The sequence below is a fragment of the Kluyvera sichuanensis genome, assembly GCF_040930405.1.
In the GTDB taxonomy this organism is placed as follows: domain Bacteria; phylum Pseudomonadota; class Gammaproteobacteria; order Enterobacterales; family Enterobacteriaceae; genus Kluyvera; species Kluyvera sichuanensis.
Window position 1 is genome coordinate 401,111 of the sequence record NZ_CP162271.1, and the last position, 225,184, is coordinate 626,294.

The 225,184-nt window shown below is 55.4% G+C and carries 229 protein-coding genes, 2 tRNA genes and 1 pseudogene (2 of these 232 cut by a window edge); 139 read left to right on the top strand and 93 right to left on the bottom strand.

Translation table 11 applies throughout. The features are described 5' to 3' along the window. The 3 genes from AB2B48_RS01875 to AB2B48_RS01885 all read right to left on the bottom strand — a co-directional run. On the bottom strand, positions 1-260 hold the 5' portion of the coding sequence (locus AB2B48_RS01875; protein ID WP_368300643.1) for an Rrf2 family transcriptional regulator. Its footprint begins 85 nt before the window's first position; only the first 260 of its 345 coding nucleotides appear in the window; the start codon lies at positions 258-260; its stop codon lies off the left edge, out of view. Positions 261-301: 41 nt separating this feature from the next. Continuing rightward, a complete protein-coding gene (locus tag AB2B48_RS01880) occupies positions 302-442 on the bottom strand; it encodes a hypothetical protein (protein ID WP_368300644.1) in 141 nt (46 codons plus the stop codon). Between the two features lie 272 nt (positions 443-714). After that, positions 715-1,104, bottom strand: coding sequence for a helix-turn-helix domain-containing protein (locus AB2B48_RS01885; protein WP_322262854.1), 390 nt, complete (start codon positions 1,102-1,104; stop codon positions 715-717). Between the two features lie 108 nt (positions 1,105-1,212). On the opposite strand from AB2B48_RS01885, the gene AB2B48_RS01890 reads away from it, so the two are divergent. The 11 genes from AB2B48_RS01890 (at position 1,213) to AB2B48_RS01940 (ending at position 6,150) form a co-directional block, all read left to right on the top strand. Then, positions 1,213-1,452 (top strand): helix-turn-helix domain-containing protein, encoded by a 240-nt coding sequence (locus tag AB2B48_RS01890; protein WP_322262853.1) that lies wholly within the window; start codon positions 1,213-1,215, stop codon positions 1,450-1,452. After that, positions 1,440-1,994 carry a toxin YdaT family protein gene (locus tag AB2B48_RS01895; protein ID WP_322262852.1) on the top strand — a complete coding sequence of 185 codons (555 nt, stop codon included), beginning with the start codon at positions 1,440-1,442 and terminating at the stop codon, positions 1,992-1,994. Before AB2B48_RS01890 ends, AB2B48_RS01895 begins: the two co-directional genes overlap by 13 nt. Before the next feature lie 46 nt (positions 1,995-2,040). Further along, entirely contained in the window at positions 2,041-3,057 is a 1,017-nt protein-coding gene (locus tag AB2B48_RS01900) for a DnaT-like ssDNA-binding domain-containing protein (protein ID WP_322262851.1), read from the top strand. Next, positions 2,969-3,514: a replication protein P gene (locus tag AB2B48_RS01905; protein WP_368300645.1), complete on the top strand. Its 546-nt coding sequence runs from the start codon at positions 2,969-2,971 to the stop codon at positions 3,512-3,514. The genes AB2B48_RS01900 and AB2B48_RS01905 overlap by 89 nt, the downstream gene beginning before the upstream one ends. A 14-nt stretch (positions 3,515-3,528) precedes the next feature. Further along, positions 3,529-3,966, top strand: coding sequence for a PerC family transcriptional regulator (locus AB2B48_RS01910; RefSeq protein WP_368300646.1), 438 nt, complete (start codon positions 3,529-3,531; stop codon positions 3,964-3,966). A 58-nt stretch (positions 3,967-4,024) separates the two neighbouring features. Then, complete coding sequence (locus AB2B48_RS01915; RefSeq protein WP_368300647.1) at positions 4,025-4,273, top strand: hypothetical protein; 249 nt, start codon at positions 4,025-4,027, stop codon at positions 4,271-4,273. Further along, complete coding sequence (locus AB2B48_RS01920) at positions 4,266-4,490, top strand: hypothetical protein (protein WP_234502511.1); 225 nt, start codon at positions 4,266-4,268, stop codon at positions 4,488-4,490. Before AB2B48_RS01915 ends, AB2B48_RS01920 begins: the two co-directional genes overlap by 8 nt. Further along, entirely contained in the window at positions 4,487-4,981 is a 495-nt protein-coding gene (locus AB2B48_RS01925) for an ead/Ea22-like family protein (protein ID WP_112205439.1), read from the top strand. The genes AB2B48_RS01920 and AB2B48_RS01925 overlap by 4 nt, the downstream gene beginning before the upstream one ends. Positions 4,982-5,108: 127 nt before the next feature. Next, on the top strand, positions 5,109-5,384 hold the full coding sequence (locus AB2B48_RS01930) for a hypothetical protein (RefSeq protein WP_112205441.1): 276 nt from the start codon (positions 5,109-5,111) through the stop codon (positions 5,382-5,384). Next, on the top strand, positions 5,381-5,896 hold the full coding sequence (locus AB2B48_RS01935) for a DUF550 domain-containing protein (RefSeq protein WP_325915581.1): 516 nt from the start codon (positions 5,381-5,383) through the stop codon (positions 5,894-5,896). The genes AB2B48_RS01930 and AB2B48_RS01935 overlap by 4 nt, the downstream gene beginning before the upstream one ends. A 47-nt stretch (positions 5,897-5,943) precedes the next feature. Further along, the gene (locus AB2B48_RS01940) at positions 5,944-6,150 is read left to right on the top strand and encodes a hypothetical protein (RefSeq protein WP_112205443.1); all 207 of its coding nucleotides are present in this window, start codon (positions 5,944-5,946) and stop codon (positions 6,148-6,150) included. A gap of 194 nt (positions 6,151-6,344) precedes the next feature. Here AB2B48_RS01940 and AB2B48_RS01945 read toward each other — a convergent pair whose 3' ends face one another. Then, positions 6,345-7,868, bottom strand: a complete 1,524-nt coding sequence (locus tag AB2B48_RS01945; protein ID WP_325915582.1) for an EAL domain-containing protein — start codon at positions 7,866-7,868, stop codon at positions 6,345-6,347. Between the two features lie 1,005 nt (positions 7,869-8,873). Between AB2B48_RS01945 and AB2B48_RS01950 the strand changes: the two genes are divergently transcribed. The 34 genes from AB2B48_RS01950 (at position 8,874) to AB2B48_RS02115 (ending at position 37,210) form a co-directional block, all read left to right on the top strand. Continuing rightward, the gene (locus AB2B48_RS01950) at positions 8,874-9,107 is read left to right on the top strand and encodes a DinI-like family protein (RefSeq protein ID WP_112205449.1); all 234 of its coding nucleotides are present in this window, start codon (positions 8,874-8,876) and stop codon (positions 9,105-9,107) included. 37 nt (positions 9,108-9,144) lie between these two features. Continuing rightward, a complete protein-coding gene (locus AB2B48_RS01955) occupies positions 9,145-9,402 on the top strand; it encodes a hypothetical protein (protein WP_309300376.1) in 258 nt (85 codons plus the stop codon). A gap of 127 nt (positions 9,403-9,529) precedes the next feature. Beyond that, complete coding sequence (locus AB2B48_RS01960; RefSeq protein ID WP_112205451.1) at positions 9,530-9,730, top strand: hypothetical protein; 201 nt, start codon at positions 9,530-9,532, stop codon at positions 9,728-9,730. After that, on the top strand, positions 9,727-10,104 hold the full coding sequence (locus AB2B48_RS01965) for a RusA family crossover junction endodeoxyribonuclease (RefSeq protein ID WP_112205453.1): 378 nt from the start codon (positions 9,727-9,729) through the stop codon (positions 10,102-10,104). Before AB2B48_RS01960 ends, AB2B48_RS01965 begins: the two co-directional genes overlap by 4 nt. Further along, positions 10,089-11,138 carry a DUF968 domain-containing protein gene (locus tag AB2B48_RS01970; RefSeq protein WP_112205455.1) on the top strand — a complete coding sequence of 350 codons (1,050 nt, stop codon included), beginning with the start codon at positions 10,089-10,091 and terminating at the stop codon, positions 11,136-11,138. Before AB2B48_RS01965 ends, AB2B48_RS01970 begins: the two co-directional genes overlap by 16 nt. A gap of 12 nt (positions 11,139-11,150) precedes the next feature. Then, on the top strand, positions 11,151-11,750 hold the full coding sequence (locus AB2B48_RS01975) for a hypothetical protein (RefSeq protein ID WP_112205457.1): 600 nt from the start codon (positions 11,151-11,153) through the stop codon (positions 11,748-11,750). 495 nt (positions 11,751-12,245) lie between these two features. Continuing rightward, positions 12,246-12,668, top strand: coding sequence for a hypothetical protein (locus tag AB2B48_RS01980; RefSeq protein WP_172728736.1), 423 nt, complete (start codon positions 12,246-12,248; stop codon positions 12,666-12,668). Between the two features lie 789 nt (positions 12,669-13,457). Then, a complete protein-coding gene (locus AB2B48_RS01985) occupies positions 13,458-13,673 on the top strand; it encodes a class II holin family protein (protein ID WP_166514170.1) in 216 nt (71 codons plus the stop codon). Then, a complete protein-coding gene (locus AB2B48_RS01990; RefSeq protein ID WP_368300648.1) occupies positions 13,673-14,209 on the top strand; it encodes a lysozyme in 537 nt (178 codons plus the stop codon). Before AB2B48_RS01985 ends, AB2B48_RS01990 begins: the two co-directional genes overlap by 1 nt. Further along, positions 14,188-14,721, top strand: coding sequence for a DUF2514 domain-containing protein (locus tag AB2B48_RS01995; protein WP_368300649.1), 534 nt, complete (start codon positions 14,188-14,190; stop codon positions 14,719-14,721). Before AB2B48_RS01990 ends, AB2B48_RS01995 begins: the two co-directional genes overlap by 22 nt. Next, complete coding sequence (locus AB2B48_RS02000) at positions 14,721-15,077, top strand: HNH endonuclease (RefSeq protein ID WP_368300650.1); 357 nt, start codon at positions 14,721-14,723, stop codon at positions 15,075-15,077. The genes AB2B48_RS01995 and AB2B48_RS02000 overlap by 1 nt, the downstream gene beginning before the upstream one ends. Before the next feature lie 129 nt (positions 15,078-15,206). Continuing rightward, positions 15,207-15,674 (top strand): phage terminase small subunit P27 family, encoded by a 468-nt coding sequence (locus AB2B48_RS02005; protein ID WP_325920681.1) that lies wholly within the window; start codon positions 15,207-15,209, stop codon positions 15,672-15,674. Continuing rightward, the gene (locus AB2B48_RS02010; RefSeq protein WP_368300651.1) at positions 15,625-17,370 is read left to right on the top strand and encodes a terminase large subunit; all 1,746 of its coding nucleotides are present in this window, start codon (positions 15,625-15,627) and stop codon (positions 17,368-17,370) included. The genes AB2B48_RS02005 and AB2B48_RS02010 overlap by 50 nt, the downstream gene beginning before the upstream one ends. Further along, positions 17,370-18,674 (top strand): phage portal protein, encoded by a 1,305-nt coding sequence (locus AB2B48_RS02015; protein ID WP_368300652.1) that lies wholly within the window; start codon positions 17,370-17,372, stop codon positions 18,672-18,674. The genes AB2B48_RS02010 and AB2B48_RS02015 overlap by 1 nt, the downstream gene beginning before the upstream one ends. 13 nt (positions 18,675-18,687) lie before the next feature. Continuing rightward, on the top strand, positions 18,688-19,536 hold the full coding sequence (locus tag AB2B48_RS02020; RefSeq protein ID WP_368300653.1) for a head maturation protease, ClpP-related: 849 nt from the start codon (positions 18,688-18,690) through the stop codon (positions 19,534-19,536). Positions 19,537-19,545: 9 nt separating this feature from the next. Beyond that, positions 19,546-20,766, top strand: coding sequence for a phage major capsid protein (locus AB2B48_RS02025; RefSeq protein ID WP_270501988.1), 1,221 nt, complete (start codon positions 19,546-19,548; stop codon positions 20,764-20,766). Between the two features lie 41 nt (positions 20,767-20,807). Beyond that, positions 20,808-21,044 (top strand): hypothetical protein, encoded by a 237-nt coding sequence (locus tag AB2B48_RS02030; protein WP_368300654.1) that lies wholly within the window; start codon positions 20,808-20,810, stop codon positions 21,042-21,044. Next, complete coding sequence (locus AB2B48_RS02035; protein WP_368300655.1) at positions 21,044-21,370, top strand: head-tail connector protein; 327 nt, start codon at positions 21,044-21,046, stop codon at positions 21,368-21,370. Before AB2B48_RS02030 ends, AB2B48_RS02035 begins: the two co-directional genes overlap by 1 nt. After that, positions 21,367-21,699 carry a phage head closure protein gene (locus AB2B48_RS02040; protein ID WP_368300656.1) on the top strand — a complete coding sequence of 111 codons (333 nt, stop codon included), beginning with the start codon at positions 21,367-21,369 and terminating at the stop codon, positions 21,697-21,699. Before AB2B48_RS02035 ends, AB2B48_RS02040 begins: the two co-directional genes overlap by 4 nt. Beyond that, positions 21,692-22,072, top strand: a complete 381-nt coding sequence (locus AB2B48_RS02045; RefSeq protein ID WP_368300657.1) for a hypothetical protein — start codon at positions 21,692-21,694, stop codon at positions 22,070-22,072. Before AB2B48_RS02040 ends, AB2B48_RS02045 begins: the two co-directional genes overlap by 8 nt. Positions 22,073-22,077: 5 nt before the next feature. Continuing rightward, positions 22,078-22,488: an HK97-gp10 family putative phage morphogenesis protein gene (locus tag AB2B48_RS02050; protein ID WP_325920673.1), complete on the top strand. Its 411-nt coding sequence runs from the start codon at positions 22,078-22,080 to the stop codon at positions 22,486-22,488. Positions 22,489-22,501: 13 nt separating this feature from the next. Beyond that, positions 22,502-22,981: a phage tail protein gene (locus AB2B48_RS02055; protein ID WP_325920672.1), complete on the top strand. Its 480-nt coding sequence runs from the start codon at positions 22,502-22,504 to the stop codon at positions 22,979-22,981. Positions 22,982-23,035: 54 nt separating this feature from the next. Continuing rightward, positions 23,036-23,380 (top strand): phage tail protein, encoded by a 345-nt coding sequence (locus tag AB2B48_RS02060; RefSeq protein ID WP_202216087.1) that lies wholly within the window; start codon positions 23,036-23,038, stop codon positions 23,378-23,380. A 231-nt stretch (positions 23,381-23,611) separates the two neighbouring features. Next, positions 23,612-26,593 (top strand): phage tail tape measure protein, encoded by a 2,982-nt coding sequence (locus tag AB2B48_RS02065; RefSeq protein WP_368300658.1) that lies wholly within the window; start codon positions 23,612-23,614, stop codon positions 26,591-26,593. Then, positions 26,593-26,940, top strand: coding sequence for a phage tail protein (locus tag AB2B48_RS02070; RefSeq protein ID WP_368300659.1), 348 nt, complete (start codon positions 26,593-26,595; stop codon positions 26,938-26,940). The genes AB2B48_RS02065 and AB2B48_RS02070 overlap by 1 nt, the downstream gene beginning before the upstream one ends. A gap of 8 nt (positions 26,941-26,948) precedes the next feature. Continuing rightward, complete coding sequence (locus AB2B48_RS02075) at positions 26,949-27,299, top strand: hypothetical protein (RefSeq protein ID WP_368300660.1); 351 nt, start codon at positions 26,949-26,951, stop codon at positions 27,297-27,299. A 72-nt stretch (positions 27,300-27,371) separates the two neighbouring features. Then, on the top strand, positions 27,372-28,121 hold the full coding sequence (locus tag AB2B48_RS02080) for a phage minor tail protein L (protein ID WP_368300661.1): 750 nt from the start codon (positions 27,372-27,374) through the stop codon (positions 28,119-28,121). Positions 28,122-28,124: 3 nt separating this feature from the next. Next, a complete protein-coding gene (locus tag AB2B48_RS02085) occupies positions 28,125-28,832 on the top strand; it encodes a C40 family peptidase (RefSeq protein WP_368301893.1) in 708 nt (235 codons plus the stop codon). Continuing rightward, positions 28,822-29,430 (top strand): tail assembly protein, encoded by a 609-nt coding sequence (locus tag AB2B48_RS02090; protein ID WP_368300662.1) that lies wholly within the window; start codon positions 28,822-28,824, stop codon positions 29,428-29,430. The genes AB2B48_RS02085 and AB2B48_RS02090 overlap by 11 nt, the downstream gene beginning before the upstream one ends. Positions 29,431-29,487: 57 nt before the next feature. After that, positions 29,488-33,009 (top strand): host specificity protein J, encoded by a 3,522-nt coding sequence (locus tag AB2B48_RS02095; RefSeq protein WP_368300663.1) that lies wholly within the window; start codon positions 29,488-29,490, stop codon positions 33,007-33,009. Positions 33,010-33,119: 110 nt separating this feature from the next. Then, positions 33,120-34,922, top strand: a complete 1,803-nt coding sequence (locus tag AB2B48_RS02100) for a hypothetical protein (RefSeq protein ID WP_368300664.1) — start codon at positions 33,120-33,122, stop codon at positions 34,920-34,922. Then, entirely contained in the window at positions 34,919-35,308 is a 390-nt protein-coding gene (locus tag AB2B48_RS02105; protein ID WP_035891288.1) for a tail fiber assembly protein, read from the top strand. Before AB2B48_RS02100 ends, AB2B48_RS02105 begins: the two co-directional genes overlap by 4 nt. Positions 35,309-35,574: 266 nt before the next feature. After that, positions 35,575-35,973, top strand: a complete 399-nt coding sequence (locus AB2B48_RS02110) for a hypothetical protein (protein WP_368300665.1) — start codon at positions 35,575-35,577, stop codon at positions 35,971-35,973. Between the two features lie 520 nt (positions 35,974-36,493). Further along, a complete protein-coding gene (locus AB2B48_RS02115) occupies positions 36,494-37,210 on the top strand; it encodes a hypothetical protein (RefSeq protein ID WP_368300666.1) in 717 nt (238 codons plus the stop codon). A gap of 53 nt (positions 37,211-37,263) precedes the next feature. On the opposite strand, the gene AB2B48_RS02120 is transcribed toward AB2B48_RS02115, so the two are convergent. Continuing rightward, positions 37,264-37,608: a LysR substrate-binding domain-containing protein gene (locus AB2B48_RS02120; protein ID WP_368300667.1), complete on the bottom strand. Its 345-nt coding sequence runs from the start codon at positions 37,606-37,608 to the stop codon at positions 37,264-37,266. Between the two features lie 161 nt (positions 37,609-37,769). On the opposite strand from AB2B48_RS02120, the gene AB2B48_RS02125 reads away from it, so the two are divergent. The 3 genes from AB2B48_RS02125 to ansP all read left to right on the top strand — a co-directional run bounded on the left by AB2B48_RS02125 (position 37,770) and on the right by ansP (position 40,977). After that, a complete protein-coding gene (locus AB2B48_RS02125; protein WP_368300668.1) occupies positions 37,770-38,351 on the top strand; it encodes a nuclear transport factor 2 family protein in 582 nt (193 codons plus the stop codon). Between the two features lie 270 nt (positions 38,352-38,621). Then, positions 38,622-39,221 carry a transporter gene (locus AB2B48_RS02130; RefSeq protein WP_368300669.1) on the top strand — a complete coding sequence of 200 codons (600 nt, stop codon included), beginning with the start codon at positions 38,622-38,624 and terminating at the stop codon, positions 39,219-39,221. Positions 39,222-39,534: 313 nt separating this feature from the next. After that, positions 39,535-40,977 (top strand): L-asparagine permease, encoded by a 1,443-nt coding sequence (ansP, locus tag AB2B48_RS02135; RefSeq protein ID WP_185666523.1) that lies wholly within the window; start codon positions 39,535-39,537, stop codon positions 40,975-40,977. 42 nt (positions 40,978-41,019) lie between these two features. Here ansP and AB2B48_RS02140 read toward each other — a convergent pair whose 3' ends face one another. Next, positions 41,020-41,946: a hypothetical protein gene (locus AB2B48_RS02140; protein ID WP_223883139.1), complete on the bottom strand. Its 927-nt coding sequence runs from the start codon at positions 41,944-41,946 to the stop codon at positions 41,020-41,022. A 169-nt stretch (positions 41,947-42,115) separates the two neighbouring features. Between AB2B48_RS02140 and AB2B48_RS02145 the strand changes: the two genes are divergently transcribed. The 7 genes from AB2B48_RS02145 to AB2B48_RS02175 all read left to right on the top strand — a co-directional run bounded on the left by AB2B48_RS02145 (position 42,116) and on the right by AB2B48_RS02175 (position 49,763). Further along, entirely contained in the window at positions 42,116-42,478 is a 363-nt protein-coding gene (locus AB2B48_RS02145; RefSeq protein WP_185666521.1) for a hypothetical protein, read from the top strand. A 47-nt stretch (positions 42,479-42,525) separates the two neighbouring features. After that, positions 42,526-44,556 carry a protein-disulfide reductase DsbD family protein gene (locus tag AB2B48_RS02150; RefSeq protein ID WP_368300670.1) on the top strand — a complete coding sequence of 677 codons (2,031 nt, stop codon included), beginning with the start codon at positions 42,526-42,528 and terminating at the stop codon, positions 44,554-44,556. A gap of 6 nt (positions 44,557-44,562) precedes the next feature. Next, entirely contained in the window at positions 44,563-45,285 is a 723-nt protein-coding gene (locus AB2B48_RS02155; protein ID WP_185666519.1) for a DsbA family protein, read from the top strand. Between the two features lie 44 nt (positions 45,286-45,329). Further along, complete coding sequence (gene dsbG / locus AB2B48_RS02160) at positions 45,330-46,088, top strand: thiol:disulfide interchange protein DsbG (protein ID WP_185666753.1); 759 nt, start codon at positions 45,330-45,332, stop codon at positions 46,086-46,088. A gap of 607 nt (positions 46,089-46,695) precedes the next feature. Then, entirely contained in the window at positions 46,696-47,709 is a 1,014-nt protein-coding gene (gene glsA, locus AB2B48_RS02165) for a glutaminase A (RefSeq protein ID WP_220439826.1), read from the top strand. Between the two features lie 3 nt (positions 47,710-47,712). Further along, positions 47,713-49,314, top strand: coding sequence for an MFS transporter (locus AB2B48_RS02170; RefSeq protein ID WP_220439827.1), 1,602 nt, complete (start codon positions 47,713-47,715; stop codon positions 49,312-49,314). A gap of 68 nt (positions 49,315-49,382) precedes the next feature. Then, the gene (locus AB2B48_RS02175) at positions 49,383-49,763 is read left to right on the top strand and encodes a hypothetical protein (RefSeq protein ID WP_368300671.1); all 381 of its coding nucleotides are present in this window, start codon (positions 49,383-49,385) and stop codon (positions 49,761-49,763) included. A gap of 49 nt (positions 49,764-49,812) precedes the next feature. On the opposite strand, the gene AB2B48_RS02180 is transcribed toward AB2B48_RS02175, so the two are convergent. From AB2B48_RS02180 to AB2B48_RS02200, 5 genes are all read right to left on the bottom strand, one after another. Beyond that, positions 49,813-49,953, bottom strand: a complete 141-nt coding sequence (locus AB2B48_RS02180; RefSeq protein WP_368300672.1) for a hypothetical protein — start codon at positions 49,951-49,953, stop codon at positions 49,813-49,815. 49 nt (positions 49,954-50,002) lie between these two features. Beyond that, complete coding sequence (locus AB2B48_RS02185; protein WP_185666515.1) at positions 50,003-50,239, bottom strand: hypothetical protein; 237 nt, start codon at positions 50,237-50,239, stop codon at positions 50,003-50,005. Positions 50,240-50,718: 479 nt separating this feature from the next. After that, positions 50,719-51,846 carry an ABC transporter substrate-binding protein gene (locus tag AB2B48_RS02190; protein WP_368300673.1) on the bottom strand — a complete coding sequence of 376 codons (1,128 nt, stop codon included), beginning with the start codon at positions 51,844-51,846 and terminating at the stop codon, positions 50,719-50,721. 24 nt (positions 51,847-51,870) lie between these two features. Next, positions 51,871-52,641 carry an ABC transporter ATP-binding protein gene (locus tag AB2B48_RS02195; protein ID WP_220439830.1) on the bottom strand — a complete coding sequence of 257 codons (771 nt, stop codon included), beginning with the start codon at positions 52,639-52,641 and terminating at the stop codon, positions 51,871-51,873. Continuing rightward, positions 52,641-53,714 carry a FecCD family ABC transporter permease gene (locus AB2B48_RS02200; RefSeq protein ID WP_368300674.1) on the bottom strand — a complete coding sequence of 358 codons (1,074 nt, stop codon included), beginning with the start codon at positions 53,712-53,714 and terminating at the stop codon, positions 52,641-52,643. Before AB2B48_RS02200 ends, AB2B48_RS02195 begins: the two co-directional genes overlap by 1 nt. Positions 53,715-54,259: 545 nt before the next feature. Between AB2B48_RS02200 and benC the strand changes: the two are divergent. Both benC and AB2B48_RS02210 read left to right on the top strand, forming a co-directional pair. Then, positions 54,260-55,276 (top strand): annotated as a pseudogene (gene benC / locus AB2B48_RS02205) (benzoate 1,2-dioxygenase electron transfer component BenC); the annotation flags it as partial. An 84-nt stretch (positions 55,277-55,360) separates the two neighbouring features. After that, a complete protein-coding gene (locus AB2B48_RS02210; protein WP_368301894.1) occupies positions 55,361-57,034 on the top strand; it encodes a cytochrome P450 in 1,674 nt (557 codons plus the stop codon). On the opposite strand, the gene AB2B48_RS02215 is transcribed toward AB2B48_RS02210, so the two are convergent. Then, positions 57,031-57,948 (bottom strand): helix-turn-helix domain-containing protein, encoded by a 918-nt coding sequence (locus AB2B48_RS02215; protein WP_368300675.1) that lies wholly within the window; start codon positions 57,946-57,948, stop codon positions 57,031-57,033. The genes AB2B48_RS02210 and AB2B48_RS02215 overlap by 4 nt on opposite strands. A 310-nt stretch (positions 57,949-58,258) precedes the next feature. On the opposite strand from AB2B48_RS02215, the gene AB2B48_RS02220 reads away from it, so the two are divergent. The 4 genes from AB2B48_RS02220 to AB2B48_RS02235 all read left to right on the top strand — a co-directional run bounded on the left by AB2B48_RS02220 (position 58,259) and on the right by AB2B48_RS02235 (position 62,463). Next, positions 58,259-59,995: an FAD-dependent oxidoreductase gene (locus AB2B48_RS02220; RefSeq protein ID WP_368300676.1), complete on the top strand. Its 1,737-nt coding sequence runs from the start codon at positions 58,259-58,261 to the stop codon at positions 59,993-59,995. A 14-nt stretch (positions 59,996-60,009) separates the two neighbouring features. After that, positions 60,010-61,128, top strand: a complete 1,119-nt coding sequence (locus AB2B48_RS02225) for an NADH:flavin oxidoreductase/NADH oxidase (RefSeq protein WP_368300677.1) — start codon at positions 60,010-60,012, stop codon at positions 61,126-61,128. Next, positions 61,125-61,457 (top strand): NIPSNAP family protein, encoded by a 333-nt coding sequence (locus tag AB2B48_RS02230; RefSeq protein ID WP_333012488.1) that lies wholly within the window; start codon positions 61,125-61,127, stop codon positions 61,455-61,457. Before AB2B48_RS02225 ends, AB2B48_RS02230 begins: the two co-directional genes overlap by 4 nt. A 106-nt stretch (positions 61,458-61,563) precedes the next feature. Further along, the gene (locus AB2B48_RS02235) at positions 61,564-62,463 is read left to right on the top strand and encodes a helix-turn-helix domain-containing protein (RefSeq protein ID WP_368300678.1); all 900 of its coding nucleotides are present in this window, start codon (positions 61,564-61,566) and stop codon (positions 62,461-62,463) included. A 3-nt stretch (positions 62,464-62,466) separates the two neighbouring features. On the opposite strand, the gene AB2B48_RS02240 is transcribed toward AB2B48_RS02235, so the two are convergent. Continuing rightward, on the bottom strand, positions 62,467-63,282 hold the full coding sequence (locus AB2B48_RS02240) for an SDR family NAD(P)-dependent oxidoreductase (RefSeq protein WP_368300679.1): 816 nt from the start codon (positions 63,280-63,282) through the stop codon (positions 62,467-62,469). 158 nt (positions 63,283-63,440) lie between these two features. Between AB2B48_RS02240 and AB2B48_RS02245 the strand changes: the two genes are divergently transcribed. After that, positions 63,441-64,052 carry a class I SAM-dependent DNA methyltransferase gene (locus AB2B48_RS02245; protein ID WP_368300680.1) on the top strand — a complete coding sequence of 204 codons (612 nt, stop codon included), beginning with the start codon at positions 63,441-63,443 and terminating at the stop codon, positions 64,050-64,052. A gap of 18 nt (positions 64,053-64,070) precedes the next feature. Here AB2B48_RS02245 and AB2B48_RS02250 read toward each other — a convergent pair whose 3' ends face one another. From AB2B48_RS02250 to AB2B48_RS02305, 12 genes are read right to left on the bottom strand one after another with little or no spacing between them, the layout of a single operon-like run. Further along, entirely contained in the window at positions 64,071-65,066 is a 996-nt protein-coding gene (locus AB2B48_RS02250; RefSeq protein WP_368300681.1) for an ABC transporter permease, read from the bottom strand. Continuing rightward, positions 65,063-65,998: an ABC transporter permease gene (locus tag AB2B48_RS02255; RefSeq protein WP_368300682.1), complete on the bottom strand. Its 936-nt coding sequence runs from the start codon at positions 65,996-65,998 to the stop codon at positions 65,063-65,065. Before AB2B48_RS02255 ends, AB2B48_RS02250 begins: the two co-directional genes overlap by 4 nt. Then, positions 65,976-67,616 (bottom strand): dipeptide ABC transporter ATP-binding protein, encoded by a 1,641-nt coding sequence (locus tag AB2B48_RS02260; RefSeq protein WP_368300683.1) that lies wholly within the window; start codon positions 67,614-67,616, stop codon positions 65,976-65,978. Before AB2B48_RS02260 ends, AB2B48_RS02255 begins: the two co-directional genes overlap by 23 nt. 10 nt (positions 67,617-67,626) lie before the next feature. Then, complete coding sequence (locus tag AB2B48_RS02265) at positions 67,627-69,381, bottom strand: ABC transporter substrate-binding protein (protein ID WP_368300684.1); 1,755 nt, start codon at positions 69,379-69,381, stop codon at positions 67,627-67,629. Positions 69,382-69,399: 18 nt separating this feature from the next. Next, complete coding sequence (gene eis, locus AB2B48_RS02270) at positions 69,400-70,608, bottom strand: GNAT family N-acetyltransferase (RefSeq protein WP_368300685.1); 1,209 nt, start codon at positions 70,606-70,608, stop codon at positions 69,400-69,402. 10 nt (positions 70,609-70,618) lie between these two features. Next, on the bottom strand, positions 70,619-71,839 hold the full coding sequence (locus AB2B48_RS02275) for an acyl-CoA dehydrogenase family protein (RefSeq protein WP_368300686.1): 1,221 nt from the start codon (positions 71,837-71,839) through the stop codon (positions 70,619-70,621). Positions 71,840-71,882: 43 nt separating this feature from the next. Then, the gene (locus AB2B48_RS02280; RefSeq protein ID WP_185666498.1) at positions 71,883-73,025 is read right to left on the bottom strand and encodes an LLM class flavin-dependent oxidoreductase; all 1,143 of its coding nucleotides are present in this window, start codon (positions 73,023-73,025) and stop codon (positions 71,883-71,885) included. Further along, entirely contained in the window at positions 73,022-74,428 is a 1,407-nt protein-coding gene (locus AB2B48_RS02285; protein WP_368300687.1) for an LLM class flavin-dependent oxidoreductase, read from the bottom strand. Before AB2B48_RS02285 ends, AB2B48_RS02280 begins: the two co-directional genes overlap by 4 nt. Positions 74,429-74,450: 22 nt before the next feature. Further along, on the bottom strand, positions 74,451-76,091 hold the full coding sequence (locus AB2B48_RS02290; protein WP_368300688.1) for a dipeptide ABC transporter ATP-binding protein: 1,641 nt from the start codon (positions 76,089-76,091) through the stop codon (positions 74,451-74,453). 12 nt (positions 76,092-76,103) lie between these two features. Beyond that, the gene (locus AB2B48_RS02295) at positions 76,104-76,940 is read right to left on the bottom strand and encodes an ABC transporter permease (RefSeq protein ID WP_368300689.1); all 837 of its coding nucleotides are present in this window, start codon (positions 76,938-76,940) and stop codon (positions 76,104-76,106) included. Positions 76,941-76,942: 2 nt separating this feature from the next. Then, entirely contained in the window at positions 76,943-77,896 is a 954-nt protein-coding gene (locus tag AB2B48_RS02300; protein WP_368300690.1) for an ABC transporter permease, read from the bottom strand. Beyond that, on the bottom strand, positions 77,893-79,515 hold the full coding sequence (locus tag AB2B48_RS02305; RefSeq protein WP_368300691.1) for an ABC transporter substrate-binding protein: 1,623 nt from the start codon (positions 79,513-79,515) through the stop codon (positions 77,893-77,895). The genes AB2B48_RS02300 and AB2B48_RS02305 overlap by 4 nt, the downstream gene beginning before the upstream one ends. A 234-nt stretch (positions 79,516-79,749) precedes the next feature. Between AB2B48_RS02305 and AB2B48_RS02310 the strand changes: the two genes are divergently transcribed. Further along, a complete protein-coding gene (locus AB2B48_RS02310) occupies positions 79,750-81,108 on the top strand; it encodes an LLM class flavin-dependent oxidoreductase (RefSeq protein WP_368300692.1) in 1,359 nt (452 codons plus the stop codon). Positions 81,109-81,121: 13 nt separating this feature from the next. Here AB2B48_RS02310 and AB2B48_RS02315 read toward each other — a convergent pair whose 3' ends face one another. After that, positions 81,122-82,717: an EAL domain-containing protein gene (locus tag AB2B48_RS02315; RefSeq protein ID WP_368300693.1), complete on the bottom strand. Its 1,596-nt coding sequence runs from the start codon at positions 82,715-82,717 to the stop codon at positions 81,122-81,124. A gap of 543 nt (positions 82,718-83,260) precedes the next feature. Here AB2B48_RS02315 and speFL point away from each other — a divergent pair. The 4 genes from speFL to AB2B48_RS02335 all read left to right on the top strand — a co-directional run bounded on the left by speFL (position 83,261) and on the right by AB2B48_RS02335 (position 87,596). Beyond that, positions 83,261-83,365: a leader peptide SpeFL gene (gene speFL, locus AB2B48_RS02320; protein ID WP_185666490.1), complete on the top strand. Its 105-nt coding sequence runs from the start codon at positions 83,261-83,263 to the stop codon at positions 83,363-83,365. Between the two features lie 290 nt (positions 83,366-83,655). Beyond that, positions 83,656-85,824 carry an ornithine decarboxylase SpeF gene (gene speF, locus AB2B48_RS02325; RefSeq protein ID WP_368301895.1) on the top strand — a complete coding sequence of 723 codons (2,169 nt, stop codon included), beginning with the start codon at positions 83,656-83,658 and terminating at the stop codon, positions 85,822-85,824. Positions 85,825-85,939: 115 nt separating this feature from the next. After that, positions 85,940-87,253 (top strand): putrescine-ornithine antiporter, encoded by a 1,314-nt coding sequence (gene potE, locus AB2B48_RS02330; protein ID WP_185666489.1) that lies wholly within the window; start codon positions 85,940-85,942, stop codon positions 87,251-87,253. 13 nt (positions 87,254-87,266) lie between these two features. Continuing rightward, positions 87,267-87,596, top strand: coding sequence for a hypothetical protein (locus AB2B48_RS02335; protein WP_333499444.1), 330 nt, complete (start codon positions 87,267-87,269; stop codon positions 87,594-87,596). A gap of 182 nt (positions 87,597-87,778) precedes the next feature. Here AB2B48_RS02335 and AB2B48_RS02340 read toward each other — a convergent pair whose 3' ends face one another. The 14 genes from AB2B48_RS02340 to AB2B48_RS02405 form a co-directional block, all read right to left on the bottom strand. Continuing rightward, positions 87,779-88,108 (bottom strand): DMT family transporter, encoded by a 330-nt coding sequence (locus AB2B48_RS02340; protein ID WP_185666487.1) that lies wholly within the window; start codon positions 88,106-88,108, stop codon positions 87,779-87,781. Between the two features lie 17 nt (positions 88,109-88,125). After that, the gene (locus tag AB2B48_RS02345; protein WP_220439849.1) at positions 88,126-88,539 is read right to left on the bottom strand and encodes a DMT family transporter; all 414 of its coding nucleotides are present in this window, start codon (positions 88,537-88,539) and stop codon (positions 88,126-88,128) included. 34 nt (positions 88,540-88,573) lie between these two features. Next, positions 88,574-89,236 (bottom strand): hypothetical protein, encoded by a 663-nt coding sequence (locus AB2B48_RS02350; RefSeq protein WP_368300694.1) that lies wholly within the window; start codon positions 89,234-89,236, stop codon positions 88,574-88,576. Positions 89,237-89,247: 11 nt separating this feature from the next. Continuing rightward, positions 89,248-89,868, bottom strand: coding sequence for a phosphate propanoyltransferase (locus tag AB2B48_RS02355; protein WP_368300695.1), 621 nt, complete (start codon positions 89,866-89,868; stop codon positions 89,248-89,250). Then, positions 89,865-90,305: a BMC domain-containing protein gene (locus tag AB2B48_RS02360; RefSeq protein WP_368300696.1), complete on the bottom strand. Its 441-nt coding sequence runs from the start codon at positions 90,303-90,305 to the stop codon at positions 89,865-89,867. Before AB2B48_RS02360 ends, AB2B48_RS02355 begins: the two co-directional genes overlap by 4 nt. 11 nt (positions 90,306-90,316) lie before the next feature. Continuing rightward, positions 90,317-91,264 (bottom strand): choline TMA-lyase-activating enzyme, encoded by a 948-nt coding sequence (gene cutD, locus AB2B48_RS02365; RefSeq protein WP_220439895.1) that lies wholly within the window; start codon positions 91,262-91,264, stop codon positions 90,317-90,319. A gap of 54 nt (positions 91,265-91,318) precedes the next feature. Next, positions 91,319-94,705, bottom strand: coding sequence for a choline trimethylamine-lyase (cutC, locus tag AB2B48_RS02370; protein ID WP_368300697.1), 3,387 nt, complete (start codon positions 94,703-94,705; stop codon positions 91,319-91,321). A gap of 22 nt (positions 94,706-94,727) precedes the next feature. Then, complete coding sequence (locus AB2B48_RS02375; protein ID WP_368300698.1) at positions 94,728-95,885, bottom strand: 1-propanol dehydrogenase PduQ; 1,158 nt, start codon at positions 95,883-95,885, stop codon at positions 94,728-94,730. Between the two features lie 15 nt (positions 95,886-95,900). Then, entirely contained in the window at positions 95,901-96,158 is a 258-nt protein-coding gene (locus AB2B48_RS02380; RefSeq protein WP_185666480.1) for a EutN/CcmL family microcompartment protein, read from the bottom strand. A gap of 26 nt (positions 96,159-96,184) precedes the next feature. After that, positions 96,185-97,783, bottom strand: coding sequence for an acetaldehyde dehydrogenase (acetylating) (locus AB2B48_RS02385; RefSeq protein ID WP_368300699.1), 1,599 nt, complete (start codon positions 97,781-97,783; stop codon positions 96,185-96,187). Positions 97,784-97,836: 53 nt separating this feature from the next. Continuing rightward, the gene (locus AB2B48_RS02390) at positions 97,837-98,115 is read right to left on the bottom strand and encodes a BMC domain-containing protein (RefSeq protein WP_015585230.1); all 279 of its coding nucleotides are present in this window, start codon (positions 98,113-98,115) and stop codon (positions 97,837-97,839) included. A gap of 14 nt (positions 98,116-98,129) precedes the next feature. Beyond that, the gene (locus tag AB2B48_RS02395) at positions 98,130-98,414 is read right to left on the bottom strand and encodes a BMC domain-containing protein (protein ID WP_115074640.1); all 285 of its coding nucleotides are present in this window, start codon (positions 98,412-98,414) and stop codon (positions 98,130-98,132) included. 16 nt (positions 98,415-98,430) lie between these two features. Next, the gene (locus AB2B48_RS02400; protein WP_001540796.1) at positions 98,431-98,709 is read right to left on the bottom strand and encodes a BMC domain-containing protein; all 279 of its coding nucleotides are present in this window, start codon (positions 98,707-98,709) and stop codon (positions 98,431-98,433) included. A 536-nt stretch (positions 98,710-99,245) separates the two neighbouring features. Further along, the gene (locus tag AB2B48_RS02405) at positions 99,246-100,061 is read right to left on the bottom strand and encodes a metallophosphoesterase (protein ID WP_368300700.1); all 816 of its coding nucleotides are present in this window, start codon (positions 100,059-100,061) and stop codon (positions 99,246-99,248) included. A 16-nt stretch (positions 100,062-100,077) separates the two neighbouring features. On the opposite strand from AB2B48_RS02405, the gene AB2B48_RS02410 reads away from it, so the two are divergent. Both AB2B48_RS02410 and AB2B48_RS02415 read left to right on the top strand, forming a co-directional pair. Beyond that, positions 100,078-101,085, top strand: a complete 1,008-nt coding sequence (locus AB2B48_RS02410) for a type IV toxin-antitoxin system AbiEi family antitoxin (RefSeq protein ID WP_368300701.1) — start codon at positions 100,078-100,080, stop codon at positions 101,083-101,085. Then, positions 101,048-101,857, top strand: a complete 810-nt coding sequence (locus tag AB2B48_RS02415) for a hypothetical protein (RefSeq protein ID WP_368300702.1) — start codon at positions 101,048-101,050, stop codon at positions 101,855-101,857. The genes AB2B48_RS02410 and AB2B48_RS02415 overlap by 38 nt, the downstream gene beginning before the upstream one ends. A 13-nt stretch (positions 101,858-101,870) precedes the next feature. Here AB2B48_RS02415 and AB2B48_RS02420 read toward each other — a convergent pair whose 3' ends face one another. The 5 genes from AB2B48_RS02420 to AB2B48_RS02440 form a co-directional block, all read right to left on the bottom strand. Further along, a complete protein-coding gene (locus tag AB2B48_RS02420) occupies positions 101,871-102,389 on the bottom strand; it encodes a FidL-like protein (protein ID WP_368300703.1) in 519 nt (172 codons plus the stop codon). Continuing rightward, positions 102,389-103,189: a winged helix-turn-helix domain-containing protein gene (locus AB2B48_RS02425; protein ID WP_368300704.1), complete on the bottom strand. Its 801-nt coding sequence runs from the start codon at positions 103,187-103,189 to the stop codon at positions 102,389-102,391. Before AB2B48_RS02425 ends, AB2B48_RS02420 begins: the two co-directional genes overlap by 1 nt. A gap of 21 nt (positions 103,190-103,210) precedes the next feature. Further along, the gene (locus tag AB2B48_RS02430) at positions 103,211-103,789 is read right to left on the bottom strand and encodes a TetR/AcrR family transcriptional regulator (RefSeq protein ID WP_185666475.1); all 579 of its coding nucleotides are present in this window, start codon (positions 103,787-103,789) and stop codon (positions 103,211-103,213) included. Positions 103,790-103,979: 190 nt separating this feature from the next. Beyond that, the gene (locus AB2B48_RS02435; protein WP_185666472.1) at positions 103,980-104,231 is read right to left on the bottom strand and encodes a late histone H1; all 252 of its coding nucleotides are present in this window, start codon (positions 104,229-104,231) and stop codon (positions 103,980-103,982) included. Between the two features lie 5 nt (positions 104,232-104,236). Next, positions 104,237-104,647 (bottom strand): Spy/CpxP family protein refolding chaperone, encoded by a 411-nt coding sequence (locus AB2B48_RS02440; protein ID WP_185666471.1) that lies wholly within the window; start codon positions 104,645-104,647, stop codon positions 104,237-104,239. A gap of 425 nt (positions 104,648-105,072) precedes the next feature. Between AB2B48_RS02440 and AB2B48_RS02445 the strand changes: the two genes are divergently transcribed. Genes AB2B48_RS02445 through AB2B48_RS02460 form a run of 4 tightly spaced genes read left to right on the top strand, consistent with a single transcriptional unit; the run spans position 105,073 to position 108,178 of the window. Continuing rightward, positions 105,073-105,900 carry an ABC transporter substrate-binding protein gene (locus AB2B48_RS02445; RefSeq protein WP_368300705.1) on the top strand — a complete coding sequence of 276 codons (828 nt, stop codon included), beginning with the start codon at positions 105,073-105,075 and terminating at the stop codon, positions 105,898-105,900. Between the two features lies 1 nt (position 105,901). Next, entirely contained in the window at positions 105,902-106,720 is an 819-nt protein-coding gene (locus tag AB2B48_RS02450; RefSeq protein WP_368300706.1) for an amino acid ABC transporter ATP-binding protein, read from the top strand. Next, the gene (locus AB2B48_RS02455) at positions 106,720-107,505 is read left to right on the top strand and encodes an amino acid ABC transporter permease (RefSeq protein ID WP_368301896.1); all 786 of its coding nucleotides are present in this window, start codon (positions 106,720-106,722) and stop codon (positions 107,503-107,505) included. The genes AB2B48_RS02450 and AB2B48_RS02455 overlap by 1 nt, the downstream gene beginning before the upstream one ends. Further along, complete coding sequence (locus AB2B48_RS02460) at positions 107,495-108,178, top strand: amino acid ABC transporter permease (RefSeq protein ID WP_368300707.1); 684 nt, start codon at positions 107,495-107,497, stop codon at positions 108,176-108,178. The genes AB2B48_RS02455 and AB2B48_RS02460 overlap by 11 nt, the downstream gene beginning before the upstream one ends. A gap of 95 nt (positions 108,179-108,273) precedes the next feature. On the opposite strand, the gene AB2B48_RS02465 is transcribed toward AB2B48_RS02460, so the two are convergent. Both AB2B48_RS02465 and wrbA read right to left on the bottom strand, forming a co-directional pair. Then, complete coding sequence (locus tag AB2B48_RS02465) at positions 108,274-108,501, bottom strand: YccJ family protein (protein WP_185666467.1); 228 nt, start codon at positions 108,499-108,501, stop codon at positions 108,274-108,276. Positions 108,502-108,521: 20 nt separating this feature from the next. Continuing rightward, the gene (gene wrbA / locus AB2B48_RS02470; RefSeq protein ID WP_333495713.1) at positions 108,522-109,127 is read right to left on the bottom strand and encodes an NAD(P)H:quinone oxidoreductase; all 606 of its coding nucleotides are present in this window, start codon (positions 109,125-109,127) and stop codon (positions 108,522-108,524) included. A gap of 369 nt (positions 109,128-109,496) precedes the next feature. Between wrbA and AB2B48_RS02475 the strand changes: the two genes are divergently transcribed. Further along, on the top strand, positions 109,497-109,673 hold the full coding sequence (locus tag AB2B48_RS02475) for a general stress protein (protein ID WP_185666466.1): 177 nt from the start codon (positions 109,497-109,499) through the stop codon (positions 109,671-109,673). 113 nt (positions 109,674-109,786) lie between these two features. Beyond that, positions 109,787-110,425: an HTH-type transcriptional regulator RutR gene (rutR, locus tag AB2B48_RS02480; protein WP_368300708.1), complete on the top strand. Its 639-nt coding sequence runs from the start codon at positions 109,787-109,789 to the stop codon at positions 110,423-110,425. Here the strand turns inward: rutR and AB2B48_RS02485 are convergent. Then, positions 110,422-110,817, bottom strand: coding sequence for a lysozyme inhibitor LprI family protein (locus tag AB2B48_RS02485; RefSeq protein WP_368300709.1), 396 nt, complete (start codon positions 110,815-110,817; stop codon positions 110,422-110,424). The two genes, rutR and AB2B48_RS02485, sit on opposite strands and share 4 nt — an antisense overlap. A gap of 180 nt (positions 110,818-110,997) precedes the next feature. Here AB2B48_RS02485 and AB2B48_RS02490 point away from each other — a divergent pair, with 180 nt between their 5' ends. Continuing rightward, a complete protein-coding gene (locus tag AB2B48_RS02490; protein WP_333499463.1) occupies positions 110,998-112,347 on the top strand; it encodes an MATE family efflux transporter in 1,350 nt (449 codons plus the stop codon). 93 nt (positions 112,348-112,440) lie between these two features. On the opposite strand, the gene putA is transcribed toward AB2B48_RS02490, so the two are convergent. Continuing rightward, positions 112,441-116,403 carry a trifunctional transcriptional regulator/proline dehydrogenase/L-glutamate gamma-semialdehyde dehydrogenase gene (gene putA / locus AB2B48_RS02495; RefSeq protein WP_185666463.1) on the bottom strand — a complete coding sequence of 1,321 codons (3,963 nt, stop codon included), beginning with the start codon at positions 116,401-116,403 and terminating at the stop codon, positions 112,441-112,443. 409 nt (positions 116,404-116,812) lie between these two features. Here putA and putP point away from each other — a divergent pair, with 409 nt between their 5' ends. The 9 genes from putP to AB2B48_RS02540 all read left to right on the top strand — a co-directional run bounded on the left by putP (position 116,813) and on the right by AB2B48_RS02540 (position 127,734). Beyond that, positions 116,813-118,333, top strand: coding sequence for a sodium/proline symporter PutP (gene putP, locus AB2B48_RS02500; protein WP_368300710.1), 1,521 nt, complete (start codon positions 116,813-116,815; stop codon positions 118,331-118,333). Between the two features lie 264 nt (positions 118,334-118,597). After that, positions 118,598-119,431, top strand: a complete 834-nt coding sequence (gene efeU / locus AB2B48_RS02505; protein WP_368300711.1) for an iron uptake transporter permease EfeU — start codon at positions 118,598-118,600, stop codon at positions 119,429-119,431. Between the two features lie 49 nt (positions 119,432-119,480). Continuing rightward, positions 119,481-120,608, top strand: coding sequence for an iron uptake system protein EfeO (efeO, locus tag AB2B48_RS02510; protein WP_368300712.1), 1,128 nt, complete (start codon positions 119,481-119,483; stop codon positions 120,606-120,608). A gap of 5 nt (positions 120,609-120,613) precedes the next feature. Next, entirely contained in the window at positions 120,614-121,888 is a 1,275-nt protein-coding gene (efeB, locus tag AB2B48_RS02515; protein WP_368300713.1) for an iron uptake transporter deferrochelatase/peroxidase subunit, read from the top strand. A 567-nt stretch (positions 121,889-122,455) separates the two neighbouring features. Further along, positions 122,456-123,247 carry a phosphate starvation-inducible protein PhoH gene (gene phoH, locus AB2B48_RS02520; protein WP_185666458.1) on the top strand — a complete coding sequence of 264 codons (792 nt, stop codon included), beginning with the start codon at positions 122,456-122,458 and terminating at the stop codon, positions 123,245-123,247. Between the two features lie 345 nt (positions 123,248-123,592). Continuing rightward, on the top strand, positions 123,593-124,822 hold the full coding sequence (locus AB2B48_RS02525) for a PocR ligand-binding domain-containing protein (protein ID WP_220439863.1): 1,230 nt from the start codon (positions 123,593-123,595) through the stop codon (positions 124,820-124,822). Positions 124,823-124,837: 15 nt separating this feature from the next. Continuing rightward, positions 124,838-125,884, top strand: coding sequence for an AraC family transcriptional regulator (locus AB2B48_RS02530; protein ID WP_220439864.1), 1,047 nt, complete (start codon positions 124,838-124,840; stop codon positions 125,882-125,884). Positions 125,885-126,015: 131 nt separating this feature from the next. Next, a complete protein-coding gene (gene metK / locus AB2B48_RS02535) occupies positions 126,016-127,206 on the top strand; it encodes a methionine adenosyltransferase (protein WP_368300714.1) in 1,191 nt (396 codons plus the stop codon). A gap of 12 nt (positions 127,207-127,218) precedes the next feature. Next, complete coding sequence (locus tag AB2B48_RS02540; protein ID WP_368300715.1) at positions 127,219-127,734, top strand: BMC domain-containing protein; 516 nt, start codon at positions 127,219-127,221, stop codon at positions 127,732-127,734. A gap of 112 nt (positions 127,735-127,846) precedes the next feature. Here the strand turns inward: AB2B48_RS02540 and AB2B48_RS02545 are convergent, their stop codons facing one another. From AB2B48_RS02545 to AB2B48_RS02615, 15 genes are all read right to left on the bottom strand, one after another. Further along, on the bottom strand, positions 127,847-128,656 hold the full coding sequence (locus tag AB2B48_RS02545) for an MIP/aquaporin family protein (protein ID WP_368300716.1): 810 nt from the start codon (positions 128,654-128,656) through the stop codon (positions 127,847-127,849). A gap of 104 nt (positions 128,657-128,760) precedes the next feature. Beyond that, a complete protein-coding gene (locus AB2B48_RS02550) occupies positions 128,761-129,678 on the bottom strand; it encodes a glycyl-radical enzyme activating protein (RefSeq protein WP_368300717.1) in 918 nt (305 codons plus the stop codon). Between the two features lie 90 nt (positions 129,679-129,768). Beyond that, a complete protein-coding gene (gene grpM / locus AB2B48_RS02555; RefSeq protein ID WP_368300718.1) occupies positions 129,769-132,321 on the bottom strand; it encodes a glycyl radical diol dehydratase GrpM in 2,553 nt (850 codons plus the stop codon). A 79-nt stretch (positions 132,322-132,400) separates the two neighbouring features. Further along, a complete protein-coding gene (locus AB2B48_RS02560) occupies positions 132,401-132,976 on the bottom strand; it encodes a DJ-1/PfpI family protein (RefSeq protein WP_220439870.1) in 576 nt (191 codons plus the stop codon). Positions 132,977-132,986: 10 nt separating this feature from the next. After that, positions 132,987-133,286: a BMC domain-containing protein gene (locus AB2B48_RS02565; protein WP_220439871.1), complete on the bottom strand. Its 300-nt coding sequence runs from the start codon at positions 133,284-133,286 to the stop codon at positions 132,987-132,989. A gap of 25 nt (positions 133,287-133,311) precedes the next feature. Continuing rightward, entirely contained in the window at positions 133,312-134,814 is a 1,503-nt protein-coding gene (locus AB2B48_RS02570) for an aldehyde dehydrogenase family protein (RefSeq protein ID WP_368300719.1), read from the bottom strand. Positions 134,815-134,863: 49 nt separating this feature from the next. Further along, the gene (gene pduB, locus AB2B48_RS02575) at positions 134,864-135,649 is read right to left on the bottom strand and encodes a propanediol utilization microcompartment protein PduB (RefSeq protein WP_368300720.1); all 786 of its coding nucleotides are present in this window, start codon (positions 135,647-135,649) and stop codon (positions 134,864-134,866) included. A gap of 21 nt (positions 135,650-135,670) precedes the next feature. Further along, a complete protein-coding gene (grpH, locus tag AB2B48_RS02580) occupies positions 135,671-135,952 on the bottom strand; it encodes a propanediol utilization system shell hexameric protein GrpH (RefSeq protein WP_004863596.1) in 282 nt (93 codons plus the stop codon). Between the two features lie 197 nt (positions 135,953-136,149). Then, on the bottom strand, positions 136,150-137,361 hold the full coding sequence (gene tdcD / locus AB2B48_RS02585; RefSeq protein ID WP_368300721.1) for a propionate kinase: 1,212 nt from the start codon (positions 137,359-137,361) through the stop codon (positions 136,150-136,152). 23 nt (positions 137,362-137,384) lie between these two features. Then, positions 137,385-137,882 (bottom strand): GlcG/HbpS family heme-binding protein, encoded by a 498-nt coding sequence (locus AB2B48_RS02590; protein ID WP_368300722.1) that lies wholly within the window; start codon positions 137,880-137,882, stop codon positions 137,385-137,387. A gap of 19 nt (positions 137,883-137,901) precedes the next feature. After that, the gene (locus AB2B48_RS02595) at positions 137,902-138,174 is read right to left on the bottom strand and encodes a EutN/CcmL family microcompartment protein (protein ID WP_220439876.1); all 273 of its coding nucleotides are present in this window, start codon (positions 138,172-138,174) and stop codon (positions 137,902-137,904) included. Beyond that, positions 138,156-138,899: a hypothetical protein gene (locus AB2B48_RS02600; protein ID WP_220439877.1), complete on the bottom strand. Its 744-nt coding sequence runs from the start codon at positions 138,897-138,899 to the stop codon at positions 138,156-138,158. Before AB2B48_RS02600 ends, AB2B48_RS02595 begins: the two co-directional genes overlap by 19 nt. An 11-nt stretch (positions 138,900-138,910) precedes the next feature. Then, the gene (eutJ, locus tag AB2B48_RS02605) at positions 138,911-139,729 is read right to left on the bottom strand and encodes an ethanolamine utilization protein EutJ (protein WP_368300723.1); all 819 of its coding nucleotides are present in this window, start codon (positions 139,727-139,729) and stop codon (positions 138,911-138,913) included. Beyond that, complete coding sequence (locus tag AB2B48_RS02610) at positions 139,722-140,402, bottom strand: phosphate propanoyltransferase (protein ID WP_368300724.1); 681 nt, start codon at positions 140,400-140,402, stop codon at positions 139,722-139,724. Before AB2B48_RS02610 ends, eutJ begins: the two co-directional genes overlap by 8 nt. A gap of 124 nt (positions 140,403-140,526) precedes the next feature. Beyond that, entirely contained in the window at positions 140,527-141,642 is a 1,116-nt protein-coding gene (locus AB2B48_RS02615; RefSeq protein WP_220439880.1) for a 1-propanol dehydrogenase PduQ, read from the bottom strand. Positions 141,643-142,370: 728 nt separating this feature from the next. Between AB2B48_RS02615 and AB2B48_RS02620 the strand changes: the two genes are divergently transcribed. Then, positions 142,371-143,027 carry a hypothetical protein gene (locus tag AB2B48_RS02620; protein WP_368300725.1) on the top strand — a complete coding sequence of 219 codons (657 nt, stop codon included), beginning with the start codon at positions 142,371-142,373 and terminating at the stop codon, positions 143,025-143,027. Then, positions 143,027-143,416 carry a hypothetical protein gene (locus AB2B48_RS02625; protein WP_368300726.1) on the top strand — a complete coding sequence of 130 codons (390 nt, stop codon included), beginning with the start codon at positions 143,027-143,029 and terminating at the stop codon, positions 143,414-143,416. The genes AB2B48_RS02620 and AB2B48_RS02625 overlap by 1 nt, the downstream gene beginning before the upstream one ends. Before the next feature lie 142 nt (positions 143,417-143,558). Here the strand turns inward: AB2B48_RS02625 and AB2B48_RS02630 are convergent. The 3 genes from AB2B48_RS02630 to AB2B48_RS02640 all read right to left on the bottom strand — a co-directional run bounded on the left by AB2B48_RS02630 (position 143,559) and on the right by AB2B48_RS02640 (position 145,349). Then, a tRNA-Ser gene (locus AB2B48_RS02630) sits at positions 143,559-143,646 on the bottom strand. 145 nt (positions 143,647-143,791) lie between these two features. Next, on the bottom strand, positions 143,792-144,469 hold the full coding sequence (locus AB2B48_RS02635; protein ID WP_185666454.1) for an isochorismatase family protein: 678 nt from the start codon (positions 144,467-144,469) through the stop codon (positions 143,792-143,794). Positions 144,470-144,488: 19 nt separating this feature from the next. Continuing rightward, positions 144,489-145,349: a pirin family protein gene (locus tag AB2B48_RS02640; protein ID WP_368300727.1), complete on the bottom strand. Its 861-nt coding sequence runs from the start codon at positions 145,347-145,349 to the stop codon at positions 144,489-144,491. A 108-nt stretch (positions 145,350-145,457) separates the two neighbouring features. Here AB2B48_RS02640 and AB2B48_RS02645 point away from each other — a divergent pair, with 108 nt between their 5' ends. From AB2B48_RS02645 to AB2B48_RS02655, 3 genes are all read left to right on the top strand, one after another. Next, complete coding sequence (locus tag AB2B48_RS02645; RefSeq protein WP_368300728.1) at positions 145,458-146,369, top strand: LysR family transcriptional regulator; 912 nt, start codon at positions 145,458-145,460, stop codon at positions 146,367-146,369. A gap of 111 nt (positions 146,370-146,480) precedes the next feature. Beyond that, positions 146,481-147,290 carry an arylamine N-acetyltransferase family protein gene (locus AB2B48_RS02650; protein ID WP_368300729.1) on the top strand — a complete coding sequence of 270 codons (810 nt, stop codon included), beginning with the start codon at positions 146,481-146,483 and terminating at the stop codon, positions 147,288-147,290. Between the two features lie 236 nt (positions 147,291-147,526). Then, complete coding sequence (locus AB2B48_RS02655) at positions 147,527-148,954, top strand: glycosyltransferase family 39 protein (protein WP_368300730.1); 1,428 nt, start codon at positions 147,527-147,529, stop codon at positions 148,952-148,954. A 135-nt stretch (positions 148,955-149,089) separates the two neighbouring features. On the opposite strand, the gene AB2B48_RS02660 is transcribed toward AB2B48_RS02655, so the two are convergent. Next, positions 149,090-149,177: transfer RNA gene (locus tag AB2B48_RS02660), tRNA-Ser, on the bottom strand. Positions 149,178-149,436: 259 nt separating this feature from the next. Between AB2B48_RS02660 and ghrA the strand changes: the two genes are divergently transcribed. The 4 genes from ghrA (at position 149,437) to AB2B48_RS02680 (ending at position 152,332) form a co-directional block, all read left to right on the top strand. Then, the gene (gene ghrA / locus AB2B48_RS02665) at positions 149,437-150,375 is read left to right on the top strand and encodes a glyoxylate/hydroxypyruvate reductase GhrA (protein WP_368300731.1); all 939 of its coding nucleotides are present in this window, start codon (positions 149,437-149,439) and stop codon (positions 150,373-150,375) included. Positions 150,376-150,441: 66 nt separating this feature from the next. Next, positions 150,442-151,179, top strand: a complete 738-nt coding sequence (locus tag AB2B48_RS02670; RefSeq protein ID WP_220439888.1) for a phosphatase — start codon at positions 150,442-150,444, stop codon at positions 151,177-151,179. A 19-nt stretch (positions 151,180-151,198) separates the two neighbouring features. Continuing rightward, on the top strand, positions 151,199-151,753 hold the full coding sequence (locus tag AB2B48_RS02675; RefSeq protein ID WP_185666448.1) for a TorD/DmsD family molecular chaperone: 555 nt from the start codon (positions 151,199-151,201) through the stop codon (positions 151,751-151,753). A gap of 96 nt (positions 151,754-151,849) precedes the next feature. Then, a complete protein-coding gene (locus tag AB2B48_RS02680; protein ID WP_185666744.1) occupies positions 151,850-152,332 on the top strand; it encodes a DUF1097 domain-containing protein in 483 nt (160 codons plus the stop codon). Positions 152,333-152,405: 73 nt separating this feature from the next. Here the strand turns inward: AB2B48_RS02680 and csgD are convergent, their stop codons facing one another. After that, entirely contained in the window at positions 152,406-153,053 is a 648-nt protein-coding gene (gene csgD, locus AB2B48_RS02685; RefSeq protein WP_185666447.1) for a biofilm master transcriptional regulator CsgD, read from the bottom strand. 1,017 nt (positions 153,054-154,070) lie between these two features. Further along, on the bottom strand, positions 154,071-155,396 hold the full coding sequence (locus tag AB2B48_RS02690) for a hypothetical protein (RefSeq protein ID WP_368300732.1): 1,326 nt from the start codon (positions 155,394-155,396) through the stop codon (positions 154,071-154,073). Between AB2B48_RS02690 and AB2B48_RS02695 the strand changes: the two genes are divergently transcribed. The 3 genes from AB2B48_RS02695 to ymdB all read left to right on the top strand — a co-directional run bounded on the left by AB2B48_RS02695 (position 155,377) and on the right by ymdB (position 156,943). Beyond that, positions 155,377-155,604, top strand: coding sequence for a hypothetical protein (locus tag AB2B48_RS02695; RefSeq protein WP_368300733.1), 228 nt, complete (start codon positions 155,377-155,379; stop codon positions 155,602-155,604). The two genes, AB2B48_RS02690 and AB2B48_RS02695, sit on opposite strands and share 20 nt — an antisense overlap. Positions 155,605-156,002: 398 nt before the next feature. Next, positions 156,003-156,314 (top strand): hypothetical protein, encoded by a 312-nt coding sequence (locus AB2B48_RS02700; protein ID WP_368300734.1) that lies wholly within the window; start codon positions 156,003-156,005, stop codon positions 156,312-156,314. A gap of 71 nt (positions 156,315-156,385) precedes the next feature. Then, a complete protein-coding gene (gene ymdB, locus AB2B48_RS02705) occupies positions 156,386-156,943 on the top strand; it encodes an O-acetyl-ADP-ribose deacetylase (RefSeq protein ID WP_185666443.1) in 558 nt (185 codons plus the stop codon). Here the strand turns inward: ymdB and mdoC are convergent. After that, entirely contained in the window at positions 156,940-158,100 is a 1,161-nt protein-coding gene (gene mdoC, locus AB2B48_RS02710) for a glucans biosynthesis protein MdoC (protein WP_185666442.1), read from the bottom strand. The genes ymdB and mdoC overlap by 4 nt on opposite strands. 254 nt (positions 158,101-158,354) lie before the next feature. Between mdoC and mdoG the strand changes: the two genes are divergently transcribed. From mdoG to AB2B48_RS02725, 3 genes are all read left to right on the top strand, one after another. After that, positions 158,355-159,908: a glucans biosynthesis protein MdoG gene (gene mdoG, locus AB2B48_RS02715; RefSeq protein WP_185666441.1), complete on the top strand. Its 1,554-nt coding sequence runs from the start codon at positions 158,355-158,357 to the stop codon at positions 159,906-159,908. Continuing rightward, positions 159,901-162,429 carry a glucans biosynthesis glucosyltransferase MdoH gene (mdoH, locus tag AB2B48_RS02720; protein WP_185666440.1) on the top strand — a complete coding sequence of 843 codons (2,529 nt, stop codon included), beginning with the start codon at positions 159,901-159,903 and terminating at the stop codon, positions 162,427-162,429. Before mdoG ends, mdoH begins: the two co-directional genes overlap by 8 nt. A 168-nt stretch (positions 162,430-162,597) precedes the next feature. Beyond that, entirely contained in the window at positions 162,598-162,825 is a 228-nt protein-coding gene (locus AB2B48_RS02725) for a YceK/YidQ family lipoprotein (RefSeq protein ID WP_185666743.1), read from the top strand. Here AB2B48_RS02725 and AB2B48_RS02730 read toward each other — a convergent pair whose 3' ends face one another. The 3 genes from AB2B48_RS02730 to AB2B48_RS02740 all read right to left on the bottom strand — a co-directional run bounded on the left by AB2B48_RS02730 (position 162,826) and on the right by AB2B48_RS02740 (position 165,583). Beyond that, complete coding sequence (locus tag AB2B48_RS02730) at positions 162,826-163,200, bottom strand: MysB family protein (RefSeq protein ID WP_185666439.1); 375 nt, start codon at positions 163,198-163,200, stop codon at positions 162,826-162,828. A 105-nt stretch (positions 163,201-163,305) separates the two neighbouring features. Then, complete coding sequence (gene mdtG / locus AB2B48_RS02735; RefSeq protein ID WP_368300735.1) at positions 163,306-164,523, bottom strand: multidrug efflux MFS transporter MdtG; 1,218 nt, start codon at positions 164,521-164,523, stop codon at positions 163,306-163,308. A gap of 139 nt (positions 164,524-164,662) precedes the next feature. Further along, on the bottom strand, positions 164,663-165,583 hold the full coding sequence (locus AB2B48_RS02740) for a Kdo(2)-lipid IV(A) acyltransferase (RefSeq protein WP_368300736.1): 921 nt from the start codon (positions 165,581-165,583) through the stop codon (positions 164,663-164,665). Positions 165,584-165,806: 223 nt separating this feature from the next. Here AB2B48_RS02740 and AB2B48_RS02745 point away from each other — a divergent pair, with 223 nt between their 5' ends. Beyond that, on the top strand, positions 165,807-166,868 hold the full coding sequence (locus AB2B48_RS02745) for a rhodanese-related sulfurtransferase (RefSeq protein WP_220440282.1): 1,062 nt from the start codon (positions 165,807-165,809) through the stop codon (positions 166,866-166,868). Here the strand turns inward: AB2B48_RS02745 and AB2B48_RS02750 are convergent. The 7 genes from AB2B48_RS02750 to tatA form a co-directional block, all read right to left on the bottom strand. Then, on the bottom strand, positions 166,865-166,978 hold the full coding sequence (locus AB2B48_RS02750; RefSeq protein WP_185666435.1) for a DUF2770 family protein: 114 nt from the start codon (positions 166,976-166,978) through the stop codon (positions 166,865-166,867). The two genes, AB2B48_RS02745 and AB2B48_RS02750, sit on opposite strands and share 4 nt — an antisense overlap. Positions 166,979-167,032: 54 nt before the next feature. After that, positions 167,033-168,151, bottom strand: a complete 1,119-nt coding sequence (gene solA, locus AB2B48_RS02755) for an N-methyl-L-tryptophan oxidase (protein WP_368300737.1) — start codon at positions 168,149-168,151, stop codon at positions 167,033-167,035. A 137-nt stretch (positions 168,152-168,288) separates the two neighbouring features. Further along, positions 168,289-168,543 carry a biofilm formation regulator BssS gene (gene bssS / locus AB2B48_RS02760; protein ID WP_035896892.1) on the bottom strand — a complete coding sequence of 85 codons (255 nt, stop codon included), beginning with the start codon at positions 168,541-168,543 and terminating at the stop codon, positions 168,289-168,291. A gap of 281 nt (positions 168,544-168,824) precedes the next feature. After that, on the bottom strand, positions 168,825-169,070 hold the full coding sequence (dinI, locus tag AB2B48_RS02765; protein ID WP_270501927.1) for a DNA damage-inducible protein I: 246 nt from the start codon (positions 169,068-169,070) through the stop codon (positions 168,825-168,827). A 71-nt stretch (positions 169,071-169,141) separates the two neighbouring features. Then, positions 169,142-170,188, bottom strand: a complete 1,047-nt coding sequence (pyrC, locus tag AB2B48_RS02770; protein WP_333495686.1) for a dihydroorotase — start codon at positions 170,186-170,188, stop codon at positions 169,142-169,144. A gap of 157 nt (positions 170,189-170,345) precedes the next feature. Further along, complete coding sequence (locus AB2B48_RS02775; RefSeq protein WP_035896888.1) at positions 170,346-170,906, bottom strand: lipoprotein; 561 nt, start codon at positions 170,904-170,906, stop codon at positions 170,346-170,348. Positions 170,907-171,090: 184 nt separating this feature from the next. After that, positions 171,091-171,318, bottom strand: a complete 228-nt coding sequence (gene tatA / locus AB2B48_RS02780; RefSeq protein WP_185666742.1) for a Sec-independent protein translocase subunit TatA — start codon at positions 171,316-171,318, stop codon at positions 171,091-171,093. Between the two features lie 352 nt (positions 171,319-171,670). Here tatA and rimJ point away from each other — a divergent pair, with 352 nt between their 5' ends. The 4 genes from rimJ to murJ all read left to right on the top strand — a co-directional run bounded on the left by rimJ (position 171,671) and on the right by murJ (position 175,524). Then, the gene (rimJ, locus tag AB2B48_RS02785; RefSeq protein WP_035896479.1) at positions 171,671-172,255 is read left to right on the top strand and encodes a ribosomal protein S5-alanine N-acetyltransferase; all 585 of its coding nucleotides are present in this window, start codon (positions 171,671-171,673) and stop codon (positions 172,253-172,255) included. Positions 172,256-172,265: 10 nt separating this feature from the next. Beyond that, positions 172,266-172,916: a YceH family protein gene (locus AB2B48_RS02790; RefSeq protein ID WP_185666432.1), complete on the top strand. Its 651-nt coding sequence runs from the start codon at positions 172,266-172,268 to the stop codon at positions 172,914-172,916. A gap of 14 nt (positions 172,917-172,930) precedes the next feature. After that, positions 172,931-173,845: a Gfo/Idh/MocA family protein gene (locus AB2B48_RS02795; protein WP_368301897.1), complete on the top strand. Its 915-nt coding sequence runs from the start codon at positions 172,931-172,933 to the stop codon at positions 173,843-173,845. Positions 173,846-173,988: 143 nt separating this feature from the next. Then, the gene (murJ, locus tag AB2B48_RS02800) at positions 173,989-175,524 is read left to right on the top strand and encodes a murein biosynthesis integral membrane protein MurJ (RefSeq protein WP_368300738.1); all 1,536 of its coding nucleotides are present in this window, start codon (positions 173,989-173,991) and stop codon (positions 175,522-175,524) included. A gap of 44 nt (positions 175,525-175,568) precedes the next feature. Here murJ and flgN read toward each other — a convergent pair whose 3' ends face one another. The 3 genes from flgN to flgA form a co-directional block, all read right to left on the bottom strand. Further along, a complete protein-coding gene (gene flgN, locus AB2B48_RS02805; RefSeq protein WP_220440285.1) occupies positions 175,569-175,997 on the bottom strand; it encodes a flagella biosynthesis chaperone FlgN in 429 nt (142 codons plus the stop codon). Positions 175,998-176,000: 3 nt separating this feature from the next. Then, entirely contained in the window at positions 176,001-176,294 is a 294-nt protein-coding gene (gene flgM, locus AB2B48_RS02810; protein WP_035896484.1) for a flagellar biosynthesis anti-sigma factor FlgM, read from the bottom strand. A gap of 95 nt (positions 176,295-176,389) precedes the next feature. Next, positions 176,390-177,049, bottom strand: a complete 660-nt coding sequence (gene flgA, locus AB2B48_RS02815) for a flagellar basal body P-ring formation chaperone FlgA (protein ID WP_368300739.1) — start codon at positions 177,047-177,049, stop codon at positions 176,390-176,392. A gap of 156 nt (positions 177,050-177,205) precedes the next feature. On the opposite strand from flgA, the gene flgB reads away from it, so the two are divergent. The 11 genes from flgB (at position 177,206) to flgL (ending at position 187,144) form a co-directional block, all read left to right on the top strand. After that, on the top strand, positions 177,206-177,619 hold the full coding sequence (gene flgB, locus AB2B48_RS02820) for a flagellar basal body rod protein FlgB (protein WP_185666428.1): 414 nt from the start codon (positions 177,206-177,208) through the stop codon (positions 177,617-177,619). Between the two features lie 3 nt (positions 177,620-177,622). Continuing rightward, positions 177,623-178,027 carry a flagellar basal body rod protein FlgC gene (gene flgC / locus AB2B48_RS02825; RefSeq protein ID WP_163448115.1) on the top strand — a complete coding sequence of 135 codons (405 nt, stop codon included), beginning with the start codon at positions 177,623-177,625 and terminating at the stop codon, positions 178,025-178,027. Between the two features lie 12 nt (positions 178,028-178,039). Next, positions 178,040-178,738 carry a flagellar hook assembly protein FlgD gene (gene flgD, locus AB2B48_RS02830; protein ID WP_185666427.1) on the top strand — a complete coding sequence of 233 codons (699 nt, stop codon included), beginning with the start codon at positions 178,040-178,042 and terminating at the stop codon, positions 178,736-178,738. 27 nt (positions 178,739-178,765) lie between these two features. Continuing rightward, positions 178,766-180,010: a flagellar hook protein FlgE gene (gene flgE / locus AB2B48_RS02835; RefSeq protein WP_368300740.1), complete on the top strand. Its 1,245-nt coding sequence runs from the start codon at positions 178,766-178,768 to the stop codon at positions 180,008-180,010. A gap of 20 nt (positions 180,011-180,030) precedes the next feature. Then, the gene (locus AB2B48_RS02840) at positions 180,031-180,786 is read left to right on the top strand and encodes a flagellar basal body rod protein FlgF (RefSeq protein ID WP_185666425.1); all 756 of its coding nucleotides are present in this window, start codon (positions 180,031-180,033) and stop codon (positions 180,784-180,786) included. An 8-nt stretch (positions 180,787-180,794) separates the two neighbouring features. Then, positions 180,795-181,577 carry a flagellar basal-body rod protein FlgG gene (gene flgG / locus AB2B48_RS02845; protein ID WP_185666424.1) on the top strand — a complete coding sequence of 261 codons (783 nt, stop codon included), beginning with the start codon at positions 180,795-180,797 and terminating at the stop codon, positions 181,575-181,577. Between the two features lie 125 nt (positions 181,578-181,702). Beyond that, complete coding sequence (flgH, locus tag AB2B48_RS02850; RefSeq protein WP_185666423.1) at positions 181,703-182,401, top strand: flagellar basal body L-ring protein FlgH; 699 nt, start codon at positions 181,703-181,705, stop codon at positions 182,399-182,401. 11 nt (positions 182,402-182,412) lie between these two features. Continuing rightward, entirely contained in the window at positions 182,413-183,510 is a 1,098-nt protein-coding gene (locus AB2B48_RS02855) for a flagellar basal body P-ring protein FlgI (RefSeq protein WP_368300741.1), read from the top strand. Then, positions 183,510-184,460: a flagellar assembly peptidoglycan hydrolase FlgJ gene (gene flgJ, locus AB2B48_RS02860; RefSeq protein ID WP_185666421.1), complete on the top strand. Its 951-nt coding sequence runs from the start codon at positions 183,510-183,512 to the stop codon at positions 184,458-184,460. The genes AB2B48_RS02855 and flgJ overlap by 1 nt, the downstream gene beginning before the upstream one ends. Before the next feature lie 63 nt (positions 184,461-184,523). Beyond that, positions 184,524-186,194, top strand: coding sequence for a flagellar hook-associated protein FlgK (flgK, locus tag AB2B48_RS02865; protein ID WP_368300742.1), 1,671 nt, complete (start codon positions 184,524-184,526; stop codon positions 186,192-186,194). A gap of 14 nt (positions 186,195-186,208) precedes the next feature. Beyond that, on the top strand, positions 186,209-187,144 hold the full coding sequence (gene flgL / locus AB2B48_RS02870) for a flagellar hook-associated protein FlgL (protein ID WP_185666419.1): 936 nt from the start codon (positions 186,209-186,211) through the stop codon (positions 187,142-187,144). A gap of 83 nt (positions 187,145-187,227) precedes the next feature. Here flgL and AB2B48_RS02875 read toward each other — a convergent pair whose 3' ends face one another. After that, positions 187,228-188,442: an MFS transporter gene (locus tag AB2B48_RS02875; protein WP_368300743.1), complete on the bottom strand. Its 1,215-nt coding sequence runs from the start codon at positions 188,440-188,442 to the stop codon at positions 187,228-187,230. A 112-nt stretch (positions 188,443-188,554) separates the two neighbouring features. Here AB2B48_RS02875 and AB2B48_RS02880 point away from each other — a divergent pair, with 112 nt between their 5' ends. Beyond that, a complete protein-coding gene (locus tag AB2B48_RS02880) occupies positions 188,555-189,490 on the top strand; it encodes a LysR family transcriptional regulator (RefSeq protein WP_368300744.1) in 936 nt (311 codons plus the stop codon). A gap of 46 nt (positions 189,491-189,536) precedes the next feature. On the opposite strand, the gene rne is transcribed toward AB2B48_RS02880, so the two are convergent. Continuing rightward, a complete protein-coding gene (rne, locus tag AB2B48_RS02885) occupies positions 189,537-192,803 on the bottom strand; it encodes a ribonuclease E (protein WP_368300745.1) in 3,267 nt (1,088 codons plus the stop codon). Between the two features lie 656 nt (positions 192,804-193,459). Between rne and rluC the strand changes: the two genes are divergently transcribed. After that, positions 193,460-194,422: a 23S rRNA pseudouridine(955/2504/2580) synthase RluC gene (gene rluC / locus AB2B48_RS02890; RefSeq protein ID WP_368300746.1), complete on the top strand. Its 963-nt coding sequence runs from the start codon at positions 193,460-193,462 to the stop codon at positions 194,420-194,422. Positions 194,423-194,467: 45 nt separating this feature from the next. Here rluC and AB2B48_RS02895 read toward each other — a convergent pair whose 3' ends face one another. The 3 genes from AB2B48_RS02895 to AB2B48_RS02905 form a co-directional block, all read right to left on the bottom strand. Then, positions 194,468-195,703: an MFS transporter gene (locus tag AB2B48_RS02895; RefSeq protein ID WP_368300747.1), complete on the bottom strand. Its 1,236-nt coding sequence runs from the start codon at positions 195,701-195,703 to the stop codon at positions 194,468-194,470. A 105-nt stretch (positions 195,704-195,808) separates the two neighbouring features. Beyond that, on the bottom strand, positions 195,809-196,933 hold the full coding sequence (locus AB2B48_RS02900) for a dienelactone hydrolase family protein (RefSeq protein ID WP_368301898.1): 1,125 nt from the start codon (positions 196,931-196,933) through the stop codon (positions 195,809-195,811). A gap of 175 nt (positions 196,934-197,108) precedes the next feature. After that, entirely contained in the window at positions 197,109-197,693 is a 585-nt protein-coding gene (locus AB2B48_RS02905) for a Maf family protein (RefSeq protein ID WP_368300748.1), read from the bottom strand. 142 nt (positions 197,694-197,835) lie between these two features. Here AB2B48_RS02905 and yceD point away from each other — a divergent pair, with 142 nt between their 5' ends. The 14 genes from yceD (at position 197,836) to ptsG (ending at position 210,331) form a co-directional block, all read left to right on the top strand. Continuing rightward, a complete protein-coding gene (gene yceD / locus AB2B48_RS02910) occupies positions 197,836-198,357 on the top strand; it encodes a 23S rRNA accumulation protein YceD (RefSeq protein WP_368300749.1) in 522 nt (173 codons plus the stop codon). Between the two features lie 16 nt (positions 198,358-198,373). After that, the gene (rpmF, locus tag AB2B48_RS02915) at positions 198,374-198,547 is read left to right on the top strand and encodes a 50S ribosomal protein L32 (protein ID WP_003036242.1); all 174 of its coding nucleotides are present in this window, start codon (positions 198,374-198,376) and stop codon (positions 198,545-198,547) included. A 79-nt stretch (positions 198,548-198,626) separates the two neighbouring features. Further along, the gene (gene plsX / locus AB2B48_RS02920; RefSeq protein ID WP_333012870.1) at positions 198,627-199,685 is read left to right on the top strand and encodes a phosphate acyltransferase PlsX; all 1,059 of its coding nucleotides are present in this window, start codon (positions 198,627-198,629) and stop codon (positions 199,683-199,685) included. Between the two features lie 59 nt (positions 199,686-199,744). Continuing rightward, positions 199,745-200,698: a beta-ketoacyl-ACP synthase III gene (locus tag AB2B48_RS02925; RefSeq protein WP_185666411.1), complete on the top strand. Its 954-nt coding sequence runs from the start codon at positions 199,745-199,747 to the stop codon at positions 200,696-200,698. A 17-nt stretch (positions 200,699-200,715) separates the two neighbouring features. Beyond that, on the top strand, positions 200,716-201,645 hold the full coding sequence (gene fabD, locus AB2B48_RS02930) for an ACP S-malonyltransferase (RefSeq protein ID WP_220440293.1): 930 nt from the start codon (positions 200,716-200,718) through the stop codon (positions 201,643-201,645). Positions 201,646-201,655: 10 nt separating this feature from the next. Beyond that, complete coding sequence (fabG, locus tag AB2B48_RS02935; protein ID WP_035894171.1) at positions 201,656-202,390, top strand: 3-oxoacyl-ACP reductase FabG; 735 nt, start codon at positions 201,656-201,658, stop codon at positions 202,388-202,390. 209 nt (positions 202,391-202,599) lie between these two features. Further along, entirely contained in the window at positions 202,600-202,836 is a 237-nt protein-coding gene (gene acpP, locus AB2B48_RS02940; protein WP_000103754.1) for an acyl carrier protein, read from the top strand. 88 nt (positions 202,837-202,924) lie between these two features. Next, positions 202,925-204,166, top strand: coding sequence for a beta-ketoacyl-ACP synthase II (gene fabF, locus AB2B48_RS02945; protein WP_185666409.1), 1,242 nt, complete (start codon positions 202,925-202,927; stop codon positions 204,164-204,166). Positions 204,167-204,307: 141 nt separating this feature from the next. Continuing rightward, on the top strand, positions 204,308-205,117 hold the full coding sequence (gene pabC, locus AB2B48_RS02950) for an aminodeoxychorismate lyase (protein ID WP_368300750.1): 810 nt from the start codon (positions 204,308-204,310) through the stop codon (positions 205,115-205,117). 1 nt (position 205,118) lies between these two features. Next, positions 205,119-206,141 (top strand): cell division protein YceG, encoded by a 1,023-nt coding sequence (yceG, locus tag AB2B48_RS02955; RefSeq protein ID WP_368300751.1) that lies wholly within the window; start codon positions 205,119-205,121, stop codon positions 206,139-206,141. Next, a complete protein-coding gene (gene tmk, locus AB2B48_RS02960; protein WP_368300752.1) occupies positions 206,131-206,772 on the top strand; it encodes a dTMP kinase in 642 nt (213 codons plus the stop codon). The genes yceG and tmk overlap by 11 nt, the downstream gene beginning before the upstream one ends. Next, positions 206,769-207,773, top strand: coding sequence for a DNA polymerase III subunit delta' (gene holB / locus AB2B48_RS02965; RefSeq protein ID WP_368300753.1), 1,005 nt, complete (start codon positions 206,769-206,771; stop codon positions 207,771-207,773). Before tmk ends, holB begins: the two co-directional genes overlap by 4 nt. A gap of 10 nt (positions 207,774-207,783) precedes the next feature. Continuing rightward, positions 207,784-208,578, top strand: a complete 795-nt coding sequence (locus tag AB2B48_RS02970; RefSeq protein WP_185666404.1) for a metal-dependent hydrolase — start codon at positions 207,784-207,786, stop codon at positions 208,576-208,578. 319 nt (positions 208,579-208,897) lie between these two features. Next, positions 208,898-210,331 (top strand): PTS glucose transporter subunit IIBC, encoded by a 1,434-nt coding sequence (ptsG, locus tag AB2B48_RS02975; protein ID WP_220440298.1) that lies wholly within the window; start codon positions 208,898-208,900, stop codon positions 210,329-210,331. Positions 210,332-210,472: 141 nt separating this feature from the next. Here the strand turns inward: ptsG and fhuE are convergent, their stop codons facing one another. The 3 genes from fhuE to melR all read right to left on the bottom strand — a co-directional run bounded on the left by fhuE (position 210,473) and on the right by melR (position 217,388). Further along, the gene (gene fhuE, locus AB2B48_RS02980) at positions 210,473-212,644 is read right to left on the bottom strand and encodes a ferric-rhodotorulic acid/ferric-coprogen receptor FhuE (RefSeq protein WP_368300754.1); all 2,172 of its coding nucleotides are present in this window, start codon (positions 212,642-212,644) and stop codon (positions 210,473-210,475) included. Between the two features lie 254 nt (positions 212,645-212,898). Then, positions 212,899-216,345 carry a transcription-repair coupling factor gene (gene mfd / locus AB2B48_RS02985; protein WP_368300755.1) on the bottom strand — a complete coding sequence of 1,149 codons (3,447 nt, stop codon included), beginning with the start codon at positions 216,343-216,345 and terminating at the stop codon, positions 212,899-212,901. Between the two features lie 116 nt (positions 216,346-216,461). Further along, a complete protein-coding gene (gene melR, locus AB2B48_RS02990) occupies positions 216,462-217,388 on the bottom strand; it encodes a transcriptional regulator MelR (RefSeq protein ID WP_368300756.1) in 927 nt (308 codons plus the stop codon). A gap of 249 nt (positions 217,389-217,637) precedes the next feature. Here melR and melA point away from each other — a divergent pair, with 249 nt between their 5' ends. From melA to AB2B48_RS03005, 3 genes are all read left to right on the top strand, one after another. Further along, entirely contained in the window at positions 217,638-218,993 is a 1,356-nt protein-coding gene (gene melA / locus AB2B48_RS02995; protein ID WP_368300757.1) for an alpha-galactosidase, read from the top strand. 83 nt (positions 218,994-219,076) lie between these two features. After that, positions 219,077-220,507: a melibiose:sodium transporter MelB gene (melB, locus tag AB2B48_RS03000; RefSeq protein ID WP_368300758.1), complete on the top strand. Its 1,431-nt coding sequence runs from the start codon at positions 219,077-219,079 to the stop codon at positions 220,505-220,507. A 2-nt stretch (positions 220,508-220,509) separates the two neighbouring features. Next, positions 220,510-220,764 (top strand): SemiSWEET transporter, encoded by a 255-nt coding sequence (locus AB2B48_RS03005; RefSeq protein WP_368300759.1) that lies wholly within the window; start codon positions 220,510-220,512, stop codon positions 220,762-220,764. Between the two features lie 28 nt (positions 220,765-220,792). On the opposite strand, the gene AB2B48_RS03010 is transcribed toward AB2B48_RS03005, so the two are convergent. Beyond that, a complete protein-coding gene (locus tag AB2B48_RS03010) occupies positions 220,793-221,416 on the bottom strand; it encodes a DUF2238 domain-containing protein (RefSeq protein WP_368301899.1) in 624 nt (207 codons plus the stop codon). Between the two features lie 172 nt (positions 221,417-221,588). Here AB2B48_RS03010 and lolC point away from each other — a divergent pair, with 172 nt between their 5' ends. The 4 genes in view from lolC to nagK are tightly spaced (at most 60 nt apart) and all read left to right on the top strand, a layout consistent with a single transcriptional unit that may run on beyond the window. Further along, the gene (lolC, locus tag AB2B48_RS03015; protein WP_185666394.1) at positions 221,589-222,788 is read left to right on the top strand and encodes a lipoprotein-releasing ABC transporter permease subunit LolC; all 1,200 of its coding nucleotides are present in this window, start codon (positions 221,589-221,591) and stop codon (positions 222,786-222,788) included. Continuing rightward, positions 222,781-223,482 carry a lipoprotein-releasing ABC transporter ATP-binding protein LolD gene (lolD, locus tag AB2B48_RS03020; protein ID WP_220439555.1) on the top strand — a complete coding sequence of 234 codons (702 nt, stop codon included), beginning with the start codon at positions 222,781-222,783 and terminating at the stop codon, positions 223,480-223,482. The genes lolC and lolD overlap by 8 nt, the downstream gene beginning before the upstream one ends. After that, positions 223,482-224,726, top strand: coding sequence for a lipoprotein-releasing ABC transporter permease subunit LolE (gene lolE, locus AB2B48_RS03025; protein WP_185666392.1), 1,245 nt, complete (start codon positions 223,482-223,484; stop codon positions 224,724-224,726). Before lolD ends, lolE begins: the two co-directional genes overlap by 1 nt. 60 nt (positions 224,727-224,786) lie before the next feature. Further along, positions 224,787-225,184, top strand: partial view of an N-acetylglucosamine kinase gene (gene nagK, locus AB2B48_RS03030; RefSeq protein WP_220439564.1) — the start only. Its footprint extends 514 nt past the window's final position; 398 of the gene's 912 nt are visible here — the first part of the coding sequence; the start codon lies at positions 224,787-224,789; the stop codon falls past the right edge of the window.

The window sequence follows — 225,184 nt, forward strand, 5'->3', positions numbered from 1 at the left end:
GCTGGCAGTTTAGATACCGCAGTGATTACGTCTGTAACAGTGATCTCTTCGCCTCGAGGGCTATAACCGCCACCGGGCCCGCGCTGCGAGATAACCAGATTACCGTTGCGCAGCTTTTTGAATATCTGCTCAAGGTATGAAGTGGACAGCTTTGATTCTTTGCTGATAGCTGTCAGGGACACCGGCGAACCATCGTACATTTTGTTCAGGGTAGCGACGGCCTGGACGGATGCCAGAACGCGTTTCATTCCAAATTCCATATTCACATCTCCGGCCGCGACGGCCATTGGTCAAAACTCGATTAGAAACTTTTTACTGGCTGTTGGTCGGCAGCCGGGTCGCCTTTCTGGGCGAGGAAGTAGCAGAGTCGGCGGATCCACACTTCGATTAAATTCAATTTCACGGCTTGTTGACGAGCTGGTTCGCGTGCAAAATCAATCATGATTTCTCCTTTGTGCCTTTAACGTCTGGCTGACGGAACGGTACTGCCTGCTGCGCGTTGATTATTGTCATCTCATCCGGTGCTTCGTATGCCGCCGGCAACTACTGCGTGGGCTTCCTGCCTTGATGACTGAATTTGTGAAATCATTATAGACACATTGCGTGTCTATGTGTCAACACAAAAGGTGATGATAACAGGCGCGTGCAAGGACCACTGAACAATGGGACTGAATTGGTTATAAAAAACCGGCTAGGAGCCGGTTGAGAGGGGGGTTACTCTTCTGCGGGTTTGTATCTACCCTGGAGGTATTTAGCGACGTAATCGTCAATTTCTTTGAGGCGCACTTCGAAGAGATCAATCATTTTATCTTGTTCGGCCGAAGGAAGCTGATCAAATAGCAGTAGCAAACGCCGCTGTTTTTCTGGCAACTCCTGCCCTTTGTTCTGCTCATCACCGAAAAGAATAAAACTAGGCGTAGTATCAAGGTATCTGGCGAGTGTAATGGCGTCATCTACACCAATGTTCCTCAACCCTCCCTCGTAGTTCCCTACTCTTGAAGCAGTAGACCATCCGCACAACTTGGACAGTTGCGCTTGGCTTAACTTCTTACGTTCACGAAGAGACTTGAGTCTCTCACCAATAATTTCAGCCATAGATTTCATCCCGAAATATTACCACGCTCCGTGGCTAGAGGTGTGACACATTCTGAGGTTGACCATGGACACGAAATGTGTCTAATATGACGCATAAAATCTGTGTAGGAGTAACCCGTGAATAACATTGCCTTTGAGCGCCAGAAATTAGGATTCTCGCAATCGCAGCTAGCCGAAGCACTTGGCTGGGGCCGCTCTCGATTATCTAACTACGAAGCCGATCTTAGAGAGCCAGGGCTGTCAGAATGCAGAACCATCGTTGAAACACTTAACGCGTTGGGAGCTGAGTGCACTCTGGACAGCGTATTTCCTACCGATCCCGCTATTAAACAGGATGGAAAATCATGCAATCAGTAGCGTTCGAACATCTTAACCGGCAAAAAACCGCTTCGCTGAAAACAAAAAATCAGTATTCGCCTCGTCGCCGCGATGGCATGCAGTGCCAGAAAATTTATGCGGCAGTGCAGGAATGGGAATCCACAATTCCTGGTAAAGCACAGGATGTGGTGGCTCAGCTGGTGGCCGAACAGTGGGAAAAACAAAACGGTCGCGGCATCAGTGTTAACAAGCAAAACCTGTACCGCTATCTGAAGAACGAAAACGGTTCTGAGAAATACACCGGATATGTCATCCAGCTTTCCACGGCGATTGCTGATGCCATGCCGATTGAAGTAGCCCGTAAGTACGGTTTAAAGCGCGGGTTAACGGAAACAGAGCTGGTGGCCAGTGCGATCAAAGAGTGTAGCGATGCTCACCAGGCGAAGTTGTTAGGTGCTCCGGTTCAGAAGCTTGAGCGCGAGATAAGAGAGGCTGCAATCGCATTGTTTAACCTGCTTCCAGCAGATCTGGCGGGACCACTACTGGCGAGCGTAGCCGCCGTAGCGCCACAGTGTTTTTAATCGAGTTTTGACCAATGAGTACCGTAAAGAATCGAGAGGAGGCCACATGAGCATTGACGCAATGCGATGGGCCAAAAAGGTGAAGACCGGGAAATCATCTGCAAAGGCGGTATTAACCTGGCTTGCAGATATGTGTGGGGCGGATCTTTGTGCCTTCCCATCCATTCCAGCGCTAGCCGAAGCAACTGAACTGGATAAGAAAACCGTTCAGTCCAGCCTGCAATATTTAGTGTCCATTGGGCTGATTCAGGATACCGGTGAACGTCGGGGCAGGACAAAACAAATTCCTGTGTACCGTCTCCTTGGTGTGGAAGAAAGCATTGGAGATTTAGAACACACCCGAAAACGGGAACATTACCAAAACCGGGATCGTTTAAATGCACCCGGAAACGGGGTTGTTACACCATCAAACGATACCGAAAACGGTTGTGTTTCCGGTATGAAAAACGACCAAACGATCCCGTTTTTTCCGTCAAACGATCCCAAAAACGGGATCCGGAATCTACCAAAGGAACCTAAAGATCTAAACCCCATACATAGAGAGGTGGTCGGGCCAGATACCCCTACTTATCCTGGACAGCCAGGAATTGCGTTTGGTGGTAGCCAGTCGTTTGGAAAATTCCAAATGTACCAGGGCTGGAAACCTTCCGGAGATTTCCAGCGGCAAGCGGTGCTGTGGGGAATGCCAGTTAAGCAAGGGCTAAACCTTCCGGCGGAACTGAGTAGTTTCATTGCCTACTGGCAGGCTGAGGGGAAAGTTTTTCATCAGGTTCAGTGGGAGCAGAAGTTAGCCCGCCACCTAAACAGGGCAGTAGCCCAGCCAAAACCAGTACAAGGGGAAACAGGTCATGTGGGAACACGAACCGAACCAGCAGCATCCAGAGCTGTTCAACAGATACGAGCAGCCCGTGAACAACGGCAACGTGCTGCAGAACACTCAGGCGAGCGAAACAGCCTGGCGTCTGTGGGAAGTCATGGGCGAGATATTTTCGAATCGCTGGATTCAGAAGAACGGGGAAGAACCGTCAGAACTCTGGATGGCCCAAATTGGAACGATGAGTGAAGCCCAGATTGCGTTGGTGTGTAGTCAGTGCATGGAGCGGTGTGCTTTGGGTCACACATGGCCGCCAGATCTTGCTGAGTTTGTTTCGTTGGTTTCTGCCAGCGGCGCCAACCCATTCAATCTGACCTCTGACGCCGTTCTTACAGAGTACAGACTCTGGCGAAACGAATCATACCGTTATTCGGGGAGCGATAAATACCCATGGAAACAGGATGTGCTTTATCACATCTGCATTGAAATGCGCAGAACCGGAGTGGAAAGAAACCTGACAGAAGGAGAGCTAAAAAAGCTGGCAGATAAGTTACTGACGAAGTGGACGAAGCATCTGGCTAACGGCTTTTCAATCCCGCCGATACGCCGCCAGTTAGCTGCGCCAAGTCACCCTTCGGGGCCGACGCCAGCGCAAATACTGATGGACGAGTACAAGCGCCGCAAAGCGGCAGGTTTAACCAAGTAAGCGAGTTTTGACCAATGACCAAAAAGACCAAAGACCGAGTAACACAGGCGCAGCTGGTGCTCGCCATTGTGGGCAGAACGCCTGATTGCGTCCTGCAGGATATATGCGAAGCGCTGGATCTTCCGTCAAGCAGTGCAGGAAATCATCTGCGCCAGCTGTATTACGCAGGAAAGCTGGGACGGATTAACAACGGCACTCAGTACGTTTACCGGGTACGTGCAGGCGTTGAGGTACCCGATGTTGAACTGCCAGATGTGGCGCCGCGCTCTGCACCAGAAAACCTGCAGGAAGTTCAGGAGGCGATGGCAAAGGCCAAAGCGCTGGAGAGCAAAGGGCTCTGGCGGAGAGCCGCGACGGCTTACACCTCGATCATGGGGATGACCAGCACTTCAAACGAACTATGGGGCATTGCAAGGCTGCGCAACCGCTGCCTGCGTAATGCACGATGCTGATGAACATTCATCACAACAGCGGGAACGGCAGAGTAAAACTAATTCGGGGAAATCGGGCATGAAAAAAACGACTGAAGGTTTAACAGTGAACCAGTTGGCTGAATGTAACGCAGAACTGGTAACCGCAAACGAGAAACTTAAACAGCAACTGGCAGATGCGCAGGCGGAAGGGGCCGAACTGGCTGGCGAATACCTGAAACAGTACGCCCAAGGGTTGCATGAAGATGCGCGCTTGGTCCTGCAGGATGCCGGAGAACTCTGCAATGGATTTGCCGCCCAGTTACGCCAAGGAGCCGAGCATGACTAACCAGCCAATGACAAATCGCGAACTAGTCGATGCGGCCATTGAGCTTGCCGGTGAATTTTACGCGATGCAGGGCTACTCGCACCGCCCAGGATTTAAGTACTGGGAATCACCGCACCCGCAAGAGCAGCTCGTTTTTAAAATGGCCTGCCACGCATTTGAAATTATTCGCGGCTCTGACGTTATGGACGCTATTGCTGACTTGGAGGACGAGGAATGAACGATATCACCGCACTGGCGCTGCTCGTCAGCAAAGCAAAAGCGTCCGCATTCACAATGGAATATATCTCTCAATTTGAGGCCAGCGATATTGATTCTGATGATGTCGATTTGCGATTCGAAGTCGATGGAGTAGAAACCGGCACAAACGTTTCTATCGTTGATGAGTGTGGACAGGCCGCGCGGATGATTCGGACTCTGGTAGAGGCGCTGGAAGCTGAGCAGCATAAAAGCGCTAAGCAAGGCCGCCATGCCTGCGAACTTTTCGACGAGGTGAAACAGCTGCAGGAACAACTGAGAACTGTCGAGTTATCGAATAGCGTGCTGGAGTCCCGCACAGTCACCGTGAAGCTTCCTGAGTTACACGTGGGGGTTGTTCAAAGTGGGCATGCGGTAATGGTGCCATACCCAGCAGGACACTGGTTTAACAAAACGGCGATTTTTGAAATGCTCGACGCCGCTGGCATCCAGGTTATCGAAGGAGAAGGATGATGATTGCAACAATCGGAACAATTCTGGTCTGGGCGTTAATCGGCATTGCGGGAATAGGCGTTGCTGTGTGCACCGTTGTCGGCTTCATGTTTCTCACTGGATATAAGCGCTAAGGAGCGTAAACAGAATGACTAAATCATCAGATGTGCATGACCTGTTAACTGCCTACCAGAAACAGGCGCGGAAAGTACCTGCAAAGGGTGTTTACGCCTCAAAACAGCGACGTGATGAAGTACAGGCGGCGCACACACGAAAGGTGTTGCGTCAGCGCAAGCGGTCGGTTGGGAAGTCCAATAAATTAGGGTGTCGTCGTCGGGCTGAAGTGCTGACGGCGATGATTTGCGAAATGAACTTTTGGGCGCTTGTGTGCCGCTCTAACCGTAAGCAGAAGCGTGCAGCATGAATATCAACTTAACAGACCCAGCTAACCATCCTGCAAACAAACCGCTTACCGCTGAGCGGCTTATCCGCCTCATCGCAGAGCTGAAACGCTCCCTCCAGTACCAGAACGGCGGCGACATGGCATGCGTCATTGCTGATGCTATCAAGGGGCTGGAGGAGCTGCTGGTGAGTCGGGAGGCGGAGAAGAGTGCATCACTACAGCTACGCAACCTAATACGCCGCCGGCATGCAGAATGGTCGGGGAAAACGTTCGGCGATGTTGGTCCTGTTGGACCACTGAAGCATCTTTCGAAAGAGGCGCTTGAAGCTGCTGCTGACATTGACGATCTGAGCGAATGGGCTGATATGCAGTTTCTTCTTTGGGACGCACAACGCCGAGCGGGTATCAGTGATGGTGAAATTACTGCAGCAATGGAAGAAAAACTGAAGGTTAATATGCAGCGAGAATGGCCTGAGCCAAAGGATGGAGAGCCAAGGCTACATACGAGGGAAGCACCGCAGGAGGTGAAGTGAGTAACATGGTCTATATTTCATCTGCATGTGCAACGAAAGGGTAAAATATGAAAAAGAAGTATTATGTTGAGTTTGAATACGACGACAACCCTCATAATTTCACAGCAGTTGTAGATATTGAAGATGGCGATTCAGACCCCGTTATCTTGGGTAAAGTGCTCGCTGAAGTTACAAAGGAACCAGACAGGATTTATGGGCTAGGAGGGCATGGAGCATTCAGGGCGTTAAAGCTCTACGAATTACTACCGGAGTGACTATAACCCCCTCAAATACCCAGTGGGTTTTTTCATGTCGAAGCACAACATTGCAGCAAAAAGGAGAGATGATTATTACTTGATTAAAGTTGACTAGTTGTGCCCTGGCCGATTAGTTAAAATAAATAGGATTCTAAGTAAGATTCAGGCTTGATATTAACCGAGCCTGAATCTTACTATTAACGCTAGTTGAGTTAGGATTTAATAATATCTGAAATAATATCTTTGATTGCTTTAGGTTTACCGTAAAGATACCCTTGAGCATACTTTATATTTTTACTATGTAAATACTCAACTTGCTCCTTGGTTTCAACGCCTTCAGCAATCATTTTTAATGATAGCTCGTTACCAAGATGAATTACACTATCAATTAGCACGCTTGATACAGCGTCAGTATTTATTTTATCTACAAATGAGCGGTCGATCTTAAGGATGGAAATATAGTGGTTGTGTAAATATGAGTAACTCGAGTAACCTGTGCCAAAGTCATCAATAGCCAATTCAATACCAGCTTCATGTAATAATCTAAACAATCTTAGGGTTGTTTTATCCTGAGGTATAATCTCTCGCTCAGTTAGTTCTAAAATCAATCTCACGCCCTTGTTTTTAACTTGACTTAAAAAATTAATACAATCCTTGTACAGAGTCAAATCATCAAAATGTTTAGCAGTTATATTAAATGATACATAAAATCCATCAGGAAGTTCACCATCAATACTATTAATAATAGTAGATACTTGTTTAAACAACCCTTGCGTTATTGGTATTATCAGGCCTGCTGCTTCAGCTTGCGGAATGAATATATCTGGTCTTACAAGACCTTGTGTAGGATGTGACCATCTAACAAGTATTTCGATGCCACTTGTTGTTCCATCTTCAATTCGTGTTATTTTTTGTCCAAATGCGATAAATTCATTTCCTTCGATACCAAGCCTTATATCATCGCTCATGGTATATGGTTTTCTTGAACGTCGAATTATTACGAATGTTAGGGTGAGAAAAAGAAAGGCCAACACATAAATATGATGTTTCTGAACGTGTAGATACGCAGATACAATCGAATTGTAGTTAAGTCCGGTCGTTAATTTGTATGGGTACTGATGAGATATAATTGATTGAACTGCTACGTGCGAGTCTGTCATCGAACGCCAGGATAATATCCCGTCGCCAGATACATAAACACCACCTACAGAAAACTGAATTGATAATCCAGCATCAGATAATTGCTTCATTATCATCTGTAGATACATTCCATCTATAGCCGTGACATAAAACATAGAGCCATAGTTATTTTTCACTAATAAGATAGGGTGCTGACTTTGAATTAAATTTCCAGTAATTAGTGCCATTCTGTTATCAAGATAGTGCTTTTGAGGATCTTTTATATTCAAATTTCCAATCAACGAGTGGCATTTTATGACCCCATTTTCACCAAATGATATTGATCGCACAAAAGGGGTTGTGGTTATAATTCGTCTAATCTCTGGAAGCGCATCATCGCATGTGTTACGGGTAGACATCAGATTCATAACTGTATCATTGGTTTTGTTTGCATATGAGATCATGTCATCAACAATGATTGATATTTCGTTGATTGTTTCTTTGTTTTTTTGATTTGAGTCATAAGTGAAAAAAATAAAATCCAGGAGTAAGAAAAACAGAAAAATGACCGTCAGAATGCTAACTGGTTTTATGATGTCTCTTTTTTTTCTATGCATATAAATTATTCCAATTTAGAAATAATAGAACATTTGTGCTATTTTCCCTTGAGATTTTTTGTGTTTATTAAATGGTTTCCACATGACTCGGGGTGTTTTAATTTTTATAGTGCTAATGTTACTATATTGTCTCTTAACGATTGTATCCAGTTCTTCATAAGTAAAATCAATGAAATGGAGTTTTGAGGGTGAGAACGGCATAATTGTTGCTAGAAAAATATCAGATATAATCATTTGGTTAACTCCCTTGGCCTACGTTTCACTATCATAGACTCTTAGTCAAGTTTGATAGGTCTGTTTTATTTTTCCCACAAGAATATTAAAATGTCCAGTTATAACACCATTATGTGTCTAACATGATTATTGTCAACATAACACATTTGAATTGTGCAAAAAAAAACAAGCATATAAGCGACTGTTTTTTAATGGTTTAAGAACTTGTAGTTATAAAGAAAAATTATAACACATTTAGATAACTACTATTTTTAGTGGCACCAATAAAATGCTTAGCATGATAAGCATCTCATTTTATTAGTATCAGGAAACCATTTCGATGGATGCCTAGGCTGGCTAGATATCGTCAGTAGGTGAATAAACATTGGGACGCATGTTGGATGATCCCGTTTATCATGTGAATGCGACCATGCGTTGTTATCCAAAGACTATTTGTTACGCAAGACTCAATCGGCGAGACTGTCGGGCGGTGGTCATCTGGTATAAGAGCGAGTAGCAGTAAGGCTACGTGCTTGCCGAAGTACCAGTATCCGGCGTGATGACATACGAGATCAACGTAATACGACGCGCCGAACCTGACGAATTACCCATAATATAGGCCCGAAAACAGCCCAGAAAATACCAGAACCCGCCCCGGCGGGTTTTTTGTTGGCGTCATAAAAACTCATTAGAAACAACATAGTAACCTTCACAAAAAATGCCTTTATAGGATTGATAAATCTGCTGCATGGGTGTACTGTTTATTTATACAGCATTTCGAGTGGAGGACGTATGAGAGTCGAAGTCACAATCGATAAAAAGAAAAAGTTACCCGATGGCGCAGTACCTGCACTGGAAGCCGAATTGCTACGCCGATTAAGCCAGAATTATGAAGACTGTAAGCTGATGGTCCGTCGTACCAGTACCGATGGCCTGAGTGTCATTGGTGGCGCTGATGGCGACAAAAAGCGAGTCGAGCAAATCCTGCAGGAAACGTGGGAAAGCGCGGACGACTGGTTTTATTAATTCGACGCCGAAACAGGGCAGTAGCGAGGGGTTTGTAGTGGATCTAAAACAGAATATGCCTGATCAGGGCTATGTCGTAATTCGATGCGATGATGGCGTTATTGTCGCCAGGCTTCCATCATTTCCTGTCAGCGAGCGCGCGCTGATGTACCGCCGTGGGGATGTGATTTCCTTCATGCCTTTGCAGCCAGATGAGATAGTAGGCACACCGTCGTTATTCGCTCAAATGCTTGAAATGGCAAAGTCCCGACCTGGTTACCTGATTCCATCCGGTTCTGCTAAACTCCCGTCATAGGTCTGAACAGCCTATACCTGCTGCGCCACGGAGACACCATGGCGCAAAACACACAAGTCCCGATTTTTTCCCTGATGTGCAGCCACGTCAGCGGTTCTCTTTTGTCTTTTTTCTGCCGGGGTACGGTATGAAAAGAGACTGGTTCTATCAGGACAACCTGACCGAAGAACAGGCCGAAGAGCTGGTGGCCCGTTATCGTGCGAATAACATCACCGTAGAAAAAAGCCTAGATGCAGATCCCCGCTTTTGGGTTGTGTCCGCATTCCTTCCTGTATCTGACCGCCACCAGCGGACGCAGCGCTCTATGTGCTCGCGGGGGTGGAAATGAACGAGAAGGTTTACAACATCACCCCACTGGGCAAACCCCGAATGACCCGCGCCGATAAATGGAAAAAACGCCCGGAGGTTCTCCGGTACCGTGCTTTCTGTGACGAGGTGAGGCTGAACAAGGTCACGCTCCCGGAAAGCGGGTATCACGTTATCTTTGTTCTGCCGATGCCACCGAGCTGGAGTAAGAAGAAACGAGCCTTAATGGATGGGAAACCCCACCAGCAAAAGCCTGATAAAGATAATTTAGAAAAGGCGCTGCTGGATGCCATTTTTGGCGAGGATAGCCATATCTGGGATGGGCGCGTGACCAAAATCTGGGGCGAAACCGGAAAGATGATCATCCGGGAGGGGGAACCGTGCGAGCTCTCCTGATGCCAGAGATTGCCCGTCATATGGGTATTGTTCTGCTGAAGCCAGGCAAGGAGCTGATGGGCTTATTCAGCGGCGGACGTATTCTGATTGAGCGGCAACCGGACTCCATGAAAGATTTACCGTCGGGCAGAATAGCAGACGCCCGGCAGGTGCTGGCGGAAGATCCGACACTAACGCCATTCTTTCTGGATGCGCGTGTTGTTCGGGCTGCTGGTGGCGTTACGGCGCTGGAGGACTGGCTGGGCCGTAATGTTTCAAAATGCCAGTGGCCGCACAGCAACTACCACCACCGTGAGCTGGTGATGTTCAGGCATGAGCCGGGTTCAATTGTCGCGTGCTGGCATTGTGACAACGAGCTACGCAACCAGAGCGACAAAGTTCTGGATGAGCTGATCGCCAGAAACCTCGCTGATTGGGTGATCGAATGTGTTCGTATCAAAACCGGCTGCGCTGCGGACAGAATGCTTTCGCTGGCTGAGTTGTGCTGGTGGGCCGTATCAGAGGGGATAGGGGATGCCATAACCGAAAATATGGCGAGCCGTTCCCTTGGTCTGAAAGATGATCCTTTCCAGTCGGTCTACAAAGAAAGCGAGATTGTTCCGTCATACCCGGCAGCGGACATACTCGCCGAACGGATTAGCCTTGTTCCTGCCCGTCAGGCAACTGCTGAACCACAACCGGAACCAAAAGCTGTAAAACCCGTTGTTCAGGTTCAGGTAGACCCAGAAGCCCCCGCCACATTATTCGCCCGGCCTAAGCGTATTCGCTGGATATCCTCGCGCTTTATTGAATGGGTTAAAACCCAGCCGTGCGCGTGCTGTGGACAGCCGGCAGATGATGCCCACCATCTTATCGGATGGGGACAGGGCGGGATGGCAACCAGAGCCCACGACATTTTCACCATACCGCTATGCCGGGTTCATCACCGCCAGTTACATGACAACCCCGCCGCATTCGAGCGCGAGTATGCGCCGCAGCCAGTATTAATCATTCAATTGCTGGACCGGGCCTATGCGCTCGGCGTTCTGGCGTAAAGGAGAATCATCATGACACCACGTCAACGCCGTCTGCACCAACAAGGGCTCGCCACTGTCGCTGCCGCGCCCCGCAAAAGCTGGTTAGGCCGTTTTACTCCGCTCACCAATATTCAGGGGGGATGGATTAAATCACTTCTATCAACTTGGGGAGAGGGCGTTAGAGGAGGAGCTGCCCCACGTATGCCGCGTGAGCATTCCTGCTGGAACGTAATCAGAAGAGGGCGATGGTCAGATAAAGCTCTGGAACGATTTACCGTTGCGCTTGAGCAGGCTAGAAGCGAGGGGTTCAAAGGGGAACAGGCCTTAAAGAGAGCACATTGTATCATTTGGCCGCAAACCCCAGGCAGCGTCATTGATGAGGCGATTACCAATGATGACGTGGATTTTATTGAAGAGTCTGTACTGGCGGCTTTTGATATCAACGATCCCGTCTACATTGTCGGCCTGCAGTATTACACCACACGAAGGAAAATTGCTGATATCAGTAGAGAGCTACAGGCGATTGCCCCATGGCTTACTGATGGAGAAGCGCGGAAGCGAGTTCGCTGGTGCCTTGAGATTTTCCGGGCAAAGGTATTCCTCTCATCCCGTAAGCTGATGGAAGAGTGATTTATTTTAGCTATTTGTGCTCTTTATTTATTTTGTTATTGAAATCTGGCCAGAAAATCAGATAATTCATTCATGCTTGGCAGAGCTGCGCCACGATGACAGCGACGTTAAGCGACAATTTGAATATAGCGAAAGCCCCGCCAGTCGGGGCTTTTGTTTTGCGGCGATACGACAGGGGTATTCGCGGGATGCATTGCATCAGTACCCCTGTCACATCGCCGTTTCTCGCACTATCCCACAACATTTTCACTTCATGTAAAGGCTGCTAGATGGTGGACTTATTAATTATCAGGCACCGGGAGTCACTCCTAATTTATCCCTGAACATAAGAGACGCGGTCTGGCCTCAATTAGCCCTCAGTCCTGAAGGGGCGGGGCTATTCGCTGGAACAGCCTGTAAATAGGTGGATTCTAATCCTCCAGCATTTGTTTCTTGATTCACTTTCTGTAACTCTTTACGTTGTATGTTTACCCACACAGCATAAGGATTCAGGAAATGACGGATAGCTATGAGAGAAGTCGTACTCGGACTTTCACCGAAGAAGAGCTCGAACAGTTTGATTCGGATGCCGCAGAGTTTCTGGCCCAGGACGAACTTGAAGAACGATTGGGTGTAGCGCTACTGGAGGTCGAAGTTGAATGGGATGAATCAGAACGCATAGATGATCTTTCGCCAGGTATTGAGCCAGAATTCTATGACATCTATCTCGTTTATGCTGATAAGTTAAATCCATTCACAGTCATTTTCACGAAAGACGATGATACTTCGGGTTACTATCGGATCCACCGCCCTGAAGACTTGAGCGAGTTGAAAGAGAGTATTGCTCAATGGGTTCAGGATTGTGATATCGCTGACATGGAAGAGCAGGATCGGCAAGAGCACTATCGTCGTTTTGATGAAAATCGCGACTACGATTGATTTGCAAGACAAACAGCAAACTACCCACGATATGACCGCTGGTATCTTTTTAGGCTATAGAGTAGGCTTTATGAAAGTGGGCCTTAGGTATGAGCAATAGATATGCTGTTTTTTCTTGAAAGCACATGGCCAATGCTATCACTAGTGATCTTAGCAATGGCCATGATTGCTTATGGGTTACAACGAAAAATGATAATGACAATTTTAATACTTATTGCCGCAGGGGTGTTGGTGGCAGGCGCATTCTTCTTTAACCTTGAGTAGTAAAGCGATGTGAAATATACCCTACCAAAAGTCTGCTCTCCGGAGCAGGTTTTTTCCTTCCTGTATCTGGATGCTAACCCGTAGCCTGGGATTTACTCCTGAGCTTTGAACTGTAGGTCACCAGAACTTGTTACGTCTAGACTCTACAGTTGTACGAAGATGGGATGAATATCCTGAGATATGATTGATGATAAGCGGGGAGGTTGATGAAACGCGGCTATTACTGGATTCAGCATAATGGTGTCGTTGAAGTGGCATACTTTACACCTGAGGCATTTGATGACCTAGGAACAGGGAAGCGAGTCACTGGTATTTGGCATTTGCCATAGCGATGACACAGAGGTCCTTGAGGGACCGTTACTACCACCAAAATAAGTCAATCAAACCATTCAATCCCTGGCATATGCCGGGGATTTTTCATTTCAGGCTCTGGGTATCACTCCTAACTTACCCTTTGACATAAGAGCCCGCGAGCCTGATCCCTTTCCAACACACACAGCACCCGCCACGCAGCGAGGTGAGAGCATGTATCGAATGGACAAACTGACAACAGGCATTGCCTACGGTGCATCAGCCGGTAACGCCGGATTCTGGGTGCTTCAGTTGCTGGACAGAGTCAGCCCGTCGCAATGGGCTGCCATCGGCGTTCTCGGAAGTCTGATGTTTGGCCTGATGACGTACCTGACAAACCTCTATTTCAAAATCAAAGATGACAGGCGCAAAGCCGCTCGGGAGAACTGATGGCGAATAAAGCGAAATTGAGTGCCGCGATGTTGGCTCTCCTTGCAGCTGGCGCGTCTGCTCCGGCTTTGTTTGACCAGTTTATCAGCGAGAAAGAAGGCAATGCGCTGGTGGCCGTTGTCGATCCCGGTGGCATCTGGTCGCTATGTCACGGCGTCACCGTAATCGATGGTAAGCCCGTCGTGAAAGGTCAAACCGCAACCGAGGCCCAATGCAAAAAGGTTAACGCCATTGAGCGCGACAAGGCACTGGCGTGGGTTGACCGCAATATCAAGGTACCGCTGACGGAACCGCAGAAGGTCGGCATTGCATCGTTCTGCCCTTACAACATCGGACCGGGCAAATGCTACCCATCAACGTTCTATAAGCGCATGAACGCTGGCGATACGAAAGGAGCCTGTGAAGCTATCCGCTGGTGGATTAAAGACGGCGGCCGCGATTGCCGCCTGACCAAAGGCCAGAAGAATGGCTGCTATGGGCAGGTAGAACGACGGGACCAGGAAAGCGCGCTAACGTGCTGGGGGATAGACCAGTGAAGCCCACCAGCATCTGCATCATCGTAGTTGTCGCATTGTCTGGTGCGTTCCTCGCTGGTAGTGAGTGGGCGAACCGCAGCTGGAAAATAAAGTGGGCTGACCGGGATAGCGCGGAATCTTCACAGGAAGCGAACGCACAGACCGCTGCTCGTATGATTGAACATGGGCGAACAATAGCCCGGGATGAGGCCGTTAAAGATGCTCAAGCTCAAGCAGCGCGTGCTGCCGTTACTTCTGCTGGCCTGTCTGCCAGCGTTAAGCAGCTGCACGTCGAAGCAACAAAACTCGCTGCCCACCTGGACGCCGCAAAGCACACCGCAGATCTTGCCGCTGCCGTCAGAAGCAAAACAGCAGGAGCTGAAGCCGCAATGCTCGCCGACATGCTCGGAAGTCTTGCAGAAGAAGCTCGATATTATGCTGGACGAGCTGACGAAAGCTACCGGGCAGGAATGACGTGTGAGCGTATCTATGACTCAGTGAGAGAGTCGAACAACAATCCGCAGGCGAGGTGATGCCGGTGAAAAGTAATAGCGACCCACGTATCTATGGCAGCAAGTGGGACCGAGGACGACAGGCTTTCCTGCGTGCTCACCCGTTGTGCGTGATGTGCCAGGAGCAGGGAAAGGTTGCCGCCGCGACAGTGGTGGACCATATCATTCCGCACAAGTTGAAAGAGGCGCTGCGCTCGGGAGACAAGGAGGCGCTATCAAAAGCCCAAAAGCTATTCTGGGACCAGAAGAACTGGCAAGGCTTATGTAAGCCTCACCACGATTCAACGAAGCAGCGCATGGAAAAGAGAGGGGTTGCCATAGGCTGTGACGCCAGCGGCATGCCCCTCGACCCTGCGTCGCACTGGTTCAGGCGATAGCCACCAGCAGCGCGCCAGAGCGCCGTGGGGAGGGCGGGGTAAGAGTTCACCCCCCTCGCTACGAATGACCGCCGCTCGTCCTTTTTACACACAACCGCGAAATGAAAAGTTTTTTTCTGGGAGGTTCTGATGGCAGGAAGACGTCCGAAACCGACCCACCTCAAAGTGGTAACCGGCAACCCGGGCAAACGCAAACTCAACGACAAAGAGCCGATGCCGGAACGCGAAATACCGAGCCCACCATCCCATTTAACGGATTGGGGGAAAGTGGCCTGGGGAAAGCTGACCATGCTGCTGGATGGCATGGGCATTCTGACGGTTGCCGATACGCTGGCGCTCGAGCGTCTTTGTGATATTTACGCTGACATACTGCAGCTGCGTATCACCATTGCTGAAGAAGGGAGAACTTACACGGTTCAAACGGAGGGCGGTTTTTTAATTAAGGCAAACCCGGCGGTTGCCATGCTGGCCGATGCGGATCGGCGATTTAAAAGTTACCTGGTTGAATTTGGCCTTACCCCTGCCGCCAGGACTAAGGTGAAAGTGAATGGCGACGACGACAAAAAAGAAGACCCGCTCAACCAGTTCTTCGGTTGATCCTGCTACGAAGTACGCGCAGGACGTTTCCGAAGGGAAGGTGGTTGCTGGTCCTGATATTCGGAATGCATGTAACCGGCATCTACGCGATCTGAAAGAAGGGAAGAAACGCGGTCTTGTCTGGGATGTCGATTCCGTCACCCGCGCGATTAACTTTTTCGCCCAGGTGCTAAAACTCAATGGCGGCGAGCATGAAGGTGCGCCGTTCTTACTTCTTCCCTGGCAATGTTTCATTGTTGGCTCAATTTTCGGATGGAAAAGAGCCAACGGTACCCGCCGTTTCCGTACCGTGTATGTGGAGTCCGGGAAGGGTTCGGGGAAATCCCCGCTTGCTGCTGGCGTCGGCCTTTATTGCATGATGGCGGACAAGGAGCCGCGCGCGGAGGTATACGCCGCTGCGACCAAAAAAGACCAGGCCATGATCCTGTTTCGCGATGCGGTGGCGATGGTCGATCAGTCCCCTGCGTTATTGTCCAGGATCCAGAAATCAGGCGGCGCGGGTAAAGAGTGGAATCTGGCATTCCTGCAAAATGGCTCTTTTTTCCGGCCTATCAGTTCTGACGACGGGCAGTCTGGCCCTCGTCCGCATTGTGCTCTGATTGATGAAATCCACGAGCATAAAGATAACCGCGCGGTTGAGATGATGCGCGCCGGTACGAAGGGCCGCCGGCAGGCGCTGATTTTCATGATCACAAATAGTGGCCATGATAAGACCAGCGTCTGTTATGACTACCATCAGTACGGGCAAAAAGTAGCGTCGGGGCAGAGCGAGAATGATGCGTTCTTTGCGTTTATTTGTTCGCTCGATGAAGGCGATGATCCTTTCAAAGATGAAACCTGCTGGGGGAAAGCAAACCCCTCAATGGGGCATACCTTCCTGCCTGACTATCTGCGTGAGCAAGTGGAAGATGCGCGGGGGATGCCTGCAAAAGAAAGCCTGGTTCGACGCCTTAACTTCTGTCAGTGGGTAGATGCTGAAAATCCGTGGATTGGTGGCGATATCTGGATGCGCTGCGAGCAGGAAATCAGTCTCGAGTCATTACGGGGGCAGACCTGTTACGGCGGACTTGACCTGTCCGGCAAGCGCGACCTGACGGCTCTTTCTCTTTATTTTCCGGCGATAAGTACGCTGCTCACCGAGTTCTGGACGCCCCGCGATACGCTCTATGACCGCGCAAGGCTGGATCGCGTCCCTTACGATGTCTGGGAAAGAGAAGGGCATATCCATGCACCGCCGGGTACGGCGATCGATTACGGGTTTGTTGCCCGTCGCATCGCTGAACTGGCCGCAATGTTTGATATCAGGAAAGTGGCCTTTGACCGGTACCACATTGATTATCTGCTGCCTGAACTGGACGACGAGGGGGTGACGGTTCCACTGGTTCCCCATGGGCAGGGCTTCGGTAAATCAACGGAGTCCGGTTTATGGATGCCGCACTCTATCGAGCTGTTTGAACAGCTGATCATGGAGAAACAGATCGCCATTGTTCTGAATCCTTGTCTTCGCTGGTGCGCGGCGAATGCCGTGATTGAGGAAGATAAAAGCGGGAACCGGGTATTCAGTAAACGCCGCAGTAACGGGCGTATTGATGGCGTGGTTTCCGGGGCAATGGCTGTTGGCGCTTCGGAAGGTGACGAGTCTGACGACAGCGATATTGAGGGCTTTTTTGACGAACCGATCATAGTGGGTGTCTGATGGCAAAGAACAAGCAACCCGGGCGCGTAAAAGGCGCCCTTTTAAATTGGCTGGGCGTGCCAATCAGCCTCACAACTGGTGAGTTCTGGAAAGAGTGGATGGGGACCAGCAGCAGCGGAAAGGTCGTCACAGCCGATAAGGCCATGCAGCTGTCGTCCGTCTGGGCCTGCGTCCGGCTCCTTAGTGAGTCAATCTCTACGCTTCCGTTGAAAGTTTATGAGCGCCAGCCGGACGGCTCCCGAAAACTGGCGCAAAACAACGCCGCGTACCAGGTACTTTGCCGCCGGCCAAATCCGGAAATGACGCCATCACGTTTCATGCTTATGGTGGTGGCCAGCGTTTGTCTGCGTGGTAATGCGTTTGTAGAAAAGCTGTTTATTGGTAAAAAACTGGTATCACTGGTGCCGCTGCTACCACAGAACATGGTGGTTAAACGACTGGATACCGGCCAGCTGCAGTACACGTACACCGAAAACGGGGTGAAGCGGGTTATCCCCACGGATCGGATGATGCATATCCGGGGGTTCGGCCTTGATGGTGTGTGCGGCATGATGCCAACCATGGCGGGTGTTGATGTGTTCGGCGCAGCGATGTCGGTTGATGAGGCTGCAGCGAAAATTTTCGAGAATGGGCTGCAGAGCACCGGCTTTTTATCTTCTGAAAACGCACTAACAAAAGATCAGCGCGACCGTCTGCGAAAAAACCTGCAGTCGTTTATCGGTTCGAAAAACGCCGGCAAGCTGATGGTGCTGGAAAACAAACTGACATACCAGAACGTGACGATGAATCCGGAGGCCGCGCAGCTGCTGGAAAGCCGCTCTTTCAGTATCGAAGAGATCTGCCGCTGGTTCCGCGTGCCGCCGTACATGGTCGGACATACCACCAAACAAAGCAGCTGGGCATCGAGTCTGGAAGGGATGAACCTTCTTTTCCTGACCCACACGCTGCGACCGCTGCTGGTGAATATCGAACAGGAAATAGCGCGTTGCCTGCTGAATGGTGACGATGATCTGTTTGCTGAGTTCTCCGTTGAAGGTCTGCTTCGTGCCGACAGCGCGGGGCGTGCGGCGTACTACACCAGCGCGCTGCAAAACGGCTGGATGTCGCGCAACGATGTTCGCCGGCTGGAGAATATGTCACCGATTGAAGGTGGTGATATCTACACGGTTCAGTTGAACCTGACCCCGTTGAAAAATCTGGAAACCAGTAATCCTGTCGTTCAGGCCATGGTTCTGAAAGAAGTTCATAACCTCGTATTCCCCGACATTCCTTTTGAGCAATCACCACTAAAACAGGCTGCTTAGGAGCATTTCCCAAATGAGCAAAAAACAACTTCCGGCCGCGCCGGTGGGGCGACCCTGCGCGCGGGTAACAAGCGAGCCGATTGCATCAGCGCTTGAGCGCTGGGACGGTGGTATCAAGGCCGCTAGCACTGATGATTACAGCATTTCCATTTTTGATGTTATCGGGCAGGACTATTGGGGCGAAGGTGTCACCGCCAAGCGGATCGCCGGTGCGCTGCGAACAATGAATGGCGCCGATGTCACGGTGAACATTAACTCGCCCGGTGGCGATATGTTTGAAGGGCTGGCTATCTACAACCTGCTGCGGGATTACGCAGGCAAGGTGACGGTGAAAGTGCTGGGCATTGCAGCCAGTGCTGCGTCGATTATTGCGATGGCCGGTGATGACATTCAGATAGGTCGCGGCGCGTTCCTGATGATCCATAACAGCTGGGTTATGGCGATGGGTAACCGGCATGATTTTGCGGAGTTAGCCAAGGCCCTCGAGCCCTTCGATACCGCTATGGCCGATATCTATTCTGCGCGTTCCGGGCTGGATATGCCGACGGTTCAGAAACTGATGGATGCCGAAAGCTACATCGGCGGCAGTGATGCGATAGACAAAGGGCTGGCTGACAGTCTGCTATCCGCTGATGCAATCAGTGACGGCAACGATTCCCCAGCAGCTGCGCTGCGCAAGATTGACGCCATGCTGGCAAAAACAAATACCCCGCGCGCTGAGCGCCGGAAACTGATCAAAGCCTTATCCAGTGGTATGCCTGGCGCTGCCATACCTCCAGACGGTACGCCGGGCGCTGCCGACGACATCAAACCAGAAACCATCAATTCACTCGAAAACGCCCTGGCTGCGTTTGCCAATTAAGGACCACTTATGTCTGAAGTTAATGAAATCCTGAAAAAAGTCACCGCCAGCATTGAAGAGGCGACGGGCAAGTTTAATGCCAAAGCCGAAGATGCGCTGAAAGAGGCAAAAAAATCTGGCCAGCTTTCAGAAGAAACGAAAGCGGCTGTCGATAAGATGGCGTCAGAGTTCAATGCGCTGCGTGAAGCAGAAAAAACGCTGAAGGCTGCGATGGGCGAACTGGAGCAGCATGTTGCGCAGATGCCGCTGGCTAATGCAAAACAGGTTGTTGAAAGCGTGGGGCAGCAGGTTATTTCTGCCGAAGCGCTTAAAACGTTTGCCGGTAGTGTGGCAGCGAGCCAGCGTCTGTCTATTCCGGTCAATGCGGCGCTGATCTCCAGTGACGTTCCCGGCACTATCGTGGCGCCGGAGCGTTTACCAGGTATCGACACCGCGCCAAAACAGCGTCTGTTTATCCGTGACCTGATCGCGCCGGGGACAACGGGCTCAAATACCATTTATTGGGTCCAGCAAACCGGCTTTACCAATAAAGCTGCAGCGGTCGCAGAAAACACGACCAAGCCGTACAGCGATATTGAATTTGCGGAAAAAATCACGCCGGTCCGCACTATCGCCCACCTGTTCAAGGCTTCTAAACAGATCCTTGATGACTTCTCACAGCTGAAATCACAGGTCGATGCGGAAATGCGCTATGGCCTGAAGTATGTCGAAGAGCAGGAAATCCTGTTCGGCGACGGCACTGGCGCTCACCTGGACGGCATCATTCCACAGGCGTCGGCGTATGCGGCTGAGTTCCAGGTTGAGAACCAGAATGGTATCGACGATCTCCGCCTGGCAATGCTGCAGGCGCAGCTGGCACGCTTCCCGGCATCCGGCCACGTTCTTCACTTTATCGACTGGGCGAAGATTGAGCTGACGAAAGACAGCCTGGGCCGTTATATCCTGGCAAACCCAGCAGCCTTGACTGGCCCGACGCTGTGGGGACTGCCGGTGGTCGCCACGGAAGCGGCAGCGTTTAAAGGTAAGTTCATGACCGGCGCGTTTAGCGCTGGCGCGCAGATCTTTGACCGTGAAGAAACGAACGTCGTGATCTCCACTGAGAACGCCGACGATTTCGAGAAAAACATGATCACCATCCGTTGCGAAGAACGTCTGGCGCTGGCCGTCAAACGTCCGGAAGCCTTTGTGTATGGTGCGTTTACGGTCGCTGCTGCTGGTGGCGGTGAGTAACTCATTATGGCGGCCTCCGGGCCGCCTGAAACCGGGAATGAATGATGAAACTGAAATCTATTAAACCGATTTTCTTCGGTGGCACAGTTTTGACAGAAGGGCAGGAGTTCGAGACCAATGAATCACATGGTCGCGAACTGAAGCTAAAAGGTTACGCGGCAGAGGTAACCGGGCAGACTCCTGACGAGCAGGAGCAGGAGCAGGAGCAGGAGCAGGAGCAGGAGCAGGAGCAGGCCGAACCTGTCGATGTTAAAACCGACAAGAAGGCGAAAAAATAATGCTCGATATTAATGTGGTTAAACAGCACTGCCGCATTGATCCCGATTTTGTCGATGAAGACACCCTTCTGACTACCTATTGCGGCGCCGCGGCGCGCTATGTTGAAACCTGGACGCGCCGTACTCTCTACGAAACGAAAGATAGCCCCGGGTACGCAGAAGATGAAGACGCCATCCTGTACGGCGACGATGTGAAAGCGGCGATGCTGCTGCTCATCGGTCATTGGTATGCAAACCGTGAATCTGTCGTGGTAGGGCAAACGGTGGCAGAAATGCCTTTCGCCGTTGAATCATTGCTGCAGCCTTATCGGATTTATGGCCTATGAGTTCCTTGCGCGCTGGCGAGCTGGATAAACGCATTAAGCTGCAGCGGCAGGAGGTATCGCGGGGGCCATTGGGTGAAGTGATCGCTGGCGGCCTTATCCACGTGGCCACTGTGTGGGCAAAAGCCGAGTCGGTATCAAATAAGAAGGTCCGAACGCTGGATCAGCAGCAGGTTGTTGAAACCTGGCTTTTTACTTGCCGGGCGTGTGCAGATGTAGAAATTGACTGGAAGGTTTTATGGTCCGGCGCATCCTACACAGTCCGCGCCGTCAACCGGCAGGAACCTGATCGCATCGTGATCACCGCAGAACGGGAGATCCGGCATGATTGAGTTCGCGATTAAGCCTGCGCTGGAACGTATTACCGGACTGGATGTTTACCCCCTGCTGCTGCCCGATGTTGTGCAGGAGGGGGTGACCTTCCAGCGGATATCTGATCCACAAGTCGGTGATGGCCTGGTTCGCACTGGTCTGATTGATGTTCGGATGCAAATCAATCTGTATCTGATTGATGACTACACCCGCGCGCTGCTGCTCGATAAGGCGATGTGGGGTGAGTGGCAAAAACTGATTCACGGACAGCTGGAAGGTTACCCGGTCCAGTACGTCGAGCGCGGCGGCATCCAGCAGAACAAAGTGACATTAACCAACGGGCGCGTGCAGTACTGCGTTATTCGCGATTTTACGTTTACCGTTCCGGACTAACCCGTATGGATATTGAAATTAAATTCCCTTCAGGGAAGGATTTCGATCGGATTCTGGAAGCTATCGATAAAAAAGTGGGCGTGAAGCTGCTGCGTGATGCAGGGCGCGAAGCGCTGAAAGTCGTGCAGCAGGACATGCTCAGTAACGCCGGTTTCGATACAGAAAGCATCGGGCCACACATGCGCGATAGCATCAAAATTCGCAGTACCAACGTAGCCGAAACCTCCCGCTATAACACGATCGTCACGCTGCGTGTCGGTCCCAGCAAAACCCATCACATGAAAGCCCTGGCACAAGAGTTTGGCACTGTTAAGCAGGTGGCCAAACCGTTTATTCGCCCGGCGCTGGATTACAACGTTCAGAAAGTCCTGCAGGTACTGGCGACAGAAATCCGCATCGGGCTGGAAGGTCAATAACCGGAGAAAACATATGGCAGATGAAAACATCAAATCCCCCTCGGAGTATGCATCTCTCCCGGCGGGTACCCGTGTATCTTACGGCGCCGTGGGCGCAACGCTTGCAACGGCGAAGCTGTTGCAGTCGGCTACGGCCATCGGGGCCACCGGCAACAAAGGGACGTTTATTGAAGTTACCCGCCTGATTGATACCGAACCCAAATACATGGCTGATATGGGTGAGGGCGAAGATAAAACGCTGGTCTTCATTGATGACCCAACCGACACCACGCAGGAGGCGCTGCTTGCCGCTGCTACTGCTAAGGAAACGGTTGTCTTCTTCATGGAGTTCCCGAACAGTCGCATGGCGGAGATTCAGCTTGTTCTGGCGGGCTGGAGCATGCAAACCGTCGATTCCCCAAAAGGCAAGGTGCTGCAGCTGGAGGTTTACGGTAAGCAGAACAAGCTGAAATGGACGGTTACCCCAGAAGCGCCAGACCCAGGCGGCGAATAATTTAATCGTCGTTCCCGGAAGCTAATCCCCCTATTCATCATCAGGATCATCGTCATGAACTACAAATCGCTCACTAAACCCCTGAATACCACGACGGAAAAAACGCTACTCGGCCAGAAGGTGTTTATCCGTCGCCTGACTAACACCGAGCTGGATAACTATAACGATACGGTTGATGCAGCCCGAAAAGAGGGGCAAACATCACGCCAGCTCTCCATTCTGGGGGCCAGCTTGTTCCTGCAGGCGCTGGTTAATGAAGACGGTACACGCCCTGGCAAAAAAGACCTGCCGACGGCAGAAGAACTGCTGGATGCGCATGCCTCTGCAGACTTGCTGACAGCCATCACCGCGGTTCAGCGTTATTCCTATGGCACACCAGAGGAAGCGGAAAAAAACTAACCCACTCGCCCCGGCTCCGTCTGCTGTTCATGCTGGCAGACCGCTGGGGCGAGCCTGACCCGCGCAAACTGAGTGATCTGCCGGCGCATATTCTCACGTATTGGGAAGCCTATTTTAACCTTCTCAAAACGGAAATCGCTGGCGAACCACCACAACCACCATCACCGCAGCCTGCTGTTGCACCGTCTGAGGGCGTTCAGCAGTTCGCTGATTGTCTGAGGATCTTAGGAAATGGCTGCTGATGTTGCATCGTTGGCTGTTGCGCTTCACCTTAATTCGGCCAGCTTCAAATCGCAGTTTGCTGATGCGATGCGGTCGGCTGACAGTGGCGCGCAGCAGTTCAACCGAAAGGCGCAGGCGGACGCCAAAACTACCCGCCAGTCATACGAAGGGGTAAGCAAGGGGATCACCGGCCTCGATGCTGACTTTAACAAACTCGGGCGCACCGTTGATCAGCGCCTGACCGGGCTTGGTGAGATGCGCGGCCTGCTGGCCAGCATTTCGGCTGGCAGCAACGTAGCCGGCAGCTCGATAGCAAACGCGCTGGTAACGTCGCTCAGCGAGGGGATGAGTACCGCGCTATCAAACAGTGTGAATGGCCTTAAAAGCCAGCGACAGGCCCAGATTGAGTTCACCGCAGCACAGGTGGACGCCGCGCAGGGCGTTATCACCAACGCCAGAAGCCTCCGTGAAGAAGCCATAGCGAAGCAGAACGCGGCGGTTAAAACAATCGAAGCAGCAAAGGCTGACCGCGAGCGCGCGTTTGCGCTAGATGAGTATTACGCCAAGCAGGCCGAGGTAAACAAGCAGTACGGAATGACCGTTGATTACCAGGAAGAGCATGTTAAAAACTCCAGGACAATCAACGAAGCTAATTTGGCTGAAGCCAAAGGGAAAAACAGTCTGGCTGAGGCAACGAAAGCCGTACTGGCGGCTGATATCGCTGAATCTGACGGCAAACTGCAGCTGGCGTCGTCTACCCGGAATCTGGCCGTTGTTAGCCAGGAATTGTCATTGGGTCAACGTGCGGCTGCTGCCAGCGCCGGGCTGTTACGTGGCGCACTGGCCATGGTCGGTGGTCCGATAGGGCTTGCGGTGATGGCGGCAGCTGGTGCCGGTACCGCGATTTATACTGCGTTCTCACGCAGCCAGGAGGAAATCGACGGATTCAACAAGGCGCTGCAGAAGTCCGGGCAGCAGTCTGTGATGAACGTGATGTACCTGCAGAACCTTGTCTCCCGTCTGGGTGATACCGCTGGCGCGGTTAAGTCCGTTACTGCTGCGGTCGGTGCGGGGTTCGGCGGCGACATTCTGGATCAGGTGGCGGGGCTCGGTACCCGCATGGAAGAAATAGGGCAAAGCTCTGATGATCTGGTGACGTTGCTTTCCAGCCTCAGCGGCGATCCCCTTGCAGCACTGCAAAAGCTGACTGACCAGGGGATTTTGCTGAATAGCAGCATGATCGACCAGATTGTGACGCTCAACCGCCAGGGGAAAACGACCGAGGCCACTGCCTTGTTACAGCAGGCGGCCATGGATGACGTGTCCCAGAAGCTCAAAGAGCAGGAAAGCCAGGTCGGTCTGCTTGAGGGCTCCTGGAAATCGCTTAAAAATTTCGTAGCTGACGCGTTCAAAACCATGGGCGATGCGCACATGGCGACCGCGCAGGCAATGGCTGCTGGCGCTAATGTTGATCTGACGCCAACCGAAGACCCCGCTATCAAGCAGCGCGAGGAAGCGGAAAAACTCTACCAGCAACGGAAGAAAGAGCGCGACGAGCTGACGAAGCGCCTGAAGGATGAAAACACCCTATCAGGTCTGATGAAAGCGGGTGTATCGCGTGAGAAAGAACGCGCTGACGCCATTGCACTGGTCAACGCGAACTATACGAAAGGGACAGCTGAATACACGCAGGCAATGGCTGGCGTCAATAAGATGTATGCCGAGCAGAAGAAAGCCCGCGAGAAAGCCTATTCCGACGACACCGCCACACGTCGCCTGCAGGAGCTTAAGCAGGAAGAGGCGGTGCTGCGAACGCAGAACGACCAGACGGAAGATCTGACAAACAGCGAGCGCAAGCTGCTGCAGTTCAACCAGGAAGTTGCCGATCTTAAAGAGAAGCGCATCCTGACCGCCGGGCAGCGCAGCCTGCTGGCACAGGAAACCGAGCTTCGCAACCAACTGCAAATTAACGCCAGCCTGGATCGCGCCAACGCGCAGCGGAAAATCGGCCTGCAAATGCAGGAGCAGAATCAGGAGCTTTATCGTTCGACTATCCAGTTACAGCAGGAATACAGCAACCGAGTCGCTCAAATGACAATGAGCTCTGCTGCATATGACCAGTTGGTTGCTGAACAGCAGGTTCGCGAGCGATTTACGAAAGAGCGTGAGCAATTGGATAAGCAGCAGAGTGATAAATCATCAGCGCTTTATATAAAACAGTCTTCCGTTTTAGATGAGGAAGAAAAAAAGCAGCTTGAGATTGTTCGTTCTGGAGCGCAGCGGAAGAAAGAGGTTGAAGGGTCCTGGATTGATGGCATGAAAAGCGGCCTGCAGGAGTGGCGCGAAGATGCCGAAAATCAGTTTGCCATGACACGGGATATTGCCATCAATGCGATGGATGGCATGGGCAATGCGTTGTGGAACTTTGCATCTAAAGGTAAAGGTGACTTTAAGTCGTTTGCGGTATCGGTCATCAATGATATCGGCCAGATGATTACTAAAATGATGGTGATGAACGCGGTAAAGTCTGGTTCATCGGCGCTGGGTATTGGCAGTTGGTTTGGCTGGGCTGATGGCGGTTATACCGGTGATGGTGGCAAGCATGATGTTGCTGGTGTTGTGCATAAGGGGGAATGGGTTGTACCTCAGAACGTTGTGCAAAAGCCCGGTATGCTGAATTTCCTGAACCAGCTTACCTATGGTAGCGGGTATGCAGACGGCGGTCTGGTCGGTGGTAGTGTCGCCCGTCCTTCCAGTAATGAAGATGCCGGCAGCGATGATCGAAACATCAGCGTTACGGTCAACATCCCGCTGCAGGTGATTAAGCAGGGCGCAGCGGCAACCCAGCAGTCAAAAGGTCAGGAGAAAACCAGTGATGAGGCTATGAGCCTCGAGGCGTTATCCCAGATCAAACTGGTTTGTTACAGCGTGCTGGACCGTGAGCTGTCGAATAACGGCATGATCCTGAATGCAATTAAGGGAGGGGGATAATGGCGCTGGAAACATTCGCCTGGTCACCGAGAAATGGCCCTGTTGGCGATCTCCAGTTTCGCACCCGGTCAGCGCAATATGGTGATGGCTATGAGCAGGTTACTGGGGATGGTATTAACTCCGAGACTCAGTCGTGGCCCCTGACGTTTGTCGGGCTGAATGACGATATTCGTCCTATCCTGAAATTTGTCAGAGAGCACGGCGAAACGCGTGCGTTTAAATGGATTAACCCACTGGGCGAGTTGGGGTTGTATCGTGCAACCCAGATCAAACCTACGGTAATCGATTTTGCGCGCATGTCGCTTGCTGTTACATTTGTGACGGCATATAGAGCCGAGGACTCATAGAGGGACGTATGAAACGGAAAATAGGTGGTGCCATTATCGCCTGTCTTGCGATTGCAGTGGCATCTGGGGCTACAGCGCGTGAGTTGACGGTAAAAGAGAAAGGGTTAATCGAGCAAGTTGCCAAACAGCAACTGAAAGATCCTGATAGCGCTTCGTTTTATTGGCAGGATTATAAAGGGGGGGATATTTACTGCGCCCATGTTAATGCCAAAAACTCCTATGGTGGATTTGCTGGAAAAGCTCTGATGCTGGTGGGAGTAAAGAACGATAGCAAGGGTAATATTATCTCCGCTGATGTATCAATCCGAAGCGACAATATGATGGATAAAATTTGTACGGATATTGGATATAAAGCTTAAGTAATAAGCCTCATAAAAACCCCGCTCTGCGGGGTTTTTCGTTATTGGGACCAGAACAAATCAGGAGAACCCATGGGTATCGCAGCTGATGACCAGAAATTAGAACCCGGCAGCAAGATTGAATTGTACGAGGTGGACGGCACCGCATTCGGGGCCGACGTGCTCTACTTCCACAACCACGCCACACCCTACACCGCCGACGAAATCATTGCCGCCGGCGATGATGCCAGCCTGCTTCCCGGTAAGCCTATTTTCTGGCAGGGCGTGCGCTACGATGCCTGGCCGTGCAGGATTGAAGACATGGAATCCAACGGCGACGGCTCGCCGGCCACACCGAAATTATCGGTGGCCAACCTGGACGGCTCGATCTCTTCGCTGTGTGGCATGTTCCAGGACATGAAACAGGCCAAAGTCACGGTTCACCGTACCTACGCGCATTATCTTGATGCGGAGAACTTCCCCGACGGCAACCCCAGCGCCGACCCGACCGCTGATAGCGTAGAGGTCTGGTACATCGACAGCAAAGCGGCGGAGAACGACACCACCGTCCAGTTCAAATTATCGTCCCCCGTTGATGTGACCGGGCAGAAACTACCTGGGCGCCAGATGCTCAGTCGCTGCGCCTGGTGCCTGCAGGGGCAGTACCGCGGCGCTGACTGCGGCTACACCGGCACAAACTACTTCGATAAGTTCGGCAACCCGGTGGATAACCCGGCGCAGGACGAATGCCCCGGCACCGTTGCCGGCTGCAAACTCCGCTGGGGAGATAAAGAGCAGCTGCCGTTCGGTGGCTTCCCGGCCATTGCGTTGATAAGGATGTGAATGATGTTGAGTCAGCGACTGATCACTGCCATCCAGCTCCACGCCGCGAAGGCGTACCCGCAGGAGTGCTGCGGGTTGATTATCCGGGCAGGACGCCAGCGCCGGTATATCCCCTGTGAAAATACCCACGAAGAACCAGCTGATTTTTTCCGGATAAGTGCCGAAGCCTGGGCTGATGCTGAAGATGCCGGTGAAGTTCTGGCGGTTGTGCATTCTCACCCGGATGCTGGCCCACATGCCTCTGCAGAGGACCTGAAGCAGTGCCATGAAAGCGGCCTGCCGTGGGTCATTATGTCGTGGCCATCCGGAGAGCATACCGTCACCACCCCAGCTGACAGGCCGCCGCTGCTGAAGCGTCCGTTTATCCATGGCAGCTGGGACTGCTACGGGCTGATCCGTGACTGGTATAAGCAGGAACGCGGGATAGACCTTCCTGATTTTGAGCGCTCTGATAACTGGTGGACGCGTGGCGAGAATCTTTACGTCCGGCACTATGCAGAGGCGGGGTTTTACTCGCATGCCGGTGAGCTGCAGCCTGGTGACGTTATCCTGATGCAGTACAAAGCTGACGAAATAAACCATGCTGGAATTTACCTGGGGGACGGAAAGATGTTCCACCATATGTACGGCCGCCTGAGTGACATCGTTCCTTACGGTGGCATGTGGCGCGAGCGTACGCTGTTAACGCTGAGGTATCGCAATGAGCAGTGAGTCTCTTAACTCTGTTGAAAAAATTGTGCTGGTCCGCCTTTATGGCAAGCTGGGCGCGATGTTCGGTCGTGAACACAGGCTTTCAGTATCCTCTGTTCGGGAGGCCGTTCGCGCGCTGGCCATCATGCTACCCGGCTTCGAACGCTATCTGGAAACCAGTAATGAACGCGGCGTGGGCTATACCGTTTTCAACGGCAAGGTGAATATCAGCGAGGATGACTTAAAACTTGATGGCGTTGCCGAGGTGATCCGCATTGCTCCAGTCACTGTCGGCAGTAAAAAAGCCGGCATGTTCTCTGTGCTTCTCGGTGCGGCATTGATTGCTGCTGCGATATGGATGCCCGGAATCGGTATCGGGGTGAGTAACTTCATGTTTAAGGTCGGGGCTGTTATGGCGCTGGGCGGGATCTCGCAGATGCTCGTTCCCACCGGTACACAAGGGCTCACAAGCGAAGCGAAGGAAACCAGGAAGAGCTACTCGTTTGGCGCGCCGGCGAACCAGGTTGCTGCAGGTAACGCAGTTCCTCTTCTCTATGGCATTCGAGAGATCGGCGGTGTGCTGATTAGCGGTGGCATATACGCCGAAAACAAAAACTAAAGATACCCTCATCCAATCATCCCGTTTCGACGGGATTTTTTTTGTCTGGAGTTAGCGATGGAAATTATTGGCGCAAAAGGTGGCAGCAGCGGCAGCAGCGATAAAGGAGAAAACCGTGGTACCGAAATTGCCTCCGTTGCGTACATGAAAATCCTGCTGGCGCTGACTGAAGGTGAAGCGGCCGGCGGATTTACCGGGAAAGATATTTATCTCGATGGCACGCCTCTGCTGGATGATTCCGGTAATAAAAATTTTCCCGGTGTCACCTGGGAATGGCGAAGCGGAACGGTCGACCAGGAGTATATTTCTGGCTTCCCGGCGGTTGAGAACGAGGTATCAGTATCAACTGAGCTGAAATACGGTACGCCATGGGTTAAATCGATAACCAATACCCAGCTGTCTGCTGTGCGCCTGCGTATCAAATTCCCCAACGGGCTTTATGCTATGCGCGACTCAGGCGGTAAAAATGGGTATAGCGTTGAGTATGCGGTCGACATTTCGACAGATGGCAGCACATACACAGAATATGGCCGGGATAAAGCGAGCGGTATTGCAAACACTGGTTACGAGCGAAGCTATCGTATCGATCTTCCGCCGGCGCAAACTGGCTGGCAAATTCGCGTTCGCCGACTGACCAGCAACTCAACCGACGGGCGCCACGCTGACACCACGCGTATTGAATCAATAACGGATATCGTTGATGCCAAGCTGCGTTATCCGAACACCTCTCTGCTTTTCGTGCAGTTCGACTCCCAGCTGTTTGACGGTCGTACACCAACCGTTACCGTCAAAATGAAAGGGGTTATTGTCCGCATACCGTCGAATTATGACCCGATTAACCGGACGTATAACGGAACATGGGACGGGACGTTCAAATGGGCATGGACAAATAACCCAGCCTGGATCTTTTACGACATCGTAACCCGTGTCCGATTTGGCCTTGGCCGCCGCATTTCGGCGAGTCAGGTCGATAAGTGGACGCTCTATAAAATTGCGCAGTACTGCGATGAAGAGGTTTCTGATGGCGTAGGGGGTAAGGAGGCGCGCTATCTGTGTGACCTCTATATAACCCAGAGGACAGATGCCTGGACTGTGCTGATGGATTTAGTTGCGATTTTCCGAGGCATGATCAGCTGGTCTAACAATCTGCTTTCTGTTGATGCGGATATGCCGCGGGAACTGGACCCGGATTTTGTCTTCAGCAAATCCAACATCATCGGATCATTCAACTTCTCCAGCACATCGGAGCGTACCAACTACTCCGCGGCGATTGTGACATACAGCAACCCGGCGAATGGTTATAACGATGATCAAGCCAGCGTTCATGTCCAGGAGGTTTCATCTCGCTTCGGCTTCAATACGATGGAGATGACCGCTGTCGGTTGCACGCGTGAAAGTGAAGCCCAGCGCCGCGGCCTGTGGGCTATTGAAACGAACCGCGATGATAATGCGGTTGAGTTCAAGACTGGATTTGAAGGGCGTATTCCGCGCGTTGGAAAGGTTATCGGCGTTAATAACGCACCGCTAGCAGGTAGAGCGAATGGTGGCCGTGTCACTGCGGCTGATGGTACCAAAATCACACTGGACAGAAAGACGGCTGCTGTTGCCGGTGACAATCTGATTATCAACCTGCCAACCGGCAAGGCTGAAGGGCGATTGATTAAATCAGTTTCTGGTCGGGCGGTAACGGTGGTATCGGCGTACAGTACGCTACCTGATACTGAATCGGGGTGGGTAATAGACCAGCAGGATCTGGCCATCCAGTTGTTCAGGGTTCGGCGGGTGGCCATTGGCAGTGATGACCAGGTGACTATATCCGGGCTGCCGTACAACCCGAATAAGTTTCCGAAAATTGACGACGGAGCGATTGTTGAGGACCGCCCTGTGACCGTAGTCCCACCAAGTAGTCAGCCGATGCCAACAAACATCGAAATTACCAGCGAATACCGGGTAGATCAGGGGATCGGTATTAACACAATGGTAGTCAGTTGGGACCCGGCAGCGAACGCGGTGGCGTATGAGGTCCAGTGGCGCCAGAATTCCGGTGACTGGATTAATGCAAACCGAACCGGCAATACGCGCATGGAGGTCGATGGTATTTACGCTGGCCGCTACATAGTGCGTGTCCGGGCAATCAATGCCATGGATATTGCCTCCATGTGGGCAGTGTCAAAAGAGGTTCAGCTGGACGGTAAAACGGGAAAACCACCTGTACCAGTTAATCTGCGCGCTACCGGGCTATTGTGGGGGATTCGTATTGATTGGGCTATCCCGACAGGTGCTGAGGACTCGCTTTGTACGGAGGTGCAGTATGCTCTGCAGCAGGATGCTGATGCTGCTTTGCTATTAAGCAACGTGACCTATCCGCAGTCTACTTATACGCAAACCGGGCTTCGAGCTGGGCAGGAATTCTGGTACCGGGCGCGTATTATTGACCGTATCGGAAACCCATCCGACTGGACTGATTTTGTCCGGGGTGTATCGAGTGCCGTCACTGGCGATGTTCTTGGCGATCTTGTGGATGGCCTGATGACGTCCGAGGATGGGCAGCGTCTTACAGAAAGTGTTGAGGGTAGCCTGGAAGCAAGCTGGCAGAACGCGCTGGCAGGTGGAAGCATTTTGCATAGCCAGTTTGCGCAGCTTGGCCCGGTACGCGCCGAGATTTTGCAAGTAGCGACCACTGTGGCGAAAGTCGACGAAGCCATGGCTGAACTAGGCACCGACCTGAAGGCACAAGTAGCAACCAACACGGCGGCAATTTCTGACAAATTGACCGCCATGGTTGACTCTGACGGCGCCAGCGCTATTCACACGCTTCGTGTCGGGGTGAAATTCAACGGACAGGAAATTAACGCGGGTATGTCGATTGCCGCCATAGCTCAGCCCGGAAAGCCACCTGTTGCCCGCGTTGCGTTTAACGCAGAAGAGTTCGTGCTGCTCTCCGGCAGCGGTGACAAGCTATTCTCGCCGTTTGCGGCGAAGGGCGGCCAAGTGTTTATTCAGGATGGGGTCTTCGAGGAAGCCTCTATCAACTTCGGTAAAATTAGCGACACGCTGAAATCAACAAATTTCGTGAGTGGCGAAAATGGAGCTGGCTGGAATTTGCCAAAATCGGGCGATGCTGAGCTGAATAACGTAACTATTCGCGGCAAAGTGTATGCAACGGACGGTGAGTTTACCGGGAAAATTAACGCCACAGACGGTACGTTCAAGGGAACCGTGCAGGCTGAAAAGTTCATCGGTGATATTGCCAATATGAACGTTTGGCCTGACTTTTTGGGGTCGGGGAACAGGACTATCACTAGGTATATGAATTATACCGATAGCACTCAGGAGGCCGTTACTCGTAATGTTTGTGTGATGTTCACGGGGAGGACAGCCGGTGGTGTAACAATAACAATAAATGGAAATTCAAAGAGTTACACTGGAGCGAGCACATTTACAACGTATATGCACGCCATATCCACAACATCAGCAACAATAAACGCATCAATATCATTATCGACAACTGACGCCGCGCAGGGAATTATATATTCCCCCACAATGATCGTAGCTCGTGGTAGTGGTTCGTTCTCATAAAAAAGGGACCGATTGGTCCCTTTGTTCCTAGTATTTTCTCGCTTCATATCATTAATTTTTGCGTGTTCCGCGCAGGATTCCTCATATCTAAAAATTGACAAGAGGCTTTTATGTCAGCAGGCACTTTAAAGCTCACTAATGGCAGCACAGCCGTAACCGGCACGGGCACCGCGTTTACCACGGATCTGACTGCTGCCGATTTCATTATTGCCACCGTTGGCGGTACGGTGCATTCGCTGGCGGTTGATTCTGTAACGAGCGATACAGCACTGGTGTTATCCCTGCCGTTCACCGGGCCTACAACCACCGGCGTGGCATGGCAGGCCGTCCCGCGTAAAACGATGCTACGTGTGACTGCGGAGCTTAATAAGCAGGTAACAGAAGCGCTACGCGTAGCGAACGAGAATGCCATCAACTGGCAAGCTGTGTTCTCCTCTCCTGATATCGTGACGGTCCTCCTGCCAGATGGTACGACACTGAACGGGTATTCATGGCGCAAGATTAACGACCTGTTGACGGCATTGGACCCAGACGACCTGTCAGAGACGGCGGCGCAGATCCACACAGACGCGCAACAGGTAGCGACTGACAAGCCGATCATCGTTCAGGCCAGGACTGAAGCAGAAGCCGCGCAAAAAGCCGCAGAATTAGCGCAGGGAAAATCGGAGGCGGCGCAGAAGAAATCAGAGACGGCACAAGGTAAGTCTGAGACAGCACAAGCGGCGGCAGAACAGGCGGCAACCAACGCGGCACATGATGCATCGCAGGTTAACCCACAAAACTTGCTACACGTCGATCAACACTTGTCTGATCTCGCCGATATCCCTGCGGCGCGTGCCACGCTGGAAGTCTTTTCCAAATCCGAAATCGCTGATTTGCTGCCTGGCTTCCTGGGCCAAGTGGGCTGGCAGGAAATGCGCACCGCGCTGGAGCCAGGCACAGCGCCACGTGACGGGCAGGAAGTTGACCAGACCGGCATCTTTGCGGATCTGTATGCAAAAGCGCTGGCCGGAAAGCTGCCGACATGTACCGAAGCAGAATGGCAGGCGGATCCGCTTAACCGCGGTTGCTATGTGCTGGAGTCATCGCCAGGGAAAATGCGCCTGCCGGATGATAACGGCGTTCAGCCAGGGTCTTTAAAGATTCCGGTTAAAGTCGGTGATGGCGGTGATGCAGCGAACTGCGGAAAGATGGGCGATTCGGCGTTGCCTAACATTACCGGTGAAGTTGAGCGTTTTTACAGTACGACCGGGATGCTAACAACATCATCGATTTATAAGGGGGCGATTAAAGCAGGTGATCGCGCGGACACTGGTGCGCCAACGCAATCCATGAACGTTGGGTCATCTAATGTTGGCGTTCCGTTGATCTTTGATGCAAGCCTTGACGAGGCTATGTACCAGGACGGCGTTACCGAAGTTCGTCCTAACCGCCACATGGGGTGCTGGACAGTTCGCTACGCCGCTAAAGCAACAAATGGTGGCAGCATTGACGCTCTTGCACTGGCTACGCAGATAGCGGCTGGTGATGCCGAACTGTTGGCAAAAATTATCGCCACCAATTCTCGTATCGATTTTGCTGTCATCGCTCTTGATGGCACCCCTGCAATGAATACAGGGCAACTAATTGAAAATCCTTTTGGGAATAACACGCCGGTATTCTGTGATGTACAGGCATTCCGTGCTGATACGCAAAAATGGGTAACACTGCAATGGCAGTATTTTAGTAGCACTAACATTGCAGGTGCTAGGTGCATTTATTCGGAAGGTGAGGGATTAATCTTTCGAATTGCACAGCATCGACTCATGGATACATCAGTAGTCAGCGGGTATACCAACGGTCCAACGCCGGTGGTTGTTACCTATGCAACACCTTCCCCAATCCGTATTTTTGTATGGAAAATCACAGCATGAAGACTATCTATGTAAGCCAGAAAAACAACCGCGACTGGAGCACCAGCGCATCGGCGTTCGGCGGCCTGAATTACCCGGCAATCGTTGCGGATGGTTTTGCCGGGGGGGCAATGACATACAACCGCTTCACTGGTGAGTGGGTTGTTGATGCGCCATATATCAGAACTCATGCTGATGATGTGGCTGATTCTGTAGCGTTGCGTGAGCAGTTGAAGGAAGAAGCTAACCGGATCATGGCCGGATGGGTTCTGGACCTACAATTGGGTGACATTACTGATGATGACCTGGCTAAGCTGAAGTTGTGGCGGGCGTATGTGAAGAAACTTGATGCGCTAGATCTGGACGCGGCACCGGAAATTGAGTGGCCGCCGCGTCCGGAAAATTAACGCCACAGCGCTTTACTCTGCCGAACCGCCATCATAATGGCTTTCCCCATGCTTTCGCACTGAGGGAAACCAGGTGATATCCACCGCGAGTTGATAAACGCCAATATGCTGAATCGGTCATAGTCGAAAAGTAATTTTTGAGGCAATGGTGGAACGTATATCTGAAAGCGACCCACCATTTGACATAGGGGTGAAATGTAACTAATCGATGTAATATATGTTATAAGTCATTGCGGATTTAGAACAAAAAAGTAGCAGCCTGGAAAATGAGCCAATTCACCATCAAAGAAATAGCGCTAATATCTCATAAGCTAAAAGATATCAGTGATACATGGTCAGATTTATGGGTTTTTCTTTACCTCGTGCCACTTAGTGTTGGCCAGGTTATCAATCTCAAGCATAGAAACTTTGACGGAAAATATCTGAATCTCGAAAAGGGGGCGAGATTTAAAAGTGTTCAGTTAGAGGCTCCTCCTCTGATCTGCGAACTCATACAGAGGCGCAAAGAAAAATATCCCGATGATATCTATATTTTTCAGAGTCATTCTAACAGGGTCAAATTTCAGGGTAAGCCTGTAACCGTTATTGCGTTCAACCAGGCATTGAAAATTGCATCCAAAGGTATCACGGAACAAATAGTGAGCAGCAAAAGCGCTCGACTATAGATCTAGATGCTACTGGAAGGTGAGCGCCTAATTGTTGGTATATTATCTGGGGGAAAGTGGCTAAGTTATTGAAGAAAATAGGTATTAAGTACCCAATATATACCACTTATAAAAGCTAACTTATTGATTTACTGTGCATTCTCTCCGGTCTTGAAAACCGGCGACCCGAAAGGGTTCTAGAGTTCGAATCTCTACGCTTCCGCCAAATTAGAAAAGGGCTTGTCGAAAGACAAGCCCTTTTTGCTATGTGTCGTCTACTTAAACACAGTTTTATCACCTTGTGTACCCCACTTCGCCTCATCGCAGCTCCCCGCGAATTATTAAATCATCCTTAACTAAAATTTATTAACCGTATTTAAGTTTAATTCAGGCTCATTCCTTGTGACGCACTGATTTTATTAAAAAACATTGGCCATCCCCCTGCCAAATATAAGTGTTTAAGCCGCTAGCAATTTCAAAATATGATAAGAATAATCCGATCTTAATATCATGCTAACGACTTTTATGGGATGTGCTGTCGATGGATAATAAATATAAAATGACCTTGTTGGCCTTTGGGGGCCTTGCGCTGAGTGCCTGTTCAACTACCCAACCGCCGAAAACAAAGATTGTGGATACCAGAGTAGTTAAACTCAGCAATGGTTCGAAAATTGACGTTCTGACGCAAAATGCGATCAATGGCGATGTCATCGAAGACACGAATAATTCGCTTAATCTTGTCGCTAAATCTGATAATGCAAAGGTTGTCGCGTTGAAAACGCTGCAGTTTGCTGCGGTGTTGTTGGGCGGGGGGAGCTCTCAGGTCAATACATTTAGTAAAGACCAGCTCAAAGGCACCTATGTTGGTAGCGTTCAAAACAGAACGATGGAGTACGTCAACCCAGAGCTTGATAAGCTTCTCACTAGCGCGGATATCCCTTCTAATGTCAATAAAGAAATTATCATCCAGCCGTATAAATATAAGCTCTTATACGAAGGCTTAGATACCAGTGATTATACTTTCTTCTATTCCGCGACAATAAAGAGCGGTGATTATTATCATACGTGTTCGAGCAGCGATCTGCTCTCTGCTGAGCGTACAAGACCGATTGGCGACTGGGAAAAAAATAATTATGAGTTAACACAAACCGTCGCTAAAAAAATCATCGCGGAATGTTTCAAGACAATTAACTCACCGGCAGAAAAAACGAAGCTAATTGCTGCACTCAGTTCGACCGGTACAGCGAAGAGTATGTAAGCTAACGAGCCTGGGGAGGGGACTCCCCATGACATTTGAGGCTCCGCTTCTCGCTACCCCGTGACCCCTCGAATAAACGCCTTTACCGCAGCACTCGATTCCTGCGTACGAGACACCAGCATCAAATTAGCGTTCAGTTCAATATCATCCAGGGGACGATAGGTCAGGCCTGGAATGTGCACCTGCTGTAGTGGGGCCGGAATTAACGCTACTCCCAGCCCGGCCGCAGCGATGGCGAGTACGCTTAGCGTACTGCTGGAGCGCTGCGCAATATGTAACTGGTCGCCCAGCCTTTCTTGCAGCAGCAGGCAAAGCCGTTCATGAATATCGTGCGCTTCATAAAGAATAAGCGCTTCCCCGGCGAGCTGTTCAGGGAAAATGCTCGCGTGAGCGGCCAAAGTGGCCTTCTTCGGCAACGGCCAGAAAATAGCGGAGATGACGCAGTTCCATGGTGGGCTCTTTCAATCATTAATAATGATGAATCAGTCATATCAATATATTTGAATTTACGCGCCCTCACCAGCACACTCAGCGCACACCCTTTACCGGAGAGAACACCATGCAAAATCAGAATAATGACCGTCAGCAGCTTAATGATCTGGTCAACGGCTGGATCCATCGCGATCTGGGTGAATGGGCACAGCTACGTGATCTGTTTCACCCGGATGGCACCATTGAGATCACCTGGTTCGAAGGGCTGGCGAGTGATTTTGTCGATGGGTCGATGCGGATGGGGGCGTCCGACCTGCGCACGAAGCACCTGATTACCTTACCGCGCATCACCTTCAACGCCGACGGGAATAAAGCCACGCTGGAAACTAACGCGGTGATTATTGCCGAGAACGTTAAGCTGAATATCGGTTGTGAATGCCACAACCGCTTTTTCGATCTGGCGGAAAAACGGGATGGGGTCTGGAAACTGTTTCACCGACAAAGCATTTACGATATGGGGACGTTTACCTTCCCGCAGGGCTGGGTGGAGATTGCACAGAGTGATGTTGTCCGTTACCCACGAGAATATGCCCCGTTGGCCTATCTGCTGGAGAAAAGCGGGTTCCCGCTTGGTCGAGTATTCGCCACACGCGGCAGCGAGCTGGAAGCGAAAATGAAAGCAGAAGGGCAGCGCTGGCTAGCAGCCTGAGGCTGGAGCGTTGATGCGCGACTGTCGCCGAGGCGGGCCGCGCTGAATGTGCGAAAAATATGCCCTGACACCGATATTTTTATATCGATATTAATATGTTTGTCAGGTATTTCTCATACTAAAATATATTCACTGCGCTAAAGTGGTATTAATTACTGATCTGGAATAACGCAATAATTGTTAAATTTCATGGTCGCTGAGGCACATAAGGATAAGTTCTGTTACGGTCAGTAATGTAAACTGTTTGTTTATTAAAAGACCGTGACTATTATGATTTTAGTTAATTTATTTTTACGCTGCTTCTTTTTATCGCTGGCGACCGGCGCTGCTATTTTATGCCTGCATATCGATGTCAATATTCTCAAAAATAGCCTGTCTGAGGTCTCGCTCACCGAGATTGTTCAGGAGACTATCCTCTTGCTTATCGTCCTGATCCACCTCGTGGCGGCACGTAAGCAACCCGATATGCGTCAATGTAATACCCTGATTGCCGGCTTCTTTATGGCCATGCTGATCCGCGAACTCGACGGCATTTTTGACCTGATCCACCACGGCAGTTGGGTATGGTTTGCACTGACGGTCAGTATTACGGCGCTTATCTACGCGTTTCGACAGCCTCAGCGGGTATTACATCAACTCACTCTGTATACAGCACAACCCGCCTTCGGGATGATGCTCGCGGGATTATTAGCCACGCTGGTGTTTTCTCGCCTGTTTGGTATGTCGTTGCTCTGGCACTCCCTGCTACAGGATGGCTACGTTCGGGAGGTGAAAAATATGGTGGAAGAGGGGACGGAACTCTTCGGCTATATTCTCTGCCTGGCGGCTTCGGTAGAAATATTTCGTCGGCAGAAAGCAGGCCACCGTTAAATTTTCCACCCAATAAATCATCGCGTTTACGGGCCTCCTATTGGAGGCCTTTTTCGTACCCGTCGCCGGGCGAAAGCACGACCCCAGAGCAAGTGACCGGCGTTTTCGCAGAGGGCACCGTTTTATGCGCGAAAGAAGTCTGAAGAGTAAGCGTATGTTTTGCGCCGCTTAATAATTGCAGGTAGGATGCTTCGCGGCAGTTTTATCCCTACGCAGAATGACGGGAAAAACTGCGCGGGTTGTCGTGGATAGGCGTTCCGTATTCATTCGATAACCTTATGCATTCCATAAATCAGACAGGTACAGGGTAATAATGGAAACACAACACTCACAGGCCGCGGAGCAACGCGCGGCAAAACGACGCTGGCTGAACGCCCACGAAGAGGGTTACCACAAGGCGATGGGCAACCGACAGGTACAGATGATCGCCATCGGCGGCGCTATCGGTACCGGTTTGTTCCTCGGCGCAGGTGCGCGTTTGCAAATGGCAGGTCCGGCGCTGGCGCTGGTTTACCTGGTTTGCGGCATCTTCTCGTTCTTTATTCTTCGCGCGCTGGGTGAACTGGTATTACACCGCCCGTCGAGCGGCAGTTTCGTCTCCTATGCCCGTGAGTTTCTCGGCGAAAAGGCCGCCTATGTGGCGGGCTGGATGTACTTCGTCAACTGGGCGATGACCGGCATTGTTGATATCACCGCAGTGGCGCTCTATATGCACTACTGGGGCGCGTTTGGTGATGTGCCGCAATGGGTGTTTGCGCTGGGCGCGCTGGCGATTGTCGGCACCATGAACATGATTGGCGTGAAGTGGTTCGCCGAGATGGAGTTCTGGTTTGCACTGGTGAAAGTGCTGGCGATTGTGGTGTTCCTCGTCGTCGGGACCGTGTATCTGGGCAGCGGTAAACCGCTGGACGGCAATGCCACCGGCTTCCATCTGATAACCGACAACGGCGGCTTCTTCCCGCATGGCCTGCTGCCTGCGCTGGTGCTGGTGCAGGGCGTGGTATTTGCCTTTGCCTCCATTGAACTGGTCGGCACCGCGGCGGGCGAGTGTAAAGACCCGCAGACCATGGTGCCGCGTGCCATCAACAGCGTTATCTGGCGTATCGGCCTGTTCTACGTGGGTTCGGTGGTGCTGCTGGTGCTGCTGCTGCCGTGGACGGCCTACCAGGCGGGGCAGAGTCCGTTTGTGACCTTCTTCTCTAAGCTCGGCGTGCCTTATATCGGCAGTATCATGAACATCGTGGTACTGACGGCGGCGCTCTCTAGCCTTAACTCGGGCCTCTACTGTACCGGGCGTATCTTACGCTCGATGGCGATGGGCGGTTCCGCACCGAAGTTTATGAGCAAAATGAGCCGCCAGCACGTGCCGTACGCAGGCATTATGGCGACGCTGGTAGTCTACGTGGTGGGCGTGTTCCTGAACTATCTGGTGCCGTCTCAGGTCTTTGAAATCGTGCTGAACTTTGCTTCGCTGGGCATTATCGCTTCGTGGGCGTTTATCATGGTGTGCCAGCTGCGCCTGCGTAAGGCCATCAAAGAAGGCAAGGCCGCGGACGTGAACTTCAAGCTGCCGGGCGCGCCGTTTACCTCCTGGTTGACGCTGCTGTTCCTGCTGAGCGTGCTGGTACTGATGGCGTTCGATTATCCGAACGGCACCTACACCATAGCCTCGCTGCCGCTGATTGCTATTCTGCTGGTGGCCGGATGGTTCGGGGTTCGTAAGCGTGTAGCGGAAATTCACAGCACCGCACCGTAATCTACGATAAGGCCTGACGTTGTCAGGCCTTTTTCTTTGCAGCTAAAAGCTCATGGCTAACCCCACGCCATAGCCGCTGGTGCCGTTGCCAAACATATAGCGCGCCACCAGACGCGTGCGGGTAATAAAGACCGGGTACTTACTGCTGTCCATCTCAATCCCAATCCCCACCGAGCTCAAACTATCAAACCCTAACGTGCCGCGCTGTTCGCCGAGGTACTCGGTATGCGCCCCTTCCAGCACATAGCGCACCGGGCTCTTCAGCAGCGTCCAGTCGAAAAGCGGGGCGCGGCGGCGTAGATAAAGCCCGAGGTTTTGTGCCGTGGCACTGCCCTCAACGGCGCTGGAGGTGTTGCCGAAGGTTTGCAGATTCATGCCCGTGTAGCGCAACTCAACGTCAATATCCTGCGCCGGGGAGACCAGCTCATAGTCGAGCATTAACGAACCGCCCAGGCCATAGGCGTTGAGCCGGCCGCCGTCGAGAAAGTCATACTCGGCGTTGCGATGCCGTTCCAGCGCCCATTTTCCGACCCGCAGATCGCTCGCCATCGTGCCGAGCATCACGTTGGCAATCGGACGCAGCACCAGGTTGCCGCCCCAGCGGTCGCGGTGCAGGCTGAAATCCCAGCCGATACCGCCGGTGGCCGTCAGGCTGTTCCATTTGGTCGGAATACGTCGACTTTGGTCGCCATCGCTGATGACGAACTGCGGATCGTAGCGGCTGTAGCCCATCGCCCCTTCGAGATAAAGCGGAAACGTGTCGCCCATCGTTGCGCCGCCGCCAAACTGGGTGATCGACAGCTCGGTTTTATCGTCGGAGCCCGAGCCGATATTGAGGTCGCTGGCGGTAATATCCGGCACAATCATGTAGCTCATCAGCGTCAGCACCGCATCGGCCCGCTGCTTAATGCGCTGACCGTCCGCCGCTTGCAGCGCGGTGCTGAAGGTTAGCGAAGTCAGCAGAAGCATGAACATGCCGGGAAATGCCGCGATCATGGTCGGTGAAGCCTCAATCGGGTGATAATGGATTAACTATAGAGCAGGATCCCGCCGCAGTAAGACAAAACCTTACACTCGCGGCCTTGCGCATTGTTGAGGATTGTTTATGATTCGGCTGTTCTGAAACGTCTGGTAATTTATGCGTAATCGTCGGCTTCTTGCTAAAGGGTTCTTGATAGTGACCTGCCTCGCCATGGCGCTTTGCCTGGTGCAGCGGGCGGTCTATCTGCACCATTTTCTTGAGCAGGTCGGCAACCCGGTTCAGACTCTCTCCACGCCGGCAACGGACGAATCCCAGGTTGGGCCTTCGCCGTGCCAGCTTAGCGCCAACTCGCTGTTGTGCGCGCAGCCCATTTTCTTCGACGGCGCGCTGCCTGCCGTTATCATCTTCCTGGCCCTGATTCAGCTATTCGCTGAAGTGCGTACGTTTGTCTTCCGCGACGTGCCCAGACGGCCGCCCACGCTTCGCATACACCTCAAAAACTGCGTTTTCCGTGAATGAATCATCGTCCTGACGACGATTGATTATTTAATTCACGGAGAAAAAACATGTTGAATATCTTCAGGGGATTACTCCTCCTGTTGCTGGCCTGCGTGGGTACCGCTCACGCAGCCGATACCGGGTGGCTTACGTCCCCGCAAAATGACCACGCTAAGATTCGTTTCCAGGCGGAAAGAGGGCAGGACCGCCTGTATGGCTTGCTGAGCGTTGAGCTACAGTCCGGCTGGAAAACCTACTGGCGATCGCCGGGAGAAGGGGGCGTGGCGCCCGAAATTCACTGGAAAAACGGTGAAAAGGCGCAGTGGTACTGGCCGGTGCCGTCGCGCTTTGATATTTCGGGGCTGACCACCCAGGGCTACCATAACCGGGTGGTGATTCCGATGATCATCACCGGGAATCCGGGGGATGTGCTGGACGGCACGCTGACGCTCTCAACCTGCAGCAACGTCTGTTTATTAACGGACTACCCGCTGCATCTTGATTTCAACCAGCCGGTCGACGGCCAGTTCCAGGACGCGTTCGAGCAGGCAATGCGCACCATCCCGGCGGAAAAGGGTATTTCGGAGGATCTTGCGGCGCACCTTGAGGGCGATCGTCTGGTGATCACCGGCACCACTGCGGGAACGTGGCGTTCCCCGGAAATCTATTTTGACCCGATGGACGGCGGCATTATTCCCGGCGACCCGAGTATCAAAATGCACGGTGCGGAGCTGGTTGTGAGTGCGCCGGTGACGGACGAGTGGGGCGAAAAACCGGCAACGCTCGCGGGGAAAACGCTCTCCTTTGTCCTCACCAGCGACGGAAAAGCCCAGCAAACCACCCTGACAGTAGGGGCCGATCAAACCGCCAATGCGCCCGATGCAGCCAGCGTCAGTATCATGCAGATGTTGCTGTTCGCGCTGCTCGGCGGGTTTATCCTCAACCTGATGCCCTGCGTCCTGCCGGTAATGGGGATGAAGCTGAGCGCGGTGCTCCACGCCGGGTCGGATACGCGCAGTATCCGCCTGCGATTCCTCGCAACCAGCGCCGGGATCCTTGTCTCCTTTGCGCTGCTGGCGACGATGGTCACGGTGCTGAAGCTGACCGGTGCGGCGCTGGGCTGGGGGATCCAGTTCCAGAACCCGTGGTTTATTGGCCTGATGGTCGCCGTCACCTTTATCTTCGCGCTGAACCTGTTCGGCACTTTTGCCGTGCTGCTGCCGTCGTCCATGGTCGGTAGGATGGCCACCGCCGGTGGCAACGGAATGCTGGGTAGTTTCTTCGAGGGGATGTTTGCCACGCTGCTGGCCACACCGTGTTCGGCACCGTTCCTCGGCACCGCCGTGGCCTTTGCGCTGGGGGCTCCGCTTCAGGATCTCTGGCTTATTTTTATCGCGCTTGGCATCGGGATGGCGATTCCCTGGCTGTTGGTGGCGTTGCTGCCAAAAACCGCTGCGCTATTACCACGTCCAGGGCGCTGGATGGCGATGCTGAAAACCATTCTGGCGCTGATGATGCTGGCTTCAAGCCTGTGGCTGGCATCGCTGCTGAGCCTGCATTTGGGTGACCGGGTCAGCGATATGGTGATTCTGCTGCTGGCCATCGTGGCGCTGGTGGCCGTTCTGTTCACCGGCCCGCGCAGCGGCGCGGCGTTCTATCTGGCGGTGATTTTGCTCACCGGCCTTGGCGGCTATCAGCTGCGTGGGCTGATTCAGTCGCCGTCAGCCTCGTCCACCGAGGCCAGCGCGGACATTCGCTGGCAGCCGCTCAGCGAAGCGGCGATTGATCAAGCGCTGGCGCAGGGCAAACGCGTTTTCGTGGATATCTCCGCCGACTGGTGCGTGACCTGCAAGGTGAATGAAATGCGCGTACTGAACCAGCCGGAGATCGTCGCGGCGCTGAATGCCCCTGATGTGGTGGCGCTGCGGGGTGACTGGAGCAAGCCTTCCGCATCGATCGCCGCCTTCCTGCAAAAGCGCAACCGCTACGCCATCCCCTTCAATGAAATCTACGGGCCGGGCCAGCCCGAGGGCGAGATCCTCTCGCCGCTGCTGGACCAACAAACGCTGCTCACCGCCCTGAAACATGCCAAAGGTTAATGAATCATGAAATACACGCTTCTGTTTACGCTTTTAATGACCGCCTCACTGCAGGCCGTTGCCGCGCCAGCGCTTACGCCAGCCCAGGAGGCTCGCGTCCAGGAATTAGTGCAGGAGACGCTGCTTAAACACCCGGAAATTCTGGCCGCTGCGGCAGAAAAGCTGGATCAGCAAAGCGCCGAGGCCAGCCAGCAGCAGATGAAATCGGTCATCGCGCAGAACAGCGATTTTCTCTACCGCGACCCCAACTCCCCGCGTATCGGGGCGGCGAAACCGCGTCTGACGCTGGTGGTCTTTACCGACTATAACTGCCCATACTGCAAGAAATTTGATCCTTATCTGGAGAAGATCGTGGCGAAATACCCGGACGTTGCCGTGGTGTTCAAATTCCTGCCTTACCGCTCGGAAAGCTCGGTGACGTCGGCCCGGGATGCGCTCACCGTCTGGCGTGCTCACCCGGAGCAATTTATGAAGTTTAACGACCTGCTGATGGCGAAAAAGGGTTATCACGACGATGCCAGCATCGCCCAGGCCAAGCAGAAAGCGGGCGTGGTGGTGAATGAACCGGACAGCGAGAGCTTTGAGACGGTGAAGAAAAGCCTCGCGCTGGCGCAGCAGTTGGGTATTCAGGGTACGCCCGCCACGCTAATTGGCGATGAAATGCTCTCCGGCTGGGTTCCTTATGAGCAGTTTGATGCTATGGTCAGCGACGCGCTGAAAAAACAGTAAATTCACTTCCGGGGGAGCGATCCCCCGTTCAGAGAGGGACGATGATGAAATCGATTATCCTAACGTCGCTGGCACTACTCCCGGCGTTCGCCTACGCCAGCGCGCCGCTTCCCGATATCGTGAAGCGCTTTAGCGAACAGCAGAACATCACCATCATTAAAGAGGTGGAGGCTCCCGGCGGGCTGAAAAGCTGGGTCGGGAAGTATCAGGATATGGGGGTGAACCTGTTCCTGACCCCTGACGGCAAGCACGTGGTATCGGGGTACCTTTATGACGACAAAGGCAAAAACCTGAGTGAAGGCTACTTTACCGAAGCGATTTACGTGCCGATGGGCCAGGAGATGTGGAAAACGCTCAATAGCGCCCACGCGTTGAAGGAGGGGGCCGATACCGCGCCGAGAAAGGTGTTTGTGTTTGCCGATCCTTTCTGCCCTTACTGCAAAACGTTCTGGGCGGCGGCGCAGCCGTGGGTTGAGGCGGGTCACGTCCAGCTCAATACGCTGCTGGTGGCCTTCCTGAACCCGAAAAGCGGGCGCAACGCGACGGCCATTCTTAATGCGGCGGATCCGGTAGCGGCCTGGCGGGATTACGAGTTGTCCAACGGTAAGAAATTGCCGCGTTTTGACGGCGTCACGCCGCGCGAAACCTTCAATCTGCTGCAACAGCATCAGAAGATGATGGATGACTTAGGCGCGAACGCCACGCCGGCGATTTACTATATGAACGACAAGAACGAGCTGCAGCAGGTGGTGGGGATGCCTGATGAGAAACAGCTTGAGGCGATGTTTGGCCCTAAACCCTGATATGACGCGTAGCCCCCTCACCCTAACCCTCTCCCCAAAGGGGCGAGGGGACCGATTGGCGTCGCTGGTTTTCCCCCTCTCCCTTCTAGGGAGAGGGCCGGGGTGAGGGTAATGCACGGAACCAGGGAACAGGGAAAAATAGCTACAATTAAGCGCTAATAAAAGCAGGTAATTTACCAAAATTACCCCTGTCAGATTATTTAATTATTTCATACATACTACTTTGTGGTTATATTATTTAACTGGTATCCCAAATGACACTTATTTACATTCAACTGGCGAATCTTTAACGGGAATAACGTTATAATGCCGCCGCTCTAAGGAAAAACATCAATCATTCATTACCAATGAGTCATATGCTATGGATAAGCAAATGTATATCATCACCCGAAATCAACGCTACCTGCAGACCAAACCCCCTTCTACGCCATAATTGCCCCCGCTGTTTCTCACAGCATCTACTATTTTTTCTCCTTACCGCTCGACGGTTATTTTCCCTGTCTAGCGTATAGGTCACGCTGCGTCTTTCAATACGCTTATTCGTACAGCAAAATTTAAATCATAAATTTTGTTATTCTGCTGTGCGCCAAAATAAAGGAACGTCTTTATGGAATATCATTCCAGGGACCACCATAACCAAAATATATCGCTGCCCAGCGGCGAACACATTGAACGCCTGATTACGGACGTTTATTCGGCCCTGCGCTCCGAGCAAGAGGGTGCCGTTTCGACGGTCTATCCGGCGTTAACCCGCGTCGACCCGAACCTGTTTGGCATCTACCTCAAAGGCGTGGACGGCTACGAGTTCTCCATCGGCGACGTGGAGACCGAGTTCACCATCATGAGCATCTCCAAGCCCTTTATCTTTGCGCTGGTGTGCCAGGCCATTGGGCCGCAGGCGGCGCGCGAACGACTTGGCGTCAACGGTACCGGGATGCCGTTTAACTCGGTATCGGCCATTGAGCAGTCGACCACAAAACTGACGAACCCGATGGTTAACTCCGGTGCCATTGCCACCACCAGTTTTACGCCAGGAAAAACCAAAGAAGAGAAATGGCACTATATCTACAACGGCCTCTGTGGATTTGCCGGGCGTAAGCTGACATTAAATGAAGAAATATATCAATCCGCCTGCCAGAGTAATTATCGCAATCGCGGAATTGCCCATCTGCTTTATAGCTACGGACGCCTCGGATGTGACCCGGAAATGGCCACCGAACTCTATACCCGTCAATGCTGCCTGAATATTAATTCCCGTGATTTAGCTGTAATGGGAGCAACCCTTGCCGACGGCGGAATTAACCCGGTAACCGGAGATAAAATTATTAATAATGCCATCTGTCATTATACCCTCGCCGTGATGCTGACGTCGGGAATGTATGAAACCTCCGGTGAATGGCTATATGAAACCGGGCTGCCTGCTAAAAGCGGTATCGGTGGCGGCATTGTTGCCGTCTCACCGGGAAAATGTGCGTTAAGCGCTTTCTCTCCGCTGCTCGACGGGGCCGGAAATAGCGTTAAAGCGCAGAAAGCTATTCGATCATTATCGCGCTGTCTGGGGATGGATCTGCTGGTCGCTAAACCCTATACCGATAACCGTAGCCTAACGGCACAGGAGTAACCGATGAGTACAATAACCGCAGAACAACAGCAACGCTCCTGGGCGCCAATGATCGCCATCGCGCTGGCCCAGGTGCTGATGTCATTTAACGTCGCTTCGCTGCCGGTCGCGCTTAGTGGTATGGTCAACAGCTTTAACGTGCCGCCAACCGATATTGCCACCGGTATTATTATGTACTCGCTCTCCGTCGCCGCGTTTGTGATGGCGGGTTCTAAGCTCAGCCAGCGCTTTGGCCCAGTCATCGTTTTTCGCGTGTCGGTGCTGGTCTTTGGCTGCGCGCAGATTTTCATGGTTATCAGCCAGAACGTGCAAACCATGATTGCCGCACAGGCGCTTTGCGGGCTTACCGCCGCCGCGCTGGTGCCATCGCTGGTGGCGCTGATTGCGGAAAACTACAAGGGTAAACAGCAGGCGACGGCACTCGGCTCACTTGGATCCGCCCGTGCGGGTGCAGGCGTAGCGGCATTTCTGATTGGCGGCGTCTTTGGTACCTGGATCGGCTGGCGCCCGGTGTTTGCCGTGATGATTGTCCTGGCGCTTATCACCTTTGCCCTGAGCTTCCGTCTGCGTAAAGACGAAGGCGACCCCAGCGTGCAGATAGATGTGGTCGGCCTGCTGCTGGCTGCCAGCGCTATTGTACTGCTCTCGCTGGGATTCAATAACCTGAACGGCTGGGGTGGCCTGATGGCGAAACCCGCCGCGCCGTTTACTCTGAACGGCCTGTCACCCGCGCCGGTGATGATTGTGGTGGGCTTTATCCTGCTGCAAGGGTTTGTGATGTGGAACCGTCATATCAAACAGCGCGGCCGCACGCCGCTGATTGCGCTGGAAGTGATGGACTCGCCGTCTGAGAAAGCCGCCGTCACCGTGATGTTCGCCGTGGTGGCGCTGGAGGCGATGCTGAACTTCACCGTGCCGCTGTATATCCAGATTGTGCAAGGACGTACGCCGATGGCGACCACCGTGGCGATGCTGCCGTTCAACCTGTCGGTGTTCTTCTCCGCGCTGTTGGTGATTAAGCTGTACGACAAATTCACGCCGAAACAGATTGCCACCTCGGGGTTCATCGTCTGCTGCGCGGCGCTGGTCTGGCTCTCCTGGGTTGTCACCAATAACTGGAGTGAATGGCCGGTGATGGTGGGGCTGATTGTCTTCGGCATGGGGCAGGGGGCGCTGGTCACGCTGGTGTTCAACGTGCTGGTCAGCTCCTCACCTAAATCGCTGGCAAGCGACGTCGGCGCGCTTCGCGGCACCACCAGTAATCTGGCAAACGCCATTGGTACGGCGGTTGCGGGCGCGCTGCTGGTTGGCCTGCTCAGCGCCAGCGTGATGAAAAGCGTGGTGGCCTCGCCGGTGGTGACCGCCGAACTTCAGGCGGAGGTGAATCTGGATAACATTAACTTTGTCAGCAACGAGCGTCTGGCGACGGTGCTGGAAAATACCTCGGCGACGCCTGCGCAGGTGCAGGAAGCGATGGACATCAACGAGACGTCCAGGCTGAAGGCGCTGAAGCTCGGGATCCTGATCATGGCGCTGATCTCCGCGCTGGCCATTCTCCCGGCTCGCCGACTGCCGGGCTACTCGCCGGGCAATATTCCGGTGTAGCAATACTTTCCCGGCGTTGAGGTTATTCGACATGCCTCAACGCCGTTTATCTTCGAATTAAGGATTTCATGATGACGCGTATCTCTTTCTGGAAGGGCGTAATGGCGTGGGTCAAGCTCGCCTCGCTGCTTTTTATCACCCTGTTTGTGCTTCTTGCGCTGCCGCATCTGGGCGTCGCTGGGATGAATTTCTCGGTGCAGTTTTTATCGTTCAAGCTGGTGATTGTGCTGTTTATCATCGCCTATCTGGCGTTTGTCTTTTCTTATGGCCGGCTGCGCTTAAAGCGTCGTGGTTTTTTGATGGCGGGCGTGGGGCATATTCTGGTGGTGGCGCTATTTAGCCTGCTGTTCTATCCGATTGTCGGTTTTGCGATTGCGCTATTTTATCTCGTGGCGGCATATAAATTTGCGAGCGTTAAGATTGGCTGCCAGTGCAGTGAGATGGGCTAATTATCGTGATGGGTTACCGATGCGGGCGCATCGGTAACCCATCAAGCTATCAGGACGGGTCTTTAATGCCGTCCAGCAGCTTTTTTACCCGTGGGCCAAGTATCCAGAACAGCGCCAGAATAATCAGCAGCAGCAGCGCCGACAGCCCTTTATGGTTATTGATGAGGATAAAAATCATTGCCAGTGTCAAGGCGTGAATCCTTATTGTTGTGCGTTGCGTATTTTATGCCGCGTAGGGATTAACCCCAGACGCGAATAAAGTTAGTTGCGATAGTGATAATCACCCACACCAGTAAATAATAACGGCGGGAATCATTACGTGATTCCAGGGCGGCGAAATAGTTAGCGCTATAAAATGCTGAAATAATAATGGCGACGGTGATGACAATATGCCAGACACCTTCTCTGATGCCGATAACGGCGCTAATGGAGGCAAAGCAGATAACGATCGCAATGCCGTTCAGGGCATTACACATCAACCAACCCCACAGGCTTGATGGCCTGCTAAACATCTGTTCAAGTCTTAAAACCAATTAATCATTCACCCAGTCAATATAAGAGTGCTATAAAATGCATTTTATAACCTGACCGGGCGTTGACTAAAATCAAGATTGATGGTTTCTACAGGGAATTAATTTGAAACTGATATATATCAATTTACACGATATTTTGTGAATTTGCGTTTGTTTTGAAAATATTAAAACCCGCAAATCACTATGATATATAAAGATAAAGTGAGGAGGGCTAGTGTTTTATTTTTAACGGCATTTTAATTTTGTTACCTATTTGGTATAGGGTTTAGTACTACTGTTTATCGAATGATAGTCACTGCCTTTATTATTATTTTAGCTGAATATAACCAACGTTAATAGCGATTTCAGAATAGCGATCGTTGATCGGTAAAATAGAATAAAAAAGGCGCCAGTGAAAAATTCCACTGACGCCACACGTTTTTTTACTTCCCAGGCGTATAGCTCAGAATCACCTTATCATCCGGAATATGGGTGAATTGGGTAATCAGCTGATGATAGTCTGCCAGGGGATCGACATCTTTAAACTGCGTTGGATAGAAAATCTTACTCAGCGTCTCGATGGCGATAATGTTGTACGGGTTGTTATAGAAGTGGTGATACAGCGCCCCGGTATGCCCTGCGACAACCGCCGGAATGCTGCTCACACCCTGACGCGCCAGCAGCGCGTTAAAGGCGCTGACCACATCGCTTTCCGGCACGTTGTAGCCGAACGGAATAATCGCCGTGCCTTTGCCCGGGCGTTTAGAGCCGGTCATCAGGTAGTAATCCGGATTCATGGAGATGATTTTCTCCACCGAGATATTGCCGGTGGCGCCCGGCAGCAGCTGCGAACCAATGTTCACGCCGCCTGCGGCTTCGACCAGACCCCCCCAGCCGTTGCGCGCATGGGTGAAGCAGCAGCCGTTATCCAGCCCGGCAACCCCGGCAATCGGCTCGATAAACACTAATGGCTTCTTCTCAACCTTAGCCAGACGCTGATGAATGGTGTCCAGGCGCTGCTGATAGAAGTGGATATAGGCCTGTGCGCGGTCGCTCTGACCGAGTACTTTGCCGAGCATTGCGATGCTTGGCATGGTGTTCTCAACCGGATGCAGTTCGTAGTCAACGAAAACGACCGGCACGTGGAGCGCCTCGAGCTTCGCCAGCACACCGCTTTGCACCAGCGATGGCTTAGCGCGCAGCTGGGCAATCATCAGATCCGGGTGGCGAGAGATTACCGTCTCCAGGTCAACGTTGCCCTGGTCGGAGAATTTCATATCGAGGATTTTATCCGCCTCGGGCCATTTACGCTTTAGCACGTTCCAGGTTTCGGTATCCTGTTTTTTCGGCAGGTTGTTCCACGCCACCACTTTGGCGAACGGATTGTCGCGCTCCAGCACCGCCAGCGTCAGAATATCGCGGCCGTCCTGCAGAATAATGCGCTGCGGCTCCTGCGTTACCGTGACCGTCCGGTTGTCCATATCCTTGACCGTTACCGGCCAGTTACCCGCCATCGCCAGCAGCGGTGAAAGCAGCAGCGCTGCGCCTAATAGTGCCTTCTTCATCGTCATGATTTCCCCGTCTTACGATTATTGTTATGTCGTTAATCCATCGACCACCACGTGCGGCAGCCCTTGTGAACAATGTTCGACCCGGCCACGCACGCCGTAAACGGTCGCCAGATTTTGTGGAATCACCACCTCATCCGGTACGCCGCTTGCTACCAGCGCACCGTTTTTCAGCATCACGGCATATTCGGCGTGACGCAGGGCAATGTTGATATCGTGGATCACCACCACCGTGACGATATTGCGCAGCCGTGTCTCTCTGGCGACGATATCCATCACGTGAAACTGGAAGTTGAGGTCGAGGGCGCTCAGCGGTTCATCAAGCAGCAGCAGATCCGGCTGGCGGATCAGGGACTGCGCCAGGCCAATCAGCTGTTTCTGGCCGCCGGAGAGCTGGTCGAGGTAGTGCATCGCCAGATGGGCGACGCCGAGTTTTTCCAGAATGGCGTAGGCTTCCTGCTCGGCGTTGCCTTCGTGGTAGCCGCTGGCGCGGCGCGCCACGATAACCGACTCCAGCGCGTGCAGATGCACCCCGGCGGGCAGCGACTGAGGCAGATAAACCACCTTCTGGGCGCGTTTGGCGGGCATCAGCGTCATCAGATCTTCGCCATTCAGCGACAGCACGCCCTGCGCCGGGTTGAGATCCGCCAGCGCCCGCAGCAGCGTCGATTTACCGGAACCGTTGGGGCCGAGCAGGGCGGTAATCTTGCCGCGCGGCAGCAGCGGTGTGGTCAGGCCATCGATGATTTTCTTTTTGCCATACCCGGTATGGAGGTCGCGAATAGAGAGGCCATCCATTACAGCGTTCCTCGGTGGCGAATAATAATGCTCAGGAAGAAAGGCACGCCGACCAGCGAGGTCACGATGCCCACCGGAATAATGACCCCGGTGACGATATTTTTAGACACCACCGACGCCAGCGACAGCACCAGCGCGCCAATCAGCATGCTGCCGGGCAGGTAGAAGCGGTGATCTTCGCCAAATATCATGCGGGAAATGTGCGGCGCGACCAGGCCGATAAAGCCGATGGGGCCGACGAAGGCCACGGTCAGCGCCGAGATAATGCTGATGCGCAGCAGCGTTGCCAGACGCAGTTTACGCACGTTAATGCCAAAGCTGACGGCGCGGTCTTCGCCAAGGCGCAGCGCGGTCAGCTTCCAGGCATTTTTCAATGACAGCGGGGTGATAATCAGCAGCGCCACCGCCAGAATCGCCAGCTTGTCCCACGAGGCGCGCGCCAGGCTGCCCATCGTCCAGAACACCAGACCCTGCAAGGTGTCTTCGCTGGCGACGAACTGCAAAATGGAGATCAGCGCGTTAAAGGTGAAGACCAGCGCGATACCAAACAACACCACGCCAGAGGTGGCAACCCGCGTCCAGCGACTGATACCGTCGAGAATAAAGCAGGCCATCAGCGCAAAGACAAAGGCGTTCACCGAGATAAACCACTGGTCGGGAATGCCCGGAATGCCGAGCCCCAGAATTATCGCCAGTGCCGCGCCGAACGAGGCGGCGGAGGAGACGCCGAGGGTAAACGGGCTGGCCAGCGGATTGTTGAGGATGGTCTGCATCTCTGCCCCGGCAAGCCCTAAGCCCATGCCGACCAGAATCGCCATCAGCGCGAACGGTAAACGCAGCTCCCAGACAATCACGCGGGTGCCTGCATCGGCGGCATCGGCGTGGAACAGCGTCTGCCACAGCGTCGATACGGAGATGCCCGAGGGGCCGAGGGTAAAATCAAGCAGCAGGGAGCAGAGGATACAGAGCAGCACGACACCGGCAAGCAGGTAACGCTGCATAACCACCCGACGATAGCGGGCGGCAATCGCCAGCGCGGGGGAGTCGGCGCGGGAGGCAAGGCTGGAATTCATCGGATAACCTTATGGAACAGGGTAAATTCAGTGAACCTCCCGCCTGTCCCGAGGCGAAAAATGCAGGATATCCAATATCCTGGAGAGAGCTGGCGACAATATATTGAATTGATAATGCTTATCAATTCAATATGAAAATAATTAGCGTTCCATTGATTGTTTGTTTAACTAATACCCTCACCCCGGCCCTCTCCCTAAAAGGGAGAGGGAGAAAATCAGTGCCCGGCTCTCCCACCACGCCAATCGATCCCCTCGCCCCTCCGGGAAGAGGGTTAGGGTGAGGGGAATCCCCCTCCCACATAACAACGCTAATCGGTCCCCTCGCCCCTCTGGGGAGAGGGCTAGGGTGAGGGGAAAAGCAGCGCAATAACCACGTAATTTACAAGCCCAATCTCCCGCCCAATAAATGTGACCGCCCCCGCTAACCCAGCACTATGCCGGTTTTGTCCTGCTTAATGTCACCTCTGTCCGTTGTGCCTGAACGCCATCCAGCATTTGATGAGGCATCGGATTTTCCGACCGCAACAGCCTGGAGGATGAGAGAGATGACCCATCAGATTACCCTTCGTTTTGAAGACGGCGCGATGCAGACCCTGGAGTGCCGCAACGGTGAGACCGTTGCCGATGCCGCGCTGCGCGCCAGAATCAGCATTCCGCTCGACTGCCGCGACGGCGTCTGCGGCACCTGTAAGGCCACCTGCGCCTCCGGTGATTATCAGCACGGCGATTACGTGGACGACGCACTCTCCACCGAAGAGGCCCGCGCGGGCAGGGTGTTGACCTGCCAGATGCGCCCGTCCAGCGACTGCGTGGTAGAGATTGCCGCCGCTTCAGACGCCGCCTGTGTGGCTACGTATCAAGGGCATATCACCGCCAGCCGCGCGCTGTCACCGACAACGTTAACCTTCTCCATTGCGCTCGACGACCGCCAAACGTTGAGCTTCCTGCCTGGCCAGTACGTCAGCGTGCAGGTACCGGGCAGCGACCAGACGCGCTCATACTCATTCAGCTCCGGGCCGCGAGAAACCGAGGTCTCGTTCGTGGTACGTAACGTGCCGCAGGGGCTGATGTCGACCTGGCTGAGTGAGCGTGCTCGCGTGGGCGATGCGATGTCGTTTCGCGGGCCGATGGGCAGCTTCTACCTGCGCCCGGTGGAGCGTCCGGTTCTGTTCCTGGCAGGCGGCACCGGGTTGGCACCGTTCCTGTCGATGCTGGCCGCGCTGGTGGATGACAACGCCACGCACCAGCCGGTGCACCTGATTTTTGGCATCACCCGCGATGAAGACCGGGTGGCGATTGAGACCCTCGACGATTACGCCCGACAGCTGCCAAACTTCAGCTACCGCTGTACCGTCGCCGACCCGGAAAGCGACGCGCCGTACAAAGGCTACGTCACCCAGCATATCGATGCGGGCATGCTGAACGGCGGTGATGCCGACGTTTACCTCTGCGGCCCACCGCCAATGGTGGATGCCGTGCGTCGCTATCTGGACGCCGAAGGGCTGACGCCGCGTAATTTCTACTACGAGAAATTTGCGGGCGCAGGACAGACGGCACCGAGCGTGGAGGCACCGATTGCCGCGGCAGATGTGGACGATGCCTTTGACCTGCGTCTGGCGCTGGAGCTTGGCGCGGTGCAGTTAACCATGGGACGGCTCAGCGGAGAGCAGCTGACCACCTTCCGTCGTCTGGCCGAGGCCACGGCGGCATTCGTCTCCGGGCGGCGCTTCCTTGATGTGCCGGGCTACGTGGAAGCTAACCACGCCTTCCATCAGTTCCTGATTGAGGCCACCCGCAACGCGCAGCTGATTGCGCTCTACGCCCAGCTGACGGTGCGTGACTATATCGACCGCGCGCTGACTGCCAGCGTGGAGATCGTCGGCGATATCGTGCAGCAGCACCGGGATCTGGTCTCGGCCTTCGAATATGGCGATATTAACGCCGCCCGCGACGTGCTGGCCCAGCACGCGCAGCATTCGCGTACCACCATGAGCCGGGCGCTGGCGCTGAAAACGGCCCCTGCCGCCATTGGCCTCCCCGTTGCGCCGCCCGCGCCGGAGCCAGAAGCGCCGCGCTGCCCGTTCCATGATCTTCAGCCCTCGCTGCCGCCTTACTCCCACGAACTGGCGTGGCCAGAAGGGCTTGCGCCGTTCAAAGTGGTGGATGACGGTTCGCAGGGCGACCCGTATGAGCACTATCGCTGGATGCGCGAACACGCGCCGGTGCTGCGCTGTCAGTCGGCCACCACCGACGTCTGGTTCCTGTCGCGCTATGACGATGTTTACCAGGCGATCCGCAACCCGAAGCTGTTCTCTTCAGAAGTGGTAAGCCCGCCGCCGCTGACCTTCCTCACGCTGTTCGATGCGCCGGGGCATACCCGCCTGCGCAAAGTGGCGCAGCCATCGTTTATGCCGCTGTCGCTTGAACCGTTTATCCCTGAAATCGAACGCCGCGCCGAAGTGCTCATCGACCAGATGCTGGCCAACGGGGGTGGCGATGTGGTGGAAGATTTTGCCATTCCACTGAGTATTGCCACCATTTCGGCGATGATCGACGTGCCGAACGAAGACGAAGAGAAAATGAAGTTCTGGTCGGACGAAACCTTCAGCTACTTTGGCCGCCTGGCACGTAACGCCCCCGGTACCGGCACCGACGAGCAGAGCGCGATGGCCTTCTTTGCCTATCTGAAAGAGGCGATGGAGCGGCTCTATCTCAGCAACAGCCAGTCGATTGGCGGCCATATTGCCCGCATGTGGAAAGCGGGGCTGTTGAGCGAAAAAGAGGCAAAAGAGCTGTGCGCTTTCGTGTTTATTGCCGGGCATGACACCACCACCATCCTGGTGGCGAACGCCTTCCGCATGTTTGCCGAGCAACCGCAGTTGGTGGCGCGCCTTCGCGAAAACCCCGATGACGCCGACCGCTTTGTGGAAGAAGTGGCGCGCTATCGCGGCACCGTCCAGCGGGTCAGCCGCATCACCACCGAGGCCACCACCGTAGCGGGCGTGACCATCCCGAAAGGCGCGGTGATACGCCTGCTGCTGTCGGCGGCCAACCGCGATAGCCGCAAGTTTATCGACGGTGAGAGCTTCAATATCGACCGCGACAGCAGCGGGCATCTTGGCTTTGGCAACGGCATTCACAAGTGCCTCGGCCAGCCGCTGGCCAAGCTCGAAACGCTGATTGCCGCGAAACTGGTGGCGCGCAAAGTGGGGGAGATGAGTCTCGACCCGGCGCGCCCCATTCAGTATGTCCGCGGCAACAACCTCACCAACTCAGGGCCGGAACACCTGTTTGTACAGATGCGCGCGCACGAAGATTAAACGGCGTGCGACAGGCGGCCCTGCTCCTGAATACGGTATTCGGTGGGCCGCAGCCCGGTTTGCTTGCGGAAAAAGCGGCCAAAGTAGGCCTCGTCGCGAAAGCCCAGCTCGCGGGCTATCTGCTTGACGCTGAAGCTGGAGTAGACCAGCAGCCGCCGGGCTTCATGCACGGCGCGGCGGTCGATGGCCTCAATGGCGGAGATGCCGAACGCTTCCCGGCAAATACGGGTGAGCTGGCCGGCGGAAATGCCCATGGCGCTGGCGTAGCTGGCCACCGGCTGGCGGGTACGGCAGCGATCGTCGAGCAGCAGGCGAAAGCGCTCAATGCGGGCAACCAGCGCGGCGCGAGAGGGGTTACCCGCCAGACGCGCTTTTTCGCTCAGGCGGGCAATCTGCACGAACAAGGCGATGGTCAGCGCCAGCCCGGCGGTGTACTGCCAGCGTTCCGGGTGCTCTGCCTCACGACCGATGGCATCGAACAACGCTTCCAGCGGTGCGCCACGGGGGCTCGCCGGGTCAACGGCCAGCACCGCAGGCGTGCGTACGAAGGCCAACAGCTCAGGGGCGGCGGTCATGGCGATCGACTCAATGGCCGACTGGGCAGTGGTTATTACATGGCCGTCAATGTCATCGCGAAAATGAAAGCCGTGAACGGAACGTGCCGGAATCACCACCAGACACGGCGCTTCCAGTAGCCAGGTCTGACCGTCTATCGACGTCTCGCCGCCGCCGTGGGTGATGTACAGCGTCTGGATTAATGCGTCGTGAAAGTGCGGTTCAATCTCAAACCCAAAGCGGCTGGCCCGTGACGGAATGCGCTCGTGATGCACGCTATCCACGGCGGTGGGATCGTCCTGCGCGCCGTAAAGGGCGTAGTTGGGTAGCGTTCGGCGGGCGTTAGCGTGAGCAGGCATGATGCCGGTTTTGTCCTGTTGAGATGAAGGGAGCCTTGATGGCGAATAATGTTAATTCGGTGATAAAACGCGCCATCGCGCAAGTGCTGAATCTTCATCTTGTGACGTGGATAGGGCGGAAAAACGCCGCTTCTCTATAGCGGCGAGGGCAAAAATTTGCGCCAGAACACACTTCTTCGCAATTGTCGAAAAGTGCAGGTTTTGGTGTGAAAGTGCCCTTCTTTTTCCCCGGTGGGCTGTGAAAAATGCATATGTAACGTTTTTATAACATCAGCAAAATAATAAAAATCATTCATCTGCGAGGTACCCTATGGCTGTAGAACTCCCCGTCCGCGAGTGCGATGTGCTGGTGATAGGCAGCGGCGTCGGCGGGCTGTCGGCCGCGGTCACCGCGGGCCTGAATGGGCTGGACGTCCAGGTTATCGAAAAAGAGACAGTCTTCGGCGGCACCACCGCGTTTTCCGGCGGTGTGCTGTGGATCCCCGACAACCATCTGGCACGCCAGCAGGGCATTGAAGATAGCCAGGCCGCCGCGCGAACCTACCTGCAGGGCGAAGCAGGGGACAGCTTCCGCCCGGAGGTGGTCGATGCCTTTCTCAAAAACGGCCCAGAGATGCTGCGCTATTTTGAAGAGCACACTCGCTTTCGCTGCAACCTTTACCAGTACCCGGACTACCATCCCGATGCCCCCGGCGGCGTGATGCGCGGGCGTTCAGTGGTACCGGAGGCATTTGATATTCGCGAACTGGGCAAGTCCATGCCGCGCCTGCGCAAACCGCTGCGCACCATCACGTTTATGGGGATGATGTTTAGCTCCTCGAATAACGACCTGAAGCACTTCTTCAACGCCACCCGCTCGCTGAAATCGTTCGCCTACGTGGTCAAACGCCTGAGTCGCCACCTGCTGGAAGTGGCGCGCTACGGGCGGGGGATCACCGCCAACGGTGGCAATGCGGTGGTGGCCCGTCTGGCCTGTTCGGCGTTGGATCTCGGCATACCGATTCACACCGGCGTGGCGGCGAAGGATTTGATTGTTGAAAACGGCGTTGTGCGCGGTGTGGTGGTTGAGCTGAACGGTGAGCGGGTCAACCTGTACGCCCGACGCGGCGTGGTGCTGGCCTCCGGCGGCTTTGCCCGCGACGAGCAGCGGCTGAAAAAACTCTACCCGCACGTGCGTCGCGGCGGAATTCAGCTTTCGCCGACGCCGCCCGGCGTGGATACCGGCGACGGGATTGCCATGGCCGAGCGTATCGGCGCCCGCTTTGACGACAGCTACGCCAACGGTGCGGCGTGGATCCCGGCCTCAACGGTGCAGATTGGTCGTCAGTCGTACGTCTTCCCGCATCTGGTCGACCGCTACAAGCCTGGTTTTATCATGATCAACCGCCACGGCGTGCGCTTTTGCAACGAGGCTGACTCCTACCACGACGTTGGTATCGCGATGATTGAAACCTGCCGTGACGATAGCGACACCTTCGCCTGGCAAATCTGCGACCGCCGGGCGCTGCGTAAGTACGGTATGGGATTTGCTAAACCGGCACCGATCCCCGTCTCGGTCTACCTGAAAAGCGGCTATCTGCTGGAAGGGAAAACCCTCAGCGAGCTGGCGCAGAAAATGGGCATTCCCGCTGACGCGTTGGCAAACACCGTGCGCGACTACAACGCCGACGCGCGTCAGGGCAAAGACCTGCAGTTTGGGCGCGGCGAGTCGGCCTATAACCGCTACCTCGGCGACGCCAACCATCAGCCGAACCCATGCGTTGCACCGATAGAGCAGGGGCCGTTCTACGCCGTGAAGCTCTATATGGGCGACCTCGGCACCTTCCATGGCCTGAAAACCGACGGCGAAGCGCGAGTGCTGGATAACCAGGGGTTGCCGATTCCGGGCCTTTACGCCGCCGGTAACGAGATGGCGAGCATGATGGGCGGCAGCTATCCGGGCGCGGGGATCACCATCGGCCCGGCGGCCACCTTCGGCTATATCGCCGCCCGCAGCATGGCGGCACGCGGCGACACGGCGCGGTTACCCGAGCGCGAAGCCTCATAAATCAGGAGAACACGATGTCTACACTTTTTAGTCCCCTACAGGTCGGCCCGCTGACGCTGGCGAACCGTATCGTTGTCCCGCCGATGTCGCAATACTCCGCACAGGCGGACGGTGTGGCGACCCCGTGGCACGCCCAGCATATTGGCGGCCTGGCGATTTCCGGCGCGGGTATGGTGATCTGCGAGGCGAACGGCGTCACGGCGGACGGGCGCATTACCCCACATTGTCTCGGGTTGTGGAATCGCGAACAGGCGCAGGCGCTGCAAAAGCTGCTGGCCGACATTCGCACCTACAGCAACACGCCGATTGGCGTGCAGCTCAACCACGCGGGCCGCAAGGCCGGCACCAATGCACCGTGGCGTCATCTGGGTGCCTCGCTGACGGACGAAGAGGGCGGCTGGCCGACGGTGGCCCCTTCAGCTATCCCTTATAAACCCGGCTGGCGCGTACCGCAGGTCTTAGATGAAGCCGGAATGGCGCGCATCACTCAGGGCTTTGTGGATGCCGCCCAGCGGGCGCTGAACGCCGGGGTCGATTTTATCGAACTGCACGCGGCCAACGGTTATCTGCTGAACCAATTCCTCTCGCCGCTCAGCAACCAGCGTGAAGATGACTACGGCGGTAGCCCGGAAAACCGGATGCGCTTTCCGTTACAGGTGGCGCGCGCGCTGCGTGAAGTCTGGCCGAAAACCCGCCCGCTGGGCGTGCGCTTTAACGGCGGTGAATTTGCTGACGGTGGGCTGTCGCTTGATGAAGCGGTGCAGTTTGCCCGCGAACTGCACGCGCTGGGCTACGACTATCTGCACGTGTCTGGCGGCTATAACATCTATCACCAGACGCCAAATGCCGACCAGCCTGGCTATATGGTGCCGTTCGCCGAAGCGGTGAAAAAAGCGCTGCCGCAGGCGGTAGTGATTACCGTCGGGCTGATTTACGAAGCGCCGCAGGCCGAGGCGATAGTACAGGAGAAGCGGGCAGATCTGGTGGCAATTGGCCGCGGGATGCTGGATGACCCGAACTGGCCGATTCACGCCGCTATTGCGCTTGGCGAAACCGCACCGTGGCCGAAACCCTACGACCGCTTTGGGCCGCTGGGCTGGCCGACCCATCAAGCGCAGGAGGCTAAATCATGACCTTGCCGATTATCGATCACCGTATCTACACTATCCGTCTGCGCAAAATGAACGAGTTTCTTGAGGTGTTTGACCGGCTGGCGATGCCGATACTGCGTGAGACGCTGGGCAACCCGCTGGGGTTTTACACCAGCCTCGTCGGGCCGCAGAACCAGTTTGTGCACCTGTGGGGTTATGAGAGTCTGGCGGAGTATGAGCGTCGCAGCCGCCTGCGCGATACGCATCCGGATTTTGCCGCCTATCTTAAAGCCTCTGAGCCGTTTATTGTGGCGCAGGAAACGCGGTTGATTCGGGCGACGACGTTACCCTCACCCCGGCCCTCTCCCTGAAAGGGAGAGGGAGAAAATCGACAAACAGCACCAATCGGTTCCCTCGCCCCTTTGGGGAGAGGGCTAGGGTGAGGGGAAACCCTCTCCCCACTCCAATGGAGGCAGCATGAACCTCGCCAACAGCATCCCGGTTTTCAAACTCTACGGCGAAAGCTGGCACTGGCCGACGCCGGACCTCCTGCACTGCGAATCGATCCAAAGCCGCAGCAGCCTCTACGACTGGAGCATCCGCGCCCATCAACATACCGATCTGGTGCAGATCCTCTATATCCAACAGGGTCAGGGCGAAATTGAGATTGAAGGCGTTCGCCAGCCGTTCACCGACGCCTGCGTGCAGGTCATGCCCGCGCTCTGCGTCCATGGTTTCCGCTTTTCACCGGGAACCCAGGGTTATTCGCTGTCGCTTGCCGCGCCGCTAGTGGCGAAATTTGAACAGCTGTTTGGTCGCCCCTTGCAGGTGCTAAACCGCGCCGTTCGCGTACCGGTCGGTGATGCGGGGGCGCACATCCATGCTCTGTTTCAGAGTTTACAGCAGGAGTATCAGGCCGATAACGACGCACGCGACATGATGCTGCATTCGCTGCTGAGCGCGCTGATGGTCTGGCTCAACCGCCAGACCAGCGGGCCCGCGGAGGTGAGTGATAAGGTGGAGCGTAAGCGCACCGCCATTCGCCGTTTTAACCAACTGGTGGAAAACCACTACCGCGAACATTTCCCGCTGGCGCACTACGCCCGCCAGATTGGCATGTCCGGGGTGCATCTCAACACCCTCTGTCGAGAGTTTCACGGCTGCAGCGCGCTCAGCGTGCTGCACCAGCGGCTGTTGCTGGAGGCTAAACGCAGCCTGCTTTATACCAGCATGACGGTCAGCCAGATTTCGGACTACCTCGGCTTTAGCGACGCCACCTATTTCTCCCGCTTTTTCCGTCGCAGCACCGGCCTCTCGCCGCGTGATTTTCGCGAGAAGCCGACGCAGGAATGCGCGGAGCCTGCCCAGGCAATGTAGCGTTTAGCGGGTAAAGCCCGGACGCGGCAGTTTGCCCATTAGCATGGTTGGCAGGCCGCCGTCGACGCCAATTTCTGCCCCGTTGATATAGCTCGATTTGTCACTCAGCAGGAACAGCACCGCGTTGGCGATATCTTCCGGCTTGCCGATTCGCTGGCTGGCGGTAAACGCCTCGCGGCTTTCACGCACGCCTGGCTGCGCGTAGTACTCAGCGGTCAGCGCGGTTTCGATCATTCCCGGCGCCACCAGATTACTGCGTATCCCGTCCTGACCCCACTCCACGGCTATCTGCTGTGACAGCAGACCCACGGCGGCTTTACCAGGGCTATACGCGCCGCTCCACGGCTGCGGAATGCGCCCGGAAATGGAACCAATATGTACCATGCTGCCGCGCTTTGCCGCCCGCATATCGTGGGCGAATTCGCGGGCGCACAGCAGATAGCCGGTCAGGTTGACGTTGAGCTGGGCTTGCCACTGCTCAAGAGTTATCTCCGCCAGCCCTGCCGGGCGCAAAATTCCCGCCGCGTTGACTAAGCCATCGCACGGGCCGAGCAGCGAACGCACGCTCAGCGCGGCTTCTTTAACCTGCTCTTCGCGGCTGACGTCGCAGGCCACCGCCACGCGTTTTCCCGGCAGATGTTCAAGTTTCTGCCGCACGGCATCGCAACGCTGCGGGTTGCTGTCGAGCAGCGCGACGTTGGCGCCCTGTTGTGCCAGCGCGGTGGCAATGGCTTCGCCGATGCCGCTTGCCGCGCCGGTGACGGCAAAAACCTTGCCGCTGAGGTCGAGCCAATCCTGGGAAGCGTGCTGTTCAATCATGGTTTTCTCCACGTTTTCGTTGTGTACAGATGCTCTGCCATTGTTGGAGGCGCGGTGGAGAAAGGGAATGCACGAATGAAAACCAGACGGGGACTTTTGCCTATGAGATGGGCTAATCTGTGAATTCAGCACGTCATTCCGCCACCATGAGGCCCAAGATGGACCATCCCGCCGCGCGTACTATTCTCGACCTGTATCAGCGTCACGCCGAAGCGTTTTACCAACAACGCTCACGAACGCTATTTGAACAACGCTGGTTGGATAAGCTGCTGGCGGCGATGGGAACGACCGGGAAAATGCTCGATCTTGGCTGCGGCAACGGTCAGCCGATTGCCGACTATTTTATCCAGCAGGGCTGCGCATTGACCGGGGTAGATGGCGCACCGGCGATGCTAACCCGCGCCCGTGCGCGTTTTCCCGAACAGCGCTGGCTGCACCACGATATGCGGACGCTCAATCTTGCTGAAACCTTCGACGGCCTGATCGCCTGGGATAGCTTTTTCCACCTCACCCAGGATGACCAGCGCCGCATGTTTTCCGTTTTTGCCCGTCATAGCCATCCAGGCAGCGCCTTGATGTTCACCAGCGGCACCGATCAAGGCATCGCCATGGGGGAATTTGAAGGGGAACCGTTGTTCCACGCGAGTCTGGCCCCCGACGAGTATCGGTCGCTGCTAGCGGAACACGGTTTTGCGGTGCTGGAGATGAAAATGGAAGACCCGGAGTGCGGCGGGCATACCGTGTGGCTGGCAAAGCGAGGGGAGCGCTGAGGCTCACCCCGCTGCGCGTTAGTGGGAATGGCTTCGCAAGAACGTGGCGTGGATAAGGTCAGTCAGTAAATTACAGACGATAAACACGCAGGCGGCGAAAATGGTGGTGCCGATCACCACCGGGAAGTCGCCGTCCAGCGCCGCATCGATGGCCAGTCGCCCGACGCCGTCGAGGCCAAACATCTTCTCGGTGACAATCGCACCGCCCATAATGGCCGCCAGCTCCAGCCCGGTGAGCATCAGCACCGGGCTAAGCGCCGGTTTTAGCGCATGGTCAAAATAGACGCGCCACTCGCGCACGCCTTTTGCCCGCGCGGTACGGATATAGTCCCGATGCAGCACATCGAGCATGCTGCTGCGTAGCACCCGCTGAAAAATGCCGATCTCCGCCAGCGCCAGCGTGAGCCACGGCAGGATCAGATGGCGCGCCCACTGCCACGGGTCATCGTGAAACGCCACGTATCCTCCCGCCGGAAACCAGCCAATGTTGTGCAACGAGAGCTGATAGAACAGAAAGAAGATAATCAGCATCCCGCTGAGAAACGTCGGCAGCGACAGCGCGAGGTAAGCGAAGAGCGCCAGCAGCCGGTCGATAAACTGCTCCCGGTAGCGCGCCGCCAGTACCCCCGCCAGCAGGGAAACCGCCGTCCAGATGACCAGCGCCCCCAGCGCTAACGACAGCGTGACGGGCACTTTTTCCAGAATCAGCTGCGTGACCGGCGTCTGAAAGCGGAACGAATAGCCGAGCGCGGGCGGCCAGTGCAGCATCCCCACTGGCGCACCCTGAATATCCGGGCCGCGCAGCAGGAAGTAGCGCAACTGCTGATACCAGGGATCGTTCAGGTGCAGCGCGCGGGCAATGGCTTCAATGGCCTCCGGCGTCGCATTGCGCGGTGCCAGCATGACTGCCGGATCCTGGTAGGCGATGCGGGTCAGCACAAAGGCCACAATCAGCACCAGCAGTAGCGTCAGGCCGGTGCGCAACAGGGCTTTAATGAGTGAAAAGAAGGTCATGACGATCGGCGCTCCAGATGAGGGTCGAGGACGTTACGTAGGCCGCTGCTCAGGCAGTTAAAACCCAGCACCGTCAGGAACAGCGCCAGTGCCGGAGCGGCTAAAAACCAGGGCTGTACCTGGTACATGGCCGAACGCTGCACGTCGGCAATCATGTTGCCAAGGCTGGCGGCAGGGGCCGGGATTCCCACACCCAAAAAGGAGAGGGTGGCTTCGGCGATAATGTTGGTCGGTAGCTGAATCGCCCAGTAGACGCCCATCGTGGGCAGCACGCCGGGGACAATATCGCGCCATAAAATGCGCCACGGCGACACCCCCATCAGCGCGGCGGCAGAGACAAACTCCTGCTGGCGCAGATCCAGCACCAGCCCACGGCTGAGCCTCGCGAAGTAGCCCCAGGAGAAGAAGGTAATCACAAAAATAACCACCCACACCGGGTCGACGCGCGGCCCGCTCTCGCCGCACTGATTGAGCGCCAGCAGGCTTAACGCCGTCACCACAAATGGGAAGGAGAGCACCAGATTTATCAACTGCTGGCAGATCGCATCGGTTCTGCCGCCGCGATAGCCGCCCACCAGCCCGACGAACAGGCCAATTATCATGGCGAGCGTGGTGGCGGGCACGGCGATAAACAGCGACACGCGGGCGCCATAAAGGGTGCGCACCAGCACATCGCGGCCATTATCGTCCGCCCCCAGCGGAAAGGCGGCGGTGGGGCCAATGGGGATCCCCATATCCGACAGCGCGCTATCGCGAAACTGCTCGGTCTCACCGTGGCCCAGCCAGACGGCGACCAGCGGAGCCGCCAGCGCCGCCAGCACCATCAGTGCTACGATAATCAGCCCCCAGCGGGCGCTGGGCTCGCGCCACAACCGTCGCCATAGCGCAGGGGCTGACCGCGCCGGCGAATCAAAGAGCAATGGCTGCGTCATAGCGTAACTCCTCCGTTTCAAGCCAGGCACGGCCCGGAATGGCCGCCAGCAGCTGGCGCGTCCACGGCTGTTGCGGCTGCTGGAATATCTGTTCAGTGCGGCCCTGCTCGATAATCCTCCCGGACTGCAGCACCAGCACGCGGTCGCAGAGCGCCGCCACGGCGTCGAGGTCGTGGGAGATAAACAGAATGGAGAGACCGTAGCGCTCGCGCAGACGGCTAAACAGCGTGATGATGCGGTGCTGGGTGGTGATATCCAGCGCCGATACCGCTTCGTCGGCCACGATAAGCCGGGGCCTCATGGCCAGCGCTCTGGCGATGACCACGCGCTGCCGCTGCCCGCCGGAAAGCTGCGACGGATAGCGGGAGGCCAGAGACGCCGGTAGCTCAACCTGCTCCAGCAGTTCAGCCACCGCCGTTCGCAGCGCCGTGGGCGACAGCGGTTGGCCCTGTTCGCGCAGGGCGGTCAGCTGGAGCGGCTGCGCCAGCGTATCGTCGATGCGCCGACGGGGATTAAGGCTGCTGTACGGATCCTGAAATACCATCTGCACCGCATGGCGAGCCGGATGATGGCTGCCCGGCGTCCGCCAGGGCTGACCGGCGAAGGTAAGGTGCCCACTGTCGGCGCGATCGAGCCCGACCACAATCCGTCCCAGCGTGGTTTTACCGGACCCCGACTCGCCCACCAGCCCGAGGATTTCTCCCTCATGCAGCGTGAAGCTGACGTCATCCAGCACCGGAGCGGTGGGCGCGCGCGACCACCATCGTGACGCTTTGGCAAAACGCCGCGAAGCCTGATGAACCTCAAGCAACGGCTTATCTTCACCGCCGCCAACCGGCGAAGAGGAACGGGGATGCCAGCCCGCTTGCAGCAGCGAACGGGTGTATTCATGCGCCGGTGCGCTAAACAGCGCCGACGTTGTACCTTGCTCAACAATCCTGCCCTGCTGCATCACCACAATGCGGTCAGCAATATCCGCCACCACCCGCAGGTTGTGACTGATAAAGACCAGCGCGCAGCCGTGCTGCTGTTGAAGGCGCTTGAGCAGGCGAAGAATTGACGCCTGCACGGTGGCATCCAGCGCCGTGGTGGGTTCGTCGGCGATAATCAGCTTCGGGTTGAGCGCAATGGCGATAGCGATCATCACCCGCTGGCGCTGTCCGCCGGAGAACGCTGCCGGACGGTCATGGTAGCGGCGAGCGGCATCGCGAATCCCCACCTCGTCGAGCAGCGCGACGACCCGCGCCCGCAGCGCCCGACGGCGGATCCGCTGGTGGGCGAGGATAGCCTCTTCAACTTGCCGGCCCACGCTTTTGAGCGGGTGCAAATTGCTGAGCGGATCCTGCGATACGTAGCCGATTTGCGCCCCGCGCAGCTGGCGTTTCTGGTTTGCCGTGAAGGTGTGCAGCGGCAGGTCATCAAAGACAATTTCTCCCTGCACGCGCATCTCTGACGGTAACAGCCCCAGCACCGCCAGCAGGCTCAGGCTCTTCCCTGAGCCTGATTCGCCGACCACAGCCAGGGTTTCCCCTGGCTCAACGTGAAAACCGACCTCCCTGACCAGCGCGGTGTGCGGGTCAAGGCCAATCGTTAAGTCGCGTACATTGAGTAGTGGCATCACGTCTCCGTTACGGCTTCAGCGCAATATTGGTGATATCGGCCTGGGTGGCCAGCGACGACCACGTCCAGTGGGTCACCCGGTCAGAGGTCACCGCAATACGGCGCTTCTCAAACAGCGGGATCCACGGCAGGTCGGCGGAGACCAGCTGGTCGGCCTGCTGCCAGAGAGGACCCGGGTTATCGGAGCCATAGGCCTGTTTTGCCAGCTGATTCAGTTTGTCGTTGCTGTAGCAGATGGCGTAAACGTTGCCGCGCCCGCACGGTGAGGCATCCGAGTTCAGCCAGCCGCCGAGCAGCATGCGGGTTGCCGGGCCTTGCCAGTCAGGAGAGGTCTGTCCAAGCGCCAGATCCCAACGGTTTTCCGGGCTTTGCAGATAAGCCATAAACTGCGGCGGCGGCACCGGGATCAGGTTCAGGCGAATACCGGCGCGGGCCAGATCTTCTTTGAGGATCACCGCCAGGGTGCTGAACTGATTGTTGGCGCGGTAGACCAGATCCAGCGCCAGCCCGTCGTTAAGCCCGGCTTCCTTAAGTAACGCTTTGGCTTTCTCAGGGTCGCCTTTGCTGTCCGGCGTGGCGTACGGATCAAAGGTCTGGTGGCCGAGCAGGGTGCTGGTGATGATTTGCCCCAGCGGCAGAGCGGCAATTTTCCCACCCTGCGCCTGAACCAGGTGCGCTTTATTCACCGCATAGGCCAGCGCCTGACGGACTTTCAGATTGCGCAGCGCCGTGGCCCCGGCGCTTTTAGCCTGCGGCTGGGCGTTGATGGCGATAAAGTTTGCCGCACCGCTGTTGGCGGCGTGCAGGTTCGGGCTTTTCTGCACCAGATACTGGCGCACGGCGGCCTGCGGCGGCACATCGAGGTACAGCGATAAATCGGCGTCGCCCGCCTGAATACGCTGGATCACGCTATCTTCGTTGTTGCCGGTAAAGCTGACTTCAATGGCGTCCACCCAGGCTTTACGCGCCGGGTCTTCCGCATGGTTATAGTTCGCGACTTTTTTCAGCACCAGCTTCTGCCCGCTGGCGTAGCTTGCAACCTCATACGGCCCACTGGACGGGAAGTTTTTGCGAAACTCCTGCGAGTCCGGGAAATAGCGCGAGGTGACCTCTTCCGGCAGCGGCGTGACGAAGTTCATCGACAGAATGTTGAGGAAATCGTAGTTCTTGCTGTCAGAGCGCAGCACCAGCGTTTTATCGTCCGGCGCGCTGACGCCAGCAATGTCGTGGCTGTCGATATACGCTTTGCTGGCCGCCAGATCGCCGGGGGCAACTTTGCTGAAATCTTTGCAGTAGTCGGCAAAGCCGGAGAAGGCGAGGTTGAAGTAGTTCACCGCCGCCACCTGTTTGTTCGGGTCGCAGAAGCGTTTGATGGCGTAGACAAAATCTTTAGCCACAATTGGGCGAGTGGTCGGCCCGGCGTAGTGAATGCCGTCGCGCAGATGGAAGGTGTAGGTTTTACCGTCGGCGCTAACGTCCCACGATTTTGCCAGATCGCCCACCAGCGTGGTGTCATCCTTCAGGCTTTTCGGCGAACCGGGGTAGGTGACCAGTTGACGGGTGACCGCCCGCAGGATCTCCCAGGAGTCGACCGAATAGCCAGTCAGCGGATCAAAAGCGTCCAGATCCGGCTGTAGCGAGGCTATCTTCAGCGTGCCGCCGGGTTGGGGGGCTGCCTCATCGGCCAAGGCCGGGGCCGCTGCGCCCAGTACCAGGGCGACGGAAAGCGTGTGGCCCATCAGAGGCCAACGAATGCTGTGCATAAAAAATCTCCAGAAAAATTAGAAGAAGATCCCCGACCAGGGATGTTCATGACAGGCCAGCAGACGCGCTAAGCGTGCCGCAGCCTGAGAATGGTGAAGGTTGATACGCCGGGCGGCGGCAAGCTGCCACGGGGTGTACTCGCCGAGCAGCAGCATTGCCAGGCTATCGATACTGAGCGATAGATCGGGTTGGCTGGCGCTGCGCTGTACGCCGTCCGGGGTCAGCCGCCAGACGCCGTGGTTGGCAGGCAGCCACGGATCGTCAATCGCCAGCGTGACCGCGTCGCCGTCGCCATAGCGCCGGGCATTGAGCGTTTGCTCAAGGTCAATCACTCGTAGCCAGCTCTCATCAACCAGGGCGTGCTGCTGTACCGCCCGCGGGTTGTCCAGCAGCAGCGGCAGGGCATCATCCACCGGGCGATGCGGCAGCTCGACGTAGCGGGCGATATCGAGCTGTAGCAAAAAGCCCAGTAGCTGCGCCTCCAGCTGCGGGTCGGCGGCGTGCAGATCGTCCACCACCAGCGTGCGCTCGGTGCTGTAAAGCCAGTTTTCCTCAGCCCTGGCGTGATAGCGGACAAAGCCCTGCGGCTCGCCGTGACGCAGCGCGACGGCCACATAGTGGTTCAGGTTGCTGTGCGCCAGCCGGTGCTGCTGCAACGCCCACCACTGCGGCCAGCGGCTGAGCGAACCGGCGCGGACGAGCGGGAAACGTGCCTCGATATCCTGCAATACCTCCCAGCTGTCGGCGGCGACAAGCAATCGGATGTCGCCGTCTGCCGCCGGTAGCGCAGGAAGTTCTCGCTTATCAATGCGCAGATCCTGCGCCGCCGTGGCGACACCGTAACCAAAGCGACGGTAGAGGGTTCCCTGCGAAGCGCGCAGCGAGGCCACGGCAACGCCCTGCTGGTGGAGATCCGCCAACTGGCGCGCAAACAGCGCTCGCAGTACGCCACGACGGCTAACGTGTGGTAACACGCCGACGTGGGTGACGGCGGCGTGAGGCACGCGCTGGCCGCCCGGCAGAGTCAGTTCGCTGGGGAAGCTGTTGCTGGTGCCCACCAGTTGTCCGTCGAGCCAGGCGCCGTAGACCCTTCCCGGCACCACGTAGCGCTCAGCCCACTCGCTAACCGGCGTCACGCCACCCGGCAGGCCAAACATCGCCTGACGAAACACGGCGGCAGCGGCGAGCAGGTTCGCGGGGTCGTCGATAATCCGAATCTCCGGCATGGTCATGTCCTTAGCGCTTCGGCGGCGCGTAAACGCGCGGCGTCGGCAGCTTGCCGCTTAACACATAATCGCCCACTTCGCGGGTGCGGTAGGCCACCGGGTCGTGCAGGGTGTGGGTGCGTACGTTGCGCCAGAAAACGTCCAGCCCGTACTGGTTGCTGGTGGAGCGCCCGCCGGTCAGTTCATAGATTTCATGGCTGATTTTCAGCGCCACGTTGTTGGCAATGACCTTGGCCTGGTCGGTCAGCAGGGCCAGCTCGCCCCATTGCGCTTCGGTCAGGTCGTCGCCCGCGTGGAAGGCATCCTGGAAGGCCTGAGCGGTTTTTTCCGCCAGCGCAATCCCGGCGGCCAGTTCGGACGCGAGTTCACCCGCTTTCAGGCGGTGGTACGGGTCTTCCAGCGCGCTTTCGACGCCGGATTCAGGCCACGGGCGCACGGTGTCGCGGAAGTAGACGGCGGCCTGCTTCAGCGCCCCTTCGGCAATGCCGAGATAGAAATGAACGAAAATCAGCTGGCTGAACTGGTTGCGCAGGGCGTTGCGCAGCTGTGCGCTTTCCGGTTTCTCTTCCAGCCCGGTCAGGCGGTCCTTCTCCTGCAGGCGCAGGCGGTTAAACTCCAGCGTGCCGCTGGCGGTCAGACGCTGCCCGAGGTTATCCCAGTCGTCATTAAAAGTGATGCCCGGCTGGTCGGCGGTGACCTGATACTGCACCAGTTGGTCTTCCACCCAGACGGCGATGGTCATAACCTGAGAGACGGCCGCGCCGGTCGCGAAGGTACGGCGTCCGGTGACGTACAGGTCGCTGCCGTCCCACTCCAGCTTCAGGCGCGGATCGCGCGGGTTACTGATGCTTGACTGGAACCAGCCGTCGTTGGCGACGCCGCGGGCGATAAACTCCCACTGCTCGCGGTTGCCGAGAATGTAGCTCCACACGCCGTTGGAGTAGTGGTAGGTGATGAGCTGGCCCAGCGAGCCATCGGCGGCGGAAATGATGCGGCCAATTTCCAGCGCCTGCACCAGATTGGCGCCGCCGCCGCCGAGTGATTTCGGCACGGCCAGCTTCAGCAGGCCGCTCTGGCGCAGCCAGTCAATCTCTTCAAACGGGTGCTTATTGGCCCGGTCGCGTTCCTGTAAGGTCGCGTACAGGCGATCCGCGACCTCCTGGGCTACCGCTTTCCAGTGGGCAAATTCCTGGTGATCAAGTCCTGCATAAATGTCCTGAGCGTGGCTCATGGTTTCTCTCCTGAGTGCTTGTTTGTGATGTTTTTATGGTTAATTACGGTGTTGCCAGCAATCCACTGCGACGTAGCAGGGCTCCTGCGCCCTCGGCAAACCAGTAAGCCTCTTCAAGGTGCGGCTGACCGGATAAAATAAAGTGCGCAATGCCCATGTTGTGGAAGGCCTGGATCTTCTCCGCCACCTGCTGATGGCTGCCGACAATGGCGGTACCGACGCCGCCGCGCACCAGCCCGTAGCCGCTCCAGATGTTGGGCGCAATCTCCAGCAGACGAACGTTCTCCGGGTTCACCTGCTCGGCAGAAATATCGTCCAGCAGCGCGCTCATCCGCTTTTGACCGACGGATTCGGTGCGTCCCAGTAGGGTTTGCGCACTGCGGATGCGCTCCGGCGTAATGCCGTTCAGCAGTCGCGCTGCTTCACGCCAGGCCTCCTCTTCGGTATCCCGGCTGATGACGTGAAAACGAATGCCGAAGCTCGGTGTGCGACCCTGAGCGCGGGCCAGCGCCCGCACGGTGTCCAGCTGCGGGGCGACCTGCTCGGGCGGTTCACCCCAACTAATCCAGGTATCCGCCTGCGCGGCGGCAACCTGCTGTGCCGCCGGGCTGGAACCGCCGAAAAAGACCGGAGGGACGGGCCACGGCGAGGGCAGCAGGGTGGCCTGTTCCAGCTGATAGTGTTCGCCGTGAAAGTCGAACGGCTGGCCGTTATTCCGGGCATGGCTAACGCCTTTAAAGGCGGCAATAAACTCGCCGCTACGGGCGTAGCGCTGGTCGTGATCCAGCCTGTCGCCATAGCGGCGCTGCTCGACCGGGTCGCCGCCGGTGACGATATTGATCATCAACCGTCCTTCGGTCAGGCGCTGGAAGCTGGCGGCCTGGTGTGCGGCAAGCGTTGGCGAGATAAAGCCGGGGCGGAACGCGACGATAAATTTCAACCGTTCGGTGTGCTGGCTGATGGCCATGGTGGAGAGCCAGGCATCTTCACACCAGCTACCGGTGGGGGTGAGCACGCCTTCAAAGCCCAGCCGTTCAGCGCTGCGGGCGATATCGGTCAGATAATCGAGCGTCGCCGGGCGGAACTGACCGCCGATGCCGCTGATGTGCTGCGAGTCGTCGCCCGCGCCAACGATCCCCCGGCTGTCGCCGTTCGTTGGCAGATACCAATGCAGGTGAATGCTCATTTCGCCTCCGCCACGTAGTGGGTATCGAGATGGCGGAATTGGGTACCGGGGTGATCGTCGCGCAGTTTTATCTGCCCCTCGCCCTGTAAACGTTCGCGCAGGGTGAGCGCCGCACCGTCGGCACGACGCATGCGCCCGCGCGCCTGTAGCTCAGGCACCACCCAGCGGACAAAGTCTTCAAAGCTGCCGGGGCTGATGGCGTAGGCGAGGTTGAAACCGTCGACGCCGGATGCATCGGCAAATGCCTCCAGTGCGTCGGCCACGGTCTGCGGGCTGCCGACCAGCGTTGGGTGAATGCCGCCGATGGCGATATAGCGACTGATGTCACCCACCGTCCACTGACGTTCGGCATCGATGCGGGTCAGCCCGGCCAGCGCCGAGCGGCTGGCGTTGGTTTCGATATATTGGAGCGGTTCATCCAGCGCCCAGCCGGACCAGTCCACCCCGGTCCAGGCGGAGAACAGCGCCAGCGCGGCTTCCTGGCTGGCGTAGCTGAGGTAATCCTGGAATTTGGCGTGTGCCTTGTCGTCATCGTCGTCGACCACCACGCTAATGGCGGTAATAAAGCGAATGGCGTCAGCGGCGCGTCCCTGTTGATGCGCCAGGGTGCGAATTTTATCGATGTTCTGGGCGATAGCCTGCGGTGTGGTGCCGCCGAGAAACACCACTTCGGCATTCTGCGCGGCAAACAGGCGACCGCGATCGGAGGTGCCCGCCTGGAACAGCACCGGCGTACGCTGCGGGCTAGGCTCGGAGAGGTGCGCATCCGGCACCGTGAACCAGCGTCCCTGGTGGCGGATAGGGTGCACTTTGCTCGGGTCGGTATAGACTCCAGCGTGGCGGTCGCGGCGGACGGCATCGTCTTCCCATGAGCCTTCCCACAGCTTGTAGGTGACCTCAAGAAACTCCTGCGCGCGTTCATAGCGCTCGTCATGATCCATCTGTTTTTCCAACCCGAGGTTACGGGCGGCGGATTCCAGCACCGAGGTGACAATGTTCCACGCCACCCGGCCTTTGGTCAGGTGATCAAGGGTGGTGAATTTGCGAGCCAGCAGATACGGATGCTCATAGGTGGTCGAGAGCGTTATACCGAAGCCTAACTGACGCGTGGCGGCGGCCATCGCTGAAACCAGCAGCAAAGGATCGTTGACCGGCGACTGCGCGGCGGTACGCAGCGCCGCGTCGGGCTTGCCCTGATAGACGTCAATCTGCCCCAGCGCATCGGCGATAAACATGGCGTCAAATCCTGCGTCGTCCAGCAGTCGGGCGATATGCAGCCAGTAGTCGAGAGTGGTGTACTCGCTTGCGCGATCGTCCGGATGTCGCCACAGCCCAGCGGAAACGTGGCCGACGACGTTCATCATAAATCCGTTGAATAACAACTGTTTTTTGGCGCTTGTCATAGTGCGTCCTTAGTCAAATGGGTCAGGCAAAACGTTTTAACGCTGTATCTGCGTTACCGGATGGCAGCAGATAGTTGGCGTCCAGCAGTTGCTGGGTGACCGGATGGCGGTCGGCGGCGTACAGCTCGTGGCGCGCGAAATCGTCCACCACGACGCCGTGCGCCATGACCACGATGCGCTGGCAGAACTGCGACACCAGCGCGAGGTTATGGCTGATAAACAGACAGGTCAGCGCATGCTGCTGGTGCATCCGGGTTAAGAGGGTCATGACCTGCGCCTGAACCGTGAGATCCAGTGCGGAGGTAGGTTCATCCAGCAGCAGAATGCTGGGGTTAACCACCAGCGCTCGGGCGATATTGGCGCGCTGGCGCTGGCCGCCGGAAAGCTGATGGGGGAAGCGCTGCAGCAGCGCGGTATCCAGACCCACTTCTGCAAATAGCGCCGCCGCCCGCGCGATGGCCTGCGGGCGGTCTGCTGCCGTTCCCAGGCGAAACTGCGGACGCACCAGCTGTTCTTCCAGCGTCAGGCGCGGGTTAAACGACGCGAGGCTATCCTGAAAAACGCACTGTAGCTGGCGGCGCAGCGCGGCAACCGAGGCCGGATGACTGTCGTCCACCACGTTGCCCGCCAGATGCAGCTCGCCCCGGTTGGCGGGTATCAGTTGCGCCAGAAGGCGCGCCAGCGTGGATTTTCCAGAACCCGATTCGCCGATAATGCCGACAATCTCACCGCGCGCGACGTCGAGATTGACGCCGTCTACCGCCGTGGTCGCGACTTTTTTCGGCCACCAGCCGGTGGTTTCCCGGCGCCAGAAATCGCGCCCCAGATTACGAGCTTGCAGCAGCGGCGTACCTTCAGCGCGTGGGGTGAGCACCGGATCGGCGCTAGGATAGGGCACCGCCGCCAGCAGCGATTGGGTATAAGGGTGCTGAGGCGCGGCGATCAGCGCCTTCGTGGCGTTGCTCTCGATGATTTTCCCCTGCCGCATGACCGCCACGCGGTCGCTGAGTTCGGCGACGACGCCGAAATCGTGGGTGATAATCAGCATCGCCATTTGCTGCTGTTGGCACAGCGCTTTGAGCAGTTGCAGCACCTCGCGCTGCACGGTGGCATCCAGCGCCGTGGTCGGTTCGTCGGCAATCAGCAGGCGAGGGCGGCACATCGCCGCCAGCGCGATCAGCACCCGCTGGCGCATCCCGCCGGAGAGCTGGTGCGGGAAGCGCGACATCACCTGTTCCGGCTCACGGATTTTCATCCGCGTGAGCCACGCCAGCGCGGCTTCGCGCAGCGCGGTGCGGCCAAGCTCCGGATGCAGGCGTTTCAGGTTGTGCTGAAGCTGTTTGCCGATGCGCCACGACGGGTCGAGGGTCGAGAGCGAGTTCTGAAACACCATCGCTATCTCGTGGCCGCGCAGGCGGTTTAGCCGCGTGGTGGACTGATGCAACAGCGGCTGGCCGTCAAAGGTGATGCTGCCGCTGACCGTCACCTGCGAGGCCGGGAGCAGACCGAGTATCGCCGCCGCCGTCACGCTCTTGCCAGAGCCGGACTCGCCCGCCAACGCCAGCACTTCGCCGGGCGCAATGGTCAGTGAAATATCGTCGACCGCCTGCACGTTCTGCTGATGGAACAGCACGTTCAGGTGGGAAAGGGTTAATAGGCTCATTGTCGTCTCTCCTTACTGATAAGGATCGAGGAGATCGCGCAGGCCATCTCCTAACCAGTTAAACGCCAGCGACAGCAGGACAATCGCGACGGCAGGCGCGGTCGCGATATGGGGCGAGCCGAAGATCATCATCTGCGCGCCTTCGCCCACCATTCGCCCCCAGTCGGCCTGCGGCGGCTGGACGCCAAGCCCCAGGAAACTCAGCCCGGCGAGGAACACCACCATGCCGCCGAGCAGCGAGGTGGTGTACACCAGCAGCGGGGTGGCAACGTTGGGTAAGATTTCGCGAAACAGGATGTCGCGGTTGCTCGCCCCCTGCGCACGCAGTGCTTCGACGTACTCTTTCGCCACCTCAGTGCGGGTGTCGCGATAGACCACGCGGGTGAGGTAGGGGATCACGCTGCAAATCAGGGTGATGATGAGCGTGGGATAGCCGCTGCCCAGTACCGCCGACAGACCAATCGCCAGCAGCACCATCGGGAAGGCGAACAGCATGTCCATGGTGCGCATAATCAGCTCGGAGAAGGCCGAGGCGCGAAAGCCCGCCAGCAGGCCGAGCGCCAGGCTGACCAGCGCGGCAAAGACTATCGGTAGCACCGAAGCGGCGAGAATGGTGCGCCCACCCCAAATCAGGCGGCTGGTGATATCGCGCCCCTGATTATCAAGACCCAGCAGGTGTCCCGGCGTGCCCGGCGGCGCAAGGCGCAGCCCGTCGAACGCCGCCAGGGGGTCATAGGGCGCAACCCACGGCGCAGCGAGCGACAGCACCACGGCGGCCAGAAAAATCCCCAGGCCGAGCAGCGCCAGCCCGTGTCGGGAGAGCCGACGCAGGAACGTTGAAATTGTCATGATTAACGGGCTCCTTCGTGGCGGGGATCCAGCCAGTCCTGTAGGACGTCGCTTATCAGGTTAACGGCGAGGAAGCAGGCGGCGATCAGCATCACGCCGGTCTGGATGGTGGGGTAATCCTGACCTGCCGCCGCGTTATACAGCTGCGTGCCAATCCCCGGCCAGGCGAAGATCTTCTCGATAAAAATTACGCCGCTGAGCAGGTAGCCAATTTGTAAGCCGGTAATGCTGATGATAGGTGCCAGCAGGTTGCGACCCAAGTGACGCCACAGCAGGCGGGGCGTGGAGTAGCCGAGCGCCCGGTAGGTGCGGATATAGTCGGCCTGCATAATCCCGATAACGCTGTTGCGTACCTGACGGGCGAGGATCAGCATCGAAATCAGCGCCGTCGACAGGGCCGGTAAAAACAGGTGATGCAACAAGTCGGTAATGCCCCGGTCTCCGCGCATGTCATACATGCCGGATACCGGGAACCAGTGCAGCTTGACGGCAAATAGCCAGATGAAAAACACCGCCAGCCAGAAGATAGGCACGTTGTGGGCGAGCTGAACCACCAGCATCACCAAACGGTCGCGGCGCGTTCCCTGCCATAGCCCACATACCACGCCGATAATCACGCCGGGGATCAGGCACAGCAGCACGGCGGCAACGGTCAGGATAACCGTGTTAGCAAATGCCCCGCCGAGCACGTCGGCGACCGGCGTGCGCATGGTGAGCGACATCCCCCAGTCGCCGCTAAACAGGTTTTTCACCCACAGCAGATATTGCACTGCTGCGGGTTTATCCAGCCCGTAGACGTGACGAATCTGCTCGATGGCCTCGGCGGAGAGCTGCCCGGCCAGCGCGTTGGCGATCGGGTCGCCGGGCACCAGCTTGGCAATCAGAAACACCAGCAGCGAGATCAAAAACAGCAGCGGCACCGTCTGCGCAAGCCGCAGCATCAGCAGGCGGGTCATGGTTTCAACCACACTTGGGTCAGGTCGTAGAAGTTCTGCGCCGGAACGTTAAAGCCCTGTACGGCCGGTGAGGTGGTAAACACGCGGTTAAGCTCCAGCAGCGGGACAAACGCCGCCTGTTGCTGGAACTGCTGGTTGACCTGGTGCCACAGCGCCAGCGCTTTTGGTTTGTCGGTGGTGACGCTCGCCTGCGCAATCAGCGGCGCGACGCCGGTAATCACCTTCTCGCCTTTGCCGCGCGAAACCACATAGTTTTTCCAGGCGACGTTGAGCCATTGCGGGCTAATCAGCCCCCATTCCATGGTGAACAGTCCGGTGTCGTCCGCCAGATTCGCCAGATGCGAGCTGTAGGTTATCCATTCCTGTGAGACCACCTTCACGGTAACGCCCACTTTGCTGAGATCGCGTTGGATCCACTCGATAACCGGCTGATTCTGGTCGTAGGTGATGATGGTAAAGCTGACTTCACCCGGTTTGAAGCCCGCATCGGCCAACAGCTTTTTGGCCCCTTCCGGGTCGTACGCGTAGTCTTGTTGCGATGCCAGGAATGCTTCGTTGGAACGGTTGAGAATGCTGTAGCTCGCCACCGCGTGGCCGTTCAACAGCGATTTCACGAGTTCCTCACGGTTGATGGCTTTAATCACTGCCTGACGTACCGCCAACTGGCTGGTGTACTTATTGGCGAAGTTCCAGCCGAGGAACAGCTGGTTGGCTTCGGTACTGTCATGCACCGTGTAGCCGCTTTGCGACAGCAGATCGACGGCGTCGGTTGGCGTGCGGGAGAGAATATCGACCTGGCCCGATTGCAGGGCGCTCACGCCGGTGCTGCCGTCGAGGATAGGGCGGAAAATCAGCCGTTCCATATAGGGTTTTTTGCCCCACCAGCCGTCATTGCGCACCAGTTCGGTACGGTCGTTACGCACCCGCAGCACAAAGCGGTAAGGCCCGGTACCGGTGGGGTGATCCGCCAGTCCGTCCTGTCCCCATTTCTGGAGTGCCGCGGGGCTGAAGATGCCGGACACCCAGTTGCCCTGCGGCAGGAAACGCAGGAAATCCGGGAACGGTTGGTTAAAGGTGTAGCGCACGGTGAGTGGGTCAACGACCTCAATGGCCTTCAGATCGTGATAAACCTGCGCCATGGTGGCCTGCGAACGGGCGTCGAAGTACTCAAACTGCGGATCGGTAAAACGACGGACGTTAAAGCGTACCGCTTCGGCGTCAAACGCGGTGCCGTCGTGGAATTTCACCCCGTCGCGTAAATGGAAGGTAAAGACCGTCGCATCGTCATTAATTTCCCAGCGGGTGGCCAGACCGGGAATAATTGGCGGTGTACCTTTCGCTGCCGGGACGGATAAATCTTCCGCGACCAGTGATTCATAAATATGTTTATCCACCCGATAGGTTTCATAAGAATACTGGCGGTTGGGATCGTAAATAGTGGGTTCCAGAGCCTGGCCAATAATTAACGTCTTGCCATAGCGCGACTTTTCATCCGCATCATCGGCAAATGACAACGCAGGGATGCCTAATCCCATCACTAACGTGGTAGAAACGGCTGTGAGCTGTAATAACTTACGGCGGGATAGCGATATCCCGGCGATAATTTCGTTTTTTTTCATAGCGATGTCCGATGTGCAAAGCAGGTGTTTTTTATATTTAGTCAGTCATTTTTTATGTTGGTATCAAGACTGAAGGGCGATACTAGCATCGGTTAAAAAAGAGAATAAATGCGCATTTCTTATTTTGTTTTCTCTTTTTTTGATTTGCGTTTTTTAGCTTTGATATGCCGGATTTAATCATTGTCGATGCACCGGGTTTTATTTATGGTCAGTTTTTTTATTTCGGTAAATAAAATGCGCAATAACATTATTCTCAGTGGATTTACCATGGCGGCGGTCTCGCATATTAACTATGGGATGTGGCGCGACCCGCAGGACAACAGCCATCGCTATACCGATATCGCGTATTGGGTGGCGCTGGCAAAACTGCTGGAGGAGCAGGGGTTTGACTGTCTGTTTATCGCCGATGCGCTGGGGCTGATTGATAGCTGGCAGGGAAGTCCGGCGGCGTCGCTGGCCCAGGGGATCCAGTCGCCGCTTATCGACCCGCTGCTGCTGGTCTCGGCAATGGCGGCGCACACCTCACGACTGGGCTTTGGCGTGACGGTATCCACCACCTACGAACAGCCCTACCTGCTGGCACGAAAATTTACCACCCTCGACCACCTGACGAAGGGGCGTATTGCCTGGAACGTGGTGACCTCGCAGCTGGAAAGCGCTGCGCGTAACCTTGGGCTGGAAAAGCAGATGGACCATGACGAACGCTATGAGCGCGCCGATGAGTTTCTCAACGTCAGCTATAAACTATGGCAACATTCGTGGGAACGGGCGGCGCTGAAGCGCGATAAGGTAGCCGGGGTCTATACCGACCCGCAGCGCGTTCATCCGGTGGCCCACAAGGGGCGCTGGTTTACGGTGCCTGATGCCCATCTTTCCGAACCCAGTCCGCAGCGCACGCCGGTGATTTTTCAGGCCGGGGGGTCGCCGAGCGGTATTGATTTTGCCGCGCGGCATGCAGAGGTGGTGTTTGTCGCCGGACTGGATGCCAGCGGCGTAAAAAAACAGGTTGCGGCGATTAAAGCGCGGGCGGCGGAACACGGACGCGCGCCGGGGGCGATAAAGTTTATCAGCGCGGTGACGGTGATAACCGGCGCAACGGAAGAAGAGGCGCAGGCGAGCTTTGCCAAACGTCGCGCGTACTACGATCTGCAGGGAGCGTTGATTCACTATGGCGCCAGCACCGGGGTCGATCTCTCCGGCCATTCGCTGGACGCGCCGCTGGAATGGCAGCCGACCAACTCTAACCGCTCTCTGCTCAAAATGGTGACCGGTGAAGCGGGGCAGTCGCGTAAAACGCTACGCGAGGTGTTTCAACCTGAAGAGGGACTGGGGCGGCAAAAAACGTTTGTTGGCAGCGGTGAAAGCGTGGCGGCGCAGCTTGAAACCTGGCTCGACGACAGCGATACCGACGGTATTAATCTGGCACAGTGGCTATCGCCGGGGTGCTTCGAGGATTTTGCCCGCTGGGTGATACCGGCGCTGAAACAGCGCGGCCTGTTGAGCGAGAAACCCACGGGCCCGACGTTGCGCCAGCGGCTTTTTCCGCAGGGCGCCGCTGAACCGGCGAGCGACCACCCCGCTCAACAGAAATAGGGATGTAGAGCGCTTAAGAATGTGGGCGCCGCGGGATAAGACTCGCCTCTCCGCTTTTCAGTGGGCCTCTCTCCAGCGCCCACTGGATAAACGCTTTTTTCGGCAGTGCTTTGCTGTAAAGCCAGCCCTGCCCGGCCGGGACGCCGTGCGCGCGCAGCCAGTCGCGCTGATGTTCGGTCTCAATCCCCTCTGCAATCATGCTCAGGTTCAGCGATTTGGCGATTTCAATGATATGGCCGGTAACCACTTTGTGCTCCAGCGCATCAACAAAGGCTTTGTCGATTTTCAGCGTATCGACCTCCAGCTCCTGGAGATAGCTCAGGCTCGAGTAGCCGACGCCAAAATCATCGATGTAGACCTTGTGACCCATTTCCCGGTAGGCCTGCAGCACCGGGCGAGCGGTCTGCGGCGCGATCAGGTCGCGTTCGGTCAGCTCCAGCGCAATCTGCGTCGGTGCCACGTTCCACTGCTGGATTTGCTGGCGCAGCAGGTCGGGCAGGGTGGGTGAACTCAGATCGGCGGCGGTGATATTAATCGAAATCGTGGCCTCAGGATGCTGCGAAAGCCAGTGGCCCAGATCGTTAAATACGCAGCGCACGATATGCTCGGTCAACTGGCAAATCACGCCGGTTTGTTCCGCCACGGCAATAAAGAGGTCCGGCGGCAGCCAGCGGCCATCGGCCTGCTGCCAGCGGGCCAACGCCTCGGCTCCGATCAGCCGCCCGTCCTCGAGCGACACCACCGGCTGATAGTGCACGGTGATCTCTTTGGCTTTTATTGCTGCCAGTACGCGGAAATGGGAAGACTGCAGGCGGCGCAAAATGCGCAGGATTAAGAAAGAGGCCAGCCCGCTAATTAACAGCCCCAGCGGCAGCCAGAGCATCAGTTGGCGATGCCAACTGGTCGATAGCGGTTTCACCGAGGACCAGGTCAGCAGGATCGCCCCAACGTCCGGCAGCACGCGCTGGCGGTACACCGTCTGGTCATACTCCATGACCGGCTGATAGGCTTGCAGATGGTGTTCCCAGATGTCCGGGTCGAGCGGATGGTTGCTGGCGACGATGCGGTGGCTTTGGGTGTTGATAAGCGCGGCGTGAATCGGATAGGTCGGGTTCGGCAGCACGTCAATCAATGAGTCAGGGTCAACCATCACCATATATTTACCGTGGCTTACCGCCAGCATCGGTGCATCGGTCTGCAGGTCGTGGCGTGAGGTGAGAAAGACCGTATAGCCCGCAGGCGTGGTGAATTCGGTGCCGGGGACCTTTTCAGACAGCGTGTTGCTCAGTAGATCGCACGCGCCGTTATGCTTATCAAGGTAGAACACGCTCTGAATGTACTGATGGATATAGGAGATTTTCTGGATCTCGCGCAGGTGAGCCAGGGTGCAGGGCTTGCCCTGAAAACGGTTCACTTCCTCAAGCGCGGTTTTGGCCTGCAGCTTCACGCGCTGGGTACGCGCCAGTACGCGCTCGGTGTAGCTGCTCATCTCCTGATTAAACAGTTCGTTGACCTGACGGTTTGCCAGCCACAGACTAAGGGCAATGGGCAGGAAAATAGCGATAATCAGCACGCCTGTGATCAGGCTCACCAGACGTTGCGTGGTCATTATTTTTCCTTTGTTGAGGTCAGAAGGTGTAATAGATTCGCGCGCTAATGATATCGCTGCTGAAGCGGTTCAGGCTAGCACAAAGGGCGGATAATACCGATTATCAGGAATTATGCGTATGGTTACGCGGTGAATTACCCCATCAGTAGTAGCTGTTATTAAGCTTATCGTGCTAATCATCACGTTTTTCGTTAAATGCAGTTGTGAATATAAATTCATTTTGTTGCATCAAAATGCGATTTTGATGACACGACTCTTGCTGCAGTATTGGGGCTATCACGCCGCAAGGTGTGCTGGAAAAACATATTTGTATGACAAATGAGCCTGATTCTAAAGGCCTGCCGCCGGGTAGGCGGTAAAGGCGTACGCGGATATGTACGAATATGACAATCTATGTCCGCGCGCAAAATAGATTTTTCATTCAGTTTTTATTTTCCGGAAAAAAGGGTTACGGGTGTGGCCTGTTACTTTAGTTGATTAAAATCAAGAAACGTCTCATACGATTTAATCAGAATAAGCGCAAATTCCAATGAGTAGACGAACATGGAAAACAATAGCCATTCCTGGCCGCATATCAGACGTATTACCCATATTATGATGGTAAGCCAACGTAGCTGCTTCGACTTTCATATCTTCAACTCTAAATAACCTCCCTTCAATGGTGTGGGTCGGAACGCTATTCCGCCACGTCATGTCTGTTTTATCACTATTACGCCCTTAAGCACCGGAATCTATCGTGTATTGCGCATCAGCATAACGCCGCGCTGTGCCTGTTATTTATTTCTGGTTTGTGGCTTTCTCTTTTTCACCGCAAGGTGAGGAATCGTCACGCGTAATTAAATAAAACAAACAACCCATTAAAACCTATTTCTGATTATCCGACATATAAATGATGTCGGAGGGTCTCCCCTTATTTATTGTTATGTACCGAGAAAATGATGAACCAATTTAATAACAAGATTGCGGTTAGCTCGACCATTACTTCCTGCTTCTCCAGTCGCCGTGAAAACTGCGATGTGCGCGGCACCGACTTCACCGACGTTTCCGCCGTGGTGCTGTCGGTGGCGGACGCCACTAACGGCATTCTGAAAACCATCGAAGCGACCGGTTTTGGCCTGCCGGTGTTTGTCGCCGTCTGCTGTGAAGACACGCTGCCGGCTGACGTGCTGCCGCGCGTGACCGGGGTCTTTGAACTGTGTGACGATAACGCCGACTACTATGGCAAACAGCTCGACGCCGCCGCCGATCGCTACGAAAGCGAAATGCTGCCGCCGTTCTTCAGCCGCATGGTGGATTACGTGGGCAAAGGCTACGCGGCCTTCGACTGCCCTGGGCACCAGGGCGGCCAGTTCTACCGCCGTCACCCGGCAGGCCGCCAGTTCTTCGACTGGTTCGGCGAAACCCTGTTCCGCTCTGACCTGTGCAACGCCGACGTGGCGTTAGGGGATCTGCTGATCCACGAAGGCGCGGCCTGTGCAGCGCAGCAGCATGCAGCGAAAGTGTTCAACGCCGACAAAACCTACTTCGTGCTGAACGGGACGTCATCCTCGAACAAAGTGGTGCTGAACGCGCTGCTGGCGCAGGGCGACCTGGTGCTGTTTGACCGCAACAACCACAAATCGAACCACCACGGCGCGCTGCTGCAGGCTGGGGCGACCCCGGTGTATCTGGAAACTGCGCGTAACCCGTTTGGCTTTATCGGCGGTATTGACGCCCACTGCTTCGATGAAAAATACCTGCGTAAGCTGGTGGAAGAGGTGGCGCCGGACCGTAAAAACCAGCAGCGCCCGTTCCGCCTGGCAATTATCCAGCTCGGCACCTACGACGGCACCATCTATAACGCCCGTCAGGTGGTGGATAAGATTGGCCACCTGTGCGACTACATTCTGTTTGACTCTGCGTGGGTTGGCTACGAACAGTTTATTCCGATGATGAAAGACTGCTCGCCGCTGCTGCTGGATCTGAACGAAAACGATCCGGGCATTCTGGTGACACAGTCGGTACACAAACAGCAGGCGGGCTTCTCTCAGACCTCGCAGATCCATAAAAAAGACAGCCATATCAAGGGTCAGCAGCGCTACGTCAGCCATAAGCGTATGAACAACGCCTTTATGATGCATGCCTCTACCAGCCCGTTCTACCCGCTGTTTGCGGCGCTCGACGTGAACGCCAAAATGCACGCTGGTGAAAGCGGCAAGCGCCTGTGGCTGGACTGCGTGAAGTTCGGCATCGAAGCGCGCAAGCTGATTATGGAACTGTGCCAGCATATTCGTCCGTTCGTCCCGCCAATGGTAGACGGCAAGAAATGGCAGGATTACGACACCGAAGAGATGGCGGGCGATCTGCGCTTCTTCAACTTTATTCCGGGCCAGAGCTGGCACGCCTTTGAGGGCTACGCGCAGGATCAGTACTTTGTTGACCCGTGCAAACTGATGCTCACCACGCCGGGTATTAACGCGGAGACCGGCGAGTATGAAGCGTTTGGCGTCCCGGCAACCATTCTGGCGAACTTCCTGCGTGAAAACGGCATCGTCCCGGAAAAATGCGACCTCAACTCGATTCTGTTCCTGCTGACGCCGGCGGAAGACATGGCGAAGATGCGCCATCTGGTGGCGCAAATTGCGCGCTTTGAGCGTCTGCTGGAAGAGGATGCGCCGCTGTCTGAAGTCTTACCGGCGCTGTATGCCAACCATGAAGCGCGCTATCGCGGCTACACCCTGCGTCAGTTATGCCAGGAGATGCACGATCTGTACGTCAGCTACGACGTTAAACAGCTGCAAAAAGAGATGTTCCGTAAGGATTATTTCCCACGCGTCGCCATGAACCCGCAGCAGGCCAATATGGAATTTGTTCGCGGCAACGTGGAATTAGTCGCGCTGAAAGATATTGAAGGCCAGATTGCCGCCGAAGGCGCGCTTCCTTATCCACCGGGCGTGCTGTGCGTGGTCCCTGGTGAAATTTGGGGCGGCCCGGTTCAGCGTTATTTCCTGGCGCTGGAAGAGGGCATCAACCTGCTGCCAGGCTTCGCCCCTGAATTACAGGGCGTATATATCCAGGAAGATGCTGACGGCTGTAAACGCGCCTATGGGCACGTCATTAAGCGTTAAGACCAGATTATCTCGTTAATTATGTTTACCCCTGCCGCTCGGTGAATTGCCGGGCGGCCTGGGGAATCTGAGCGTTAATAAAAAAGATAACGCTGATTAAATAAGAGGACAGCTTATGAGTACGTCAAAAAATAAAATGGGGGTGGTTCAGCTCACCATTTTAACCGCCGTCAATATGATGGGGTCAGGGATTATTATGCTGCCGACGAAGCTGGCTGAAGTCGGTACCATTTCGATTGTCTCCTGGCTGGTGACCGCCGTGGGTTCAATGGCGCTGGCCTATGCCTTCGCCAAATGCGGGATGTTCAGTCGTAAAGCGGGCGGGATGGGCGGCTATGCCGAATATGCGTTCGGTAAGTCCGGCAACTTTATGGCGAACTACACCTACGGCGTATCGCTGCTGATTGCCAACGTCGCCATCGCGATTTCGGCGGTGGGCTACGGTACCGAACTGATGGGCGTGAACCTGTCGCCGTTTGCCATCTGTCTGGCCACCATTGCGGTGCTGTGGATATGTACCGTCGCTAACTTTGGCGGGGCGAAAATTACCGGCCAGATCAGCGGCGTGACCGTCTGGGGCGTGATTATTCCGGTGGTCGGTCTGTCGATTATTGGCTGGTACTGGTTCAGCCCGCATCTGTATGCCGCTTCCTGGAACCCGCACCATACGCCAACCTTCTCGGCTATCGGTTCTTCTATCGCCATGACCCTGTGGGCCTTCCTGGGGCTTGAGTCAGCGTGTGCCAATACCGACGTGGTGGAAAACCCGGAACGTAACGTGCCGATCGCCGTGCTGGGCGGGACGCTGGGGGCGGCGGTTATCTACATCATCTCAACTAACGTGATTGCCGGTATCGTGCCAAATATGGATCTGGCGAACTCTACTGCGCCGTTCGGCCTGGCGTTTGCCCAGATGTTTAACCCAACGGTGGGTAAAGTGATCATGGCGCTGATGGTGATGTCCTGCTGCGGTTCACTGCTCGGCTGGCAGTTCACCATTGCCCAGGTGTTCAAATCGTCCGCTGACACCGGCTACTTCCCGAAAGTGTTCTCCAAAGTGACCAAAGCTGACGCGCCGGTCAAAGGGATGCTGGTTATCGTGGTGATTCAGACCGTGCTGTCGCTGATGACCATTAGCCCGTCGCTGAACAAACAGTTCAACGTGCTGGTGGATCTGGCGGTTGTCACCAACATCATCCCGTACATCCTGTCGATGGCGGCGCTGGTGATTATCCAGAAAGTCGCGAAAGTGGAACCGGGCAAAGCGCGTATCGCCAACCTGATTGCTTTTGTCGGCGCGTTGTATAGCTTCTATGCGCTGTACTCTTCCGGTGACGAAGCGATGATGTACGGTGCTATCGTGACCTTTATCGGCTGGACCCTGTACGGCTTTATTTCACCAAAATTTGAACTGAGCAACGCGGCATAATCGGGAGAAGAGCATGTCTCTGTGGCAAGCGACCTTTATTTTTGCGAAGAAAGAGTATGACGCTGAGTTCCACGCGCTGAACGACATCATCGAACAGGCGACGCTGGCCTCAAGCGGCTATCTGGGGATGGAAAGCTACCAGAGCGCCGATGGCCTTAGGCTTATCAACAACTATTACTGGTCAGATAAAGCGGGGATGGAGGCGAGTATTCATAACGCCCACCACGTTGAAGCCAAAGGTAAAAGCGAGCGCTGGCTGGCGGGGTATCAGGTGATTATCGCCGAGATTTCCACGGTGCATAATCATGCATTGAGCCATCCACTGCAGGCGTTTAGCCGGTAGCCTGCGTAAAAAAGCGCGCGGACGATCCCCTCGCCCCTCTGGGGAGAGGGTTAGGGTGAGGGGGAAATTAGCGGATTGATTCATGCGTTATGACCCTCACCCCGGCCCTCTCCCTGAAAGGGAGAGGGAGAAAACCAAGGTCAGCAGTTCAGCGCCTTCCCTAATGGAAGGCGTTTTTACGTTTACATCTGAGAGAAGACGTTCATGATCACGCCGCCGGAGATGATCAGCACCATCGCCAGAATAGCGGGCAGATCCGGCTTTTGCTTATAGAGGATCATCGAGAAGATGGTCACGCCGACGATGCCAAAGCCGCACCACAGCGAATAGGCGACGCCAACCGGGATAGTGCTCATCGCGCGGGTCAGCGCGAAGTAGCACAGGCTGTAGGCGCAAACGACCAGCACCGATGGCCCCAGCTTGCTGAAGCCGTTGGTCTTTTTGATCATGGAGGTGCCGGTGATTTCGGAGCCGATAGACAGCGCCAGCCATAAAAATCCGAGATTAAACATAGTGAATTCCTTTTGCGTTAGTTGGCGACGTTTTTGTCCAGGGTAGAAGCGGCAGGCTTGGCGGGCGTCTCTTCGCTCTCCTCACTGCCCATTTTGGAAAACAGGTTCATGATGACGATGCCGCTGGCGATGATCACCATACCGATAATAGCGGCGGTGTCCGGGTGCTGGCCGTAGAAGGCCATGCCCAGCGTGGATACCACCAGGATGCCGGTGCCAGACCAGGTCGCATAGGCCAGGCCCACGGGGATATCTTTCACCGCGCGGGAGAGCGAGTAGTAGCAGGTGCAATAGAGCACCACCAGCAGGGCGAGCAGCAGCATTTTGGTGGTGCCTTCGCTGCTACCGAACATTTTCAGGGTTGAGGTGGCCGAGGTTTCTGACACGATAACCAGCAGCATCCATAGCCAGCATTTTGTTTTTGAAGACATCTTCTACACTCCAGGTTTTATTATCGAGGTAAGGTTATTTTTTCTTCGTTTTGACATAGTCGACGGCGGCATCGGTCAGCACGACGTCAGGTCTTGCGGCCAGCGACGGATTATTGACGATATCTGTGACAGTCAGATAACGACGGGTTGCCGCTAACGGTGCGGGCGCAGGTGCGGTGACGCCCGTTGTCAGTTTCTCCAGCAGTTCGTTCATGGTGCATAGCGTCACGCCGCACGCCGCCAGGCGGGCAAGAGTTGCGTCGATATGCGCAGTATAGGCGCTGTCGATGACCGCGCCGCGCAACTGGTTTAGCTCACTGTGTGGGCAGCAGTGGTAGCGCAGCGCCAGCACCGGAATGCCCGCCAGCAGCGCCTCGTGCAGCCGACGCGCCACCGGGCTTTGCAGCGTGCCGTTGACCAGATCTGCCGCCTGGGGATAGTCGAGAAATGGCAGCAGCAGCGCCTTATAGCCCATCGGCGGCTCACCTGACAGCGGCAGAACCTCCCCAAGCTGATGCCACGCTGCGGCATCCTCAAGGGTTTCGTCCATCGCCAGCACCAGCCGCTGCCCGCAGCCTGCCAACCGTTGGCGAATAGCCTGACGGTAGCCGTCGGCGGCGGTGACCATCACCAGCACCGGCGACTGTAAACGCTGGAGGATCTGCGCCACCAGACGGTCGATCTGTTGCTCGCTCATCAGTCGCTCCTTTAGCCTATCAGCGTGACCGGCGCGCCGTTCTTCAGCCCGGCAGCGTTGGCCTCTTCGGTGTCGATATGGAACTCAAGGGCGAAATCGTCACGCACGCGCACCACCACTTCATCGAAGGTAAGCTGTCGTTCGCCATGGCTGCGAACGCTGACCTTCTGGCCGTTGCGAACGTTAAGCGCACGGGCATCCAGCGGCGACATATGAATATGCCGCCAGGCGCAGATCACCTGCGAGTGCAGCTCGACGTGGCCTTTTGGCCCCACCAGCAGCGCATCACCCGCGTTCTCCAGCTGGCCGGATTCCCGCACCGGTGCTTTGATTCCCAGCGCGAAGCAGTCGGCGCGGGAGACTTCCAACTGCGTGATCGGCCGGGTAGGGCCGAGCACGCGAACCTGAGTCAGCGAGCCTTTCGGCCCGACCACGGTGACGCACTCCTCGGCGGCAAACTGCCCCGGCTGGCGCAGCGGCTTAAACGGCGTTAGCGCATAGCCTTTGCCGAACAGCGCTTCGACGTCCTGCTGCGACAGATGAACGTGGCGGTTAGAGACGCCCACCGGGATGGCGGGCGTAGCCTCGTGCAGTCGGGCGCTGATTTTTTCCTGTAGCAGGGTGTCAATCATGCCTTTTTCCCTTTCTTATGCGCGGCGTTTTTCTCTTCCACAACCGGGGCCGGTGCGGCGGGCGCTTCCGGTTCAGCGACGTCCACCGGCGGTTCGATAACCGGTTTAACGGGCTCGACCGGTTTCATCGGCGCAGCGGGCTTGGTCTGCACCCTCGGTGGATGCCCTTTGAGGGTGCTCAGCGCTTCCACAATGCAGCGTTCCGGACGAGCGATGACCAGTGAATTAACCGGCAGATTCGTCGCCTTAACCACCGCCACGCCGCGTTCGATAGCGGCGTGGATGGCGCTGATCTCCCCTTCAAAGCAGACGCTCACCAGCCCCGAACCCACCTTGCGATAGCCGATACAGGTGACGCCTGCGGCTTTACAGGCGGCGTCGACGGCCTGGATAGCGGCGACCCATCCTCGTGTTTCTATGACGCCTAAACTTTTCATTCTCGGCTCCTTTAGTGACGTACTAAGCGAATATCAAAATCAAATCCGGCGAAAAAGGCCTCCAGCTGGTTCAGCTCTTCCACGCTGTACGACGGGTCCTGAAGAATCGGGTAGGGCATCTCCAGACGTTCGTATTTTTTGCGTCCCAACTGGTGGTACGGCAGCATGTCGATGCGGCGGATGTTGCCGCGCTTCGCCAGTTTCTGTACGTAATCGATAGCCCCGGTAATCGCTTCCCACGAGTCGTTGTAGCCGCGCACCAGTGGCATGCGGATAATCACGTTCGCGCCGGAATCGACCAGCCATTCGAGGTTGCGGCGCACCCCTTCGTTACCGATACCGAACAGCGTTTTGTGGTGATCGCTGTCGATCTGCTTGATATCGAATAAGAAGGTGTCGGTGACCGGCGCCAGCTTCTGGTAGTTCGCCAGCGGGGTGGTGCCCTGGGTTTCGACGGCGGTGTTGAGCATCATTTTTTTGCATTCGCTAAACAGGGCGACGGCAAAATCGGTCTGCAGGCTCATCTCGCCGCCGCCGATGGTCACGCCGCCGCCGGAGGAGATATAGAAGTCGTAGTCCTGCATGATGACCTCCATCAGCTCACTGACGGTGACATCTTTGCCCATGATATCCAGCGCGTTCTGGGTGCAAATCTCTTCACATTTGCGGCAGCCGATACAGTCTTTATTGCGGTTGACGAAGTGCTTCATTTCGCCGTTTTCTTCCGCGCGGTAGTGAATGCCCGCCGGGCAGACGTTCACGCAGTCGCCGCAGTTAATGCACTTGTCCTGAGAGAACATCACCTGAAACTGGCTGCTTAGCCCTTCCGGGTTGGCGCACCACGGGCAGCGAATGTTGCAGCCCTTAAAAAACACCAGCGTGCGAATGCCGTCTCCGTCATAGATCGAATACTTCTGAATATTAAAAATTCGACCCGTTAATTCCTGCGTATTGCCCATCACGCTTGCCTCCTGAAAATTCTGGACGTCCTTGTCCTCATGCGTTCCGTTAGATCAGAACTTCTCAATCACCGTACGGCTGATGATCTCGTCCTGTACCTCTTTGCACAGCTCAACGAAGTAGGCGCTGTAGCCCGCCACGCGCACGATCAGGTCGCGGTATTTTTCCGGCTCCAGCTGGGCTTTCTTCAGCACTTCGTTATCGACGTAGCTGAACTGCATCTGGCCGTTGCCGAGAATCGACGCGGTACGCAGCAGGGTGATAAGCCCGTGGCGGCCTTCCGGGGTATCGAGCAGCCCTTTGAGGAACTTGAAGTTGTGCACCATGCCGATGTTCATGGTTTCCACGTTCATCTTGCTGACCGACTTGATGATGGCGGTTGGGCCATGTTTGTCCGCGCCCTGGGTTGGGCTGATGCCGTCGGAGAGCGGCATCCAAGCCAGACGCCCGTTCGGCGTGGCGTTGGTCAGCTCGCCGATTGGCGTGTTGTTGGAGATAGAGAGCGTGCCGTGGCTCAGGGTGGAGTAGAGCATTTTGTACTTGCGGCACTCGCGCTCGGTCCACTCGGTAATGTCCAGCGCGTACTGGTCAACGTAGTTATCGTCATTGCCGTACTTCGGTGCGTTCAGACAATCGCGGCGCAGCCCTTCAAAGCCTTCAAAGTTCGCCAGCATCGCATCGCGCATCTGCTCGAGGGTGTATTTCTTATCTTCGAACACCAGCTTGCGAATAGCGGCCATCGAGTCGACGTAGGTCGCCAGACCGGAGAAAATCAGCCCCGGCCCGTGGTTGACCATCGCGCCACCGGCGGCCACGTCTTTGCCTTTTTCCATGCAGCCTTCGACCAACAACGACATCAGCGGTTTCGGCGCTACGTCGCGGTGCACGCGTTGGCTAATCACCGTACCAATCGCCGACAGGCGCACGATGTGGGCAATCTGCTGTTTCACCGCCGCGTCAAACTCCTCGAAGGTGTGCAGGTCGCGCAGGTCGCCGGTATCCAGCCCCTGATAGCTATCGAACAGCACCATGCGACCACGGTTCAACACGAACTCGATGGCGATTGGCCATTGGGTGTAGCCGGTGGAGGTCCACTGGTAGATGCGGCCGGATTTCTGCGGTTCCACGCAGCCCATCAGGCAGTAGTCACGCGCATCTTCAAAGTCGAAGCCTTTGCGCAGCATCATCTTGATGTGGGAGTCATCAAAGTGACAGGCCGGGAAGCCCATGCCCGCTTTCACCACGTCGACGATTTTTTCCATGTACTTCTGCGGTGACTGGTTATGAATACGGCAGGCCAGTGACGGCTGGTAAACCTTCACAAAGCGCACGGCGTCCATGATCAGATAGGTCAGGTCGTTACAGGCATCGCCGCCGGAACGTTTCTGGCCGCCAACGGTCAGGTTGATAAACGGCTGGTAGCCAGCGAAGTACTTCGCCCCCAGTTCGCTGGACATCCACATCAGTTCGGCGCATTTGATGATAAATGCCTGCAACAATTCCAGCGCGGCATCGTGGGTCAGGCGGCCTTCGCGGATATCGGCTTCGAACATCGGGTAGCAGTATTGGTCAACGCGGCCCAGCGACAGCCCGGTCTGGTTCTCTTCGATTTCAAACAGCGATTCGACGGTCCAGATACTTTGCAGCGCTTCCTGCAGGGTTTTCGGCGGGTTTGCCGGCACGTTCTGGTTGACTTCGGCGATGGTCAGCAGTTCAGCGCGACGCTGGGCATTCTGCTCAACGGCGGCCAGTTCGCGGGCGCGGGCAGCGATACGGTGGGCGTAGCTCACCACCCCTTCGCAGGTTTCAATCGCCGCTTTGTAGTAGTAAATACGGTCGATGTCTTCCGGGTTTTCCATGCTCAGCGTTGCCAGGTGCGCTTCGGCATCGGCTTTGATGCCGTTCATCCCTTTGGTGAACAGCAGCACGTCGTAGCCCGGACAGGTATCGCCGCCGCCGTTGATCTGGTGGTAGGAGAGGTCGCTGACGAAGGTTTCGCCGCTGAAGGACCAGACGCCCGCCTCGCGGTACTGCGCTTCGCAGATCTCATCAAGTGAACGGCCTTCCCAGAACGGCACGATCTCTTCGCGGATGGTCTTTTTATCTTCTTCGCTGATCTCAAACGGATCCTGCGGACGGGTGCTCATGGTGTCGAGCTCGTCGCGTACCCAGCGCCAGGCGATATCCGGCGAGAAGGCCCCGGCGCGCGGCTTGCCACACGGATGGCCGACGATCAGTTCATCGTCCTGAATCAGAATCGGCGCGGTTTCACAGGCGTGGCGGAACGCTTTGGCGCGCAGCAGAATGGTCGGCATCCCCGGGTTGGCTTTCACCACTTCGGTAAAGGCCAGCGCGCGGTAGATGGAGACGCTTGGGCGCACGGTCAGGTAGTGGTTGCGCAGGCGCTGCATGCGCGGGGTCAGCCCTTCCGCCGTGGTGGTTTCACTGCAGTTGGCGAACGGTGCAGCGGAAACGGGCTGCTTGCCGCTGAACAGACGCACCGGCAGATGCAACGCGCTGAGGTTGTGCTGGGCACTCAGGAACATCTCAGACAGGGCGTTGATGTTCGCGTTTTCAAGGCTCGCGCCGTGCAGCAGGGCATCGAACATCGGGTAGCCATCAATCGCGCTGGCGGCGCGGACTTCGCTTAATTCCGCGAGCTTAAACCACAGCGACTCAACGATTTCATACGCCTGAGCGTCGGTCAGCGCGCCGTTGGCAATATCGTGCTGGTAGTACGGCAGCAGGGCTTTGTCGGCGCCTTCCGGGTTCACCGCGTAGCTGCCGTTATCGAGCTGCAGCGCCAGCTGGAACAGATAAAACGCCTGGCAGGCCTCTTTAAAACTGCGCGCCGGATGGGCCGGAACGTGGTGCAGAATCGCGACGCTGTCTAACAGCTCGGCTTTGCGATACGCGTTGGTTTCAGCGGCGGCCAACTGCTCGGCGCTGTGGGCGAGATTTTGTGCCAGCGCCATCAGGGCGTCACAGGCGTAAATCGCGGCGCGGCAGCCGTTCACTTCGTCCATGCCGCTACGGCTGACGGCGCTGCCGAGCGTACGGGTTTTCTCTTCCAGCTGGTGTTTAATCGCCAGCACGCCTTTCTCGACCACCAGCTTGTAGTCCGGGGAGTCGAGGTCGCTGTTCAGATTGAGGAACTGGAACGCCGATGGGCGACGCGCGGCGGCTTCATCATGGAAAATCGCGCCGTGCGGCTTGCGGGTCTGGTTACCGACGATCAGCTCATCGGCGCTGATGGTGAGCGGCAACTGACGCATCAGTTCATAGAAGCGGCGCGCCGGTTTGACGGCGGCGGGAACGCCAGCGATATCGCCGTCCAGCCCGTTCAGCACGGTCGCGTGTTCGGTGCACAGGGTGCTGGCGTTGGCCAGTAAACGTTCAGCCAGCACTTTGACGCGCGGCGTTAAGCTGTAGTGTGCCATAGGTAAGATCCTCTCGTTCTTGTTATCCGTGGCGCTGAACGGCGCTGCCGCTCCATGCCTGGCGATAAAGTTCGGTTAATGCCTGCGCGTCGGGCGTGCGCGGGTTGGTGGGGGTGCAGCTGTCGCGCAGCGCCTGACCGACCATCTCCGCTAAGCGATGCTCAAACGCCTCGCCGTCCACGCCGGTGTCGTGAATGCCGGCGGGCAGGGTCATTTCATCTTTCAGTGCTTCAATGGCGACCAGCAGGCTGGTGACGCCTTCACGGGCGGTGCTCGCGGGCAGACTCAGCAGGTGGGCCAGATGCGCATATTTGTGCGCGGCCTCGGTATCGCACTGCCCCTGATAGTCAGCGTTCCACGCCACCACCTGTGCCATCAGCAGGGCGTTGGCGCGACCGTGCGGCACGCGAAAGACGCCGCCGAGCGCGTGGGCCAGACTGTGGGTGATGCCGAGCGACGCGTTGGTAAAGGCCATGCCCGCCATACAGGAGGCGTTGTGCATTTTCTCCCGCGCCTGCAAATCCTGGCCGTTGCGCCAGCAGGTTGGCAGGTAGCGGAACACCTGCTGCACCACCTTCTCGGCCAGCGCATCGGTAAAGTCGCTGGCGGCGCGGGAGACGTAAGCCTCCAGCGCGTGGCACAGCACGTCCATCCCGGTATCAGCGGTGATGGACGGCGGCACCGACGCCACCAGCGTCGGGTCGAGAATGGCGATATCCGGCAGCAGCGACGGGTCGACCAGCACCAGCTTCTCGGCGTGAGCCTTCACCACCGAAAAGCTGGTGACTTCCGAGCCGGTACCGCTGGTGGTGGGGATGGCCACGAAGCAAGGGCGCTGGCGACCGGCGTCCGGGCGGGTTTGCGCCAGGGCGAAAATAACCGCTTTGGCGGCGTCAATCACCGAACCGCCGCCCAGGGCGACCACCAGATCCGGATAGCGGCTGTCCATCAACTTCATGCCGCGTACCACGGTGGCGATGTCCGGGTCAGCCACCACGTCATCCCAAATTTGCAGCGCAATGCCGCGCTCGCCGAGGATCTCCGTCACCCTAGCGGCGAGGCCAAACTTGACCATCGCCTGGTCGGTGACCAGCAGCGCCTGGTGGGCACTGACATCACGCAGGGCTGACAGCGCGTCCTGGCCGAAGCAGATCCGGGGTTTCAGCAAAAATTCACTCATTGGGTTATTCACTCCTTAAGCGTCCCGAAACACGTTCTCGACAATGGCTACCACCGCCATCGCTTTATAGCGGTCTTTGTTGAGCGCGAAGTACTCCTCGGCCAACACGATGTCGTGCATCCCCGCGCCGACGCTATCGACGGCGACCCAGGAGCGGTCTTTCATCGGCTGCTGGTTGTCATCCAGTTGAGTGATCAGCAGCAGGTTGCTGCCCCGTAGCTCATCGCTCTTTTGTGTGGCCACGACATGTCCGGTAACCTTTGCGAGAATCATTGTTTTTATCGCCTTATATCAATGCGTTACTTGCCTAAACGCTCAAGCACCTGACGGATCACGCGCTCCACGTTCTGCTCGCTGATGTCACCTTCTGCCTCTGCGGTAGCCGCCGTCGCGAAACGGTTGTCGCCGTGGGTATTGAGGGTGGCGGCTGGGGCAGGGGAGGTGAAACGCGCGTCGTCAACAATGCTGCGGCGCGGGTCAACCGGCTGACTGGTGATGGTCGGCTGCGGTTCCACGCGGCTGCTCGGCGCGCGCAGTTCGTCGATAGAGCGCACGCCGTAGCCCACTTTGCGGATATTGAGCAGGTTCATCGGGCCGACGTTATCGGAGCTGGAGCCGCCGCCCACCGCGCCGCAGCCTAAGGTCAGCGCCGGGGTGATGTTGGTGGTCGCGCCAATGCCGCCGAGGGCCGCGGGCGTGTTAATCAGAATGCGGTTAACCGGTTTTTCAAGGCAGAACTGACGGATAACATCCTGGTTGCGGGTGTGGATCACCAGCGTATGACCAAGGCCTTCGTTGGTCAGCAGCTCCACCACGCGATGGCAGGCGGCTTTCCAGTCCTCTTCCACGTACAGGCCAAGTACCGGGCACAGCTTTTCACGCGAGTAGGGGTTTTTCGACGAGACGGTGGTCTGCTCGGCAATCAGCACGCGGGTGCTGGCCGGTACGCAGAAGCCCGCCATCTGACTCAAATAGAGCGCCGTTTTGCCGACGACTTTCGGGTTGATGGTGCCGTTCGGACGCAGCAGCAGTGCCGCCATTTTCGCCGCTTCGCCTTCGTTCATAAAGTACGCGCCCTGGGCTTCCAGCTCGCGATGTACTTCATCGTAAATACAGCCTTCGACGATGATCGACTGCTCGGAAGCGCAGATCACGCCGTTATCGAAGGTTTTGCTGGTGATGATATCTTTCACCGCGTGAGGAATATCGGCGCTGCGCTCGATAAACGCCGGGCCGTTACCCGGGCCGCCGCTGATGGTTGGCGTACCGGAAGCGTAGGCCGCGCGCACCATGCCTTCACCGCCGGTCGCCAGAATCAGCGACACGTCTTTGCTGTGCATCAGTTCGGAGGTGGCTTCCAGCGTCAGTTCGGTCACGCCGTCAACGATGCCTGCCGGTGCGCCCGCGGCTTCTGCCGCGCGTTTGACAATCTCAATCGCTTTCCAGCTGCACTGACGTGCGCCCGGATGCGGCGAGAAGATAATGGCGTTGCCGGCCTTCAGGGCAATCAGCGTTTTGTAGATGACCGTTGAGGTCGGGTTGGTTGAGGGAACCAGCGCGCAGATAACGCCGAGCGGCACGCCCACGTCCATCACTTTTTTCTGTTGATCGTCATGAATGATGCCGACGGTCTTCATATCGTTGATGGCGTCGTAAACGCGCAGCGAGGCAAAACGGTTCTTCAGGACTTTATCCTGCCAGTTGCCGAAGCCGGTCTCTTCCGCGGCCATTTTCGCGAGCGCTTCGGCATGGTGCGCCGCTTCCTGGGCCACGTTTTTCACGATGGCGTCGATTTGCTGCTGCGAAAAGGTGGCCATTACCGCTTGCGCTTTTTTGGCGTTGCGCACCAGTTCTCGCGCGTTCTGGCGAGAGAGCAAATCGGTATCCAGTTCAATCATGAGTCTATCCTTCATCAGACGAAAAGAGTGCAGACGGGGCGTGCCCGGTCAGGTCATGCTTTATGCTGCGATGCGATTTTTTCGATGTCGTTATGCGGGCGGGCGATGACGCGGGAGGTCACCACTTCACCGATGCGTTTTGCCGCTTCCACGCCGGAGTCCACCGCCGCGTTAACCGCGCCGACGTCGCCTTTCACCATCGCGGTGACGAGGCCGGAGCCGACGTTTTCATAGCCGATAAGCTCGACGTTGGCGGCTTTGCACATCGCATCTGCTGCTTCGATACAGGCCACCAGACCTTTGGTTTCAATCAGACCAAGCGCTTCTTTCATCATTTTCTCTCCGGTTATTCGCTAATTTTGTAGTGCGAGACAATCTTGTTGATGTCGTTATGTGGACGTGCGATAACCAGCGAGGTCACCACTTCACCAATGCGCTGCGCCGATTCCACGCCGGAATCCACCGCCGCTTTTACCGCGCCGACGTCGCCTTTCACCATCGCGGTGACGAGACCGGAACCGACGTTTTCGTAGCCGATAAGCTCGACGTTGGCGGCTTTACACATGGCATCTGCCGCTTCGATACAGGCCACCAGACCTTTGGTTTCAATCAGACCTAATGCATCACCCATTTGCGTTCTCCTGGCCTTAAGCCTTGTGTTTAATGACAATTTTGTTGATGTCGTTATGTGGACGCGCAATCACCAGCGACGTCACCACTTCCCCAATGCGCTGCGCCGATTCCACACCGGAATCCACCGCCGCTTTCACCGCGCCGACGTCGCCTTTCACCATCGCGGTGACGAGGCCGGAGCCGACGTTTTCGTAGCCAATCAGTTCAACGTTGGCGGCTTTACACATCGCATCCGCGGCTTCAATGCAGGCCACCAGACCTTTGGTTTCGATAAGCCCTAATGCATCACCCATTGCTTCACTCCTCAAAACAGGTTGTGTGATTTCAGGAAAACCGTCCGTGTCACGGCGTTAACCCACGGCAGCGGCGTTCGGGATTCACTATAGGGACTAGCGGTTATGGTGGAATTTAAATCTGGTCGTGAGTCTGATTTAGATAAAAACTCTGCCATTTAGCCTTTTATGGCCGCTGATTTATCTCTTTATGCTGTGGTGCGGGGCGGGATTTTGACGAAAACAAGGTGCTTTTTTCAGCGCTCATGGTGCCAGTCATGAATGTTATGAAATTGCTAAATTTATACAAAAGTCGGGTAACATAGCGCAGGGGCAACTGTGGTGAGGTTCAAATTTTGGCGGCGAGGCTAAACGCAAAAAGTGCGGCCTTTATATCGACTACGTGGGGGAATAGAAGGTCATGTGAAGCCGATCACCTATTGCGGGACGATGGAAAGCGGTATGGCTTGGCGGTGTGGTTCGTAAAGGTCATCCTGTTCATGAATTTCATTTGTTCACGAATCATGAACGAATTAAATTCGTGAACAAATTTAGTCTCAGCAGTCCTGGAATAGACAGACCTCATGCTGCGGGTTGCAGAGGTAAAGCTGATGTGAGCCCGCATCCAGCATTCCTAATGCAGAGTACGGGTGTGTTAAGGGGAGGCCAAAATCCAGATTCAGACAGTTTTCTTTATAGCGCGATGTGGGGGGGACAGGAGTGTGTCCCGCAGTGACAAAATCGACTCCCTGTATAGAAGAGGAACTTCGGATTGAATGGCGTCGTCTGCCCTTGATGCAGGCGTTGAGCGCAAAAATATCCCGCGCCATCAGCGACTGAAGAAAAGATTCAATGCGGTGTGTTTCTGGGGGGATCTCGGCATGGAGGACGCAGTAGGTTTGATGATGGTTGGTAAAAAGTATGACGAGCGGGAGTTGGGCAATTTTTTGGCAGAGTAGGGTTTTATTTTCATCGGGTAAGGTGAAAAACCAGTCTCCGCCTTGTGCCCTGATTTTCAACTCATGATGTTCCCGTTCCGTTCTATCCTGCGATGCAAACCATGCCAGCAAACTTTCTTCGTGGTTCCCCTGTACTGAGTGGAACCATGCACAATCGAGTAGAGATGCGCACTGATGGGGATGAATGCCTCTATCGAAGAGATCGCCGACGGCAATAAGACGGTCTTGTTCCGGCTCGAAGTGAACGAATTCAAGTAACGCCTGTAGCGAATCGTATGCGCCATGCAGGTCACCCAGAATAAAATCCCTGCCAGCATCATTGGGCAAAAGTGTGACAATCATCGTCTGCAAACCTCGTCTAGCATCAGGATTCGATAGTAAAGCATGGGTTGCATGATAGCCAATTTTGTTCATACTATGAGTTATGTTCATGAATCGTGAACAAGGATTGGAGTGTGAACAAATGCGTGATGAAGAAAGCATCGTGAATGAAATACTGGAGCGATTGCCCACGCCATTGCAGGGCAAGATCGATAATGACGGTTCTCTGTATCTACAGATGCCTGATGGTGCCAGGCATTCTTTTTATTTTGAAGTGAAAGCTCAACCACGCAAAGAGTGGTTAATGTATTGGAAATCGAATTTTATAAAAAAAAATGAAGGAAGATATCCATTATTGCTGTGTCACTATCTAAGTCCTGCATTACAAAAATATTGCATAGAAAATAAATTAAACTTTATCGACAGTGCAGGGAATATGTTTGTTTTAACGCCAAATTATTATTTAAATATAATGGGTAATAAAAATGAAGGTACAGTAAAAAATACTAATGGGATATCCATTGGTATTATGAAATTACTTTTTGTTATGTTAGCGGATGATCGGGTTATTAATTATACCTACCGTGATATTGCTGAGCAAGCGGGAGTTTCGCTTGGCATGGTAAAGAAAGGCTTTGATTATCTTGAAAGTAATAAATTATATAGAGAAGGGAAAAATGGCCGCCGATTTACCGACATACCTGAATTATATCGATCGTGGATTCAGGCGTATGATTCGGTGCTGCGACCAAAAATAGTCAAAATGAGACTGTCTGGGAATATCTTCTGGAAAGACATTAAGCTCCGGCCTGGAGAGTATTGGACCGGGGAGGTTGCGGCTTATGAACTTAGCAAAGGGTACTTGCAGCCTGAGATGATAAAAATTTTTACCCCTTTACCTTTTCATGAGCGACGAAAAGATCTTGGATTACGTCCGGATCCCAACGGGGATGTTGAGTTTATGGAGGCATTTTGGGGCGCGTCATTCCAGATGAGTCACGCTGGCTATGCATTGTTAACGATAGCGGAACTCATTGCCTCGCAGGACGATCGTAATATTGAAACGGCGAAAATAATCAATGAACAATCCTTACACATTAACCCGTCCATTATCTGATGAAATACAACAGGCATTGATGAAAATCACCAATGCCTGTGGCCAGGCTGGGTGTCCATTTTTTATCGCGGGAGCCACTGCGAGAGAAATTATGCTTACCCATGTACATAATCGAGATACGGGACGACGTACCCGAGACATCGATATTGCCGTTTTTATTGATGACTGGGACGCATTTTCCCGCTTAAAAGATATTATGCTCGAACAGGGGGCTGAAGCGGCAAAGGATAATGCTCATCGATTATATTGGGGCGGCGTAGAGTTAGACATTATCCCTTTTGGCTCTATCGCAACTGATAATCAGGTGGCGTGGCCGCCGGACCGCGATATCATTATGTCTGTTGACGGTTTTACTGATGCCTGGGAACACGCCGCTCTCGTCGCGATCCCAAATTGTGGCGATATTCGATTTTGCTCATTGCCTGGCCTACTGTTGCTAAAACTATTTGCCTGGCGCGATCGTGGCGACAGAAATAGTAAAGATGCGGTCGATATTTATACTATTCTCCGCGAATATAGCGTGATTGAGGATTCTCGCCTTTATGATGATAACGCATTGGCAAGCAGCGTTGACTGGTTACCGGAACGCATTGGGGCACGGTTGGCGGGCCAGGATGTGGCAAGTATTGTTACGTCGCAAAGCGTTGCGGGATTGCAGCAGTTGGATCAGGAAAAGCTGATCGATGCTATTGTTCGTCAGTCTGGAAGCGCGCGTGCTGCTGATATTGAACGCTGTATAAATGATTTCTGGCACGGTTTGATGGGCGCATAATTTCCATTATGCGCTAGTTCAGCGCGCTACCGGACTTCAACGTACAGATCCACAGCGGCGAGTTGATGGAGCTGAGCAGAATTGCCTTGTCGTTAAGCTTTTGGGCGTTGAGAAACAGCCCGTCGTGGCTGTCGGACATTTCGCGCATAAAGTAGGCGAAAATCACGTCCGGCGACTCATCGATGGACGAGGCGCTCGACTCCCACTGGTTGATACGGTAGTGGCGTTCGGTGGTGGAAATACGTTTGCTGCTGTAGCTGAATTTGACGTAGCGCTGCAGATAGAGCCAGCCGGCGGCCGAATCGGTATAGCCCTCGACCACCATGGAGCCTTTGCCGTGGCTGCCAAAGTTGAAGTGAATGTTGCCGTTCACGTTCTCTTTTTCCATATTTTCAAAACGCATGATCCCTTTGGTGGAGCAGCTCATCACCCCGGCGTTTTCATCGGGCAGAAGACGCCAGGCGCTAAACCCGGCGACCACGATAAAGATGAGCAGCGAAAGGGCAAAGAAGGTACGCGGCGCGAGTTTCATTACGGCTTCCAGGAGTAGTAAAAGTAGTTGTCGCAGTAGCTAAACGGGTTATCTTCATGCATCGCGCAGTGGGCGAGAAATACGCGCCCCAGGCCGTTGGTCTCCAGCCTGTCGCCGTAGAAGAAGAGGAAGCGCTCGCCGGGTTTGCACTCGACTTTCAGTCGCTGGCGCACCTCATCGAAATTTTTCACGTAGGCGCTGGCGCTGACCGAGCGCAGCATCTCATCGCTGGCCAGCAGTTCGCACTGGCTATGGGTGATTTGACTCAGGGTGATGGGGCGTGACTCTCGCACCCCCACCAGGCTTAGAATAAGCAGCAGCAGCGCGATGGTCAGCAGGCAGGCACCAGCGATATACCAGCAGGTGCCGCGCGCATGCATCGTAGCGGGAGGGGTTTCCTGCGGCGGCTCTGGCGCAGTTTCGTCGACGATGACCGGCGGTTCCGGCGTGGGGGCGGGCGGAGGGGTGTCGTCCAGCGCCTCAATGACCACGTCCGGGTTGAGCTGCAAATAACCCCGCGACACGGTGACGATAATGTTGTCGATTCCGTAGTGGCGGAAGGTTTTGCGCAGCATGCTCAGATATTGATTCAGGTTGCTGTTCGACGAGGTTAACCCGTTGTCATCCCAGACCTTCTTGAGTACCTCTTCCCGGCTGACGATTCCGGTGTTATGCAAAAAGAAGAACAGCAGGGCGCTGGCGGTGATAGACAGCTGGCTGTCCGGCTCATCGCTTTGCGGCAGCGTTATCGTGCCATCCGTTGCGTCATAAATAAAACGGGCATTGATGTTGTAGCGCATCGCGGCCTCAGCCTATGTGCTTCACGCGGGAAGCGTCATCTTATTAAGAGATTCGACCAACGTTCGTCGGTGCTCGGCGCACATGGTGATCCCTTCCGTGAGTTCAGATAACCAGATACCGTCTGCCGCATAGCGCACCAGCGTACCGGTGGGGCTATTATCCAGCGCGTCGCCACGCGCAAGGTGATCGAGCATCCAGTCGCGCCAGCATTTTCGCAGCACCGGTTCATCCGGCATGGCCAGCGACAGCACCATCAACTGGCGGCTTTCGTGCGTATCCGTTAGGTCGGCAAGGTAGTTCAGATAGGCGCGGGTAAAGCGGCCATAGCTGACGCCATCCTGCTGCATCAACGCGACGATCGCTTCTTCCATAATCGCCAGCAGCCGGGTAAACAGTGCGTAAATCAGCGCCTGTTTATTGGGAAAGTGGTGGATTAACCCGCCTTTACTGACGCCAGCTTCCCGGGCGACAGCGTTCAGCGACAGGGCGGCAATGCCGTCTCGTCCGGCAATCATCGCTGCCGACTCCAGCAGCAGCTGATATAAACGGACCGGATCTTTTTTGCGGTGTTGGGCTTCCATGTTCATGGCCCGAATCATACCGACCAGACGGTATGATTATTTTTGACAGCGATCAAAGCGAGGGGGAAGTCCGCATAGAGATTATGGGTAATGCGTCAGAGGTCACAATATGTAGTATAAATCAGACTGTTATCACTCGGTTTCCCGATGAAGGGTGTAAAAAACGCGATGAGTTGCCCCTTCGCGTTTTTTACTTCACTACTGTGACTTACTTCTGTGCAGCGCTTTTAGCTTTCGCTTTCGCGTTATCGCAGGCCGTCTGGTTTTTCGCACAGGCGTCTTTCGCCGCTTTCGCTTCTTTCTGCGCGTTGGCTTTTGCCGTGCTCTTCGCCTGAGCGCACTGGGATGGATTGTTCTGGCAGGCGGTTTTTGCGTTGGCGACAGCCTGACCGTTGGCGGCATTCGCCGCGCCCATTGCCAGCAGTGCGCAGGCACCTAACATCATCGCGATTTTTTTCATGTTGCTTACTCCGCCGCAGCCTGGGCCAGGTCGTTTTGAACCTGTTTACGCTGTTCCGCGGTCAGCACCTGGCTTAAGTCAAAGTAGTATTTCACTTTGTAGTAGCGAACCTGCTGATCAACTTTGCTGAATGCCGCCAGCTGTTTGTTCACGCCCGCTTCATCCCATTTGCCGGACTGGATCATGTCGATGATCATGCCGTCTTTAACATCCTTCATGGAGATAGCCTGAACGTTTTTCTCCAGCTGCTGGTGCAGGGTTTTCATTTTGGACACTTGAGCATCGGTCAGCTTCAGATGCTGAACGATAGGGTCCTGAGCCGGCGCTGGGGCAGCGGTGGTATCAGCAGCCTGAGCGGCGAAGGTCGCACCAGCAAGGGTGGCAACCAGTAAAGCGGTGCGGGTAAATTTTTTCATTGTAGTCATCCATAAAGCATTCAAATTGACGCCGAAGCGCCAGGCAACGGAGGAGAAACCCCCTGATTTTTGTCGGGGTAATGATAGGTTGCCAGTCAGCCTTGATGCTCGCGGATTGTTGTGTCTGTTGGTAACGATGGGAAACAATGACTCTATGAAATCATAACTGTTTACGTATTAAGACCTTCTTAATGTTACGGTTTTATTTTCGACCATTTCAGCAGTAAAACCACGCCAATGGAAAGACGAAATTGTGCAAAGCATTTGCGATATCTGGCGTTACTTATCAAATTTTACCTTTAGATAACAATTACTTTCGCCAAATGATATTTGGTTATAAAGCATAGCGAATCGTTATTTGTTCCGCGGAGGGCGGTGTGGGAGCGTAAAAAGACAATACAAAAACAGGGGTATCCAGAAAGATTATGGCAAAGACGAAACAGACCGTTGCACAGCTCGCACTTATCACTGGCCTGGTGGCTGCCGGCCTGACCACCTTCACCGCGCAAGCCGATCAGCTGGCGGATATTAAGGCCAAAGGCGTGGTTAAAGTGGCCACCTTTGATGCCAACCCGCCGTTTGGTTCCGTGGATGCGAAAACGCACGAACTGGTGGGCTACGACGTCGATTTCGCCAAAGCGCTGGCTAAATCGCTGGGCGTGAAGCTGGAACTGGTGGCGACCAACCCGGCTAACCGTATCCCGCTGCTGCAATCCGGCAAGGCGGATCTGATTGTTGCTGACATCACCATTACTCCAGAACGCGCACAGGTTATTGACTTCTCTACCCCATACTTCGTTACCGGCCAGCAGTTCCTGGTACCGGCGACCGGCGGCGATAAGCTTGATGATTACAGCAAGGCGCGCATCGGCGCGGTGAAAGGCACGACCGGCGAGCAGACGCTGCATCAGCGCTTCCCGCAGGCGCGCGTGCTCTCCTATGACGATATTCCGCTGGCACTGACTGCGCTGCGTAACGGCAACGTGCAGGCGATTACCCAGGACAGCACCATTCTGGCAGGCCTGCTGGGCGAAGCGCCGGATAAAGCCAAATTCAAAATCCTGCCGGATTTGCTCAGTAAAGAAGAGATCGGCGTGGGCGTGAAAAAAGGTGAACCGGCGTTGCTGAAAGCGGTGAATGATGAGCTGGTGGCGCTGGAGAAATCGGGCGATGCGGCGAAAATCTACGACACCTGGTTTGGCCCTGCCACTAAAGCGCCGCAGCCGCGTTCCTTCACCATAGAAGCAAAATAATATGTTGTCGGCTTTACTTTCTCGTTCCGCGGCGAAGTCCGCGGATTTTTCACATCTGCAGAATGCCAGCGTGACGTTCCGACAGGCGGTGAAAGAATATGGCAGTCATCGAGTGCTGAACGGCATCGATTTGACGATTAATCCCGGCGAAGTGGTGGCGATTCTTGGGCCTTCGGGTTCGGGGAAATCAACGCTGATTCGCCTGATAAACCAGCTGGAAAGCCTCAGCGACGGTGAAATCCTGATTGACGATAAGCCAACCAGCCAGCTAAGCGGCAGGGCGCTGCGCCAGCTGCGCAGCCGAATCGGCTTCGTCTTCCAGCAGTTCAATCTTTATGCCCATCTGACGGCGGCGCAAAACATCATGCTCGCGCTGGAGTCGGTTCACGGCTGGAAGCGCAACGATGCCCAGCGGCGCGCGCAGGAGTTGCTGCAAAAGGTTGGGCTTGCGGAAAAGGCCGATGCGATGCCTTCGCAGCTCTCCGGCGGCCAGCAGCAGCGCGTGGCGATTGCTCGGGCGCTAGCCTCCTCGCCACAAATCATCCTGTTTGACGAACCGACCTCGGCGCTGGACCCGGAAATGATCGGCGAAGTGTTGCACGTGATGCAGTCACTGGCGCACAGCGGGATCACCATGATTGTGGTGACTCACGAAATGCAGTTTGCCCGCGAAATTGCTGACCGTGTGGTGTTTATCGACGGCGGCGATGTGCTGGAGGTCGCGCCTCCGGCGGCGTTCTTTGCCAATCCACAGCATCCGCGTGCACGACGTTTTCTGCAGAAGGTGCTGGACCCGCTGCATCAGGAGCGGACGGCGTGATGATGCATTTTGACTGGCAGGGGGTGCTCAGCGGGCAGCCTCTGCAATGGATTATCTCGGGCTTTCTCACCACGCTGTGGGTGTCGCTTGCCGGAGTTGTGCTGGCAAGCGCGCTGGCGGCGCTGTTCTTATTGCTGCGCCTCGCCGGAGGGCGAGTGGGGCAGGGTATCACCGCCTGCTGGGTATCGCTGTTTCGCAATACGCCGCTGCTGGTGCAACTGCTGTTTTGGTACTTTGCAGCGTGGAACTTCCTGCCGCAGGGGCTGCGGGATTTTGTCAACGACCCGCACGATTGGTCGATTCTACCCGGCAACGTCTGGTGGCTGACGCCGGAGTTTCTGTGTTCGGCCTGGGGGCTTGGCGTCTTTACCTCGGCATTTTTAATTGAGGAAGTGGCGGCGGGGCTGCAAAGCGTGCCGAACGGCCAGCGTGAAGCGGCGCTGGCGCAGGGGTTTTCTACTGCCGGGCTGCTGCGACATATTTTGCTGCCGCAGGGGCTGGCTAACGCCTGGCAGCCGGTGGTGGGGCAGTATCTGAACCTGATGAAGCTCTCGTCGCTGGCGAGCGGCATTGGTTTTGCCGAGTTGACCTACCAGGTGCGGCAAATCGAAAGCTATAACGCGCATGCGCTGGAGGCTTTCGCGGTAGGCACCGTGCTCTATCTGCTGACCGGCGTGGCGTTGGGGCTGTTGTTAAGCCGTCTGGGACCCAAACCGGTAGGGCAGCCTAAGCGCGTGCGGAAAGCGGCGGCGAGCGTGGCGAGAGGGATAGCAAATGAACGCTAATCTGGCGGTAATTTACGATAACCTCGACTATCTATTATGGGGGCGACTGGCCGACGGTGAACCCGGTGGCGTAGCGCTAACGCTGATGATGGCGATAGGCGCAGGCGCGCTGGCGCTGCCGGGCGGTATTCTGCTGGCCTGCGCGGCGTGGCGATTCTCCGGCATGACCCGGCGTTTGCTCTACCTGTGGGCGGAGGTGATACGCGGTATTCCGCTGATCTTCGTTATCTTCTGGCTGTGGTATCTGCTGCCGATGCTGACCGGGAGCGACCTACCGGGCGCGGTGACGGTGACCCTGGCGCTGGCGTGGTTTACCGCTGCCTCGGTGATGCACTCGGTGCTGGCGGGGCTGCGCGCGCTACCGACCGGGCAGTATGAAGCGGCGCTGACCCAGGGCTTTAGCGCCGGGCAGAGCCTGCGGTTGATTCTGCTGCCGCAGACGCTGCGCAACGTGCTGCCTTCGCTGGTGGGGATTTTTATCAGCCTGCTGAAAGACACCTCGCTGGCGTTTATCGTCAACGTACCGGAATTGACCACGGTAGCGGGACAGGTAAACAACCGCGTGCAGATCTACCCGACGGCGATCTTTGTCTTTATCGGCGTGGTCTATTATCTGCTGTGCTTTGGGCTGGAAAGGGTGGCGAAACGCTGGCAGCGGCGGGTGGCAGTGTAAAAAATAAGCCCGGCGTCGCGATGCTCGGCCGGGCTACAAATGACAGGGTGTGGTAGCCCGGCCGAGGCATTTATGCCGACGCCGGGTTTAGCACATCACACGTTTTTACGTTCGATGGTTTGCTCGCCCCAGAAGAGCGCGTCTTTGTCCGTTTTGCTGAAGGCCAGTTCGAGAACGGCATCGCTGCCTTCTTCCCAGATTTTTTCTGCCGTCTTTTCATCATATTTCGCCAGCTCAAAAATCGCTTCGGCGATTTCGGGTGACGTGTTGCGCAGACTGGCCCATTCACCAATGTGATGAGCCTTGCCTTCTTGTGTCGGCATATCGCTTCTCCCTTAAATCATTAGCCTTTCATTTTGACGGCCAGGCCTGCCACGTATTCACCCTGGTAACGAGCGATGGACAGCTCTTCCTGGCTTGGCTGGCGTGAACCGTCTCCGCCAGCGATGGTAGTCGCGCCGTATGGCGTACCGCCGCGAACCTGAGAAACATCAAACAGCTCCTGGGCTGCGTAGCCAATCGGCACAATTAACATACCGTGGTGGGCGAGGGTCGTCCAGGTTGAGGTAATGGTCTGTTCCTGACCGCCGCCGGTGCCGGTCGAGCTAAAGACGCTGGCCAGTTTGCCGTACAGCGCGCCGGACGCCCATAGGCCGCCGGTCTGATCGAGGAAGGTGCGCATTTGCCCGGCCATATTGCCGAATCGGGTAGGGGTACCGAAGATAATGGCGTCGTAATCAGCCAGTTCTTGTGGGGTGGCGACGGGAACCGCCTGCGCTTTGCCGCCTGCTTTGGCAAAGGCTTCTGCTTGCATGGTTTCTGGTACGCGCTTGATGGTGACGTCAACGCCGTCGACCTTATTAGCGCCTTCGGCTACCGCTTTAGCCATCGTTTCGATGTGTCCGTACATAGAATAATAGAGCACCAGAACACTTGCATTTCCACTCATCTTAACTCTCCTGTGTCAAATTCGTCGGTTTCTAACAAGCATGTTTAAGCATAGTCGCTAATGACGGATTCGCTGCAACGATTCGGCAATTTATCCGTGCCTTTGTGGCATGATTTTTTGCCGCCACTGCGCGCTTTGACGTACGCTGACACACTTTTATCTGACCGGCTTTCCTCCACCATAAGAGTCAATTACGCACCCGTAAGACGCCCATTCGGCAAAAACGGCGGGCAGATATGACAAAATGTGACCAATTCGCCTGCGCTGCCGCTGCGACGGCTAACCTTATTACTACCCGTGCAGTACGGCGGGTGAACGCGCTTTGAATTACGTAATGCACTATGTCGTTCTCTCAACCGGAGGTCAGTAATGGCAAACCATCGTGGCGGTTCCGGCAATTTTGCCGAAGACCGTGAAAGAGCATCAGAAGCAGGTCGTAAGGGCGGCCAACACAGCGGCGGGAACTTTAAGAACGATCCCCAACGCGCCTCGGAAGCGGGCAAAAAAGGCGGGAAAAACAGCCATGGCAGCCACCGCAACAGCTAGCGGTGCGTGAATTGTCTGCCTCTCTCCTAACCGCCGGATAATCCGGCGGTTTCTTTTTCTGGCCGTAACCCGCAAAATAGGCATTGATGCCGTAAATAACAAGGAGAGGGCGCATGGCTCAGGATGCAGTAAAGAAAGGTGGCAAACGTTCGCAGGCCGTGAGCGCGAAAAAGCAGGCCATCCTTACCGCCGCGCTGAATACCTTTTCACAATACGGGATCCACGGCACGCGCCTTGAACAGGTCGCGGAACTGGCCGGGGTGTCGAAAACCAATCTGCTTTACTACTTCCCGTCAAAAGAGGCGCTTTATGTGGCCGTGATGCAGCAGATCCTCGATATCTGGCTGGCGCCGCTAAAGGCATTTCGCGAAGATCTGGCGCCGCTGGTGGCGATTAAAGAGTATATCCGCCTCAAGCTGGAAGTCTCACGCGACTACCCGCAGGCCTCTAAGCTGTTCTGTCTGGAGATGCTGCAGGGGGCACCGCTGGTGATGGATGAGTTGACCGGCGACCTGAAAACGCTGGTGGCGGATAAATCGGCGATTATTGCTGCCTGGGTTCAGGCTGGAAAGCTCGCACCTATCGACCCGCATCATCTGATCTTTATGATCTGGGCGACGACCCAACACTACGCCGATTTCGCCACCCAGGTGGAAGCAGTGACCGGCAAAACCCTGCGTGATGAAACCTTCTTTCAGCAGACCGTCGATAACGTCCAGCGGATCATCATCGACGGTATTCGCGTCCGTTAACTGGCGGGCGGCAGAGGGCAGCTCAGGTCGCCCTCTTCACACTGTAGCAACGACGAGAGAAATGCCTCGCGCTCGCTGGTTTTGTCGGTCAGGCACTGGCTGTTTACCATCGGTTGCGCGGTGCCGCCGTGGCTACTGGAGCTGATAAACGCGCAGTCCGCGTCCCGTAGCGTAATCCACGCCGACTGGGCTTTCTTCAGTAAATCTCGCTGCGCGGGCTCCGCGCGCTTCAGTACATCCTGCCAGGTTTGATTGAGCTTTTTATCGGCCGCCTGATACTGCGCGGCGGAGCAGGTATTCAAATCCGCCTGCGTGGTGGCATCGGCACATTCGTCCGCCAGGGCATAACCGCTGGTCAGCAGCAGGGCGAAGGCGGGTAAGAGACGTTTCATCGGTTGACTCTCCAGATTATTCATACGGCGCTTAGGCTCAGGATATAACACGATTTTACCCCCGAATCTCCTCCAACCACCGTTCGTTTTTCCGAATTTGAAAGGTGGCGCAACGATCGACTGGACGCCTTTGGTGTAGAAGGTTGATGATCGCGCATTCGCATGGGAGAGGAAAGGGAGATGACAGTGATGTCCGGCACTAACGTTCAGCCTCGGTTGAAGCTTTTCACGCTGGCGTGGCCGATTTTTGTGGAGCAACTGCTGCGGTTGATGCTCGGGTACGTCAGCGTTTTTATGCTGGGGCACTATTCCGACGAAGCCGTTGCCGCCACCGGTGTTGCCAACCAGATACTGGCAATTTCGGTGATCTTTTACGGTTTTTTGACCGTCGGTGTGCAGATTGTGGTGGCGCAACTGATTGGCGCGAAGCGGTTTAAGCGCGTTGAGCGGGTGATCACTAACGGGTTGGTGGTGGCTTTTCTCATTGGCGTGGCGATGAGCCTCATCTTTATCCTGTTCGGCGATGCGTTTCTGCGCATGCTGGGGCTCAGCGAGGCGCTGGTGGTCGTGGGGTCGCCATTTATCCGCATTATCGGCGGCATTTCGGTGGTTATCGCTCTCTATTCGTCCATTTTGCCGATTCTGCGCACCCACGGTTATGTCCGCCAGGCGATGCTGGTGCCGATCACGGTCAGCGTAATTAACGTGGTGTTCAACTATCTCTTCCTCTACGGCAAGTTGAGCTTTCTCGACCTTGGCGTCACCGGGGTGGGGATTGCGGTGTGCATTGCCAACGTCATTGGCATGCTGATGTCGGCGTGGATGCTGAAAAAATACATTGGCTACGTATTCCGCTGGCAGAAGTTGAAGCAGTGCTCGCGAAAGATGCTGGGGGCCATTTTGCGCTATGGCCTGCCGTCAGCAGGGGAGAACCTCTCCTACGCGGGGTCGCAGCTGGTGGTGACGGCGATTATCGCCTTTCTCGGTACCGAGGCGCTGACCACTAAGGTGTACGCCTCAACGATCAGCCAGTTTGTTGCGCTGTTTGCCATGTCTATCGGCCAGGCCTCGCAGATTATTATCGGCCGCGCGGTGGGGGCGCGGGAGATAGACGCGGCGTACCGCCAGGGGATTAAAAGCTGGCGGCTGGGGCTGATGGTGGCCTTGTCTATCAGCGTGGTTATCTACCTGCTTGCCGAGCCGATTATGCAGCTCTTTACCCCTAATCAGGAGATTATTGCCCTGACCAAAAAGCTGTTTATGCTGTCAATTTTGCTTGAGCTGGGGCGCGCGACCAATATCATCGTTATCAGCAGCCTGAACGCCACCGGCGACGTTCGCTTTCCGTTTATCTGCGGGATTATCGTGATGTGGATTGTCAGCCTGCCGTTTTCCTACCTGCTTGGCGTGTATATCGGCTGGGGGTTGGTGGGGGTGTGGATAGCCTACATTATTGATGAAGGGCTGCGGGCGATGCTGATGTACCGACGCTGGCACAGCCGGGTGTGGACGACGAAATCTGTTTTTTAGTCGGTGGGTTTCCCGGGGTCGCTTGCGCTCGCCCGGGCTACATTCGTGCACATTTGTAGTCCGGGCGAGAGCGACCCCGGGATGTCCGCCTAATTAACCAATCGTCATCAGACTGGCGTTGCCGCCCGCTGCGGCGGTGTTCACGCTGAGCGAACGCTCGTGATACAGACGCTCCAGCAGCAGGTTGGTTTCGCCGCGAGCAAAGCCCTGCACCGAAACAATCGCCCCGTCGCGCGCCGCCACCTGCTCGCAGAGTTCGCGCAGCTGGTCAGAATCACCGTGGTAAATCACCGCATCAAAGAAGGCGTTCATCAGCGTTTCCGGCTTCGCAAAGTGGATACGCTCGCTCACCGCTTTCGGCAGCGATTTCACCAGCTCACGCTGCAACGGCGCATCCTGCCACAGCACTTCGCTGCCGACCGCCATTACCGCCGAGAGCTGCGTCAGCAGATCCGACTCATTATCGGCTACGCACAGCACGCGCTCACGCGGTACCAGCGTCCAGGTGTTGCGCTCGCCGGTTGGCCCCGGCAGCACGCGTTGGGTACCGGCCTGTGCCAGTTCGCTATACCGCTTGCTCTGCGCCAGCTGTTCCGGACGACCGGCCATCCAGCTTTGCAGCTCGGTGAGCGGTTTTTCCAGCAGCGTTTTCAACTGCGTATCGACGACCTGACCGGCATCCTGACGCGCCAGCGTTTTCGCCAGCGCCGTTTCCGGGCGGCTTGCCAGCAGACGGTACAAGTACATCGGGCCGCCCGCTTTCGGGCCGGTGCCGGAGAGGCCTTCACCGCCGAACGGCTGTACGCCCACGACCGCGCCGACCATATTACGGTTGACGTACAGGTTGCCGACCTTCGCACTGCCGGTCACCTGAGCGATGGTTTCATCAATACGGGTGTGCACGCCGAGGGTCAGCCCATAGCCGGAGGCATTAATCTGTTCGACCAGCGAATCCAGCTGATTACGGCTGTAGCGCACCACGTGCAGTACCGGGCCGAAGACCTCTTTTTTCAGTTCATCGAAGCTGTCGAGTTCTATCAGCGTTGGTGGAATAAAGGTCCCGCTCTGCCATTCGCGGCTGTCTTCGGCATTCTCGCGTGCGGCCTGGAAGACGGTGCGGCCTTTGGCGCGCAGGGTCTGGATATGGTGTTCAATACCAGCTTTCGCTTCGGCATCAATCACCGGCCCGATATCGGTGGTCAGACGGCCAGGGTTGCCCATCCGGCACTCCGCCATGGCGCCGCGCAGCATGGTCAGCGTGTGGTCGGCGATATCGTCCTGCAGGCAGAGAACACGCAGCGCCGAGCAGCGCTGGCCCGCGCTATCGAAGGCCGAGGCCACCACGTCAACCACCACCTGCTCGGTGAGCGCGGAAGAGTCGACAATCATCGCGTTCATACCGCCGGTTTCGGCGACCAGCGGCGTTGGGCGGCCCTGAGCGTCGAGACGGGTGGCGATATTGCGTTGCAGCAGGGTTGCGACATCGGTAGACCCGGTAAACATCACGCCGCGCACGCGGGCATCGCCGGTCAACTGCGCGCCGACGGTTTCACCACGGCCTGGCAGCAACTGCACCACGCCTGCCGGTACGCCCGCTTCCAGCAGCAGGGCGATACCCTGTGCGGCAATCAGCGGGGTCTGCTCGGCCGGTTTGGCCAGCACGCTGTTACCCGCGGCAAGGGCGGCGGCAACCTGGCCCATAAAGATAGCCAGCGGGAAGTTCCACGGGCTGATACAGACCACCGGGCCCAGCGGGCGGTGGGTTTCGTTATCGAAATCATCGCGAACCTGACCGGCGTAGTAGTGCAGGAAGTCGACCGCTTCGCGCACTTCGGCAATGGCGTTGCTGAAGGTTTTCCCGGCTTCACGCACCAGAATCCCCATCAGCGGCTGCATCTGATCTTCCATCAGCACCGCCGCACGTTCCAGAATCGCGGCACGTTCTTGCGGCGGAGTGGCAAACCAGATTGGCGCGTTGTTCACCGCGCTGTCCAGCGCCTGCTCCACTTCACTGGAAGTCGCTTCGCGGACATAGCCCACCACGTCTTTTGGCTCAGCCGGGTTAATCACCTGCACCATATCGCCGTCGGCAACCGGATGCTCCAGCATCGGCTTCGCCGTCCACTTATGCAGCGCGCTATTGAGCAGCGACGAGGAGAGGGAGGCCAGACGGTGTTCGTTGGCGATATCCAGACCAGCGGAGTTGACGCGGCCTTTACCGTAGAGATCACGCGGCAGCGGGATCTTCGGATGCGGCAGACCGGACGCGCCTTCCTGTAGCGCCATCTTCTCGACCGCCAGCACCGGGTCGGCAACCAGCTCGTCCAGCGGCAGGCTGCTATCGGCAATGCGGTTAACGAATGAGGTGTTGGCGCCGTTTTCCAGCAGACGACGCACCAGATAGGCCAGCAGCGTTTCGTGAGTACCTACCGGGGCATAAATACGGCAAGGACGGTTCAGCTTGCCTTCCGCCACTTTACCCACCACCTGCTCGTACAGCGGTTCGCCCATGCCGTGCAGGCACTGGAACTCGTACTGGCCCGGGTAGTAGTTATTGCCCGCCAGTTGATAAATCGCCGCCAGGGTGTGGGCGTTGTGGGTGGCGAACTGCGGATAGATCAGGTTCGGCACGCCGAGCAGTTTTTTCGCGCAGGCGAGATAAGAGACGTCGGTGTACACCTTGCGGGTGTAGACCGGATAGCCTTCGAGGCCGTCCATCTGCGCGCGTTTGATTTCGCTATCCCAGTAGGCGCCTTTCACCAGACGGATCATCAGGCGGCGACGGCTACGGGTGGCGAGGTCAATCAGGTAATCAATGACGAACGGGCAGCGCTTCTGATAGGCCTGAATCACGAAACCAATGCCGTTCCAGCCCGCCAGCTCTGGCTCAAAGCACAGCTTTTCCAGCAGATCGAGGGAGATCTCTAAACGATCGGCCTCTTCGGCGTCGATGTTAATGCCGATATCGTACTGGCGCGCCAGCAGGGTCAGTGATTTCAGACGCGGATAGAGTTCGTCCATCACGCGGTCGTACTGCGCGCGGCTGTAGCGCGGGTGCAGGGCGGAAAGCTTGATGGAGATCCCTGGGCCTTCATAGATGCCACGGCCGTTGGAGGCTTTACCAATGGCGTGAATCGCCTGCTGATAAGAGACCATATAGGCCTGCGCATCGGCGGCGGTCAGCGCGGCTTCGCCGAGCATATCGTAGGAGTAGCGGAAGCCTTTTTCTTCGAGCTTACGGGCGTTGGCCAGCGCTTCGGCAATGGTTTCGCCGGTGACGAACTGCTCGCCCATCAGACGCATCGCCATGTCCACGCCTTTACGCACCAGCGGCTCGCCGCTCTTACCGATAATGCGGTTCAGCGAGCGTGATAGGCTGGTTTCATTGTGGGTAGAGACCAGCTTGCCGGTAAACAGCAGCCCCCAGGTGGCGGCGTTGACGAACAGTGACGGGCTGCGGCCAATGTGCGACTGCCAGTTACCGTTGCTGATTTTGTCGCGGATAAGGGCATCGCGGGTGGCTTTATCAGGAATACGCAGCAGCGCTTCCGCGAGGCACATCAGCGCCACGCCTTCCTGAGAAGAGAGGGAAAACTCCTGCAGCAGGCTCTGTACCATCCCGGCACGGCCGCTGGCGGTTTTCTGGTTGCGCAGCTTTTCCGCCAGCTTCCAGGCTAACTGATGCGCCTGTTCGGCAATCGGCTGCGGCAGACGGGCCTGCTCCATGAGCATCGGCACGGCGTCGGTTTCGCTACGACGCCAGGCGGCGGTGATCGCCGCACGGGTCACGGATTGCGGCAGGATCTGCTCGGCGAATTCGAGGAACGGTTGGTGGATTTCTTCCGCTGGCTGGGCTGATTCATCGCTTTCGTTCGCAGCACCCGACAGCAGCGCAGGCAGCTCAGGCAGGACTTCATCGTTTTCCAGCTTTTCCAGATAGTTAAAAATCGCCTGCTTTATGAGCCAGTGAGGGGTGCGGTCGATACGTGTCGCCGCACTCTTAATGCGCTCACGCGTTGCGTCATCCAGCTTAACCCCCATGGTGGTGGTGCCCATGCCATCTACTCCTGTTGCTCGGTTGTCATAATAATTGCGTAACAGGAATATCTATCATGTTGCAACTTTGTGCAACCGTGTTAAATGTGATGTCCGTTGCAGGCTTAAAAATGAATTAATTGTTAATGGTAAAACTTATGGCAAGCGGCTCTGGAAATAGGTATCGCGAGCTGATTTTATGCGCCACTTAACAGTTATTATCGGTGCAACCGTAAAAAGCGTGAGGGAGTGCAACCTATAGGAAAATGCTATCAGCGGGCTAATGCATTCAATGTAAATGCAGTGTTAAATCGTTTGTGAAAAAATTCCGCTTCCGTCAGGATACGGTCGCTTCAAATGATTGCCCCGTTCCGGCAATGATAAAGACGGCAAATTGGGATATTGCCGACGCATAATTCTGGAGAATTTAATGACTATTAGTACACCGCTGCTGGTGACCTTTGTTGTTTATATTTTTGGCATGATCCTCATTGGCTTCTTTGCATGGCGCAACACCAAAAATTTCGATGACTATATTCTCGGCGGCCGCAGCCTGGGCCCGTTCGTGACTGCGCTTTCAGCTGGCGCCTCTGATATGAGCGGCTGGCTGTTGATGGGCCTACCGGGCGCCATCTTCATCTCCGGTATCTCGGAAAGCTGGATTGCCATCGGCCTGACCGTCGGTGCGTGGATTAACTGGAAGCTGGTAGCCGGGCGCTTGCGCGTGCACACCGAGGCCAACAATAACGCCTTAACGCTGCCGGACTATTTCACCGGGCGCTTTGAAGATAACAGCCGCGTGCTGCGTATTATCTCCGCGCTGGTTATCCTGCTGTTCTTCACCATCTACTGTGCTTCCGGGATTGTTGCCGGTGCGCGTCTGTTCGAAAGCACCTTCGGCATGAGCTACGAAACCGCACTGTGGGCGGGGGCGGCAGCGACCATCCTCTACACCTTTATCGGTGGCTTCCTCGCCGTAAGCTGGACCGATACCGTGCAGGCCAGCCTGATGATTTTCGCGCTGATCCTCACCCCGGTGATTGTTATCTTCGCGGTTGGTGGTATGGGCGACTCGCTGGAAGTTATCAAACAGAAGAGTATTGAGAACGTTGATATGCTCAAAGGGCTGAACTTCGTCGCCATCATTTCACTGATGGGCTGGGGTCTGGGCTACTTTGGTCAACCGCATATTCTGGCGCGCTTTATGGCCGCCGACTCTCACCACAGCATTGTGCACGCCCGTCGTATCAGCATGACCTGGATGATCCTGTGTCTGGCCGGTGCGGTTGCCGTGGGCTTCTTCGGCATTGCCTACTTCCAGAACAACCCGTCAGTCGCCGGGCCGGTAAGTCAGAATGCCGAGCGCGTGTTTATCGAACTGGCGCAGATTCTGTTTAACCCATGGATTGCCGGGATCCTGCTGTCGGCGATTCTGGCGGCGGTGATGTCAACCCTGAGCTGCCAGCTGCTGGTCTGCTCAAGTGCCATTACCGAAGACCTCTACAAAGCGTTTCTGCGTAAAAACGCCAGCCAGAAAGAGCTGGTGTGGGTAGGGCGCTTTATGGTGTTGGTGGTGGCGCTGGTGGCTATCGCGCTGGCGGCAAACCCGGAAAACCGCGTGTTGGGTCTGGTGAGCTACGCCTGGGCTGGCTTCGGTGCGGCGTTTGGCCCGGTGGTGCTGTTCTCGGTGATGTGGTCGCGTATGACTCGCAACGGCGCGCTGGCGGGGATGATTATCGGTGCTGTTACCGTCATCGTCTGGAAGCAGTTCGGCTGGCTGGGGCTGTATGAAATCATCCCAGGCTTTATCTTTGGCAGCGCCGGTATCGTCCTGTTCAGCCTGTTGGATAAGGCACCGTCGACCAGCATGCAGGAACGTTTTGCGAAAGCGGACGCGCATTATCACTCTGCGCCGCCGTCCCGCTTAAGTAGCCCGGACGAGGTGCGGTAGCACCGGTTCCGGGGTAGCTCGGTGTACGATCCCGGCGTCGCTTGGCTCGGCCGGGCTACCCTTCTAAATGCCCGCAATACTGCGGGCTTTTTTATGTCTGTACTTGATAACTCACGCAACTATATCGACGCTATTTTTTTACATCTCGTCATTATTTCCCTCACATTTCGCTTGTGTTTATTTTTGGCTTAATGATAATCACTATCACTCACATTTACCTGTCTTTGCAAAAGTTGACGGCGTTACACATTTAAGGATGTCCACATGTTTGTGCCTTTTCTCATTATGCTGCGCGAAGGGTTGGAAGCAGCGCTGATTGTCAGCCTGATTGCCAGCTATCTGAAGCGCACGCAGCGCGGTCGCTGGATTGGCGTCATGTGGATTGGCGTGATTCTGGCCGCCGCGCTGTGCTTAGGTTTGGGCATCTTTATCAACGAAACCACCGGTGAGTTCCCGCAAAAAGAGCAGGAGCTGTTTGAAGGGCTGGTGGCCGTGGTGGCGGTGGTTATTCTGACGTGGATGGTGTTCTGGATGCGTAAGGTGTCCCGCAACGTCAAACAGCAGCTCGAGCAGGCGGTGGATAACGCGCTGCAAAAGGGCAATAACCACGGCTGGGCGCTGATCATGATGGTCTTTTTCGCCGTGGCGCGTGAAGGGCTGGAGTCGGTCTTCTTCCTGCTGGCAGCATTCCAGCAGGATCTCGGTATCTGGCCGCCGCTGGGGGCGATGCTGGGGTTGGCAACGGCCGTGGTGCTGGGCTTCCTGCTTTACTGGGGCGGCATTCGCCTCAACCTCGGCGTGTTCTTCCGCTGGACGAGCCTGTTTATTCTGCTGGTCGCGGCTGGGCTGGCGGCTGGGGCGATTCGCGCCTTCCACGAAGCGGGCCTATGGAACGCTTTCCAGGACGTGGCCTTTGACCTCAGCGGTACGCTGACCACGCATTCGCTTTTCGGCACGCTGCTGGAAGGCATCTTTGGTTATCAGGAAGCGCCGAGCGTCAGCGAAGTGGCGGTCTATTTCCTGTATCTGATTCCGGCACTGGCGCTGTTCTTCTGGCCGCCGCGCGCTGCTACATCAACATCACGTATCGCCCCATAAGGCAGAAAACGGCTGTTTAGTGACAACTACTTATTGAAAGGGATGGACCATGACCAAAAACTTCCGCCGCAGCGCGTTGCAGACGGGCATCGCAGCACTCTTCTCTACGGCGTTTATGGCACAGGCTGCCGATATTCCGCAGGTTAAAGTGACGGTAAACGACAAACAGTGTGAACCGATGTCCATTACTGTGAACGCCGGTAAAACCCAGTTTATCATCCAGAACCACAGCCAGAAGGCGCTGGAGTGGGAGATCCTGAAAGGGGTGATGGTGGTGGAAGAGCGTGAAAACATCGCGCCTGGCTTCACTCAGAAGATGACCGCGAACCTGCAGCCGGGCGAATACGACATGACCTGCGGCCTGCTGACCAACCCGAAAGGCAAGCTGATTGTTACCGGCGAAGCGACCAAAGACGCGGCGAAAGCCAACGCGCTGCTGGGCCTGAACGACGCCATTACCGCCTATAAAGCCTACGTCACCGCGGAAACGGCAGAGCTGGTTAAAGGCACCAAAGCCTTTACCGACGCGGTGAAAGCGGGCGATATCGCTAAAGCGAAATCCCTGTATGCCTCGACTCGTCAGCACTACGAGCGTATCGAACCGATTGCCGAGCTGTTCTCTGACCTCGACGGCAGCATCGATGCCCGTGAAGACGACTACGAACAGAAAGCGGCGGATCCGAAATTCACCGGCTTCCACCGTCTGGAAAAAGCGCTGTTTGGCGACAACAGCGTTAAAGGTATGGAGCACTATGCTGACCAGCTGAACACCGATGTGCTGGAGCTGCAAAAACGTATCTCCGAGCTGGCTTTCCCACCGTCAAAAGTGGTAGGCGGCGCGGCGGGTCTGATTGAAGAAGTGGCGGCGAGCAAAATCAGCGTTGAAGAAGACCGTTACAGCCACACTGACCTGTGGGACTTCCAGGCTAACATCGATGGCGCGCAGAAGATTGTCGACCTGCTGCGTCCTCAACTGCAGAAAGAGAACAGCGCGCTGCTGGCGAAGGTTGACGCTAACTTCAAGAAAGTGGACACCATTCTTAGCAAATACCGCACCAAAGACGGCTTCGAAACCTATGACAAGCTGACCGATGCGGACCGCAATGCGCTGAAAGGGCCGATCACCACTCTGGCGGAAGATCTGGCGCAGCTTCGTGGGATCCTGGGTCTGGACTAAGCAAGATGGCAAAGCAGCACTCTGACGACCTGAACGAACCGTCACGTCGTCGTTTATTAAAAGGGATCGGCGCGCTGGGAGGCGCGCTGGCAATTTCCGGCGGTTGCCCGGTGGCGCACGCGGCGAAAGCCAGCGAGGCGCCGACGGCCAATAGCCGGATGGAAACCCAGCCGTTTTACGGCGAGCATCAGGCAGGCGTACTGACGCCGCAGCAGGCCGCGATGATGCTGGTGGCATTTGACGTGCTGGCGGCGGATAAAGCAGACCTTGAGCGTCTGTTCCGTCTGCTGACCGACCGCATTGCCTTCCTCACCAAAGGTGGCCCGGCACCGGATACACCGAATCCACGTTTGCCGCCGATGGACTCCGGCATTCTCGGTGCGTTTATCGCCCCGGATAACCTGACCATGACGGTATCGGTCGGCCAGTCGCTGTTCGACAGCCGTTTTGGTCTTGCGGATAAAGCGCCGAAGAAACTACAGAAGATGACGCGCTTCCCGAACGATGCGCTGGATGCGGCCCTGTGCCACGGCGACCTGCTGCTGCAGATTTGCGCCAACACGCAGGACACGGTGATCCACGCGCTGCGCGATATTATCAAGCACACGCCGGACCTGCTCAGCGTGCGCTGGAAGCGGGAAGGGTTTATCTCCGACCACGCGGCGCGCAGCAAAGGGAAAGAGACACCAATCAACCTGCTCGGTTTTAAAGACGGCACGGCTAACCCGGACGGCAGCGATAAGCCGCTGATGGACGAGGTGGTGTGGGTGACCGGCGATCAGGGGGAGCCGGCGTGGGCGAAGGGCGGTTCGTATCAGGCCGTGCGCATTATTCAGTTCCACGTTGAGTCCTGGGATCGTACGCCGCTCAAGGAGCAGCAGACGATTTTCGGGCGCGACAAGCACAGCGGCGCGCCGCTGGGCATGAAGAACGAGCACGATGCGCCGGACTACACCCGCGACCCGAACGGCGATGTGATTGCGCTGGACAGCCACATTCGTCTGGCTAACCCGCGGACCAAAGAGACCCAGTCGAGCCTGATGATGCGTCGGGGATACAGCTACTCGCTGGGCATTTCCAACTCCGGCCAGCTGGATATGGGCCTGCTGTTTGTTTGCTATCAGCACGACCTGGAAAAAGGATTCCTGACGGTGCAAAAACGCCTGAATGGGGAAGCGCTGGAAGAGTACGTGAAGCCGATTGGCGGCGGGTATTTCTTTGTGCTGCCGGGGGTGGCATCGGATAAGAGCTATCTGGGTAGCACGCTGTTGCAGGCCTGAGTGCAGTCCCGGCGGCGCTACGCTTGGCCGGGCTACATTGTACGGCACGCATTTGTAGCCCGGGCGAGCGCAAGCGACCCCGGGATTTCCCCTAAACTTCAGAATATCGCCAAAAATCAGTCCTTTTTTTTCATTCCCCCCCTGATTGATATAAAACTGTCACATAAATGTCAGATGCTATCTCTGAAAGCCATCGTTATATTTATGTAAAAATTATGTTGCATCTTTTGTTGATTTGGATGTAATAATAAATATAGCGGTAGTTTCCGTTTCACTATGGAGATCGCGAATGGTAGCGTCCTTGACTGGACTAAGCAGAACCTCAACCCGCACCATCCCGTGCGGAGGCCCTCTCTCCGGCAGCGATTTCGTCACCTCAATTTTTCATCCAATTCGAATTCAACCCGTTGTTCCCGACGTATTGCGCGGTGCGCGTAGCTGTGTGTATTCGTCAATTCAACAGGCAGTTGCTATGGCTTACAAGGAAGCCAAACCTCAGACGTTCGTGCGCATAATCGCGCTGCTTTCAGCGCGTGTGATGTATACCAACAACTCAAGGTGCTATCCATGGGAAGACAAAAAGCAGTGATCAAAGCTCATCGCGAAGCAAAACGTGTGCTGAGACGTGACTCACGCAGCCACAAACAACGTGAAGAAGAATCGGTCACCTCGCTTGTGCAAATGAGTGGTGGAGTGGAAGCAATCGGTATGGCGCGCGATAGTCGCGACACCTCGCCGATTGCCGCCCGCAATGACGCTCAGGCCCACTACCTGCATGCTATCGAGAGTAAGCAGCTGATCTTCGCTACCGGCGAAGCGGGCTGCGGCAAGACCTGGATCAGCGCAGCGAAAGCTGCGGAGGCGCTCATTCATAAGGATGTGAATAAGATTATCGTGACGCGTCCCGTCCTTCAGGCCGATGAAGACCTGGGGTTCCTGCCCGGAGACATCTCGGAGAAATTCGCCCCTTACTTCCGCCCCGTCTATGACGTGCTGGTGAAACGACTGGGCGCCTCCTTTATGCAATATTGCCTGCGCCCGGAAATTGGTAAGGTAGAGATCGCGCCGTTCGCCTACATGCGCGGACGTACATTTGAAAATGCGGTGGTGATTCTTGATGAGGCTCAGAACGTCACTGCGGCGCAAATGAAGATGTTTTTAACCCGCCTCGGGGAGAACGTCACGGTTATCGTGAACGGGGACATCACCCAGTGTGACCTGCCCCGCGGCGTTCAGTCCGGGCTCAGCGATGCGCTGGCTCGCTTTGAAGAAGATGAGATGATAGGCATTGTTCGCTTCACCAAAGATGACTGCGTACGCTCGGCGCTCTGCCAGCGCACGCTGAAAGCCTACTACTAACCGCTCTAACGTCTGCAAAGCCCGGGAAACCGGGCTTTGTTTTATATTTGCATTTCCACGATTATTATTTTCGCACTTAATATAGAGTGGATAAAATAATGTTTTTAAATATTAATTATCCTTTCCAAAGGAATGACGGTAATAAATATTTTAAATGAACACCTTTGATTTAATAAGTTATGGTGGGTTAGGAATTTAAATATACCTAATGTTAAAAACAGAAACATTAACCCTAATAATTTAACAAAATTAAACGACTAATTTTTTGTTTGTGAGCTATTTCATCATTTTTTTGTTGGGAATAGGGTATGGTTTGTTAGCATTTAAATTGATTTGGTGTATGCGGTGAATCGTAAATATAAGTTACACGAATTTCTTGACGTTGAGCGTTTACAAACTCTCCAGGACAATTTCAGCAAATCAATGTTGATTGCGCTTGTTGTGGTGGATCAAGACGGCGTTCCCGTGACCCATCCCAGCGGATTTTCCGATTTTTGCGCCCGCTCAAGAATGAATCAATCGCTCGCAAGGCATTGCTATAATAGCGATAGCGCAGGCGGGGAAGCCGCAATGCGTGCCGGAAAACCGGTGGTGTATCGCTGCTACTGCGGCTTTGTCGAGTTCGCGGTTCCCATCATGATTAATAATCATTATCTTGGCGCCTTTATTTCCGGTCAGGTGAAGGTTGAGGAAGAGAAAGAGAAAAGTATTCCCTACATCCTCGACAACAACCATCTCTGGCAGGAGAACACGTGGATTACCAATCTGCATGATAATATGCAGCGTATGCCCTATGAGCGCTTTGAGTCCACGGCCTATACGCTTCTCCATGTGGCTTCTTACCTTGTTGAACAGGCTCATACCAACAATATCGAGCGTGAGTTACGCCATAAAGAGCAAGAATTAACCAGCGAATTACGTAAACGAGTGGAAATTGAACGCTCATTACATGATGCCGAGTTCAAAGCGCTCTCGTACCAGATCAACCCCCACTTTTTATTCAACGTGCTAAACACGATTGGTCGGCTGGCGTTTCTTGAAGACGCCAATCGAACGGAAACCATGGTGCATGATTTTTCGGACATGATGCGCTATCTCCTGCGTAAAAATAACAATGGATTGATAACCCTGGGTCAGGAGTTGAATTACGTAAATTGCTATATGGCTATTCAAAAAGTCAGGATGACGGATCGTTTTGACTACGTCTGCGATATTGCCGAGAAATATAATAATGTGGTGTGTCCTTTTTTAATTCTTCAGCCATTGGTGGAGAATTTCTTTAACTATGTCGTCGAACCACGAGAAGTGAAAAGTCATATCATTTTGCGTGCCAATGATGACGGTAAGGATGTGATCATCGAGATCACCGATAACGGTGATGGCATCTCTGCTGAAGATATTGAACATATCCTCTCCGGGAATCAGAACCGACAGAAAGGCGGCATTGGTATTAACAACATCAAGAATCGTCTACAGCTGCTGTTTGGCGAGAATTATGGCCTGCAGATAACCAGCCCCCATAAGCCTATGTTTGGTACCACCATAAAGCTACGCTTTCCATTATTGGCCGCCTGAGAGTGGAGTGTGCATATGTATAATATTGTCATTGTTGAAGATGAGCATATTGAGCTGGAATCACTCAAGCGCATCATCTCACGTTGCGTTGAGAACGTTGTCATTCATGAGGCGTCGACGGGGCGAAAAGCGATTCAGCTCATTGATGAGCTTAACCACATCGACATGATGTTTGTCGATATCAATATCCCATTACCTAACGGTAATCAGGTGATTGAGTACCTCAAGCAAAAAAACACCGATACTAAAGTGGTTGTGACGACGGCAAATGATGATTTTGACATCGTTCGTCGGATGCTCAGCCTGAAAGTGGATGACTATCTTTTAAAACCGGTTAAACAGAGCATCCTCCACGATACGATTCAGAAAACATTGTTGATTGACGAAGAAGAAGCCGCAGCGACCCGTGAGCTCCGGCAAAACATCAGTGAATTGATCGGCAGTTGCGATTATTCCGGCTGGCACTCCTTTTTATTTGATTTACTCGATACCGCTTGTCGTGAGCAGGTCGCTGGGGGGGTAAAAACGGTCACCGACGTACTGGAATTACTCCAGCAGTATCTGGCGGGGGCAGGTGAGAAGTATGTGTTATGCCGTCATAGCGTTACCGACATGATCCAATATATTCGCCTGCATGGGCTGTCCGTGAACCACTACTGGCGGGTGATGGTGGGGCTGCTACAAATTAGTGATGATATTTTCGAGCAGGCCTTTAAACAGGCCAGTGGGAATATGGATTTTGTTGCACGAGCACAGTTCCATATTGAGAAAAATATCCTCAAGAACCTGACGCTGGATGATATTGCGGCGAAAGCCTTTGTGAGTTCCTGCTACTTGAGTCGAGCCTTTAAAAAGGCCACCGGCATGGGGTTTTCGAGTTATATTACCGGTCGCAAAATCAATATGGCCAAATCGCTTTTGCAATTCAGTGATCTAAAAGTGAATACGATTGCTCTCGAACTCTCCTGGCAGGATGCGAACTATTTCTGCCGAATTTTCAAAAAAGAGACTGGAATTGCGCCGTCGGACTACCGTCGGCAGGTCGCCGCTGAGCTCCACTGAACGATCCCGTTTTTTTTGCGCTTACGGCCCTCGTTAGCGCAAAAAAGTCCGCCATTCCAGCAATATAGTTTACGTATCCCAAAATCGGCGGCCGCTAGAATGGTCTATCCTCCTTCTAACGTGGCGCCGCCGTGGACGACTATCTTTTTACTTCTGAATCGGTTGCCGAAGGGCACCCGGATAAAATGGCAGACCAGATATCCGATGCCATTCTCGATGCATACCTGCTGCGCGATCCCTGGGCTAAAGTGGCCTGCGAATGTCTGGTGAAAACCGGCGCCGTCATTCTTGCCGGGGAGGTGACCTCCACGGCCACCGTTGATATTGAACAGATTGTACGCAGCACGGTGAAATCCATTGGTTACGATAGCTCAACGAAAGGCTTTGATGGTGCCACCTGTGCGGTCATCAACATGTTGGGCCAGCAATCTGGCGATATTGCTCGAGGCATTCGCGCCAGTGAACCAACGTCGCTTGGGGCAGGCGATCAGGGCATTACCTTCGGCTACGCTTGCGATGAAACGCCGCAGTTGATGCCGGCGCCATTGCTGTTCGCGCATCGGTTGATGGAACGCCAGGCGATGCTGCGAAAAAACCATCAACTTGATGGGGTACTCCCTGATGCTAAAAGCCAGGTTACGCTGCAGTATCGCAATGGGCAAATTTCTCATGCGGCGGCGATTGTGGTGTCTACTCAGCACCGTGAAGACATGCCCCTCAATGCGCTGCGTGAGGCGGTAATCGACGAGATTGTAAAGCCGATTATTCCCTCGTCCTGGCTGACCTCTGATACGCAACTGTTGATCAACCCTGCCGGGCCGTTTGTTCTGGGCGGCCCGTTCGCTGATTGTGGCTTAACCGGCCGTAAAATCATTGTCGATACCTACGGTGGTGCCGCCTGTCACGGCGGCGGGGCGTTTTCAGGTAAAGATCCTTCCAAAGTCGACCGCTCTGCCGCCTATGCGGCACGCTATGTGGCTAAAAATATCGTTGCTGCCGGTCTGGCTCAGCGCTGTGAGGTGCAACTGGCCTGGGCGATTGGCTTACCTCGGCCGGTTTCAATCCGTATCAATACTTTTGCTACTTCCCGGTTGTCCTCAGCGTCGCTGGCGCGTCTGGTCGAGCGCCATTTTGATTTGAGCGTCTACGGCATGATTTGCCAGCTCGACCTTCTGGCCCCTCGCTATCGCCAGACGGCGTGCTATGGCCACTTTGGCCGGGAAATTTTTCCATGGGAGCGCACTGATAAAGCGGAGTTGCTGCGGGATGATGCCGCAACCTCAGCGTGTGCCCCCGTGGCTACTCTATCGAATTGCAAATAACAGGAGATATTTATGTCCGGGCAGAGCTTGGGTCTAATTGAAACCGTCGGTCTGGCGGTGGCGGTCGAAGCCGCTGATGCCGCCATGAAGTCTGCAAATGTTGACCTGGTCGGATACGAACTGACGAAAGGCGGCGGTCTGGTGACGGTGAAATTCACGGGGGACGTCGGCGCCATGAACGCAGCGGTATCGGCTGGTGTCGCTGCCGCAGGTCGCATTGGCCAGGTTTACGCCTGGAAGGTCATTGCGCGTACGGCAACCGGGATTGATCGGGTTATCAGCTCAGTCGAGACGTGCGGCGCTGCACCCGTTCAGCCGGTAGCGCCGGTATCGGAGCAAAAAGCGATCGCGATACCGGTCGTTAACATTGAAGCCGTTGTCGCGCAGGAAGGATGCATGGCGGAAACGGCGTTACCTCCGTCACCGGTCGTCGAACCCGAATCAACTTCCGCGCCGGCTGCTGCGCAACCCCTCGCTGACGATGATAAAAAATCACCGCGCAGTCGCGGAAAAGGGCCCCGCCGATAACACGATGAGCCATAAATGAAAGCCACCTGCGGGTGGTTTTTTTATGTGCGTGACGCATAGAAAAACGCCATCGTGCCGGTAAGCGCGATGGCGTTTGCCACAATGGGAGCAATCAGGCGACTTTGGCGGCTTTCGCTGCCGGCAGATGACGTTCGATTCCGTAACGATAAATAGCCGCGCCCAGCAGGCCGCCAATCACCGGCGCAATGAGCGGGACGAGGAAATAGGGGATATCTCTACCGCCGGTCATGGAAACCGTTCCCCACCCGCTCAGGAAGGTAAAGAGCTTCGGCCCAAAGTCGCGCGCAGGGTTCATGGCAAACCCGGTCAGCGGTGCCGTTGAGGCGCCAATAACCGCAACAAGGATCCCGATCAGGAGTGGTGAAAGCGGCCCTTTGGGTACGCCGTTACCATCATCGGTGAGCGCCATGATAAGGCCAACCAGCATTGAGGTAATGACGATTTCGACCAGCGCGGCGAGCCATACGCTGATGGAATCGGCGGGATAGGTTGAAAAAATACTCGCCAGATACAGGCTATCCTGGCTACCGCGCACCAGCTGGTGGGCGTGTTCGTAATCGGCGAACAGATTGTGGTAAATCAAATAGGTCAGAGCCGCGCCGCAGAACGCTCCGGCCATCTGCGCCACAATATAAGGGAGCACTTTTCTGGCATCGAAATTGGCGAACGCCCATAAGGATATGGTCACCGCGGGGTTAAGGTGCGCCCCGGACGTCCCGGCGGTCAGGTAGACGGCGAGCGCAATACCCAACCCCCATACTACGCAGATTTCCCACAGCCCAAAACTGGCGCCTGCCAGTTTGGCCGCAGACAGTACGCTGGTGCCAAAAAACAGAAATAAGCCGGTGCCAAGAAATTCTGCAATACATGGTCCGGTTAGGGATTCGTAGGGTTTACTCATGTTTTTTTCCTGTATTAAGCCTGTGTTTGCCATCGCTTAATGATGGGTAAGTACAATAGAGATAATGTTCAAGGGTATGTTTATTTTATTATTTGAGAGAACCATCAACCTCCGATATGGCAATGGAATCCCATTGATTCGACGATTTTTTTCAGACCTTCTATTTTATTTTCGGAATGCGATTGCGCATCACCCATCGGATAAATTCGACCGAGCAGGCTGTATTTATTCTCTCCGAAAGTATGGTACGGCAGCAGATGAATGGTATCGACTCCCGACATTAAGCGAGCAAACTCAGCGATGCTGCGTATTTCGTCAGGATTGTCATTAACGCCAGGGATCACCGGAATACGGACAATGACTTTAGTGAGGAATGAAATTCGGATCAGGTTTTCCAGAATACGGCTATTATTGACCCCGGTATTTTCTTCATGCACCGCAGGGTTAATCGCTTTAATATCCGTTAAGGCTAAATCGATCCACGGAAAAACCTCTTCGATGGTTTCTTTACTCGTCAGGCCGGTGGTTTCAATGGCGGTATGCCATCCTTTTTCTTTGCAGGCTTTTAATAATTCGCGCGCAAATTCAGGCTGAGCCAACGGCTCGCCGCCGGATAGGGTGATGCCTCCGCCAGAACGCCGGAACAGATTCTCCTCCTTTTGTAATTCCCGGATCACGTCGCGCACCGTCATCCGTTTCCCCTTCATCTCCAGGGCCTGAGTAGGGCAAACGCGCGTGCAATCGCCGCACTGGATGCAGAGTTCGCGGTCAATGAAAAAAGGATTGCCGGGAGAAAGGGCTTTTTGCTTACAGGTATCGACGCATTTTCCGCAGCGGATGCAGTCATTTTTTTTATACACCAACTCTGGCTGCGGGCGCTGTGACTCGGGGTTGCTGCACCAGCGGCAGGTAAGGGGGCAGCCTTTAAAGAACGGAATAGTCCGGATACCAGGACCATCGTGCAGCGAATAGCGTTGAATATTGAATAAAACGCCCTCGGTTTCGTAGTCGACTCTCTTCATAACATCACTCGTCAAAAAAACAGCCAGCGGCCCAAATTGAGCCTGAGAAAGGGCCATGCGCTGCGGCATGGCCCTGGCAGGGAGGAAAAATCAGAATTGCTGTTCGGTACGGCTGATGATGTCGTCCTGAACCTCTTTGGCTAAGACGACGAACTGCGCGCTATAGCCCGCCACGCGTACGACCAGATCCTGATGCTGCTGTGGATTTTTCTGCGCTTCCACTAGCGTTGCGCGGTCGATAACGTTGAACTGGACGTGCATCCCTTTCTTGTCGAAGTAGTTGCGTACCAGCCCGCCAAAGTTACGCAGGCCTTTTTCGCCAGCCAGAGACGACGGCAGGAATTTCTGGTTATAGAGCGTCCCGTTGGAGGCGATGAAGTGGTCCAGCTTGGCGACCGAGTTGGCCGCTGCGGTTGGGCCAAGGGTATCTTTGCCCTGGCGTGGGGATACGCCATCTGCCAGCGGCTCTTTTGCCAGACGTCCATCCGGCAGCGCGGTGACGTCTTTACCGAACAGAACGTTGGCCGATACCGGGTAGATACCCGCCTGGAAGTTGCCGCCGCGCGGGTTGGTGTATTTCTCTACTTCCTGGCAGTAAATCAGTGCGCACTGGCGGGCCACAAGGTCGACTTCATCAATGTCGTTGCCGAAACACGGCGTATTTTCCAGGATATGGCGGATCTCTTCATAACGAGAGACATCCGTCGTCGCCGGTGCGGCAGAGGTTGCCGTTTGAGAAAGCTGACGATAGACCTCCTCTTTGATGGCCGCTGGGTCAAGCGCACCGTGCTGGCTAATAACCCGTTTCACGACGTCGTAGATATCCTGTTCCCCAAGCGATGTCTTCGCCGCTGCGCCATGAGGCGTTGCCCCAACGGGATAGCCGAAGTTTGCATCCAGCGCGCCTTTCAGCTCCTGAAGCGTCAGGCGTCGGTCTTCAAATACCTGCTTCTGAATGGCGTACACGGAGTCACCGGTATCCGCCACGCCAAAGGCCTGTGGGCCGGTGAAGTTATAAATGGCGCCGCCTTCCTGGAGTGATTTTCCCCGGCCGATGCAGTCATCAACCAGCGCGGAAAGGAAGGGCAGCGGGCAACGTTCACCATGGGCAATATCAACGCTGTTACAGGCTTCGACGAGCTGATGAACGAAATGCGCCATCTGCTTTTTGAAGGCGGTATAGAAGTCATCAATACAGGTGTACTGCGTCATCTCGCCGGTGATTGGGCCCAGCTGTTTGCTGCCTGAACGGCCGTTGTTGAGGGTAATTTCCAGCACTTTCGCCACGTTAAAGAACGCGGCATCGTGCCAGCCTTCCGTCCGGTGCGGGGCCTGCGGCTCCACGCAGCCAATGATGCAGTAATCACGCGCATCACGTAGTGAAACGCCTCGGTTTTGCAGCGATGGGATAATCACTTCGTCGTTGTACATCGCCGGGACGCCCAGCCCTAAGCGCACCAGTTCACAGGCGCGGTAGAGGAACTCATCGGGCGTACCCTGCCAGACGCGGATAGAGAAGGACGGCTGCGGCAGGCGAACGTGGGCAGTGGCTTCCATACACATGTAGGTCAACGGGTTGGTCGCGTCGCGGCCATCTTCAGTTTGCCCGCCAACGCACAGGTTCTGGAATACGGCGTAACCGGCAAAGGCCTGCGCGGAGACTTCATCGCGGGTTTTGTTGATATCATTCAGTTTGATCCAGCAGCAGTCCACCAGTTCCTGCGCAAACTCGGCATCAATCGATTTATCCGCCGCCAGATACGGGTACATATATTGATCGAAGCGCCCTGGAGAGATGGAGTGGCCGCTGGATTCAATTTGCAGCATGCTCTGGATAAACCAGAACGTCTGGCACGCTTCCCAGAACGTGGTGGCGCCATATTCAGGCACGCGAGTACAGTTCTGGGCAATGTGTTCCAGTTCGCGCTGACGGGTTGGGTCACGCTCTTCGCGCGCCAGGCGGCTCGCTTCCTGTGCGTAGCGATGAGCAAAATTGATAGCAGACTGGTAGCTTAAGATAACCGCATGATAAAACTGCTCTTTTTTAATGTAGTCCGGAGAGGTACGGTCGAGATTTTCCAGCGCGCGGTTCACTTCGTTAATAATGCCGCGGAAACCGATTTTCAGGACCTTGCCGTAATCAACGCTGACGTGACCTACGCCGCCAAAGAAGTAGTTGCCGACGGTGAATACGCCGTTGCCCATACTCTCTTTGGTGCCTTCAGACATATACGATGCCGCTAATTCGCTGGTGGTTTTACCCGGCCAGTATGTAAAGGCCTGGTGCAGTTCTTCCGCCGTTTTCTTCGGAATGATAAATGGGTCGGCGACACGTTTTTCCATGGTGTCGAACTCTTTCTCAACCCAGTCATAAGAGAACTCAGGGCAGATCTCGGTGGAGCGAGGATTAATCGTCACCGCGCCGACAATAAGTTCGTCCGGGCGAATCGTTACCGGCAGTTCATTGAATATTTTCTCGACAACCTTTGCGCGGCGCATAATAGCCGGAAGCTGTTCGTTCTCTTTATATGCTTCAGTGGCTAATACAGCACGCTCAGATTCAACATAGGGTTTAGCATGCAGAATCATATTTTTGAGTCTGACAACACGTTCGGTCGGATTAGTAAAGCCTTTCTCTAACATACAATAACTCCCGAAATAATATGAGCGTGGTTTATTCACCACTGCTGAATTTTTTGATCTGACGGCAGCGCCGAGAACATTAGTGAATAATGCTGGTGCCGATTAAGCTAATAAACTGACGTAATAGCGCAGGGTGTCCCATCCAGGTTGCGGCGGTGACCAGATTGCCGTCCTGCACGGCTTCATCATCCGTTGAGGTCACCCACGTCCCGCCGGCCATTTCAATCTCCGGTTTTAACGTAAAATATCCCGTCAGCCTTTTGTCTTTCAATATGCCTGCTGCTACCAGTACCTGTGGCCCATGACATACTGCGGCAATAGGTAATGAAAAATTATTCGCATAATGAATAATGTTCAGTACCGATTTATTCAGGCGTAAATATTCTGGCGCTCGTCCGCCGGTAATATAAACGCCGCAGTATTCCTGCATCCTGACTTCATCAAAAGATGCGTTTAAGCGAAATAAATGACCAGGTTTTTCACTATAGGTTTGATCGCCTTCAAAATCGTGAATAGCCGTTTTAATATATTCGCCACAACGTTTTCCAGGACAAACCACATCAACTCTGAAACCTAACATGCTTAATGCCTGAAAGGGCACCATGACTTCATAGTCTTCAGAGAAATCGCCTGCGAGAATCAGAACTCTTTTCATCAGCGAACTCTCAGAATGTATTTGAATCATCCTCAATAGTACGCATGGCTTCATTCACTGCGGCGACTTCACCGAATATAGCCAGCGTGGTGATATGTTGCGGGCAACTACCAAAGATTTCCGATACCGCTACGTGAGCACTTTTACTTGCCCGATCGGCGTAAAAGTACAAATCTGGTATCGGCAGCATAATCAACCCAACCGCATCGATACGCACCCGATCCAGACGGTTGCGAGACTCAGAAGGCATCCGCCGTTTCAGCATGGCCAGCGTTTCCGGCGTCGGTGCATTGATGATCCGTTTATTCATCTCTGGGTTACCCACTTTGCTTATATCAACGAATATTGAGCGCTTCGACCATCACGCAGCGACGATTTCTGGCAAATGTACGTGCGGAGGTCAGACCTTCCCCAGTTGGCCCGGCGATCGTAAAGGTGGCATGTCCTTCGCCGCCAACGCCGATGCCCGCGTAAGAAGGGCCGTTTTTCACAAAAATCGTGGTCTGGATCAGACGCGCCATTTTGGTGAGTTTTTCCACGTTAGTGGAATGCATCATTGCCGTGTGACGATTGCCATGTTCCACCTGGATGGCTAACTCAATCGCTTCATCGACGTTCTCTACCCGCACCACTGGAAGAATTGGCATCATCAGTTCATGCACGACGAACGGATGATCGCGCTCGGTTTCGATCAGCACGACTTTGATCTCTTCCGATACGCTGATGCCAATCTGCTGTAGAAGGTAACGTGCATCTTTCCCGACGAACGCCGTATTCGGCCCGGTTCCTTTTTCATTAAGCACCAGTGATTGCAGTTGCTGGATGTGCTGCTTATCGCACAGCAACCAGGCACCGCTTTTCTTCATGCAATGGATGAGATAATCCGCGACGTCATTGACGACGATGACCTCTTTTTCGGCAACGCAGGGCAGGTTGTTGTCGAAACTGCAGCCATTAATGATGTCACGCGCCGCTTTCTCAATATCGGCAGTCTCATCAACAACAGCGGGAGGATTACCGGCACCAGCGCCCACGGCCTTTTTGCCTGACGACATCACCGTTTTAACAATCGCTGGCCCACCGGTGGCGACCAGCATATTGACGCGCGGGTCGTTGATGAGGGCATTGGTGTTAGCAATTGAAGGGGTTGAAACCGTCACCACCAGGTTTGCGGGCGCGCCAAGCCGTGCCAGCTGCTGGTTAATCAACGCAATACAGTGCAGCGAGACGCGGCGAGAGCGTGGGTGAGGACTGAATACCACCGTGTTACCTGCAGCCAGCATACCGATGCTGTTATTAATGATGGTTTCCGTTGGGTTAGTGGTTGGTGTAATTGAACCGATGACACCGTAGGCGGAGTATTCGCTCAGCGTCAGGCCGCCATCGCCGCTGAGTGCGCCGGTTGTCAGATCCTCAACGCCGGGCGTTTTTTGCGCGGCGACGCGGTTCTTGACCAGCTTATCGGCATAATTCCCCATCCCCGTCTCTTCTACGGCCATGTGAGAAATGGCCTGTAGCACCGTTTCTTGTAGAAACAGCTGGCGGATGCCATCAATAAAACGGGTACGATCCTGCATTGAGCAGTGGCGATACTGACGCTGCGCGAGCTGTGCTGCCGCAATGGCTTCATCCATTGTGGCAAAGGCGCCATCACCTGACGACGAGTCGTCATCAGGTGCAGCATCGACGCGATTGGCCAGCACGCTGGCAATAATCGCATCAATGCCGTCGCGTTCGGGGGCAGCCGGTTGGGGGCTACTTTCCCGGATGTCCGGTGCGGTTTTAGTGTATTTACTCAGAACGCGAGAGACGGCCTGAGTAATTTCAAGATCGTTCATGCTCTACTTTCCTTACATCACATCGCTTCGCATGCATTGCCGTTCGCTATCAAATATACGGTGTTGTTGTCGATTTGATTGGCGCCGGATCCAGGGTAGCCAGCAGTTGCTTCCCGACCTCTCTTGCTGCAATGACCGCCTGGCGAACGGCGCCAGAGTCACCGGCAAACGTGAAGATCACCTCATTACTAAAGCTGGTGCCTTTTGCCGGGCTGGCGTATCCCACCGGCTCAATGACCGCGGCTTTTGCCGCGGCATCGGCAACAACGATACCGATAGCCGCCGGTGAGGCGCAGGTCATACCGAAGGATTTACCCAGCGGTGCGCCAAAGGCTTTGTTGAGGGCGTAGCTGGCACGGGCGGTGTACTGGAACTCCAGATGACCCGCCGGTGAACCGTAGACATCACCCATGGTACGCTCGATTTCTCCCAGTGCGACTTCGATGGCACGGCGAACGTCGGAGACATCGGAAGCGCCGAAAATAATTAAACATCCGTGCCCGCCGCCGCCTTCGGTATCGCGAGCCAGTTCAATCGACAGAATTTCACTGTTCGTCGCTTTAATGGCTTCATCGGCCGCAAAAATATGCGGGCCCGCGCCAGTACGCGCGCCAAGAATACCGATAGAACGATATTTCTTATCGATCTCCATAACGTCATGCAGCTGGTGATCAACGTTTGCAATAACCAATCCGATGGTGTGACCAAGGGCTGTACCAACAAACTCGGTTAAACCACAGCCAGCAATGCTGGCCTTGGTTTTATTATTATTGTTGGTGTCAGACTGTTTATTCATTACCTCAGATATAATCTGTTCAACAAAATTATCTCTCATGGCCAGAATCCCCAGACGTTATTAACTAACCGCTTTTGGCAGGATTTTTTCCACTTCGATATGTGGGCGAGGAATAACGTGTACGGAGACCAGTTCACCGACTTTACCCGCAGCGGCAGAACCGGCATCAGTAGCCGCTTTTACCGCACCAACGTCGCCGCGAACCATGACGGTGACCAGGCCTGAACCAATTTTTTCGTAGCCGACCAGAGTGACGTTAGCGGATTTAACCATGGTATCTGCGGCTTCAATTGCGGATACCAGACCTTTTGTTTCAACCATACCTAATGCTTCTTGTTGCATAACGACCTCAATATTTAATATAGGGGTAAGCGGTAGTCATGAATTAACCTTTGGCAGAAAATTCATGTATCTAATAAATACGTCCATCATATTATTGTGCTAAGGACAAAATGTTTTGCCCGTCAGAGAGACTTTCTTGCTGTTTGGCATTATCCCAGACAATAAAATCCTCCCTGTCAGCGATCGCAATATGTGATTCAGGCTGCGCCCTGGCATAGGGGGGAGAATGCTGCGGCATCCTGTGCAATCATTTTCTCTTCATTGGTTGGAATGACCGCCACGATGGGGGAACCGGGTTGCGAAATGACGCCTTCGCGGCCAGCAACCATCTGCTTATTTTTTGCCGCATCGAGAAGGATGCCAAACACGGACATTCTTTGTGCGGTAAGTTCACGCACCAGCGCTGAGTTTTCACCAATGCCACCGGTAAAAATAAGCGCATCAAAACGGTGTAGCGACGCGAGATGCGCGCCAAGATGGCGTGCAAGACGGTGCACCATAACGTCAATCGCAAGCGTGGCGCGAGGGTCGCCGTGGTTACGTGCGTCCTGCAAGGTTCGGCAATCGCTGGAGATGCCCGATATGCCATACAGGCCGGAGTCGTTATTGACCATGCTGTAGAGCGACTCAATGGTTTGTCCTGTACACCTGGCGATATAGGTGGCCGCACCGAAATCGAGATCCCCGCAGCGGGTGCCCATGACTAGCCCTTCAAGCGGCGTCATGCCCATTGAGGTATCGACGCTTTCGCCATTTTTTACCGCACATACCGATGAACCGTTGCCCAAATGGGCAATCAAAATGCCATGATTTGCCGGGTCGAGGTTTAAACGCGCAACGGCCTCTGCAGCGATAAAACGGTGCGAGGTACCATGAAAGCCGTATCGCCTTACCTGATACTGCTGCTGATATTCATACGGGATCGCGTAGGTATAGGCCGCGGGCGGCAGGGTCTGATGGAATGCGGTATCAAATACCGCGACCTGGGGAAGGTGCGGCAGCAGGGCCATCGCGGCTTTAATGCCCGTCAGGTTGGCGGGATTATGTAACGGGGCCAGCGCTGAGAGTTCATGAATGCGGGCTATCACGGCGTCGGTGAGCAGAACAGACTGCTTGAAATCGCTGCCGCCGTGCGCAACGCGATGGCCAATCGCGCAGACTTGCGGGAGTAGCGACGACTCGTCGAGTCTGGCGAAGAGCGTTTTTAGGGCGCAGAGGTGGCTGGACTCAGCCAGCGGCTCGGTAATCTTGCAGCCATCTGCCCCTTTAAAGGTGATGCAGGCATCTGCCAGACCGAGCTTTTCGGCGAGCCCTGAGAGCAGCGGCGTCTCTTCATTGAGCGGGAGCGCGGAAAATTTTAGTGAAGAGGAACCACAGTTAATAACCAGAACCAATGATGATAACAGCATGATATACCTGTATTTTTTGAAAGTTATTCAGGAAAAATGGTGAGCGGGAATCGTTCACGGCTAAATCGCGCGAGGGCCGCGCTGGCGATGGCGATGTCCTCATCGACGCTGCCGCCGCTGATGCCAATGGCACCCAGCAGTATGCCGTTTGACCAGCAGGGAAGGCCGCCGCCAATACCGCAGATGCCAGGTTCATGGTGCAAACCATAAAGGCTTGCACCGGGCTGGATCTGCCCGGCGAGCTGCTGTGTCGGCATTTTCAGCGCGACGGCGGTCCAGGCTTTTTGACCTGCTAGCGTATGGCTAATCAGCAGCGCATTATCCATGCTGAAAAAGTAGCGCTGCTGACCGCGGCTATCGACCAGACTGAACACAATGGGAACCGCGGACTCATCCGCTGCATCCCGGGCATATTCCGCCAGGCGCGCGGCATCCTCCAGGCTGAGCGTACGCGGTGATAGCTGAGACGAAATGGCCTGGTCAATCTGGTCGTCCAGTGCGGCGTTTGATTCAGGGGGCATGGCGTTTCCTCGCGAAGGGTTACTGACCGTTAAGATCGAGGGAGTCGACAATCCCGACGACCGCAGCATCGATGACGGAGTGTTCTTTGCTGGTACTCATGCGCGCTGAACTGCCGGTGGTGACGAGAACCGTTTCGCCATTTCCGGCACCGACGAAGTCAACGGCGACCTGCGCGGTCCCCGTCGGTTGATAGTGCTCATCCAGACGGGCGACGATCAGCAGCTTTGCGCCGTTGAGCGATGCGTGTTTGGTGGTTGACACCAGCGCACCGGTTACCTTTGCCAGATACATAAGTCCTCCTGGAGGGGTTGAACAATAACGAGATGGCGATCGCGGATTTCATCCTGGGCGGCCGGGGTAATCAGCGTGCGGCTGTCTATTTTCAGCGGTTGCCCTTGAGGATGCTGGCGTACGTCGCTGAGCGTAATCAGGGAGCGGCGCGAACGTAATTCCGGCGTCGATTCTGGTAGACCGATCACGGTAAAACCGTACTCAGTCAGCGTGCTGGCGTAGTTCATCAGGCGCGCTTTCAGGGCCGGTGGTAGCGCGGAGTGGCTGTCAGGACGGCATTCAGCATTGAGCGTGATAATGGCGGTTTTACGCGCGCTGAGCGCATGGAAAGCCCAGCGGCATACCAGATTATCGCGGATACCGAGCGCAATTTTACTCAGGCTGTTCGTTGAGAGCGCCGGGAAAAAAATGTCGTGATAAGTGCTCTGTGCTGACGATGGAGGCTGATTGTCGCAAATAACTTCCACCCCTTGCTCCGCCAGCGCTTGCAGGCAATGAGACTGTAATAAAGAGCGTCTGGCGCTGTGTGAAAATGCCATGACCAATAGGTAGCCGCAGCGTTCAAGCGCGATGAGGCACTCCAGGGTGGAGGGGAGCGTGGAGAGATCCTCTCCGCTCAAAACGACCCGCATGACTTTATTGTGGCTCTGCAGACGTCGTTTACGCTGCGCCAGCATCTCATCAATAACGGTATCCACGAGGTGAGAGAGTTGCTGCGTATCCATAGTTTCCCTTCTCAATGGCTGTGCATCGCAATGCCGAGTGGTGTGACGAGAAGCGGTTGCGGCGCCTGTACCACCCGTTTGCCCGTCGTCTGGCGAAAAACTTCAGCGAACTGATGAAAACTGCTGGCACCGCCGACCAGATAGAGCGTGTCAATGGGGTAACGGGCAACCCATTCGGCCACCAGCGAGGCCATTTTTTCGGCAACCGGGCGAACCAGCGCGAACACCTGTTCTTCATGCTCCGGCGCCTTTTTCATCTCTTCCGCTTGTGCAAAAGAGAGGCCTAGCGCACCGGCAATCACCAGCGTCATATGATTGCCGCCGGTTGGTTCATCGGCGCTAAAAACGACCTCTCCGTTCCTCAGGATGCTAATGCCGGTGGTGCCGCCGCCAACGTCAACGACGGCACCGTCGCGAATATTCAGCGCCAGGGCTGCGGCAACCGGTTCATCAACAATGTGCGTGACCTCAAATCCAGCGGCTTCCACCATGTTGACAATGACCTTCGTGTTGCCGGGGAGGATCCCCGGCGGAATGGCGGTAGCCGCGTGGGTCAGTGGCCTTCCCAGTCGCTCCTCAAGCGAGGTTTTCAGACGGCGAACCACCCGACTTGCCGCCAGAAAATCGACCACAATGCCGTCTCTCACCGCGCACGAAGGGTGACTGATGCCGGCGATGGGATTATCGTTCTCATCCACCACCACCAATGCGATATTGGCCGTTCCAGGATCGACGCCGACTTTGATATTCCCGTCGTAAGGCGCACATGCTTCGCGGCTGACCCATTCAGCCAGCGCCTGTAATCGCAGGGTTTCAGGGCTGTCAGCCATCGTGGCATTCCGTCATGGCGCGCGTGACGCAATCGCCGTTGCGTAAGCCGACGCTATTCGCTTCTTCCACGTCGATATGCATTTCCAGCACGGCATCTTCACTCACGCGTACGACAACGTGGCTGAGAACGCCGCCGCGCTGTCCCGCAACCTGGACGTCTATCTCCATACCGTCCTGCAATCCGGACTGGCGGGCCTGTATCGGGGAAATATGAATGTGCCGCCAGGCGACAATTGTCCCTTCCGTTTTTTTGATCGATCCGCGTGGCCCAATAATTTCAATGCCAGGTGAACGCTCGAGATCGCCGGACATACGGACGGGCGCTTTGACGCCCAGCGTAAAGCCATCGGAAACGGAAATTTCGATCTGGGTAGCGCGACGGAGCGGACCGAGTACGCGAACGTTGGCGAGCTGTCCTTTTGGACCGCGCAGCGTAACCGTCTCTTCGGCGGCATACTGGCCAGGCTGTTTTACCGCCTTCATGCGGGTGAGGGTAGAGCCGGATCCGAACAGGGTGTCCATATCCTCCCGGCTCAAGTGCACATGGCGATTGGAGATGCCAATCGGAATTTCCAGCGCCTGCGGCACGGGGGAAAATGGGGTACCACGTGCGGCAAGTTCTTGAATAATCTGTTGAGTAATTAGTTCGGCTTGCTGTTGGCTAGAGTTCATAACGTCAACGACCTAAAAGGGTGAATGGAGCAATATCCAGAGTATTCGCTTCTGCGAGGGGCTTTTTGCCCCGACGCAGGACTTTTTTGACGGCCCGACAATTCAAAGACAACGTTGTCCAGATTTACCCGGTGATGTCCGTCAACAGTTGCTCAATATCAGCGGCCGTTGGTCGACAAGGATTCGAGGCGGTGCAACCATCAGAGAGGGTGGCGTGAATAAGTTGCTGGTGTAATGATTCGACCTCGACACGATCTTTACCCGCTTCGCACAGGGTCGCGGGAATACCAAAATGACGATTCATTTCGCGAATGCGGTTGCTCAATGCGTTCAACGTCTGTTCTGGCGTGGCGGATTTGATGCCCATGATTGCCGCGCATTTCAGGTAACGAGGAATGGCGTGCGGCGCATGTTGAATATTCCAGTCGATGATACCCGGCAGCAACATGGCGTTAATTTTGCCGTGCGCAATATGCAGCATGCCGCCGATGGCATGCGCCATGCCGTGCACTAGCCCCAGGCCGGCGGAGTTAAATGCCATCCCCGCCATACATGATGCGTTGTGCATATGCGTTCTGGCCTGAATATCCGTTTCGTTGTGGAAGATCTCGGGGAGATGCTGCCAGACCAGCGCAATCGCTTTTTCTGCTAGCGCATCGCTGAAATCATTCGCACCACAAGAGACCAGCGCTTCAATGGCGTGCGTCAGTACATCCATACCGGTATCAACAGCGACCTGGCGTGGAACCGATAGCACCAACTGCGGATCGAGGATGGCGTAATCGGGTATCAGCTCGGCCGCTACCAGAGGATATTTCCGCCCATTTTGCGGATCGGAAATAATGGCATAAGAGGTGACTTCTGAACCGGAACCGCTGGTCGTTGGAATCGCCACCAGCGTTATCGAACAGTCCGCAAGTGATTCTTCCAGCGTGGCCTTGATGCCCTTAGCGGCGTCAAGCGATGACCCGCCGCCCAGCGCAATAATGACCTCAGGCTTAAAACGCATAAATTTTGCGGCGCCCGCCTGCAGGGTGGCGACGCTTGGATCGGGCTTGACGTCGCTAAAAATAGACACGGAGGCCTGCGGCATCTCGCTAATCAGATAGCGCGTCTTCCCCGACGTCACCATAAAATTATCCGTCACGATACCGACCTTCTTATTACCTAGCTGGCGTAATGCCTGAATCGCATTCTCGCCAAAATAGACTTTAGGAATAGAAAAAAAATCGCTCGCCATCTCTCGATCACCTTTATCCCGTCATACATCGTGCCGGGGTGTGCACGCTGCTTATAAAAAGAGAGCAAATGGTGGCATAGGCGGTAAAAAAATAAGCTAGTCATGTTTGTGCACTGACAGGATTATGTTGTTGCCGTCTTTGAAGGTGGACAAAAAAAGACAGGAGCAGCAGGGCGTTGTTGCAAATACAACACCTGCAGCAACGGCGTGTTGCAAATCCCACTCTCTGGTACTCGCGGTTAAGCATAACTGCCTGAAATACGGGGCTGTTAAAGCTGGCATAAGCATTGATATAACCTAAATGGTAAAAGATGAAACTATTCATTCCTTAATGGGATATGTATTAACATCAACGAGATATTACTTTTTACCGTGCTGATAGCATCACCCGAGACAGGATAGGGTAGCGGTGAGGTAGAGCGAGTGGTTTCCGGCGGTGCCGGGGTACTGGAGGTGAGCTTGTAGCTGAAAATATGCTGTTAACGGTCATCTGGTGGATAAACGGGTTGATAAAGGCAGTTACCGTCAACTAACCGGACTGGAAATACCGGAGAGCGAACGCTGGGAATATAAATACGATCTGGTAGACAGATATATAAATATGGGTTATCACTAACTGGGATAGCAACCAATTATCCGAATAATGCGGCTTAATAACTCAATATTTGTTATAATATCTCCATTTTCAATAAGTATAATTATTTTTTATAAATTAAGGAGATGATATTATGCCAAACTATAAAATAGGAACCGAGGATCCTTTTTCTGCTCCAGACAAAGGTGCAGGGAAATGGTGCAGTGCACCGCAAACATTACTTATGCTTTTTATGAAAAAAGAGATTGAAACAGGTCTTAAATCTGGAATCGTTGAGTTTTTTTGGGAATTGAATGAGGCATCAAGACACTTACAACATTATTTTAATAATACAGGAAAAGATCTCGCGGTTGATTTGGCTTCATTTATGGGAAAATCAATGACATTTGTTCATAAATATTCAGAGGAAAAATGTAAAGCAATAGAGTTTTGCCGGAAGTTAAAGCCTGGTGAATATTTTATTACATCATCATCAATTAACAGTGGCTATTTTCACCCCGAGGAAAGTAAAGATTTATTCTATGCCGTTGGGGGATACATTTTTTGGGGGAAAGGAAAGGTTAATATCAAAGACGATGAAAAAAAAGAGAGGAAAATAATACATCTTGATTTCGAATTTCATTTTTTCGATCGTTATAATTGGGACTCAGGAAAAAAAGTTACAATTAATGTAATAGGAAAGGATATAACTGTAACAGATCAGTTTATGGGCGATTTCCACAGACAATGTTATGCGCACGAATTTGACCTTCATGGCATTTACAAAGAATCAGTTAATGTGGAGTTATAATGAAAAAAGTTATTGCTCTACTAACAATAATTAGTATTATTTTATCTTTTTTGTGTATTTCACTTTATAAAAAAATAGATTTCCCCTATCAATTAATTAGTGTTCGTTGGTGTAATGGTATCTATAGTCAGGCTTTATATGGTGTCTACATTTATTTAGGTGATAATACTAATTCAAAAATCGAAATTAAAGGTATTGTTTATATTGGTAGTAGAAACTCGTCGGTGAATTATTCTCAGGATTTAGGTGTCATTGGCTTCGCCGATGATACAAATGACGCTGTAGATAAGTGGGGGGGGGTAATCTGCTCAGAAAAAGGCATTTTTATTGATGGGAAATCAGGTGTTCAATATTTCTTACCAAGAGATAAACTAGAAAACCATCGTTAATGAATATTGATGTGAAAACTAGAAATAACGGGCTGCAACATCAAATATGGCGGTGAGGGGGGATTGACTCGCTTCGCTCGCCCCCCTAAGTGCAATAGGCGAAAAAAAAGCCCGTACTTTCGTACGAGCTCTTTCTTAAATATGGCGGTGAGGCGGGGATTCGAACCCCGGATACGTTGCCGTATACACACTTTCCAGGCGTGCTCCTTCAGCCACTCGGACACCTCACCATATTGTTTTGCTGCTCACCGTAGGTGGTCAACGGGGCGCTACTATAGGGAGTTGACCTGAAACGGTCAAGCATAAATTCAGATTTATTTATCGTTCGGTTAAGCAATGAACACCACCCCGCCGAAAAGCGGCGGGGCGGGTGGGTTAACGCTGAGAATCAAGCTGTTCGTTGTTTTTCACGACGTCCTGCGCCTTTGCATAGCTTTCAATCAACAGCTGGTAGGCCGGGAAGATTTTGGTATACACCTCGGCCCATTCGGCGGCATCCGGGCGGTTCCAGGTACGCTGCAGTTCAGAGGCGACCGCAGCGGTATCCATTGGCACCACGCCTGCCTGCGCCACGCGGGCCAGCGTCACTTCCTGCGCCATCTTGCTGTAGGTGCCGGAAGCATCAATGACCGCAAATACTTTATAACCATCGGCGACGGCGGCAATAGCGGGGAAGGCCATGCAGACGCTGGTGATCGTCCCGGCGATAATTAACGTTTTGCGACCCGTGGCCTTCACGGCAGCCACGAACTCCGGGTTATCCCAGGCGTTGATTTCACCTTTACGCGCAATATAGTGCGCATGCGGTGCATTTTCGTGAATCTCCGGGATCAGCGGGCCGTTCGGACCTTGCGGCACTGAGGCGGTGGTGATCACCGGCAGTCCGGCAAGCGTCGCCATTTTCGCCAGTGCCGCAGCGCGAGCGCGCAGCTCTGGCATCGGCATATCGCCCACCGTCTGGAACAGGCCGCTCTGATGGTCGATTAACAGCATCACCGCATCGTTAACATCAATCACTGGACGCGCGCCGTTGAAATTTGCTGGAGTAGACATGTTATTCACCTCTGTATTATCAGATTTGACCAAAGCGGCCGGAGTTAAAATCGCGAATGGCTTCGTCGATTTCGGTTTTACTGTTCATCACGAAGGGGCCATAGCCCACAATCGGTTCGTTGAGCGGCGCGCCTGCCAGCACCAGCACTTTGGCGTCGCTGCCGGCGTGCAGATGAACGCGCTTACCTTCCTGGCTGAGTACCACTAGCTGCGCTTCCTGAGCGGGAGTTTCGCCATTTACCGTGACGCTACCTTCCAGCACCACCAGGGCAGTGCTCCAGCCGTCAGGCTGCTCGAAAGAGACCTCTTTATCTTCCTGAAGCTGCATATCCCAGACGTTCAGCGGTGAGAAGGTGTTGGCCGGGCCCGTCGCCTCCTGGTAGTGACCGGCAATCACCCGCAGCGATCCGCTGTTATCCGGCAGCTCTACCGTTGGAATAGCGGCGGCTTCAATACTCTGGTAGCCCGGCGCGGTCATCTTGTCCTTCGCTGGCAGATTGACCCACAGCTGGATCATCTTCAGTTCGCCGCCGCGACGGGCAAACTCCGCCGAGTGAAATTCCTGATGCAGAATGCCGGAGCCTGCGGTCATCCACTGCACGTCACCCGGGCCAATCACGCCGCCTTTACCGGTGGAATCCCGATGCTCTACTTCCCCGGCGTAGACGATAGTGACCGTCTCGAACCCACGGTGTGGATGTTCTCCCACCCCGCGCTTCGCGCCGTCTGCCGGGAAGCTGTATGGCCCGGCATAGTCGAGCAGCAGGAAAGGACTCAGGCTTTCACCGTGCGACTGATAGGAAAATAACGAACGAACCGGGAAGCCATCACCCACCCAGTGCGGACGTGGCGCGGTATAAACACCCGTAATCTGTTTCATTTGTTTCTCCTGCGTAGTGAGCTTTGATGTGGATTAGCTTATATTCAGATGTAATGGCTCGGTAGATAGCAGAAATGACCTACACTGTTGCAAAAATAGAACGATGAGGTGGTGATGCAGGATCTCAATGATTTCGCGTGGTTTGTTCACGTGGTGGACAACGGCGGCTTCGCTGCGGCGGGGCGCGCGCTGGATATGCCAAAGTCAAAGCTCAGCCGACGCATTGCGCAACTGGAAGAGCAGCTTGGGGTGCGGCTGATCCAGCGCACCACCCGGCAGTTCACGGTGACGGAAGTTGGGCAGACGTTTTATCAACACTGTAAAGCGATGTTGATTGAGGCGGAGGCAGCGCAGGAGGCGATTGCTGTGCTCCAGGCAGAGCCGAGAGGCTGCGTGAAGCTGACCTGCCCGGTCACGCTGTTGCATGTGCACGTTGGACCGATGCTGGCGCGCTTTATGGTGCGTTATCCGGGCGTGCAGATTCAGCTTGAAGCGACAAACCGACGGGTGGATCTGGTGGCGGAGGGGATTGATGTGGCGATTCGCGTCAGGCCGCGTCCTTTTGATGACAGCGACCTGGTGATGCGGGTACTGGCGGACCGCGGTCACTGTCTCGTCGCCAGCCCGTCGCTGGTGGCGACGATGGGCAAGCCGCAGGTGCCGGACGAACTCAGTCGCTGGCCGGGGTTAAGCATGTCGGCAGGTAAGCATGTGCATCGCTGGTCGCTACATGGCCCGGATGGCGCAAAGGCTGAGGTGCACTTTACACCACGGCTGACGACCAGCGATATGCTGGCGCTGCGTGAGGCGGCGGTGGCGGGTGTCGGGGTGGTGCAGCTGCCGATCCTGATGGCGAGAGAACAGCTGGCCAATGGATCGCTGGTGCGTGTGCTCGATGATTGGGAACCGAAGCGGGAGGTGATTCACGCGGTCTTCCCGTCACGGCGAGGGCTGCTGCCTGCGGTGCGCGCGCTGGTGGATTTCCTCAGCGAGGAGTATGCGCTGATGATCGAAGAGTGAATTTACATTTCATTTACAATCGCGTGCGGGTTGTGCTATTGATGCTCCGTTGCTCTTTTTCGACGGTCTGAGACACGCCGCAGGTAAATGATGAATTCACATAATGTTCCTATGGATATCCCGCCAGCGCTTGCCGAACAGGCGCTTGAAAAAATGGGTTTTCGCGCTTATCCGGCGGTTAGTGAGTCTGGGTTGGGGCAGATTTACCAGGCGTGGTGCCGTTCCGTGCCGTTCGACAATATTCGTAAACGAATCCAGGTATCGCAGGGCATTCAGGGCGCCTTACCGGGCTTTACGCCGGAGGATTTTTTTTCGCACTGGCTGCGATTTGGCACCGGCGGCACCTGCTGGGCGAGCCACGGCGCGCTGTATGCGCTGCTGAAAGCCGTGGGGTTCCCGGTACAATTTGGCCTGTCAACGATGCGTTCACCGCGTCCGGTAAGTGCGGACTCCCCTGGGCACGGCACATTGTTTGTTCGTTTGGATAATACCCTTTTTATTGTCGACACCACGATGCTTCACGGCCAGCCGTTACCGTTGCAGGCCTGGCACTCCACGCATCCGGTATGGGGCACGCGGGTGCACCGTGATGAGGGATTCTGGTGTGTGAACTGGAAGCCACTGGGTCGTTCACGCATAGACTGCCAACTGCTGGAGATGGATGCTGCCGTAACGGAATACCCGCAGAGACATGAACGCAGTCGCCACAGCAGTCGCTTTGACGGCGCGCTACTGATTCGTCTGGCGGGTCATGATTCGATTACCGGGATAGTAAAAGGTGAAAAGGTTTTCAGAGAGGCCAGAGGGAAGGAGACGTTTGAGACGTTATCGCACCGTCAGCAAAAGGCACTGCTGGTGGAGCGGTTTGGTATTGCGGAAGAGATTGCGGCACAGGTACCGGTGGATGAGGTGCCACGGTAACCAGAACGCGGAAAATATTAAAAGAGATATTCGACGTTATTCTGTTTGTACTATTACATCTAACAAATTGTGACTAATTATCTTGATGATATATTTTAAAATGTGTCATCCGGATAACGTTGTTATTTTTACTATTTCAGTGGGTCATAAATAAGCATCTCATTGAATCTCTGTTTATACTTTTTATGAGGGATAACTCTAAGCTCGAGAGGTTGAATATTTGTCCGGTAAAAATAATGAACTTACGATGGGTTATACTCTGGGTATCGCTGTATGCCGTACTGTGGACTATCGTCACGGTATCACTCGATCCCGCGGTGCCCTATGATGCCGTAGAGGCACTAAATTGGGCGCAAAACGCCGAATGGGGCTCGCCAAAAAATCCGTGGCTGGTCGGCCTGGTCATGCAGCCTGCACTCCATTTACCCGCGCATATTTACTGGTATGCTGCGCATTTTCTTGCCATCGCAATAGGGATGGTCGGCAGTTGGGTATTTGCACACAGGCTTACTGGCAGCGAAAAGCTGGCCTGGGTGGCATTGTTAACCCTTAATTTATCAGGGTTAATTAACTTTGATATCATTAGCTACAACGATAATTATCTGCTGGTGATGCTATGGCCGTGGATGATGTATTGCTATCTACAGGCTATTAGCCGAAGCCCGTATTGGTGGCTTGCCTTTGCTCTATTGGCCGGACTGGCAACCATGTCAAAATATTCTACGTTGATTCTGGTCGGGTCTGTTTTTCTCTCAACGCTTGTTGTGGCGGATATTCGTCGCTGTTATCGGCATATTGTCTGGTATTGTGCGTTAGCATTAGGCGTACTGTTAATTACCCCTAATATCCTGTGGCTACAGGCGCATAACTTTGCTGCGCTACATTGGGTAAATTCAGAAATGCACCCAGGGATTAATCCGGGGCTTTTTACCTGCTTAATATCCATTTTTTACCCCCTGCTTATTTCTGGCGCTATTCTCTATTTTTGTGGCGTGCGCTTACGCTGGCCTGCGTCATGGGAGGGGCGGGTGGTGCTGGGAGTCTATCTGATTCCGCTGACAGCGCTTTGCTGTTGGTTTTTCTTCTTCAACAGCGGCAGATTAACCGAATGGCTGCAGCCTTTTTTCATTCTGGCACCGGCGCTGATGGTCAGCTGCGTCAACCAAACGTCCGTCATCGTTCCACGCGCCGCGTTTGTAACCTTGTTCAGCGCTGCACTGCTGGTCCTTGCGGGTTACTGTGGTGTGATGTACGCCAACGTGGCTAATGCGAGGCAGAAGATGAGCGGTGTTATCCCGTTCAGCGATACGGTAAACCGTCTCTGGTTCCAACGCTATGGTACTCCACTGAAGTATGTCGGCGGGGAACGTCTGGCAGAATGGCTTACGTTTTATGTCCCCTCCAGACCCAAAATCATCACTAAATGGAACAATGCCACGCAGCCAAATATCTACAGCACGGATATTAGCCGCGCGCAGTTGTTGCATGATGGTGTTGCGCTGATTGGCCGCGTGGGGGTGGCATGTTCCACGGAACATTTTGGTACGGCTCTACAGGCGTGGCCGCATATGCACATTGATATAAAGATACCGATCGATTTCCAGACGGACCCGTCTCATGACGTTCAGACCGTTTGTATTGGCTTTGTGCGTCCGGTGGGGTGAGGAGCGATTCCCGGCGGCGCTGCGCTTGGCCGGGCTACGGTTTGAATGTAGCCCGGGGTCGGCGGTATTGGTGCTGGCCCTGTGCAATAGGCGAAAAAAAAAGCCCGTACTTTCGTACGAGCTCTTTCTCAAATATGGCGGTGAGGCGGGGATTCGAACCCCGGATACGTTGCCGTATACACACTTTCCAGGCGTGCTCCTTCAGCCACTCGGACACCTCACCATATTGTTGTCCCGTGTTGCTGGGACGAGCGCTAATGTAGGGAAAAGGCTCCTCACCGTCAATAAACTTTTTAAAAAAATCGTGCGTTTACACAAACTTCAACCAACATGCTTCTTAAACAGACATAAATCGTATTTTTTGCGATCGCCTCCGCATTTTCCGGGACAGGTAAAAGAAATTTGTTATTCTGTTAAACCACAAAAATAATCAAAAACAGCGCCGATCCATACCGGTAACGGCGCACTGAGCAGGAGTCATTATGGAGATCATCTTTTATCACCCCACGTTTGATACCCCTTATTGGATTGCCGAGCTAAGCAAATTGCTGCCGAATGCCCGCATTCGCGGCTGGCAGCGTGGCGATGATGCGCCTGCCGACTACGCGCTGGTGTGGCATCCGCCGGTGGAAATGCTGCAAGGCCGCAGTCTTAAAGCCGTGTTCGCTCTGGGGGCTGGCGTTGACTCGATTCTCAGCAAGCTCAAGGCGCATCCGGAAATGCTGCCGGAATCTATCCCGCTCTTTCGCCTGGAAGATACCGGTATGGGCATCCAAATGCAGGAGTATGCGGTAAGCCAGGTGCTGCACTGGTTCCGTCGCTTTGATGACTATCAGGCGCTGCAGCGTCAGTCCAGCTGGCAGCCACTGGCGGATTACACCCACGACGAATTTACCGTCGGTATTATGGGCGCGGGCGTGCTGGGTTCAAAAGTGGCCGAGAGCCTGCTGGCGTGGGGCTTCCCGGTTCGCTGCTGGAGCCGTAGCCGTAAGGAATGGCCGCAGGTGACGAGTTTTGCCGGGGAAAATGAGCTGAATGAATTCTTACAAGGGACGCGAGTGCTGATTAACCTGCTGCCTAACACTGCGGAGACGGTGGGGATTATTAACCGTCAGAATCTGTCCCAACTCCCGGATAATAGCTATGTGCTGAACCTGGCGCGCGGCGTTCACGTTGTGGAAGACGATCTGCTGGCAGCACTCGACGACGGCAAGCTGAAGGCGGCGATGCTCGACGTCTTTAGCCGTGAGCCGCTGCCGCAGGAAAGCCCGCTCTGGCAGCATCCGCGCGTAACGATGACGCCTCATGTTGCCGCCGTGACTCGCCCTAAAGAGGCGATTGCCTATATTGCCCGGACTATCACGCAGCTTGAGCGCGGTGAACAGCCAAGCGGGCAGGTCGATCGCGTGCGCGGCTATTGATGTCCCTGGCTAATAAACACGAGGGTTTCCTGCTATCCTTGGCTTACCACGAGAAAGGAGAATGTGATGTATCCTGTTGACCTACATATGCACACCGTTGCCAGCACGCATGCCTACAGTACGCTGCACGACTATATCGCCGAGGCGAAGCGCAAGGGAATTAAACTCTTCGCCATCACCGATCACGGCCCGGATATGGCCGATGCCCCGCACTACTGGCACTTCGTGAACATGCGCATCTGGCCGCGTATTGTTGATGGGGTCGGGATCCTGCGCGGTATCGAGTCGAATATCAAAAACACCGCGGGCGAGATTGACTGCTCTGGGCCGATGCTGACATCGCTCGATTTTATCATTGCCGGTTTTCATGAGCCGGTTTTTGCGCCGCAGGATAAGGCGACGCATACCGAGGCGATGATTGCGGCAATGGCCAGCGGCCACGTTCATATGATTAGTCACCCGGGTAACCCGAAATTCCCGGTTGATATTCCGGCTATCGCAGCAGCAGCAGCGAAGTATCATGTGGCGCTGGAAATTAATAACTCTTCCTTTGTGAGTTCGCGCATCGGCAGTGAGAGCAACTGCCGCGCTATTGCTGCAGCCGTGCGCGATGCGGGTGGGTGGCTGGCGCTGGGCTCTGATTCACACACCGCCTTTACGCTGGGTGAATTTACCGAATGCCAGAAGATCCTTGACGCCGTGGAGTTCCCACAGGATAGGATCCTTAACGTCACCCCACGACGTTTCCTGAATTTCCTTGAATCGCGCGGTATGCCGCCGATTCCTGAATTTGCTGAATTTTAATGACTGAATGGATTAACCAATGAACGAGTTTTCAATCATCTGCCGCGTGCTTGGCTCGCTGTACTATCGTCAACCGCAGGACCCACTGCTGGTGCCGCTGTTTACCGTGATTCGCGACGGTAAACTGGCCGCGGACTGGCCACTGGAGCAGAATGAACTGCTGGCTCGTCTGCAAAAAAGCTGTGATATCCAGCAGATTGCCGCTGACTATAATGCGCTGTTCGTGGGTGATGACTGCAGCGTTTCACCGTGCCGTAGCGCGTGGGTAGAAGGGGCGACGGAGGCGGAAGTTCGCACTTTTCTGACCGAATGGGGAATGCCGTTAGGGGACAGCCCAGCTGACCAGATCGGTACGTTGCTGCTGGCAGCTTCCTGGCTGGAAGACAAAGCGGAAGATGACGATACCGAAGCACTGGAAACCTTGTTCGGTGAGTTTATTCTGCCGTGGTTTGAAAGTTTCCTTGGCAAGGTTGAAGCCCACGCCACCACTGCGTTCTGGCGTACGATGGCACCGCTAACGCGTGAAGCCATTGCTGCGATGTGGGACGAACTGCAGGAAAGTGAAGAAGAGTGATTTAAATCACATATTCTATGCAACTGAAATAAAGATCATGAGCAATCTGTGCTCATGATCTCATCAAAAAGCCAGGCATCTGCTAAGATGCTCGCCATGAACGTTATCTTCGCTATTGCAATCACAACAGGCATTCTCTCCGGTCTTTGGGGATGGGTTGCCGTGTCTCTGGGTTTACTGAGCTGGGCCGGATTCTTAGGCTGTACGGCTTATTTCGCCTGCCCGCATGATGGGCTGAAAGCGTTGGCTATTTCTGCCTGTACGACAATGAGCGGTGTCATCTGGGCACTGGTTATTATCTATGGCAGCGCGCTGGCTCCCCATCTGGAAATTTTGGGTTACGTCGTGACGGGTATTGTCGCGTTCCTGATGTGTATCCAGGCGAAGCAGCTGCTGCTCTCGTTTGTCCCGGGTACTTTTATTGGTGCCTGCGCCACTTTTGCGGGGCAGGGGAACTGGCGTCTGGTCGTTTCGTCGTTGGCTGTGGGGTTGATCTTCGGCTATGCGATGAAAAACAGTGGGCTGTGGTTGGCGAATCGTAAAGCGAAAGCGGAACCGTCGAACGAATCGGCGCTGTAGTAGACCTATTACATGTGAAAAGCGGCGGCAGGGGAAAATCCTGTCGCCGCTTTTTTATTGCTGTGGTAGTGCATTAGTTCTTAAAATTATCGTTCGCCCAGGATACGGCTTGGGTACGGTTCTTGACCGAGATCTTTTTAAATAGATGATATAGATGTGTTTTCACCGTGCTTTCGCTAATGAATAGCGACTGCGCAATTTCGATGTTAGAAGCGCCAATGCGCAGTTTGTTCAGGATCTCTTTCTCCCGGAATGTCAGGATCGTACTCTCCTGATTATCGTAACGATAATTACCGGAATGCATAATCAGGTAGCTCGCAAGCTTACGCGAAAAGTAGCATTCACCCTCCATCACTTTCTGTAACCCTTTGACCAGAAAGTGTTCTTCATCATGCGCATAAAAGATGCCGTTAATATGCGGCCAGCTTTCAATCTCCTGATAAGCATAATCTTCAGGGGTATTGAAAAGTAAGAGCTTTATACCGCTATTAATTTTACAGAGTTCTTCCTGCCAGGCCTTGACCAGCTTTTTATCGATTTCGATCATGTCAAAAAGCACGATACCATCCGATAAATTATCCAGGCTAACCATGTGAATATTAATGATTTTACTATTCATCCTTAACGTCTTTTTCAGGCTCTGAGAAAGGGCACAGGACTGAAGTGACGGCCTGGTGATGAGTGAAAGAGTCTGGTTCGTTAACGTGAGCTCTTTTTGCATGATGAGACCCCTAATTTTTTTACAGCAGGCAAAATTATAAAGGTATCTTGTTAAGCATTACTGAAATGTGGCTGCTGTTTTGACAAATGTTAAGAATTAATAATTAAAAGACATGTCTGCTTAATTTAAAATTTAGACGCTACCAATTCTAAAGCAAGAAATAATCGTGAAACAAGATGTAAAAATAAATTGCAAAATGTAAATAAAGCATGTTTCTTAAGCTTTTAACATCATATCTTAATGATCATACATAATCTCTCTTTTTGTTTTTAATTTTATGTTATCTAAGGTTTTTATGTCTTATTGAAATTGTCTATCAGCCTTCTCTTATCCATTTTGTATGATGAATTTGCGTGATATTTGTCGTTTTTAACACTTTCGTTGTGCCCACGATTTTTTAACGCTTTGTTTTCTGATTAAGTTATCCGAATGCAGGTGATAGTGAGCTGTTAATACTAAAGGTTGATACTGTGAAAATTAAATCAAACTTTATTATGAGATCCTCATGCTTATCAAATATGCATACTCATCCATATAGCATCGAGACCAGCATTAAATCGATGTAAGAACTTTACATATTTCTATGACGATACCATTGATATGGTGAGGCGGTATATCTTCACGATATTTTATAGAACGACACATCCCGACTAAATGCAGAATAACGAAGCCGCAAGTAATTGTGATAATTACTCATGGTTCTGACACTGACATTTATTAATAGACACAATCTTATTGATTGCTGTGGATGGCTGTTTGTTTTATTCGCCCACGTGTCATTTGCTTTTTATTATGTTTGTAACCTCTTGAATAATTGATCATTCAGCTTCTTGAATGTCGATTTCTATCGCCTGGAAAATTTGTAATTTGTGAACGGGTGTCGTGATGAATACCGACCTGAATTTATTGATTAGCGAGCGATCGGTTATTACGGCAATAGCACACAGCAACTAATAACGCGTGAAAGGGCTTATCATGAAAATGAAGCAAATCGCCATAATAGTGGCGCTCACCGTTTTATACCCGGCAACCACAATATATGCCGTAGCGGCGAATGGTAACGGCGGTGGTAATAGCGGTCAGAGCGGTAACGGCAACGGTAACAACGGCAATGGAAATGGCAATGGAGGTGGTGGCAACGGAAGCGGGAATAATGGTAACGGGAACGCGAATGGCAACGGTGGCGGCGGCGATAACGGCGGCGGTCACGGCGGCGGAAGTGGCAACGGAGGCGGTAACGGCGGTGGCAACGGCGGTGGCAACGGCGGCGGCAACGGAGGCGGTAACGGCGGTGGCAACGGAGGCGGCAACGGAGGCGGTAACGGCGGTGGCAACGGCGGCGGCAACGGAGGCGGTAACGGCGGTGGCAACGGAGGCGGTAACGGTGGTGGCAATGGAGGCGGCAACGGCGGCGGTGATGGAGGCGGTGATGGAGGCGGTAACGGAGGCGGTAACGGAGGCGGTAACGGAGGCGGCAACGGCGGCGGTAACGGCGGTGGCAACGGAGGCGGCAACGGCGGCGGTAACGGCGGTGGCAACGGCGGCGGTAACGGCGGTGGCAACGGAGGCGGCAACGGCGGCGGTAACGGCGGCGGTAACGGAGGCGGCAATGGAGGCGGCAACGGCGGTGGCAATGGAGGCGGCAATGGAGGCGGTAACGGCGGTGGCATAGGCGGCGGTGTCGGTGGTGGTATTGGCGGCGGCAATGGAGGCGGTCACGGTGGCGGCATTGGCGGCGGTGTCGGTGGTGGTATTGGCGGCGGTCACGGTGGCGGCATTGGCGGCGGTGTCGGTGGTGGTATTGGCGGCGGCAACGGCGGCGGTCACGGTGGCGGCATTGGCGGCGGTGTCGGTGGTGGTATTGGCGGCGGCAACGGCGGCGGTCACGGTGGTGGCATAGGCGGCGGTGTCGGTGGTGGCATAGGCGGCGGTGTCGGTGGCGGTATTGGCGGCGGTCACGGTGGTGGCATAGGCGGCGGTAACGGCGGTGGCCACGGTGGTGGCATGGGCGGCGGTAACGGCGGTGGCCACGGTGGTGGCATGGGCGGCGACAACGGCGGCGGTCACGGTGGTGGCATGGGCGGCGGTAACGGCGGCGGTCACGGTGGTGGCATGGGCGGCGGTAACGGCGGCGGTCACGGTGGTGGCATGGGCGGCGGTAACGGCGGCGGCCACGGTGGTGGCATGGGCGGCGGTAACGGCGGCGGCCACGGTGGTGGCATGGGCGGCGGTAACGGCGGCGGTCACGGTGGTGGCATGGGCGGCGGTAACGGCGGCGGCCACGGTGGTGGCATGGGCGGCGGTGAAGGTGGCGGACACGGTGGTGGCCACGGTCACGGGCATGGAGGCGGTCACGGCGGTGGCAACGGAGGCGGTAACGGCGGTGGCAACGGAGGCGGTAATGGCGGTGGCAACGGAGGCGGTAACGGCGGTGGCAACGGAGGCGGTAATGGCGGTGGCAACGGAGGCGGTAACGGTGGCGGTAACGGCGGTGGCAACGGCGGTGGCAACGGCGGTGGCAACGGAGGCGGTAACGGCGGTGGCAACGTAGGCGGCAATGGAGGCGGCAACGGCGGTGGTAATGGAGGCGGTCGGACAAGCGGAAGTCCTGGCGCAACGACAGGTTCATCGGATAGCTTTGTGAGCCTGAGTTCGACAGTAACGCCTTGTAACCAACCGGGTCCATACGGTTGTAATTACCGTTAACGAAATATTTATGGGGCCGCAACGTTATCCGTTGCGGCCTTTTTTATGTTTCTTTTCCACTCTAAAAGTGTTGGATAGCTGATAGTATTATTTCTAAACATACAAAATATCTATATAAAAGATGCTTGAAATCAACGAGTAAGGACACTAATGTTAGTGTAATGTTTACAAGATGTGTATTCAGCGCGGATTTCAGATCAGGAAGTATTGATTCACGGACGATCTTGAATGAGGGGCGTTGTCATGCAAACATTCGGTCACTATTTCAGCCTATCTCTTCCGCTGCTGACTCTGTTGTGCAGCGTTCAATCACATGCTGCGTCTGACGGCATCATCCATTTCACTGGACAAATTGTCGAGTCACCTTGTGATTATCAGGCCAATGCTCGGCAGGTCAGCGTAAGCTGTTTTGAAGAGGGAAAGCCGCGCGTAGAGACAATAAATGTCAAAGATTTATTTCAAGGACGTAAAATGACCAATGCGAAAACAACCGCCAGCTTACGTTGGGTGAACCCTGAAAAAAATCTGGCAATATTGACAGTAGAGTATCAATAGCCTGAAACGAAGTTGCGGTCAGCGTTGTCTATGGTAGACAATATTTTCGTCTTAGTCAGAGGATAGTTAGCATGACCGTACGAATTCAGGTGCAGCAAGGAGATATTACCCACCTCGAGGTGGATGTTATCGTCAATGCCGCCAATCCCTCATTAATGGGCGGTGGTGGCGTAGATGGTGCAATCCATCGTGCGGCGGGTCCAACGTTGCAGGAAGCCTGTGCGGTTGTCCGTCAGCAGCAGGGAACCTGTCCACCAGGGCATGCGGTGATCACCCACGCGGGAAATCTGAAGGCAAAAGCAGTGATTCATACCGTAGGGCCGGTCTGGCAGGGTGGGGGAGAACACGAAGCCTCATTGTTACAAGAGGCTTACCGCAATAGCCTTCAGCTGGCGCTGGATAACGGTTATCGCACTATCGCTTTCCCGGCTATCTCAACGGGAGCCTACGGATATCCAGCAGACGCGGCGGCTGACATTGCCGTCAGTACGGTGGCGGCATTTCTGACCCGTCGCAGCCTGCCGGAAATTGTCTATTTTGTCTGTTTTGATGCAGCAACAACACATTTGTATCAGCACTTACTCAGCCAGACCCGGATCCCAGGCCTGGCTAATGACGCCAACACTTAATGACTGGCCACCTGTGCTTTCGTTGCCTTTTGCTGCGACTTCCCGGAAAAGAGGAAACGCAGCAAGGGGATACGCAGGTGGATCTCGTAGAGAATTAACGCGCAACCCACCACGAATATCAGGCCGGTCAGGAAGCCCAACGTATTTGAGCTAATGGTCGGCATGATCCAGGCACCAAAGAACAGCGTCAGTGGGTGGTGCACCAGGTAGATAAATAAAGAAGCATTGACGAAATAGGTCACGCGGGCGGACTGGAAGTTCAGCATACGATGCCCGAACGAGAACACCACGTTGACCATCCATACCCCCAGCACCATCGTAATCACGTATTCCGTTTCATACATCCATGCATCACCTGAGCCAAAGTGCTGGTTCAGGCGGTAGGCAATAAACCCGAATAGCGCCGCGACGATGCACCATGGGGATGGGGTAGTAAACAGCGTTTTCAGCTTCGGATGAATAAAGGCCAGTGCGCCAAGAATAAAGAAAGGCACATAAAACAGCGTCTGCATGACCACAAAGTTGAATAGCCCGTCGCTGAGTACCGGCGGGTAAAGCAGGAAGATAGTCCGGCGAATGGCGGCATAAACGATCCCCAATGCTAAAAACATCAGAGTAAGCTTCGCCATCGACATATGATCAAACAGGTCTTCACGCCGGCGAATCTGGCGTCGGCGCATCAGACGGAACGCCAGAATGCCGAGGGATGTCAGCACCACCAGAACTAATAGGAACCACAGATGCGACACCAGCTCCCACGCCAACGTATTATATTTGTCGTAGAAAGAGAGCGTATGCCAGCTTTCCGTCTTACCCTTAACGTATTGCAGCATTAGAAATTGCGGTAACGTCAGAAGAGGGATGGCGGTAAGCATCGGAATACCGACGCGCTCCACGCGTACTTTCCACCATTTTTTGATCGGATAACGCAAATACAGCATATAGGAAAAGTAGCCGGAGATAACAAAGAACACCTGCATGCGGAAAGCATGAACAAAATCATTGAATAACGTCAACCACCAGGAGGGGGTAGCGCTGTTCATATGCCAGGTGTGGCTGGAGTAGAGTAGGGAGATGTGAAAGGGTATCCCCAGGAGCATCAGCCAGGCTCGAATGGAGTCGAGGAAATATTCACGCTGTGCGGGTTTGTTATTCATAGGGTTAGGTACGATTCTCAGACTAATCGCCTTACCGGATAAGACGATAAAGTTTACATTCGTTGGCAACCCTACACTAACTCTGGTTACCTGTCTCCAGGATAAGCACTCAAAGTGCAAGCAGCGGTTAACAGTTGTTTACTCCATAAGCCACTGCGCTGAAGAATACGGGGATTATGTTGTCGGATTGCTTGAATTTCCAGTAAAATGGATCGGATCGATTTAAGCACACAAAGGGGGAAGTGCTTAGTTATATGAAACATAAACCACAGATGATGAAACTGCGCTGGTTAGGCGCAGCCGTAATGTTGTCCCTGTGTACTTCATCTGCATGGGCATTCACTATTGATGACGTTGCAAAGCAGGCAAAATCGCTGGCTGATAAGAGCTATGAAGCACCAAAAAGCAACCTGCCTTCCGTCTTCCGCGATATGAAATATGCGGACTACCAGCAAATCCAGTTTAACCACGATAAGGCGTACTGGAATAAGATAAAGACCCCATTCAAGCTCGAGTTCTACCATCAGGGTATGTACTTCGACACGCCGGTGACTATCAACGAAGTTACGGCGACTTCCGTGCGTAAAATTAAGTACAGCCCGGATTACTTCACGTTTGGTGACGTTCAGCATGACAAAGACACCGTGAAGGATCTGGGTTTCGCTGGTTTTAAAGTGCTGTACCCAATTAACAGCAAAGATAAAAACGACGAAATCGTCAGCATGCTGGGTGCCAGCTACTTCCGTGTTCTGGGGCAGGGTCAGGTTTATGGTCTGTCCGCCCGTGGTCTGGCTATCGATACCGCATTGCCGTCCGGTGAAGAGTTCCCTCGCTTCCGTGAATACTGGATTGAGCGTCCAAAAGCCACTGACAAACGTTTGACTATCTATGCGCTGCTGGATTCTCCACGTGCGACCGGAGCCTATCGCTTCATTATTATGCCTGGCCGCGACACCGTCGTTGACGTGCAGACCAAAATTTACCTGCGCGATAAGGTCGGCAAGCTCGGCGTGGCGCCGTTGACCAGTATGTTCCTGTTCGGGCCTAACCAGCCTTCTGCGGCGACCAACTATCGTCCGGAGCTGCATGACTCCAACGGTCTGTCTATCCACGCCGGTAATGACGAGTGGATCTGGCGTCCGCTTAACAATCCTAAGCACCTTGCCGTCAGCAGCTTCGCGACCGAAAATCCACAGGGCTTTGGTCTGCTGCAGCGTGGCCGCCAGTTCTCTCACTTTGAGGATCTGGATGATCGCTACGATCTGCGCCCAAGCGCGTGGATCACGCCGAAAGGTGACTGGGGTAAAGGGACCGTTGAGCTGGTTGAAATCCCGACCAACGACGAAACCAACGATAACATCGTCGCTTACTGGACGCCGGACAAGCTGCCGGAAGCTGGTAAAGAGATGAACTACAAGTACACCATCACCTTTACCCGTGACGAAGAGAAACTGCACCCGACCGATAACGCGTACGTGATGCAGACTCGCCGCTCTACCGGTGATGTGAAGCAGTCCAACCTGATTCGTCAGCCGGACGGCACGCTGGCCTTCGTGGTTGATTTTACCGGCGCAGATATGCGCAAGATGCCGCAGGATACGCCAGTTACGGCGCAAACCAGCATTGGCGACAACGGTGAAATCGTCGAAAACAGCGTACGTTACAACCCGGTAACGAAAGGTTGGCGTCTGATGCTGCGCGTGAAGGTGAAAGATCCGAAGAAAACCACTGAAATGCGCGCTGCGCTGGTCAACGCTGACCAGACGCTGAGTGAAACCTGGAGCTATCAGCTGCCTGCAAATGAATAACACAACGAAGTATATCGACGCATTGTCGCTTACGGATGCAGAAAAAGCGGCGCTCCCGAACAGTTCCCTTCGTGCCGTGCACGAAGCGCTGGACGATGAGCACCAGGCATTTGCCCGTGATGATGACACGCCGCTGGCCTCGGTCAAGGCGCGTCTTGAAGAGAGCTGGCCAGATTCTCTGGGCGGCGATCAGCTCATCAAAGACGATGAAGGGCGCACCCAGCTGCAGGCCATGCCGAAGGCGACGCGCTCCTCAATGTTCCCGGATCCGTGGCGTACCAACCCGGTAGGTCGCTTCTGGGATCGTCTGCGTGGCCGTGACGTCACGCCGCGCTATCTGTCTCGTCTGACGAAAGAAGAGCAGGAGCGCGAACAGAAATGGCGTATGGTGGGCTCGCTTCGCCGCTATACCCTGCTGATTCTGACGATTGCGCAGACCGTCGTGGCGACCTGGTACATGAAGACCATTCTGCCGTATCAGGGCTGGGCGCTGATCAACCCGGCGGATATGGTCGGGCAGAACCTGTGGGTCTCCTTTATGCAGCTGCTGCCGTACCTGCTGCAAACCGGGATCCTGATTCTGTTTGCCGTGCTCTTCTGTTGGGTCTCCGCCGGTTTCTGGACGGCCTTAATGGGCTTCCTGCAACTGCTGATTGGCCGCGACAAATACAGCATTTCGGCCTCGACGGTCGGCGATGAGCCGCTGAACCCGGAGCACCGGACGGCGCTGATTATGCCTATCTGTAACGAAGACGTGTCTCGCGTATTCGCCGGTCTGCGTGCCACCTGGGAATCGGTGAAAGCCACCGGCCAACAGAAGCACTTTGACGTCTACATCTTGAGCGACAGCTACAACCCGGATATCTGCGTAGCAGAGCAAAAAGCCTGGATGGAACTGATTGCCGAGGTGCAGGGCGAAGGGCAGATCTTCTACCGTCGTCGTCGTCGTCGTATGAAGCGTAAAAGCGGTAACATCGATGACTTCTGCCGTCGTTGGGGTAATCAGTACAGCTACATGGTCGTACTGGATGCCGACTCCGTGATGTCCGGCGACTGCCTGACCAACCTGGTGCGGCTGATGGAAGCGAACCCGAATGCGGGTATCATCCAGTCTTCCCCACGCGCTTCCGGGATGGACACGCTGTACGCACGCTGCCAGCAGTTTGCCACACGCGTTTACGGGCCGCTGTTTACCGCGGGGCTGCACTTCTGGCAGTTGGGTGAATCCCACTACTGGGGTCACAACGCTATTATCCGCGTGAAGCCGTTTATTGAGCACTGTGCGCTGGCACCGCTGCCGGGCGAAGGTAACTTTGCCGGTTCGATCCTGTCGCACGACTTCGTGGAAGCGGCGCTGATGCGTCGTGCAGGGTGGGGCGTCTGGATTGCCTACGACCTGCCGGGCTCTTATGAAGAGCTGCCGCCGAACCTGCTGGATGAACTTAAGCGTGACCGTCGCTGGTGTCAGGGTAACCTAATGAACTTCCGCCTGTTCCTGGTGAAAGGGATGCACCCTGTTCACCGTGCGGTGTTCCTGACCGGCGTCATGTCCTACCTCTCCGCGCCGCTGTGGTTTATGTTCCTGGCTCTGTCGACCGCACTGCAGGTGGTACACGCATTGACCGAGCCGCAGTACTTCCTGCAGCCGCGTCAGCTGTTCCCGGTCTGGCCACAGTGGCGACCTGAGCTCGCGATTGCGTTGTTCGCCTCGACGATGGTGCTGCTGTTCCTGCCGAAACTGCTGAGCATCATTCTGGTGTGGTGCAAAGGGTCGAAAGAGTACGGCGGTTTTGTTCGCGTAACGCTCTCCCTGCTGCTGGAAGTACTGTTCTCCGTACTGCTGGCACCGGTTCGCATGCTGTTCCACACCGTTTTCGTGGTCAGTGCGTTCCTGGGCTGGGAAGTGGTATGGAACTCGCCGCAGCGTGACGATGACTCCACGCCGTGGAGCGAAGCCTTTATGCGCCATGGTTCTCAGCTGCTGTTGGGTCTGGTGTGGGCGGTCGGTATGGCATGGCTGGATCTGCGCTTCCTGTTCTGGCTGGCGCCGATCGTCTTCTCGCTGATCCTGTCACCGTTCGTTTCGGTGGTCTCCAGCCGCTCAACTAACGGCCTGCGCACCAAGCGCTGGAAGCTGTTCCTGATCCCGGAAGAGTACAACACGCCGAAGGTGCTGGCCGATACCGAAACGTATCTGGAGCAGAACCGCGCTCGCGTGCTGGACGATGGCTTTATGCATGCGGTATTTAACCCATCGTTGAATGCTCTGGCAACGGCAATGGCTACCGCGCGTCACCGTGCGAGCCACGTGCTGGAGATTGCCCGCGATCGTCACGTCGAGCAGGCGCTGAACGAAACGCCGGACAAGCTTAACCGCGATCGCCGTCTGGTACTGTTGAGCGACCCTGTAACGCTGTCTCGTCTGCATTACCGTGTGTGGGCCGCACCGGAGAAATATTCTTCGTGGGTGGCTGAATACGATAAGCTGCAGCTGAATCCGCTGGCGCTGAAAACCAAATAGTGGAGTGCTTCCCCGGCGGCGCTTCGCTTGGCCGGGCTACGGAACCTGTAGCCCGGAGGAGGTGCGAAGCACCGACTCCGGGGAAATTCCAGCACCAATATTTGCCGTAAGGAAATACCGGCCATCAAGCCGGTATTTTTTTGTCTGTTTAATGAGGTAAACGACGTGATAAGAATGATACTGGTCGCCGCCATGGCGATAATGCTTACCGGATGCGGCAGCATTATCAGCCGGACGATCCCGGGCCAGGGCCACGGGAATCAGTACTATTCGGGTGTGAAGTGGGATCTACGCGACTCTGCCTGGCGCTACGTCACCATTCTCGACCTGCCGTTCTCGCTGGTCTTCGACACGCTGCTGCTGCCGATTGACGCAAGCCATGGTCCTTACGAATAATTAACGCTCGTCCCACTCATCGGCGGCAGTCTGGCCCTCTTCGGTATCCTGCGAGGGCTCAAGCTGATACTCGCCTTCATCCCATTCGTGCAGCGTATTTTCTTCCAGCCATTCCTGACGTAACTCAATCTCGTCAAAATCACCGTCAAACACGCTTTGTGCCGCCTCACCGCTGAGCATCGGCACGCACTCGCCTTCTTCATCTTCTTCGGCGAAGAACTCGGCCTGCCACATGATGTCACCATCCTGTAGTATGTACTTTTGCATATTGAACTGCTCTACGTCCGCTTCATCTTCCTCAAGTCCGGGGTTATCGGCGAGGAACGTTTCACGTGCCGCATCAATAGCTTCTTCGAGCGTGGCGTATAAAGTCATCTCAACTCCCTGCAATGTGGTGAGGTATTCAGGGAAATAATAGCTGAACTTTTGAGTTGTACACGTCCGGCGATTTGATTTAACGCAAACCGCCGGATGATGTGTTTAAGAACGGGAAGGGACGGGGCTGCGACGCAGGCTAAAACCGGTATAAATGGCGTTGAACAGCACCACGGCGGCGGTTACGCAGAAGACCGCGCGGAACCCGTAGTTTGCCGACACGGCGGCACCGATCAGCGGCCCGGTGACGTTACCAATATCGCGGAACGACTGGTTATAGCTGAAAATTCGCCCGGCAATCTGGTTGCTGGAGTTATAGACCAGCAGCGTTTGCACCGCAGGTAGCAGCGCGCCGTCAGCCGCACCCAGCAGGAAGCGCAGGATACCGAGCTGCAGCGGGTTCTGCACAAACGACATCGGGATCAGCAGCAGCACGGAGACCACCAGCGCCACGATAAGAATCTTTTCCGGGCCAATACGGTCGCCGAGCTTACCTAAACGCGGCGCGCAAATTAGCGCCGCCACGCCGGGCACCGAGGCTATCATGCCGCTGACAAAGGCAATATTGCTGATATTCCCTGCAAGGTCACGTACGTAAAGTGTCAGAATCGGGGCGATAGAGCCGGTGGCGACCTGGATAATCAGCGTGGTGACGAACAGGCTCAGCACCAGTTCGCGGTTTTTCAGCGAGCCAAACACCTCTTTGACGTGCAGCATCTCTTTTTTCGATACCGGCGTAAACTGCTCGCGGATGAAGAACAGCGTCATCACGAAGCAGACAAACAGCACCGCGGCGGTCATAAAGAACACCGGACGCAGGCCGTAGTTATCGGCAAGAAAACCGCCGGCCAGCGGCCCCAGCAGCGCGCCGCTCACGGCACCAGTCGACAGCGTACCCAGCGCCCAGCCGCTCTTATGACGCGGGATCTGGGTGGCAATCAGCGCGTTGGCGTTAGGAATAAATCCCCCCAGCAGCCCCAGCAGTGCGCGCAGAATCAGAAACTGCCAGATATTCTGCGCCAGCCCCATGAACAGCATGACGATAGCCATACCCAGCGCCGAGCGCAGCAGCATGATCTTACGCCCTTTGCGGTCGGCCAGGCCGCCCCATAGCGGTGAGGCGATGGCAGAGAACAGGAAGGTGATACTGAAGACCAGGCCGGACCACATATTCAGCGAGCTGTGGCCGGTCACGCCGAGCGCTTCAACGTAAAGCGGCAGGAAAGGCATGACCAGGCTGAATGCTGCGCCGGTTAAAAAACAGCCGAGCCAAACGACAGCGAGGTTACGCTTCCAGTTAATGGGGGCATCTGAGGGTTGCATAGGGTTCCGCAGGCGAAATGTCGCCAAAAGAGAGTGTATTTATAAGCCTGCTAATTATGCTCCTGTGTTCATATCACTGCAATGTGGTCCGCTTTTAAAGCTAAAACAAAAACGCGCAGCCGGAGCTGCGCGTATAACGTTAGTACAGGGAAGGTGACCCTTCCGGGCGCGTTTTAAAGCGCCGATGCAGCCACATGTATTGCTCTGGGGCCATCATGATGCATTTTTCGACGATGGTGTTCATCCATGCGGCGGTGACTTCGGCATTCTCCAGCGGCGGGTCGCATTCCGGTTCGAGAATAATCAGTTCGTAGCCTTTGCCGTTCGGTTTACGGCGCGGCACAAAGGGAACCACGCACGCTTTTGACATTTTTGCCAGCATCCAGGTGCCGGAAGTCGTGGCGGCATCCTTCACGGCGAACAGCGGCGCGAAGACGCTGGCGCGGGGGCCGTAGTCGTGGTCTGGTGCATACCAGATAATTTCGCCGTTTTTCAGTGAGCGGACCATGCCTTTCAGGTCTTTACGGTCAATCATATCTTTGTTTGACCGCATGCGGCCCCAGGTTTGCAGCCAGTCGATGACCGGATTATCGTTGGGCCGATAGACGCCAATCCCAGGGTTATGAATGCCGAACATACGGGCGCCCATTTCCAGCGTCAGGAAGTGAATACCGATCAGCAAAACGCCGCGGCCGGAATCCTGCACGGCGCGGATATGCTCAAGGCCGCTGGCATCCATCCAGCGGTTGATGCGCTTAGTCGGCCAGAACCAGGCGATCCCGGTCTCCATCACGCCCATCCCTACCGACTCAAAATTCTTAACCACCATCTGATGACGTTCAGCTTCGCTCTTTTCCGGGAAGCAGAGCTCAAGATTGCGGTATGCAATTTGCGCTCGGCGCTTCATCAACAGCAGGGCCAGACGGCCGATAGCGTTCCCGAGGCGATAAATAACCGGATACGGCAGTTGAACAACTAACCAGAGCACGCCAACACCCAGCCAGGACGGCCAGTAGCGGGGGTGCAGCAACGCTGTGGTGAATTTAGGTAACTGGGTCATGTCTTTCCTGTTATTACGAGCAACTGGCTCTATTGTCGCACTATTTTTCCGTCAGCCAAAACGACCGCGTCACGACTGTTGTCTATTCATACAACTATTTTGCAGAGCATTAGTAATGGTGAAGAGAATGTAGCGCAAAATGTGGGGATGTAAATTAACGATGATTGCTATATCATGCGCCCCGATTATTCCCATCCATTCTATTTTGCAGGATAAGAACACCATGCCAGTGTTACATAACCGCATTTCGAATGAGACGCTGAAAGCGAAGATGCTGGCAGAAACTGAGCCACGCACCACCATCTCATTCTATAAGTACTTCACTATTGTTGACCCAAAAGCGACGCGTGATGCGCTGTACGTCGCGCTCTCGGCGCTCAATGTCTTTGGTCGCGTTTACCTGGCCCGCGAGGGGATTAACGCGCAGATTAGCGTACCAGAGAGCCAGGTTGAGGCGCTGCGTGACTGCCTGAACCGCTTTGACCCGGCGCTGAAAGATCTGCGTCTGAACATTGCGCTTGATGATGACGGGAAATCGTTCTGGGTGCTGCGCATGAAGGTTCGTGAGCGTATCGTGGCCGATGGGATCGACGATCCGACGTTTGATGCCAGCAACGTGGGTGAGTACCTGAAAGCGGCGGAAGTGAACGCCATGCTCGATGACCCCGACGCGCTGTTTATCGATATGCGTAACCACTACGAGTACGAAGTAGGGCATTTTGAACAGGCGATGGAGATCCCGGCCGACACTTTCCGCGAGCAGTTGCCGAAAGCGGTTGAGATGATGCAGGAGCATAAAGACAAGAAAATTGTCATGTACTGCACTGGAGGCATTCGCTGTGAAAAGGCTAGTGCCTGGATGAAGCACAACGGCTTTAATCAGGTCTGGCATATCGAGGGCGGCATCATTGAGTACGCTCGTCGCGCTCGTGAACAGGGTTTACCGGTACGCTTTGTGGGTAAGAACTTCGTCTTCGACGAACGCATGGGCGAACGAATTTCCGACGATATCATTGCCCACTGCCATCAGTGCGGTACGCCGTGCGACAGCCACACCAACTGTCTGAACGATGGCTGCCACCTGCTGTTTATTCAGTGCCCGACCTGTGCAGAAAAATACGAAGGCTGCTGTAGCGAAAGCTGCCAGGAAGAGCACAAACTTCCTGAAGAAGAGCAACGTCTGCGTCGCGCCGGGCGCGAAAACGGCAATAAAATCTTTAATAAATCGCGCGGTCGCCTGAATACCCGTTTAGGCATCCCGGATCCGCAGACCCAGAACGATTAATTGAAGTAGAGCCAGGCGATGTCGAGCAGCGCTAACAGCAGCCAGAGCATCAGATACAGCATCAGGTGTTCGCGGACGTTGTTGAGCAGAAAGTAGAACAGGCGACGCATAGTATTCTCGATATAACGGCCCCGATGATTCGGGGCCGTTTTTTTAGGCTTTCGTTAGCCGTTAAAGCGGGACAGCGCAAACGGCGACAGATCATATTCCGGCGTTTTCTGCTGCGCGAACTGCGCGGCAATTTCCCCCAGCACGGTGGCGAACTTAAAGCCGTGGCCGCTCAGGCCGCCGATAAACAGCACGTCGGGCTGGCCGGGCAGGGTGTCAATAATAAAATCTTCATCCGGCGTGTTGTCATAGGTACAGGCCGCGCCGTACAGGCAGCCGCCAATGCCCGGCAGGATCTGCCGCAGGAAGCTGAACGCTTCGGAACCGTCGGTGGCGACGCTGCCAAACGCTTTACGCTCTTCCGGGGTGTTGATGACCTGGCCGCCGTTATGTTTACCGATTTTCAGCTCGTTCTCCACCGCCGGGAAACCGTAGAACTGGTCGCCGTTCGGCAGCTCGCCGGTAAATGCCGGGAAGTTGTTTTTGCGGCTGTAGCGGCCGTCAGCCTGGAACCAGGCAAATACTTTGCGCACTGGCTGGATAGGCAGGTCAGGGTAAAGCTGTTTGACCCAGGTTCCTGCCGTCAGCAACAGCTTTTTGCCGCGCCAGCTTCCCTCGGAGGTCTCAATGGTTACGCCGTTCGCATCGCTATGAATAGCGGTAACCGGGCAGTTGAAAAGCTGCGCGCAGCCGGCTTCTTTCGCCATGGCAATCAGCGTTTTCACTGCCAGTTCGCTTTTCAGTACCCCTGAGCCAGGCTCAAAGATGGCACGGTAGTCTGCGGGGACGCGAATTTCGGGCCAGCGGGACATGACCGCCGCGGCATCAAGATGTTCAACTGCCAGAGAGAACTGTTCAGCACTCTGGGCGACGGTGTTCAGAAAGATGGAGTCAGCGGGGCCAAGGTTAACGACGCCGCTTTGTTCAAACAGTGCTTCGCCGCTGGTTGCGGCTAGCTCGTCCCATAGCGCCTGGGCGCGAAGAACCAGCGGGACGTATTTCTCACCTTCACCATAGGCATGGCGCATCAGACGGGTATCGCCGTGATGACTTCCTTGCTGGTGCGGTGGCATATGGGCATCGGTCATCAGTACGTGTAAACCCGCTTTACGGGCGTAATAACCTGCCGCAGCGCCGACGGAGCCGCTACCAATAATAATAAGATCGTATTCCATAGTGATTCCCGACACGATGATAAAGCGCGAAGCCAGAGACTGGTAGAGTAATTAACCGATAGTGGTTATACAAGGGTGAAAATAATTAAGGCACCCGTAGGTGCCTGTTGGTCGTTAATACGACGAAAGTATCAGCGTTAATGCCTGCGATACTCATTGACCTGGTAATCGCCAGACTCAATCTTGGCAATCCCGGCTTCCAGTATGGAAATAAACTGACGTGCGACATCGGTGGTTAGCCACAGGGTCTGGCCAACTTCAGCTTCTTTATTGCTCGATTGATTGGGGTCTTGGTAGTGCAGGCGCAACATCATGGCATCGTAGCTATCAACGGTGCTGATGTCCCATCCGACGAGGGGATGGGTCTGGATGACTTCATTATTCTTTTCCATCATAACCCCTTCTTCATGTGTTAAAAGGCAACAACTCTCGAGGTTCAATGCAATTTTTTGTGAAGCTTTATCAGTATACAACAATTCAATAAATACTCGAGAATTGAAATCAAAAGCAACATAAATTCCTGAATAGACCGGTCGTTCGCGCAATAAACAACCATATTGCTCATTGTTTTTGCGGCTAATCTAAAAGATGGGGATAAATGAGGAAATAACAAGCAGAAAAGAACGAAAAAAAGCCGGGGCGACCCGGCAAAAACACAATGAGGGAGCAAATCTTAATCGGTGATGAACCAGTCGTCCGCGCTCTCCCAGGTTTCCTGGAGGATCTCGCTGATGCGGTCTTTATCTTCTTTAATGCCGCCGATGACGGAGAGGTTGTTGTTGGCCGCGTAGCGCACGCTGACGGTGCCTCCGCTGTCCGGGAATTGGTCGTTAATACGGCGGGAAAGTTCGTCTGCCAGCGCGTCTAGCGCACCTGCAGGCAGTGCAGTGGTTTTTGCAACGGTAACTTCAATACGCATAATTGCCCCCTGTGTAATATACTGTATATTTATACAGTTACTGTGCGGCTTTTACAACAGGGGGCGCGAAATTATTTTTTCACCGTCCAGCGCAGCGTTTCACCGGCCAGGAACGGCACCAGCGTATCGTCGCTGAGCGCGATGGTTTCGGCAACCTGGCTCTCTTCGCGTACTAGTTCGACAAAATCCTCGTTTACCGGTAGGCCGTAGAAGCGCGGGCCGTTCAAAGAGCAGAAGGCTTCAAAGTGCTGCAGCGCGTTCATCTCTTCAAATACGGTAGCGTAGCTTCCCAGCGCCGTCGGGGCGTTGAAGCAGCCTGCGCAGCCGCAGCTTGCCTCTTTGCGATGGCGGGCATGCGGCGCAGAATCGGTGCCGAGGAAGGCGCGGGTAAAGCCGCTGGCAACCAGTTCACGCAGCGCCTGCTGGTGGATATTGCGCTTAAGAATTGGCAGGCAGTAAAGGTGAGGGCGTACGCCGCCTACCAGCATATGGTTACGGTTGAACATCAGGTGCTGAGGGGTAATGGTGGCGGCAATCAGTTCGTTGCCGTCGCGCACGTACTCGGCCGCATCTTTGGTGGTGATGTGCTCGAAAACGACCTTCAGGCCCGGCAGGCGCTGGCGCAGCGGTTCCATTACGGTGTCAATAAAGCGCGCTTCGCGGTCGAAAATATCAATATCTGCGTGGGTGACTTCACCGTGCACCAGCAGCGGCATTCCCAGTTTTTCCATGCGTTCAAGCACCGGCATAATCGCATCGGTGCTGGTGACGCCGTGGCTGGAGTTGGTAGTGGCATTCGCCGGGTACAGTTTCGCTGCGGTGAATACGCCTTCGTTAAAACCGCGCTCCAGCTCGTTCGGGTCGAGGGTGTCGGTTAAGTAGCAGGTCATCAGCGGCGTGAAGTTATGCCCGGCTGGCACAGCGTCAAGAATGCGCTGGCGGTAGGCGATAGCCGCATCTACGGTGGTAATTGGCGGAACCAGGTTCGGCATGATAATTGCGCGGCCATACAGCTCACTGGTATACGGGACAACCGTTTTTAGCATCTCGCCATCGCGAAGATGGATATGCCAGTCGTCTGGGCGGCGAATTTTCAGAACTTGCGGTAATGCGGTCATTTGAGGCTCCGGCTGGTGGGAAATCAGTCATTTTTTGCCGGGCACTAAGGATAAGCGGAAACGTTTTCCTTTGCATCCTTTTCTGTGAAATTTGTTTGCGAAAGAAGAAAACCCTCTCCTTGAGGGGAGAGGGTTTAAAAGGGGGCGTGCCGGGAAATTAGTCCGTGAACGGGATAATGATTTCGCCCGGTTTCACCTCAATACCCTTGGCAAATTTCTTCGCCAATGCTTCACCCTGGCTGGCATCTTCTTTCAGCACGTAGGCCGGCTGTTTGTTGAAGTAGGTGCGCAGCGACTGGTTGAGGTAAGGGATCAGCGTCTGTACCACCGTCTGCATCTTCTCCGGCGTGACTTTCGCATCCTGGATCTCCATCTCCTGAAGGTATATGGCGCCTTGTTCTTTGTTGAACACCGGCAGCGCTTTCAGCGTCAGGGCGATATTCGCTTTCTGGCTGCCAAAGAGGGAGTTCATATCCAGTTTGGCATCGCCGCTCAGCGTCACTTTGTTCGGCTCTTCACGACCAATTGCGCTGGAGAGGTTGCTCAGGACGATATGGGCATCGGCTACGCCGGGTACGCCAATATCTTTCGAGAAATTATTCCGCTTCTGTAACGCCTGGTTAATCTCCTGCTCGCTAACGGAATATTGCGTGAGTTGATTACAGCCAACCACCAGGCCGCTAACGATCAGTGCGGCAATAACAAACAATTTTTTCATGAGGTTCCTCAAGGTAAAGCGTTCGGTGCATCCTGACATAAAGCAGCATACCCTGTTAGTAGAACTCTGACAGCGGAAAATGCTGAAAGTGCCGTAGCGAAGGCGCTGGAGGCCACGCCATGGGCGGCTTTACGACGGAACGTTTACCTGTAGCTCCATTCAGCGGTCTTTATGCGGTGCAATATCAGGCCCGTTTTTGTTTGGCGTCAGTGTCCTCAGCATTGCCCTGTGTGGTTTTCTCACTGAGAAAATCGGCATCATTTTCAGCATGATTGTCATCGTTCATCGCTTTTTTGAACCCTTTCAGCGCCGCACCAAAATCGGAGCCCAAAGAGGCAAGTTTTTTGGTACCGAATAACAGCACAACCAGAACGACAATGACTAACAGTTTGGTGACGCTAATTTCGCCCATCATGGCACCTTAATAGAAAAAACAGAGAGAATAACCGTCGGCGTAATGAACCGGTCGCCTGAGTATTTGGGATGCGAATTTTCGCAAACCCAAGATTAATTTATTTGTCTCTTAATGGCATTGATTTCGCACCGTTCGTCTTTATGCATGAGGGCGCGTAATGTCACGACTCGTGATAAAGAGAGAGGCGCGGTAACATCTTCATTTTGCCGGACTATCTCACTTTTTCATGTATTGCCAGCGATAGGGCTTTTTTATCACAATGCATCATGACAGATTGTTGTTTTCATTGACCGCCGTGGGCAGGTAGAGTGAGACGACCAGGGTATACGTTGGGTACAGGAGTAGTGAGATGTTTGGCTATCGCAGTAATGTGCCGAAAGTTCGGTTGACCACCGACCGGTTGGTGGTGCGTCTGATTCACGACCGGGACGCCTGGCGTCTGGCCGACTATTACGCCGAGAATCGGCAATTTTTAAAGCCCTGGGAACCGATTCGTGACGACAGTCATTGCTATCCTTCCGGCTGGCAGGCGCGTTTGTCGATGATTAATGAGTTTCATAAGCAGGGAACGGCGTTCTATTTCGCGCTGCTTGACCCGGAAGAGAAAGAGATTATCGGCGTGGCGAACTTTTCCAACGTAGTGCGCGGCTCGTTTCATGCCTGTTATCTCGGCTACTCCATCGGCCAGAAATGGCAGGGGCAGGGGATGATGTATGAAGCGCTGACCAGCGCGATTCGCTATATGCAACGCACTCAACATATTCACCGCATTATGGCCAACTACATGCCGCATAATAAGCGCAGCGGCGACCTGCTGGCGCGACTGGGCTTTGAAAAAGAAGGCTACGCGAAAGACTATCTACTGATTGACGGCGAATGGCGCGATCACGTGCTGACGGCGTTGACCACCCCACAATGGACTGCAGGTCGATAAGGAGACCCGAATGAAATATCAACTGAGCCCGCTGGAAGCCCGCGTCATTGGCTGTTTGCTGGAAAAGCAGGTCACGACGCCGGAGCAATATCCGCTCTCGATAAACGGCGTGGTCACGGCCTGTAATCAAAAAACCAACCGCGAGCCGGTGATGACGCTCAGCGAAGCGGAAGTGCAGGATCAGCTGGATACGCTGGTGAAACGTCACTATCTGCGTACGGTGAGCGGTTTTGGTAATCGCGTCACCAAGTACGAACAGCGCTTCTGCAACTCTGAATTTGGCGATCTGAAGCTGTCGACGGCGGAAGTGGCGCTGGTGACCACGCTCTTGCTGCGCGGTGCCCAGACGCCGGGCGAACTGCGCGGTCGCGCGCAGCGCATGCATGAATTTACTGATATGGCAGAAGTCGAGAATACGCTGGAACGTCTGGCGAATCGCGAAGATGGCCCGTTTGTGGTGCGTCTGCCGCGAGAACCGGGTAAGCGGGAAAGCCGCTATATGCATCTGTTCAGCGGTGAGGTTGATCTTCAGGCGGTAGCCGCCCAGAGCGATGCGCCAGCGGCGGACGATAGCCTGCTGGCCCGCGTCGAGATGCTCGAGGGGGAAGTTGCCGAACTTAAACAGCGTCTGGATTCACTGCTGGCGCACCTCGGGGAGTAAGTCTTATGGCGAAGATTCGCATTGGTGTGGTGGGGCTTGGCGGTATTGCGCAGAAAGCTTGGCTGCCGGTATTAAGCGCCGCCATGGACTGGACGCTGCAGGCTGCGTGGTCACCGGGTAAAGAGAAAGCGCTGAAAGTGTGCGAAACCTATCGCCTGCCTTATGCCGACTCATTGACTGCATTAGCCGCCCAGTGCGATGCGGTCTTCGTGCACAGCTCGACGGCCTCACACTACGCGGTGGTGAGTGAGCTGCTGAACGCTGGCGTCCACGTCTGCGTGGATAAACCGCTGGCCGACAAGCTTGACGATGCGGAGCGGCTGGTGGCGCTGGCAGCACGGAAAAACCTGACGTTAATGGTCGGCTTCAACCGCCGCTTTGCGCCGCTTTACCGCGAGCTCAAAAAGCGCGCCGGAGAGATGTCGTCGCTGCGGATGGATAAACACCGTGCCGACAGCGTTGGCCCGCACGACCTGCGCTTTACGCTGCTCGATGATTATCTGCACGTGGTCGATACCGCGCTGTGGCTGGCGGACGGAAAAGCAACGCTGCGCGATGGGGTACTGCAAACCACTGACGAAGGGCATATGTTTTATGCCGAGCACCATTTCAGCCAGCCGGGGCTGCAAATCACCACCAGTATGCACCGCCGGGCAGGCAGCCAGCGTGAGTGGGTGCAGGCGGTGGCCGACGGCGGGCTGTTTGAGGTGTCGGATATGCGCGAGTGGCGCGAAGAGCGCGGGTCCGGCATTGTAACCCGGCCGATTCCGGGCTGGCAGACCACGCTTGAGCAGCGCGGGTTTACCGGCTGTGCGCATCATTTTATTCAGTGCGTGCAGAATCAGACGGTTCCTGAAACGGCAGGGGAACAGGCGATAGCGGCGCAGCGAATGGTGGAAGGGTTGTGGCGTGAGGCGATCCGCGAGTAGGTTTATTCCGGGTTAGCGCTGTAGGCCACTAACCTGCTGTAACATCTGGCAGTAGCAATTCATCCCGAACCCGGTAGACTAACGCCACTTTTTTAGCGCTCATCCATCGGGCGCTTTGATCCGGGTTGTGGAATCACAAGTTAATGAATCTATTAAAATCGCTGGCTGCCGTCAGCTCGATGACTATGTTTTCGCGCGTACTGGGATTTGCGCGTGACGCGATCGTAGCGAGGGTGTTTGGCGCCGGAATGGCGACCGATGCCTTTTTTGTGGCCTTTAAGCTGCCAAACCTGCTGCGCCGTATCTTTGCCGAAGGCGCGTTCTCGCAGGCGTTCGTACCGATTCTGGCCGAATACAAAAGCAAGCAGGGCGAAGACGCGACTCGGGTATTTGTCTCTTATGTCTCGGGCCTGCTGACGCTCGCGCTCGCGCTGGTGACCGTGGTGGGGATGCTGGCGGCACCGTGGGTGATCACTATCACCGCACCGGGCTTTGCTGACACGGCGGATAAATTTGCGCTGACTACCCAACTGCTGCGCATTACCTTCCCTTATATTCTGCTGATTTCGCTGGCCTCGCTGGTCGGGGCCATTCTCAACACCTGGAACCGCTTCTCGGTGCCAGCGTTTGCGCCGACGTTCCTCAACGTCAGTATGATTGGCTTTGCATTGTTCGCCGCGCCACACTTCCACCCGCCGGTTCTGGCGCTGGCATGGGCGGTGACCGTCGGCGGCGTGCTGCAGCTGGCCTATCAGCTGCCGCACCTGAAAAAAATCGGCATGCTGGTGCTGCCGCGCATCAACTTTAAAGATGCCGGTGCGGTACGCGTGGTGAAACAGATGGGGCCGGCTATCCTGGGCGTCTCTGTAAGCCAGATTTCGCTTATCATCAATACCATTTTCGCCTCCTTCCTTGCCTCAGGCTCCGTCTCGTGGATGTACTATGCCGACCGTCTGATGGAGTTTCCGTCCGGCGTGCTGGGCGTGGCGCTGGGGACTATCCTGCTGCCGTCGTTGTCGAAAAGCTTTGCCAGCGGCAACCATGATGAGTACTGCCGTCTGATGGACTGGGGTCTGCGCCTGTGCTTCCTGCTGGCGCTGCCGAGCGCCGTAGCGTTGGGCATTCTGGCGAAGCCGCTGACCGTGGCGCTGTTCCAGTACGGTAAATTCACCGCCTTTGATGCCGCCATGACTCAGCGTGCGCTGGTGGCCTACTCCGTGGGCTTGATGGGACTAATTATCGTTAAAGTCCTGGCGCCGGGCTTTTATTCCCGTCAGGACATCAAAACGCCGGTTAAAATTGCTATCGTTACGCTGATTATGACTCAGGTAATGAACCTGGCATTTATCGGCCCGTTGAAGCATGCGGGGCTATCGCTGTCGATTGGTCTGGCGGCCTGTCTGAACGCGGCGCTGCTCTACTGGCAGCTACGCAAACAAAAAATCTTTACCCCACAGCCGGGCTGGGCAGGATTCTTAGTCCGTCTGGTCATTTCGGTGCTGGTGATGTCGGCAGCTCTGGTTGGCTTGATGCACGTCATGCCTGAATGGTCACAGGGCACGATGCCTTACCGTCTGTTGCGCCTGGTTGGCGTCGTGGGTGCCGGAATCGTCGCCTATTTCGCTACCCTGGCGATTCTGGGCTTTAAAATTAAAGAGTTTGCACGCCGTACGGCGTAATAGAAAGGCACTGCGCGGGGCACATTCTGTGGCCCCGCCGCAATTCAGACGGAATATTTCTTCGCGCTGCGCGCCACCGGGGCACCCGCTGCCTGACCATCCTTGCCGTAAAGTCCGGTTTCCTGGAAAGGCTTAAGCACATCAATCGCCTGCTGGTTACGAAGGATCTGTCCTTCCAGCAGCCAGCCGTTATGCTGATTAAGACGATGCAGTTGCTGCGTGGTCTCGGTAATCACCTGCCAGCGGTCGCTATACGCTTCGCGCGTTTCACGCTGGGCGTCCTGTTCGACGCGACGCTGCTTCTCCAGATAGTCTAACGTTGCCAGCAGAGAGCTTTTCTCTTCGGTGATGCTGGCAAGCTGCAGGCCGTTAACGCTGCCTGCGGAGAGCTGCAGTTGTTCAGCATCCATCACCGCTTTCAGCGAGTTCAGGATGCTGGTCATTTGGTCCAGTATGGCTGACAAACCGCTCATCTCTTATTTACTCTGCAGATAATCTTGTGTGTCCTGGATCAGCGCGTCGGCGATTTTGCCGGTGTCCATTTTTAACTCGCCGTTGCGAATAGCCGTTTTCAACTCTTCAACGCGCGCCATATTAATATCGCCGGCAGAGGAGCGGGTTAACGCCGTCTGGGCGTTACTTAACGTGACGCTGGCGCTGGTCGCCGTCGCCGTTTTTTCCGCACGCACTTTCGGGGCGCTGGTCTCAGGGGTTTCGCGTTGCTGGACGCTGGTCACCGCTTTCAGAGAAGATGTACGATCAATGCTCATGGTTCTTTCCTCATTGAGGCTCTTGTATGGCGCAGGCGCCGACTCTCTTAAATGTTAATTATCTATCGGCAAGCGACACATATTCTTTATAACGTTTATAGATTAATCAGAATATTCCCATCAGTATCGACCTGACCGCTCACAACCTGACCTGACGGCATGCGCACCCGTGCGTTCTGCGTGACGGCGGCGTTGTTCAATGCCTGACCTTCACCATTGATACTAAAACCTTCACCCTGGGCAATCACCATCACCTTCTGTCCGGCCTTGACGCGCCACGACTGGCGCACCATCGACAGCTGCAGCGGCTGGCCGATGGCGACATCGCGCAGGCTTACGGCATCCTGAGCCTGTGAAAGGTTGAGCATGGTCCGCGGCGGCAGCTGATCGAGTCTCCCGCGCTTTAACGTGACGTTTTGCGCCGCAATGGGCGTGCCGCGCACGATAGGCGCGGCGGCAACCACATAGTCGCCAATGGCCTGCACGCTGACCTGTAAATACTGTTTAGCGTTCCCGCACTGCGCCACCACGGTCAGATTTCCCCACAGCCGCGAATTGCCCGGCGTGCTGAGCGCAGGTGCGTCGCAGGCGAGCTGAAGGTTTTGCGCGTTACGCAGCTTCACGCTGACCTCATTGCTAAAGCCGGTCAGGCGCTGGGTGAAAAAATCGGTGAGCTGTGCCTGGAGATCGGCTGCCAGAGCCAATGGGCTAAAGACCAGTGCCGCAGCGGTGAGAGGGGCAATGAGCTGACGCATGGAACGCTCCAGTGAGTAAAGAATGCATGCATTTTACCCATCTTGTCGCGACATCAACGCAATAAATAGCGACGCATATTGCGTTTATTCCGGCGATGACGCGCGCGTAAGGAGATTTAAGCTGTCGGCTGAAACTTTGTCATTAGCGGAGGAGACATGCTCGACAAACTCGACGCCGCCTTACGTTTTCAGCAAGAAGCGCTCAACCTGCGCGCCGAACGTCAGGAAATTCTGGCGGCCAATATCGCGAATGCGGATACCCCCGGGTTTCAGGCGCGTGATATTGATTTTGCCAGTGAACTCAAAAAAGTGATGGCGCGCGGGCGGCCGGAAAGCAGCGGCGTATCGCTGACGCTGACCTCCGAACGTCATATTCCCGCCCAGACGCTCTCTACGCCAGAGACCGATCTGCTGTACCGCATTCCCGACCAGCCAGCGATGGATGGCAACACCGTCGATATGGACCGGGAACGCACGCAGTTCGCCGATAACAGCCTCCAGTACCAGACCGGCCTTACGGTTCTGGGCGGACAAATCAAGGGCATGATGAGTGTCCTGCAGGGGAACTAATCCATGGCATTACTCAATATCTTCGACGTCGCCGGGTCGGCGCTGACCGCGCAGTCCAAACGTCTCAACGTCGCGGCCAGTAACCTCGCCAACGCCGACAGCGTCGCCGGGCCGGATGGTCAGCCTTATCGCGCCAAGCAGGTGGTGTTCCAGGTGGATGCGCCGATGGGCGCGGCGACCGGTGGCGTAAAGGTGGCCGACGTGGTGGAAAGTCAGGAGCCGGACAAGCTGGTCTATCAGCCGGGTAACCCGCTGGCGGATGCCAAAGGGTATGTTCGCATGCCTAACGTGGACGTGGTTGGCGAGATGGTAAACACCATGTCGGCATCGCGCAGCTATCAGGCCAACGTCGAAGTACTGAACACCGTCAAAAGCATGATGCTGAAAACGTTGACGCTTGGACAATAAGGGAGATAACCGATGTCTGTCGTATCCAATATTAATGATACCTCCAGCAGCAGCTCCGCCTCGTCGGCGCTGAGCAGCACCGGGACCAACAGCTCATCTGACCTGCAGAGCAGCTTTCTGACGCTGCTGGTAGCTCAGCTGAAAAACCAGGACCCGACCAACCCGCTGCAAAACAACGAATTAACCTCACAGCTGGCGCAGATCAGCACCCTGAGCGGTATTGAGAAACTCAATACCACGCTCGGTTCCATCTCCGGACAGATTGACAGCAGCCAGTCGTTGCAGGCCAGTTCGCTGGTCGGCCACGGCGTGATGATCCCCGGCAGCACCATTCTGGCGGGGAAAAGTGCGGGCAGCGAAAACGAGAGCGTGGACACCACGCCATTCGGCATTGAGCTGACGCAGGCGGCCGATAAGGTCACCGCGACCATCACCGATGGTAACGGCAAAGTGATCCGGACATTGAATATGGGCGCACAGACCGCGGGCGTTCATACCTTTACCTGGGACGGCAAGCTGGACGATGGCACGGCGGCACCGGACGGTGCTTACAACATCAGCTTTGCAGCCAGTCAGGGCACCACGCAGTTGGTGGTTCAACCGCTGCAGTTTGCGCTGGTACAGGGCGTTACCTTGGGCAAAGACGGCAACAAACTGGATTTGGGAACCTACGGCACCACCACGATGGACCAGGTTCGCCAGATTATCTAAGCCTTTAACAATTTCAGGAGAGACGTTATGGCCTTTTCACAAGCGGTCAGCGGTTTAAACGCGGCTGCCACCAACCTCGATGTTATCGGCAACAACATCGCCAACTCCGCCACCTACGGGTTTAAATCCGGGTCGGCCTCGTTTGCCGATATGTTCGCGGGTTCCAAAGTCGGGCTGGGCGTTAAAGTGGCGGGGATCACCCAGGACTTTACCGACGGCACCACCACCAATACCGGCCGCGCGCTCGACGTGGCGATTAGCCAGAACGGCTTCTTCCGTCTGGTCGATACCAACGGCGCGGTGTACTACAGCCGTAACGGTCAGTTCTCACTCGATGAGAACCGCAACCTGGTGAACTCGCAGGGGCTGAACCTGACGGGCTACCCGGCAAGCGGCACGCCGCCGACCATCCAGCAGGGGGCAAACCCGGTGGCGCTGTCGATTCCGAACACGCTGATGTCGGCAAAAGCGTCGACCACCGGCACCATGCAGATGAACCTGAACTCGACGGATGCGGCGATTACCGCCACGTTCGACCCGACGAATCCTGACACCTATAACAAAAAGGGCACCGTCACCGTTTATGACAGCCTGGGTAACTCGCATGACCTGAACGTCTATTATGTGAAGACCTCGGCCCCGAATACATGGGACGTCTATACCCTGGATACCAGCGTGGCGAATGCTAAATCCGTGAAGGCTGCGCAGATGGTATTTAGCAATTCAGGCACATTGACATCGGTCACCGATGTGAATGCAGACCCTGCAAATCCGCCTGCGGCGATGACGGTCGACATTCCTGTCGAATCACTGAATGGTTCTGCCATTGGAACCTTCAACCTCAGCTTCCTCAACTCCATGCAGCAAAACACTGGCTCCAGCGATGTGGTGGCCACCACGCAAAACGGCTATGCGCCGGGCAGCCTGGTGAGCTATCAGGTCAACGATGACGGTTCGGTGGTGGGTAACTACTCCAACCGTCAAAGCCAGCTGCTGGGGCAGATTGTGCTCGCTAACTTCTCCAACACCGGCGGCCTGCAATCTGAAGGCGATAACGTCTGGTCCGCGACCCAGTCTTCTGGCGTCGCGCTGCTGGGTACGGCGGGTACCGGTAACTTTGGCTCGCTGACCAACGGCGCGCTGGAAGCTTCCAACGTCGACCTGAGTAAAGAGCTGGTGAATATGATCGTGGCGCAGCGTAACTATCAGTCTAACGCCCAGACCATCAAAACCCAGGATCAGATCCTCAACACGCTGGTTAACCTGCGTTAATCGTCTAATAGGGTGACCTCATGGATCACGCGATATATACGGCAATGGGCGCGGCCAGCCAGACCATGCAGCAGCAGGCGGTCACGGCGAGCAACCTTGCCAATACATCAACGCCGGGCTTTCGTGCCCAGCTCACCGCCATGCGTGCGGTGCCGGTCGTGGGGCCGTCCGTTGAGACGCGTACTCTGGTGGCTGCCACCACGCCGGGCGCGGATATGACGCCAGGCCAGCTGGACTACACCGCGCGTCCGCTGGACGTGGCGATTCAGCAGGACGGCTGGCTGGCAGTGCAGTCGGCGGACGGGAGCGAAGGCTATACCCGTAACGGTAATATCCAGGTCAGCTCCACCGGGCAGCTCACGATTCAGGGCAACCCGGTGATCGGTGAGACTGGGCCGCTGAGCGTGCCGGAAGGTTCGCAGGTGACTATCGCTTCGGACGGCACCATTTCCGCACTGACGCCGGGGGATCCGCCAAACACGGTTTCCCCTGTCGGTAAGCTGAAGGTCGTCAAAGCCACGGCAACGGAAGTGGCGCGCGGCGATGATGGACTGTTCCACCTCACGCCGTCGGCGGTGGCGACGCGTGGGCCAACCTTACAGGCTGACCCAACGCTGCGCTTGCAGTCCGGCGTGCTGGAAGGCAGCAACGTAAAACCCGTGGCGGCAATGGCGGACATGATAGCCAGCTCGCGCCGCTTTGAAATGCAGATGAAGGTTATCAGCAGCGTGGATGAAAACACGCAGAAAGCTAACCAGTTGCTGTCAATGAGCTAAGGAAAACTATGATCAGTTCATTATGGATCGCGAAAACCGGTCTCGACGCGCAGCAAACCAATATGGACGTTATCGCCAACAACCTGGCGAACGTCAGTACCAATGGTTTTAAGCGCCAGCGCGCGGTATTTGAAGACTTGCTCTATCAAACCGTTCGCCAGCCGGGTGCACAGTCATCCGAACAAACGACGCTGCCGTCAGGCCTGCAGATCGGTACCGGGGTTCGTCCCGTGGCGACCGAACGTCTGCACAGCCAGGGTAACCTGTCGCAAACCAACAACAGTAAAGACGTGGCGATCAAAGGCGACGGGTTCTTCCAGATCCTGCTGCCAGACGGCTCCTCGGCCTATACCCGTGACGGCTCGTTCCAGGTTGACCAGAACGGTCAGCTGGTGACCGCCAGCGGCTATCAGGTACAACCGGCGATCACCATTCCGGCGAACGCCATCAGCATCACCATCGGTCGTGACGGTATCGTCAGCGTGACCCAGCAGGGGCAGACGAACCCGGTGCAGGTGGGGCAGCTGAACCTGTCGACCTTTATGAACGACACCGGGCTCGAGAGTATTGGTGAAAACCTGTACATCGAAACCCAGGCCTCCGGGGCGCCAAACGACACCACGCCGGGTCTGAACGGTGCGGGTCTACTGTATCAGGGCTATGTCGAAACCTCTAACGTCAACGTGGCGGAAGAGTTGGTCAACATGATTCAGGTGCAGCGCGCGTACGAAATCAACAGTAAAGCGGTATCGACGACCGACCAGATGCTGCAAAAACTGACGCAGCTGTAAGGCGTAGCCGGGTATTTCCCCGGAGTCGCTTCGCTCGTCCGGACTACGACAGTGCGTGTAGCCCGGACGAGCGAAGCGACTCCGGGAGCTCCCGGGATAACATTGAGATTCAGAAGAAGAAAGCAATGCAAAAATCAGCAGCGTTTCGTTATCCGCTTTTAACCGTTGTCGCACTCAGCGTGGCAGGGTGCGCCCTCGTGCCGTCCAAGCCGCTGGTGGAAGGGGCGACGACCGCTCAGCCCATTCCCGGCCCGGTTCCGGTGGTGAATGGTTCTATTTTCCAGACCGCGCAGCCGATTAACTACGGCTATCAACCGCTGTTTGAAGACCGCCGTCCGCGTAATATCGGCGATACGCTGACTATCGTGCTGCAGGAAAACGTCAGCGCGAGCAAAAGCTCGTCGGCGAACGCCAGCCGCGATGGCAAAACGAATTTCGGCTTCGACACCGTACCGCGCTACCTGCAGGGCCTGTTTGGCAATGCGCGCGCCGATGTGGACGCCTCCGGTGGCAACACCTTTAACGGCAAGGGCGGCGCGAACGCCAGCAACACCTTTAGCGGCACGCTGACGGTGACCGTCGATCAGGTGCTGGTCAACGGCAACCTGCACGTGGTGGGCGAAAAACAGATCGCCATCAACCAGGGCACCGAATTTATCCGCTTCTCCGGGGTGGTTAACCCGCGCACCATTAGCGGCAGCAACACCGTACCGTCCACCCAGGTGGCGGATGCGCGTATCGAATATGTCGGCAACGGCTATATCAACGAAGCGCAGAATATGGGCTGGCTGCAGCGTTTCTTCCTTAACTTATCGCCGATGTAACGAGGTGAACCATGTTTAAAACTCTGCTAACCCTGACGCTGGTGCTGATGACCAGCCTCGCGCATGCCGAACGCATCCGCGACCTTACCAGCGTGCAGGGGGTGAGGGAAAACTCGCTGATTGGCTATGGCCTGGTGGTGGGGCTTGATGGCACGGGTGACCAGACGACGCAAACGCCGTTTACCACCCAGAGCCTGAACAACATGCTCTCTCAGTTGGGTATCACCGTGCCAGCGGGCACCAATATGCAGCTGAAAAACGTGGCGGCGGTGATGGTCACCGCCCAGCTTCCGGCATTTGGTCGTCAGGGGCAGAACATCGACGTGGTGGTCTCCTCAATGGGTAACGCCAAAAGTCTGCGCGGCGGTACGCTGCTGATGACCCCGCTGAAAGGCGTGGACAGCCAGGTATATGCGCTGGCACAGGGCAACATTCTGGTGGGCGGTGCCGGTGCATCAGCCGGTGGCAGCAGCGTGCAGGTGAACCAGCTGAACGGCGGGCGCATTACCGGTGGGGCGACCATCGAACGTGAACTGCCTACGCAGTTTGGCGCCAGCAACACCATCAACCTGCAGCTCAATGATGATGATTTCACCATGGCGCAGCAGATTGCCGACACCATTAACCGTCGTAGCAGCCTTGGTAACGCCACCGCGCTGGATGCGCGTACCGTGCAGGTGCGTGCGCCGGTGGGCGGCAGCGGTCAGGTGCGTCTGTTGGCGGATATCCAGAACCTGGAAGTGGGTACCACGCCGCAGGATGCGAAGATCATTATCAACTCCCGTACCGGATCCGTGGTGATGAACCGCGAAGTGACGTTGGATAGCTGTGCGGTGGCGCAAGGTAACCTGTCCGTTACCGTCAACCGCTCCGCGCAGGTGAACCAGCCGGATACGCCGTTTGCTGGCGGCCGTACCGTGGTCACGCCGCAAACGCAAATCGACCTTCGCCAGAGCGGTGGTTCGCTGCAGAGCATTCGCGCCAGCGCCAACCTCAACAACGTGGTGCGTGCGCTGAACGCGCTGGGGGCAACGCCAATCGACCTGATGTCGATTATCCAGGCGATGCAGAGCGCAGGCTGTCTGCGCGCCAAGGTGGAGATTGTCTAATGCTGACCGACAGCAAATTACTGGCGAGCGCCGCGTGGGACGCGCAGTCGTTGAATGAACTGAAAACCAAGGCCGGGCAGGACCCGCAGGCCAACCTGCGGCCGGTGGCGCGTCAGGTGGAAGGGATGTTCGTACAGATGATGCTAAAAAGCATGCGTGAAACGCTGCCGAAAGACGGTCTTTTCAGCAGCGACCAGACGCGGCTCTACACCAGTATGTATGACCAGCAAATCGCCCAGCAGATGACCGCAGGAAAAGGTCTGGGGCTGGCGGAAGAGATGGTCAAACAGCTGTCGACGCAGCAGCAGGAGCCGGCCGACAACGTCGGTCAGGTACCGATGAAGTTCGATATGCAGACGGTCACCAGCTACCAGAACGCCGCGCTGACGCAGATGGTGCGTAAGGCGCTGCCGAAGGCGCCGGACAGCAGCGATACGCCGCTCTCCGGCGACAGCAAAGACTTCCTCGCCCAGCTCTCGCTTCCTGCGCGGCTGGCGAGTGAACAGAGCGGCATTCCTCACCACCTGATTCTGGCGCAGGCCGCGCTGGAGTCCGGCTGGGGGCAGCGGCAGATCCGCCGGGAAAACGGCGAGCCGAGCTTTAACCTGTTCGGGGTGAAGGCGTCCGGTGACTGGAAGGGCAAGGTGACGGAAATCACCACCACTGAATTTGAAAATGGCGAAGCGAAGAAGGTGAAGGCCAAATTCCGCGTCTACAGCTCGTATCTGGAAGCGCTGTCGGACTATGTGAGCCTGCTAACCCGCAACCCGCGCTATGCGGCGGTGACCTCCGCATCAACGGCGGAGCAGGGCGCACAGGCGTTACAGAACGCTGGCTATGCAACCGACCCGCAGTATGCGCGCAAATTAACCAGCATGATTCAGCAGCTAAAAGCGATGAGCGACAAGGTCAGCAATACCTACCGTAACGATATCGAAAATCTGTTCTGATGAGCCTCAAGTTTGCCGTCCGCCATCCGATAAGTAATACCATGGTCTTAAGAAGGAGCGTTCATGTCCAGTTTAATTAACAGCGCGATGAGCGGGCTGAGCGCCGCACAGTCGGCGCTGAATACCACCAGTAACAACATCTCCAGCTATAACGTAGCGGGATACACCCGTCAGACGACGGTGCTGGCTTCTGCCAACAGCACGCTGGGCGCGGGCGGTTGGGTGGGCAATGGCGTCAATGTCTCCAGCATTCAGCGTGAGTACAACGCGTTTATCACCAATCAGCTGCGTTCTGCACAAAATCAGAGCAGCGGTCTGGCGACGCGCTACGAGCAGGTATCGAAGATCGATACGATGTTTGCCAGTTCGACTAACAATATTTCGACGACCCTGCAGGATTTTTTCAGTAGCCTGCAGACGCTGGTCAGCAACGCCGAAGATCCAGCGGCACGTCAGACCGTACTTGGTAAAGCCGATGGCGTCGTGAACCAGTTCAAGGTTGCCGATCAGTATCTGCGCGACCAGGACAAGCAGGTTAATCTTGGCATCACCTCAACCGTTGAGCAGATCAACAACTACACCTCGCAGATTGCCAGCCTGAACGACAAAATTGCGCGTCTGACCGGCGTGGGGGCGGGAGCATCGCCAAACGATCTGCTGGATCAGCGCGATCAGTTGGTGAGCGATCTGAACAAGCTGGTTGGCGTAGAGGTGAACGTCCAGGATGGCAGCACCTACAACATCACTATGGCTAATGGCTACACGCTGGTGGCGGGCACGAGGTCGAACCAACTTGCTGCAGTACCGAGCAGCGCCGATCCAACGCGCACCACCGTGGCGTATGTGGATAATGTGGCGGGTAGCATCGAAATCCCGGAAAAGCTGCTGACCACCGGCTCACTGGGTGGCATGCTGACCTTCCGTTCTCAGGATCTGGACCAGACGCGTAATAGCCTCAACCAGATGGCGCTGGCCTTTGCAGATGCTTTTAACAAGGTGCATGAAGGTGGCGTCGACGCAGATGGCAAAAAAGGTGAAGCGTTCTTCAGCTTTGGCATACCCGCGGTGCTGCCAAACGCTAAAAATACCGGCGGCGCAGAGCTGGTGGCACAGGTAAGCAAGGCCTCGGCGGTACAGGCGACGGATTATCGCATCGTCAATACCAGTGGCGGCTGGCAGGTAACGCGACTGTCTGATAACACCACGGTGACGTTGGATAAGGACAGCACGCCGACCTCACTTAAATTTGATGGCTTAACGGTAGATGTCAAGACGGCTGACCCAACTAATGGCGCAGCAGTGGGCGATAGCTTCATCTTAAAACCGGTGTCCGACACCATCGTCAATATGAAAGTGGAGATCAGCAGTGAGTCGCAAATTGCGATGGGTATTGCGGATGCTTCTGGTAATAGCGGCGGCGAAAGTGATAACCGCAATGGGCAAAAACTGCTGGATCTACAGACCAGTAAAACCGTTGGTGGCTCAAAGAGCTTCAACGATGCGTACGCGGCGCTGGTGAGTAGCATCGGCACCAAAACCGCCACGTTGAAAAGCAGCAGCACCACGCAAGCAAGCGTCGTTACCGAACTCACGCAGCAGCAGCAGTCTATCTCCGGGGTAAACCTCGATGAAGAGTATGGCAACCTGCAGCTGTACCAACAGTATTATCTGGCCAATGCGCAGGTGCTGCAAACCGCAAGCACCATCTTCGACGCATTAATTAATATTCGCTAAGAAGAGGGAACATCATGCGCGTCAGTACCTTAATGATGTATCAGCAGAATATGCGGGGCATTACCGACTCCCAGTCTGCATGGTTGGGATACGGTGAACAGATGTCGACCGGAAAGCGGGTTAACCGCGCATCGGACGACCCGGTTGCGGCTTCTCAGGCCGTTGTGCTGTCACAGGCTCAGGCGCAAAACAGCCAGTATGCGACCGCACGTACCTTTGCTACCCAGCGCGTCTCGATTGAAGAGAAAACGCTGTCTCAGGTCACCACGGCTATCCAGTCGGCACAGGAAAAGATCGTGTATGCCGGAAACGGCACGCTGAGCGACGATGACCGTGCATCACTGGCAACGGATCTCGAAGGTATTCGCGATCAAATTCTCAACCTCGCCAACAGCACTGACGGTAATGGTCGCTACATTTTTGCTGGCTATAAGACGGATGCAGCACCATTTGATGCGGACGGTACCTACAACGGTGGGTCTGAGAACGTGCAACAACAGGTCGATTCCGCGCGTACGATGGTTATTGGCCACACCGGTAATCTGGTCTTTGATAAAGATCCTGCGAGTGCGAGCACTGATGCCGATAGCAACATTTTTGTGGCGCTCAACAAGGTGATTGACGCGCTGAAAACGCCGGTAGGTGATGATGAATCCTTGAAAGCGGTGTCATCTGAAGCAATTGACAGAGCGAACCGTAGCATGAAAGGGGCGCTGAACAACGTGTTGACCGTTCGCGCCGAACTGGGTACCCAGCTTAACGAACTTGATAAGCTCGACTCGCTGGGCGATGACCGTGCGCTGGCGCAAACCCAGCAGATGAGCAACCTGGTTGACGTAGACTGGAACGAAACGATTTCGAATTACACCATGCAGCAAACCGCACTACAGGCAGCGTACAAAGCGTTTACGGATATGCAGGGAATGTCGCTGTTCCAACTGAATAAATAAAACATGTAGGTTTTGACATATCTGGAAACTGGATATGTTTTTGTCGCCCGCGTCACTACCCCGTCGCGGGCTTTTTTTTATCGCTACTGCGCATTGAGTGCGGCGTTACGCAGACGCCAGGTTTCGCTGATGCGAATGGCGAGCGCCACCAGACCAGCAATCGTCGCCAGTACGACCACGCCTTCCCAACCGGCCATCGCATAAACCTGCGTACCCAGCACTGAACCCACGGACATCCCGATAAACACCCCGGTGAACAGCAGCGCGTTCAGGCGACCGCGCGCCTGCGGTTCAAGGCTATAGACCAGGTTCTGATGCGCCACCAGGCTCGACTGCAGGCCCAGATCAAAGCCTACGGCGGAGACAGCAATCAGCGCCAGTTGCGCCAACGGCGGCAGCACCGGGAGCAGCAGCATCAGGGCAAATGAGATGCTGACCAGCAAAGCGCCCAACTGAGTGACCTTTTCGGCACCGACTTTATCCGCCAGACCACCTGCCAGCGGTGCCGCTAATGCCCCGGCGGCACCGGCGATACCGAACCCACCGGCAACGGCGCTGCCCATGTGGTAGTGCTCGGCCAGCATCACGGCAAGGGTAGACCAGAAGGCGCTAAAGGCGATAGAGAGAAAGCCCTGCGCCATGGCGGCACGACGCAGCGTCGGGTAGCGACGCCACAGGTGCGCCATTGAAGCCATCAGTGCCGGATAGTGCAGCTCTGAGTGGGCGGTAAAATTCGGCAGCACGCGCCACAGCAGGGCTCCAATCAGCGCAATGCTGACGGCAGCGGCCTGGTACATCACGCGCCAGCCGAACAGTTCACCCACTACGCCGCTCACGGTTCGCGACAGCAGAATACCCAGCAGCAGACCGGTCATGACCGTACCCACCATTTTCCCCTGTTTGCCAGCCGGAGCGAGGATCGCCGCCGCCGGGACAATATCCTGCGCCATGGTGGCCGCCATCCCGATAAGCAAACTCACCGCCAGCAGCGAGTGAAACTGCTGGGTCAGGCTGTAAACCAGCAGCAGTACCGCCAGCGACAGGCTTTTCAGCAAAATGAGCGTCCGGCGGTCGTAGCGGTCACCGAGCGGCAGCAGAAACAGAATCCCCAACGCGTAGCCGGCCTGGGTCAGGGTAGGTATCAGCCCCATGCCTTCTACGCTCAGGTTTAAGGTCGAGCCCATCAGCGGCAGCAGAGGCTGGGCGTAATAAATGGCGGCGACGCTGAACCCAGCGCCCAGCGCGAGGATAAAAATAAGCAGGCCATTTGCCTGTGTTGATGCGGTGTGATTGTTCATGATGTTGTTGTCCTCAACGGTGTATGAGGCGCATTTTCCGCGTCTTTGGGGTAGAGCGGTAGCCGGCAAGGTGGTAAAACAGTTATACGTTTGACGTATAGGCAAGTCGATAATGAAAAGAAATGAGCGTATAGATCGCGTCGAGCTGATGCGGACCTTTATTCGCATTGTGGAGTCCGGTTCGCTCTCCGCTGCTGCCCGGCAGCTCCAGACCACCCAGGCCACCGTCAGCCGCCGCCTGCAATCGCTGGAGGAGATGCTGGGCGCGAGGCTGCTGCAACGCTCGACGCATGCCATGAAGTTGACGGACGACGGTGAGCGCTGCTATCAGCATGCCCGGCAGGTGGTGGAGTCCTGGCTGGCGCTGGAAGATGCCTTACAGTTTTCTGATGACCAGCCGGTCGGTACGCTGCGGGTACGCGCGCCGCATGCCTTCGGTCAGCAACAGCTGCTGACGCCGCTGGTGGGCTTTCTGGCACGCTATCCGCAGCTGTCGGTGGAGTGGATGCTGCATGATAAAGCGGTGGACTTTATCAGCGATAATATCGACTGTGCGATCCGCGTGGGGGCCGACGTTGACCCGGCAACGGTATCGGTGCTGCTGGCGGAAGTGCCGCGCTGTATCGTGGCCTCGCCCGAACTGCTTGCGCGCTATCCGGCGGTGGAAAGCCCTGAGTCGCTCTCCGCGCTGCCGTGGATTGCCATCAGCACCTTCTATCAGCATGAGGTCGCGCTACGCCATACCGAGAATGACGAGACGGTGAACGTGGCGGTGGCGGCACGGCTCAGCACCGACAGCCTGTACGTGGCGAAAAACGCGGCGCTGGCACACGTGGGCGTGGCGATTGTCTCAAGCTGGACGGTGGAAGCAGAATTGGCGAGCGGGGAGCTGATTGAGCTATTGCCGCAGTGGCAGGCCGCGCCGCTGCCGGTGCATCTGGTGTATCCGTGGGCGCGGTACTACCCGACGCGGCTGCGTAAGTTTCTCGATCTGATGCGGGAAGTGATGCCGCAAATTGCTGGCATGCAGCAGCCAAAAAAAGGGTAAAAAAAATCGGCCACCGGGGCCGATTTTTTATTTCACACGCGGGCGGTTATTCAACCGGCTGCGGGCGGGTTGGACCTGAGGTCGCAGTATGGGTTGCGCTGTGACCACCGGCGGAACCTTTACCATCGAAGTCAAAGGCAGGGCGAACCCAGTCGCTGTGACGCGGCGCTTCAGGCACGTAGGCTGGCGCTGGTGCACGAGTCATTGGTGCCGTGGCATGGTGAGCGGCGGCAGGGGCTGGCTCGGCGACAACAGGCGCTTCGACAACCGGTGCCGGTGCAACCACTTGCGCTTCAACGACCGGAGCTGCTGCGACAACTGGCGCAACCACTTCAGGCGTTACCGCTACCGGAGCTTCAACCACTGGCTCTGCGGCAGCCGGTTCGGCTTCCACGTTGGCTTCTTCAACCGGCGCTGCGGTTTCGGCAACCGGCTGTACCGGCGCTTCTTCAACAACGACTGGCTCTTCAGCTACCGCTTCTGTAACGACCGGAGCAGGGGTTTCTTCCTGCGCAGGTGCCGCTGCTTCAGCAACGACCACAACAGGTTCAACGACGGCTTCTGGCTCAACCACTTCCGCAGGCTGTACCGGCGCTTCAACAGCTACTGGTGCAACTGGCTCAGCGGCAGCGATAGGCGCTACGGCTTGCTCAACGGTTTCTGCCACGATTGGTTGTGCAATCTCTTCCTGCTCAACCGGTGCATCAACGATGGCCTGATCCTGAACCTGTGCAACCGGGTAACGGATCCACACTTTACCGGATGCCAGTTCTGGCGACGCACAGGCGACGGTCAGCGGCATTGGTGATTGGGTCGGGTAACGCTCATCACGGTAGCGACGGCGACGCTGGCCGCTGACGCGCAGGTGACGTGGAGAACGACGGGAGCGACGTGGCATACCGTTGTTATCACGACCTTCTGCGCTATCGTCCTGCTCGGCTTGCGCCGGAACATCAACGACGGCTGGCAGGTCAACTTTCGCCAGAGCGGTACGTGGTGCTTCTTCTTGCTGTGGTTCCTCAGCAATCAGTTCACGTGCTGCGGTCTGCTCAGGGGTTTCGATACGCACTTTCTGCGACAGCTGGCGCGGCTTGCGACGCGGCATGTTCTGAACGCGCTCTTCCGCTGCGGCTTCCTCGGCAATAACCGGCTGTTCTTCGCGGCTCTGCGGCTTAGCTTCCTGCGGTTGCTGACGTTTTTCGTCGTTGCGGCGGCGGTTACGTTCGCGGCGGGACTGCTGCTGCTCGTCACGGGATTTCGCTTTCTCGCTGTCGTCTACGGCAGCGACCTGGCGGTTTTCACGTGCCTCACCGGTCTGCTGTGGCTTTTCACGACGGTTGCGACGGTTGTCCTCGCGGCCTTCACGGCTCTCGCGCGGTTCACGGCCTTCAGCGTTTTCACCACGGTCGTTACGTTCGTTACGCTCGTTGCGATCGCCACGGCGGTCGTTACGATCACCACGATCATTACGGTCGCGACGGTTGTTCTGACGCGGTTTGCGACGTTCCTGTTGACGTTCCGGCTTGGCTTCCTGCTTCTCAGGCTGGGCTTCAACCGGCGTTTCCGGGGTACCGGCAAACAGGTTTTTCAGCGCGCCGAAGAAACGGGAAATCAGGCCTGGTGCAGCAGGTGCGGCAGCAGCGGTCGTTTTAGCCTGCGGCGCAGCGGCAACAGCACTGGTTTTGACAGCCGTTGGCTCTGGCACTTCAGGCATCACGAAGGTCGCCAGCGCTGGCTGTTCAGGCAGCTTACGCTCAACAAACTCTTCTTCTACCGGCAGCGCCATGGCTTCTTCATGCAGCTTCGGCAGCAGGTAGCTCAGGGTAGTGGTCTCTTCACCTTTACGCACGCGCAGTACGGAGTAGTGCGGGGTTTCCATCTGATCGTTTGGCACGATGATGCAGCGAACATCGCCCTGACGGGATTCGATGGCGCTGATAGCGGCGCGCTTTTCGTTCAGCAGGTAAGAGGCAATTGGCACTGGGACAATTGCATGAACTTCTTTGGTGTTCTCTTTCAGCGCTTCTTCTTCAATCAGACGCAGAATGGAGAGCGACAGCGATTCGTTGTCACGCACGGTACCGGTGCCGGAGCAGCGTGGGCAGACGTGGTGGCTGGATTCACCCAGTGACGGGCTCAGACGCTGACGGGACATCTCCAGCAGGCCGAAGCGAGAAATGTGGCTGATCTGGATACGCGCACGGTCCTGACGCACCGCTTCACGCAGACGGTTTTCTACCGCGCGCTGGTGGCGTACCGGGGTCATGTCGATAAAGTCGATAACGATCAGGCCGCCGAGGTCACGCAGGCGGAGCTGACGGGCGATTTCATCGGCCGCTTCCAGGTTGGTGTTGAATGCGGTTTCTTCGATGTCGCCGCCGCGGGTAGCACGTGCGGAGTTGATATCGATAGCGGTCAGCGCTTCGGTGCTATCGATAACGATAGAACCGCCTGACGGCAGACGGACTTCACGCTGGAAAGCGGATTCAATCTGCGATTCGATCTGGTAGTGGCTGAACAGCGGGATTTCACCGGTGTACAGTTTGATTTTGCTGCTGAAATCCGGGCGGCCCAGCGCAGAAATGTGCTGACGCGCCATCTCCATCACTTTCGGGTTGTCGATCAGGATTTCGCCGATGTCCTGGCGCAGATAGTCGCGGAAGGCGCGAACAATCACGTTGCTTTCCTGGTGAATCAGGAACGGAGCAGGGCGGCTGTCAGCGGCTTTCTGGATAGCTTCCCAGTGCTTCAGGCGGAAGCTTAAATCCCACTGCAGCGCTTCGGCGGATTTACCTACGCCAGCGGTACGTACGATTAAGCCCATGCCGTCCGGCAGCTCGAGGCTTGCCAGCGCTTCTTTCAGTTCGGTGCGATCGTCACCTTCAATGCGACGGGAGATACCGCCAGCACGTGGGTTATTCGGCATCAGCACCAGGTAGCTGCCCGCAAGGCTGATAAAGGTGGTCAGTGCAGCGCCTTTGTTGCCGCGCTCTTCTTTATCAATCTGAACGATAACTTCCTGACCTTCGCGCAGTACGTCTTTGATGTTCGGACGACCATGAGCGTTGTAATTAGCAGGGAAGTATTCGCGAGCAATTTCTTTGAGGGGGAGGAAACCATGACGTTCGGCGCCGTAATCAACAAATGCGGCTTCGAGACTTGGTTCAATACGGGTAATTTTGCCTTTGTAGATGTTCGCTTTTTTCTGTTCGTGTCCTGGGCTTTCAATATCCAGATCGTACAGACGCTGCCCATCAACGAGGGCGACACGCAACTCTTCCTGCTGAGTTGCGTTGATTAACATTCTTTTCATCGTAACTTACTCATTATTCTTACATTGACGACTAAGCTGCGAGCAGAGTGTTGCCTTTCCGGGGTAAACCGATGGCCTCGTGACTATTCACGTCGCCAACCTCACGGTTGTCGCTCGCTTAAGAGGCGCAGAGTGTCGGTAGCCTGTGTTTCAAGCGGAAACACAGCGCAATTATTTGGGGAACAGCCTGGGATAACTCTCCAGAGAAGATTCCATTTATACTCGTTATCTTTCAGAAGGTAGAGGTCTGCACGGATGTTTCCCGTTGCGTTTTCTGTCTGCCATCTAAAAATCATACAGTATATGTACCGGTAAGGACTGCAACTCGCAGCCCGCTAACTGTCTGAACGATCAATACGTCTTACGCCATTGCTGCGTGGATGATCGGACGGACAAAACTGGTCATTCCGTAAATATCCTTGTTATTCCAGGTTCAACACGGAAAACAGATTCATTATTCCTTGCTAACCTGGTTATAGCAAGATGACTTTCACCTTTTATCACCCGGTTACTCACAGTTTTTTCACCAGTCCGATGAGATTGTTCTAATAACAAACAACTCATAGGGTGAAGCAACGTCAGAAATGGGTAATGATAAATATAAGCATAGAAAAATGAGTGGCGCTATTGAGCCGGGATATTTAGAATCGCGCACCATGAAAACTGAGACTCCGACCGTAAAAATGATTGCCATTAGCGCTGATGAAGCCGGGCAACGAATTGACAACTTTTTGCGCACCCAGCTGAAGGGCGTGCCGAAGAGCATGATTTACCGCATCCTGCGTAAGGGTGAAGTGCGGGTAAACAAAAAACGCATCAAACCAGAATATAAGCTGGAAGCCGGTGATGAAGTGCGTATCCCACCGGTGCGCGTCGCCGAGCGTGAAGAAGAGGCGGTGTCGCCGCATCTGCAAAAAGTCGCGGCGCTGAGCGACGTGATCCTCTATGAAGACGATCATATCCTCGTGCTGAACAAACCTTCTGGTACCGCCGTGCACGGCGGCAGCGGCCTGAGCTTTGGCGTGATTGAAGGGCTGCGTGCCTTACGCCCGGAAGCCCGCTTCCTTGAACTGGTGCACCGCCTGGACCGCGATACCTCCGGCGTCCTGCTGGTGGCGAAGAAGCGCTCTGCGCTGCGTTCGCTGCACGAACAGCTGCGTGAGAAGGGGATGCAAAAAGATTACCTGGCGCTGGTGCGCGGGCAGTGGCAGTCCCACGTTAAAGTGGTGCAGGCACCGCTGTTGAAAAATATTCTGCAAAGCGGCGAGCGTATTGTGCGCGTGAGCCAGGAAGGGAAGCCGTCGGAAACCCGCTTTAAGGTGGAAGAACGCTATACCCACGCCACGCTGGTGCGCTGTAGCCCGGTGACCGGGCGTACGCACCAGATCCGCGTGCACACGCTGCATGCCGGTCACCCGATTGCCTTCGATGACCGTTATGGTGACCGCGAGTTTGATAAACAGCTCGCAGGCACTGGCCTGAACCGTCTGTTCTTGCATGCTGCTGCACTGAAGTTTACTCACCCGGGTACCGGTGAAGTACTGCGTATTGAAGCGCCGCTTGACGACCAGCTCAAGCGCTGCTTGCAGGTGCTGCGTAGTCAAAGCAAGCAGCAGTAACAGGCTGTTATAAAGTGAAAAGCGGGCTCTGATAGCCCGCTTTTTTTACGCCATGTCGCTGACGCGAACGGCAACGCTTTTTTCTTTAATAGGCAGGTTCACCAGCGCGGCTAGCAGCGCCAGCGCAATATCCGCGTACCACACCCACGTCAGACTTCCTTCGTACTGCATCGCCACGCCGCCCAGCCAGGCACCGAAAAAGGCCCCAATCTGATGGGTAAACAGCGTGAAGCCAAACAGCGTTGCCAGGTAGCGGGTGCCGAAGAGCTTGCCGATGATGCCTGCCGTCGGCGGCACGGTGGCAAGCCAGGTAAAACCGATTGCGCAGGCGAAGATATAGAAGGCCGCCTCTGATTTCGAGGAAACCAGAAACAACGCAATCATCACCGCACGGGAGGCATACAGCACGGCCAGAATGTACTTCATCGGATAACGCTTGCCGAGAAAGCCCGCCATGATGCTGCCCGCAATGTTGCATAAGCCAATCAGCGACAGGCTGATAGCTGGAACGGTGGCATCGTGTCCGCAGAGTGCGGCTTCAGATGGCAGGTGGGTAGTCAGAAATGCGACGTGAAAACCGCAGGTGAGAAAGCCTGCGTGCAGCAACAGATAGCTTGGGTTACGAAAGGCGAGGGCAATCTGCTGTTTAAGTCCTGGGTCGGCCGCTGATGAGGTAGGCGCATGTGCCAACTGGCGTTTATCGCCGCGACACAGCATCCAGGACGGAAAGATGGTCGCAAGGGCTGCAATCGCCAGAAACACTAGCCCGGAGGCCATGCCTCGCAGGCCGATAATCAACTGCACCAGCGGGGCAAAGATAAACTGCCCAACCGAACCACCGGCGTTGATCAGGCCACTTGCCATGGAACCTTTATCGGTAGGCAGACGGCTGGCGACTACGCCAATCAGCACCGAGAAGCTGCCCGCCGCGGCACCTGCTGGGCTGAGCAGACCTTGCGCCAGGGTTAAGGGCAGAAACGACGCGGCCCACAGCGTGCCCAGTTGACCCAACGCAATCATTAGCGCACCAAGTACCAGTACGCTGAACGCGCCGCGTTTATCTGCCCAGGCACCAAACAGCGGCTGGAACGCTCCCCACATCAATTGACCAATCGCCAGCGCCATGCTGATTTCGGCGATGCTCATCGACGTTTCCATCACGATAGGGTGTACAAACAGCCCCACGGTCTGACGGATACCCATAGTGATCATCAGGATCAGGCTGGCAAGCGTAATAGGAAGCCAAAGCGAAGCAGAGGGCGGCGAAGATGGGGCGCTCACGGAGCACTCCTTGGGTCAGGAAAAAGGGTGGCGAGAGAGTACTGAGTCCGGCAAGAAAAAGCTATGCCCTCAGACCTGATATCACACCGGGCTGAGGGCGAGGGGTTAAGGTTTCAACCATTTATCCAGCCACGGGAACACTTCCTCCTGCTGTTGCTGGTAAAAGACGTGACCTAACGCTGGCCAGGTTTTGGTTACCAGCATGTTGTCGGCTTTTTGCGAAGACCAGACGCGGTGCACTTTGGCAAAGGCATCGTTGACTGCGCTGGCCGGGAAAAGCTTGTCCTGTCCGCCGCTAAATATCAGCATTGGTTTCGGTGCGGCAATGCTGGCGATATCCGGAATATCCATTTTGGCCGCCATGCCCGGATGCAGCATGTAAAAGGCCGACTGGCCGCGAAGCACGTTGTTACCCGGGGTCATCAGGCCGTTATAGGTACCGAACCAGGAGATAACCGCCGTGGCGGCGACCTTATCGGATAGCGCCGCCAACTGCCAGGCGCGATACCCGCCCATAGAGAAACCGAGCACGCCGATACGCTGGCTATCGACCCCTTTAAGCGAGGCGAGAAAGTCTACGGTGCGCATATCTTCATAGGCTACTTCACCCGCCAGAGAACGTCCCAGATTAAAGTAGTTGCTGGCCAGTGCCTGCTGCTGTTCATACACCATCGGCCCGCGATCGCCCCAGCCGGGGCTGTCGATGGCGATAACCACGTAGCCACGCTTTGCCAGCTCATCGCCAATAAAACGCCCGCTGAAGAATTTGTCGGCCCAGGCCTGGGCGCTGGCAAGCTGCTCGGCGTTACCCCATGGGCGGATGAGTTTCTCTTTGCCGATATCGAATTTCGAACCGTGGTCGTGGAGCAGGACGATTGCCGGATGTGGGCCCGGGGATTTTGGCGTCAGCATTAGCGCGGCAATGCGGTTGTCGTCGGTGATGTTAAGGGCCAGCTTTTCTGCGGTGTAGCTGCCTCGGTCTTCGCGGGCGATGTTTTGTGCGTCGAAGGGTTTGGTCGCGTCAGGAGTGAGAAGCGAGTGACGAAATAACTGACGGGCATGCTGCTGCCACGTTTTAAAATCGGAATAGTGCCCGGAAAGCCATGAATCAGGGTACTGCATCTGGCTTTTCATCTGTTGCCAACTGGCGGGAAGGTTGCCTTCGACAATGCCCTGATGCTGCCAGTCATCAGCGGCATTGGCCTGCGTTGCGCTCAGCATTGCCAGCATAAATAACAGTTTTGGGGTACCACGCATTCTCTCTCCTTAAATTAAAACAATGTTTCAATGTGGAGTCTGAATTGTAATGGTGATGAAAAAATAAACTGTGATCGTGGGGGGATTTCCCGGCGTCGCTGCGCTTGGCCGGGCTACCTATCCCAAATGTAGCGGCGCCGGGAATGCACTAATCTGCCAGCGGGTTAAAGCGCTCCCGACGGAGCATTTTGCACAGGGCAATCAGCGGTAAACCAATCAGCGTGTTCGGATCGCGCCCTTCAAGGCGGTCAAATAATGCAATCCCCAACCCCTCGCTTTTAAAGCTGCCGGCGCAGTTGAGCGGATTTTCTTTACGGATATAGGCGTTGATTTCTTGCTCACTTAAATGGCGGAAATGAACGTCGAACGGCTCGCATTCCGTTTGTAGCTGGCCATTGGCGGAGTTATACAGCGCCAGCCCGGTATAAAACGTCACCACATTGCCACTGGCCTTTTTTAATTGCAGGCGAGCATTCTCTTCGGTGTGCGGTTTACCGGTGATTTCTCCATCGAGTAAACAGACCTGGTCAGAGCCAATAATCAGATGGTTAGGGAAACGCACGGCCAGCGCCTGGGCTTTGGCCTGCGCCAGTCGCAGGACCAGGCTACGTGGGGTTTCGCCTGGTAACGGTAGTTCATCAACCTCGGGGGCGGCGAACTCGAAAGGCAGGCCGAGTTTCTCGAGAAGCTGTTTGCGATAGGGGGATGTCGAAGCAAGAATCAATTCAGGCATAATTTTTTAAATAGACGGTAGCGAATTAGATTCCGACATTTTAAACTATAGGCCGCAATGTGTGCGAATTATTGGCAAAAGGCAACCTGAGGCTGCCTTTTTCTTTGACTCTATGACGTTACAAAGTTAATATGCGCGCCCTATGCAAAAGGTAAAATTACCCCTGACTCTCGATCCGGTTCGTACGGCTCAAAAACGCCTTGATTACCAGGGTATCTATACCCCCGATCAGGCGGAGCGCGTCGCCGCGTTCGTCGTCAGTGTAGACAGTGATGTTGAATGCGACATGTCCTTCAATATCGATAACCAACGCCTCGCGGTCTTGACCGGCGATGTGGAGGTGACGGTATCGTTGGAGTGCCAGCGTTGCGGGAAACCGTTTACTCATCATGTTTACACAAAGTATTGTTTCAGCCCGGTCAAAAATGATGATCAGGTTGAGGCACTCCCGGAAGCGTATGAGCCGATTGAGGTTAACGAATTCGGTGAAATCGATCTGCTGGCGTTGGTTGAAGATGAAATCATCCTCGCCTTGCCGGTAGTTCCGGTGCATGATTCTGAACACTGTGAAGTGTCCGAGGCGGACATGGTCTTTGGTGAATTGCCTGAAGAGGCACAGAAGCCAAACCCATTTGCCGTATTAGCCAGCTTAAAGCAAAAGTAATTGAGGAGTAAGGTCCATGGCCGTACAACAGAATAAACCAACCCGTTCCAAACGTGGCATGCGTCGTTCCCATGACGCTCTGACCGCAGTCACCAGCCTGTCTGTAGACAAAACTTCTGGTGAACAACACCTGCGTCACCACATCACTGCCGACGGTTTCTACCGTGGCCGTAAGGTAATCGCTAAGTAATCACGCGAAAGCGTGATGAAGCTTAGTGAGGAATTTCCCCGTTAACGCGGGGAAACCCAAACCAAGCGGCGACGATACCTTGACACGTCTAACCCTGGCGTTAGATGTCATGGGGGGCGATTTTGGCCCTTCCGTGACAGTGCCTGCAGCATTGCAGGCACTGAGTTCTAATCCGCAACTCTCACTTCTTTTAGTCGGTAATCCCGACGACATTACGCCATTACTTGCCAAAGCTGACTTTGAACAACGTTCACGTTTGCAGATTATCCCTGCCCAGTCGGTTATTGCCAGTGATGAACGGCCCTCGCATGCTATCCGCCATAGCCGCGGTAGTTCAATGCGCGTGGCGCTTGAGATGGTGAAAGAAGGGCGGGCCGAAGCCTGCGTCAGCGCCGGAAACACCGGTGCGCTGATGGGGCTGGCAAAATTATTGATCAAGCCCATTCAGGGGATTGAGCGCCCGGCGCTGGTGACGGTTCTGCCGCATCAGCAAAAGGGCAAAACGGTGGTGCTGGATCTCGGTGCCAACGTGGATTGCGACAGTAACATGCTGGTGCAGTTTGCCGTCATGGGTTCGGTCATGGCCGAAGACGTGCTGGGAATTGAAAACCCGCGCGTTGCGCTACTGAACATCGGTGAAGAAGAGATTAAGGGGCATGATAGTATTCGTGATGCCTCATTAGTGTTAAAAACAATCTCTTCCCTCAACTATATCGGCTATCTTGAAGCCAATGAGCTGTTGACGGGAAAAACCGATGTGCTGGTTTGCGATGGCTTCACAGGTAACGTCACCTTAAAGACGATGGAAGGGGTTGTCAGAGTCTTCCTCTCGCTGCTGAAATCGCAGAGCGAAGGGAAAAAACGGTCGTGGTGGCTGCTTTTATTAAAGCGTTGGTTACAAAAAAGCCTGACAAGGCGATTCAGTCACCTCAACCCCGACCAGTATAATGGCGCCTGTCTGTTAGGATTGCGCGGCACGGTGATTAAGAGTCATGGTGCAGCCAATCAGCGAGCCTTTGCGATCGCTATAGAACAGGCAGTGCAGGCGGTGCAGCGACAAGTTCCTCAGCGAATTGCCGCTCGCCTGGAATCCGTATACCCCGCAGGATTCGACATTCTGGAAGCTGGCAACCGATAGCGCCAGCGCCCCGATGGTTGAATAGGGCGGCTATATTAGCGAAAAGTGACTGAGCGTACATGTATACGAAGATTATTGGTACCGGCAGCTATCTGCCTGAGCAAGTGCGGACTAACGCCGATCTGGAAAAAATGGTTGATACGTCTGACGAGTGGATTGTCACCCGTACAGGTATCCGTGAGCGCCGTATTGCTGGCCCTGATGAAAACGTGTCTACGCTGGGTTACGAAGCGGCAAAACGCGCGCTGGAAATGGCGGGCATTGAAGCCAGCGAACTGGGGCTGATTGTGGTGGCTACCACTTCTGCTACCCATGCTTTCCCAAGTGCAGCCTGTCAGATTCAGGAAATGCTGGGCGTGAAAGGCGCACCGGCATTCGACGTCGCGGCAGCGTGCGCAGGTTTCACCTACGCGCTGAGTGTGGCCGATCTGTACGTCAAAACGGGCGCAGTGAAATATGCGCTGGTGGTCGGTGCCGATACGCTGGCACGTACCTGCGATCCAACCGATCGCGGCACGATCATTATCTTCGGTGACGGCGCGGGCGCCGTGGTGCTTGGCGCATCTGAAGAGCCGGGCATCATCTCAACCCATCTGCATGCAGACGGGAGCTACGGTAAGCTGCTGACGCTGCCGAACGCCGATCGTGTTAACCCGGAAAACTCCATCCATCTGACGATGGCGGGTAACGAAGTCTTTAAAGTCGCGGTGACTGAACTGGCGCACATCGTTGATGAAACGCTGGCAGCGAATAACCTCGACCGTTCTGAACTGGACTGGCTGGTGCCGCACCAGGCGAACTTACGTATTATCAGCGCGACGGCGAAGAAGCTCGGCATGTCGATGGACAATGTCGTGGTCACTCTCGACCGTCACGGCAACACCTCCGCCGCTTCCGTGCCGTGTGCCTTTGACGAAGCGGTACGCGACGGTCGCATTAAACGCGGTCAACTGGTGCTGCTCGAGGCCTTCGGTGGCGGGTTCACCTGGGGCTCTGCGCTGGTTCGTTTCTAAGTATAAGGATTATAAACATGACGCAATTCGCTTTCGTGTTCCCGGGTCAGGGTTCACAGGCGGTAGGCATGCTGTCTGAACTGGCAGCAACCTATCCGGTTATTGAAGAAACTTTTCATGAAGCTTCCGCAGCGCTGGGCTACGATTTATGGGCGCTGACCCAACAGGGTCCTGCTGAAGAGCTGAACAAAACCTGGCAGACTCAGCCTGCGCTGCTGACCGCTTCCGTTGCCCTGTATCGTCTGTGGCAGCAGCAGGGCGGTAAAGCACCGACTCTGATGGCCGGTCACAGCCTGGGCGAATACTCTGCGCTGGTTTGCGCGGGCGTTATCGCTTTTGCTGACGCGGTGCGTCTGGTTGAACTGCGCGGCAAATTCATGCAGGAAGCGGTACCGGAAGGCACTGGCGGCATGTCTGCTATCATCGGTCTTGACGATGCGTCTATCGCTAAAGCGTGCGAAGCGTCTGCGGAAGGTCAGGTGGTTTCTCCGGTTAACTTCAACTCGCCGGGCCAGGTGGTTATCGCCGGTCACAAAGAAGCGGTTGAACGTGCGGGCGCAGCCTGCAAAGCAGCGGGCGCTAAGCGTGCGCTGCCGCTGCCGGTTAGCGTGCCATCCCACTGTGCGCTGATGAAGCCTGCTGCCGAGAAACTGGCCGTTGAGCTACAGAAAATTACCTTTAATGCGCCGACTGTTCCGGTTGTGAACAACGTCGACGTGAAGTGCGAAACCGATGCCGACGCGATTCGCGACGCGCTGGTTCGCCAGCTGTACAGCCCGGTTCAGTGGACCAAAACCGTTGAGTTTATGGCATCCCAGGGCGTAGAGCATCTGTATGAAGTTGGTCCGGGTAAAGTCCTCACCGGTCTGACCAAACGTATTGTAGATACCCTGACTGCATCGGCCATTAACGAGCCGGCTGCCCTGTCAGCGGCACTTGCGCAATAAAGAGGAAAGCATGAGCTTTGAAGGAAAAATTGCACTGGTAACGGGTGCAAGCCGCGGTATTGGCCGCGCAATCGCTGAAACTCTCGTCGCTCGCGGCGCGAAAGTTATCGGTACTGCGACCAGCGAAAGCGGCGCGCAGGCGATTAGCGATTATTTGGGTGCGAACGGTAAAGGTTTGCTGTTGAATGTGACCGATCCGGCATCTATTGAATCTGTTCTCGGAAATATCCGCGCGGAATTTGGCGAAGTCGACATTCTGGTCAATAATGCCGGGATTACTCGTGATAACCTGTTAATGCGCATGAAAGATGACGAGTGGAACGATATCATCGAAACCAACCTGTCATCTGTTTTCCGTCTGTCAAAAGCGGTAATGCGCGCTATGATGAAAAAGCGTCATGGGCGTATCATCACTATCGGTTCTGTGGTTGGTACCATGGGAAATGCAGGTCAGGCTAACTACGCTGCGGCGAAAGCGGGTCTGATCGGCTTCAGTAAATCACTGGCGCGTGAAGTTGCGTCACGCGGTATTACTGTGAACGTTGTTGCTCCGGGCTTTATTGAAACGGACATGACGCGTGCGCTGACCGATGAGCAGCGTGCGGGTACACTGGCGGCAGTTCCTGCGGGGCGCCTCGGCACTCCAAATGAAATCGCTAGTGCGGTTGCATTTTTGGCCTCCGACGAAGCAAGTTACATCACTGGTGAAACGTTGCACGTAAACGGCGGGATGTACATGGTCTGATTGCGTTTTGCACAAAGTGCTCAGACAACGGGCAATCTACGTATGTCTGAGCATGATTAGTGCAAAATCATTTGCGTTATGAGGGCAAACACCCTCAAAATAGCGTAAAATCGTGGTACGACCTGCCGGGATTTAGTTGCAAATTTTTCAACATTTTATACACTACGAAAACCATCGCGAAAGCGAGTTTTGATAGGAAATTTAAGAGTATGAGCACTATCGAAGAACGCGTTAAGAAAATCATCGGCGAACAGCTGGGCGTTAAGCAGGAAGAAGTGACCAACAATGCTTCCTTCGTTGAAGACCTGGGCGCAGATTCTCTTGACACCGTTGAGCTGGTAATGGCTCTGGAAGAAGAGTTTGATACTGAGATTCCGGACGAAGAAGCTGAGAAAATCACCACCGTTCAGGCTGCCATTGATTACATCAACGGTCACCAGGCGTAAGTGAACATCTCCAGGCGGTCATTCGACCGCCTGAGTTTTATCTTTTTGTCCCACAAGTATCTATTTTATCCCTCCCTGGAGGACAAACGTGTCTAAGCGTCGTGTAGTTGTGACCGGACTGGGCATGTTGTCTCCTGTCGGCAATACCGTAGAGTCTACCTGGAAAGCTCTCCTTGCCGGTCAGAGTGGCATCAGCCTGATCGACCATTTCGATACTAGCGCCTATGCAACCAAATTTGCTGGCTTAGTAAAGGATTTTAACTGTGATGACATTATCTCGCGCAAAGAACAGCGCAAGATGGATGCCTTCATTCAATATGGAATTGTCGCTGGCGTTCAGGCCATGCAGGATTCTGGCCTTGAAATTACGGAAGAGAACGCTCACCGTATTGGCGCCGCTATCGGCTCCGGTATTGGCGGTCTCGGTCTTATCGAAGAAAACCACACCTCTCTGGTGAATGGTGGTCCTCGTAAGATCAGCCCGTTCTTCGTTCCGTCGACGATTGTTAACATGGTGGCAGGTCACCTGACCATCATGTTCGGTTTGCGTGGGCCAAGCATCTCCATCGCGACCGCCTGTACTTCCGGTGTGCACAACATCGGTCAGGCCGCGCGTATCATCGCTTATGGCGATGCGGATGCGATGGTTGCCGGTGGCGCTGAAAAAGCCAGTACCCCTCTGGGCGTTGGTGGTTTCGGTGCGGCGCGTGCGCTGTCTACGCGTAACGATAACCCGCAGGCGGCGAGCCGTCCGTGGGATAAAGAGCGTGATGGCTTTGTGCTGGGTGACGGCGCAGGTATGGTCGTACTGGAAGAGTACGAGCACGCGAAAAAACGTGGCGCGAAAATCTATGCTGAAGTCGTTGGCTTCGGTATGAGCAGCGATGCGTACCACATGACTTCACCGCCGGAAAACGGCGCAGGTGCAGCGCTGGCGATGGTTAACGCTATTCGCGACGCGGGCATTGATGCGGGCCAGATTGGCTACGTGAACGCCCACGGGACCTCTACGCCAGCAGGCGATAAAGCAGAAGCGCAGGCCGTTAAGTCTGTCTTCGGCGACGCTGCGAGCCGCGTAATGGTCAGCTCCACCAAGTCTATGACCGGCCATCTGCTCGGTGCTGCAGGCGCAGTAGAATCTATCTACTCCATCCTGGCACTGCGCGATCAGGCTGTTCCGCCAACCATCAACCTGGATAATCCGGATGAAGGTTGTGACCTGGACTTCGTGCCTCACGAAGCGCGTCAGGTCAGCGGTATGGAGTACACTCTGTGTAACTCCTTCGGCTTTGGTGGTACCAACGGTTCACTGATCTTCAAAAAGGTCTGAGCCTGATTGTCTGATGGCGACGCGCTATCAGACAACGCATCGATGAAGGCCCGCATGTCGGGCCTTTTTTTATTCAGCTTTCTCTGCTTGTTCAGCGCGTTTCATCCTGCGACACTACCCGACCATCAATAAGGAGCCGCTATGTTCTTGATTAATGGCCTCGAGCAGAACACGCTCGCGGTGAACGATCGCGCTACTCAGTTTGGTGACGGTTGCTTTACCACCGCCAGAGTGGTCAACGGCCGGGTGCAACTTCTGCCTGCGCACATCACTCGCCTGCAATCCGCCTGTCAGCGGCTGGCTATTCCCTTCGAATTATGGTCAACGCTCAGCGATGAGATGATGCTGCTGGCGCAGCATCTGCAAAATGGGGTGCTCAAAATCATTCTTAGCCGTGGCGCAGGTGGCCGTGGCTATAGCGGCAGCGCCTGCCAGACGCCGACGCGGATACTCTCGACCTCGGTCGCACCAGCCCATTACGCACGCTGGAAAGCGGAGGGGATCACCCTTGCGCTCAGCCCGGTAACGCTTGGACGTAACCCGTATCTCGCGGGTCTTAAGCATCTCAATCGCCTCGAGCAGGTGCTGATTCGTTCTCATCTTGAGCAGACGACGGCCGATGAGGCCCTTGTCCTTGACAGCGACGGGTGGCTTACGGAATGCTGTGCCGCCAATCTGTTCTGGCGCTGCGGGCAGGATGTGTTTACGCCGCGCCTTGACCAGGCCGGAGTGAATGGGATTATGCGCCAGTTTATTATTGCGCAGCTGGCACGCTCGGCGTTTCGCGTTGTCGAAGTGAATGCGCCGCTGACGGCGATAGCGGAGGCGGATGAAGTGCTTATTTGTAACGCGCTGATGCCGCTTGTCCCCGTTCAGCGCTATGCGGAGCAGCAGTGGTCTGCCCGCGAACTTTACCAATTTCTAGCCCCACTTTGTGAGTCGCCTGATTAGCATGAAGAAAATGTTACGCGTAGTTTTGTTACTGTTGGTTATTCTGGGCATTGCCGCCGGTATTGGCGTGTGGAAAGTCCGACAGCTCGCCAACAGTACGCTCCTGATTAAAGACGAGACGGTCTTTACGCTAAAAACCGGCACCGGGCGACTGGCGCTGGGCGACCAGCTTTACGCTGAGAAAGTGATCAACCGTCCACGCGTCTTCCAGTGGCTGCTGCGTCTTGAACCAGAGCTTTCCCACTTTAAGGCTGGCACCTATCGTTTCACGCCGCAGATGACCGTGCGTGAAATGCTGCAGTTGCTGGGTAGCGGCAAAGAGGCGCAATTCCCGCTGCGCTTTGTTGAAGGGATGCGCCTCAGTGATTACCTTAAGCAGCTACGCGAAGCGCCGTACATCAAACACACGCTGAGCGATGATAAATACGCCACGGTAGCCGAAGCGCTTAAGTTCAATAACCCGGAATGGGTGGAAGGCTGGTTCTGGCCTGACACCTGGATGTACACCGCCAATACCAGCGATGTCGCCATCCTCAAGCGCGCGCACCAGAAAATGGTCGCACAGGTCGATAAAGTCTGGGAAGGGCGGGCGGATAACCTGCCGTACAATGACAAAAATCAGCTGGTGACGATGGCCTCTATCATTGAGAAAGAGACCGCAGTGCCCTCCGAGCGCGATCGCGTGGCGTCGGTGTTTATCAACCGCCTGCGCATTGGCATGCGTCTGCAAACCGATCCGACCGTTATCTACGGCATGGGTGAGCGCTACGATGGAAAGCTTTCCCGTAAGGATCTTGAGACCCCAACCGCGTATAATACCTACACGATTTCTGGCCTGCCGCCGGGGGCGATTGCCAGCCCGGGCGAAGCCTCGCTGAATGCCGCTGCGCATCCGGCAAAAACGCCGTACCTCTATTTTGTGGCCGATGGCAAAGGCGGGCATACGTTTAATACCAATCTTGCGAGCCATAACCGCTCGGTACAGGATTACCTGAAAGTGCTAAAGGATAAAAATGCGCAGTAATTACATCGTCATTGAAGGACTGGAAGGGGCGGGCAAAACCACCGCTCGCGACGTGGTTGTCGAAACGCTTCGCGACCTCGGCGTAAACGACCTGCTGTTCACCCGTGAACCGGGCGGTACCGTGCTGGCAGAAAAACTGCGCAGCCTGGTGCTGGACATCAAATCAGTCGGCGACGAAGTGATTACCGATAAAGCGGAAGTGCTGATGTTCTACGCCGCGCGCGTCCAACTGGTTGAAACGGTGATCAAACCGGCACTGGCGAGCGGGAAGTGGGTTATTGGCGATCGCCACGATCTCTCGACTCAGGCCTATCAGGGCGGTGGTCGCGGTATCGATAGAGAGATGCTGTCGACGCTGCGCAATACGGTGCTTGGCGATTTTCGTCCGAACCTGACTATTTATCTCGACGTGACGCCGGAAGTGGGCCTGAAGCGTGCCCGTGCGCGTGGTGACCTCGACCGCATTGAGCAGGAGTCGCTGAACTTCTTCAACCGCACCCGCGCCCGTTATCTGGAGCTGGCGGCGGAAGATAGCAGTATTATTACTGTCGATGCCACCCAGCCGCTGGACAACGTGATGAACGATATCCGTGCGGCGGTCACCGCCTGGGTTGCGGAGCAGCAGGCATGAAATGGTACCCGTGGTTACGCCCACCGTTTGAGCAGCTTGTCGCAAGCTACCAGGCCGGACGGGGTCACCACGCGCTGTTGATTCAGGCGCGCGGCGGAATGGGGGCTGATTCACTGGCCTACGCCATCACCCGTTTTCTGATGTGCCAGACCCCCGACGGCCATAAAAGCTGCGGTCAGTGCCATAGCTGCCAGCTGATGCAGGCGGGGACGCACCCGGATTACTACGTGCTGCAGCCGGAGAAAGGCAAAAGCACGTTGGGCATCGACGCGGTGCGCGACACCAGCGAAAAGCTGTACGAACATTCACGCCTTGGCGGGGCGAAAGTTGTGTGGATTGCCGATGCGGCACTGCTGACTGAAGCCGCCGCCAACGCGTTGTTAAAAACGCTGGAAGAGCCGCCGAAGAACACCTGGTTCTTCCTCGCTTGTGAAGAGCCGGCTCGCCTGCTGGCGACGTTGCGTAGTCGCTGCCGCGCTTTTCATCTGGCGCCGCCGAGCGAAGCCTATGCGCTGGCGTGGCTGGAGCGAGAAATCAGCCAGCCGCGCGAGACGCTGCTCACCGCGCTGCGCCTGTGCGACCATGCGCCAGCGGCCGCGCTGGAACTGCTGGCTCCAGAAAGTTGGGGCGCGCGCGAAAAGCTCTGTCAGGCGCTGAGCTTCACCTTAACCAGCGGCGACTGGCTGGCGCTTTTGCCGACGCTGAACCATGATTCAGTCGTGGCACGTCTGCACTGGTTCTCGTCGCTGCTGCTGGATGCCATGAAGCATCAACAGCGTATTACGCGGCTGACCAACGCCGATAGCCTCGGTTTAGTGCATCAACTGGCGAACACGCTATCCGCTTCCCGCCTACAGGTGATAGCCGCCGATGCCTGCACCTGCCGTGAGCAGTTGCTGAGCGTAACGGGGCTGAACCGCGAATTGATCCTCACCGAGCGCCTGCTGCGCTGGGAACAGTATTTGCAACCTGGTGTGGTACTGCCAGTATCCCACCTCTAAGAGAGACACCATGTTTTTAGTCGACTCGCATTGCCATCTTGATGGCCTTAATTATGAATCCCTGCACAAAGACGTTGATGATGTGATGGCGAAAGCCGCCGCGCGCGACGTCCGTTTTGCCCTCGCAGTCGCCACTACCATTCCTGGCTATCGCAGCATGCGTGAGCTGGTGGGCAATCGCCCGGAAGTGGTCTTTTCCTGCGGCGTTCACCCGCTGAATCAGGACGAGCCGTACGATGTTGAAGAACTGCGTCGTCTGGCGGCGGAAGAGGGTGTGGTCGCAATGGGGGAAACCGGGCTGGACTATTTCTACACCCCGGAAACCAAAGCGCAGCAGCAGCTCTCTTTTCGCCAGCACATTCAGATTGGCCGCGAGCTGAACAAGCCGGTCATCGTTCATACCCGCGACGCGCGTGCCGATACCCTGGCCATCCTGCAGGAAGAAAAGGTGACGGATTGCGGCGGTGTACTACACTGTTTCACTGAAGATAGAGAGACGGCGGGTAAGCTACTGGATATGGGCTTCTATATCTCGTTTTCCGGCATTGTCACTTTCCGTAATGCGGAGCAGCTTCGCGATGCCGCACGCTATGTACCGCTGGACAGGCTGCTGGTTGAGACCGATTCCCCGTACCTGGCCCCGGTGCCGCATCGTGGTAAAGAGAACCAGCCAGCGATGGTTCGTGACGTGGCAGAGTACATGGCGGTGCTGAAGGGCGTAAGCCTTGAACAGCTTGCGCTGCAGACGACCGATAACTTCGCCCGCCTTTTCCACATCGCCCCATCCCGCCTGCAATCTGCCTGATTTCATAGCTTATTTTATTGCTCGTAATTAATAGACAAAGCGAGTACAGTTCACCGCCATAAAAGTGGCGGTGAATGTTATTTCTGAAACATACAGACACGTTTTATGTAAAGAAGATTAAGATTTTACGCCATAGCTCTTTGAAACGTGATAGCCGTCAAACAAAACCGGAGTGAATTATTTTACTCTGTGTAATAAATAAAAAGGGCACTTAGATGTCCTGTCCCTGGTGAGTCTCTCCCCTCTCACCAATGCGTGAAAACGTAGATATACACAACGTGTATAACAAAAGTACAAATACTCAGGAGCACTCCTAATTATGTTTAAGAATGCATTTGCTAACCTGCAGAAGGTCGGTAAATCGCTGATGCTGCCGGTTTCCGTGCTGCCTATCGCAGGTATCCTGCTGGGCGTCGGTTCCGCAAACTTCAGCTGGCTGCCAGCCGTCGTCTCTCATGTTATGGCAGAAGCAGGCGGTTCTGTTTTTGCTAACATGCCGCTTATCTTCGCTATCGGTGTGGCATTAGGCTTCACCAATAACGATGGCGTATCCGCACTCGCCTCAGTCGTCGCTTATGGCATCATGGTGAAAACCATGGCTGTGGTTGCGCCGCTGGTACTGCATTTACCGGCTGAAGAAATCACCGCTAAACACCTGGCTGATACCGGTGTTCTGGGCGGTATTATCTCCGGTGCAATTGCTGCGTACATGTTCAACCGCTTCTACCGCATCAAGCTGCCAGAATACCTGGGCTTCTTCGCGGGCAAGCGCTTTGTACCGATCATCTCAGGTCTGGCCGCTATCTTTACCGGTGTGATCCTGTCCTTCATCTGGCCACCAATCGGTACTGCTATCCAGACCTTCTCTCAGTGGGCTGCTTACCAGAACCCGGTTGTGGCGTTTGGTATCTACGGCTTCATCGAGCGCTGCCTGGTGCCGTTTGGTCTGCACCACATCTGGAACGTTCCATTCCAGATGCAGATTGGTGAATACACCAACGCCGCAGGCCAGGTATTCCACGGTGATATCCCTCGCTACATGGCAGGCGACCCGACTGCGGGCAAACTGTCCGGCGGCTTCCTGTTCAAAATGTACGGCCTGCCAGCTGCTGCGATTGCCATCTGGCACTCTGCTAAACCAGAGAACCGTGCAAAAGTGGGCGGTATCATGATCTCCGCAGCGCTGACCTCGTTCCTGACCGGTATTACCGAGCCGATCGAGTTCTCCTTCATGTTCGTTGCGCCGATTCTGTACATCATCCACGCGATTCTGGCTGGTCTGGCGTTCCCGATCTGTATCCTGCTGGGTATGCGTGACGGTACCTCCTTCTCTCACGGCCTGATCGACTTTATCGTACTGTCCGGTAACAGCAGCAAACTGTGGCTGTTCCCGATCGTGGGTATCTGCTATGCGATCGTTTACTACGTTGTCTTCCGCGTGCTGATTAAAGCACTGGACCTGAAAACCCCGGGTCGTGAAGATAACACTGAAGACACCAAAGCAACCGCAACCAGTGAAATGGCTCCGGCGCTGATTGCAGCCTTCGGCGGTAAAGAAAACATCACGAACCTTGATGCATGTATCACCCGTCTGCGCGTGAGCGTAGCCGACGTAGCGAAAGTTGATCAGGCTGGCCTGAAAAAACTGGGCGCTGCTGGCGTGGTGGTTGCAGGTTCCGGCGTTCAGGCGATTTTCGGTACTAAATCCGATAACCTGAAAACCGAGATGGACGACTATATTCGTAATCACTAATTGATTACGAGGTCGTAAAATTGGGGAGACTAAGGCAGCCGAATGGCTGCCTTTTTTACGTCTGTAAGATGGGCGTCAATCCCGGCGGCGCTTCGCCTGGACGGGCTACAGGCTCTATGTAGCCCGGGGAACCGGTTATTATCAGAAATCGTAGCTTGCCGAGATAGAGACGTTCATTGGCGCACCGTAGACCAGATATGAACCCACGTAGTCGTAGTACTTCTTATCAAACAGGTTATTGATGTTGGCCTGTAGGGCAAACTGCTTGGTTACCTGATAACGGCTAAACAGATTCACCAGCCCGTAGCTGCCCTGTTCGATATAGTCAGCCCCCTTCGGACCGTCGCTGACGTTGTTCCAGATCTTATTCTGCCAGTTAACGCCGCCGCCAACCGTCAGCTCAGGCACCATTGGCAACTGATAGCGGGTGAACAGCTTGAGCGTCGTGCGCGGCTGATCGGAGCTCACCGCTTTACCGTCTTTGTCATCTGCGACATAGCGGGTGGCGCCAAAGGTCAACTGCCAGTTATCGGTCAGCGCGCCGTTCAGTTCGAATTCGACCCCTCGGCTGACCACGCCGTCCAGCGATTCGTAGATAGACTCGCCGCTTGGCAGCTGATCGGAAGTGCTGCTTGCCACATGATCCTGTTCAATGCGGAATACCGCCAGTGAGGTTGTCAGGCGAGTATTAAACCAATCGGCTTTCACACCGGCTTCGTAGCTCTTCCCGGTGGTTGGATCAAGGTAGCGACCGCTGGCATCGCGTTTATCCTGCGGTTGGAAAATGGTGGTATAGCTGGCGTAGGCCGACCAGGTGTCATTGATGTCATAAACCAGGCCTGCATAGGGTGTGACGTCACTCTTGGTGCTATCAAGAAACGTTGTGGGAGCACCAGCAGGGTTATACTTGATGTTGTAGTTGGTATAACGTGCGCCAAGGATCAGGTTCAGTGGGTCTGCCAGCGAAATACGCGTAGAGGTGTATGCCGAGGACTGACGTATATCGTCTTTGCTGTAGAACTTCCACGGTGTCCACTGCGGGTCGGCAATGTTGCCGTTCCAGTTATTGAAGCTGCCAACATCGACAACACCCCATTTTGAATTTGGCATACTGTTATCGTAGTGATTGCGCTGACGGCTAAAGCTGCCGCCAACCATCATTTCGTGGCTACGGCCAAACAACTCGTAGCCACCGCGTAGGAAGGCATCTACCGCATCCTGCTTACGCTCGCCACGGTTCCAGCCGCCGTAACCGACCATGCCGTCACCGGTCTCTTTATCTGGATACCCGGACATGTACATTGTTTTAGTATCGAAATTCGTTTCGGTATGCATACCGTTGATATGGGCTTCCCAACCGCTGTCAAAGCGTTGGGTAAAGTTGGCAAACACGCGAGTGCTGTCTTTATCGGAGTAGGCCCAGTTTGGCGCTGAGGTATCACTGCGGTCGTAATGGGTTTTACTGCCATCGCTATACCAGGTAGGCAGCCCACCCCAGGTAGGATCGGAGGTCTCGCTTTCCTGATACTCATAGCCCAGCGATAGCGTGGTGCTATCGGTGAGGTCGGCGTCCACTACGCCGTAGAGAAATTTTTTCTGATAGTGATAGTTGTCCATCCATGAGTCGTTGTCCTGATAGCCCGCAATCATGCGCCCGCGCACGTTACCGGACTCAACCAGCGGGGCCTGTAGATCCAATACATAGCGCTGCTTATCCCAGCTGCCGTAGGTGGCCGAAACGTTGCCCTGAAACTCCCGGCTGTCGGCATGTTTGCGCACCATGTTGACATAGGCCGACGGGTTACCGGAACCGCTCATCAGGCCGGTGGCACCGCGAACAACTTCGATACGGTCATAAATCGCGGTATCGGTGGTGGTGTCACCGAAGTTCCATACTTCGCTTATCGACGTCGGCAGGTCATCGTAGGCATAGTTGCTGACGAAAAAGCCACGAGAGTAGAACACGGTACGGTCGCTATCCTGTACTTGTGCGGTCACGCCGGTGGTGTTGGTTAATACTTCACCAATTGAATTCAGATTCTGATCTTTCATTCGCTGTTGGCTAACAACGCTGACGGACTGCGGAATATCGCGCGGTATCAGTAGTAGCTTGGTACCGGTGGTCGTGGTTTTGACGCTGTAATCTTGCTGCTGCGACTCCGGGCTGGTTTCATCGCTGCCTTCTACGATGATGGTGTCATCTTTGTTATCCGTGGCGGCGTGCCCCAGATGAGGATAAAGCGCCAGCGCAATGCCGACGGCCACGAGAGAAGGAGCGGTACGTCTATCCCGGGTAGTGAAAACAAGAGACATGGTAAACCCTTAATCTTACGAGTGTTGTTGTGATCCGCAGCTCTATGGCCACGATTGATAAAAAATGCCAATACGCACTTGAAAACAAATGCAAATGAGAAATATACGCATTTTTATTCATATGTAAACAAAAGTAAGCCGGATAACGGTAAGAAGTGAAACGCTTTTTCAGTAGAGTATGACGGGTGGTGAAGGGGGCGGTGGAAGGAAATAGCCCGGTGGCGCTATGCTTACCGGGCCAGTAACGATGACACTCAGGCGACCGCGTTCTCTTCAAGCTGGCGCATAAACTGGCGCACCCACTCCATGCGCGTTTTACGCTCGCTCAGATCCTGGAAGAATTTGAGGCGTGTCGGGCCGTCGAGACGATAGTGCTGCGGTTGCTTTTGCAGTAAGCCAATCAGCCACGTCGGGTTAACGTGATTCTTCTCAGCAAACTCAATCACGCCGCCTTTCTCATTGCCTTCAAACTTGCGGATCCCGAGTTTCTGCGCCTGCTGACGTAAACGGGCGATATCCAGCAGGTTGCGCGCGGCGTCCGGCAGCAGTCCGAAGCGGTCGATCAGCTCAACCTTGATTTCGTCCAGCTCGTTCTCGCCCTTCGCGCTGGCGATCCGTTTGTAGAACGACAGGCGGGTGTTGACGTCAGGAATAAAATCATCCGGCAGCAGCGACGGCATGCGCAGTTCGACTTCGGTTTGCTGGCTGGTCAAATCCTCCAGCGATGGCTCGCGGCCCTCTTTGAGCGCATCGACGGCGTTTTCCAGCAGCTCCATATACAGCGTGAAACCGATGGTCTCCATAGAGCCACTTTGATCTTCACCGAGCAGTTCGCCCGCACCGCGAATTTCGAGGTCGTGGGTGGCCAGCGCAAAGCCCGCGCCGAGGTCTTCCAGTGAGGCAATGGCTTCCAGACGTTTTTGTGCGTCAGTGGTCATTGCTTTCGGATGCGGTGTCAGCAGCCAGGCGTAGGCCTGGTGATGCGAACGACCGACGCGACCGCGCAGCTGGTGCAGCTGGGCCAGACCGAAGTGGTCCGCCCGCTCGATGATAATGGTGTTGGCGGTTGGGATGTCGATACCGGTTTCGATGATGGTGGTACACACCAGTACGTTGAAACGCTGGTGGTGGAAATCATTCATCACGCGTTCCAGCTCGCGCTCGCGCATCTGCCCGTGGCCGATGGCGATACGGGCTTCCGGTACCAGTTCTGCCAGCTTATCGGCAGCTTTCTGAATGTTTTCAACGTCGTTGAACAGGTAGTAAACCTGACCGCCGCGCAGCGTTTCACGCAGAATCGCTTCGCGCACCACCAGACTGTCGTACTCGCGCACGAAGGTTTTCACCGCCAGACGGCGGGCCGGTGGGGTAGCAATAATCGACAGGTCGCGCATGCCGCTCATCGCCATGTTCAGCGTACGCGGAATCGGCGTGGCGGTTAGGGTCAGAATATCAACGTCGGCACGCATCGCCTTGATGCGCTCTTTATGGCGAACGCCAAAGCGGTGCTCTTCATCAACAATCAACAGACCCAGGTCGCGCAGCTTGACGTCGCTTTGCAGCAGCTTGTGGGTACCGATCAGAATATCGATTTTACCCTCGGCGGCTTCGGCCAGAATCTGCGTCTGCTCTTTGGCGCTACGGAAGCGCGACAGCATCTCGATGCGCACCGGCCAGTTGGCGAAGCGGTCGCGGAAGTTGTCGTAGTGCTGCTGGGCAAGCAGGGTGGTCGGTACCAGTACCGCAACCTGCTTGTGGTTTTCAACCGCAAGGAAGGCAGCACGCATGGCGACTTCGGTTTTACCAAAGCCCACGTCGCCGCACACCAGACGGTCCATCGCCAGCGGCTGGCACATGTCGCTCAGCACCGCGTTAATTGCCTGCGCCTGATCTGGCGTGGTCTCAAACGGGAAGCTATCGCAGAACAGCTGATATTGTTCGCGGTCGTGTTTGAAGGCAAAGCCCTCTTTGGCGGCGCGCTGGGCGTAGATATCCAGCAGCTCGGCCGCCACGTCGCGCACCTTCTCGGCGGCTTTCTGCCGCGCGCGCGTCCAGGCGTCGCCGCCCAGCTTATGCAGCGGCGCGTTCTCTTCCGCACCACCCGCGTAGCGGCTGATAAGGTGCAGCGAGGAGACCGGCACGTACAGTTTGGCATCGCTGGCATAGGTGAGCATCAGATACTCGCCGGTAATCCCGCCCGCTTCCAGCGTGGTCATCCCGGCATAGCGGCCGACGCCGTGCTCCAGGTGGACCACCGGCTGGCCAATATGCAGCTCCGCCAGATTGCGGATAAGCGTGTCCGGGTTAATGGTGCGACGCGCGTCCTGACGACGGCGCGCTACACGCTCGCCAAGCAGGTCGCTTTCGCAGATTAACGCCAGGTTATTCTGGGTATCGATAAAACCATGCTCGGCGGCGCCAATCATCAGATAGCGGTTGTTGCCGGTGGCTTCATCCAGACGCTGGATGCGTTTCGGCGCAAGCTTAATGCGCGCCAGCAGTTCCCCCAGCGCTTCACGACGCCCCTCGCTCTCTACCGAGAAAATCACCGGGCCGGTAAAGGACTCAATAAACTTACGCAGGCTCTCCAGCGGCGACTTGTTCTGCGCCTGAACGGCAAGCTCCGGCAGCGACTGGAAGCCGAGGTTAGTATTGGCCGCTTTCTTCGGCAGGCTCTCGGTTTTGAGCTGCACGCGCGGCCATTTTTTCAGCTCGCTGTTTAGCTCATCCGTTTTCAGCCAAAGTTGGGCTGGCGGCAGCAGCGGACGCATCGGGTCGACGCCGCGGTTTTCAAATCGCGCCTGGGTATCGGCCTGGAAGCGGTTCGCGCTGGCGTCGATATCACCGGTATTAACCAGCAGCGTGTTGGCCGGGAAGTAGCTGAACAGCGGCGGCAGCGGTTCGCTGAAGAACAGCGGCTGCCAGTATTCAATACCGGCAGGCAGCGTGCCTTTGCTGACCTGCTGATAGATATGTTCGGCATCGCGCTTGACGTCGAACTTATCGCGCCATTGGCTGCGGAACAGTTCGATGGCGGTTTTATCGGTCGGGAATTCGTGCGCCGGCAGCAGGTTAATGGCGTCCACTTCTTCGAGCGTGCGCTGGCTGTCAACGTCGAAGACGCGCAGGCTGTCGATTTCATCGTCAAAGAAGTCGAGGCGGTAAGGCTGCTCGCTGCCCATCGGATAGAGGTCAAGTAACGCACCGCGGGTGGCGTACTCCCCGTGCTCCATCACCTGATCAACGTGGCGATAGCCCGCGCTTTCGAGTTGATTACGCAGCGCATCGCGTGACAGGCGCTGGCCTTTTTTCATCACCAGTGCGTGGCCGTGCAGGAAACTGTGCGGACAGACGCGCTGCATCAGCGTGCTGACCGGCACAATCAGTACGCCGCGCTGCATAGTTGGCAGTTGGTACAGCGTCGACAGGCGTGAGGAGATAATGTCCTGATGCGGGGAGAAGCTGTCGTAAGGCAGCGTTTCCCAGTCGGCGAGATTCATCACCAGATTATCGGTGAACTGGCTGATTTCGTCGTGCAGTCGCAGCGCATTTTGCATATCCGGGGCAATAAGGATCACCGGGCCTGCGTGACGTTCAGCGATCTCTGCCACCAGCGTCGCGCAGGCGGCACCGGTCAGTTCGCCAAGCTGGCGCTGGTCGCCAGGTTTACTCGGTAGGTCGTAACGGGCATGTTCAGGCATAGTCGGCGCACGTTCTCCAGAAAGCCGTGTCTTCACGGTAATAATATAAATTTGCTGTACTTATTATCCGTGATGGCGGCGGGAGTGCAACCGCATAAAATGATGAATCCGGCGGATCAGAGAGTTTGTCGCTTCTGCTGGCTTAGCTTGCGGTACTGCTGCGGTGACATGCCGACGTAGCGGCTGAAGGTGCTGTAGAAGCGGCTGCTGGAACGAAAGCCTGCGGTCATCGCGACATCAAGGATGGTTTTATCGGTGTCGCTCAGCAGGGCGCGTACGTGGTTAATGCGCATCGCCGTAATGTACTGCTTTAAGGTGAGCTGCATTACGCGCTGAAAAATGCCCATCGCATAGTTGGCGTTGAGCTTGACGTGATCCGCCACGTCGTTAATGGTCAGCGCCTGATCGTAGTTATCGGCAATAAAGCCCAGCATCTGGCTGACGTAAAACTGCGCGTGGCGCGAGACGCTGTTCTTGTGGGTGCGCGAGGTTTTGTTAAGCAGGATGGGCTGCCAGCCGGAGAGGCTAAAGCGTTTGAGCATCAGGCCGATCTCATCGATCGCCAGTTGGCGAATCTGCTCGTTCGGGCTGTAGGCCTCCTGCTGCCAGCGCAGCACTTCAAAGGTGCTGAGCTGCTGAGTCGCCAGCGATTGCACCACCATGCCGTGGGTGACGTGGTTAATCAGGTCCCGGTCCAGCGGCCAGGAGAGAAACTGGTGCATCGGCAGGCTGAAAATCGCCATCTGCCGACAGTCGCCCGGTCGCGTCAGCTGATGCGGAGTACAGGCCCAGAACAGGGTGATGTGTCCCTGTTTTATCTGCACCACCTCGTTGTTAATCAGATACTCCACATCGCCGTCAAACGGCACGTTGACCTCCACCTGACCGTGCCAGTGGCTGGCAGGCATGGCGTGCGGCCGACGCAGTTCAATGTCCATGCGCTGGTATTCGGAATAGAGCGACAGCGGGCTACGGGTCTGCTTTTCATCGCCGTTGCACATATGTGGGTCGCGGGGCAGAAAGGTGATTGGCTCGTCGCTCATGGTGACTCCGTTTCCTGAAATATCAGAATCATGCCAGCAGGGCAGACTCAAACGCAGGTGCTATAACAGATACTAGCCTGATTAGCAGGCCGGATACTCTGCTTTTTAGTCAAATTACTCCCAAAAACTCAGATCTTGTCGCGAGCGGCATCAGATCTGAGTTTTTGGGAATGCTCATCAGGGAAGACGGAGGTTTTCGGCCAGGGCGCGTGCCACGATAAAGGCGTTCACTACTGTTTCTGGAGAGTCATGATGACAGCACCAAAGATTACCTTTATCGGCGCGGGTTCCACCATTTTTGTTAAAAATATCCTGGGCGATGTTTTTCATCGCGAGGCGCTTAAATCAGCGCATATCGCCCTGATGGATATCGATGAGACGCGTCTTGAAGAGTCGCACATTGTGGTGCGTAAACTGATGGATTCCGCCGGTGCATCCGGCCATATCACCTGCCATACCGACCGCAAAGCGGCGCTGCAGGGGGCTGATTTTGTGGTGGTCGCCTTCCAGATTGGCGGCTACGAGCCGTGCACCGTGACCGATTTTGAGGTCTGCAAACGCCACGGGCTGGAGCAGACCATTGCCGATACCCTCGGCCCGGGCGGCATTATGCGTGCGCTACGCACCATTCCGCACCTGTGGCAAATTTGTGACGACATGACCGAAGTCTGCCCTGACGCCACCATGCTTAACTACGTTAACCCGATGGCGATGAACACCTGGGCTATGTACGCCCGTTATCCGCACATCAAGCAGGTGGGGCTGTGCCACTCGGTACAGGGTACGGCGGAAGAGCTGGCTCGCGACCTGAATGTCGACCCTGCCACGCTGCGCTATCGCAGCGCCGGGATTAACCATATGGCGTTCTACCTGGAGCTGGAGCGTAAAACCGCTGACGGTCGCTACGTTAACCTCTACCCGGAACTGCTGGCCGCCTATGACGCGGGGCAGGCGCCGAAACCGAATATTCACGGCAATGAACGCTGCCAGAATATCGTGCGCTATGAGATGTTTAAAAAGCTGGGCTATTTTGTCACCGAGTCGTCAGAGCACTTTGCAGAATACACCCCGTGGTTTATCAAACCGGGGCGTGAAGATCTGATTGAACGCTATAAGGTGCCGCTGGACGAGTATCCAAAACGCTGCGTCGAGCAACTGGCGAACTGGCATAAAGAGCTGGAAGAGTACAAAACCGCCGACCGCATCGATATCAAACCGTCTCGTGAATACGCCAGCACCATTATGAACGCTATCTGGACCGGTGAACCGAGCGTGATTTACGGCAACGTGCGTAACGACGGGCTTATCGATAACCTGCCGCAGGGCAGCTGCGTTGAGGTAGCGTGCCTGGTGGATGCCAACGGTATTCAGCCAACCAAAGTGGGCACGATTCCGTCGCATCTGGCGGCTATGATGCAAACCAATATCAACGTGCAGACGCTGCTGACCGAAGCGATTCTGACCGAAAACCGCGATCGCGTTTACCACGCGGCGCTGATGGACCCGCATACCGCCGCAGTGCTGGGCATTGAAGAGATTTACGCGCTGGTGGATGACCTGATTGCCTCACACGGCGATTGGCTGCCGGCCTGGCTGCACCGTTAAGCCCAACTGCGCCGGGCGTAAGACCCGGCGCTTACCTCTCTAATAACAGAAGGCGGGCGCTGGTAACAGCGACCCGGTACCCTATGAGCATCTCTCTGACAACAAAACTCAGTTACGGATTCGGTGCGTTTGGTAAGGATTTCGCCATCGGTATCGTCTACATGTACCTGATGTACTACTACACCGACGTGGTGGGATTATCGGTAGGCCTGGTGGGCACGCTGTTTCTGGTGGCTAAAATCTGGAATGCGTTCAACGACCCGATCATGGGCTGGGTGGTGAACGCTACGCGAACGCGATGGGGCAAGTTTAAGCCGTGGATCCTGCTCGGCACGCTGGCGAACTCGCTGGTGCTGTTTTTACTGTTCAGCGCCCACCTGTTTGAAGGCACTACGCAGGTGGTGTTCGTCTGCATCACCTACATCCTGTGGGGCACGACCTATACCCTGATGGATATTCCGTTCTGGTCGCTGGTACCCACCATTACCCTGGATAAGCGCGAACGCGAACAGTTGGTGCCGTTCCCGCGCTTTTTTGCCAGCCTCGCCGGGTTCGTCACTGCTGGGATTACGCTGCCGTTCGTGAACTACGTGGGCGGCGCAGACCGGGGATTTGGCTTCCAAATGTTTACGCTGGTGCTGATCGCGTTCTTTATCGCCTCGACGATTGTCACGCTGCGCAACGTCCATGAAGTCTTCTCGTCAGACAGCGATGCCACGGCGGACAGCAGCCGCCTGTCGCTGAAATCCATTCTCGCCCTCATCTACAAAAACGATCAGCTCTCCTGCCTGTTGGGGATGGCGCTGGCCTACAACGTGGCGTCGAATATCATCACCGGCTTTGCCATTTACTATTTCACCTACGTGGTCGGTGATGCGGATCTGTTCCCGTACTACCTTTCCTATGCCGGGGCGGCCAACCTGCTGACGCTGGTGCTGTTCCCGCGTCTGGCGAAGGCGCTGTCGCGACGAGTGCTGTGGGCGGGGGCGTCACTTCTGCCGATGGTCAGCGGCGGCGTGCTGTTACTGATGGCGCTGGCGGGTTCGGCGAACGTGTTAGTCATCTGCCTTGCGGGGATTTTCCTGAACGTCGGCACCGCGCTGTTCTGGGTTCTGCAGGTGATTATGGTGGCGGATACCGTCGATTACGGCGAGTACAAGTTTAACGTTCGCTGCGAAAGTATCGCCTATGCGGTGCAGACGATGGTGGTGAAGGGCGGGTCGGCGTTTGCCGCCTTCTTTATCGCGGTGGTGCTCGGGGTGATTGGCTATACGCCAAACGTTGCCCAGTCTGCCGAAACCGTGCTCGGTATGCAGTTCATCATGATTGTGCTGCCTGTCGTGTTCTTTGCGATTACCCTGGTGCTCTATTTCCGCTTCTACCGTCTGAACGGCGACCAGCTGCGTAAAATTCAGATTCACCTGTTGGATAAATACCGCAAAGTGCCGACGCCCGCTGCACCGCAAGAGGTGCCGGTCAGGCCGATTCCCGTTACCCGCGATGCGCAGGCGTAAACATGGAGTGGGCTTCTTTGATTGGCTATGTGGCCGCATGCCTGACGACGCTGTCGTTCTTACCACAGGCCATTAAGGTGATTGCTACCCGCAACACCCAGGGGATCTCCGGCCTGATGTACATTATGTTCGTTTGCGGACTAGTCATGTGGCTGATTTACGGCGTGATGATTGAAGATACGGCGGTCAGCATGGCGAATTTGATGACGCTGGTGTTCGCCATGCCGATTTTGATTATCAAGTTCCGACGCGGGTAGGGTGTATTGCGAGAATTGCCGGATGGGGTTAACGCCATCCGGCAGCTTTTAACTGTCGGCAGTGCCAACCCGCCAGTACGATAACCGTTGTCAGCGCACCCAGCAGGGCACAGAACATATCCGACTGCGTATCCCACGGGTCGCCCTGAGTGCCGAGAAAATCATCCGCGCCTTGCCCCATTGCCAGCGCCGCCCACCACTCAATCAGCTCGTAGGTCGCGCTAATCGCGAGCGCCACGCAGCAGACCAGAAATGCCAGCATCTTACGCCCGCGCACAATGTGCCCACGCAGCAGAATTTCGCGCGTCGCCAGCGCCGGCACCAGCCCCTGGAAGAAATGCCCCAGTTTGTCGTACGGGTTACGGCTGAGGTCAAGCCAGGCCTGTACGTCAAAGCCAATCGGCACCTTAGCGTAAGTGTACTGACCGCCCACCATCAGAATGATGGCGTGAAAGAAAATCAGCGCGTAAAGCAGCGGGGTGAGGGGATAGCGTTTCGCCGTGAATAGCAGCAGCGGCACAACGATAATCACCGGGGTGACCTCCATCAGCCAGGTCACTTTTTCAGCGGCGTTCACGCCGGTATAAATCAGGAACAGCGCCAGAAGCGCCGCGCCTGCGGATAACAGCAGAGGATTTACGGTGCGGATCATCATGAATTCGCAAATAAAGGGAAAACATCACTATTGTCCGTGACGACCAAAATTTCAATGTTTGCGTCCTTTCGTCAGCGATTGTCAGCCTTGCGCTTACGGTTCAGTCATTTACCCATCCTGCTTTCGCTTATATACTCGTGCATCTGCTTTCAGCAACCAGACGGATTACATGTACCAACCTGTCGCACTATTTATCGGCCTGCGCTACATGCGTGGGCGAGCAGCGGACCGCTTCGGTCGCTTTGTTTCCTGGCTGTCGACTATCGGCATCACGCTTGGCGTGATGGCGCTGGTGACCGTACTTTCGGTGATGAACGGCTTTGAACGCGAGCTGCAAAACAACATTCTGGGGCTGATGCCGCAGGCCATTCTGACAGCCGAACAGGGCTCCCTCAACCCGCAACAGCACCCGGAACAGAGCGCGAAGCTCCAGGGCGTGACGCGCGTCGCGCCGCTCACCACCGGTGATGTGGTGCTGCAAAGTGCACGTAGCGTTTCGGTCGGGGTGATGCTGGGGATCGACCCGGCGCAAAAAGATCCGCTCACGCCGTACCTGGTCAACGTCAAACAGACCGATCTCACCGCCGGAAAATATAACGTCATTCTCGGCGAGCAACTTGCCGGGCAACTCGGGGTTAACCGCGGCGATCAAATTCGCGTGATGGTGCCTTCTGCCAGCCAGTTTACGCCGATGGGCCGCTTGCCGAGCCAGCGCCTGTTTACGGTGATTGGTACTTTTGCTGCCAACAGCGAGGTCGACGGTTACCAGATGCTGGTCAATATTCAGGATGCCTCCCGCCTGATGCTCTACCCGCTGGGGAATATCACCGGCTGGCGTCTGTGGCTGGATAAACCGCTGCAGGTGGATACTCTGAGCCAGCAAACATTGCCGCAGGGCACCAAATGGCAGGACTGGCGCGAGCGTAAAGGCGAGCTGTTCCAGGCCGTGCGCATGGAAAAGAACATGATGGGGCTGCTGCTGAGCCTGATCGTCGCCGTTGCCGCGTTTAACATCATCACCTCGCTGGGGCTGATGGTGATGGAGAAGCAGGGCGAAGTTGCCATTCTGCAAACCCAGGGGCTGACGCCGCGACAGATCCTCACCGTCTTTATGGTGCAAGGCGCCAGCGCGGGCATTATTGGCGCGCTGTTAGGCGCGGTGCTTGGCGTGTTGCTGGCCAGCCAGCTCAATAATTTAATGCCGATTATCGGCGCGTTTCTCGACGGTGCGGCGCTGCCGGTTGCCATCGAGCCGCTGCAGGTTATCGTGATTGCGCTGGTGGCGATGGCCCTGGCGCTGCTGTCGACGCTTTACCCTTCCTGGCGCGCTGCCGCCACTCAACCCGCTGAGGCTTTACGTTATGAATAAGATCCTGTTGCAATGCGACAACCTGTGCAAACGCTATCAGGAAGGCAATGTGCAAACCGACGTTCTGCACAATGTCAGCTTCAGCATTGGCGAAGGCGAAATGATGGCGATTGTCGGCACCTCCGGTTCCGGTAAAAGTACGCTGCTGCACCTGCTCGGCGGGCTGGATACGCCAACCACTGGCGACGTGATTTTCAGCGGTCAACCGATGAGTAAGCTCTCTTCGGCGGCGAAAGCTGAATTGCGTAACCAGAAGCTCGGTTTTATCTACCAGTTCCACCATCTGCTGCCGGACTTTACCGCGTTGGAAAACGTGGCGATGCCGCTGCTGATTGGCAAGAAGAAAACGGCTGAAATCACCACCCGTGCGCTGGAAATGCTGAAAGCGGTAGGGCTTGAGCATCGCGCGAGCCACCGTCCATCGGAGCTCTCCGGCGGCGAACGTCAGCGCGTGGCGATTGCCCGTGCGTTGGTGAATAACCCACGCCTGGTGCTGGCCGATGAACCAACCGGTAACCTCGATGCGAAAAATGCTGACAGCATCTTCAAACTGCTGGGCGAATTGAATCAGTCGCAGGGCACCGCCTTCCTGGTGGTGACGCACGATCTTCAACTGGCGAAACGAATGGGCCGTCAGCTCGAAATGCGCGATGGCCACCTGAGCGACCAACTGACCCTGATGGGAGCGCATTAATGGCTCCGTCCCTCTCATTACTGATCGGCCTGCGCTTTAGCCGCGGCCGTCGGCGCGGCGGCATGGTGTCGCTGATTTCCGTTATCTCTACGGTCGGCATCGCGCTGGGCGTGGCGGTGCTGATCGTTGGCCTTAGCGCGATGAACGGTTTTGAGCGTGAGCTGAATAACCGCATTCTGGCGGTGGTGCCGCACGGTGAAATTGAAGCGGTGAACCAGCCGTGGAATCACTGGCAGAACGTGTTGCCAAAAGTGGAAGCGGTGAAGGGCATTGAAGCCGCGGCGCCGTACATCAACTTTACCGGCCTGGTCGAGAGCGGCAGCAACCTGCGCGCCATCCAGGTGAAGGGCGTTGATCCGGTGCAGGAGAGCAAGCTCAGCGCGCTGCCGCGTTTTATCCAGGCTGAAGCATGGGCTAATTTTAAAGCCGGTGAGCAGCAGATTATTCTCGGCAAAGGCGTGGCCGATGCGCTGAAGGTGAAGGCGGGAGACTGGGTTTCTATCATGATCCCGAACTCGAATCCGGAACATAAGCTGCTGCAGCCAAAACGCGTGCGCCTGCACGTGACGGGGATTCTGCAGCTAAGCGGCCAGCTTGACCACAGCTTTGCGATGATCCCGATGCAGGACGCCCAGCAGTATCTCGACATGGGTGAGAGCATCTCCGGTATCGCCATCAAGGTGAACGACGTCTTTAACGCCAACAAACTGGTGCGTGATGCAGGCGAAGTGACCAACAACTATGTCTACATCAAAAGCTGGATTGGCACCTACGGCTACATGTACCGCGACATCCAGATGATCCGCGCCATTATGTATCTGGCGATGGTGCTGGTGATCGGCGTGGCCTGCTTTAACATCGTCTCCACGCTGGTGATGGCGGTGAAAGATAAAAGCAGCGATATTGCGGTGCTGCGCACACTGGGCGCCAAAGACGGGCTGATTCGCGCCATTTTCGTGTGGTATGGTTTATTGGCTGGCCTGCTGGGCAGCGTGTGTGGCGTGGTGATTGGGGTGCTTGGCTCCCTGTACCTGACCAACATTATCAACGTGATTGAAAAACTTATTGGTCACCAGTTCTTATCTGGCGACATCTATTTTATCGACTTCCTGCCGTCTGAATTGCATTGGCTGGATGTCGTTTATGTGCTGGTCACGGCACTGTTGCTGAGTCTGCTGGCGAGCTGGTATCCCGCCCGTCGCGCCAGCCGAATCGACCCTGCGAGGGTGCTGAGTGGCCAGTAATTTGACGTCCTGACCGTGTGGCCTTGCTGCTGCGCGCGTCAGTTAGAGGAATGAACAATGATGCATTACGGATTTGACATTGGCGGCAGCAAGATTGCACTTGGCGTATTTGATTCATCGCGCCAGCTACGGTGGGAAACGCGCGTTCCCACGCCGAAAGAGAGCTATGAACGCTTTCTTGACGCGGTCATCGCACTGGTAAAAGAGGCCGACGAACGCTTTGACTGTCGGGGTACAGTGGGGATAGGCATTCCCGGCATGCCGGAAACCGAGGGCGGTTTGCTGTACGCGGCTAACGTCCCGGCGGCCAGCGGCAAACCGCTGCGCGCAGACTTAAGCCGTTTGCTCGATCGCGACGTCCGTCTGGATAACGACGCCAACTGTTTCGCGATTTCCGAAGCCTGGGACGACGAGTTCACCCAGTATCCGCTGGTGATGGGGCTGATTCTCGGCACCGG

What these genes read in the sequence shown, in the direction of transcription:
- AB2B48_RS02385 (WP_368300699.1), bottom strand. Translation starts at nt 97,783, where the DNA reads ATGATTGAACTGGATACCGATTTGCTCTCTCGCCAGAACGCGCGAGAA.
- flgB (WP_185666428.1), top strand. Translation starts at nt 177,206, where the DNA reads ATGCTCGACAAACTCGACGCCGCCTTACGTTTTCAGCAAGAAGCGCTC.
- grpM (WP_368300718.1), bottom strand. Translation starts at nt 132,321, where the DNA reads ATGTTAGAGAAAGGCTTTACTAATCCGACCGAACGTGTTGTCAGACTC.
- AB2B48_RS02880 (WP_368300744.1), top strand. Translation starts at nt 188,555, where the DNA reads ATGAAAAGAAATGAGCGTATAGATCGCGTCGAGCTGATGCGGACCTTT.
- AB2B48_RS02285 (WP_368300687.1), bottom strand. Translation starts at nt 74,428, where the DNA reads ATGACAAGCGCCAAAAAACAGTTGTTATTCAACGGATTTATGATGAAC.
- efeO (WP_368300712.1), top strand. Translation starts at nt 119,481, where the DNA reads ATGACCAAAAACTTCCGCCGCAGCGCGTTGCAGACGGGCATCGCAGCA.
- AB2B48_RS02020 (WP_368300653.1), top strand. Translation starts at nt 18,688, where the DNA reads ATGAGCAAAAAACAACTTCCGGCCGCGCCGGTGGGGCGACCCTGCGCG.
- AB2B48_RS02000 (WP_368300650.1), top strand. Translation starts at nt 14,721, where the DNA reads ATGCCGGTGAAAAGTAATAGCGACCCACGTATCTATGGCAGCAAGTGG.
- AB2B48_RS02355 (WP_368300695.1), bottom strand. Translation starts at nt 89,868, where the DNA reads ATGATTGACACCCTGCTACAGGAAAAAATCAGCGCCCGACTGCACGAG.
- grpH (WP_004863596.1), bottom strand. Translation starts at nt 135,952, where the DNA reads ATGCAACAAGAAGCATTAGGTATGGTTGAAACAAAAGGTCTGGTATCC.
- lolE (WP_185666392.1), top strand. Translation starts at nt 223,482, where the DNA reads ATGGCTCCGTCCCTCTCATTACTGATCGGCCTGCGCTTTAGCCGCGGC.
- AB2B48_RS02670 (WP_220439888.1), top strand. Translation starts at nt 150,442, where the DNA reads ATGTATCCTGTTGACCTACATATGCACACCGTTGCCAGCACGCATGCC.
- rluC (WP_368300746.1), top strand. Translation starts at nt 193,460, where the DNA reads ATGAAAACTGAGACTCCGACCGTAAAAATGATTGCCATTAGCGCTGAT.
- fabD (WP_220440293.1), top strand. Translation starts at nt 200,716, where the DNA reads ATGACGCAATTCGCTTTCGTGTTCCCGGGTCAGGGTTCACAGGCGGTA.
- AB2B48_RS02610 (WP_368300724.1), bottom strand. Translation starts at nt 140,402, where the DNA reads ATGAACTCTAGCCAACAGCAAGCCGAACTAATTACTCAACAGATTATT.
- flgG (WP_185666424.1), top strand. Translation starts at nt 180,795, where the DNA reads ATGATCAGTTCATTATGGATCGCGAAAACCGGTCTCGACGCGCAGCAA.
- AB2B48_RS02340 (WP_185666487.1), bottom strand. Translation starts at nt 88,108, where the DNA reads ATGTTTAATCTCGGATTTTTATGGCTGGCGCTGTCTATCGGCTCCGAA.
- yceG (WP_368300751.1), top strand. Translation starts at nt 205,119, where the DNA reads ATGAAGAAAATGTTACGCGTAGTTTTGTTACTGTTGGTTATTCTGGGC.
- AB2B48_RS02030 (WP_368300654.1), top strand. Translation starts at nt 20,808, where the DNA reads ATGATGAAACTGAAATCTATTAAACCGATTTTCTTCGGTGGCACAGTT.
- AB2B48_RS02055 (WP_325920672.1), top strand. Translation starts at nt 22,502, where the DNA reads ATGGCAGATGAAAACATCAAATCCCCCTCGGAGTATGCATCTCTCCCG.
- AB2B48_RS02090 (WP_368300662.1), top strand. Translation starts at nt 28,822, where the DNA reads ATGAGCAGTGAGTCTCTTAACTCTGTTGAAAAAATTGTGCTGGTCCGC.
- ptsG (WP_220440298.1), top strand. Translation starts at nt 208,898, where the DNA reads ATGTTTAAGAATGCATTTGCTAACCTGCAGAAGGTCGGTAAATCGCTG.
- AB2B48_RS02140 (WP_223883139.1), bottom strand. Translation starts at nt 41,946, where the DNA reads ATGCTTCTGCTGACTTCGCTAACCTTCAGCACCGCGCTGCAAGCGGCG.
- efeU (WP_368300711.1), top strand. Translation starts at nt 118,598, where the DNA reads ATGTTTGTGCCTTTTCTCATTATGCTGCGCGAAGGGTTGGAAGCAGCG.
- AB2B48_RS02410 (WP_368300701.1), top strand. Translation starts at nt 100,078, where the DNA reads ATGAATCGTGAACAAGGATTGGAGTGTGAACAAATGCGTGATGAAGAA.
- glsA (WP_220439826.1), top strand. Translation starts at nt 46,696, where the DNA reads ATGGAATATCATTCCAGGGACCACCATAACCAAAATATATCGCTGCCC.
- lolC (WP_185666394.1), top strand. Translation starts at nt 221,589, where the DNA reads ATGTACCAACCTGTCGCACTATTTATCGGCCTGCGCTACATGCGTGGG.
- AB2B48_RS02315 (WP_368300693.1), bottom strand. Translation starts at nt 82,717, where the DNA reads ATGACCACGCAACGTCTGGTGAGCCTGATCACAGGCGTGCTGATTATC.
- AB2B48_RS01895 (WP_322262852.1), top strand. Translation starts at nt 1,440, where the DNA reads ATGCAATCAGTAGCGTTCGAACATCTTAACCGGCAAAAAACCGCTTCG.
- AB2B48_RS01960 (WP_112205451.1), top strand. Translation starts at nt 9,530, where the DNA reads ATGAAAAGAGACTGGTTCTATCAGGACAACCTGACCGAAGAACAGGCC.
- tmk (WP_368300752.1), top strand. Translation starts at nt 206,131, where the DNA reads ATGCGCAGTAATTACATCGTCATTGAAGGACTGGAAGGGGCGGGCAAA.
- AB2B48_RS02240 (WP_368300679.1), bottom strand. Translation starts at nt 63,282, where the DNA reads ATGATTGAACAGCACGCTTCCCAGGATTGGCTCGACCTCAGCGGCAAG.
- AB2B48_RS01990 (WP_368300648.1), top strand. Translation starts at nt 13,673, where the DNA reads ATGGCGAATAAAGCGAAATTGAGTGCCGCGATGTTGGCTCTCCTTGCA.
- AB2B48_RS01915 (WP_368300647.1), top strand. Translation starts at nt 4,025, where the DNA reads ATGAAAAAAACGACTGAAGGTTTAACAGTGAACCAGTTGGCTGAATGT.
- AB2B48_RS02115 (WP_368300666.1), top strand. Translation starts at nt 36,494, where the DNA reads ATGGATAATAAATATAAAATGACCTTGTTGGCCTTTGGGGGCCTTGCG.
- AB2B48_RS02350 (WP_368300694.1), bottom strand. Translation starts at nt 89,236, where the DNA reads ATGAGCGAGCAACAGATCGACCGTCTGGTGGCGCAGATCCTCCAGCGT.
- AB2B48_RS02570 (WP_368300719.1), bottom strand. Translation starts at nt 134,814, where the DNA reads ATGAACGATCTTGAAATTACTCAGGCCGTCTCTCGCGTTCTGAGTAAA.
- cutD (WP_220439895.1), bottom strand. Translation starts at nt 91,264, where the DNA reads ATGGGCAATACGCAGGAATTAACGGGTCGAATTTTTAATATTCAGAAG.
- AB2B48_RS02475 (WP_185666466.1), top strand. Translation starts at nt 109,497, where the DNA reads ATGGCAAACCATCGTGGCGGTTCCGGCAATTTTGCCGAAGACCGTGAA.
- AB2B48_RS02175 (WP_368300671.1), top strand. Translation starts at nt 49,383, where the DNA reads ATGATGACGCGTATCTCTTTCTGGAAGGGCGTAATGGCGTGGGTCAAG.
- AB2B48_RS02265 (WP_368300684.1), bottom strand. Translation starts at nt 69,381, where the DNA reads ATGCACAGCATTCGTTGGCCTCTGATGGGCCACACGCTTTCCGTCGCC.
- pyrC (WP_333495686.1), bottom strand. Translation starts at nt 170,188, where the DNA reads ATGACCGCATTACCGCAAGTTCTGAAAATTCGCCGCCCAGACGACTGG.
- AB2B48_RS02035 (WP_368300655.1), top strand. Translation starts at nt 21,044, where the DNA reads ATGCTCGATATTAATGTGGTTAAACAGCACTGCCGCATTGATCCCGAT.
- AB2B48_RS02345 (WP_220439849.1), bottom strand. Translation starts at nt 88,539, where the DNA reads ATGTCTTCAAAAACAAAATGCTGGCTATGGATGCTGCTGGTTATCGTG.
- AB2B48_RS02335 (WP_333499444.1), top strand. Translation starts at nt 87,267, where the DNA reads ATGTCTCTGTGGCAAGCGACCTTTATTTTTGCGAAGAAAGAGTATGAC.
- AB2B48_RS02100 (WP_368300664.1), top strand. Translation starts at nt 33,120, where the DNA reads ATGTCAGCAGGCACTTTAAAGCTCACTAATGGCAGCACAGCCGTAACC.
- mdoC (WP_185666442.1), bottom strand. Translation starts at nt 158,100, where the DNA reads ATGAATAACAAACCCGCACAGCGTGAATATTTCCTCGACTCCATTCGA.
- AB2B48_RS02015 (WP_368300652.1), top strand. Translation starts at nt 17,370, where the DNA reads ATGGCAAAGAACAAGCAACCCGGGCGCGTAAAAGGCGCCCTTTTAAAT.
- AB2B48_RS02530 (WP_220439864.1), top strand. Translation starts at nt 124,838, where the DNA reads ATGTATAATATTGTCATTGTTGAAGATGAGCATATTGAGCTGGAATCA.
- melA (WP_368300757.1), top strand. Translation starts at nt 217,638, where the DNA reads ATGATGACAGCACCAAAGATTACCTTTATCGGCGCGGGTTCCACCATT.
- AB2B48_RS02070 (WP_368300659.1), top strand. Translation starts at nt 26,593, where the DNA reads ATGGCGCTGGAAACATTCGCCTGGTCACCGAGAAATGGCCCTGTTGGC.
- yceD (WP_368300749.1), top strand. Translation starts at nt 197,836, where the DNA reads ATGCAAAAGGTAAAATTACCCCTGACTCTCGATCCGGTTCGTACGGCT.
- AB2B48_RS01945 (WP_325915582.1), bottom strand. Translation starts at nt 7,868, where the DNA reads ATGCATAGAAAAAAAAGAGACATCATAAAACCAGTTAGCATTCTGACG.
- AB2B48_RS02905 (WP_368300748.1), bottom strand. Translation starts at nt 197,693, where the DNA reads ATGCCTGAATTGATTCTTGCTTCGACATCCCCCTATCGCAAACAGCTT.
- AB2B48_RS02455 (WP_368301896.1), top strand. Translation starts at nt 106,720, where the DNA reads ATGATGCATTTTGACTGGCAGGGGGTGCTCAGCGGGCAGCCTCTGCAA.
- AB2B48_RS02085 (WP_368301893.1), top strand. Translation starts at nt 28,125, where the DNA reads ATGTTGAGTCAGCGACTGATCACTGCCATCCAGCTCCACGCCGCGAAG.
- fhuE (WP_368300754.1), bottom strand. Translation starts at nt 212,644, where the DNA reads ATGTCTCTTGTTTTCACTACCCGGGATAGACGTACCGCTCCTTCTCTC.
- pabC (WP_368300750.1), top strand. Translation starts at nt 204,308, where the DNA reads ATGTTCTTGATTAATGGCCTCGAGCAGAACACGCTCGCGGTGAACGAT.
- pduB (WP_368300720.1), bottom strand. Translation starts at nt 135,649, where the DNA reads ATGAGAGATAATTTTGTTGAACAGATTATATCTGAGGTAATGAATAAA.
- cutC (WP_368300697.1), bottom strand. Translation starts at nt 94,705, where the DNA reads ATGGCACACTACAGCTTAACGCCGCGCGTCAAAGTGCTGGCTGAACGT.
- AB2B48_RS02170 (WP_220439827.1), top strand. Translation starts at nt 47,713, where the DNA reads ATGAGTACAATAACCGCAGAACAACAGCAACGCTCCTGGGCGCCAATG.
- AB2B48_RS02290 (WP_368300688.1), bottom strand. Translation starts at nt 76,091, where the DNA reads ATGAGCCTATTAACCCTTTCCCACCTGAACGTGCTGTTCCATCAGCAG.
- AB2B48_RS02750 (WP_185666435.1), bottom strand. Translation starts at nt 166,978, where the DNA reads ATGCGTCGCCTGTTCTACTTTCTGCTCAACAACGTCCGCGAACACCTG.
- AB2B48_RS02875 (WP_368300743.1), bottom strand. Translation starts at nt 188,442, where the DNA reads ATGAACAATCACACCGCATCAACACAGGCAAATGGCCTGCTTATTTTT.
- AB2B48_RS02415 (WP_368300702.1), top strand. Translation starts at nt 101,048, where the DNA reads ATGAACAATCCTTACACATTAACCCGTCCATTATCTGATGAAATACAA.
- AB2B48_RS02125 (WP_368300668.1), top strand. Translation starts at nt 37,770, where the DNA reads ATGCAAAATCAGAATAATGACCGTCAGCAGCTTAATGATCTGGTCAAC.
- putA (WP_185666463.1), bottom strand. Translation starts at nt 116,403, where the DNA reads ATGGGCACCACCACCATGGGGGTTAAGCTGGATGACGCAACGCGTGAG.
- AB2B48_RS01975 (WP_112205457.1), top strand. Translation starts at nt 11,151, where the DNA reads ATGACACCACGTCAACGCCGTCTGCACCAACAAGGGCTCGCCACTGTC.
- AB2B48_RS02230 (WP_333012488.1), top strand. Translation starts at nt 61,125, where the DNA reads ATGACCTTGCCGATTATCGATCACCGTATCTACACTATCCGTCTGCGC.
- AB2B48_RS02080 (WP_368300661.1), top strand. Translation starts at nt 27,372, where the DNA reads ATGGGTATCGCAGCTGATGACCAGAAATTAGAACCCGGCAGCAAGATT.
- potE (WP_185666489.1), top strand. Translation starts at nt 85,940, where the DNA reads ATGAGTACGTCAAAAAATAAAATGGGGGTGGTTCAGCTCACCATTTTA.
- AB2B48_RS02235 (WP_368300678.1), top strand. Translation starts at nt 61,564, where the DNA reads ATGAACCTCGCCAACAGCATCCCGGTTTTCAAACTCTACGGCGAAAGC.
- AB2B48_RS01985 (WP_166514170.1), top strand. Translation starts at nt 13,458, where the DNA reads ATGTATCGAATGGACAAACTGACAACAGGCATTGCCTACGGTGCATCA.
- ymdB (WP_185666443.1), top strand. Translation starts at nt 156,386, where the DNA reads ATGACCGTACGAATTCAGGTGCAGCAAGGAGATATTACCCACCTCGAG.
- flgK (WP_368300742.1), top strand. Translation starts at nt 184,524, where the DNA reads ATGTCCAGTTTAATTAACAGCGCGATGAGCGGGCTGAGCGCCGCACAG.
- AB2B48_RS02150 (WP_368300670.1), top strand. Translation starts at nt 42,526, where the DNA reads ATGTTGAATATCTTCAGGGGATTACTCCTCCTGTTGCTGGCCTGCGTG.
- holB (WP_368300753.1), top strand. Translation starts at nt 206,769, where the DNA reads ATGAAATGGTACCCGTGGTTACGCCCACCGTTTGAGCAGCTTGTCGCA.
- eutJ (WP_368300723.1), bottom strand. Translation starts at nt 139,729, where the DNA reads ATGGCTGACAGCCCTGAAACCCTGCGATTACAGGCGCTGGCTGAATGG.
- AB2B48_RS02250 (WP_368300681.1), bottom strand. Translation starts at nt 65,066, where the DNA reads ATGACCTTCTTTTCACTCATTAAAGCCCTGTTGCGCACCGGCCTGACG.
- flgJ (WP_185666421.1), top strand. Translation starts at nt 183,510, where the DNA reads ATGCTGACCGACAGCAAATTACTGGCGAGCGCCGCGTGGGACGCGCAG.
- tdcD (WP_368300721.1), bottom strand. Translation starts at nt 137,361, where the DNA reads ATGCTGTTATCATCATTGGTTCTGGTTATTAACTGTGGTTCCTCTTCA.
- AB2B48_RS02680 (WP_185666744.1), top strand. Translation starts at nt 151,850, where the DNA reads ATGAACGTTATCTTCGCTATTGCAATCACAACAGGCATTCTCTCCGGT.
- AB2B48_RS02060 (WP_202216087.1), top strand. Translation starts at nt 23,036, where the DNA reads ATGAACTACAAATCGCTCACTAAACCCCTGAATACCACGACGGAAAAA.
- AB2B48_RS02300 (WP_368300690.1), bottom strand. Translation starts at nt 77,896, where the DNA reads ATGACCCGCCTGCTGATGCTGCGGCTTGCGCAGACGGTGCCGCTGCTG.
- AB2B48_RS01950 (WP_112205449.1), top strand. Translation starts at nt 8,874, where the DNA reads ATGAGAGTCGAAGTCACAATCGATAAAAAGAAAAAGTTACCCGATGGC.
- AB2B48_RS02260 (WP_368300683.1), bottom strand. Translation starts at nt 67,616, where the DNA reads ATGCCACTACTCAATGTACGCGACTTAACGATTGGCCTTGACCCGCAC.
- AB2B48_RS02210 (WP_368301894.1), top strand. Translation starts at nt 55,361, where the DNA reads ATGGGACGGCTCAGCGGAGAGCAGCTGACCACCTTCCGTCGTCTGGCC.
- AB2B48_RS02490 (WP_333499463.1), top strand. Translation starts at nt 110,998, where the DNA reads ATGACAGTGATGTCCGGCACTAACGTTCAGCCTCGGTTGAAGCTTTTC.
- AB2B48_RS02005 (WP_325920681.1), top strand. Translation starts at nt 15,207, where the DNA reads ATGGCAGGAAGACGTCCGAAACCGACCCACCTCAAAGTGGTAACCGGC.
- AB2B48_RS02110 (WP_368300665.1), top strand. Translation starts at nt 35,575, where the DNA reads ATGAGCCAATTCACCATCAAAGAAATAGCGCTAATATCTCATAAGCTA.
- AB2B48_RS02635 (WP_185666454.1), bottom strand. Translation starts at nt 144,469, where the DNA reads ATGTCTACTCCAGCAAATTTCAACGGCGCGCGTCCAGTGATTGATGTT.
- AB2B48_RS02280 (WP_185666498.1), bottom strand. Translation starts at nt 73,025, where the DNA reads ATGAGCATTCACCTGCATTGGTATCTGCCAACGAACGGCGACAGCCGG.
- AB2B48_RS02925 (WP_185666411.1), top strand. Translation starts at nt 199,745, where the DNA reads ATGTATACGAAGATTATTGGTACCGGCAGCTATCTGCCTGAGCAAGTG.
- AB2B48_RS02690 (WP_368300732.1), bottom strand. Translation starts at nt 155,396, where the DNA reads ATGCCCGTGACCGTGGCCACCACCGTGTCCGCCACCTTCACCGCCGCC.
- AB2B48_RS02900 (WP_368301898.1), bottom strand. Translation starts at nt 196,933, where the DNA reads ATGCTGGCAATGCTGAGCGCAACGCAGGCCAATGCCGCTGATGACTGG.
- csgD (WP_185666447.1), bottom strand. Translation starts at nt 153,053, where the DNA reads ATGCAAAAAGAGCTCACGTTAACGAACCAGACTCTTTCACTCATCACC.
- AB2B48_RS02445 (WP_368300705.1), top strand. Translation starts at nt 105,073, where the DNA reads ATGGCAAAGACGAAACAGACCGTTGCACAGCTCGCACTTATCACTGGC.
- AB2B48_RS02460 (WP_368300707.1), top strand. Translation starts at nt 107,495, where the DNA reads ATGAACGCTAATCTGGCGGTAATTTACGATAACCTCGACTATCTATTA.
- bssS (WP_035896892.1), bottom strand. Translation starts at nt 168,543, where the DNA reads ATGGAAAAGAATAATGAAGTCATCCAGACCCATCCCCTCGTCGGATGG.
- AB2B48_RS02215 (WP_368300675.1), bottom strand. Translation starts at nt 57,948, where the DNA reads ATGCCTGCTCACGCTAACGCCCGCCGAACGCTACCCAACTACGCCCTT.
- AB2B48_RS02405 (WP_368300700.1), bottom strand. Translation starts at nt 100,061, where the DNA reads ATGAACAAAATTGGCTATCATGCAACCCATGCTTTACTATCGAATCCT.
- AB2B48_RS01930 (WP_112205441.1), top strand. Translation starts at nt 5,109, where the DNA reads ATGACTAAATCATCAGATGTGCATGACCTGTTAACTGCCTACCAGAAA.
- AB2B48_RS02840 (WP_185666425.1), top strand. Translation starts at nt 180,031, where the DNA reads ATGGATCACGCGATATATACGGCAATGGGCGCGGCCAGCCAGACCATG.
- flgA (WP_368300739.1), bottom strand. Translation starts at nt 177,049, where the DNA reads ATGCGTCAGCTCATTGCCCCTCTCACCGCTGCGGCACTGGTCTTTAGC.
- flgH (WP_185666423.1), top strand. Translation starts at nt 181,703, where the DNA reads ATGCAAAAATCAGCAGCGTTTCGTTATCCGCTTTTAACCGTTGTCGCA.
- AB2B48_RS02255 (WP_368300682.1), bottom strand. Translation starts at nt 65,998, where the DNA reads ATGACGCAGCCATTGCTCTTTGATTCGCCGGCGCGGTCAGCCCCTGCG.
- AB2B48_RS02220 (WP_368300676.1), top strand. Translation starts at nt 58,259, where the DNA reads ATGGCTGTAGAACTCCCCGTCCGCGAGTGCGATGTGCTGGTGATAGGC.
- AB2B48_RS02145 (WP_185666521.1), top strand. Translation starts at nt 42,116, where the DNA reads ATGCGTAATCGTCGGCTTCTTGCTAAAGGGTTCTTGATAGTGACCTGC.
- wrbA (WP_333495713.1), bottom strand. Translation starts at nt 109,127, where the DNA reads ATGAGTGGAAATGCAAGTGTTCTGGTGCTCTATTATTCTATGTACGGA.
- AB2B48_RS03010 (WP_368301899.1), bottom strand. Translation starts at nt 221,416, where the DNA reads ATGATCCGCACCGTAAATCCTCTGCTGTTATCCGCAGGCGCGGCGCTT.
- AB2B48_RS01885 (WP_322262854.1), bottom strand. Translation starts at nt 1,104, where the DNA reads ATGAAATCTATGGCTGAAATTATTGGTGAGAGACTCAAGTCTCTTCGT.
- AB2B48_RS02105 (WP_035891288.1), top strand. Translation starts at nt 34,919, where the DNA reads ATGAAGACTATCTATGTAAGCCAGAAAAACAACCGCGACTGGAGCACC.
- AB2B48_RS01880 (WP_368300644.1), bottom strand. Translation starts at nt 442, where the DNA reads ATGATTGATTTTGCACGCGAACCAGCTCGTCAACAAGCCGTGAAATTG.
- AB2B48_RS02625 (WP_368300726.1), top strand. Translation starts at nt 143,027, where the DNA reads ATGAAAAAAGTTATTGCTCTACTAACAATAATTAGTATTATTTTATCT.
- AB2B48_RS02395 (WP_115074640.1), bottom strand. Translation starts at nt 98,414, where the DNA reads ATGGGTGATGCATTAGGTCTGATTGAAACCAAAGGTCTGGTGGCCTGT.
- rimJ (WP_035896479.1), top strand. Translation starts at nt 171,671, where the DNA reads ATGTTTGGCTATCGCAGTAATGTGCCGAAAGTTCGGTTGACCACCGAC.
- AB2B48_RS02855 (WP_368300741.1), top strand. Translation starts at nt 182,413, where the DNA reads ATGTTTAAAACTCTGCTAACCCTGACGCTGGTGCTGATGACCAGCCTC.
- tatA (WP_185666742.1), bottom strand. Translation starts at nt 171,318, where the DNA reads ATGGGCGAAATTAGCGTCACCAAACTGTTAGTCATTGTCGTTCTGGTT.
- flgD (WP_185666427.1), top strand. Translation starts at nt 178,040, where the DNA reads ATGTCTGTCGTATCCAATATTAATGATACCTCCAGCAGCAGCTCCGCC.
- AB2B48_RS02450 (WP_368300706.1), top strand. Translation starts at nt 105,902, where the DNA reads ATGTTGTCGGCTTTACTTTCTCGTTCCGCGGCGAAGTCCGCGGATTTT.
- murJ (WP_368300738.1), top strand. Translation starts at nt 173,989, where the DNA reads ATGAATCTATTAAAATCGCTGGCTGCCGTCAGCTCGATGACTATGTTT.
- speFL (WP_185666490.1), top strand. Translation starts at nt 83,261, where the DNA reads ATGGAAAACAATAGCCATTCCTGGCCGCATATCAGACGTATTACCCAT.
- AB2B48_RS02010 (WP_368300651.1), top strand. Translation starts at nt 15,625, where the DNA reads ATGGCGACGACGACAAAAAAGAAGACCCGCTCAACCAGTTCTTCGGTT.
- AB2B48_RS02565 (WP_220439871.1), bottom strand. Translation starts at nt 133,286, where the DNA reads ATGAATAAACGGATCATCAATGCACCGACGCCGGAAACGCTGGCCATG.
- AB2B48_RS02190 (WP_368300673.1), bottom strand. Translation starts at nt 51,846, where the DNA reads ATGACGATGAAGAAGGCACTATTAGGCGCAGCGCTGCTGCTTTCACCG.
- flgN (WP_220440285.1), bottom strand. Translation starts at nt 175,997, where the DNA reads ATGAGCGGTTTGTCAGCCATACTGGACCAAATGACCAGCATCCTGAAC.
- AB2B48_RS02485 (WP_368300709.1), bottom strand. Translation starts at nt 110,817, where the DNA reads ATGAAACGTCTCTTACCCGCCTTCGCCCTGCTGCTGACCAGCGGTTAT.
- AB2B48_RS01980 (WP_172728736.1), top strand. Translation starts at nt 12,246, where the DNA reads ATGACGGATAGCTATGAGAGAAGTCGTACTCGGACTTTCACCGAAGAA.
- AB2B48_RS02540 (WP_368300715.1), top strand. Translation starts at nt 127,219, where the DNA reads ATGTCCGGGCAGAGCTTGGGTCTAATTGAAACCGTCGGTCTGGCGGTG.
- AB2B48_RS02245 (WP_368300680.1), top strand. Translation starts at nt 63,441, where the DNA reads ATGGACCATCCCGCCGCGCGTACTATTCTCGACCTGTATCAGCGTCAC.
- AB2B48_RS02970 (WP_185666404.1), top strand. Translation starts at nt 207,784, where the DNA reads ATGTTTTTAGTCGACTCGCATTGCCATCTTGATGGCCTTAATTATGAA.
- ghrA (WP_368300731.1), top strand. Translation starts at nt 149,437, where the DNA reads ATGGAGATCATCTTTTATCACCCCACGTTTGATACCCCTTATTGGATT.
- AB2B48_RS02620 (WP_368300725.1), top strand. Translation starts at nt 142,371, where the DNA reads ATGCCAAACTATAAAATAGGAACCGAGGATCCTTTTTCTGCTCCAGAC.
- AB2B48_RS02045 (WP_368300657.1), top strand. Translation starts at nt 21,692, where the DNA reads ATGATTGAGTTCGCGATTAAGCCTGCGCTGGAACGTATTACCGGACTG.
- dsbG (WP_185666753.1), top strand. Translation starts at nt 45,330, where the DNA reads ATGAAATCGATTATCCTAACGTCGCTGGCACTACTCCCGGCGTTCGCC.
- AB2B48_RS02775 (WP_035896888.1), bottom strand. Translation starts at nt 170,906, where the DNA reads ATGAAAAAATTGTTTGTTATTGCCGCACTGATCGTTAGCGGCCTGGTG.
- AB2B48_RS02225 (WP_368300677.1), top strand. Translation starts at nt 60,010, where the DNA reads ATGTCTACACTTTTTAGTCCCCTACAGGTCGGCCCGCTGACGCTGGCG.
- mdtG (WP_368300735.1), bottom strand. Translation starts at nt 164,523, where the DNA reads ATGCAACCCTCAGATGCCCCCATTAACTGGAAGCGTAACCTCGCTGTC.
- solA (WP_368300737.1), bottom strand. Translation starts at nt 168,151, where the DNA reads ATGGAATACGATCTTATTATTATTGGTAGCGGCTCCGTCGGCGCTGCG.
- AB2B48_RS02420 (WP_368300703.1), bottom strand. Translation starts at nt 102,389, where the DNA reads ATGAAACTCGCGCCGCGTACCTTCTTTGCCCTTTCGCTGCTCATCTTT.
- AB2B48_RS02040 (WP_368300656.1), top strand. Translation starts at nt 21,367, where the DNA reads ATGAGTTCCTTGCGCGCTGGCGAGCTGGATAAACGCATTAAGCTGCAG.
- AB2B48_RS01925 (WP_112205439.1), top strand. Translation starts at nt 4,487, where the DNA reads ATGAACGATATCACCGCACTGGCGCTGCTCGTCAGCAAAGCAAAAGCG.
- AB2B48_RS02590 (WP_368300722.1), bottom strand. Translation starts at nt 137,882, where the DNA reads ATGCCCCCTGAATCAAACGCCGCACTGGACGACCAGATTGACCAGGCC.
- AB2B48_RS02600 (WP_220439877.1), bottom strand. Translation starts at nt 138,899, where the DNA reads ATGGATACGCAGCAACTCTCTCACCTCGTGGATACCGTTATTGATGAG.
- flgL (WP_185666419.1), top strand. Translation starts at nt 186,209, where the DNA reads ATGCGCGTCAGTACCTTAATGATGTATCAGCAGAATATGCGGGGCATT.
- mdoG (WP_185666441.1), top strand. Translation starts at nt 158,355, where the DNA reads ATGAAACATAAACCACAGATGATGAAACTGCGCTGGTTAGGCGCAGCC.
- AB2B48_RS01920 (WP_234502511.1), top strand. Translation starts at nt 4,266, where the DNA reads ATGACTAACCAGCCAATGACAAATCGCGAACTAGTCGATGCGGCCATT.
- melR (WP_368300756.1), bottom strand. Translation starts at nt 217,388, where the DNA reads ATGAGCGACGAGCCAATCACCTTTCTGCCCCGCGACCCACATATGTGC.
- AB2B48_RS02745 (WP_220440282.1), top strand. Translation starts at nt 165,807, where the DNA reads ATGCCAGTGTTACATAACCGCATTTCGAATGAGACGCTGAAAGCGAAG.
- AB2B48_RS01910 (WP_368300646.1), top strand. Translation starts at nt 3,529, where the DNA reads ATGACCAAAAAGACCAAAGACCGAGTAACACAGGCGCAGCTGGTGCTC.
- AB2B48_RS02390 (WP_015585230.1), bottom strand. Translation starts at nt 98,115, where the DNA reads ATGAAAGAAGCGCTTGGTCTGATTGAAACCAAAGGTCTGGTGGCCTGT.
- AB2B48_RS01940 (WP_112205443.1), top strand. Translation starts at nt 5,944, where the DNA reads ATGAAAAAGAAGTATTATGTTGAGTTTGAATACGACGACAACCCTCAT.
- AB2B48_RS02430 (WP_185666475.1), bottom strand. Translation starts at nt 103,789, where the DNA reads ATGATTCGGGCCATGAACATGGAAGCCCAACACCGCAAAAAAGATCCG.
- AB2B48_RS02740 (WP_368300736.1), bottom strand. Translation starts at nt 165,583, where the DNA reads ATGACCCAGTTACCTAAATTCACCACAGCGTTGCTGCACCCCCGCTAC.
- rne (WP_368300745.1), bottom strand. Translation starts at nt 192,803, where the DNA reads ATGAAAAGAATGTTAATCAACGCAACTCAGCAGGAAGAGTTGCGTGTC.
- AB2B48_RS02155 (WP_185666519.1), top strand. Translation starts at nt 44,563, where the DNA reads ATGAAATACACGCTTCTGTTTACGCTTTTAATGACCGCCTCACTGCAG.
- AB2B48_RS02550 (WP_368300717.1), bottom strand. Translation starts at nt 129,678, where the DNA reads ATGAAGAGAGTCGACTACGAAACCGAGGGCGTTTTATTCAATATTCAA.
- AB2B48_RS02375 (WP_368300698.1), bottom strand. Translation starts at nt 95,885, where the DNA reads ATGAGTGAATTTTTGCTGAAACCCCGGATCTGCTTCGGCCAGGACGCG.
- AB2B48_RS01935 (WP_325915581.1), top strand. Translation starts at nt 5,381, where the DNA reads ATGAATATCAACTTAACAGACCCAGCTAACCATCCTGCAAACAAACCG.
- AB2B48_RS02640 (WP_368300727.1), bottom strand. Translation starts at nt 145,349, where the DNA reads ATGAAACAGATTACGGGTGTTTATACCGCGCCACGTCCGCACTGGGTG.
- efeB (WP_368300713.1), top strand. Translation starts at nt 120,614, where the DNA reads ATGGCAAAGCAGCACTCTGACGACCTGAACGAACCGTCACGTCGTCGT.
- rpmF (WP_003036242.1), top strand. Translation starts at nt 198,374, where the DNA reads ATGGCCGTACAACAGAATAAACCAACCCGTTCCAAACGTGGCATGCGT.
- AB2B48_RS02130 (WP_368300669.1), top strand. Translation starts at nt 38,622, where the DNA reads ATGATTTTAGTTAATTTATTTTTACGCTGCTTCTTTTTATCGCTGGCG.
- AB2B48_RS02195 (WP_220439830.1), bottom strand. Translation starts at nt 52,641, where the DNA reads ATGGATGGCCTCTCTATTCGCGACCTCCATACCGGGTATGGCAAAAAG.
- melB (WP_368300758.1), top strand. Translation starts at nt 219,077, where the DNA reads ATGAGCATCTCTCTGACAACAAAACTCAGTTACGGATTCGGTGCGTTT.
- lolD (WP_220439555.1), top strand. Translation starts at nt 222,781, where the DNA reads ATGAATAAGATCCTGTTGCAATGCGACAACCTGTGCAAACGCTATCAG.
- eis (WP_368300685.1), bottom strand. Translation starts at nt 70,608, where the DNA reads ATGCCGGAGATTCGGATTATCGACGACCCCGCGAACCTGCTCGCCGCT.
- AB2B48_RS02185 (WP_185666515.1), bottom strand. Translation starts at nt 50,239, where the DNA reads ATGTGTAATGCCCTGAACGGCATTGCGATCGTTATCTGCTTTGCCTCC.
- AB2B48_RS02790 (WP_185666432.1), top strand. Translation starts at nt 172,266, where the DNA reads ATGAAATATCAACTGAGCCCGCTGGAAGCCCGCGTCATTGGCTGTTTG.
- AB2B48_RS01900 (WP_322262851.1), top strand. Translation starts at nt 2,041, where the DNA reads ATGAGCATTGACGCAATGCGATGGGCCAAAAAGGTGAAGACCGGGAAA.
- AB2B48_RS02025 (WP_270501988.1), top strand. Translation starts at nt 19,546, where the DNA reads ATGTCTGAAGTTAATGAAATCCTGAAAAAAGTCACCGCCAGCATTGAA.
- AB2B48_RS02615 (WP_220439880.1), bottom strand. Translation starts at nt 141,642, where the DNA reads ATGGCGAGCGATTTTTTTTCTATTCCTAAAGTCTATTTTGGCGAGAAT.
- AB2B48_RS02075 (WP_368300660.1), top strand. Translation starts at nt 26,949, where the DNA reads ATGAAACGGAAAATAGGTGGTGCCATTATCGCCTGTCTTGCGATTGCA.
- AB2B48_RS02440 (WP_185666471.1), bottom strand. Translation starts at nt 104,647, where the DNA reads ATGAAAAAATTTACCCGCACCGCTTTACTGGTTGCCACCCTTGCTGGT.
- AB2B48_RS01905 (WP_368300645.1), top strand. Translation starts at nt 2,969, where the DNA reads ATGGGCGAGATATTTTCGAATCGCTGGATTCAGAAGAACGGGGAAGAA.
- AB2B48_RS02675 (WP_185666448.1), top strand. Translation starts at nt 151,199, where the DNA reads ATGAACGAGTTTTCAATCATCTGCCGCGTGCTTGGCTCGCTGTACTAT.
- AB2B48_RS02275 (WP_368300686.1), bottom strand. Translation starts at nt 71,839, where the DNA reads ATGAGCCACGCTCAGGACATTTATGCAGGACTTGATCACCAGGAATTT.
- rutR (WP_368300708.1), top strand. Translation starts at nt 109,787, where the DNA reads ATGGCTCAGGATGCAGTAAAGAAAGGTGGCAAACGTTCGCAGGCCGTG.
- AB2B48_RS02310 (WP_368300692.1), top strand. Translation starts at nt 79,750, where the DNA reads ATGCGCAATAACATTATTCTCAGTGGATTTACCATGGCGGCGGTCTCG.
- fabG (WP_035894171.1), top strand. Translation starts at nt 201,656, where the DNA reads ATGAGCTTTGAAGGAAAAATTGCACTGGTAACGGGTGCAAGCCGCGGT.
- mdoH (WP_185666440.1), top strand. Translation starts at nt 159,901, where the DNA reads ATGAATAACACAACGAAGTATATCGACGCATTGTCGCTTACGGATGCA.
- phoH (WP_185666458.1), top strand. Translation starts at nt 122,456, where the DNA reads ATGGGAAGACAAAAAGCAGTGATCAAAGCTCATCGCGAAGCAAAACGT.
- AB2B48_RS02095 (WP_368300663.1), top strand. Translation starts at nt 29,488, where the DNA reads ATGGAAATTATTGGCGCAAAAGGTGGCAGCAGCGGCAGCAGCGATAAA.
- AB2B48_RS02380 (WP_185666480.1), bottom strand. Translation starts at nt 96,158, where the DNA reads ATGATTCTCGCAAAGGTTACCGGACATGTCGTGGCCACACAAAAGAGC.
- flgM (WP_035896484.1), bottom strand. Translation starts at nt 176,294, where the DNA reads ATGAGCATTGATCGTACATCTTCTCTGAAAGCGGTGACCAGCGTCCAG.
- flgE (WP_368300740.1), top strand. Translation starts at nt 178,766, where the DNA reads ATGGCCTTTTCACAAGCGGTCAGCGGTTTAAACGCGGCTGCCACCAAC.
- AB2B48_RS02360 (WP_368300696.1), bottom strand. Translation starts at nt 90,305, where the DNA reads ATGAAAAGTTTAGGCGTCATAGAAACACGAGGATGGGTCGCCGCTATC.
- mfd (WP_368300755.1), bottom strand. Translation starts at nt 216,345, where the DNA reads ATGCCTGAACATGCCCGTTACGACCTACCGAGTAAACCTGGCGACCAG.
- acpP (WP_000103754.1), top strand. Translation starts at nt 202,600, where the DNA reads ATGAGCACTATCGAAGAACGCGTTAAGAAAATCATCGGCGAACAGCTG.
- AB2B48_RS02425 (WP_368300704.1), bottom strand. Translation starts at nt 103,189, where the DNA reads ATGCGCTACAACATCAATGCCCGTTTTATTTATGACGCAACGGATGGC.
- AB2B48_RS02650 (WP_368300729.1), top strand. Translation starts at nt 146,481, where the DNA reads ATGGATATCCCGCCAGCGCTTGCCGAACAGGCGCTTGAAAAAATGGGT.
- AB2B48_RS02305 (WP_368300691.1), bottom strand. Translation starts at nt 79,515, where the DNA reads ATGAAAAAAAACGAAATTATCGCCGGGATATCGCTATCCCGCCGTAAG.
- AB2B48_RS01965 (WP_112205453.1), top strand. Translation starts at nt 9,727, where the DNA reads ATGAACGAGAAGGTTTACAACATCACCCCACTGGGCAAACCCCGAATG.
- AB2B48_RS02435 (WP_185666472.1), bottom strand. Translation starts at nt 104,231, where the DNA reads ATGAAAAAAATCGCGATGATGTTAGGTGCCTGCGCACTGCTGGCAATG.
- ansP (WP_185666523.1), top strand. Translation starts at nt 39,535, where the DNA reads ATGGAAACACAACACTCACAGGCCGCGGAGCAACGCGCGGCAAAACGA.
- AB2B48_RS02400 (WP_001540796.1), bottom strand. Translation starts at nt 98,709, where the DNA reads ATGGGTGATGCATTAGGGCTTATCGAAACCAAAGGTCTGGTGGCCTGC.
- AB2B48_RS02655 (WP_368300730.1), top strand. Translation starts at nt 147,527, where the DNA reads ATGAACTTACGATGGGTTATACTCTGGGTATCGCTGTATGCCGTACTG.
- speF (WP_368301895.1), top strand. Translation starts at nt 83,656, where the DNA reads ATGAACCAATTTAATAACAAGATTGCGGTTAGCTCGACCATTACTTCC.
- AB2B48_RS02065 (WP_368300658.1), top strand. Translation starts at nt 23,612, where the DNA reads ATGGCTGCTGATGTTGCATCGTTGGCTGTTGCGCTTCACCTTAATTCG.
- AB2B48_RS03005 (WP_368300759.1), top strand. Translation starts at nt 220,510, where the DNA reads ATGGAGTGGGCTTCTTTGATTGGCTATGTGGCCGCATGCCTGACGACG.
- flgC (WP_163448115.1), top strand. Translation starts at nt 177,623, where the DNA reads ATGGCATTACTCAATATCTTCGACGTCGCCGGGTCGGCGCTGACCGCG.
- AB2B48_RS02200 (WP_368300674.1), bottom strand. Translation starts at nt 53,714, where the DNA reads ATGAATTCCAGCCTTGCCTCCCGCGCCGACTCCCCCGCGCTGGCGATT.
- AB2B48_RS02595 (WP_220439876.1), bottom strand. Translation starts at nt 138,174, where the DNA reads ATGTATCTGGCAAAGGTAACCGGTGCGCTGGTGTCAACCACCAAACAC.
- AB2B48_RS02730 (WP_185666439.1), bottom strand. Translation starts at nt 163,200, where the DNA reads ATGACTTTATACGCCACGCTCGAAGAAGCTATTGATGCGGCACGTGAA.
- AB2B48_RS02700 (WP_368300734.1), top strand. Translation starts at nt 156,003, where the DNA reads ATGCAAACATTCGGTCACTATTTCAGCCTATCTCTTCCGCTGCTGACT.
- AB2B48_RS02465 (WP_185666467.1), bottom strand. Translation starts at nt 108,501, where the DNA reads ATGCCGACACAAGAAGGCAAGGCTCATCACATTGGTGAATGGGCCAGT.
- AB2B48_RS02295 (WP_368300689.1), bottom strand. Translation starts at nt 76,940, where the DNA reads ATGACAATTTCAACGTTCCTGCGTCGGCTCTCCCGACACGGGCTGGCG.
- AB2B48_RS02050 (WP_325920673.1), top strand. Translation starts at nt 22,078, where the DNA reads ATGGATATTGAAATTAAATTCCCTTCAGGGAAGGATTTCGATCGGATT.
- putP (WP_368300710.1), top strand. Translation starts at nt 116,813, where the DNA reads ATGACTATTAGTACACCGCTGCTGGTGACCTTTGTTGTTTATATTTTT.
- AB2B48_RS02545 (WP_368300716.1), bottom strand. Translation starts at nt 128,656, where the DNA reads ATGAGTAAACCCTACGAATCCCTAACCGGACCATGTATTGCAGAATTT.
- AB2B48_RS02560 (WP_220439870.1), bottom strand. Translation starts at nt 132,976, where the DNA reads ATGAAAAGAGTTCTGATTCTCGCAGGCGATTTCTCTGAAGACTATGAA.
- dinI (WP_270501927.1), bottom strand. Translation starts at nt 169,070, where the DNA reads ATGCGTATTGAAGTTACCGTTGCAAAAACCACTGCACTGCCTGCAGGT.